Source organism: Paenibacillus sp. EZ-K15, assembly GCF_002573715.1.
In the GTDB taxonomy this organism is placed as follows: domain Bacteria; phylum Bacillota; class Bacilli; order Paenibacillales; family Paenibacillaceae; genus Paenibacillus_AQ.
In genome coordinates this window covers 50425-281110 of record NZ_PDHM01000022.1, presented here as the reverse complement: position 1 = coordinate 281110, position 230686 = coordinate 50425, and the positions used below count along the sequence as shown (strand labels likewise).

236 protein-coding genes, 2 tRNA genes, 3 pseudogenes, 3 riboswitches and 2 other annotated features are annotated in these 230686 nt (G+C 49.3%); of the genes and pseudogenes, 177 read left to right on the top strand and 64 right to left on the bottom strand.

All coding sequences use genetic code 11. The features are described 5' to 3' along the window. Window positions 1–15 precede the first annotated feature (15 nt). The 6 genes from CRG97_RS28090 to yunB all read left to right on the top strand — a co-directional run bounded on the left by CRG97_RS28090 (window position 16) and on the right by yunB (window position 4295). Window positions 16–678 (top strand): potassium channel family protein, encoded by a 663-nt coding sequence (locus CRG97_RS28090; RefSeq protein WP_076324879.1) that lies wholly within the window; start codon window positions 16–18, stop codon window positions 676–678. A 73-nt stretch (window positions 679–751) separates the two neighbouring features. Next, the gene (locus CRG97_RS28085; protein ID WP_098748896.1) at window positions 752–1549 is read left to right on the top strand and encodes a TrmH family RNA methyltransferase; all 798 of its coding nucleotides are present in this window, start codon (window positions 752–754) and stop codon (window positions 1547–1549) included. Window positions 1550–1784: 235 nt separating this feature from the next. Then, window positions 1785–2210 (top strand): DUF1801 domain-containing protein, encoded by a 426-nt coding sequence (locus tag CRG97_RS28080; RefSeq protein ID WP_098748895.1) that lies wholly within the window; start codon window positions 1785–1787, stop codon window positions 2208–2210. 189 nt (window positions 2211–2399) lie between these two features. Next, complete coding sequence (locus CRG97_RS28075) at window positions 2400–2825, top strand: SRPBCC family protein (protein WP_098748894.1); 426 nt, start codon at window positions 2400–2402, stop codon at window positions 2823–2825. A 3-nt stretch (window positions 2826–2828) separates the two neighbouring features. Continuing rightward, window positions 2829–3173 carry an ArsR/SmtB family transcription factor gene (locus tag CRG97_RS28070; protein WP_098748893.1) on the top strand — a complete coding sequence of 115 codons (345 nt, stop codon included), beginning with the start codon at window positions 2829–2831 and terminating at the stop codon, window positions 3171–3173. A 162-nt stretch (window positions 3174–3335) separates the two neighbouring features. Beyond that, on the top strand, window positions 3336–4295 hold the full coding sequence (yunB, locus tag CRG97_RS28065) for a sporulation protein YunB (RefSeq protein ID WP_098748892.1): 960 nt from the start codon (window positions 3336–3338) through the stop codon (window positions 4293–4295). 107 nt (window positions 4296–4402) lie between these two features. Here yunB and CRG97_RS28060 read toward each other — a convergent pair whose 3' ends face one another. Continuing rightward, window positions 4403–5449, bottom strand: a complete 1047-nt coding sequence (locus tag CRG97_RS28060) for a M23 family metallopeptidase (RefSeq protein ID WP_481856227.1) — start codon at window positions 5447–5449, stop codon at window positions 4403–4405. Window positions 5450–5706: 257 nt separating this feature from the next. On the opposite strand from CRG97_RS28060, the gene lipA reads away from it, so the two are divergent. Together lipA and CRG97_RS28050 are read left to right on the top strand one after the other, a co-directional pair. Next, window positions 5707–6600, top strand: a complete 894-nt coding sequence (gene lipA, locus CRG97_RS28055; protein WP_076324872.1) for a lipoyl synthase — start codon at window positions 5707–5709, stop codon at window positions 6598–6600. Window positions 6601–6627: 27 nt separating this feature from the next. Then, on the top strand, window positions 6628–7167 hold the full coding sequence (locus CRG97_RS28050) for a YutD family protein (RefSeq protein WP_098748890.1): 540 nt from the start codon (window positions 6628–6630) through the stop codon (window positions 7165–7167). A gap of 45 nt (window positions 7168–7212) precedes the next feature. Here CRG97_RS28050 and CRG97_RS28045 read toward each other — a convergent pair whose 3' ends face one another. Together CRG97_RS28045 and ylbJ are read right to left on the bottom strand one after the other, a co-directional pair. Then, window positions 7213–8016 carry an NAD kinase gene (locus CRG97_RS28045; protein WP_009591431.1) on the bottom strand — a complete coding sequence of 268 codons (804 nt, stop codon included), beginning with the start codon at window positions 8014–8016 and terminating at the stop codon, window positions 7213–7215. 64 nt (window positions 8017–8080) lie between these two features. Further along, window positions 8081–9310 carry a sporulation integral membrane protein YlbJ gene (gene ylbJ, locus CRG97_RS28040; protein WP_098748889.1) on the bottom strand — a complete coding sequence of 410 codons (1230 nt, stop codon included), beginning with the start codon at window positions 9308–9310 and terminating at the stop codon, window positions 8081–8083. 410 nt (window positions 9311–9720) lie between these two features. On the opposite strand from ylbJ, the gene CRG97_RS28035 reads away from it, so the two are divergent. Together CRG97_RS28035 and CRG97_RS28030 are read left to right on the top strand one after the other, a co-directional pair. After that, window positions 9721–10098: a globin domain-containing protein gene (locus CRG97_RS28035; RefSeq protein ID WP_076324869.1), complete on the top strand. Its 378-nt coding sequence runs from the start codon at window positions 9721–9723 to the stop codon at window positions 10096–10098. A 57-nt stretch (window positions 10099–10155) separates the two neighbouring features. Then, on the top strand, window positions 10156–10851 hold the full coding sequence (locus CRG97_RS28030; RefSeq protein WP_237566599.1) for a DUF2225 domain-containing protein: 696 nt from the start codon (window positions 10156–10158) through the stop codon (window positions 10849–10851). Between the two features lie 87 nt (window positions 10852–10938). On the opposite strand, the gene CRG97_RS28025 is transcribed toward CRG97_RS28030, so the two are convergent. Then, window positions 10939–11169: a hypothetical protein gene (locus tag CRG97_RS28025; RefSeq protein ID WP_071222370.1), complete on the bottom strand. Its 231-nt coding sequence runs from the start codon at window positions 11167–11169 to the stop codon at window positions 10939–10941. Continuing rightward, entirely contained in the window at window positions 11166–11351 is a 186-nt protein-coding gene (locus CRG97_RS28020) for a YycC family protein (protein WP_071222371.1), read from the bottom strand. The genes CRG97_RS28025 and CRG97_RS28020 overlap by 4 nt, the downstream gene beginning before the upstream one ends. A gap of 143 nt (window positions 11352–11494) precedes the next feature. Between CRG97_RS28020 and CRG97_RS28015 the strand changes: the two genes are divergently transcribed. Next, window positions 11495–13288, top strand: a complete 1794-nt coding sequence (locus CRG97_RS28015) for a M3 family oligoendopeptidase (protein WP_098748887.1) — start codon at window positions 11495–11497, stop codon at window positions 13286–13288. Between the two features lie 289 nt (window positions 13289–13577). Next, complete coding sequence (locus tag CRG97_RS28010) at window positions 13578–13982, top strand: O-methyltransferase (RefSeq protein ID WP_098748886.1); 405 nt, start codon at window positions 13578–13580, stop codon at window positions 13980–13982. A 93-nt stretch (window positions 13983–14075) separates the two neighbouring features. Here the strand turns inward: CRG97_RS28010 and CRG97_RS28005 are convergent, their stop codons facing one another. Together CRG97_RS28005 and CRG97_RS28000 are read right to left on the bottom strand one after the other, a co-directional pair. Then, entirely contained in the window at window positions 14076–14297 is a 222-nt protein-coding gene (locus tag CRG97_RS28005; protein WP_007131961.1) for an alpha/beta-type small acid-soluble spore protein, read from the bottom strand. Between the two features lie 216 nt (window positions 14298–14513). Continuing rightward, window positions 14514–15503, bottom strand: a complete 990-nt coding sequence (locus tag CRG97_RS28000; protein ID WP_098748885.1) for an aldose 1-epimerase — start codon at window positions 15501–15503, stop codon at window positions 14514–14516. Between the two features lie 176 nt (window positions 15504–15679). Further along, window positions 15680–15922: a binding site (T-box leader), on the top strand. Between the two features lie 89 nt (window positions 15923–16011). Here CRG97_RS28000 and trpS point away from each other — a divergent pair. Beyond that, window positions 16012–16998 (top strand): tryptophan--tRNA ligase, encoded by a 987-nt coding sequence (gene trpS / locus CRG97_RS27995; protein WP_071222375.1) that lies wholly within the window; start codon window positions 16012–16014, stop codon window positions 16996–16998. Between the two features lie 12 nt (window positions 16999–17010). Here trpS and CRG97_RS33405 read toward each other — a convergent pair whose 3' ends face one another. Next, window positions 17011–17178: a hypothetical protein gene (locus tag CRG97_RS33405; protein WP_009592873.1), complete on the bottom strand. Its 168-nt coding sequence runs from the start codon at window positions 17176–17178 to the stop codon at window positions 17011–17013. A gap of 121 nt (window positions 17179–17299) precedes the next feature. Here CRG97_RS33405 and CRG97_RS27990 point away from each other — a divergent pair, with 121 nt between their 5' ends. The 3 genes from CRG97_RS27990 to CRG97_RS27980 all read left to right on the top strand — a co-directional run bounded on the left by CRG97_RS27990 (window position 17300) and on the right by CRG97_RS27980 (window position 19439). Then, the gene (locus CRG97_RS27990; RefSeq protein WP_015737431.1) at window positions 17300–17518 is read left to right on the top strand and encodes an alpha/beta-type small acid-soluble spore protein; all 219 of its coding nucleotides are present in this window, start codon (window positions 17300–17302) and stop codon (window positions 17516–17518) included. Between the two features lie 285 nt (window positions 17519–17803). Beyond that, complete coding sequence (cyoE, locus tag CRG97_RS27985; RefSeq protein ID WP_076324861.1) at window positions 17804–18742, top strand: heme o synthase; 939 nt, start codon at window positions 17804–17806, stop codon at window positions 18740–18742. A 79-nt stretch (window positions 18743–18821) separates the two neighbouring features. After that, the gene (locus CRG97_RS27980; RefSeq protein WP_076324860.1) at window positions 18822–19439 is read left to right on the top strand and encodes an SCO family protein; all 618 of its coding nucleotides are present in this window, start codon (window positions 18822–18824) and stop codon (window positions 19437–19439) included. Between the two features lie 59 nt (window positions 19440–19498). On the opposite strand, the gene CRG97_RS27975 is transcribed toward CRG97_RS27980, so the two are convergent. Together CRG97_RS27975 and CRG97_RS27970 are read right to left on the bottom strand one after the other, a co-directional pair. Further along, window positions 19499–19870, bottom strand: a complete 372-nt coding sequence (locus tag CRG97_RS27975; protein WP_098748884.1) for a toprim domain-containing protein — start codon at window positions 19868–19870, stop codon at window positions 19499–19501. A gap of 427 nt (window positions 19871–20297) precedes the next feature. Continuing rightward, the gene (locus tag CRG97_RS27970; RefSeq protein ID WP_098748883.1) at window positions 20298–21467 is read right to left on the bottom strand and encodes an MFS transporter; all 1170 of its coding nucleotides are present in this window, start codon (window positions 21465–21467) and stop codon (window positions 20298–20300) included. A 181-nt stretch (window positions 21468–21648) separates the two neighbouring features. Here CRG97_RS27970 and CRG97_RS27965 point away from each other — a divergent pair, with 181 nt between their 5' ends. The 3 genes from CRG97_RS27965 (at window position 21649) to CRG97_RS27955 (ending at window position 25550) form a co-directional block, all read left to right on the top strand. Next, on the top strand, window positions 21649–22095 hold the full coding sequence (locus CRG97_RS27965) for a hypothetical protein (RefSeq protein WP_076324857.1): 447 nt from the start codon (window positions 21649–21651) through the stop codon (window positions 22093–22095). A gap of 109 nt (window positions 22096–22204) precedes the next feature. Next, complete coding sequence (locus tag CRG97_RS27960) at window positions 22205–23353, top strand: transglutaminase domain-containing protein (protein ID WP_098748882.1); 1149 nt, start codon at window positions 22205–22207, stop codon at window positions 23351–23353. Between the two features lie 142 nt (window positions 23354–23495). Next, a complete protein-coding gene (locus CRG97_RS27955; protein ID WP_098748881.1) occupies window positions 23496–25550 on the top strand; it encodes a peptidoglycan D,D-transpeptidase FtsI family protein in 2055 nt (684 codons plus the stop codon). A 61-nt stretch (window positions 25551–25611) separates the two neighbouring features. Here the strand turns inward: CRG97_RS27955 and CRG97_RS27950 are convergent, their stop codons facing one another. Continuing rightward, complete coding sequence (locus CRG97_RS27950) at window positions 25612–26073, bottom strand: SRPBCC family protein (RefSeq protein ID WP_098748880.1); 462 nt, start codon at window positions 26071–26073, stop codon at window positions 25612–25614. A 260-nt stretch (window positions 26074–26333) separates the two neighbouring features. On the opposite strand from CRG97_RS27950, the gene CRG97_RS27945 reads away from it, so the two are divergent. Genes CRG97_RS27945 through CRG97_RS27935 form a run of 3 tightly spaced genes read left to right on the top strand, consistent with a single transcriptional unit; the run spans window position 26334 to window position 29249 of the window. Then, a complete protein-coding gene (locus tag CRG97_RS27945) occupies window positions 26334–27080 on the top strand; it encodes a Cof-type HAD-IIB family hydrolase (protein ID WP_098748879.1) in 747 nt (248 codons plus the stop codon). A gap of 7 nt (window positions 27081–27087) precedes the next feature. Continuing rightward, window positions 27088–27567 carry a DUF456 domain-containing protein gene (locus CRG97_RS27940; protein WP_098748914.1) on the top strand — a complete coding sequence of 160 codons (480 nt, stop codon included), beginning with the start codon at window positions 27088–27090 and terminating at the stop codon, window positions 27565–27567. 56 nt (window positions 27568–27623) lie between these two features. Next, window positions 27624–29249, top strand: a complete 1626-nt coding sequence (locus tag CRG97_RS27935; RefSeq protein ID WP_098748878.1) for a putative polysaccharide biosynthesis protein — start codon at window positions 27624–27626, stop codon at window positions 29247–29249. An 83-nt stretch (window positions 29250–29332) separates the two neighbouring features. On the opposite strand, the gene CRG97_RS27930 is transcribed toward CRG97_RS27935, so the two are convergent. Next, the gene (locus CRG97_RS27930) at window positions 29333–30724 is read right to left on the bottom strand and encodes a DUF2515 family protein (protein WP_098748877.1); all 1392 of its coding nucleotides are present in this window, start codon (window positions 30722–30724) and stop codon (window positions 29333–29335) included. 138 nt (window positions 30725–30862) lie between these two features. Between CRG97_RS27930 and CRG97_RS27925 the strand changes: the two genes are divergently transcribed. The 7 genes from CRG97_RS27925 (at window position 30863) to CRG97_RS27890 (ending at window position 37648) form a co-directional block, all read left to right on the top strand. Beyond that, window positions 30863–31207, top strand: coding sequence for a thioredoxin family protein (locus CRG97_RS27925; protein ID WP_076324850.1), 345 nt, complete (start codon window positions 30863–30865; stop codon window positions 31205–31207). 244 nt (window positions 31208–31451) lie between these two features. Then, window positions 31452–32426 (top strand): COX15/CtaA family protein, encoded by a 975-nt coding sequence (locus CRG97_RS27920; RefSeq protein ID WP_098748876.1) that lies wholly within the window; start codon window positions 31452–31454, stop codon window positions 32424–32426. 557 nt (window positions 32427–32983) lie between these two features. Then, complete coding sequence (locus tag CRG97_RS27910; RefSeq protein ID WP_098748875.1) at window positions 32984–33703, top strand: Cthe_2314 family HEPN domain-containing protein; 720 nt, start codon at window positions 32984–32986, stop codon at window positions 33701–33703. Window positions 33704–33824: 121 nt separating this feature from the next. Further along, a riboswitch (SAM riboswitch) is annotated at window positions 33825–33971 on the top strand. A 107-nt stretch (window positions 33972–34078) separates the two neighbouring features. After that, entirely contained in the window at window positions 34079–35095 is a 1017-nt protein-coding gene (locus tag CRG97_RS27905) for a methionine ABC transporter ATP-binding protein (protein ID WP_098748874.1), read from the top strand. Beyond that, on the top strand, window positions 35095–35763 hold the full coding sequence (locus CRG97_RS27900; protein WP_098748873.1) for a methionine ABC transporter permease: 669 nt from the start codon (window positions 35095–35097) through the stop codon (window positions 35761–35763). The genes CRG97_RS27905 and CRG97_RS27900 overlap by 1 nt, the downstream gene beginning before the upstream one ends. A 68-nt stretch (window positions 35764–35831) precedes the next feature. Continuing rightward, window positions 35832–36674, top strand: a complete 843-nt coding sequence (locus CRG97_RS27895) for a MetQ/NlpA family ABC transporter substrate-binding protein (RefSeq protein WP_098748872.1) — start codon at window positions 35832–35834, stop codon at window positions 36672–36674. A gap of 200 nt (window positions 36675–36874) precedes the next feature. Continuing rightward, entirely contained in the window at window positions 36875–37648 is a 774-nt protein-coding gene (locus tag CRG97_RS27890; protein ID WP_076324844.1) for an SDR family oxidoreductase, read from the top strand. 190 nt (window positions 37649–37838) lie between these two features. On the opposite strand, the gene CRG97_RS27885 is transcribed toward CRG97_RS27890, so the two are convergent. After that, the gene (locus tag CRG97_RS27885) at window positions 37839–38084 is read right to left on the bottom strand and encodes a NifU family protein (RefSeq protein WP_006212609.1); all 246 of its coding nucleotides are present in this window, start codon (window positions 38082–38084) and stop codon (window positions 37839–37841) included. Window positions 38085–38166: 82 nt separating this feature from the next. Here CRG97_RS27885 and CRG97_RS27880 point away from each other — a divergent pair, with 82 nt between their 5' ends. Next, the gene (locus CRG97_RS27880) at window positions 38167–38415 is read left to right on the top strand and encodes a YuzB family protein (protein ID WP_098748871.1); all 249 of its coding nucleotides are present in this window, start codon (window positions 38167–38169) and stop codon (window positions 38413–38415) included. 58 nt (window positions 38416–38473) lie between these two features. Here CRG97_RS27880 and CRG97_RS27875 read toward each other — a convergent pair whose 3' ends face one another. Together CRG97_RS27875 and mqnE are read right to left on the bottom strand one after the other, a co-directional pair. Further along, window positions 38474–39532: an NAD(P)/FAD-dependent oxidoreductase gene (locus CRG97_RS27875; RefSeq protein WP_098748870.1), complete on the bottom strand. Its 1059-nt coding sequence runs from the start codon at window positions 39530–39532 to the stop codon at window positions 38474–38476. A gap of 157 nt (window positions 39533–39689) precedes the next feature. Continuing rightward, entirely contained in the window at window positions 39690–40796 is a 1107-nt protein-coding gene (gene mqnE / locus CRG97_RS27870; RefSeq protein ID WP_098748869.1) for an aminofutalosine synthase MqnE, read from the bottom strand. 391 nt (window positions 40797–41187) lie between these two features. Here mqnE and CRG97_RS27865 point away from each other — a divergent pair, with 391 nt between their 5' ends. Next, a complete protein-coding gene (locus tag CRG97_RS27865) occupies window positions 41188–41547 on the top strand; it encodes a HesB/IscA family protein (RefSeq protein WP_076324840.1) in 360 nt (119 codons plus the stop codon). 179 nt (window positions 41548–41726) lie between these two features. Here CRG97_RS27865 and CRG97_RS27860 read toward each other — a convergent pair whose 3' ends face one another. Then, window positions 41727–41936, bottom strand: a complete 210-nt coding sequence (locus CRG97_RS27860; RefSeq protein ID WP_098748868.1) for a hypothetical protein — start codon at window positions 41934–41936, stop codon at window positions 41727–41729. A gap of 220 nt (window positions 41937–42156) precedes the next feature. On the opposite strand from CRG97_RS27860, the gene CRG97_RS27855 reads away from it, so the two are divergent. Further along, entirely contained in the window at window positions 42157–42819 is a 663-nt protein-coding gene (locus CRG97_RS27855; protein WP_098748867.1) for a YheC/YheD family protein, read from the top strand. A 298-nt stretch (window positions 42820–43117) separates the two neighbouring features. Next, window positions 43118–43261, top strand: a complete 144-nt coding sequence (gene sda, locus CRG97_RS27850; RefSeq protein ID WP_098748866.1) for a sporulation histidine kinase inhibitor Sda — start codon at window positions 43118–43120, stop codon at window positions 43259–43261. 197 nt (window positions 43262–43458) lie between these two features. On the opposite strand, the gene CRG97_RS27845 is transcribed toward sda, so the two are convergent. Beyond that, complete coding sequence (locus tag CRG97_RS27845) at window positions 43459–44460, bottom strand: NAD(P)/FAD-dependent oxidoreductase (protein WP_076324837.1); 1002 nt, start codon at window positions 44458–44460, stop codon at window positions 43459–43461. A 478-nt stretch (window positions 44461–44938) separates the two neighbouring features. On the opposite strand from CRG97_RS27845, the gene CRG97_RS27840 reads away from it, so the two are divergent. Further along, a complete protein-coding gene (locus CRG97_RS27840; protein WP_098748865.1) occupies window positions 44939–46132 on the top strand; it encodes an NAD(P)/FAD-dependent oxidoreductase in 1194 nt (397 codons plus the stop codon). Then, window positions 46133–46393 carry a hypothetical protein gene (locus tag CRG97_RS27835; protein WP_098748864.1) on the top strand — a complete coding sequence of 87 codons (261 nt, stop codon included), beginning with the start codon at window positions 46133–46135 and terminating at the stop codon, window positions 46391–46393. It abuts the gene before it with no gap. Window positions 46394–46543: 150 nt separating this feature from the next. On the opposite strand, the gene hemQ is transcribed toward CRG97_RS27835, so the two are convergent. After that, window positions 46544–47293, bottom strand: coding sequence for a hydrogen peroxide-dependent heme synthase (gene hemQ, locus CRG97_RS27830; RefSeq protein WP_098748863.1), 750 nt, complete (start codon window positions 47291–47293; stop codon window positions 46544–46546). A 250-nt stretch (window positions 47294–47543) separates the two neighbouring features. On the opposite strand from hemQ, the gene CRG97_RS27825 reads away from it, so the two are divergent. From CRG97_RS27825 to dnaI, 3 genes are all read left to right on the top strand, one after another. Then, window positions 47544–47843, top strand: coding sequence for a YuiB family protein (locus CRG97_RS27825; protein ID WP_202619015.1), 300 nt, complete (start codon window positions 47544–47546; stop codon window positions 47841–47843). A gap of 198 nt (window positions 47844–48041) precedes the next feature. Next, on the top strand, window positions 48042–49547 hold the full coding sequence (locus CRG97_RS27820; RefSeq protein ID WP_076324833.1) for a replication initiation and membrane attachment family protein: 1506 nt from the start codon (window positions 48042–48044) through the stop codon (window positions 49545–49547). Window positions 49548–49580: 33 nt separating this feature from the next. Then, a complete protein-coding gene (dnaI, locus tag CRG97_RS27815) occupies window positions 49581–50534 on the top strand; it encodes a primosomal protein DnaI (protein WP_098748861.1) in 954 nt (317 codons plus the stop codon). 120 nt (window positions 50535–50654) lie between these two features. Here dnaI and CRG97_RS27810 read toward each other — a convergent pair whose 3' ends face one another. Then, window positions 50655–50810: a hypothetical protein gene (locus tag CRG97_RS27810; protein WP_006212594.1), complete on the bottom strand. Its 156-nt coding sequence runs from the start codon at window positions 50808–50810 to the stop codon at window positions 50655–50657. Window positions 50811–51061: 251 nt separating this feature from the next. Between CRG97_RS27810 and trxA the strand changes: the two genes are divergently transcribed. Next, complete coding sequence (gene trxA, locus CRG97_RS27805; RefSeq protein WP_076324831.1) at window positions 51062–51379, top strand: thioredoxin; 318 nt, start codon at window positions 51062–51064, stop codon at window positions 51377–51379. A 135-nt stretch (window positions 51380–51514) separates the two neighbouring features. Continuing rightward, complete coding sequence (gene uvrC, locus CRG97_RS27800) at window positions 51515–53518, top strand: excinuclease ABC subunit UvrC (protein WP_098748860.1); 2004 nt, start codon at window positions 51515–51517, stop codon at window positions 53516–53518. Here uvrC and CRG97_RS27795 read toward each other — a convergent pair. After that, window positions 53490–55178 carry a CPBP family intramembrane glutamic endopeptidase gene (locus CRG97_RS27795; RefSeq protein ID WP_098748859.1) on the bottom strand — a complete coding sequence of 563 codons (1689 nt, stop codon included), beginning with the start codon at window positions 55176–55178 and terminating at the stop codon, window positions 53490–53492. The two genes, uvrC and CRG97_RS27795, sit on opposite strands and share 29 nt — an antisense overlap. Before the next feature lie 291 nt (window positions 55179–55469). Beyond that, window positions 55470–55614: riboswitch (cyclic di-AMP (ydaO/yuaA leader) on the top strand. A 64-nt stretch (window positions 55615–55678) separates the two neighbouring features. Here CRG97_RS27795 and CRG97_RS27790 point away from each other — a divergent pair. Further along, on the top strand, window positions 55679–57019 hold the full coding sequence (locus tag CRG97_RS27790) for a TrkH family potassium uptake protein (RefSeq protein WP_098748858.1): 1341 nt from the start codon (window positions 55679–55681) through the stop codon (window positions 57017–57019). Between the two features lie 16 nt (window positions 57020–57035). Next, window positions 57036–57710, top strand: a complete 675-nt coding sequence (locus tag CRG97_RS27785; protein ID WP_098748857.1) for a potassium channel family protein — start codon at window positions 57036–57038, stop codon at window positions 57708–57710. A 54-nt stretch (window positions 57711–57764) separates the two neighbouring features. On the opposite strand, the gene CRG97_RS27780 is transcribed toward CRG97_RS27785, so the two are convergent. Further along, on the bottom strand, window positions 57765–58682 hold the full coding sequence (locus tag CRG97_RS27780) for a LysR family transcriptional regulator (protein ID WP_076324826.1): 918 nt from the start codon (window positions 58680–58682) through the stop codon (window positions 57765–57767). 350 nt (window positions 58683–59032) lie between these two features. Between CRG97_RS27780 and CRG97_RS27775 the strand changes: the two genes are divergently transcribed. The 5 genes from CRG97_RS27775 (at window position 59033) to CRG97_RS27755 (ending at window position 64054) form a co-directional block, all read left to right on the top strand. Then, window positions 59033–59701: a succinate dehydrogenase cytochrome b558 subunit gene (locus tag CRG97_RS27775; RefSeq protein ID WP_098748856.1), complete on the top strand. Its 669-nt coding sequence runs from the start codon at window positions 59033–59035 to the stop codon at window positions 59699–59701. 16 nt (window positions 59702–59717) lie between these two features. Beyond that, window positions 59718–61460, top strand: coding sequence for a succinate dehydrogenase flavoprotein subunit (gene sdhA, locus CRG97_RS27770; RefSeq protein ID WP_076324824.1), 1743 nt, complete (start codon window positions 59718–59720; stop codon window positions 61458–61460). Window positions 61461–61479: 19 nt separating this feature from the next. Continuing rightward, window positions 61480–62244, top strand: a complete 765-nt coding sequence (sdhB, locus tag CRG97_RS27765; protein WP_076324823.1) for a succinate dehydrogenase iron-sulfur subunit — start codon at window positions 61480–61482, stop codon at window positions 62242–62244. A gap of 104 nt (window positions 62245–62348) precedes the next feature. Then, window positions 62349–63149 (top strand): AAC(3) family N-acetyltransferase, encoded by an 801-nt coding sequence (locus CRG97_RS27760; RefSeq protein WP_098748855.1) that lies wholly within the window; start codon window positions 62349–62351, stop codon window positions 63147–63149. A 218-nt stretch (window positions 63150–63367) separates the two neighbouring features. Beyond that, window positions 63368–64054, top strand: coding sequence for a potassium channel family protein (locus CRG97_RS27755; protein WP_098748854.1), 687 nt, complete (start codon window positions 63368–63370; stop codon window positions 64052–64054). Window positions 64055–64188: 134 nt separating this feature from the next. Here CRG97_RS27755 and CRG97_RS27750 read toward each other — a convergent pair whose 3' ends face one another. Next, a complete protein-coding gene (locus CRG97_RS27750) occupies window positions 64189–65568 on the bottom strand; it encodes an aldehyde dehydrogenase (protein ID WP_098748853.1) in 1380 nt (459 codons plus the stop codon). A gap of 97 nt (window positions 65569–65665) precedes the next feature. Here CRG97_RS27750 and CRG97_RS27745 point away from each other — a divergent pair, with 97 nt between their 5' ends. Continuing rightward, the gene (locus CRG97_RS27745; RefSeq protein WP_098748852.1) at window positions 65666–66574 is read left to right on the top strand and encodes a metallophosphoesterase; all 909 of its coding nucleotides are present in this window, start codon (window positions 65666–65668) and stop codon (window positions 66572–66574) included. 234 nt (window positions 66575–66808) lie between these two features. On the opposite strand, the gene CRG97_RS27740 is transcribed toward CRG97_RS27745, so the two are convergent. Together CRG97_RS27740 and CRG97_RS27735 are read right to left on the bottom strand one after the other, a co-directional pair. Further along, window positions 66809–67618, bottom strand: coding sequence for a histidinol-phosphatase (locus tag CRG97_RS27740; protein WP_098748851.1), 810 nt, complete (start codon window positions 67616–67618; stop codon window positions 66809–66811). A gap of 53 nt (window positions 67619–67671) precedes the next feature. Then, on the bottom strand, window positions 67672–68574 hold the full coding sequence (locus CRG97_RS27735) for a LysR family transcriptional regulator (RefSeq protein ID WP_098748850.1): 903 nt from the start codon (window positions 68572–68574) through the stop codon (window positions 67672–67674). A gap of 418 nt (window positions 68575–68992) precedes the next feature. On the opposite strand from CRG97_RS27735, the gene CRG97_RS27730 reads away from it, so the two are divergent. Both CRG97_RS27730 and CRG97_RS27725 read left to right on the top strand, forming a co-directional pair. Then, a complete protein-coding gene (locus CRG97_RS27730) occupies window positions 68993–69451 on the top strand; it encodes a chemotaxis protein CheX (RefSeq protein WP_098748849.1) in 459 nt (152 codons plus the stop codon). 94 nt (window positions 69452–69545) lie between these two features. Further along, complete coding sequence (locus tag CRG97_RS27725; protein ID WP_202619010.1) at window positions 69546–70319, top strand: SDR family NAD(P)-dependent oxidoreductase; 774 nt, start codon at window positions 69546–69548, stop codon at window positions 70317–70319. A gap of 11 nt (window positions 70320–70330) precedes the next feature. Here the strand turns inward: CRG97_RS27725 and CRG97_RS27720 are convergent, their stop codons facing one another. After that, window positions 70331–71164, bottom strand: a complete 834-nt coding sequence (locus CRG97_RS27720) for a nucleotidyltransferase domain-containing protein (protein WP_098748847.1) — start codon at window positions 71162–71164, stop codon at window positions 70331–70333. A 44-nt stretch (window positions 71165–71208) separates the two neighbouring features. Then, the gene (locus CRG97_RS27715; protein ID WP_098748846.1) at window positions 71209–72150 is read right to left on the bottom strand and encodes a helix-turn-helix transcriptional regulator; all 942 of its coding nucleotides are present in this window, start codon (window positions 72148–72150) and stop codon (window positions 71209–71211) included. A gap of 147 nt (window positions 72151–72297) precedes the next feature. On the opposite strand from CRG97_RS27715, the gene CRG97_RS27710 reads away from it, so the two are divergent. Next, the gene (locus CRG97_RS27710) at window positions 72298–73053 is read left to right on the top strand and encodes an alpha/beta fold hydrolase (protein WP_098748845.1); all 756 of its coding nucleotides are present in this window, start codon (window positions 72298–72300) and stop codon (window positions 73051–73053) included. Here the strand turns inward: CRG97_RS27710 and CRG97_RS27705 are convergent. Beyond that, window positions 73040–74320 carry an adenylosuccinate synthase gene (locus CRG97_RS27705; protein ID WP_098748844.1) on the bottom strand — a complete coding sequence of 427 codons (1281 nt, stop codon included), beginning with the start codon at window positions 74318–74320 and terminating at the stop codon, window positions 73040–73042. The two genes, CRG97_RS27710 and CRG97_RS27705, sit on opposite strands and share 14 nt — an antisense overlap. Before the next feature lie 211 nt (window positions 74321–74531). Here CRG97_RS27705 and CRG97_RS27700 point away from each other — a divergent pair, with 211 nt between their 5' ends. From CRG97_RS27700 to CRG97_RS27685, 4 genes are all read left to right on the top strand, one after another. Then, window positions 74532–75416 carry a LysR family transcriptional regulator gene (locus CRG97_RS27700; RefSeq protein WP_098748843.1) on the top strand — a complete coding sequence of 295 codons (885 nt, stop codon included), beginning with the start codon at window positions 74532–74534 and terminating at the stop codon, window positions 75414–75416. 256 nt (window positions 75417–75672) lie between these two features. Continuing rightward, on the top strand, window positions 75673–77019 hold the full coding sequence (locus CRG97_RS27695) for a DEAD/DEAH box helicase (RefSeq protein ID WP_098748842.1): 1347 nt from the start codon (window positions 75673–75675) through the stop codon (window positions 77017–77019). Between the two features lie 118 nt (window positions 77020–77137). Next, a complete protein-coding gene (locus CRG97_RS27690) occupies window positions 77138–77890 on the top strand; it encodes an ABC transporter ATP-binding protein (RefSeq protein ID WP_098748841.1) in 753 nt (250 codons plus the stop codon). Next, complete coding sequence (locus tag CRG97_RS27685) at window positions 77887–79107, top strand: ABC transporter permease (protein ID WP_098748840.1); 1221 nt, start codon at window positions 77887–77889, stop codon at window positions 79105–79107. The genes CRG97_RS27690 and CRG97_RS27685 overlap by 4 nt, the downstream gene beginning before the upstream one ends. 132 nt (window positions 79108–79239) lie before the next feature. Here the strand turns inward: CRG97_RS27685 and CRG97_RS27680 are convergent, their stop codons facing one another. The 3 genes from CRG97_RS27680 to CRG97_RS27670 form a co-directional block, all read right to left on the bottom strand. Next, complete coding sequence (locus CRG97_RS27680; protein WP_009592125.1) at window positions 79240–79362, bottom strand: hypothetical protein; 123 nt, start codon at window positions 79360–79362, stop codon at window positions 79240–79242. Window positions 79363–79536: 174 nt separating this feature from the next. Then, entirely contained in the window at window positions 79537–80835 is a 1299-nt protein-coding gene (locus CRG97_RS27675; RefSeq protein ID WP_098748839.1) for an aminotransferase class I/II-fold pyridoxal phosphate-dependent enzyme, read from the bottom strand. A gap of 125 nt (window positions 80836–80960) precedes the next feature. Then, window positions 80961–81575: a pyridoxamine 5'-phosphate oxidase family protein gene (locus tag CRG97_RS27670; RefSeq protein WP_098748838.1), complete on the bottom strand. Its 615-nt coding sequence runs from the start codon at window positions 81573–81575 to the stop codon at window positions 80961–80963. A 123-nt stretch (window positions 81576–81698) separates the two neighbouring features. Here CRG97_RS27670 and pdxR point away from each other — a divergent pair, with 123 nt between their 5' ends. From pdxR to CRG97_RS27650, 3 genes are all read left to right on the top strand, one after another. Next, a complete protein-coding gene (gene pdxR, locus CRG97_RS27665; RefSeq protein WP_098748837.1) occupies window positions 81699–83162 on the top strand; it encodes a MocR-like pyridoxine biosynthesis transcription factor PdxR in 1464 nt (487 codons plus the stop codon). A 59-nt stretch (window positions 83163–83221) separates the two neighbouring features. Next, window positions 83222–84007: a helix-turn-helix domain-containing protein gene (locus tag CRG97_RS27660; protein WP_076324797.1), complete on the top strand. Its 786-nt coding sequence runs from the start codon at window positions 83222–83224 to the stop codon at window positions 84005–84007. A 459-nt stretch (window positions 84008–84466) separates the two neighbouring features. Beyond that, on the top strand, window positions 84467–85315 hold the full coding sequence (locus CRG97_RS27650; protein ID WP_098748835.1) for an SDR family oxidoreductase: 849 nt from the start codon (window positions 84467–84469) through the stop codon (window positions 85313–85315). Window positions 85316–85377: 62 nt separating this feature from the next. On the opposite strand, the gene asd is transcribed toward CRG97_RS27650, so the two are convergent. Next, window positions 85378–86181 (bottom strand): archaetidylserine decarboxylase, encoded by an 804-nt coding sequence (asd, locus tag CRG97_RS27645; protein WP_098748834.1) that lies wholly within the window; start codon window positions 86179–86181, stop codon window positions 85378–85380. 163 nt (window positions 86182–86344) lie between these two features. Beyond that, window positions 86345–86457: riboswitch (TPP riboswitch) on the top strand. Between the two features lie 91 nt (window positions 86458–86548). On the opposite strand from asd, the gene CRG97_RS27640 reads away from it, so the two are divergent. From CRG97_RS27640 to CRG97_RS27620, 5 genes are all read left to right on the top strand, one after another. Then, window positions 86549–87178 (top strand): ECF transporter S component, encoded by a 630-nt coding sequence (locus CRG97_RS27640; protein ID WP_098748833.1) that lies wholly within the window; start codon window positions 86549–86551, stop codon window positions 87176–87178. Next, a complete protein-coding gene (locus CRG97_RS27635; protein ID WP_098748913.1) occupies window positions 87171–88847 on the top strand; it encodes an ABC transporter ATP-binding protein in 1677 nt (558 codons plus the stop codon). The genes CRG97_RS27640 and CRG97_RS27635 overlap by 8 nt, the downstream gene beginning before the upstream one ends. Continuing rightward, window positions 88844–89650 (top strand): energy-coupling factor transporter transmembrane component T family protein, encoded by an 807-nt coding sequence (locus tag CRG97_RS27630; protein WP_098748832.1) that lies wholly within the window; start codon window positions 88844–88846, stop codon window positions 89648–89650. The genes CRG97_RS27635 and CRG97_RS27630 overlap by 4 nt, the downstream gene beginning before the upstream one ends. A 273-nt stretch (window positions 89651–89923) precedes the next feature. Beyond that, window positions 89924–90493, top strand: coding sequence for a TetR/AcrR family transcriptional regulator (locus tag CRG97_RS27625; protein WP_098748831.1), 570 nt, complete (start codon window positions 89924–89926; stop codon window positions 90491–90493). 4 nt (window positions 90494–90497) lie between these two features. Then, window positions 90498–90857 (top strand): DMT family transporter, encoded by a 360-nt coding sequence (locus CRG97_RS27620; protein WP_098748830.1) that lies wholly within the window; start codon window positions 90498–90500, stop codon window positions 90855–90857. 228 nt (window positions 90858–91085) lie between these two features. Here the strand turns inward: CRG97_RS27620 and CRG97_RS34315 are convergent, their stop codons facing one another. The 3 genes from CRG97_RS34315 to CRG97_RS27610 form a co-directional block, all read right to left on the bottom strand. Then, on the bottom strand, window positions 91086–91163 hold the full coding sequence (locus CRG97_RS34315; protein ID WP_430136528.1) for a putative holin-like toxin: 78 nt from the start codon (window positions 91161–91163) through the stop codon (window positions 91086–91088). A gap of 85 nt (window positions 91164–91248) precedes the next feature. Continuing rightward, on the bottom strand, window positions 91249–91479 hold the full coding sequence (locus CRG97_RS27615; RefSeq protein ID WP_237566602.1) for a transposase: 231 nt from the start codon (window positions 91477–91479) through the stop codon (window positions 91249–91251). A 69-nt stretch (window positions 91480–91548) separates the two neighbouring features. After that, window positions 91549–91794, bottom strand: coding sequence for a hypothetical protein (locus tag CRG97_RS27610; protein ID WP_237566601.1), 246 nt, complete (start codon window positions 91792–91794; stop codon window positions 91549–91551). Window positions 91795–92117: 323 nt separating this feature from the next. On the opposite strand from CRG97_RS27610, the gene CRG97_RS27605 reads away from it, so the two are divergent. The 10 genes and pseudogenes from CRG97_RS27605 (at window position 92118) to CRG97_RS27560 (ending at window position 100905) form a co-directional block, all read left to right on the top strand. After that, entirely contained in the window at window positions 92118–92816 is a 699-nt protein-coding gene (locus CRG97_RS27605) for a response regulator transcription factor (protein ID WP_098748827.1), read from the top strand. Continuing rightward, window positions 92816–93748, top strand: a complete 933-nt coding sequence (locus CRG97_RS27600) for a sensor histidine kinase (RefSeq protein WP_098748826.1) — start codon at window positions 92816–92818, stop codon at window positions 93746–93748. Before CRG97_RS27605 ends, CRG97_RS27600 begins: the two co-directional genes overlap by 1 nt. A 261-nt stretch (window positions 93749–94009) precedes the next feature. Beyond that, window positions 94010–94274: pseudogene (locus CRG97_RS33895) on the top strand (alpha/beta hydrolase family protein); the annotation flags it as partial. A 275-nt stretch (window positions 94275–94549) separates the two neighbouring features. Then, window positions 94550–95473, top strand: coding sequence for an ABC transporter ATP-binding protein (locus CRG97_RS27590; RefSeq protein ID WP_098748825.1), 924 nt, complete (start codon window positions 94550–94552; stop codon window positions 95471–95473). Continuing rightward, window positions 95466–96206 (top strand): ABC transporter permease, encoded by a 741-nt coding sequence (locus CRG97_RS27585; RefSeq protein WP_098748824.1) that lies wholly within the window; start codon window positions 95466–95468, stop codon window positions 96204–96206. Before CRG97_RS27590 ends, CRG97_RS27585 begins: the two co-directional genes overlap by 8 nt. Window positions 96207–96992: 786 nt before the next feature. Further along, the gene (locus tag CRG97_RS27580) at window positions 96993–97583 is read left to right on the top strand and encodes a YkoP family protein (RefSeq protein WP_098748912.1); all 591 of its coding nucleotides are present in this window, start codon (window positions 96993–96995) and stop codon (window positions 97581–97583) included. After that, window positions 97580–98329: a polysaccharide deacetylase family protein gene (locus CRG97_RS27575; protein ID WP_098748823.1), complete on the top strand. Its 750-nt coding sequence runs from the start codon at window positions 97580–97582 to the stop codon at window positions 98327–98329. The genes CRG97_RS27580 and CRG97_RS27575 overlap by 4 nt, the downstream gene beginning before the upstream one ends. 343 nt (window positions 98330–98672) lie before the next feature. Beyond that, the gene (locus CRG97_RS27570; RefSeq protein WP_098748822.1) at window positions 98673–99269 is read left to right on the top strand and encodes a LysE family translocator; all 597 of its coding nucleotides are present in this window, start codon (window positions 98673–98675) and stop codon (window positions 99267–99269) included. Window positions 99270–99275: 6 nt separating this feature from the next. Continuing rightward, window positions 99276–100055, top strand: coding sequence for an AraC family transcriptional regulator (locus CRG97_RS27565; RefSeq protein ID WP_098748821.1), 780 nt, complete (start codon window positions 99276–99278; stop codon window positions 100053–100055). 100 nt (window positions 100056–100155) lie between these two features. Continuing rightward, window positions 100156–100905 (top strand): hypothetical protein, encoded by a 750-nt coding sequence (locus CRG97_RS27560; RefSeq protein ID WP_237566598.1) that lies wholly within the window; start codon window positions 100156–100158, stop codon window positions 100903–100905. Window positions 100906–101099: 194 nt separating this feature from the next. Here CRG97_RS27560 and CRG97_RS27555 read toward each other — a convergent pair whose 3' ends face one another. Both CRG97_RS27555 and CRG97_RS27550 read right to left on the bottom strand, forming a co-directional pair. Further along, a complete protein-coding gene (locus CRG97_RS27555; RefSeq protein ID WP_098748820.1) occupies window positions 101100–101525 on the bottom strand; it encodes an ImmA/IrrE family metallo-endopeptidase in 426 nt (141 codons plus the stop codon). A 70-nt stretch (window positions 101526–101595) separates the two neighbouring features. After that, on the bottom strand, window positions 101596–102015 hold the full coding sequence (locus CRG97_RS27550) for a transcriptional regulator (RefSeq protein ID WP_098748819.1): 420 nt from the start codon (window positions 102013–102015) through the stop codon (window positions 101596–101598). Between the two features lie 299 nt (window positions 102016–102314). Between CRG97_RS27550 and CRG97_RS27545 the strand changes: the two genes are divergently transcribed. The 37 genes from CRG97_RS27545 (at window position 102315) to CRG97_RS27380 (ending at window position 131466) form a co-directional block, all read left to right on the top strand. After that, the gene (locus CRG97_RS27545) at window positions 102315–102791 is read left to right on the top strand and encodes an ArpU family phage packaging/lysis transcriptional regulator (protein ID WP_098748818.1); all 477 of its coding nucleotides are present in this window, start codon (window positions 102315–102317) and stop codon (window positions 102789–102791) included. Between the two features lie 469 nt (window positions 102792–103260). Beyond that, the gene (locus tag CRG97_RS27540) at window positions 103261–104100 is read left to right on the top strand and encodes a hypothetical protein (protein WP_098748817.1); all 840 of its coding nucleotides are present in this window, start codon (window positions 103261–103263) and stop codon (window positions 104098–104100) included. A gap of 10 nt (window positions 104101–104110) precedes the next feature. Then, window positions 104111–104320 (top strand): YqzN/YkzM domain-containing protein, encoded by a 210-nt coding sequence (locus tag CRG97_RS27535; protein WP_098748816.1) that lies wholly within the window; start codon window positions 104111–104113, stop codon window positions 104318–104320. 2 nt (window positions 104321–104322) lie between these two features. Continuing rightward, window positions 104323–105789 carry a phage tail sheath family protein gene (locus CRG97_RS27530; protein WP_098748815.1) on the top strand — a complete coding sequence of 489 codons (1467 nt, stop codon included), beginning with the start codon at window positions 104323–104325 and terminating at the stop codon, window positions 105787–105789. A 60-nt stretch (window positions 105790–105849) separates the two neighbouring features. Next, a complete protein-coding gene (locus CRG97_RS27525; RefSeq protein WP_098748814.1) occupies window positions 105850–106257 on the top strand; it encodes a phage tail tube protein in 408 nt (135 codons plus the stop codon). A 137-nt stretch (window positions 106258–106394) separates the two neighbouring features. After that, window positions 106395–106829, top strand: coding sequence for a phage tail assembly chaperone (locus CRG97_RS27520; protein ID WP_076324773.1), 435 nt, complete (start codon window positions 106395–106397; stop codon window positions 106827–106829). 23 nt (window positions 106830–106852) lie between these two features. Continuing rightward, window positions 106853–106987, top strand: a complete 135-nt coding sequence (locus tag CRG97_RS34060; RefSeq protein WP_272914381.1) for a hypothetical protein — start codon at window positions 106853–106855, stop codon at window positions 106985–106987. Between the two features lie 17 nt (window positions 106988–107004). Continuing rightward, on the top strand, window positions 107005–108759 hold the full coding sequence (locus tag CRG97_RS27515; protein WP_098748813.1) for a hypothetical protein: 1755 nt from the start codon (window positions 107005–107007) through the stop codon (window positions 108757–108759). Between the two features lie 66 nt (window positions 108760–108825). Beyond that, on the top strand, window positions 108826–109470 hold the full coding sequence (locus CRG97_RS27510) for a LysM peptidoglycan-binding domain-containing protein (protein WP_098748812.1): 645 nt from the start codon (window positions 108826–108828) through the stop codon (window positions 109468–109470). After that, window positions 109467–110444 carry an XkdQ/YqbQ family protein gene (locus CRG97_RS27505; RefSeq protein WP_098748811.1) on the top strand — a complete coding sequence of 326 codons (978 nt, stop codon included), beginning with the start codon at window positions 109467–109469 and terminating at the stop codon, window positions 110442–110444. The genes CRG97_RS27510 and CRG97_RS27505 overlap by 4 nt, the downstream gene beginning before the upstream one ends. Beyond that, window positions 110437–110826 carry a hypothetical protein gene (locus tag CRG97_RS27500; RefSeq protein ID WP_098748810.1) on the top strand — a complete coding sequence of 130 codons (390 nt, stop codon included), beginning with the start codon at window positions 110437–110439 and terminating at the stop codon, window positions 110824–110826. The genes CRG97_RS27505 and CRG97_RS27500 overlap by 8 nt, the downstream gene beginning before the upstream one ends. After that, window positions 110819–111277: a DUF2634 domain-containing protein gene (locus CRG97_RS27495; RefSeq protein WP_098748809.1), complete on the top strand. Its 459-nt coding sequence runs from the start codon at window positions 110819–110821 to the stop codon at window positions 111275–111277. The genes CRG97_RS27500 and CRG97_RS27495 overlap by 8 nt, the downstream gene beginning before the upstream one ends. Further along, on the top strand, window positions 111277–112431 hold the full coding sequence (locus tag CRG97_RS27490; protein WP_098748808.1) for a baseplate J/gp47 family protein: 1155 nt from the start codon (window positions 111277–111279) through the stop codon (window positions 112429–112431). Before CRG97_RS27495 ends, CRG97_RS27490 begins: the two co-directional genes overlap by 1 nt. A 7-nt stretch (window positions 112432–112438) precedes the next feature. After that, complete coding sequence (locus tag CRG97_RS27485; protein WP_098748910.1) at window positions 112439–113005, top strand: YmfQ family protein; 567 nt, start codon at window positions 112439–112441, stop codon at window positions 113003–113005. 3 nt (window positions 113006–113008) lie between these two features. Further along, the gene (locus CRG97_RS27480) at window positions 113009–114013 is read left to right on the top strand and encodes a hypothetical protein (protein ID WP_098748807.1); all 1005 of its coding nucleotides are present in this window, start codon (window positions 113009–113011) and stop codon (window positions 114011–114013) included. Window positions 114014–114031: 18 nt separating this feature from the next. After that, window positions 114032–115009 (top strand): Kelch repeat-containing protein, encoded by a 978-nt coding sequence (locus CRG97_RS27475; RefSeq protein WP_098748806.1) that lies wholly within the window; start codon window positions 114032–114034, stop codon window positions 115007–115009. Between the two features lie 11 nt (window positions 115010–115020). Then, window positions 115021–115470: a hypothetical protein gene (locus tag CRG97_RS27470; protein ID WP_098748805.1), complete on the top strand. Its 450-nt coding sequence runs from the start codon at window positions 115021–115023 to the stop codon at window positions 115468–115470. Between the two features lie 20 nt (window positions 115471–115490). Further along, window positions 115491–115733, top strand: coding sequence for a hypothetical protein (locus CRG97_RS27465; RefSeq protein ID WP_098748804.1), 243 nt, complete (start codon window positions 115491–115493; stop codon window positions 115731–115733). A 15-nt stretch (window positions 115734–115748) separates the two neighbouring features. Continuing rightward, the gene (locus CRG97_RS33135) at window positions 115749–115925 is read left to right on the top strand and encodes a hypothetical protein (protein WP_161952972.1); all 177 of its coding nucleotides are present in this window, start codon (window positions 115749–115751) and stop codon (window positions 115923–115925) included. Window positions 115926–116050: 125 nt separating this feature from the next. Further along, window positions 116051–116488, top strand: a complete 438-nt coding sequence (locus CRG97_RS27460; protein WP_098748803.1) for a phage tail terminator family protein — start codon at window positions 116051–116053, stop codon at window positions 116486–116488. Further along, window positions 116485–116658 (top strand): hypothetical protein, encoded by a 174-nt coding sequence (locus CRG97_RS33400; protein ID WP_202619009.1) that lies wholly within the window; start codon window positions 116485–116487, stop codon window positions 116656–116658. The genes CRG97_RS27460 and CRG97_RS33400 overlap by 4 nt, the downstream gene beginning before the upstream one ends. Next, entirely contained in the window at window positions 116659–117978 is a 1320-nt protein-coding gene (locus CRG97_RS27455; protein WP_098748802.1) for a phage tail sheath family protein, read from the top strand. A 1-nt stretch (window position 117979) separates the two neighbouring features. Beyond that, window positions 117980–118438: a phage tail tube protein gene (locus CRG97_RS27450; protein WP_098748801.1), complete on the top strand. Its 459-nt coding sequence runs from the start codon at window positions 117980–117982 to the stop codon at window positions 118436–118438. A gap of 29 nt (window positions 118439–118467) precedes the next feature. After that, window positions 118468–118890, top strand: a complete 423-nt coding sequence (locus CRG97_RS27445; protein ID WP_098748800.1) for a phage tail assembly chaperone — start codon at window positions 118468–118470, stop codon at window positions 118888–118890. Between the two features lie 193 nt (window positions 118891–119083). Further along, complete coding sequence (locus CRG97_RS27440) at window positions 119084–120961, top strand: phage tail family protein (RefSeq protein ID WP_098748799.1); 1878 nt, start codon at window positions 119084–119086, stop codon at window positions 120959–120961. 1 nt (window position 120962) lies between these two features. Next, complete coding sequence (locus CRG97_RS27435; RefSeq protein WP_098748798.1) at window positions 120963–121682, top strand: LysM peptidoglycan-binding domain-containing protein; 720 nt, start codon at window positions 120963–120965, stop codon at window positions 121680–121682. A gap of 12 nt (window positions 121683–121694) precedes the next feature. Then, a complete protein-coding gene (locus tag CRG97_RS27430; RefSeq protein ID WP_098748797.1) occupies window positions 121695–122660 on the top strand; it encodes an XkdQ/YqbQ family protein in 966 nt (321 codons plus the stop codon). Window positions 122661–122666: 6 nt separating this feature from the next. Then, entirely contained in the window at window positions 122667–122963 is a 297-nt protein-coding gene (locus CRG97_RS27425; RefSeq protein WP_098748796.1) for a DUF2577 domain-containing protein, read from the top strand. Continuing rightward, a complete protein-coding gene (locus CRG97_RS27420; RefSeq protein WP_098748795.1) occupies window positions 122960–123373 on the top strand; it encodes a DUF2634 domain-containing protein in 414 nt (137 codons plus the stop codon). The genes CRG97_RS27425 and CRG97_RS27420 overlap by 4 nt, the downstream gene beginning before the upstream one ends. Beyond that, window positions 123366–124424 carry a baseplate J/gp47 family protein gene (locus CRG97_RS27415; protein WP_098748794.1) on the top strand — a complete coding sequence of 353 codons (1059 nt, stop codon included), beginning with the start codon at window positions 123366–123368 and terminating at the stop codon, window positions 124422–124424. The genes CRG97_RS27420 and CRG97_RS27415 overlap by 8 nt, the downstream gene beginning before the upstream one ends. Then, on the top strand, window positions 124421–124966 hold the full coding sequence (locus tag CRG97_RS27410; protein ID WP_098748793.1) for a YmfQ family protein: 546 nt from the start codon (window positions 124421–124423) through the stop codon (window positions 124964–124966). Before CRG97_RS27415 ends, CRG97_RS27410 begins: the two co-directional genes overlap by 4 nt. Beyond that, window positions 124967–127606, top strand: coding sequence for a hypothetical protein (locus CRG97_RS27405; protein ID WP_098748792.1), 2640 nt, complete (start codon window positions 124967–124969; stop codon window positions 127604–127606). It abuts the gene before it with no gap. A 12-nt stretch (window positions 127607–127618) separates the two neighbouring features. Then, window positions 127619–128197 (top strand): hypothetical protein, encoded by a 579-nt coding sequence (locus CRG97_RS27400; protein ID WP_098748791.1) that lies wholly within the window; start codon window positions 127619–127621, stop codon window positions 128195–128197. 19 nt (window positions 128198–128216) lie between these two features. Continuing rightward, the gene (locus CRG97_RS27395) at window positions 128217–128354 is read left to right on the top strand and encodes an XkdX family protein (protein WP_098748790.1); all 138 of its coding nucleotides are present in this window, start codon (window positions 128217–128219) and stop codon (window positions 128352–128354) included. A gap of 255 nt (window positions 128355–128609) precedes the next feature. Further along, window positions 128610–129725 carry an IS110 family RNA-guided transposase gene (locus CRG97_RS27390; RefSeq protein ID WP_098748789.1) on the top strand — a complete coding sequence of 372 codons (1116 nt, stop codon included), beginning with the start codon at window positions 128610–128612 and terminating at the stop codon, window positions 129723–129725. Window positions 129726–130241: 516 nt separating this feature from the next. After that, entirely contained in the window at window positions 130242–130694 is a 453-nt protein-coding gene (locus CRG97_RS27385) for a phage holin family protein (protein WP_098748788.1), read from the top strand. After that, entirely contained in the window at window positions 130681–131466 is a 786-nt protein-coding gene (locus tag CRG97_RS27380; protein WP_098748787.1) for a glycoside hydrolase family 73 protein, read from the top strand. Before CRG97_RS27385 ends, CRG97_RS27380 begins: the two co-directional genes overlap by 14 nt. A gap of 292 nt (window positions 131467–131758) precedes the next feature. On the opposite strand, the gene CRG97_RS27375 is transcribed toward CRG97_RS27380, so the two are convergent. Further along, a complete protein-coding gene (locus tag CRG97_RS27375; RefSeq protein ID WP_098748786.1) occupies window positions 131759–136714 on the bottom strand; it encodes a CBM96 family carbohydrate-binding protein in 4956 nt (1651 codons plus the stop codon). A gap of 584 nt (window positions 136715–137298) precedes the next feature. Here CRG97_RS27375 and CRG97_RS27370 point away from each other — a divergent pair. Genes CRG97_RS27370 through CRG97_RS27360 form a run of 3 tightly spaced genes read left to right on the top strand, consistent with a single transcriptional unit; the run spans window position 137299 to window position 140701 of the window. After that, complete coding sequence (locus CRG97_RS27370) at window positions 137299–138714, top strand: deoxyguanosinetriphosphate triphosphohydrolase family protein (RefSeq protein ID WP_098748785.1); 1416 nt, start codon at window positions 137299–137301, stop codon at window positions 138712–138714. Window positions 138715–138738: 24 nt separating this feature from the next. Next, window positions 138739–139680, top strand: coding sequence for an LLM class flavin-dependent oxidoreductase (locus CRG97_RS27365; protein WP_098748784.1), 942 nt, complete (start codon window positions 138739–138741; stop codon window positions 139678–139680). Window positions 139681–139720: 40 nt separating this feature from the next. Further along, the gene (locus CRG97_RS27360) at window positions 139721–140701 is read left to right on the top strand and encodes a TRM11 family SAM-dependent methyltransferase (protein WP_098748783.1); all 981 of its coding nucleotides are present in this window, start codon (window positions 139721–139723) and stop codon (window positions 140699–140701) included. Between the two features lie 13 nt (window positions 140702–140714). Here CRG97_RS27360 and CRG97_RS27355 read toward each other — a convergent pair whose 3' ends face one another. After that, on the bottom strand, window positions 140715–141026 hold the full coding sequence (locus tag CRG97_RS27355) for an MGMT family protein (RefSeq protein WP_098748782.1): 312 nt from the start codon (window positions 141024–141026) through the stop codon (window positions 140715–140717). Between the two features lie 181 nt (window positions 141027–141207). Next, the gene (locus CRG97_RS27350) at window positions 141208–142161 is read right to left on the bottom strand and encodes a D-2-hydroxyacid dehydrogenase (RefSeq protein ID WP_098748781.1); all 954 of its coding nucleotides are present in this window, start codon (window positions 142159–142161) and stop codon (window positions 141208–141210) included. Between the two features lie 301 nt (window positions 142162–142462). Between CRG97_RS27350 and thpR the strand changes: the two genes are divergently transcribed. The 3 genes from thpR to CRG97_RS27335 all read left to right on the top strand — a co-directional run bounded on the left by thpR (window position 142463) and on the right by CRG97_RS27335 (window position 144767). Then, window positions 142463–143044, top strand: a complete 582-nt coding sequence (thpR, locus tag CRG97_RS27345; protein ID WP_202619008.1) for an RNA 2',3'-cyclic phosphodiesterase — start codon at window positions 142463–142465, stop codon at window positions 143042–143044. A gap of 97 nt (window positions 143045–143141) precedes the next feature. Beyond that, window positions 143142–144041, top strand: a complete 900-nt coding sequence (locus CRG97_RS27340) for a cell wall hydrolase (RefSeq protein WP_098748780.1) — start codon at window positions 143142–143144, stop codon at window positions 144039–144041. Window positions 144042–144083: 42 nt separating this feature from the next. Continuing rightward, on the top strand, window positions 144084–144767 hold the full coding sequence (locus CRG97_RS27335) for a metal-dependent hydrolase (RefSeq protein ID WP_098748779.1): 684 nt from the start codon (window positions 144084–144086) through the stop codon (window positions 144765–144767). Window positions 144768–144865: 98 nt separating this feature from the next. Here CRG97_RS27335 and CRG97_RS27330 read toward each other — a convergent pair whose 3' ends face one another. After that, complete coding sequence (locus CRG97_RS27330; protein WP_098748778.1) at window positions 144866–146041, bottom strand: MGDG synthase family glycosyltransferase; 1176 nt, start codon at window positions 146039–146041, stop codon at window positions 144866–144868. 331 nt (window positions 146042–146372) lie between these two features. On the opposite strand from CRG97_RS27330, the gene CRG97_RS27325 reads away from it, so the two are divergent. The 4 genes and pseudogenes from CRG97_RS27325 (at window position 146373) to CRG97_RS33395 (ending at window position 154991) form a co-directional block, all read left to right on the top strand. Next, entirely contained in the window at window positions 146373–146954 is a 582-nt protein-coding gene (locus CRG97_RS27325) for a TetR/AcrR family transcriptional regulator (protein WP_076324739.1), read from the top strand. 197 nt (window positions 146955–147151) lie between these two features. After that, window positions 147152–149419, top strand: coding sequence for a YhgE/Pip domain-containing protein (locus tag CRG97_RS27320; RefSeq protein ID WP_098748777.1), 2268 nt, complete (start codon window positions 147152–147154; stop codon window positions 149417–149419). Window positions 149420–149930: 511 nt separating this feature from the next. After that, window positions 149931–154525: pseudogene (gene gltB, locus CRG97_RS27315) on the top strand (glutamate synthase large subunit). A gap of 319 nt (window positions 154526–154844) precedes the next feature. Continuing rightward, the gene (locus tag CRG97_RS33395; protein WP_202619007.1) at window positions 154845–154991 is read left to right on the top strand and encodes a hypothetical protein; all 147 of its coding nucleotides are present in this window, start codon (window positions 154845–154847) and stop codon (window positions 154989–154991) included. Window positions 154992–155082: 91 nt separating this feature from the next. On the opposite strand, the gene CRG97_RS27310 is transcribed toward CRG97_RS33395, so the two are convergent. Then, entirely contained in the window at window positions 155083–155451 is a 369-nt protein-coding gene (locus CRG97_RS27310; RefSeq protein WP_076324736.1) for a helix-turn-helix domain-containing protein, read from the bottom strand. Between the two features lie 303 nt (window positions 155452–155754). Between CRG97_RS27310 and CRG97_RS27305 the strand changes: the two genes are divergently transcribed. Together CRG97_RS27305 and CRG97_RS27300 are read left to right on the top strand one after the other, a co-directional pair. Then, window positions 155755–156072, top strand: coding sequence for a hypothetical protein (locus CRG97_RS27305; RefSeq protein ID WP_215157799.1), 318 nt, complete (start codon window positions 155755–155757; stop codon window positions 156070–156072). A gap of 387 nt (window positions 156073–156459) precedes the next feature. Further along, window positions 156460–157386, top strand: a complete 927-nt coding sequence (locus CRG97_RS27300) for an LCP family glycopolymer transferase (protein ID WP_098748776.1) — start codon at window positions 156460–156462, stop codon at window positions 157384–157386. Between the two features lie 111 nt (window positions 157387–157497). Here the strand turns inward: CRG97_RS27300 and CRG97_RS27295 are convergent. Beyond that, window positions 157498–157689: pseudogene (locus tag CRG97_RS27295) on the bottom strand (helix-turn-helix domain-containing protein); the annotation flags it as partial. Between the two features lie 584 nt (window positions 157690–158273). Here CRG97_RS27295 and CRG97_RS27290 point away from each other — a divergent pair. Both CRG97_RS27290 and CRG97_RS27285 read left to right on the top strand, forming a co-directional pair. After that, a complete protein-coding gene (locus CRG97_RS27290; RefSeq protein WP_098748775.1) occupies window positions 158274–159191 on the top strand; it encodes an ABC transporter ATP-binding protein in 918 nt (305 codons plus the stop codon). Next, the gene (locus CRG97_RS27285) at window positions 159181–159957 is read left to right on the top strand and encodes an ABC transporter permease (protein ID WP_098748774.1); all 777 of its coding nucleotides are present in this window, start codon (window positions 159181–159183) and stop codon (window positions 159955–159957) included. Before CRG97_RS27290 ends, CRG97_RS27285 begins: the two co-directional genes overlap by 11 nt. 135 nt (window positions 159958–160092) lie before the next feature. Here CRG97_RS27285 and CRG97_RS27280 read toward each other — a convergent pair whose 3' ends face one another. Both CRG97_RS27280 and CRG97_RS27275 read right to left on the bottom strand, forming a co-directional pair. Continuing rightward, the gene (locus CRG97_RS27280; protein ID WP_098748773.1) at window positions 160093–160512 is read right to left on the bottom strand and encodes a bactofilin family protein; all 420 of its coding nucleotides are present in this window, start codon (window positions 160510–160512) and stop codon (window positions 160093–160095) included. Between the two features lie 33 nt (window positions 160513–160545). After that, entirely contained in the window at window positions 160546–161517 is a 972-nt protein-coding gene (locus tag CRG97_RS27275; protein WP_098748772.1) for a M23 family metallopeptidase, read from the bottom strand. 238 nt (window positions 161518–161755) lie between these two features. Between CRG97_RS27275 and cls the strand changes: the two genes are divergently transcribed. Next, window positions 161756–163186: a cardiolipin synthase gene (gene cls / locus CRG97_RS27270; RefSeq protein ID WP_098748771.1), complete on the top strand. Its 1431-nt coding sequence runs from the start codon at window positions 161756–161758 to the stop codon at window positions 163184–163186. A gap of 166 nt (window positions 163187–163352) precedes the next feature. Next, the gene (locus CRG97_RS27265) at window positions 163353–164270 is read left to right on the top strand and encodes a YitT family protein (RefSeq protein WP_076324728.1); all 918 of its coding nucleotides are present in this window, start codon (window positions 163353–163355) and stop codon (window positions 164268–164270) included. A gap of 63 nt (window positions 164271–164333) precedes the next feature. Here CRG97_RS27265 and CRG97_RS27260 read toward each other — a convergent pair whose 3' ends face one another. Beyond that, window positions 164334–165404, bottom strand: coding sequence for a serine hydrolase domain-containing protein (locus tag CRG97_RS27260; protein ID WP_098748770.1), 1071 nt, complete (start codon window positions 165402–165404; stop codon window positions 164334–164336). 49 nt (window positions 165405–165453) lie between these two features. Next, the gene (locus tag CRG97_RS27255) at window positions 165454–166029 is read right to left on the bottom strand and encodes a TetR/AcrR family transcriptional regulator (RefSeq protein WP_098748769.1); all 576 of its coding nucleotides are present in this window, start codon (window positions 166027–166029) and stop codon (window positions 165454–165456) included. 229 nt (window positions 166030–166258) lie between these two features. On the opposite strand from CRG97_RS27255, the gene CRG97_RS27250 reads away from it, so the two are divergent. Continuing rightward, window positions 166259–167350 carry an SPL family radical SAM protein gene (locus tag CRG97_RS27250; protein ID WP_098748768.1) on the top strand — a complete coding sequence of 364 codons (1092 nt, stop codon included), beginning with the start codon at window positions 166259–166261 and terminating at the stop codon, window positions 167348–167350. Here the strand turns inward: CRG97_RS27250 and ligD are convergent. From ligD to ku, 3 genes are read right to left on the bottom strand one after another with little or no spacing between them, the layout of a single operon-like run. Further along, window positions 167333–168250, bottom strand: a complete 918-nt coding sequence (gene ligD, locus CRG97_RS27245) for a non-homologous end-joining DNA ligase (protein ID WP_098748767.1) — start codon at window positions 168248–168250, stop codon at window positions 167333–167335. The genes CRG97_RS27250 and ligD overlap by 18 nt on opposite strands. Before the next feature lie 5 nt (window positions 168251–168255). After that, window positions 168256–169152 (bottom strand): ATP-dependent DNA ligase, encoded by an 897-nt coding sequence (locus CRG97_RS27240; RefSeq protein WP_237566597.1) that lies wholly within the window; start codon window positions 169150–169152, stop codon window positions 168256–168258. Window positions 169153–169166: 14 nt separating this feature from the next. After that, entirely contained in the window at window positions 169167–170096 is a 930-nt protein-coding gene (gene ku / locus CRG97_RS27235; protein WP_098748766.1) for a non-homologous end joining protein Ku, read from the bottom strand. A gap of 210 nt (window positions 170097–170306) precedes the next feature. Here ku and CRG97_RS27230 point away from each other — a divergent pair, with 210 nt between their 5' ends. Together CRG97_RS27230 and CRG97_RS27225 are read left to right on the top strand one after the other, a co-directional pair. Continuing rightward, window positions 170307–170594: a hypothetical protein gene (locus CRG97_RS27230; protein WP_098748765.1), complete on the top strand. Its 288-nt coding sequence runs from the start codon at window positions 170307–170309 to the stop codon at window positions 170592–170594. A gap of 4 nt (window positions 170595–170598) precedes the next feature. Next, the gene (locus CRG97_RS27225) at window positions 170599–170781 is read left to right on the top strand and encodes an H-type small acid-soluble spore protein (protein ID WP_076324721.1); all 183 of its coding nucleotides are present in this window, start codon (window positions 170599–170601) and stop codon (window positions 170779–170781) included. Between the two features lie 116 nt (window positions 170782–170897). On the opposite strand, the gene CRG97_RS27220 is transcribed toward CRG97_RS27225, so the two are convergent. Continuing rightward, window positions 170898–172079 (bottom strand): epoxide hydrolase family protein, encoded by a 1182-nt coding sequence (locus tag CRG97_RS27220; protein WP_098748764.1) that lies wholly within the window; start codon window positions 172077–172079, stop codon window positions 170898–170900. Between the two features lie 260 nt (window positions 172080–172339). Between CRG97_RS27220 and tsaE the strand changes: the two genes are divergently transcribed. From tsaE to CRG97_RS27195, 6 genes are all read left to right on the top strand, one after another. Continuing rightward, complete coding sequence (gene tsaE, locus CRG97_RS27215; protein WP_098748763.1) at window positions 172340–172810, top strand: tRNA (adenosine(37)-N6)-threonylcarbamoyltransferase complex ATPase subunit type 1 TsaE; 471 nt, start codon at window positions 172340–172342, stop codon at window positions 172808–172810. Further along, entirely contained in the window at window positions 172797–173588 is a 792-nt protein-coding gene (gene tsaB / locus CRG97_RS27210; RefSeq protein ID WP_098748762.1) for a tRNA (adenosine(37)-N6)-threonylcarbamoyltransferase complex dimerization subunit type 1 TsaB, read from the top strand. Before tsaE ends, tsaB begins: the two co-directional genes overlap by 14 nt. Before the next feature lie 19 nt (window positions 173589–173607). Continuing rightward, window positions 173608–174132, top strand: a complete 525-nt coding sequence (gene rimI, locus CRG97_RS27205) for a ribosomal protein S18-alanine N-acetyltransferase (RefSeq protein ID WP_098748761.1) — start codon at window positions 173608–173610, stop codon at window positions 174130–174132. Then, complete coding sequence (gene tsaD, locus CRG97_RS27200; protein WP_098748760.1) at window positions 174129–175178, top strand: tRNA (adenosine(37)-N6)-threonylcarbamoyltransferase complex transferase subunit TsaD; 1050 nt, start codon at window positions 174129–174131, stop codon at window positions 175176–175178. Before rimI ends, tsaD begins: the two co-directional genes overlap by 4 nt. 114 nt (window positions 175179–175292) lie before the next feature. Continuing rightward, complete coding sequence (locus tag CRG97_RS34055; protein ID WP_272914380.1) at window positions 175293–175418, top strand: hypothetical protein; 126 nt, start codon at window positions 175293–175295, stop codon at window positions 175416–175418. A gap of 281 nt (window positions 175419–175699) precedes the next feature. Beyond that, window positions 175700–176041, top strand: a binding site (T-box leader). Continuing rightward, window positions 176042–177325 carry a 2-isopropylmalate synthase gene (locus CRG97_RS27195; RefSeq protein ID WP_237566596.1) on the top strand — a complete coding sequence of 428 codons (1284 nt, stop codon included), beginning with the start codon at window positions 176042–176044 and terminating at the stop codon, window positions 177323–177325. Between the two features lie 478 nt (window positions 177326–177803). Here the strand turns inward: CRG97_RS27195 and CRG97_RS27190 are convergent, their stop codons facing one another. Further along, window positions 177804–179756: an ABC-F family ATP-binding cassette domain-containing protein gene (locus CRG97_RS27190; RefSeq protein WP_098748759.1), complete on the bottom strand. Its 1953-nt coding sequence runs from the start codon at window positions 179754–179756 to the stop codon at window positions 177804–177806. A gap of 768 nt (window positions 179757–180524) precedes the next feature. On the opposite strand from CRG97_RS27190, the gene CRG97_RS27180 reads away from it, so the two are divergent. The 15 genes from CRG97_RS27180 (at window position 180525) to CRG97_RS27100 (ending at window position 194536) form a co-directional block, all read left to right on the top strand. Next, a complete protein-coding gene (locus tag CRG97_RS27180) occupies window positions 180525–181175 on the top strand; it encodes a 5-formyltetrahydrofolate cyclo-ligase (RefSeq protein ID WP_237566595.1) in 651 nt (216 codons plus the stop codon). Between the two features lie 3 nt (window positions 181176–181178). Then, window positions 181179–181655 carry a cyclic pyranopterin monophosphate synthase MoaC gene (gene moaC / locus CRG97_RS27175; RefSeq protein WP_076324713.1) on the top strand — a complete coding sequence of 159 codons (477 nt, stop codon included), beginning with the start codon at window positions 181179–181181 and terminating at the stop codon, window positions 181653–181655. A 49-nt stretch (window positions 181656–181704) separates the two neighbouring features. Next, entirely contained in the window at window positions 181705–182196 is a 492-nt protein-coding gene (locus CRG97_RS27170) for a MogA/MoaB family molybdenum cofactor biosynthesis protein (protein ID WP_098748757.1), read from the top strand. A 216-nt stretch (window positions 182197–182412) separates the two neighbouring features. Continuing rightward, window positions 182413–182649, top strand: coding sequence for a twin-arginine translocase TatA/TatE family subunit (locus CRG97_RS27165; protein ID WP_076324711.1), 237 nt, complete (start codon window positions 182413–182415; stop codon window positions 182647–182649). Between the two features lie 72 nt (window positions 182650–182721). Next, entirely contained in the window at window positions 182722–183495 is a 774-nt protein-coding gene (tatC, locus tag CRG97_RS27160) for a twin-arginine translocase subunit TatC (RefSeq protein ID WP_098748756.1), read from the top strand. Window positions 183496–183795: 300 nt separating this feature from the next. After that, entirely contained in the window at window positions 183796–184614 is an 819-nt protein-coding gene (locus tag CRG97_RS27155) for a nucleotidyltransferase domain-containing protein (RefSeq protein WP_098748755.1), read from the top strand. A gap of 278 nt (window positions 184615–184892) precedes the next feature. Next, a complete protein-coding gene (gene groES, locus CRG97_RS27150) occupies window positions 184893–185174 on the top strand; it encodes a co-chaperone GroES (protein WP_006212454.1) in 282 nt (93 codons plus the stop codon). Between the two features lie 62 nt (window positions 185175–185236). After that, a complete protein-coding gene (gene groL, locus CRG97_RS27145; RefSeq protein ID WP_076324708.1) occupies window positions 185237–186865 on the top strand; it encodes a chaperonin GroEL in 1629 nt (542 codons plus the stop codon). A gap of 292 nt (window positions 186866–187157) precedes the next feature. Next, window positions 187158–187598, top strand: a complete 441-nt coding sequence (locus tag CRG97_RS27140; RefSeq protein WP_076324707.1) for a NucA/NucB deoxyribonuclease domain-containing protein — start codon at window positions 187158–187160, stop codon at window positions 187596–187598. A gap of 490 nt (window positions 187599–188088) precedes the next feature. Further along, on the top strand, window positions 188089–188199 hold the full coding sequence (gene yjcZ, locus CRG97_RS27130) for a sporulation protein YjcZ (protein WP_083659774.1): 111 nt from the start codon (window positions 188089–188091) through the stop codon (window positions 188197–188199). A 666-nt stretch (window positions 188200–188865) separates the two neighbouring features. After that, the gene (locus CRG97_RS27120; RefSeq protein WP_098748753.1) at window positions 188866–189828 is read left to right on the top strand and encodes an ABC transporter permease; all 963 of its coding nucleotides are present in this window, start codon (window positions 188866–188868) and stop codon (window positions 189826–189828) included. Window positions 189829–189842: 14 nt separating this feature from the next. Beyond that, window positions 189843–190730 carry a carbohydrate ABC transporter permease gene (locus CRG97_RS27115; RefSeq protein ID WP_098748752.1) on the top strand — a complete coding sequence of 296 codons (888 nt, stop codon included), beginning with the start codon at window positions 189843–189845 and terminating at the stop codon, window positions 190728–190730. A 56-nt stretch (window positions 190731–190786) separates the two neighbouring features. Beyond that, the gene (locus CRG97_RS27110; RefSeq protein ID WP_098748751.1) at window positions 190787–192370 is read left to right on the top strand and encodes a type 2 periplasmic-binding domain-containing protein; all 1584 of its coding nucleotides are present in this window, start codon (window positions 190787–190789) and stop codon (window positions 192368–192370) included. A 71-nt stretch (window positions 192371–192441) separates the two neighbouring features. Continuing rightward, window positions 192442–193584 (top strand): ROK family transcriptional regulator, encoded by a 1143-nt coding sequence (locus CRG97_RS27105; RefSeq protein ID WP_098748750.1) that lies wholly within the window; start codon window positions 192442–192444, stop codon window positions 193582–193584. Window positions 193585–193663: 79 nt separating this feature from the next. Further along, window positions 193664–194536 (top strand): sugar phosphate isomerase/epimerase family protein, encoded by an 873-nt coding sequence (locus CRG97_RS27100; RefSeq protein WP_098748749.1) that lies wholly within the window; start codon window positions 193664–193666, stop codon window positions 194534–194536. A 108-nt stretch (window positions 194537–194644) separates the two neighbouring features. On the opposite strand, the gene CRG97_RS27095 is transcribed toward CRG97_RS27100, so the two are convergent. After that, window positions 194645–195370 carry a stalk domain-containing protein gene (locus CRG97_RS27095; RefSeq protein ID WP_098748748.1) on the bottom strand — a complete coding sequence of 242 codons (726 nt, stop codon included), beginning with the start codon at window positions 195368–195370 and terminating at the stop codon, window positions 194645–194647. A 218-nt stretch (window positions 195371–195588) separates the two neighbouring features. Here CRG97_RS27095 and CRG97_RS27090 point away from each other — a divergent pair, with 218 nt between their 5' ends. Beyond that, the gene (locus tag CRG97_RS27090) at window positions 195589–196056 is read left to right on the top strand and encodes a YwqG family protein (RefSeq protein ID WP_237566594.1); all 468 of its coding nucleotides are present in this window, start codon (window positions 195589–195591) and stop codon (window positions 196054–196056) included. A 90-nt stretch (window positions 196057–196146) separates the two neighbouring features. On the opposite strand, the gene CRG97_RS27085 is transcribed toward CRG97_RS27090, so the two are convergent. Beyond that, the gene (locus CRG97_RS27085; protein ID WP_098748747.1) at window positions 196147–196371 is read right to left on the bottom strand and encodes a DUF6199 family natural product biosynthesis protein; all 225 of its coding nucleotides are present in this window, start codon (window positions 196369–196371) and stop codon (window positions 196147–196149) included. A 261-nt stretch (window positions 196372–196632) separates the two neighbouring features. After that, complete coding sequence (locus tag CRG97_RS27080; protein WP_098748746.1) at window positions 196633–196872, bottom strand: WGxxGxxG family protein; 240 nt, start codon at window positions 196870–196872, stop codon at window positions 196633–196635. Between the two features lie 377 nt (window positions 196873–197249). On the opposite strand from CRG97_RS27080, the gene CRG97_RS27075 reads away from it, so the two are divergent. From CRG97_RS27075 to CRG97_RS27065, 3 genes are all read left to right on the top strand, one after another. After that, window positions 197250–199052, top strand: coding sequence for an Ig-like domain-containing protein (locus tag CRG97_RS27075; protein ID WP_153047515.1), 1803 nt, complete (start codon window positions 197250–197252; stop codon window positions 199050–199052). 377 nt (window positions 199053–199429) lie between these two features. Continuing rightward, window positions 199430–200029: a zinc metalloprotease gene (locus CRG97_RS27070; RefSeq protein ID WP_098748744.1), complete on the top strand. Its 600-nt coding sequence runs from the start codon at window positions 199430–199432 to the stop codon at window positions 200027–200029. Between the two features lie 19 nt (window positions 200030–200048). Then, on the top strand, window positions 200049–200630 hold the full coding sequence (locus tag CRG97_RS27065) for a hypothetical protein (protein ID WP_098748743.1): 582 nt from the start codon (window positions 200049–200051) through the stop codon (window positions 200628–200630). Window positions 200631–200761: 131 nt separating this feature from the next. On the opposite strand, the gene CRG97_RS27060 is transcribed toward CRG97_RS27065, so the two are convergent. Beyond that, the gene (locus CRG97_RS27060; protein ID WP_098748742.1) at window positions 200762–201922 is read right to left on the bottom strand and encodes a PsbP-related protein; all 1161 of its coding nucleotides are present in this window, start codon (window positions 201920–201922) and stop codon (window positions 200762–200764) included. Between the two features lie 486 nt (window positions 201923–202408). On the opposite strand from CRG97_RS27060, the gene CRG97_RS27055 reads away from it, so the two are divergent. From CRG97_RS27055 to CRG97_RS27035, 5 genes are all read left to right on the top strand, one after another. Further along, window positions 202409–203221: an undecaprenyl-diphosphate phosphatase gene (locus CRG97_RS27055; RefSeq protein WP_098748741.1), complete on the top strand. Its 813-nt coding sequence runs from the start codon at window positions 202409–202411 to the stop codon at window positions 203219–203221. A gap of 74 nt (window positions 203222–203295) precedes the next feature. Then, window positions 203296–203931, top strand: a complete 636-nt coding sequence (locus CRG97_RS27050) for a pyridoxamine 5'-phosphate oxidase family protein (protein WP_098748906.1) — start codon at window positions 203296–203298, stop codon at window positions 203929–203931. Window positions 203932–204011: 80 nt separating this feature from the next. Continuing rightward, on the top strand, window positions 204012–205217 hold the full coding sequence (locus tag CRG97_RS27045) for a phosphoenolpyruvate hydrolase family protein (protein ID WP_237566593.1): 1206 nt from the start codon (window positions 204012–204014) through the stop codon (window positions 205215–205217). Between the two features lie 128 nt (window positions 205218–205345). After that, window positions 205346–206557, top strand: coding sequence for a Tm-1-like ATP-binding domain-containing protein (locus tag CRG97_RS27040; RefSeq protein ID WP_098748739.1), 1212 nt, complete (start codon window positions 205346–205348; stop codon window positions 206555–206557). Window positions 206558–206621: 64 nt separating this feature from the next. After that, entirely contained in the window at window positions 206622–207452 is an 831-nt protein-coding gene (locus CRG97_RS27035; protein ID WP_098748738.1) for a phosphoenolpyruvate hydrolase family protein, read from the top strand. Between the two features lie 180 nt (window positions 207453–207632). Here the strand turns inward: CRG97_RS27035 and CRG97_RS33390 are convergent, their stop codons facing one another. Both CRG97_RS33390 and CRG97_RS27030 read right to left on the bottom strand, forming a co-directional pair. Further along, window positions 207633–207809: a hypothetical protein gene (locus tag CRG97_RS33390; protein WP_179090683.1), complete on the bottom strand. Its 177-nt coding sequence runs from the start codon at window positions 207807–207809 to the stop codon at window positions 207633–207635. 180 nt (window positions 207810–207989) lie between these two features. Further along, the gene (locus CRG97_RS27030; RefSeq protein ID WP_098748737.1) at window positions 207990–208307 is read right to left on the bottom strand and encodes a hypothetical protein; all 318 of its coding nucleotides are present in this window, start codon (window positions 208305–208307) and stop codon (window positions 207990–207992) included. Window positions 208308–208479: 172 nt separating this feature from the next. Between CRG97_RS27030 and CRG97_RS27025 the strand changes: the two genes are divergently transcribed. The 3 genes from CRG97_RS27025 to CRG97_RS27015 all read left to right on the top strand — a co-directional run bounded on the left by CRG97_RS27025 (window position 208480) and on the right by CRG97_RS27015 (window position 211285). Next, entirely contained in the window at window positions 208480–209457 is a 978-nt protein-coding gene (locus CRG97_RS27025; protein WP_076324687.1) for a LacI family DNA-binding transcriptional regulator, read from the top strand. A 152-nt stretch (window positions 209458–209609) separates the two neighbouring features. Continuing rightward, complete coding sequence (locus CRG97_RS27020; protein ID WP_098748736.1) at window positions 209610–210536, top strand: prenyltransferase; 927 nt, start codon at window positions 209610–209612, stop codon at window positions 210534–210536. Between the two features lie 17 nt (window positions 210537–210553). Next, window positions 210554–211285, top strand: a complete 732-nt coding sequence (locus CRG97_RS27015; protein WP_098748735.1) for a DUF6081 family protein — start codon at window positions 210554–210556, stop codon at window positions 211283–211285. 674 nt (window positions 211286–211959) lie between these two features. Here CRG97_RS27015 and CRG97_RS27010 read toward each other — a convergent pair. From CRG97_RS27010 to CRG97_RS27000, 3 genes are read right to left on the bottom strand one after another with little or no spacing between them, the layout of a single operon-like run. Continuing rightward, a complete protein-coding gene (locus tag CRG97_RS27010) occupies window positions 211960–212880 on the bottom strand; it encodes a glycine betaine ABC transporter substrate-binding protein (RefSeq protein ID WP_098748734.1) in 921 nt (306 codons plus the stop codon). A 1-nt stretch (window position 212881) separates the two neighbouring features. Further along, the gene (locus CRG97_RS27005; RefSeq protein ID WP_098748733.1) at window positions 212882–213715 is read right to left on the bottom strand and encodes an ABC transporter permease; all 834 of its coding nucleotides are present in this window, start codon (window positions 213713–213715) and stop codon (window positions 212882–212884) included. Continuing rightward, entirely contained in the window at window positions 213708–214910 is a 1203-nt protein-coding gene (locus tag CRG97_RS27000; RefSeq protein WP_098748732.1) for a quaternary amine ABC transporter ATP-binding protein, read from the bottom strand. The genes CRG97_RS27005 and CRG97_RS27000 overlap by 8 nt, the downstream gene beginning before the upstream one ends. Window positions 214911–215283: 373 nt before the next feature. On the opposite strand from CRG97_RS27000, the gene CRG97_RS26995 reads away from it, so the two are divergent. From CRG97_RS26995 to CRG97_RS26950, 10 genes are all read left to right on the top strand, one after another. Continuing rightward, on the top strand, window positions 215284–215853 hold the full coding sequence (locus tag CRG97_RS26995) for a GbsR/MarR family transcriptional regulator (protein WP_098748731.1): 570 nt from the start codon (window positions 215284–215286) through the stop codon (window positions 215851–215853). 169 nt (window positions 215854–216022) lie between these two features. Further along, window positions 216023–217351, top strand: a complete 1329-nt coding sequence (locus CRG97_RS26990; RefSeq protein WP_098748730.1) for an alpha/beta hydrolase — start codon at window positions 216023–216025, stop codon at window positions 217349–217351. A 42-nt stretch (window positions 217352–217393) separates the two neighbouring features. Continuing rightward, window positions 217394–217954 (top strand): GNAT family N-acetyltransferase, encoded by a 561-nt coding sequence (locus tag CRG97_RS26985; protein WP_098748729.1) that lies wholly within the window; start codon window positions 217394–217396, stop codon window positions 217952–217954. Between the two features lie 174 nt (window positions 217955–218128). Further along, window positions 218129–218626: a winged helix-turn-helix domain-containing protein gene (locus tag CRG97_RS26980; protein ID WP_098748728.1), complete on the top strand. Its 498-nt coding sequence runs from the start codon at window positions 218129–218131 to the stop codon at window positions 218624–218626. A gap of 65 nt (window positions 218627–218691) precedes the next feature. Next, on the top strand, window positions 218692–220020 hold the full coding sequence (locus CRG97_RS26975; protein ID WP_098748727.1) for an MFS transporter: 1329 nt from the start codon (window positions 218692–218694) through the stop codon (window positions 220018–220020). Window positions 220021–220281: 261 nt separating this feature from the next. Beyond that, window positions 220282–221394, top strand: a complete 1113-nt coding sequence (locus CRG97_RS26970) for an outer membrane lipoprotein-sorting protein (RefSeq protein WP_098748726.1) — start codon at window positions 220282–220284, stop codon at window positions 221392–221394. 271 nt (window positions 221395–221665) lie between these two features. Next, entirely contained in the window at window positions 221666–222853 is a 1188-nt protein-coding gene (gene alr, locus CRG97_RS26965) for an alanine racemase (RefSeq protein ID WP_098748725.1), read from the top strand. A 225-nt stretch (window positions 222854–223078) separates the two neighbouring features. After that, on the top strand, window positions 223079–223360 hold the full coding sequence (locus CRG97_RS26960) for a CopG family ribbon-helix-helix protein (RefSeq protein ID WP_028406492.1): 282 nt from the start codon (window positions 223079–223081) through the stop codon (window positions 223358–223360). 3 nt (window positions 223361–223363) lie between these two features. After that, window positions 223364–223714, top strand: a complete 351-nt coding sequence (locus tag CRG97_RS26955) for a type II toxin-antitoxin system PemK/MazF family toxin (protein ID WP_006212388.1) — start codon at window positions 223364–223366, stop codon at window positions 223712–223714. 439 nt (window positions 223715–224153) lie between these two features. Then, on the top strand, window positions 224154–226367 hold the full coding sequence (locus CRG97_RS26950; protein WP_098748724.1) for a Tex family protein: 2214 nt from the start codon (window positions 224154–224156) through the stop codon (window positions 226365–226367). A gap of 110 nt (window positions 226368–226477) precedes the next feature. Here the strand turns inward: CRG97_RS26950 and CRG97_RS26945 are convergent, their stop codons facing one another. Together CRG97_RS26945 and CRG97_RS26940 are read right to left on the bottom strand one after the other, a co-directional pair. Next, a complete protein-coding gene (locus CRG97_RS26945; RefSeq protein WP_098748723.1) occupies window positions 226478–226918 on the bottom strand; it encodes a GNAT family N-acetyltransferase in 441 nt (146 codons plus the stop codon). Between the two features lie 66 nt (window positions 226919–226984). Continuing rightward, window positions 226985–227548: a CGNR zinc finger domain-containing protein gene (locus CRG97_RS26940; RefSeq protein WP_098748722.1), complete on the bottom strand. Its 564-nt coding sequence runs from the start codon at window positions 227546–227548 to the stop codon at window positions 226985–226987. Window positions 227549–227694: 146 nt separating this feature from the next. On the opposite strand from CRG97_RS26940, the gene CRG97_RS26935 reads away from it, so the two are divergent. Further along, the gene (locus CRG97_RS26935) at window positions 227695–228165 is read left to right on the top strand and encodes a DinB family protein (RefSeq protein ID WP_098748721.1); all 471 of its coding nucleotides are present in this window, start codon (window positions 227695–227697) and stop codon (window positions 228163–228165) included. A 98-nt stretch (window positions 228166–228263) separates the two neighbouring features. Here CRG97_RS26935 and cmpA read toward each other — a convergent pair whose 3' ends face one another. Then, on the bottom strand, window positions 228264–228395 hold the full coding sequence (cmpA, locus tag CRG97_RS26930; protein WP_098748720.1) for a cortex morphogenetic protein CmpA: 132 nt from the start codon (window positions 228393–228395) through the stop codon (window positions 228264–228266). Window positions 228396–228475: 80 nt separating this feature from the next. Continuing rightward, window positions 228476–228826, bottom strand: a complete 351-nt coding sequence (locus tag CRG97_RS26925; RefSeq protein WP_098748719.1) for a hydrolase/acyltransferase — start codon at window positions 228824–228826, stop codon at window positions 228476–228478. Window positions 228827–228923: 97 nt separating this feature from the next. On the opposite strand from CRG97_RS26925, the gene CRG97_RS26920 reads away from it, so the two are divergent. The 4 genes from CRG97_RS26920 (at window position 228924) to CRG97_RS26905 (ending at window position 230504) form a co-directional block, all read left to right on the top strand. After that, on the top strand, window positions 228924–229430 hold the full coding sequence (locus CRG97_RS26920; protein ID WP_237566592.1) for a SprT family protein: 507 nt from the start codon (window positions 228924–228926) through the stop codon (window positions 229428–229430). Between the two features lie 26 nt (window positions 229431–229456). Beyond that, a tRNA-Asn gene (locus CRG97_RS26915) sits at window positions 229457–229532 on the top strand. Window positions 229533–229535: 3 nt separating this feature from the next. After that, window positions 229536–229624 (top strand) — tRNA-Ser (locus CRG97_RS26910). Between the two features lie 184 nt (window positions 229625–229808). Further along, window positions 229809–230504, top strand: a complete 696-nt coding sequence (locus tag CRG97_RS26905; RefSeq protein ID WP_098748718.1) for a Type 1 glutamine amidotransferase-like domain-containing protein — start codon at window positions 229809–229811, stop codon at window positions 230502–230504. Window positions 230505–230686: the final 182 nt, after the last annotated feature.

Here is a 230686-nt window from a genome sequence, read left to right as displayed (position 1 = left end):
TGGGGGGATATATAAATGGCTAAGAAGCAGTACGCAGTAATCGGTATGGGGCGTTTTGGCACGAGTGTTGCCAAGGAATTGAGCAGCATGGGATTTGATGTATTAGCCGTTGACGCGAGCGAACAGCGCATTCAGGAAATCGCGAGTATGGTCACGCATGCCGTATCGGCGGACTCGACCGATGAAGAAGCGCTTCGGGCGCTGGGCATACGGAATTTTGATGTGGTTGTCGTGGCCATCGGGGAGGATATTCAATCCAGCATTTTGACTACGCTGATCTTGAAGGATCTTGGCGTTCCGGCCATTATCGTGAAAGCGAAGAATGAGCTGCACGGAAAAGTGCTGAACAAAATCGGTGCAGATAAGGTGATTTTCCCTGAGCGGGATATGGGGCTGCGGGTTGCCCATCATCTGGTGTCACCGAATATTTTGGATTACATCGATTTGTCGGACGACTACAGCATTATGGAGATGCTTGCTACAGGAGATCTGGTCGGTCACAATCTGATAGAGTTGGATATTCGGGCACGGTTCGGCTGCAATGTCATGGCGATTCGAAGTGATGCGGACATGAACATTTCGCCAAGTCCGGATGACCGGATTGAGGAAGGCGATATTCTCGTTATTGTGGGTCATAAGAATGACTTAACGAAGCTGGAGCTTGCTTATCCGAAGTAATACTATCCATTTGGGGTATGCTGGGTTGAGCTGGACTCGGTTTTGTATATAAGTAAAGAACGGATGGATTACCATGGAGATACTATCGCCGCAGAATGCCAGAGTGAAGGGCTGGGCACAGCTGCAGGAGAAAAAACATCGAGACAAGCAGAACAAGTATGTGGTGGAAGGCATTCATCTCGTACAGGAAGCACTGTCATCCGGAGCGGACATCGAGTGCGTCGCTTATGATGTGGAGAAGGGCATTCCCCAAGAACTTCGTCATATATCGGATACAGGACATGGCGCCGAATGGATTGGCGTATCCCATGCCGTCATCTCGAAGGTCAGTAATACGCCGTCACCGCAGCAGGTGTTTGCCGTGGTTCGCAAAGAAGCACGTCAATGGCAGGATCTGATCCTGCGCGAGAACGGTTTGGTTGTCGTTCTGGACGGTCTTCAGGACCCGGGGAATGTGGGAACCATCATACGAAGCGCAGATGCCGTAGGGGCTGCTGGCGTGGTTCTGGGACGCGGCTGCGCGGATTTGTATAACCCCAAGACGCTGCGCTCTACCATGGGATCCCTGTTTCATCTACCTGTGCTGGAGGGTGATCTGCTGAGCATTTTGCCGGAAGCCAGGGAACGGGGAGCTCGATTGGTCACAACCATGCTGGAAGGGAAACGCTCCTGCTTCGAGTATGATTTCCAAGGGACAAGCTGGATCGTGATCGGAAGCGAAGGGCGCGGTGTCTCACCTGAGGTTGCGGAACTTGTGGACGATGCGATCCGGATTCCCATGCCGGGGAAAGCCGAATCGTTGAATGCGGCTATGGCTGCTTCGGTATTGATGTATGAGGCTTTACGGCAAAGAGAGTACGCAGGTCAATAAAGACCGGAACGGCTCGACAAGGCTGGAAGTGATTAGAAAGCAATTGCTAATCATATCCGGCTTTTTTTATTTAAGAGATAAGAAAGCATAAACTTCAGAGGCTTACCCTTCTTATCTCGGAAGAAAAACTTCCGCTAAATGCGGTCTGTCTTCTATGCAAGTATGTCGATGACGTTTTTCTTATTTTTGATAAGGATGGTAATAATAACAGAGAATTCGAAAGGAGTAAAACCCAATGTACGAGCAAAAAACCAAAGAAACGGATCACAGCGTGGTGGAGTTTATAGAGCAAGTGGATTCGCCGAAAAAACGGGAGGATGCTTATCGTTTGCTGGAGATTTTTGAGGAGACGAGCGGTTTTCCGGCTAAGATGTGGGGACCCAGCATCATCGGCTTTGGCTCTTACCATTACCGCTACGCTACCGGGCACGAAGGAGATGCGCCGTTTGTAGGTTTCTCGCCGCGCAAAGCGAAGATCAGCCTGTATTTTGCGCCGGGTGATGAGAAGCGGGAGGAGCTGTTGACGAGTTTCGGTAAACATACGGCCGGGAAAGGCTGCGTGTATATTAATAAAGTGGCGGACATTGATATGGAGGTCCTAAAGCAGCTGATTCGGGAATCGATCGCCTTCTTGAATAAGACCTACCCGGCTCAGACCTAGCGAGTTCAAAGTCATGAGATGTTGGGAAGATGCTTGGTTTGCCTGGCTTTAAGGGGAGCTGGACCTAGGTGTGCTGAATGGATATAAGGTGAATATTGGTATTTGACGTAAAACCATTTGGTGTCCTATAATGCAATAAGGGAAACCAAATGGTTTCATAATTTTAAACATAAGCGAGGTTAATGTGATATGGACAACGCATCAAACGGCAAGCTGCCGGATATTCGTCATACGCTTGTGCTGAAAGCGCCCATCGAGAAGGTGTGGAAAGCCGTGGCAACGGCTGAAGGGATTTCGGCTTGGTTCATGCCCAACAATTTTGAACCGGTGGAAGGATTTGAGTTTCAATTGAATGCAGGCCCATGGGGAAATTCTCCTTGCAAGGTCACGCTTATTGACGAGCCTAACCGTTTGTCTTTTAACTGGGGCAAGGATTGGAGCGTTACGTTCGAACTGGTACAGCAGGGAGAACATACGGAATTCACGCTCATTCACGGCGGGTGGACAGCGGATCAAGTGACCGAGTTCGAGGAAGCTCACGATATCGTACGGGGTCGTATGGACAAAGGCTGGGCAGGCATTGTTCAGAAGCTTGCAGGATACGTCGAGGCCTAATCTATGTCGCAAGCTGCTCCGAAGCATGATGTTTATCAAGCGATCGCAGATCCGACACGCCGTAAGCTGCTTGGCTTGTTAAGTGATAAGGAAATGCCGGTTAAAGAAATTACAGGGCACTTCTCCATGACGCGGACCGCCGTCTCCAAGCATCTCCGAATTCTGGAGGAAGCGGGACTTGTGCATGACCGCAAGGTTGGACGCGAAACCCGCTATCGGCTGGATGTTGAACCGCTTCAGGAATTAAAGGATTGGCTGGCTTATTTCGACCGCTTCTGGGAGAATAAACTGTCGATGCTGAGATATTATGTGGAAGATAAAGAAGACCATCCAAAGAACGACCAGTAGATTCTTGATTCAGTCTTTCTTGAAAATGAGTATCTATAAGGAAGAAGAGTGAGGATAAGCCAACCTTGCTCTTCTTTTTTGCCGTTTGTCCGCATACCCTCTATACAGGATAGCTTGCCATGGTAAACATGCTCCTCTGGGAGTAAATAGGGGGGACCAAGCATGAGACGAAAGAGATGGGGAAGCAGACGTTTATCCTTTCCGTCCCTGTCATGGCCCAAACCAAGGAGGGCTTATAAACCACCGCGCAGAGGTTTCCGGCCCGTACCGCAGAGCCGAGCGCGTCCTCAGGTTGCCAAACGGCGCAGCGTGAAAAAATGGTGGCTCATCGGCGCTCTGCTCCTTGTGTTTGGGATCGTTGAGTTTTTTATGTATATTGAGCAGAATCTGCGGCCGCCGATCATGCATTTAGCCCAAATCAGGGTCAAACAGATTGCCACTGAAGCGATTAATAAAGCGATCACCTCTCAGGTGACGCAGGGCAAGGATTTTGATAATCTGGTCAATTGGAAAACGGATAGCTCCGGCAAAGTGACGGGATTCATGCTGAATTATGCCGAGCATTTAAAAATCACGTCCCATACAACGGATGTTGTTCAGAGCACATTGGACGATATCCATAAGCGCAAGGAGCATATTCCGCTTGGACAGGTGTTAAAAAGTCCGATCATCGCGTCATTCGGTCCGCAAATTCCATTAAAGATCGAGCCGCAGGGAGCGGTGAAGGTTCAACTGGACACGAGGCAGCAGGGTGCAGGCATCAACATGATTTTGGTGGAGGTATTCGTCCACATTGTAACGGAAGTAGCGGTTGTTGTTCCTTTTGACATGGAGCCGCAGATTGTGGAAACCGATATTCCCATCTCTTATCTGCTCGTGGTCGGCGATGTGCCGATGTATTATTATGACGGGCAAGGAAAAGCCGTCGGCGAGAACAAGGCAAGCGCGCCGAGCATAGCGATACCGCCGCCCGTTACCAATGAGAACAACCATAATACGGAGCAAGAAATCCCGCCTGCAACAACACCGGACCATCCTCCAGACGGAACAACGCCGCCTCTGGAAACTTCACCTGGCGCAGCGGACTTATCTGGGCAGGGGGGAAACAACACCGGAGGTTAAGAGCGCTGTTTAATTCCATTTTGGCGCTAGCGTATGGAGGCCTGCACCATGATTCAGTTAGCCAGTTACGTATGTCCGTACGGAGAAAACGCGCCCCTGGGTTGAACTCAGGAGCGCGTTTTTTTCGAGCGTTTTTCTTCCATTTCCCAGTGCTTTAGCAGCGGGTAAGGATCGAATGCCCATTCGGTCAATCCGGTATCCCGGTAGATGCCGTAATGGAGGTGTGGAGGGAATTTACCCTGGGTTCCCGGCTTGCCGTAGCCGGAGCTGCCAACCCAGCCAAGGGTTTGACCCGGCGTAACGACATCCCCGAGCGAGATCCCTTTGTCAAAGCCTTGCAGATGAGCGTAATAGTGATAATGATTGTTCAGATCACGGATGCCGATGCGCCACCCGCCATATTTATTCCAGCCTTTAATTTCGACGACGCCGTAACACGTACTCCGGACAGGGACTCCATAATTGGCAAACAAGTCCGTTCCTTCATGAACTCTTCTTCCTCCCCAGTTGCGTCCCATTCCAAATGTGCTTCGGTAGGAATAGTTGCTTTTGACCGGGAGAGGAAATGCATGGTCAAACAAGTCCAGCTTCCCAAAGGTCTCATACAATTTCGCGTATTGCATGACGCGCTGTACGGCCCGCGTGTTCTGGTAGTATGACCAGAGCCCGATGCTGAAATCATCAGGAGCATGTCCGTAGGGGGAGAGTCTTGCCGCAACGGTATATAGCAGGTCGATATCATTATTACGGTCTGCCTTGCCATCGCCATCCCCATCCAGCCCAATGCCGGAAAACACGCTGATCGACGTCGGATTTACATCTTCCTGATTGGGATTTAACGCCCCGGCCCATCTTGTGGAGGGGATGAAGATGCCGAGCGTCCGGTCCGGATGCTTGCGATCCTTGGGGTGGACTCTAGTTAGTGTCCGCTCATACTGGTCAATGGCAGCCAGGCGATACCAAGGAATTTGGGTAACGGTGGAAATCTCATCGTATAACGACTTCCGATCTGCGAAAATGGCGCTAGCATCCGTTATTTTTACCGTATCGTCAGCGGCGCTGACCGCAATAGAGGTGGATGCGGACACAGGCCCGCACATGCAGCAGCAGGCAGCTGTCAAGGCAGCCACAGCTGCAGCAGTGCAGCGAATCATGATGCCGCTTGCGCTCAATGGTTGAAAAATCCTCAATGTGTCCTTCTCCTCCTTTTGGATTGTCATAATTAAGGACGGACAGTCATGCCTATACTGTAGGGTGAATCGAAACAAGGATTTTTATCCATGCCGCAACTAGATCAATCTCATATCGATGCGAAACAAGTAATATGATGGTTTTCATGATATAATATGGGACAGCAAACGATGGGGTATGTCTTGAGTTACATCAATAAATTCGAAAGAAGGTTTTTTCTTTGTCTAAAACCAAACAGCCAAAACCTGACTGGATTCGAATCAAGCTGACTACTGGCGATAATTATAAAGAAATCAAAAGCATGATGCGATCCAAGACACTACACACGGTGTGTGAAGAGGCTCGCTGTCCGAATATTTATGAATGTTGGGCTAATCGTACGGCAACCTTTATGATTCTGGGTGATATTTGTACTCGCGCCTGTCGATTCTGCGCTGTCAATACGGGACTTCCAACGGAACTGGATCTTCAGGAGCCGGAGCGCGTAGCGGAAGCGGCGGAACAGATGAACCTGCGTCACTGCGTAGTAACAAGCGTGGCACGGGATGATTTGAAAGATGGCGGAGCCTACATATTCGCTGAAACGGTTAAAGCCATTCGCAGACGTCTGCCGCTATGCTCGGTGGAAGTGCTGATTCCGGATTTTATGGGAAGCGAAGAAGCACTTAAGATCGTCATGGATGTGAAACCGGACATCCTGAACCATAACATTGAGACGGTGGAGCGAATGTCGGATCGGGTTCGCGCCAAAGCCAAGTACACCCGTTCATTGCAATTGCTGCAGAATGCCAAGGCCATGCAGCCTGATATTCCAACCAAATCCAGCATTATGCTGGGTGTCGGCGAACAATGGCATGAAATTCTGGAAGCGATGGACGACCTGCGTTCGGTGGGTTGTGATATCATGACAATCGGCCAATATTTGCAGCCTTCGCCGAAGCATCTGAATGTGGAAAAATACTATACGCCGGAAGAGTTTGCGATCTTGAAAGAAGAGGGAATGAAGCGAGGATTCAGCCACGTGGAGTCCGGTCCTCTGGTGCGCAGCTCCTACCATGCACACGAGCAAGTGAAATCTGCGGAACGCAACAAGGAAGAGACCGTGCAGTCTTAACCTTTGGAAAGGCAGGGGAAGCTTTCAATGATCGTTATCGGAAACAAGAGTTATGAAGTGTTAAAGGACCATCGAAACGGCTGGAATCTGGAAGCTTTCCGGGAGCGGTACAGCGAGGTGCTGGACCGTTATGACTACATCGTGGGGGACTGGGGTTACAATCAGCTTCGGCTTAAAGGTTTCTATCGGGATAATCATCCTAAGGCTGCCAAGGATTCTACCTTCTCCAGCATGTCCGATTACATTAACGAATACTGCAATTTTGGTTGTGCTCACTTCGTGCTTCAGAAAACCAAGGAGCAGAAGGATGGCAAAGAGCAATCCAATTCCAAAGAGCCTGTGGAGATTCGTGAATTACCCCCCAAGGAAACCAAGGGTGAGGGGGAAGCGAAGGGAAGTAAGGAAACCCTGCAGGAGGGTCCTAAACCGGGCAAGGAGCACAAGGACCAACGCGAGCGGCGCGAAGCAAAGGAATCCAGACGCGAGCCACGTGATCCTAAGGAATCCAAAGAGAAGGAAGCAAAGCCTTCCAAGGAGCCTAATCTTCCGGCTGAACAGCCACAATAAAAAAGAACGGTCACCAGTAAACCAGGTGGCCGTTCTTCTTTTTTTTTAGCCAAGAAATGCATCACGGACACGATTCCAGAAGGGGAACGGCCGATAGCGTGCAAAACTGACCTGCTGTTCCGCCACTTGACAGCGTACGGATACGAGGTCGTCAATCGAGATATTCACATGATCGATAGTAAGCAGCAAACGCTGTTCTTTACGCGAGAATATATCACAATGATGATGCTTAGGCAGAAGCAGCGGTGAGCCCAGCGTACGGAAAATCCGATTGTTAATCGAGGCGATTTCCGCGATCTGCAGAGCATCGATGGAAGGATGAACCATCGCTCCGCCTACACTTTTGTTATAGGCCGTGCTTCCGGACGGCGTAGACACGCAGATCCCGTCTCCTCGGAACATTTCAAAGGTTACATCGTTGATGTCAATCTGCGCGACAACGGTACCGTCAACGCCTTTAAGCGTAAATTCGTTTAAGGCAATGTAAGAGGACGTTCCTGATTTCTTATGAATTTCCAGTTGAACCAGGGGGTACTTGACGAGGCGCGGCTTCACGTTGCCGTGTTCGCCTTCTCCGCTCATATGATCAATCAGCTCTGTCAGTTCATCGGCCTTCCAATCAGCATAGAATCCCAAGTGGCCCGTGTGGACACCGACAAAAGCGAGGTCAGGAATACGGTCAATAAAAGTATGGAAAGCATGCAGCATTGTACCATCTCCGCCGATTGAGACCACAATTTCCGGAGATTCTGCATCCAGCACAAACCCCCGCTGTTCCGCCAGCTTGTGAAATTGCTGGGTCAGCTCGACAGACAATGGGTCACCGCGGTCCAGAACATAATATCTCAAGTTGATAAGCTCCTTTGTAAGGTTATATAAAGATGATAATCAATCTTGGAGAAGAACACAATGTTCACCTTGGGAATTTGCGGATTTTCTGCTGCAGTCCTCGAATGATCCGAATAAACAACGCAACCGCAATCAGGAAACCGAGCAGGATGCAGAAAGCCGCCATAATATGGGTATACCCGTTTAGGGCGGAATCCGAAACAGCCGGCAGCGCCATGGTCGGTATCGAAGATCCCATGACACTTCTCCACAGCAGTAATACAGCGGTCGCGGCAATCACACCATGTATCAATCTGGCAATGACAAAAGGGAAGTATCTAAGGTTGGTAGAGTTCAGGATGCTGATGATCTGGGCATGAACGGACAAGCCGCCCCATGACAATATAAAGGCAGCCGCGGCCGCTTTGTATGGCAATGGAATTGCCGCCCCCGCTTCGCCGGCATATCGAGCACCGAGTGTGACCTCAAACAATCCTCCTACGATGGCAGTGGATAAGGATTCAGGCATCCCAACCAGAGATAACAGCAAACTGATGACTTCAGTTAGCGCTGGCATGGCGCCGGCCCGGGTCCAGAGCTCAAGAAATACGGAGAAGAAAACGACGAGCCCGCCGACAACGATAATGAGCTGAAGCGATGAATGTATCGCTTGTCTTAACAAGGTGCCGAGGTCTCGACCATCCTGCTCACGTGCCGCATGCATGGCATGCAGGGCGGACTTGAGTCTGCTTGTCTTAGCCTGGGACAGGTGGAGTGAATCGGTTGTTGTTTTGGATTCATGCCTGCCATGAAATCTCATAATCAAGCCCACGAGGAAACCTCCGCCATAATGGGACAAGGCAAGGATCAAACCAATCTTGGGGTCATGAAAGAATCCGATAGAGACCGCTCCAATTAGAAATATAGGGTCAGAAGAGGTAGTGAAAGCAACAAGCCGCTCACCTTCCTCCCGGTTTACCATTTTTTGTTCCCATAGCTTGGCGGTTAATTTGGCACCGACCGGGTATCCTGAAACATATCCCATCGCTGCCACGAATCCTCCTGCGCCCGGAATACGAAACAACGGCCTCATCATAGGGTCCAGGAGCGTGCCTATCAGGTGGACTACGCCAAACCCCAGCAGCACCTCTGAAATAACAAAGAACGGGAATAGGGAAGGGAATAGCACGTCCCACCATATCGACAGGCCACGGAGTGCGGATTGAAGCGCCGCTTCGGGAAATAAAGCCATTAGGACAATTACGCTGAGCAGTGCCGTCACAAGCAAGAGCCAGCCCATTTTTTTCATGGTCATAATAAGGAATACGCCCCCTGGCATCGATGTGAATGATAGAAATATAGGTCCGTTGTTAAAAAGCTATGCAGGATATAGGACAAACAGTATAAAAAAACATGAGAAAGCGGTTACATTTATGCTTTATTTTCGGGGATATTGTGCTATAATAAAAAACATCAAAGCACATCTTTCGTATTATGTTTGGATGGAGTGATGATCATGAGCATAGTCGCAGGTATCCTAGTATGCGCCTTCGTTTATGTTATACGTGCTTCTCTCGTCCAGAGTGAAGAGGACTGGCGCAGTTATTAATAAGTTCTAAAAGGTGCTAACCATTGCTTAGCGCCTTTTTTTGTTGTTTTTTGGTATAATGGATAGGTACATCCAATCGAAAGCGAATCATATAACAGATGGGAGAATTAGCGGGTATGGATCCGAACTTAAGCATCTATGATAACCTCGGGGGTGCCGAGGGTGTACGTTCGCTCGTCGAAGCTTTTTATCCGAGAGTGCAGCAAAATGAGCTGCTTTCGCCATTGTTTCCGGAAGACATTATGCCGGTGATGGAGAAACAATATATGTTCTTGAGCCAGTTTTTTGGAGGGCCAGCCTTGTTCTCGGAAGCATTCGGACATCCGATGATGCGGGCCAGGCACATGAAATTCCCGATTACGGATCGCCATGCCGAAGAATGGCTTGGCTGCATGGCAGGAGCCCTAATCGAAATTGGCGTGGAGGATGAATTACGTGATTTTGTGCTGCAGCGTCTGTCCGGCCCCGCCCACCATTTCGTGAATACTCCTTAGTGCCATATACCTACATCTAAACAGGAATTAGACACGAATGAAGGGATGGCGAATGGCGTGAAATTGGAACCCTTGTATTCCATCAAGGTGATTTGTGCGCACTGTGAACATGAATATGTAACGTCCAGGGTGAGACCCAGCTTTAAGAAGGCATACCGTACAGATACGGATTTTTGCGCTTACTATAAATCGGAGAATCCCGATTTTTACGTGGTGCGGATCTGTCCTGAATGCGGTTTTGCCTCCACGGAAAACTCGACCCTGAAATTGAACGAACGGCAGAAGGCGCTCTTTTATGAGCAAGTCGGATGCCGCTGGGAGAAGAGGGATATGAGCGGCTCGCGCAATCTGGAGGATGCTCTGGAGTCGTACAAGCTGGCTCTCCTCTGTGCGCAAGTGATCGGGGAGCGGGATCGCATTGTGGCCAGCCTGCTGCATCATATCGCTTGGCTGTACCGGTATCAGGGCAACGAGGATCAAGAGAAGCGGTTCTTGAGTTATAGCCTGGAATCCTATGTCCGAGTGTATGAGCTGGAAGGGGTAGGGGCGAATGATGCTAGGTTGCTGTATCTGATCGGGGAGATCCACAGAAGGCTGGGACAGTTTCAGGAGGCGGTTCAATGGTTCTCCAGAGTGGTCCAGGATGACAAGATTATGGATGCCGCGATGATACGCGCATCCAGAGAGCAATGGAAGCTGATATCCGAGCAGATCCGGGAGCAGAAGAACACGGCACTCAAGGCAGAGTCCTAATGTCCTAATGCAAATAGCCCGCTGAAGGGTGGGTCAGCAGGCTGTTGGATATGCACGAATAGGCTGAACTCATGCTCTACGGTGAAGTCAGCGTAATCGCTGATCCGTGAGCAAGTAGTCGATGTCGCTGTCCAGCACGGTTACTTTGTTGTGGCAGCAGGGGAAGATCAGCAGCTTCTTTTTCCCTTCCCTTACGCTTATCAGTTCTTTGGGTTTCATCGGCAGCAATACATTGTCGGTTCCGCAGAATGGGCAACTGTGTACATACACGTCGTTTCCAACGACATCATAAGGCCAAGTATTGGAAAAAGGAATCATGAGTTCTCCGATGATGGGGACTCATCATCTTTTTTCGTTGCTTTCGCTTCCTCATTCTTGGCAAGCTCGGCAATTTTTTGCATTAGTATATGCTGAGGCATGTGCATCAGCTGTTCCAGCGGAACGCCCAGCTGCTTGGACAATGTAACCGCCGTCTCCGGTGATATTTGCAAAGGTCTCATGGCTTCTAGCTCCTCCAGCAGTAAATTGGTTGTGCAGTAATAACATAAATTGAGTTATATATAGTTATACACTTTTCCCTAAGTCCACACAAATGGAATTCCGCTTGAATTCATATTTTATTTTGAAAGGTGATGAATGATCGATGGCACTTCAACAAACTTGGGATTTGGAATCGATATTTCCCGGAGGCTCTTCCTCACCGCAGCTCGTGAGCTTTCTTGAGGCTCTTGAGCAGGATGTACATAATCTGCAGCAAGCCGTTAAAGCATTGACCGTTCCGGAAACCATGGAGAACACATCCAGCCTTGAACACTTCCTTGAGCAATTCCAAAGTGCCTATGCCCGTATCCGTGAAGTCTCTGCATTCGTGAGTTGCCTGACCGCGCAGAATGTAAATGACAAGAAGGCGGTTCAATTATCCGGCCGGGTAACTTCGTTGTCCGCGACCCTGCAATCGGTTAAGAACCAATTCGATAACGTTCTTCGCGGTATGACTGACGAACTCTGGACCGCTTGGACCGGTACGGATAAGGTGTCCGCGCTTGATTTCGTATTGAACGAAAGCCGTAATCTCGCGAAAGATAAGATGAGTCCTGAGTTAGAGAGCCTGGCTCTGTCGCTTGGCGTAGACGGTTATCATGGATGGGGAGAGTTCTACGATACCATCGTTAAGAAAATCCAAATTCCATATGAGGAAGACGGTAAGACGGTCATGATGTCGGCAGGACAGGCGTTCAATAAAATGCATGATCCTCGCCGGGAAGTACGTCAATCCATGTTTGAAAAGTGGGAGCAGGCATGGGGAGATTCCGCTGATTACTGCGCGGATACCCTTAACCATTTATCCGGCTACCGCCTGAAGCTGTATGAGAACCGCGGCTGGGATGATATCTTGAAGGAGCCGCTAGCGATTGGCCGTATGAGCCGTGAGACGCTTGATACCATGTGGGCTGTAATCCAGGACACCAAGTCGGTGCTTGTGGAGTACCTAAACCGTAAAGCGAAGTTGCTTGGTCTGGAAGGCTTGTCTTGGACTGATGTAGATGCCCCGCTGCGTACTTCCGCAACCAAAATCTCATATGACGATGCCGCTGTTAACATTGTGGAGCAGTTCCGTAAGTTTAGCCCGAGATTGGCGGATTTCTCGCAAATGGCGTTTGATAAGAGCTGGATTGAGGTCGAGGATCGTGCCGGTAAGCGACCTGGTGGATTCTGTACTTCCTTCCCGGCTAGCGGCCAGACTCGGATCTTCATGACGTTTGGCGGAACAGCCTCGAACGTTTCGACCCTGGCGCATGAACTGGGCCATGCCTACCATCAGCATTTGATGGGCGGAATACCAGTGCTTAACCAAAAGTATGCGATGAATGTTGCCGAGACGGCATCTACTTTTGCTGAAATGATTGTTTTTGATGCCATGGTAAAGGGTGCCGGCAGCGAAGAAGAAAAGCTGGCTCTGCTGGAAGAGAAAATTCAGAACAGCGTAGCTTTTTTTATGAATATTCATGCACGTTTCTTGTTCGAAACCCGCTTCTATGACAAACGGAAGAGCGGTCTGCTCAGCAGCGAGGAAATTTCGGAATTGATGGTGGAGGCGCAGAAGGAAGCCTACTGTGATGCTCTGACATCATACCATCCGCATTTCTGGGCATCCAAGCTTCATTTCTATATCACAGGCACGCCGTTCTATAATTTCCCATACACCTTCGGTTATATGTTCAGTACCGGCCTCTATGTTCGGGCATTGGAAGAAGGTCCGACCTTTGCAGACAAATATGATGCCCTACTTCGGGATACCGGCGTGATGTCCGTGGAGAATCTGGCAAAGAAACATCTGAATGTGGATCTGACCCAGCGCGAATTCTGGCAAAGTGCAGCTGACTCTTGCGTATCCGATATTAGACAATTCTTGCAAATGACGGAACATATGGCGTGATTTGTTGATTTTCATCGGAAAAACAGATAAAAGAATTTGCTAGAGGGCTTTTGCCTCCCAAGTACATGCAAATTCCAACCTATGAAGAAGCCCGGCTTGGGCTTCTTTTTTTGTCGTAAAAGAATGAAAGTTGACGCAAAAAAGGAGCCGAAAACTAAATTATTTGTGCAATTTTAGTAATAAATACCCAAATGTGTTGAATATTGTTGATACATTGATTCCTTTACCCTATAATGAGTCATAAGCCCTAGTAATAGGGAGAATTTACTAATAAAGGAGGGGAGAAGAGATGGTAAAACTAGATCAATTATCACTGGCTAGACAATTGGACATCGTTTTTAAAGAGCTGGAAGAAGAGTTGGGAGGTCTAAGTTCAGGGACAGTATTTGTACAAATACGAAACAATGTAATTGGTAAATTTGGCATACGGCATAATCCATTGGCTGGGCGTAACGGGGTCATAGCTCCACTTGAGGAGGGGCTAAGTGAAGCTCAACAATTCTCTTTTCGTACGATGGCGCTTGAAAGTCTGAAACATAAACGACACTGGACACACGGCGAAATCAGTTATGAATTTATGGTACGACAAGGAATTGTCGTTGTAGATGCTATACTTGAATCCAACTATAACATGGCCAACTTGATGATTCGGTACCCTCGTAATACATATGCCGAAGCTGCTTCGGAATCCTGAAATCATTTATCATATAGAATATATAACGAAAGAGGCGATCTTTGGGGAGAAGATCGCCTCTTTCTAATTACGGCTGGAGGGAAGAGATGCGAATTACAGGTTCGAACGACCCGATAATTGCTGCTCAGCCAATTGTACCAGACGTTTGGTGATGTAACCTCCCAATGAACCTGTTTCACGGGAAGTATAGTTACCCATGTAACCGTCTTGAGGAAGCGTTACACCCAGTTCTTGAGCTGCTTCTACTTTCAATTGTTGAAGAGCTGCAGTTGCTTGAGGTACGACAAGATTGTTAGAAGAACGACCTTGAGCCATGTCATGTCACCTCCTTTGATGTTGTATATGGATATTATGACTGAATCCTAGGAATCTCATTCGTGCTTGAGGCAGATCATTTGGTGGTAAAATTATCCGAATCGCTGGAATGGTCGTTATCTTAGACAAACAAGAGCAGTCCTTTGATTTCAAAGGACTGCTCTTGTTGAAACATTAAGTATATAAAGATCTTATGGCTCACATGAAATGGCTTAACTACCCTTGCTCTGCCTCCGGTGACGTTTTTTGGATGCTGATTTGGGTATTCAGGTTCACGGTCTGTCCCGGTTCCAGATGAATCAGGCCGGTTTCTTCGCTTGGCAGATTCAAATTGGGCGCGTTCGGAAGCCAGGTATATGGCTCGATGCAGAGGAATTCCTCTGCGACGCCTTTCGTATAGAGCACCCAGTGCTTGAAAAAGGCGCGGTCTGCCGAATAATGAATTTGATAACCATCATCCCGTTGAAGCATGGCTTCGGCTGGTTTGCCCTCCGGGATTTTCAATATCGTGTCAAGGTCGGCTTCCTTCAGGTTGAGTCCGGAATTCAATTGTTCCAGATGGCCAAGCGGTGAAAGATCTCCGGTTGGAATCAGTTCATTATTCAAGGTATAGATGCCCTCTACAGGCAGATCCAGCGTCCAGCGATGCGGCTCACCATCAAGCAGGAACCACGTATGGTAACCCATGCCGAACGGGACAGGGCTGGAACCCAGATTCGTTGCACGAAGACTCTGCGATAAGCGGGTACCCTGAAGACGGAAGGTCATTTCCAGCTTCAGCGGTACTGGGAACTGGGCAATCCATTTCGGATCATCCGATGATATGAACTCTGTCGAAACGGCGCACCCATCATCCTCTTCCTCTATGTCGCTGACACACCAAGCCTGTGATCGGTGGAGACCGTGGATATGATTGTCGTTCGCTGTATTTTGATCAAATTGATACGATGTTCCGCCATACTCAAACTGGCCTTTGGAAATCCGGCCTGGCGGAATGAGCATCGGGATGCCGAAGTGGTAGGGCTTCTGAAGATAGAATGCAAGCTCACTTTCATCTGGTTTTCGAAGGATTTCGCGTGAGTTTTCAAGGTCTTTGATTCCAATGACATTGTTACCTAGACGAGGAAGGAGAGTCACTTCAAGACGGCCGCTGTTTAAAATATAGGTGTCGTAACCATTCCACTGGCCTTTGGTCACTTGATTCATATCGATGCTCCTTTACTAACAGAAATCATGGTCTTGACGATTACCCACATCATAACAGATTTTTGCGGAAAGGGTAAAAGAAATGCTTCAAAACATCGGACGACTTGATTCCAAAATGGAATTGACAAGGCAGAGCAAGAGTTTTATCATTGCATGTAATAGTGATCCAAAATGATTGAAACACGATGACAAGGACAAGTAAGCAGGTGCGGCCCATCCTTCAGAAAGCCGGTGGTTGATGTGAACCGGTGGATCCGCTTTGCTGAATGGACCTTTGAGTGCTAGGCTGAACAGGGATTATACTGTTATTCCTTAATATGCCGGCCGGGTATTCTCCGTTACAAGAATAGAAGGCTGCAGCTTAAGTATTAGAGTTACTGCAGCGAATAAGGGTGGCACCACGGTCTCACGTCCCTTGCGGATGTGAGGCCTTTTTGCGTTCATATATGTTCCCTTGAGCGGGGCAGACTTTGGATTAAAGAATGTTTAAATAAATGGAGGGCTAGTCATGAAAACAGTATTATCGGGAATTCAACCGAGCGGCAATTTGACACTGGGCAACTACATTGGAGCCATTAAAAATTTTGTTAAGCTTCAAGACGAGCATGATTGTTACTTTATGGTCGTCGATCTGCACGCCATTACGGTACCGCAGGAGCCAAGCTCCCTCCGAGATCGCTCCGAATCGGTTGCGGCACTGTACGTTGCAGCCGGAATCGACCCGAATCGTGCTAATATTTTTCTGCAATCCCATGTTCCTCAGCATGCCGAGCTGGGATGGATCATGACAACGATGGTGAATATGGGCGAATTGGAACGGATGACACAATTTAAGGACAAGTCGGAAGGTAAAGATTCCGTAGGAGCCGGTTTGTTTGTCTATCCAGCGCTTATGGCTGCAGATATATTGCTGTATAATGCCAATCTGGTACCGGTCGGAGATGACCAAAAGCAGCATTTGGAAATCACGCGCGATTTAGCTGCACGGTTCAATCATCGGTTCGGTTCCTATTTCAATATGCCGGAACCGTTCATTCCGGAAGTGGGCGCACGAATTATGTCGCTGGATGATGCTTCTAAAAAGATGAGCAAAAGTAATCCGGTTGAGGGCAGTTATATTGCGATGCTGGATACGCCGGACCAAATCCGCAAGAAAATCAGTAGAGCTACAACTGATTCCGGGGCCGAAGTGGTCTATGACCCGTCTGCTAAACCAGAGGTTAGCAATCTGATGAGTATCTATTCGGAGTGTGCTGGGGTGTCCTTGCAGGAAGTACAGGCGCGTTTTGAAGGGAAGATGTACGGGGCATTCAAGAAGGAGCTTGGCGAAGTTGTAGTAGCCGCTCTGGAACCACTCCAAAACAGATACTACGAAATTCGCCAAACCGGTGAGATTCATGACATTCTGGCCAAGGGAGCAGAGCAGGCACAGAAGACTGCAGCTCAAATACTGGATGGCGTCAAGGACAAGATGGGCTTTCTGGCTCGTAAATAAGCAGGGTTCTTCCTAAGAAGGCTTGCGTTTGGATTTGATAATGAATCCCCAGCCTATGTTGAGAATGGAGAGCAGGGCCAGACCGACGGCCAGAAATCCGTTGTAGCTGATGGATATGGCCGAGGCGGTCAGCAGGACGATCGAAGAGACCGCAAACCATAGTGATAAGCCTTTACTCATATGAAAAAAACCTCCAAAGATAAAAATTGAAAAAATACGTATAACGTTGCAAGAAGGAGCCATAATAAGTTTGCAAGCTTGCACTGGAATAACAGACATTCAGTGAAGGGAGATATTTAATATGGCACGCCGCAGCAACAATTTGGTTGTACCTCAAGCAACTGCAGCATTACAACGTTTGAAACTCGAGGCTGCTCAAGAACTAGGCGTAACGATTCCTCAGGACGGTTACTATGGTAACTATACTTCCCGTGAAACAGGATCCCTGGGTGGATACATTACAAAACGTTTGGTACAGCAAGCAGAACAGGCTCTTTCGGGGTCTGGCCGCACGCTGTAATCTCTTTCTCATAACGTGAGTATGGAAGCCCGGAGCGCTATCATTGCGCTCCGGGCTTTGTATTCATATTAAGGGATCGACACCCATCTTTGCTACATAGACAAATTGTGCCTTAAACAACGGCATAACGTCAAGAATATATCGCTTCCAAATGTCACTGAATTGTCATATAGATGGAACGAATTCCGAAGGATTGCTAAACACTTTTTACTAATGATATGATAAACTTTATAGCGGAGGCAGTACTTCCTCCATAACGACAGATACAAGGAGGAACGTTTACACGTGGATAATCACTTGAGATACCAAGCTCCTTCAGAATCCGCAGCACTTGCCTCGGCAGCGCCTGCACCTCCCGATAAGGCGGGGACTTGGAAAGATTTTATCACGGTAACGAAGCCCGGAATCATCCGGTCAAATTTGATAGCGGCTTTTGCCGGATTTTGGCTAGCATCGCGTTGGGATATCCAATTTGGATTGATGATTATGACACTTCTCGGAACCGTGCTTGTTATGGCTTCGTCCTGTGTTTTCAATAACTATTTCGACAGAGAGCTTGACATGAAGATGGAGCGTACACGGAATCGCTCACTTCCAACCGGACGGCTGACACCAAAGGTTGTTCTTTGGTATGCCATCATTCTTGGGGTCGTTGGACTAGCCATGTTGTTCCTGTTCTCAGGAGTATTGGCAGGGATATTCGGAGCGATCGGAATGTTCGTATACGTTGTGGTATACACATTATGGTTAAAGCGGTCATCAACATGGAGCACGTCGGTAGGCGCTATTTCCGGAGCGATGCCGCCGGTGATCGGCTATGTGGCCGTGACAGGAACCGTAGATATGGCTGCGGTTTTGCTGTTCGCTCTTCTGTTTCTCTGGCAGCCGCCGCATTTCTGGGCACTGGGCATTCGCCGGGTTGAAGAATATCGTGCAGCGGGCTTTCCGTTATTGCCGGTAGTTAAAGGAATTAAACGCACGAAGTATCAGATGATCCCTTACCTGGTACTGCTTATACCGATCCCCATCCTGATGTACACTTATGGATACGCCGGTATATTCTTTCTGGTTATCGGACTCCTTCTGGCTATTTGGTGGCTCTACGCCGCGCTCCAAGGTTTCCGTGCTAAGGACGATGAAGCTTGGTCCAAAAAAGTATTTATTATCTCCATTAACTACTTGACCTTGAGCCTGATCGTTCTCATACTCAATACCACTTTTTAATAGGTGGAAGGGCTTTAACGCTGCACTAAACCTGACAAGAACAGGGATTGCCTGAGACGAAGGGAGAACGGGGAAGGTCATGAATGCATTCAAACGTTACAAATGGACTTGGGTACTACTCGCTGTCTGCGTAATAGCAGCTATTTACCTGGTATACAACTCGTTAGGTTTCGGAAAAGAAAAGTTTCCAATCGTTCGTGAGGTAGCCGCATACTCCATGGAAAATGTGGATGGAAAGACGATCACATCGGACGATACCAAGGGCAAGGTGAAGCTCATGTACTTCTATTTCACCAGCTGCCCGGATGTATGCCCGATTACAACACTGGTTCTTTCGCAAATACAGGAAGACTTGAAGAAAGAGGGCATCTTCGGTAAAGAAGTTAACTTCGTGTCCATCTCCTTTGACCCGGAAACCGATACAAAAGAGAAGATTAAGGAGTTCGGGGACCGTTTCTATGCGGATTATAACGGCTGGTACTTCCTTCGTGGAGATCAGGAGGAAACACGGAAGCTGATGCAGGACTCTTTCAAAATCCCGCTGCTCGGCAATAACTCGACGAATTTCACGCATGGCAATTCCATTGCATTGGTTGACCGGAATAACAATATTCGGAAGACCTATAATGCAGCGGATCCGGCCCAAGTGAAGACCGAGGATATTGTGAAGGACATTAAGACCTTAATTAAGGAATAACCTATAGGTAAAACCAAAAGGCGCGCTCTATCGTTAAAGATGGAGGACGCCTTTTTTATTTAAAATAGCGATTTCTGATCTGCGATGTTAATAGCAGGAGGCGGGTAAATGATGAACTCTTCCAGCCCGGCCTTCTCTAACTGGGCAATCAGGTATTCGTCAGGCGTTCCTTCTACGCCGGCGTATCCCCGGCGCGTATAGATCTGTTCGGCATCAGGGAAGATGTCGCGCAGGGCACCGCGAATTTTCTTGCCGGAGCTGTCGTTATCCATAAAAAGATACACCTCTTGATCCTTCACCTGTATATGAAGGCTTTCCAGCTTGGCGGTGTTTAGCGTTCCAAATGTGCACAGGATGGTTATATCCGATGTCAGCAATCGGCGTAGTCGGCTCCGGTCGTTCTTGCCCTCTACAATGAGGAATATCGGCATCTTTTTTCACCTCTGTCATGATACGGAGATCCTTGGCAGCATTCCCCGGGAAATGATGATCCGCCGTCGAATGATGGTTGTGTCGAATGGTGTATGTATAGTTTAACTTGTTTTTTATCGATCATGCAAAGCGGGCAAAATAAACGGCCATCCGCTGGATGGCCGTAACAAGGTTAATCCATGTATTCTACTAGAAACAGCTCAAGATGATGACGAGCAGAATGTACAATACAAGAACCATTCCTACTGAATTTCCATAGCCCCCATGGCACTGTTTATGATGAACATGACTCATGATTACTTCACCCCTTGGTTAGATGTACGTGGTCATTTGCCACACTGTATCTTATGTGGTTTTACCCATATGGATTGTGTATTGGCCCATCCTTATCTTTTTGGGCGCTGGCTCAAGCCTGGTACAGCTTCCTTAGACGGTTGAGATTGGAGGTTCTGGTGAGACAGCTGTTAAAGGTGCTTCACGATTGCGTTTGGGCAGCAGCAGCAGCACGGTCATCAGCATCAGAAACGCGATAAAATAAGGAGACACCACCGTTCGGAGCTGTCCTGCCGCAATAGGACCTACAAAGGAACCCAGCGACATGGCGATGGATTGCAATGAGAAGACTTTCCCGAGTCTGCCTCCGCCGCTTAGCTCTATGAACAGTGAGGATAATGCCGGAAACAGCAATCCTTTAGCAAGTCCGAGCGCAAACAGGATGACCGTAATCGGTACATGGTCTGCTGCAGCCAGGGCGTAGAAGCAAATAGCGAGCCCCAATACGCCGATGGTCACCCTGATATAGGGCGCATAACGATTCAGAAACAGCATGCTTAATGTGACCAAAGCTCCAAGGCTAATGACGGAGAATAGAAGTCCGGTGGACATAATGCTTGCCAGCCCGCTTTCCCGCAGCGGTATTTCAAAGAACAGGATTCCTTGAGAGCATGCGATAGCAAATGGAATCAGATATAAGCGCAAGCTAAAAGGAAGCCGCGCCGGTGTCCCGCTGTTGATCGGAACAGCCTGCCCTTTATCTTTAGCAGTGGCTGACAGAGGCTTCGGGAGACTGAGAAACGCCATCAAGCCGGTGAAAATCAAAAGCCAGCCCAGACTCTGGAATGTACCGGAAAATCCTGCTTTGGCTACAATGAAAGCGCCGGCGGCCGGTGACAAGACAGAGGCAAGGGTGTGGATCACGCCATGACCGGACATATATTTGCCTTGCGTAACAGGATCCCGGGAGAGAGACGCAAGCAGCGCCAAACAGGCCGGTGACAAAAAGGCCAAGACGAAGCCGCTGATCGAGCGGAGCACGAGCAGCTGCCAGGGCAGTTGGACATGAGCCTGGAGCAGCAGGATAACACCAGCGGCAGTTAAGCTGAAAATAATGTAGCGTCTGCTACCGTGCCGATCGATCAGATTGCCTGCAAGCAGATTGCCAGGCAGATGAGTTAAAGCATAAATGCCCATCATCCAGCCGATAAACGTAGGGGCTGCGCCAAGGGAGATGGCAAAGGGCGTCAGTACTGGATACTGAGCATGCAAATCAAAAAACGCCAGAAACAAAAACATATAGAGCCATAATGCGGTTTTCAATATGGCACCCTCCTATCCGGCAAAAGTTGATATGGTATTACTACTTGTACGTTCGAGAGGGCAAGCTTATACCTTTTTGTGAAAAGACCCGGTTGGCTGACAGCTTTGCGGGGTATCATGTATAATTAATAAGACGGCCATGAACCGCCGCTTTTGAAACGATGAACGGGAGTGAATTGAATTGGATACTCAGGTCTGGATTGAATTTCTTAAACAAAACTGGCTGGTCATTGCCATCGCCTTAATTATCTTGTTTATTGTGCTGAATGTGGTGAGAACCGTCATTAAGTGGGCGCTAGCCGTACTCATCATCGTGGGATTGTTGGTGTATAGCGGAATTTCATTGGATAAAATCGGCGAGGTTGTAACCACGGTGAAGGAAGAAACGGTGGACACGATAAAAAAAGAAGCGCTGAACATGATGATGAAAGAAGCGAAGGAAGCAAAATATACATCGAATGGGGACGGTACCTACTCCATTAAAGCTCCTAATCTGGAGCTGAAAGGAAGTGACGGCTCCGAAGAAGTTGAAGTCACTTTCCGCGGTGTTTCGGTAGGGAAGTGGGATATCAACGATACGATTCAGAGCTTTATCGATGATGCCAAGAGCAATACGGCCTCTAAATAAAAAAAGATGAAACGCAATCGGAAGCGAATGTACGAGGGCGGCAGCGTTTTAGTGCTGCAGCTCGCTTACATCGGTTGACAAGACATCATGGGGAGAGGAGGGGATACCGTTGATGTCGGCATGGAAGGATAGTGTGCTGGGTGGGAACGGAATCACCATCTTGCTGCTGCTGATTGTGGCTTTTTCACTATTGCAGGGATGGAGTCGCGGAGCCTCCCGGTCAGCCGGGAAGCTTGTTTTTTTTCTGGGGGATGCGGTGCTGCGTCTGGTCGGGCTTGCGATCTCCGTTCCTTTTACATTATGGTTATCACCCAAGGCAGGCGATTGGCTGGGGACAGCCTCCAGTTTACCGAATCGAGAACTGCGCTTCTGGGAACAGATTTATTATACAGCCGTAAAATCGCTGGCGGATTTCCCGCTGCTCCGGTTTGCGGTGCTGTTTATGTTAAGTTACGCCCTTATCGTATTTATGCTGCGTCTGCTCGTTTCCCTGATCATGGGAGGCAGGCTGGGACTCTTCGGAACGAGAAAAGATACGTCGGCATCGCTGCTGAGCCGGCTAACAGGCGCGGGAATTGGCGTCATCATGGGTGCTGCCCGGAGCATTATCGTTATTGCGATCTTATTCATCTACGTTAGTCTGAATCCCGACCACGGCTTCAGCCGGTACGTTGAGGCTTCGCCGGTTTATCAGCAGGGAGCGAGGGCTGTAATAGAGCCTTTGTCGGGTTCTCTCGTCCGCGAGAAGCTGCCGGTCTTTACCCAATCGGTTCAAGAAGAATTGAATGGGATCATTCAGCGGAAGTATGAGGTCATCGACCACAAGATTCCCGAGGGGATCGAACAGACGGCAAGCCATGTCGTGAAGGGGGCAGCATCCGATGAAGAGAAAGCGCGAAAGCTCTATGATTGGGTTGGCAGCCGGATTACGTATGATCACGACAAAGTGACCTTGTATGAAGAGCAGCGGATATGGAAAGAGCAGACACCACAGGATACGTACGATACAAGGTTAGGTGTGTGCATTGATTATGCCCGGCTGTATGCCATGATGGCCCGGTCTCAGGATCTGAAAGTTCGGGTCGTAACTGGCAGGGGATATAATGGACAAGGCGGTTATGGTCCCCATGCCTGGAATGAGGTCTACTTGAGTGAAGAGAAGCGATGGATACCGCTGGACCCGACCTGGGCACAGAGCGGCAACTGGTTTAACCCGCCGCGCTTCAATGAGACGCATATTAAAGAGCAGGTGTTTTGATAAGTGTGTTGATATGGAGAAGGGCGGACTTTGAAGCAAGGGAAGTCCGCCCTTTCCCGTCAGGGGGCCCTTCCAGATGAAGTGGGGGGGCGTTTATGTTAATATGAGTTTATGTGATTGTGGATAAAGGGGAGAAGCATACGTGAAAGGGTTTAGGCCGGATAAGCGCAAACAAGAAGAACGAGATGCCGGCAGTCAGTTTAACTTGCGGGTTAATCTATTTTTTTTCAGCACTTTTATCATATTCTGTGTCGTTATTATACGTCTTGCTATACTGCAGTTCGTTGAAGGGCCTGAGCTAAAAGAGCTCGAAACCGGTGGGCAGGTTAAAAATTTCCCGCTTCAGCCGATCCGGGGCAGCATCGTTGATGCTTCCGGAACGCCGCTTGCATACTCGACACCCTCCCAAGCACTGTATTTAACGCTGTTAAAGGATTACAGTTCATCCGAACGAGGGAAGAAGAACCGTCCGGAGATCGAAAAGCTGGCCGAAGAAATGGTCAAGGTCTTCGAGCAGTATGGTGATCCAACAGCAGAAAAGTTGACTGTGGATGATGTGATCAAAGCGATGGACCTGGAATTCAACAAGCAGCCGGGTTATGAGCCGAGACGCATTAAGGCAGATCTCTCGACTAAAGAAGTGGCTTACTTTATGGAGCATAAGAATGAATATCCTGGAGTCGAGGTTGTCGAAGAGAGTCAGCGTCAATACAACCCGGAAAAAATCGCCGTTCAAACGATTGGTTATTTGAAAGAGTTCCGCGGAATTAAGACACTGGAAAAATATAAGGAGATTGATGAGCAGAACAAGAAACAAAAAGATCCGGGACTCATCTACACGGAGCAGGAGAAGGTCGGTGTAGACGGACTCGAAATGATGTTCCAGGATGAGCTGCGCGGCAAGAACGGATATATCGGGATTCCGATTAATCCGCAGAACATGGCGGACGGGGTGCCGACCATGATCGCCCCGGAGAAGGGCTACAATATTCATACGACGATTCATAAGGATATTCAGAAGGTTACGCAGCAGGCGATCATGGATCAGCTGAAATGGCTTCACGCTAATACAGTTTCCGGTAAAACGCATCCGAATGCGCAAACGGGTTATGCCGTAGCGATGGAAGTGGACACCGGGAACATTGTTGCCATGGCCAGCATGCCGGATTATGACCCGAATGTGTGGGAGAATGGGACCGATGATTGGGAATCCGTCATGAAGTACTACGGCAACGGAACGATCTCTCCATACAGTTCCGGTCGATCCGGCAACAATCTGGAATCGGTCGTGCTGCTCGGTTCCACCATGAAGCCTTTGACGGTATTAATTGGACTTAATGAAAAATTGTTCGGGCCGAACGATTATTATTATGATGGCGGTGCAGCATTCTTCGGTAAGGATAATACGAGAGTCCGGAACTCGGGCGGTAGAGCCTACGGATCTCTGAATGCGAGACAAGCGATTGAGCACTCCTCCAATGCCTTTATGGTTGACTGGATCGGGGAACGACTGTATAACAAATACGGCTCCAAATCCGTTGAAAAATGGGATGAATACATGAAGGAATTCGGGCTCGGGGTATCTACCGAATCCGGTCTGCCGAAGGAGCATAAAGGAATCATCGAGTATACCAATATCGAGCAGGCGGGAAGTTATCTAGCTGCCATGGCATACGCTTCATTCGGACAGTCCGGTAAATATACGACGCTCCAATTGGCACAGTATGCCAGCACGCTTGCCAATCGTGGAGAACGCATTCGGCCACAGCTTGCGAGCAAGATTGTAGATCAGGACGGCAATGTGATCAAGGAATTCAAGCGCGAAGTATTAAATAAAGCGGAATTCCCACAGCAGTACTGGAACGAAGTCATTGCAGGGATGAATACGCAGGGACTTCGAGCTTTTGAAGATTTTAAATATGATTTTGCACGGAAAACAGGAACATCCGAGCAGGATATTTATAAAAACGGTTCTCGGATCAGGGTGGAAAACGGGGTTTTCATCGCTTTTGCACCACGGCAAAATCCGAAGCTGGCCGTCGCCGTAGTCATACCGGAAGCAGGCTTTGGTTCCCAGAGTGCCGCGCCGGTTGCCCGCAAAATTTTCGATGCTTATGACGAAATTTACGGACTCGACGGTACGCCTCACCCTAAACAAACCGAGGGTGAGAATGAGGAAGGCAATCCGAACCAATAATAGGAAGCAGCATAACGGCAGCCAAGAGCCCTCAATGGGTTGGCTGCCGTTTCTTTATCCGTTATACATGGGCGTCCGGGGCCTTGTCTGCCACCAGATTCAGTTCGACGTTAAACTCCAGCAGCGCTTTGAGGCCGCAGAGCACCATGGTGTATCCTCCCATGGAATCAATAGCTCCCTGCACCATTTCATCCGCACTGCCTGTAAATCCGGAATGGGTAATGGCAACGAAGGTCTCATGATCGCCGCGTGGCGTGAATGTCCATTCGGTTTGGGTCCGGTCCGAAGACTCGATCGTGATGCGGCGGTTCACTTCAATATGTTGAACGTACACGTCATCATGTACCCCATACATCTCCCAATCCCAGCGGATATAACGGCCTTCCTCAAGCTTGCCGCTGCTTTTGGTAAACCAGAACTTGGTTGTAATCTCAGGGTCGATGAAAGCCTCGAATACTTGGGCTACCGGTCTTCGAATGAGCATCTCTGCCGTCACGACGGGGTTCTCATTGAGTTTGGTCATATGATTTTATGACTCCTTTCAGGGTTGTCTTCAGTAAATATCGTAGCACGAAGGAAGTCCTATTCTTTCTTTTACATTGCTTATTTATTTCAAGGGTCGTGTGATTTGTTCGAGCGCGTGGGGAAATCCTACTTGTGGCTAGGCTTTACCTCAGTTTTGGCCTGTTAAGTGGCTGCTATTCATGGGGTATGTTTTGACACCCTGCCTTTTGTGGTAAAATGTCGTTATGTTTGCTGATGATTCGTAAGGGGGTTAGTACCATGAAATATAAATATCGGTTGTTGGCACTGGATATGGACGGTACGCTGCTGCGGGACGATCATGAGGTGTCGGAGGAAACGGTGAAGTGGATCAAGGAAGCGGTACGGCACGGCATTCACGTCTGCCTCTCGACAGGTCGTCCGTTTCAGGATGCCTGTCCGTATGCCAAGCAGCTTGAACTGACGACACCGATGGTAACGGTGAACGGCGGCGAGGTATGGCGTGCGCCATATGAATTGCACCGCCGGGCGCTGCTCGACAGCAAGCTTGTGGAGGAAATGCACGCACTCGCCATTGAAACCGGATCATGGTTCTGGGCGTATTCTGTAGAAAGATTGTATACCTCTGAGAACTGGATCGGCGATGTCGCGAATCAGGAGTGGCTGAAGTTTGGTTACACCACGAATGATCATGAGGTACGCCACAACATTCTGATGCGCCTGCAGGATATGGGCGGATTGGAGATCACGAACTCCTCGCCGGATAACCTGGAAATCAATCCGCAGGGCGTTAACAAAGCGACCGGAATCGGACAGGTGTGCGAGCTGCTCGGAATTAGCATGTCCGAAGTCGTAGCCGTAGGTGACAGCCTGAACGACCTGGCTGTGATTCAGCAAGCCGGCCTCGGCGTGGCTATGGGCAATGCGCAGCAGACGGTAAAGGATGAAGCGGACCTTGTGGTTTCCAGCAACAATGAGGACGGCATCGTTGAGGTCATCAGGGATCATATTTTGATCGAAGGGTGAGATGTTGATGGACATATTGGGCTGGATTATTGTCATCGCTCTGTTTATCATTGGGATGGCCGGGGCGATTTATCCTATTCTGCCAGGGGTTATCGCCATTTACCTGGCGCTGTTTGTTTACGGCTGGTTCTTTACATTTGAGCATTACAATGCATGGTTCTGGATTATTCAGACGATCATTCTGGTGGTGCTCTTCATTGCCGATTATGCGGTTAACGCCTGGGGAGTTAAGAAACTCGGTGGTTCCAAAGCCTCGATATGGGGCAGCACCATCGGACTGATTATCGGACCGTTCGTTATTCCCGCTTTTGGATTGATAATTGGACCATTCCTCGGGGCATTTCTGGGTGAAATGCTGGCAGGCTCGGGACCGAGCAAATCCATGAAGGTTGGTTTCGGATCGGTCATTGGCTTGTTCAGCAGCATTGTGGTGAAGATTATTTTACAGCTCGCGATGATTATTATTTTCTTCATTTGGATTTTCTAATAGACGCTTAGGAATCGCTGTAAGAGGCGCTTTGGAGGAGAAAGAAGGGTACGGTTTTGTCAAAGAAAGAGTCATTTATTAAAGGCACGATCATCTTGGCCGCTGCTGCTCTGGTAGCCCGCGTGCTGGGTCTTGTCCAGCGGGTGCCGCTGGAGCATATGCTGAACGATATAGGGGATGCCTCATTTACGATCGCCAATAACGTATATTTAATGCTGTTAACGGTAGCAACGGCAGGCATTCCCAGCACACTCAGCAAAATGGTATCAGAACGTCATGCATTAAATAAGCCTGCGGAGGCTCGGCGTGTTTATCACGCTGCACTTATTTTTGCTGGGGTAGCGGGAGTTGTCATGACGCTGCTGCTTTATTTTGGAGCTCCTTATTATGCTACCCATATCTCTAAGCAGCCGGAGGCAGCCGCTGCCATTCAGGCACTCGCCCCAGCGCTGCTGCTGTTTCCGGCCATCGCGATGATGCGAGGATACTTCCAGGGACGTAATAACATGACAGCTGGCGGCATATCGCAGATCATCGAGCAGATTGCACGGGTTCTGACAGCCATCGGCTTGGCCTATGTGCTGCTGCGGATGGGGTACGACGATACCTGGATTGCGGCCGGAGCTTCCTTCGGTGGCGTACTCGGCAGTATCGGCGCATTTGCAGTCATGCTGTACTTTACGGTAAAACTTCGCCGAAGTGATCGTGAGCTCAAAATGCCGGCAGCAGACCGTACTATTCCGCTTGGTGGGATATACCGGGATATATTCACGCTGTCTATACCGATTGTGCTGTCTTCCCTGGCGGTTCCGGCTGTTAACTTCATTGACAGCTCCATAGTGAAGCCGCTGTTGATCGGGCAGATTGGTCTGGATCAGGCGACCGCAGCCCTCGCGGTGCTGGGAAACCGGGCTCAAAGCGTGGCGGGGATTCCGCCGATTCTAGCCATTGCTCTCAGCACCTCGCTCATTCCGATCATCTCTGCGGCATTTGCGAAGAAGGATCAGGAGCATTTGGAACAGCAAGTATCGCTGGCTATGCGTATAGCCATATTGACGGGCATGCCGATGGTGATTGCGCTATGCGTGGCATCCTATTCCATTAATGGTTTGCTGTTTAGTTCCTTGGGCGGCAGCGGGATTATTGGATTTCTGACGTTCGGTACGATTTTCCAGATCACGATGATGACTACAAATTCCATTCTTCTTGGAATCGGCAAGGCCAAACTCTCGATGATTCACGTGATGATCGGGGTTGCGATCAAGCTAGCAGCCAGCTTCCTGCTTGCTCCGTTCTTTGGTATCTACGGGATCATAGGGAGCACGGCGCTCTGTTTCCTTGTTATTACGATACTGAATATAAGATCGATTAAAGCGATTGTATCCTTCTCCATCCTGGGCAAACGCTGGACGGGCTTCTTGTTGACGGTGATTGCCGCCGGAGGAATTGGATATGGCCTGAATCTGGCCGGTATTCAAATGGTCGATATCATGCCGGCACGGTTGGCCTTCCTGCTGACTTGCCTGGTTGTAGGCGTGGCCGTGGTCATTATATATCTTGTCCTGCTGGTGGTGTTTGGCGTATTGCGGCAATCGGAGCTGAGCAGTTACCCGCGCCTTTTGCAGAAAGTGTTCCGTCCGCTTATGAGACTGCAGCCTGCACGAATGAGGAAGCGGGGATAAAAACATATACTTAGTTTCACTTATCGTGTGAATAGAACCGAACAGAGACCATCCTTGTAGTATCGGGACGGTCTCTTTCCATTTTAATGCCGATGGAACTGATCAGACACATCATGCACGATGGAGGTTTTCTCCAGAGCGGCCCGATGGGCATGGGTGATATCCGGCAGCAGCGGCCGTAACGGTTTACGGATATGCCTAAACATCGCGCGGCCCTGATACCAGTCGTACCGGGGAATCGGCTCGGGGGTCTCATCCTCCCAGATCTCCTCAAGATAAGGGCTGTACAAACGACGGCCATCGGGCAGCCATTCTGATGTGATGAGGTCAGATCCCGCGTGGCCATGATTCATGGCTTGCTTAAGCGTCGGCGTAAATAAGGCCGGCCAATATTCGGCGCGCGATCCCTGATGCTTGGTGGATCGTGCGAATGCCAGCACGGCGTGGTATATCTCCTCATATCCAAACAATAAAGCATACAGCGAACGGCCTGCCTTGATCCGAATGGAGAGGTTGTCAAACTTGGGTATGGTAAGTCCGGCCAGCGGCCTGGCTGGGGATAGGGGCTTCTGGGCAGGGCTTGCGCCCGACTCTGTTCTATGGACTTGACCCAGCGGAAACACGATTTGATTCAACCGGGTCAGCTCATGCATCCGAAAGAAGGGATCCTGTAGAATATGCTGTTGGTAAAAAGGTTGTCTCGCCACGCGCCCCTCAATATAGTTCTGCTCATTAATGATGAGGGCCACCGTAAGCAGCGAACTGCTCTGATCCTGCCAGAACTGCTCCCAGAACGGTGTCATGAACGATGAAACATGAAAGTGGGGGAGCAAATGAAATAGGGACTTACCTTTTTTTCGACTGTGTATATAGAGCAGAAGCTGGGGGTAGGCGTCCTGGAAGATCAGTGCATTGCAGCGCTCCAGGAAGCGATACAGGTTGTTCTTAAATGTCGGATCCATAAGATCCGACATCAATCCACCCTTCAGATCACTCATATTCCACCCGGCATTACGCGATACCATGTGGGCCAGAAAGGCCCAATGCAGCTCAGGATGTGATACATAGCAGTCCCAATAGGCTTGCGTACGGGTCACGTTACTCCGGTTGGCTGCAGCTGTGGCCTCTTGAATATGATGAATCAACTCCTGCTCTTCTGGAAATAGCTGAACATCTGCACCGGGCTCATGAATCCGAATATCGCTATACCCTTGCATGGAAGGGAGCGGAAACGAGGAGACGCTCTGCTGCAGATAGGGATGGGAGGAGAGGATGTCCTTGAGCTGCCTGCGAATTGTTCTAACGGCTGTGTAGTCCCAACGCAATTCGTGTCTGCTTGTCCGGAGCTTTAAGGAGAATCGCCATGATGCGATCATCCCCGACCAGGATTCGGTCAGGGCTTGCGGAATAGCTGCCGTCCATGACCATACATCCTTGCCCCGGTTTTTATTATCATTGACTCCATTCGAGTGCATTCGGGGGTCACCTGCACTTTCTGATGGTTAATCCCAGCCTGTGAGCATCATAATGTCAGTATGCTCTAAAATTTGACTTCCACTCAACATTTTGATTCACTAAGGGTGAAGGAACTCGACGTAAAGGGGAGATAATCAATGGAAAAAATCACTTCAGAAGCAGAATTTCAGGTTGCAATCCAGTCTCCGCGACTGACTGTTGCCGTATTTAAAGCAGACTGGTGCGGCGATTGCAAGTTTATCGATCCATTCATGCCGGAGGTTGAGACAAAGTTCTCAAACCAATTGACTCTGGTAGAGGTTGACGTCGATGCTGTCGGTGACGTGAGTCAGCAGCAAAATATTATGGGTATCCCTAGCTTTGTTGCATATTCCGATGGACGCGAGCTGGTTCGCTACGTTAACAAACTCCGCAAATCGCGCCAGGAGATTGAAGATTTCCTGCAGCGTGCCGTGGACGTATACAGTACGATTCATAAGTAAGAGTGACTATAGCACCGCCGCCTTGATCTATAACTGGCGGCGGTGTTGTTTTACATATCAGTTAGAGGTAGGGTGAAGAAGTCAAGTACCTGTATCATGAAGGTTCTTCTCATTTTTGAACATTTTGTCACAATCGCTCAAGTGACCGTAGCGGTAGAATCAGGTATAATGAAATGTGGGCTGTGTACGATGCGATCCTGTAAAGGTTTAAATAGTGAATGATTATGAGCAGCAGGTGAGATAAGTGAATGATAAACAATTAAAATGGCTGAGTTACATAACATGCTTAATTATGTTCTGCGCGACGTTCGGGGGCATGGTTGTGACAAAGACGGATTCGGGCCTCGGTTGCGGCCAGGAATGGCCGCTGTGTAACGGTAAATTTGTTCCCGCTTACACGGTATCCTCCATGATTGAGTATTCCCACCGGGCTGTCAGCGGAATGGCGGGGTTGGCCGCGCTGGCTTCGCTGATTGCGTTCTGGAAGTACAAGCGGGATCGCCGGGATTTGATGGCTTATGTTATCGGGACCTCGGTATTCGTTGTAGTGCAAGCGATCATGGGTGCGCTTGCGGTGGTTAAGCCTCAATCGGCTGCGATTATGGCGCTGCATTTTGGCTTCTCGCTGATTGCTTTTGCTAGCTCCGTCATGCTGGCTCTGGGTATGCGGCGGGTAGAACAGGCGAAGGGGCCCGCAGACTTGGAACGTCTGCCTCGGGTAAGCAAGGGTTTCCGCAATTTAGTCTGGGGTACAACCCTGTATAGCTACATCGTCGTTTATATTGGTGCATTCGTCAGCCACACCGATTCTAGAGAAGGTTGCTCGGGCTGGCCGCTGTGTAACGGGGAAGTGATCCCGGAACTGGGCGGTGGGGTCGGCATCGCCTTTATGCACCGGGTGGCAGCGCTTCTGCTGCTGATCGTGGTTGCGGTGATGGGGCATTTTGCATATTGGCGTAACCGCGACAACCGGGAGATACAAATGCTGGGCATCTCGGCAACCGTGCTCTGCTTGCTGCAAGTGTTTAGCGGTGCCCTCATTATGGCAACGATGCATAACGAGGAGGTTTACGTATTCTCCGCACTGGGACATACACTGCTGATCTCGGCCTTATTCGGCGTACTCTGTTATTTAAGTGTCAGGGTATGGCAGCTCAGCAAGCCGGTTAGAGCTGAAATGCGACCGGATCATAGCATGTCTCGTGAAAAGATTGTATAAAAAAGAAGCGAAAATGATTAAACAAAAAGATCGAATTTAAGGCAACATCGTTTATGCAAAGTCCCCGAACCAGCGTTCGAGGGCTTTGTTGTATAGTGAGGAGGGGAGTCGATGATAATCAAACCATCCGCTCGACCTGTCCGATATCACCTAGACGCTGGACGCAGTATTGAAAAGGTTTGATCCGGCAACGGATTAGGTTATATTTATTGAGACATCACATGGACTATACAGGTGGCGAACTTAATCATCGCAGTAAGGTGGTGCTTACGGGAATGGGCCATTCGATTCGCAAGCTGTCGCCACTGTTATGACGAAGGCGATATCCCGGGGATATCTCAAGTCGCTCCATTCTGTGGGGGTTGTCTGGTCGTTTCGGGGGCATCCTATAAGAACAATCCTCTGGTCATTGATGCACGAATGAAACCGGGATACCCGGGATGAGCTATTCCCGCGTGAGGATATCGTGAAGACGGTTGAAACGCGGTGGAATCACGATTTTGGCAAATAGCGATCCAAGAACCAAGGTTAATCTGATGACGCGAGGGGGTACCGCCATGCTTCGTATGTTACTTGGGGAACAGCCCCGGCAAAATAACGGCCTGCTTGAGGAAGCCATCGAGTCGATGGTCCAAACAACCCGGCTGCTGCAGAAGGAAATGGAGAAAAATCAGGATCCGACGCATGACTTTCGCAAGCTTGAGATTTGGACCCGGGGGTTGATTGTTTCCCTGGATGAGCTGGAACAGAGCTGGAATGCGGCCAGACATTTCAGTCAATCGATCCAATCGGGTTACATCGATGACATGTCGATTCAGGAGCAAGGGGAATATCAACGGTATGTGTATTTTTACAAAAACGGCTTCATACGCGTATTCTCGATCCTTGACAAGCTGGGGACGGTGCTGAACGATTTGTACGATCTTCATACCTCTAAGGTGAAGGCGCATTTCTCATATTTTACGGTCCTGCGGCAGTTTAAATTCCTGAAGGCCCACGGAGAGCTGGCCAAAGAGCTGGAAGCGATCAAGGATCGTTACAAGACGCCGCTGAACTCGCTTCGGAAACGGCGCAACGCCGAAATCCATTACATGAATTCCGAGATGCAGGATGATTTATGGCAGCGTCATCAAGGGCTGTCGGACAAGATCGAGCTGGAGGATATCGATCAGCACCTGGACGATCTCAAACAGGGCGTTGATATGGTATGCCGGAGTCTGGTGGCTTCGTATAAATATACTAACGAGCTTTGGGCGAAAAATGGAGTCAGGGCATAGGCACAAAATCGCCATGAAATTCCTTTTGACAAAAACCTGAAAAGAATCTATACTAACTATTGCATTCATTAAATGTTATTAAATCAGATCAAATTAATCGGAAAAATTTCATATCGATGTTTTCTTATCGAGAGAGGCGGAGGGACAGGCCCGATGAAGCCCGGCAACCGACTCCAGCGTGTAATTGCTTAACGCAATGACGCATGGAGTGACATGGTGCTAATTCCTTCAAAGCTACAGGATATCCTTTGGCTTTGACAGATGAGAAAAGGCGTTGACTTTTACGTAAAGAGGGCCCTTTTTGATTCTACAAAAAGAGGCTCTTTTCTTTTGGGTAAATAGATATGAAGCTACGGAAAAAGGAGGATTATCGGATTGATTGAGCTCAAGCAATTGACGAAGCAGTACGGAAAAGCCCGAACCTTAACAACTGCGTTGTCCGAATTGGATTTGTCGATTGAAAAAGGAGAAATTTTCGGAGTGATCGGACACTCCGGTGCAGGTAAAAGTACATTGATCCGTTGTATCAATTTGTTGGAGCGACCCACCTCGGGCGAGGTGTGGGTGAACGGTAAGAACTTAACGTTGCTTGGCAAGAAGCAGCTTCAGGCGGAACGCCGCAAAATCGGCATGATTTTTCAGCACTTTAACCTGCTGTCTTCCGCTAGCGTGTACGATAACATTGCGTTTCCGCTCCGTCTGGCCAAGACGCCGAAGGCGGAAATGGAACGCAAAGTATCCGAACTGCTGGCTTTGGTCGGCTTGGAGGCGCATCGGGATAAATACCCGTCTCAGCTATCAGGCGGTCAGAAGCAGCGGGTCGGTATAGCCAGAGCGCTCGCAAGCGATCCGGAAGTACTGCTGTGCGACGAAGCGACTTCGGCGCTTGATCCGCAGACCACGGATTCGATCCTGCGCTTGCTGCTGGACATTAACAAAAAGTTTCATCTAACGATCGTGCTGATTACCCATGAGATGCATGTGATTCAGAGCATATGCGACAAGGTCGCCGTCATTCATCAGGGCGGCATTGTGGAGCAAGGGCCGGTAACGGAAGTGTTCCTGAAGCCGAAACATGAAGTGACCCAGGAATTTATCCGTCAGGAGATGGACAGCGGCGAAGCTTTCCGTCTGGCCATTCAGGGCCAGACGAACGGACCTTCAAGGGCGGTGCAGATTACGTTCCTTGGATCGAAAACGTACGAATCGATTCTGTCCCATACCGTCCATGAGACGGGCGTGAATTTTGCGATTCTACAGGGCACGATTTCCACAATCAAAGAAACGCCGTACGGCCAGCTCATTGTCCGTTTCGAAGGGGAAGAGGGCGCCATTGAAGATACGATCCGGAAGCTGCTTGAACAAGGATTAGACGTGGAGGTGATTCATTAATGTTCGAACTCGATTTTACCCAGATCGACTGGAAAGAAATATGGACGGCAACCTTGGATAGCCTTCGGATGCTGGGGGCATCGGCATTGTTCAGCTTCATTATCGGTCTGCCGATTGGCGTGCTGCTCTACATGGCCGCTAGATCCACATCTGGCCTCGTACGCTTCGGTTACTCGATCCTGTCGTTCATTGTGAACATCCTGCGTTCGATTCCGTTCATTATCCTGATCGTTGCGATGATCCCGATTACGAAATCGCTTGTGGGTGTTTCGTATGGCGTGCTGGGAACCATTCCACCGCTCGTGATAGGCGCGGCGCCATTCTTCGCCAGACTCGTGGAAACCGCCTTGAATGAGGTGGACAAAGGGGTCATTGAAGCGGCTCATGCCATGGGCTCCTCGACAGGCCAGATCATATGGAGGGTTCTCCTCCCGGAGGCTCGTCCGGGCTTGCTGGCTGGGATGACCATCACGATTGTAACCCTGGTATCGTATACCGCGATGTCCGGTCAAGTCGGCGGCGGCGGTTTAGGAGATTTGGCCATCAAGTATGGGTATTACCGTTATGAGACCGAGATCATGATTCTGGCCGTCGTATTAATGATTGTGCTGGTACAGCTGCTGCAAATGGCAGGAGATCGTCTGGTCCGACATTTTACAAGAAAATAACGGGATGGATGAGGCATCAAGGAAGACAATATAAAAAATAATAAATTTTCGGAGGGAGAGTTTTTAGAATGAAGAAATGGACATTGGCATTGATCAGCTTGACATTGGTTACGGTGCTGGCTGCGTGCGGCAGCAAGCCTGCGGATAAAGCAGCTGAGCCAGGGGGAACAACAGGAGGCGGCGCTCAAGAAACCGTAACCTTGAAAGTAGGCGCTTCGCCTTCACCGCACGCCAAAATTTTGGAGCATGTTAAACCAGCGCTTGAAAAAGAGGGCGTTAACCTGGAAATCGTGGAATTCACGGATTATGTTCTGCCAAATACGCAAGTGGACTCCAAAGAAATCGACGCGAATTTCTTCCAGCACAAGCCTTACCTGGATAACGAAATCAAAGAGCGTAAATTAAATCTTGAATCCGTGATCGCGGTGCATGTGGAGCCGCTGGGTGCTTACTCCAAAACGATTAAATCTGCGGATGAGCTGAAGGATGGAGCAGTTGTAGCAATCCCGAATGATCCTTCGAATGCAGGCCGTGCGTTGACTCTGCTGTCCAAGAATGGCGTAATTAAGCTGCAAGATGAAACCAAGCTTGAAGCTACCGCTAAGGATATCGTGGAAAATCCGAAGAACCTGGAGTTCAAGGAAGTTGAAGCCGCCATGCTGCCGCGTATGTTGGATGAGCTGGATCTAGCTGTCATCAACACGAACTACGCGCTTGAAGCGGGACTGGACCCAACAAAGGATGCGCTCTTTATCGAAGACAAAGAGAACCCTTATGCCAACCTGCTGGTAGCTCGTCCGGATAACAAGGATTCCGACGCCATTCAAAAATTGGCGAAGGCACTGACTTCCGAGGACGTGAAGACCTTTATCGAAGAAGAGTACAAAGGTGCTGTAATTCCGGCATTCTAATTCGAGCACCAAGGCTCGATGATGCTGTAGATTAGTTCATCGTATCCGTGAAGAGAGGGCGTTATCCAAAAGACCGTGGGTCTTTATGGATAAGCCCTTTCTTTTTTTGTGTGGCGACCATCTATGCCGGGTTGCAAGTTGTTAGGCCTTATCAAATCTTTTATACTGAAGGAAGGATATCCATCTGAGGAGGGAAAGCCTTGAAGGGAAAAGTGGCGCTGATTACAGGCAGTGCGACAGGTTTGGGGAAAATGACGGCGCTGTCGTTAGCTCGGCAGGGATGTCATTTGGCTATAAATTATGTAAACAGCAAGGATGAAGCGGAGGCGCTCTCCCGTGAAATCGAGGGGTTTGGCGTGAAGTCTATTGCGATTAAAGCCGATATCGCCAGCGAGCGTGAGCTGTATTCATTGGTGGATCAGACGGAGGAGCAGTTGGGAAGCGTCGATATCCTGGTGAACAACGCAGGCCCGTTCATTCGGGAGCGTCGTCTGTTCTCAGAGTACAGCCGCGACGAAATCGTTCATATGGTGAATGGCAATTTAACCGGCGTCATGCTGCTGGACCACCGCGTTCTGCCTGCGATGCGGGAGAAAAAGTGGGGACGCATCATCCACTTTGGATTCGGACATGCGGGAGAAGCCCGCGCGTGGCCTCAGCGTTCAGCCTATGCGGCTGCTAAAGTGGGCCTGGTCTCCTTTACGAAGACGCTTGCGGTGGAAGAAGCGCCGTATGGAATCACCGTGAATATGATCTGTCCGGGGGACATCCGCGGAGCCAATAAAGAGAAGACCATCGATGAAGTATCCGGCATTCAAGATGGGCTGACCCCGCGCGGACGATCGGGAAGCGGGGAGGACATCGCCAGGGTGATCGAATATTTATGCCTGGATAATTCGGATTTCATTACCGGCAATATCATGGATATATCCGGTGGGCTGGACCCGATCCGCCCGTTGATTAAGCCGGAATAACATACAATAACCCCACAAAGTGGAGTCTATGCTTCGATGCTTATTCCAAATACTTTGCGGGGACCCCAAAACATATAAATGCGATTAAAGAATGGCTTACGCTTCGCTGAAAACTTATTCATTCTTTTATCTCAAAAAAAGAGTCTTGGTTCCACGAGGGAAACCAAGACTCTTTATAGTTAAAGAAGATTTAGAATACTTGAACTACTTCTTGAATGCCTTCTACTTCTTCAACCAGGGCGCGTTCAATCCCTGCCTTCAGAGTAATGGTGGAGCTAGGGCAGCTACCGCATGCACCCATCAATTTCAGCTTAACGATGCCGTCTTCAACGTCAACCAGTTCCACGTCACCGCCGTCGCGCTGCAGGAACGGACGAAGTTTATCAAGCACTTCAGCCACTTCATCATATACAGTGGTTTGCGTGTTTTCACTCATCTTGTTCAACTCCTTTCCTCCCTATATTATAGTACATAAACCGGCAAAATAAAATGCCAATCTTAAGGCAGGTCTAATCACAATGTCCATAATCATTGAGTTTTGCACAAGCAATTCCTATTTCGGCACGGATAAAGTTCTACAGACGCTTGAAGCCAAGTACGATTGTCAAGTCATCGAATATGGCTGCCTGACCAGCTGCGGCCAGTGCTACCTGATGCCCTTCGCTTATGTGGATGGCGAATGGGTCGAGGCCCCCACGGCTGAAGAGCTGCTTGACGTTGTCAAAGCCAAACTGGAAAGCTTTCAGGACTGCGAAGAGGAAAGCTGACGCCCGATCCCTGGCATATTCCGTAAGGCTCTAAAAAGCGACTGCAGCCTGCTCAGTGCTAGTAGTGACGCTTGGATTTCCAGAGAACGCCGCTCTTCAATATCCTTGGTACCCGGCCCAGCACCGAAGTGCTGCCCATGAGTCCAAAGCCTGCATGTTTGCCAAGGGAGCCGAGGGTTCCCTTGAGCTTCAGCGGAGATACCTTTGGCGTATCATCCCGCCATAATGCCTTCATGACATGTCCCACTTGCTCGGCTTGAGCCCCAGCCGCTTGGGCGCTTGGGACAAACGGGAGGCTGGCGCAGTCGCCGATCACGTACACTTCCGGATGGGACGGAACCTGATACCACTCGTTCAGCAGAATGCGTCCGCTGCGGTCTTTTGGCAGATCCAGATCCTGTACGACCTTTACGGGCTGAATACCCGCCGTCCATACAGCTAGGTCGGTTGCGATAGGCACATCCAGATTGTACACGGCGTCCTTCTCAACTCGGGATACGGAAACGCCGCTGTGGATATCCACATGGTGTTCCTCAAACCAGCGGTGAATATAAGCAGACAAACGGTTAGGAAAAGAAGAAAGTACCCGTTGTCCTCGGTCCAAGATGGCGATATTAAGGTCAGGCCGGCTTTCACGAAGATCGGCAGCGAGCTCGATGCCGCTTAAGCCTCCGCCAATGATATGAACATGACCATAAGGTCTGAGGTTGTTCAGGTGCAAATAGGTTTCCCGGGATGCAGAGAAAGATTGCAGGCTGAACGTGAATTCTTCAGCGCCCGGTACTCCATGATAACGGTCCGTACATCCCAGAGCAATGGCGAGTTGATCGTATTCCACGGGATCGTTGTTCGTCAGGTTAACAAGCCTCTTCTCTAGATCAATGGATGTGACTTCACCATATACAATTTGGAGGCGGTCATACACCGGGAATTTAACACGAACGGCGGTATCGGCCACGGTGCCTGCTGCCAGCGCGTAATATTCGGTTTTGAGTCCTTGGTATGGCATGCGGTCGATGAGCACGACCTCCACGTCCGGAGGAAGATAGCCGCTGAATAATTCTTGAATTAGGGCAAGACCACCATAGCCTCCGCCGAGAATGACGAGCTTTTTCATAAATTTCTTCCTTTCTCAAGAGATAAGAAGGTGAGCGCCGATTCGCAAGAAAAACGCCGCTAGAAGCGGCTTAGGTTACCCACGCTATATTATCTCTTTAACCTGTTTTCCGTTTTTTGGAACGTCTCTCGTTTGCTTAAATCCATGCTGGTAAGATTTATTCGTAAACCTTGATCTCGTTGTAGAAGGTATCGCGTTCAACCGGAATCCGGCCTGCGCCTTGGATGAGCCAGACGAGCTCCTTGCGTGTCAGTCCTTCCGGTGTTAGGGCTCCTGCAGCATGGCTGATACGTTCCTTGAGGATCGTACCATGGACGTCGGAAGCGCCGAAGCTGAGAGCAACTTGAGTTAATTGCGCCCCGATATTAATGAAGTACGCTTTGATGTGATCGATATTATCGAGCATCAAACGGCTGATGGCAATGGTTTTCAAATCTTCGTAGGCCGAATTGCGGCGCATGATGCCTGCATTCTTATTCTTCGGCTGCATGGATAGGGGAATGAATACCATGAATCCGTTCGTTTCATCTTGAAGATCCCGAATTTGCAGCATATGGCGGATCCGGTCCTCGTGGCTCTCGATCGATCCGTACAGCATGGTGGTGTGTGTCTTCATGCCAAGCTTATGCGCGGTACGGTGAACGTCGAGGTATTGATCCACGTTCGCTTTGTCCACTTTCATCTTTTGACGATATTGGTCAGACAGAATCTCGGCGCCGCCGCCTGTTAAGGATTGAAGACCTGCTTTCTGCAGTTCCTGGAGCACTTCCTTTGTGCTAAGTCCGCTAATGCGCGTGAAGAATTCAATCTCTGCTGCCGTATAGGCTTTTAGCGTTACTTCCGGGAAACGCTCGTTCAATGCCTTCAGGGAATCTACATAGTACTGGAACGGCACATGGTTATTATGTCCGCCAACGATGTGAAATTCACGAATGCCGGGATGAATATGCTGCTCGACATACTCAATCATCTCAGCGCCGGAAAGGGTATAGGAGCCTTCCTCGCCTTGATCTTTCCGGAAATTGCAAAAAGCGCAGTAGGATTCGCATACATTCGTGAAATAGAGACTCATGTTCTCAATGAAGTAAACTTTTTTCCCGTTCTTGCGCAAATTTGCTTCATTAGCCAGCTGCCCGAGGGTCAGCAGGTCATCGGTTTGGTACAAATACACACCGTCTTCAAGATTCAGGCGTTCGCCGCTTTGGACTTTCGCAACGATCTCGGCCATTCTCTGATCGGTAAATGGTGTCACAATTGTGGACATGTTCAATCCTCCTGTTCACACTTGATCTGCTTAGAAGATTCTGCAGAAAAGCGATCATAAAGTGAATCACTCCCCTAAGGGAACGGTCCGTTCATAGTGGTATAACAACAAACATCAATAATGGGCTGAATAATTAAATAAGTTTGTGAAAAAATATACAACTGTGGACCAGCCATAACCTTTGCCGCTTTTTAGCTGAGGGATGTGACAATTATCCAACAGTTGCCGCCCATGTTCCTTCCCTATTATAAACCTGACCCCGCGGGGTAGCAATACAAATAGAGGAATTGAAAATAGGTTATTCATTACATATCAAAAGCCATCATAACAACCTTGAGCGAATTCGCGAAGAGGAGTATACTTAAGGAGTGAACGAAAAGGAGGGTGACCTATGATTACAATCAGCGACTCAGCTGCAGAACGTTTGAAAGAAATGCTTGCTGAACAGGAAACGCCCAATATGTTCCTTCGACTGGGTGTCACTGCCGGCGGTTGCAGTGGTTTTTCATATGCAATGGGCTTTGACGATAATGAAACGGAAGCTGACGTATATATGGATCTGCAGGATATGAAGGTCGTTGTTGAGAAGGACGATCTGAAATACCTGAACGGTCTTGAAATCGACTTCGAGGAATCCGGCATGACTGGCGGCTTCACCATCCACAATCCGAACGCCACCGTAACGTGCGGCTGTGGTTCGTCATTCCGTACAGCAACGGATGCGGGCAAACCGAACGAGGAGCCTTGCTAATAAGGTAATAAGGACTCTCTCGAGGGTTAAAGCCTGTGTCCAACAGTTAAAGACCTCTCCCGACAATCTTGTCGCAGAGGTCTTTTTTGCGTTATCGGGAACATCCGCATAGCCAAATGAACCCAAAAAAGCAGCCAACTCCGCGAAAAGGGAGGGCTGCTTTTTTGGGTTCTTCCTATTCAGACCGGGAAGAAGAAGGTATCGTTCAGCATCAGCACGATCATGCCGGCGGCCACAAGCGAAAATACGATGCAGCCCGCTCCGAGTCCTCGGCGCTTGTCTTTGATGAACTTGAAGCCCATGGCAAAGATAAGAACGGTTACGGCTGCAAGGGCAATCGACATGCCGACAATGGCGATCCAGTATAAAACTTCAAACAATGCTGCCAAGGTGAAAAAGCCTCCTTTATCGTTCTCCAAGGTGATGGATTTATTACGGACAAAGCTCTGTTCTTACTATACGATAGATCACACCATTTGCAAAGGGAGGCTGCCTTGAGGCGCAAGAACCCCAATTATTAGGCATACCATCACGGACAATCATCCAAGACAAAGTGCGGATAGGGGAATAGGATAACGTATGTCATGAATAAAAGGAGGCGAAAGCAGCATGGCGGGAAGACAACTGGCCAGCAAGTGGCTGAAAACGGAAGCGCTGCTGACCGATCCGCAGGTTGCTCCCTACATTCCGGCTACTCAGTCGTATGGAGGGGATACCCTGGTCTCAATGCTGGCCGAACACGAAATGGTCGTGATCAAGCCGATTGTAGGAACCGGTGGTAACGGAGTCATCCGAATACAGAAAGACGGAACGGGATACTTGGTAACCCATAAGAGGCGTACTGTTCATGTAGATACATTGAATTCCCTGTTATATGTACTGAGCAGAATGAGACTGAGACGGCGTTACTTGATACAGCAGGGTATTCATTTGGCTAAAATACAGGGACGTCCGCTGGATTACCGGGTAAAGGTAGTCAAGGATCGAGGGAGATGGGAATTCCGGGCCATGCTTGGGCGGCTCGCGAGCCCAGGGCTTTTTGTGACGAATATTTGTAAAGGGGGAACGCTACTTCGTTGTGGTCACGCACTCCGGCTGTCACTGCCCCATATTAATGCGAGGGAAAAGCGCAATGAAATGCGCCAAGTAACCAGACAGTGCATAGGAATACTGGAATCCCGTTTTCCAGGGATCGGCGAACTGGGATTTGATTATGGATTAGACAACGAGGGCAAGATTTGGATTTTGGAGGTTAATACAAGACCAAGCTGAATTTTTGATTAATATTCTCAAATATAGCCGTTTATATGATTTTTTAATAGGGTAATAAAAAAATAACCATAATCTACCGATATTATAATTGATCAATTTTTTTTATAGTAGATTTTCCCCATATCCTGTGTATAACATTTATCCCCATAATCCACTTTGATATGACCCTGTTTTTTACACTTACCAACAAATTATACACAGGATTTCCACAAGAGGTTGTGGATAAGCGAACAGTTGTTCCGTTTTGGCATGTCTGATATGATAGATTCAGGAAATTTGAGGAAGGGGTGTGAGAGGGGTGGCTATGTTGACGGATGAGATGCTTCTCGATTCCTATCATATGGCTATTGAGTTGAAGTTGGAGCGAGAGTTCATCACTCTACTGCTAGCCGAAATTCATAAACGGAACTTGGACACCGATTCCGGCAGCATCCTGCATTAATCAGATTTTTCGTATATAGAATAGATAACTTACGACATGATACGTATATAATGTGGGAGCTTTCAACCAAGTTCTACATATGGTTTGAAGAATAGAAAAGGTATCTTCGATTCCGGGGCGGTGCATACCCCCTCGGAATGAAGATACCTTTTTTTCTATGGATATAGATGTATATGAAGTTAAAATCCGAACAGCCCTTACAATTTCATATTACTGCTGTGGCCCGGAGCCAATCTGGCCTCAGGATCGAAGTAAACCTTGGCATTGTTTACAGCGGTAGGTGCTTCGCCAAATCCAACAGCGATCAGTTTGACCTTGCCCGGATAGGTGGTGATGTCGCCGGCTGCAAAAATACCCGGGATACTTGTTTCCATACGGGAATCCACCACAATGGAGTTGCTTTCGATGGCGATGCCCCATTCGGAGATCGGACCGAGGGAGGACACAAACCCGAAATTGACAATGACATCGTCCACTTCAATCTCTTGCGTCTCTTTGGTCTTAATATGCGAAAGCGTAACCTTCGTAATGGTATCTTCACCATGCAATTCGGTGATCTCGGTTGGCGTAATGATGTTCACCTTCGATGCCATCAGTTGTTCAACACTATGCTCATGGGCACGGAATTTGTCACGGCGATGAACCAGTGTAACCTGCTCGGCGATCGGCTCGATCATGAGCGCCCAGTCTACCGCAGAGTCGCCGCCGCCGCTGATGAGAACCTTCTTACCTTTAAAGCGGCTAAGATCGTTGACGAAATAATGAAGGTTGGACTTTTCGTATGCTTCTGCCCCTTCAATCTCCAGTCGACGGGGTTGGAACGCTCCAACACCGGCTGTAATGATGACAGCTTTGGCGTGGTGTTCACCCAGATTCGTTTTTACGACAAAATGACGTTCTTCGAGTTTTTCCACAGCCTGTACTTTCTCTTCAAGACGAATGTCCGTTTTAAAGAGCTCCATTTGGGCAGACAGATTGTTCACAAGCTCTTGAGCGGTTACTTTCGGAAAGCCTGCTACGTCATAAATATATTTCTCAGGATACAGCGCAGCCAATTGGCCTCCAAGCTGAGGCATGCTCTCGATAAGTTTTACCGAAGCTTGGCGCATTCCGCCGTAAAAAGCAGCAAACATACCTGCAGGTCCGCCACCGATAATCAAAAGATCCGTCATATTGCTGTCTTGTGGCATCGTTGTCATGCGGTAAGCACCTCCATAAAATGAGTTTATATTCGAATCAGACAGACGTTCTTGTCCGGATAAAGCTGATTCATGAATTCCTTACCTATTATAATCGTCCCGAACCGGCATGAAAAGACGAGAATTGAGTTAAAATACCTAACATTGGAATGGATGCGCTTACTTAGTAAGTAAGGGGGTAAATGGCGGAATTATTTGCACATTATATGGCAAAAAATTTCTTGATATTTGCATGGTTTATGCATATGATTAACGTGATAACTTGCGTTCATTACAGGGTAGTCCCATATATTATCAACTGCAGCAGCAGTAAGGAAACTTAGTGTTTCAGCTGTTTTTGAACCTTAATGAACCTTCAGGTCAAATGATGAAACGGGCTCTGATAAGGGCTCTTCTCTTTTTTTGGATGCATTTTCACAGAATGTTAACATGTGTACCATACTGTATATATAAAGAGTAAGCTGGAAGGAGCAATAGAATGAGCAGCATACCGAAGATCGTAATCCTTGGCGCGGGTTACGGGGGCATATTGACAGCGCAGCGGCTGCAAAAAGAGCTGAATTATAATGAGGCCGATGTTACATTGGTGAATCGCCATGATTATCATTATATTACAACGCATTTGCATATGCCGGCAGCAGGAACAGACAGCATTGAGAACACCCGGGTATCCATTTCCAAGTTGATAGACGAATTCAAAATCGACCTGGTCAAATCCTCGGTTCAGGAAATCCGCCTTCACGATAAGAAGGTTATTCTTGAAGATGGAACGTTATCCTATGACTATCTTGTCATTGGACTCGGCGGAGAGCCGGAAACCTTTGGCATTCCAGGACTCGCAGAGCATGCGATGACGATCCGAAGCATCAACTCGGTACGATTGATTCGTGAGCATATTGAGTATCAATTTGCTTTATATAAAAATGAGCGCAGACCGCAAGAGCGCATTAACTTTGTGGTTGGCGGGGCCGGATTCAGCGGCATCGAGTTTGTAGCCGAGCTGGCGGACCGCATTCCGAGACTGTGCAAGGAATATGATGTGGATCCGACGCTGGTGAATATCTATAATGTTGAAGCCGCGCCTGCCGCGTTACCTGGGTTTGCACCGGAGCTGGTGGAGTACGCCATGAACGTTCTTGAGAAGAAAGGCGTTACCTTCAAGATGGGCATTGCGATCAAGGAATGCCTCCCAGGCGGAGTCGTTCTGAACAATGGTGAAGAGATCCGGGCGGCAACGGTGGTATGGACCGGCGGCATCCGTGGGAACCGTCTGGTGGAAGCAGCCGGTTTCGAAACGATGAGAGGCCGCGTCAAGGTGGATGAATATTTGCGCGCTCCCGGATATGAGAACATTTATATTATCGGCGATAACTCCCTGATTTTTAATGAGGAAGGCAGACCTTATCCGCCGACCGCTCAAATGGCGATGCAGCAGGGCGTGTGTTGTGCCCAAAATATCGTTGCCGCGATTCGGGACAAGTCCATGCGCAAATTCGAGTTCCACAATAAAGGCACGGTTGCTTCCCTCGGCCGGGGCGAAGGCATTGCGGTTGTCGGCGATAAGAAATATCAGGGATGGAGAGCGGCTCAGCTGAAAAAATTGGTTGATCTGCGCTACCTCTTCATTATTGGAGGGATTCCGCTCGTCCTGAAAAAAGGTAGGTTTCTATAAATGAGACACTGCAGCGTTCAAGTACGGGGGCTGCTCACAAGAGATGAGCTGGATCGTTATAACGCGCTGATGGAGGTCGGTTCCTATTTGGAGTCGCAAGAGCGGTACGATCTGGCTTACACCATTCAGCAGGAGGTCGACATTCTCATACTTCCTGCAATTGAGCGGCTCAAGGATAAGGGACGTGCCCGGGACCGGGCGACGGCTGAATATCTTGAAACCTTGCGCAAGCAAGAGCAAGATATGGACGACAGTGAGTAATAGAAGAAGGGATGCTCTCATGGAAGAGAGCATCCCTTTTTTGACATTATAAGTTTTTTGGGGTCCCCGCAAAGTATTTGGAATAAACATCGTAGCATAGGCTCCACTTTGTGGGGATATTTTGTACATCCTTTTTATGTGCAGAAGGAATTATACCTTCATTAAATCTGTAAACGAAGCCTGATCGAGCAGGTTGCCGACATAGAACGGACCAAACTCGCCGAAACGCGCACTTACCTCGTCAAATCTCATTTCGTACACGAGCTTCTTGAACTGAAGCGCGTCGTCACTGAACAGGGTTACGCCCCATTCCCAATCGTCGAATCCAACGGAACCGGTGATGATCTGTTTGACCTTGCCGGCATATCCACGGCCAATCATCCCATGGCTCTTCATCATGGATTTGCGTTCATCCATGCTCAGCATGTACCAGTTGTCTGACAAATCCCGCTTTTTGTTCATCGGATAGAAGCAAATATGCTTCGATTTTGGCAGAGCCGGCTTCAGACGGGCAATGACATGCGGATTCTGCATCGGATCCTCGTCGGAGGAGCCAGCCAGGTAGTTGCTCAGCTCGACAATGCTTACATACGAATAAGCCTTGGTGGTGAACTGGGCGAACGTTGTTTTGTTAAAGGCGTTCTCAATCGCGTTCAGCTCTTCCAGCGTCTCGCGCAAAAGCATGAATACGAAATCGGCTTTCTGACCGACGATGGTATATACAGCGGTACTGCCTTTCTGGGCAGCTTCGACGGCATCCCATTCCTCGAGGAACGCATTCAGCTCGTCCAGCGCAAAAGCACGTACTTCTTCATCTGCAGCTTTCCAGGCCGGCCAATTGATGGTGCGGAAATCATGCAGCGCATACCAGCCCTCAAGCGTCATTGCAGCTTCGTTCATGTGATCACTCCTAAACGTTATGTTCGTTATTATAGAAGCGGATGGCCGCTTGCATTAACTTCCTATATTGTACTGTAAGCGCAGTCGGAAGGGCAAACGCCGACACAATGATTTCACGATTGTTCGTTGATCTGTGACATTATTTTTAGTAAACTAGCTATTAGCTAAAGCTTGGTGTGCTGTTTCTTGCTGCAATAAAGTAGAATAGCTGCTACGCGTAGGTGATAAAGAAGAGGTGAAAACAGCGATCATGCTTCAATTTATTCCTGTGCTCGTGCTGATGATTTTGTTTTTTGTCATGATGTTCGGTATCGGTTTTATCCTAAATATGTTGATGAAGACGACCTGGTTTCCTTGCTATCTGTTTGTGATTGTCATTTTGCCGGTCGTTGTATACAGCTTGTGGGATCGGGGCCAAATGTCGTTTTGGACTCACGTCGGATCATTCCAATTGGTGGATTACTTAACGGGAGTTGCAGGTCTGATTGGTGCCTACATGAGCGGATGGACCATTAAGACATTGCGTATTAAAGGCTTTAGAATGTTTTAACGCGCGTGGCGCAAATTGAATGTAGTGTTGATGGCGGCTCTGCAATACCTGGGGGCCGTCATTTATTATTTGTGGAAGCATGGAAATGGCGGGCGCACGAATTCCAGAATTTTTGATGCGAAAGAACCGACTTCGAAACGACGGATTTATGATAGAATAGAGGAAGTCTATTTTTGGGCGACAGGGGGAGCATAAACGATGCGCATGACTAATTTTTTACATTTTACCGAGAACCACCGTTACTGCGTATACCGTGACTTCTGCTTAAGCGGCCTGGATGACAAAATGCTTGGTTCGATATATCAACCGATGGTTGGTGCGTTTGCGATCAGTCTGTACCGTCTTCTTGTATCGCATGTGCCGGTGGAGAAGGTGGGTTACTCGGCTATTGAACAGCAGCGAAGATTATTTTTGACATTAGGGCTTGAGCCTAGTGAAAAAGGACGCCGCTTTCTCATCGAGCAAACCTCCAAGCTGGAAGCGGTAGGTTTACTGCAGACAAGCCGGATGTTTGTCCCGGAAACGGACGACCATATCTATGAATATGAGCTGCAAGCACCGCTCAGTCCAGCGGAGTTCTTCAACACCCAGCATCTGACGCTGCTGCTTCGCGACAAGGTGGGGAAATTCGCTGTTTTGTCGCTAAGAGAAGAGCTCTGGAGCAAGGAACCCCTTGAATGGTCCGGTATTTCCTTCAACAAGGAGAACATTTCGGTTCCCTTTTATGATATTTTTGAGCTGAACACGCATGTCATTGATTATGAACTGGAGCAAGCGCTGGAAGAGGTCGCGGTGTCACGGAAGTCAGTGGTGCCGCCAAATCCGCAAGGAGAGGGTCTGAACTATGCGGACATTATTCTCCGTTTCCCGCGTGAATCCCGCAATCGGGTCTTTGTGGAGCGTCTTCGCTACGACCATGAACAGATGGGCATTGTGAATTACGTGGTGCGCAAATACGATCTCAGCACGCAGGATTTGTGCCGCCTGCTGGACGAGGACGGCATATTTACCGAGCATGGCGAGGTCGTGCTGGATGATCTGCAGCACAAGGCCAGTCTTCACTTTAGGCAGGGAATGAAGATGCAGGAGAAGCGGCAGATTACCGCGGGCAAGGTCGTTGCCTTGCATCAGGAGATGACGGCCGATCCGGAAGAGCCTGCACAGGAGCATGCGGTAGAGATGGAATACTATGTAGAAGTTCCTGCCCAGTTCCAATCGAAATGCGATATTCACCAATATAATATGATGCTCCGCAACGAGCCTTATACCCGGCTGCTGCAGACCTTCTTTCCGGGCTCGGTCCCAGCGCAGTTCCTGGACATCTTCGAAAAGATCGACCTGAGCTATAAGCTGCCGGGTGAAGTCATCAACGTGCTCATTCATTATTTAATGTCACTCATGGCCGCAGGCGGCGAGCAGCGCATCAACCGTAATTTCGTGGAGGCCATTGCTTCCAATATGCTGCTGAAGCAGATTAACAGCTATGAGAAAGCTGTTCAGTATATACGTGATCAAGCCAAGATGAAAGGCAAGCAGAAGGCAACCACCCAACGTACGCGTACATACGCTAAAGGCGGAAAGGTGAAGCCGGAAATTCCAGTGGCTCTGGAGTCCGATCAGGCGGAGGCCGTATCGGATGAGGAATTCGAAGAAATGATGCGATTTGCGGCAGAAATGCAGGCTGGCAACAAGAAGGGCGGATAAAGAAATCCTGCTGAAGAGAGGAGGGAACAAGAGATGGAGTCCCTTGGTGAACTGCTGGAAAGCATGAAAAGTCCTGCGCTCCGGCGCAGAACGGAGCAGATTACGGAGGATTTGCTTAGGAATCCTCTGATTCAAGCATTGCGGAGCGAATACCCGGAGATCGATGATCGGGTCATACGATTGAATTTAAGCAAACTGTATCAATATGCGGGAGATCAGGCCCACTGCAAGGAGTGTCCCGGTCTGGACCGGTGTCCGAATGATTTCCAGGGACATTTCAGCAAGCTGGATATCCAGCGGATGAACGGAACCGTGGAGATCTATGAGCGGAAGGCGCCGTGTTCCCTGCAGATTGCGAAAACTAATGAGGATCAGATCAAAAAACGGATTCGCAGCTTTTATGTCGATGAGCATGCCTTGAACGAAGGTTATGACAACATGGAGATTATGGCGAAGGACCGCTTGCGGGCACCGGCGGTGCACCAGGTCTTTAAATACATCCGGGATACGAAGGAGAATGGCTTGTCCCCGCGCGGCCTGTATCTCACCGGTTCGTTTGGTACGGGTAAGACCTACCTGATGGGCTACCTGATGCATGAGCTCGCGAAAGCGGGCCATTCGGGCGTTATCGTGTATATGCCTGATTTTGTGGAAGATCTGAAGACCATGATGCAGGACGGACAGAAGCTGAAGGACATGGTGGAGACGATGAAGCATTGCGATCTGCTGATCTTTGACGATATCGGAGCGGAGAATTTGAATCCGTGGGTTCGGGATCATGTCCTCGGTTCCATTCTGAATTTCCGGATGAACCGGCTGCCGACCTTCTATACGTCGAACTACCCGCTCGACGGGCTTGAACAGCATCTGAGCTTCACGAGCAAGGATGGGGAGGAGGCACACAAAGGACAGCGGTTGATGAACCGAATTGCGCCTTTTGTCGATGTCGTTCATTTATTCGGTGAGAATCAGAGAGGGAAATTCTAGTATTGCAAGCAAACTTCCTATGGACAAGCTTTTCCCTGAATTGTAAAAAGTCTGATCCCGTTAGCGTATGGAACGCGGCAGGATCAGACTTTTTATTTGTGCACAAGGAGTCATCAATAATTAGCCAACCAAGAACTTGATAATGACGAATCCGAAAAAGATGATGGTCATGAAACCAAACATCCCCACGAAGCCCATCATCAAATCGCCAAAGTCATTGCGTGGTTCTTCATTGATGTGCTCCCGTGGATCGTTAACGCGTACGTTTACATCCATGGTGCTTGCCTCCTCAAAAGGTGAACATGCCGTGCCAACACGAAAAACTTGACAGTCACCCGACTTGTTACTAGTAGTATACCCAATGCGCAAATCATTTGTAAAGATTGCATAAAAAACCCGTAAAATCCTCTTTCTTTAGGTGAGTATATTTCACTTTTTCCGACCGGTTGTGGTATACTAAGTTCGTCGACCCATTCGACAATTATGTTCGTACTATATGTAAAATTATCCGTGAGGAGGAGAATATAATGGCTATCGTAAACGTTACCGATCAATCCTTCGTAAGTGAAGTGGAAGGTCAAGGTACGGTTGTAGTTGATTTCTGGGCGCCATGGTGCGGTCCTTGTAAAATGCTTGCCCCGATTTTGGAAGAGCTGTCCACAGATCTTGGTGATGCTGTAAAAATTGCTAAGGTGAACGTGGATGAGAATCCGGAATCCGCAGCACGTTTCGGCGTGATGAGCATTCCGACTATGATTTTCTTCAAAGACGGCCAGCCTGTCGATAAAGTGGTAGGTCTGAACTCCAAAGAAGCCTTGAAGGGCATCATTGCAAAACATCAATAAGCAGGATTGGTCATAGACTTCAATCCGCTTTCATACAGCGCCTTCGGTGAAACCCGGAGGCGCTTTGTGTGGTTATTCATAATGTTTTATATTTAAGGTTAATACTATATAATCTCCTTGGAGAGGAGGGATAGCATGGACGATTTTGCCAAACAGCTTAAGGAGCAAGAGAGGGCGCTGGAGAATATCCGCCACAAGCTGGCATTGCTGCCGGACCAGCCCGGTTGTTACCTGATGAAGAATCATGAAGGCACGATAATTTATGTGGGCAAGGCGAAAGTGCTGAAGAACCGGGTACGCTCTTATTTTACCGGAAGCCATAACGGGAAGACCCAGATGCTTGTTTCGGAAATCCGCGATTTCGAATATATTGTGACCGGCAGCAACATGGAAGCCTTGATTCTGGAGTGTAACCTGATCAAAACCCATCAGCCGAGATTCAACGTGCTGCTGAAGGATGATAAAACCTATCCATATCTTAAAATAACGAATGAAGAGCATCCCCGTCTGGAAGTGACCAGAAGGGTGCTTAAAGATAAAGCCAAATACTTTGGCCCCTACCCGAATGCTTATGCGGCACAGCAGACCAAAAAGCTGCTGGACCGGATGTATCCTTTGCGCAAATGCGGCGTCATGCCGAAAGAAGTGTGCTTGTATTATCATATGGGACAATGCTTGGCTCCATGTGTAAAGGAAATTCCAAATTCTGCATATGAACAGATCATCGGGGAGATTACGTCATTCCTGAGCGGTGGGCATGAAGAGATCAAGAAGGAACTGCAGCGCAAGATGCAGGAGGCTGCGGAGGATTTGTATTTCGAGCGTGCCAAAGAACTGCGGGATCAGATCATCCATATCGATACGCTAATGGAGAAGCAGAAGATTACGACGACGGATACGCGGGACCGCGATGTATTCGGTTATGCTGTGGATAAAGGCTGGATGTGCGTACAGATTCTGTACATGCGCCAAGGAAAAATGGTACAGCGCAACAAGTCCGTTTTTCCGTTCTACGGCGATGCGCACAGTGACTTTATGTCTTTTATTGCTCAGTATTATAGTGATAATCCTGCATTGCCGCAGGAAATTCTGCTGCCTGAGCCTCTGTTGATAGGCGAGGCTGCTCCAGAGTCGGTTGCTGGAACGGCTGCGGGTGAAGGTGTGCTAGGCGCAGAGGAAGCCGTGGATTCGGCGAATACGCTTTCCGCAGGAACATCTGATGAGCAGCAGGCAGCCCTTGCCCAGGCACAGGAGAAGCAGGCCGAAGCTGCTGGCATCGTGGATGCAGCCGGAGGGGCTGCCGCCCTGCAGGAATGGCTCGGCGTGAAGGTACATGTGCCGCAGCGTGGTTTGAAGAAACAGATGGTGGGCATGGCGTCGGATAATGCAAAGGTGTCCTTAGACGAGAAATTCCGCTTGATTGAGCGCGATGAAGAACGCACCTCGGTCGCAGCAGCGAATCTGGGCGAAGTGATCGGCCTCCAGTCGCTGAACCGAATCGAGGCATTTGATAACTCGAACATCCAGGGGACCAACCCGGTATCGGCCATGGTTGTATTCACCAATGGGAAACCGGACAAGAAGGAATACCGGAAGTACAAGATCCGTACCGTGCTGGGACCGGACGATTATGATACGATGCGTGAAGTGATCCGGCGGCGGTACGAGCGCGTCTTGAAGGAGAATTTGCCACTTCCTGATCTGATTGTGGTCGATGGAGGGAAGGGACAGATTTCCGCCGCCAGCGATGTGTTGGAGAATGAGTTGGGGTTGTTTATCCCGGTTTGTGGGCTTGTGAAGGATGCCAAGCATAAAACAGCGCAGCTCATGGTCGGAGACCCGCCGGAGCCGGTTACGCTGCCCCGGGACAGCCAGGAGTTCTATTTGCTGCAGCGTATTCAAGATGAGGTTCACCGGTTTGCGATTTCCTTCCACCGCGAACAGCGCGGCAAATCGATGGTATCCTCCAAGCTGGATTCCATCCCGGGCATTGGAGAGAAGCGCCGCAAGCTGCTGTTGAAGCATTTTGGCTCGGTCAAAAAAATAAAAGAGGCTTCAGTCGAAGACTTCAAGCCCCTTTCAATCGGTGAGAAATTAGCAACGGAAATTCTTAAGGCACTTCGTGAGGAGGAGTCGTGACATACGGCTTCTCTTTTTTTGTTGGATTGAAACGGTAAATCGCATACGCAACAAGCGCAGGAAGCACCATGTAGAAAGCACCGATTAGCAAGTTGGTGGTGTCCTTAAGCAGGATCAGGCTAATGCCCATCAAGATGCTATTAAAGATGACATGGGAGAACATGGCCGCCAAATACCCGTATTTCAAAAAGATGTAACTGAACAGCAAGCCGATGATAACTAGTTCAATGGGCCGGGAAATTACAGGGTATATCGGATAAAGCGTATGCCCGAGCGCCCAGATGAGCGAGGTAATCAAACTGGCCACAAAAGTATTGCGGACGATCTTTTTCACCATTTTGATACCGAACAGTCGATAGACGGCCTCTTCGGATATGCCGGCCAGCCAGGCCATCAGCGGAAACAGCCAAGGATAGAGCATGTTGTAAGGCGACTGTGTGGCATCCGTGGTGGACCATGTATTTAAGGTTAGGCCCAGAACGATAAAGATAATGGATTGGACCCCAAGCAGGATGAAAGCCCACATATATCCCAGCTTCATGCTGTCCAGTACATAATGACCGTATCCGGGTTCTTTGGCGCGCGGCCATGGATTGAGCCCGTCTTCTTTTTGCCATAGCCCGTTGCCCCCGACAAGGGAGAAATAGAGCAGGGCGGAGAAGATGAGCGAATAGACCGCATAGAAAATCATCATCCCGAATATACCGGTTTGCGACATCCCCTCGGATTTGAAAACGGGAATCAGATTATACGTATTTAGCATCTGAATGATAAACAGCAGCACCGATAGGAACAGGCCGCGCTTAAACGACGTATAGGCTCTGGTCTTCACGCTGTACACAATCGCAAGAATGCCAAGGATGAGGGTGAACAGGCCATACCCTGCGAGTGTCAGCAGCGTTGCATCCTGAGTCTGCTTGTTGACATAGGCAGAATGGGCGGACGGGACTGAGAAGGATGGCTCATAGGAGCGTAATTTCCCATGTTCGAAGGTGAAACGGTGCTCCAATCGGGAATCGCCAATCTTGGATTCCGGGTCCACATATCGGAGCCGGGGTTCCCCTTCCCGCGTAACCAGCTCAAGGCGCGACAGGTCATATCCCGCTCGCTGGAGCCAAGGCTCCGCGAGCGCTTGCTTCTCGGCTAATGACATGCCGTCCTCGACGACAAGCAGCATCTGCCTTTGTACATCGCCCTTGTTCAGCTCAATCCGGTCATAGCTGGAGCGGGCGTAATCGTACGAGAAGCCGACGATGCCTGAATTTTGCATGTGCACGTCCACATTGAGGGCATCGCCTCCCGGCTCGCTGAAGCGAACGCGGTATACGTCATAGGGATATTTGGCTTCATAGGTTTTGTTGTATTCCGAAAGTTTCTTTTCCTTCGCCAGATATCCGTAAAGTTCCGATTTGGATTGATATGTAACCAATGTGTCATCCGTTTCCGCAGTCGTAAACTGCAAATGCTCCTGAGCAAAGCTTGAAGCCACTTGCCGAGCCTGCTCCTTGGATATGATATTCGGAGATGCCATCTCGGTAGAATCCGGATTCGTCGACGGAAACACCTGAAATAATAGGAACAGAATCAGGCCGACTGCGGCAGGCGCGATGAGCTGTTTCAGATTGGGCTTCAGCTTCAAGGGCTCTCTTGCACGATTCATGAAATTCCTCCTCTAGGAAAGTTGATACTCCCACTGGTATTCGATATGCCTGATTAAGTACGCATAGAGTCAATATAACATAGTTATGAAAGTCATAAGCAGCTTATCCCAATATCCGGAATAATGAAACAAATCGATGAAAATGAATGAAAGGTTTCGAAAACGTTAGAGAACCCTATGCTTGTATTCTTGAATATGCCCAATTCGCGCTCTTTTAAAGATTTTTTGGGTGAAAAACGGCATTGGGTTACGTACCAGATTGCGTTATAATCACATCATGCTTCAAGGAACCGAATATTCCAGCCGAATTTCGTACTGAAAATGGGGGAACCATGTAATTGGGGTGAATTTCATTATTCCTAGAATAATGAATAGGGCGACCTGTGGAAATGCCCGAATCCGTCAGCTAACCTCGTAGGCTGCAGCACAGGAACCAGACCGTAAAGGGCACTGCGTTTTCCAGTGTCTTTTTTCTTGATTTTTTTTAAGAAGGTGACCGATTGAACTCTAAATTTAACTGGCTCAGGTTGTCTCCGCCGCAGATTCTCGTGCTTGGTTTTGCGGCTATTATCTTCATCGGGACGGCGCTGTTAATGCTGCCGATTTCCACGAGTACAGGTGAACCGCTTGAATTTATCGATGCCTTGTTCACTTCGACATCGGCAACATGTGTAACGGGTCTGGTTGTGGTGGATACAGGAACGACATTCAGTTCCTTCGGAGAAGTCGTGATCATGCTGCTGATTCAGATCGGCGGGCTCGGATTCATGACGATGGCTACTTTATTTGCCTTGGCTCTGAAAAGGCGCATATCGCTCAAGGATCGTCTCATTCTGCAGGAAGCGATGAATCAGTCCTCGATGGAAGGAATCGTAAGGCTGATCCGCAGAGTGTTGTTGTACTCCCTCATCATCGAGGCCTGCGGTGCCATCATTCTATCGATCCGCTGGGCGTTTGATATGCCGATCGGCCAGGCAGTTTATTATGGCGTTTTTCATGCAGTCACGATGTTTAACAATGCCGGTTTCGATTTGTTTGGTGATTTTCGGAGTTTGACCGGGTATGTCTACGATCCTGTAGTCAACATAGTCGTGATGTTTTTGATTGTCTCAGGCGGCATTGGTTTTATCGTATTATCCGATCTGATTGATTTCCGAAAACAACGGAGACTTTCCTTGCACTCCAAAGTGGTGCTCACCATGACGGCTACCTTGCTGCTGGTTGGATTTATCGTCATTCTTATATTTGAATTCACCAATCCGAGGACACTCGGCTCTCTGAATTGGGGCGGGAAATTCTTCGGCGCGTTATTCCAGTCCGTAACGCCGCGTACAGCTGGCGCGAATACTATAGATATTACGGGACTTCGACAGGCCACGCAATTTTTTATCGTGATTCTGATGTTTATCGGAGCATCCCCAGGGTCAACCGGTGGCGGTATCAAAACAACAACCTTCACCATTATGGTGGGGGCGGTCATCGCCATGATGCGCGGGCGTGAAGACATCGTCATGTTCCGTTATCGCCTGGCACAGGAGCGGGTGCTGAAGGCACTGACCATTGCATTACTGGCACTGCTGCTCGTTCTAACCGTATCGATGATTCTGTCAACGACAGAGGAAGGGAGCTTCCTGGAAATCCTATTCGAAACGACATCCGCCTTCGGTACGGTGGGTCTCTCCATGGGCTTAACGCCCGAACTGACGGGGTTTGGGAAGATTTTGATCAGCATTACGATGTTTGCAGGGCGATTGGGGCCCTTGACGCTTGCTTATGCACTGGGGCCAAAAAAGGGTAAAGAATTATATCGTCATCCGGAAGGCAAAATGATTATTGGATAAGGAGTACGGGAGAGACATGAAACCAAAGCAATTTGCAATCATCGGTTTGGGACGATTTGGCGCCAGCCTGGCGCTTGAACTGATGGAACAGGGATATGAGGTGCTCGGCATCGACCGCAGTGAAGAGGTTGTCGAGGATATGAGTGAGCTGCTGACGCACACGGTGGTGGCGGATGCTACGGATGAAGAGGTGCTTAAATCGCTCGGTATCCGTAACTTCGACTGCGGGATTGTGGCGATCGGGAACGATATTCAGATGAGCATCTTATCCGCCATCTTGTTGAAAGAGCTTGGTGTCACCATGGTCGTTGCCAAGGCGATTTCGGTGCTGCACGGCCGGGCGCTGGAGAAGCTGGGCGTGGACCGGGTGATCTTTCCGGAACGGGATATGGGGATCCGGGTAGCTCACCAACTTGTCACGCCCAACTTGCTCGACTATATCGAATTATCCAAGGACTATCTGATTGTGGAGATGACGGTCACGGACTGCATGGACGGAAAAACGCTTAGCGAGCTCAATACGAGGGTTCGCTACGGTGTTAGCGTGGTGGCCCTGAATAAACAATCCGGCATCATCGTAGCGCCGACAGCCATGGATGTGGTGAACTCCGGCGACATTATGGTTGTTATCGGCTCCAATGATAATGTGGATCGCTTTGAGTCTGAGGTCGTGAATATGCTCGAAAACTAATAAATATAGAAGAAAAAAACCTGACGGTCATGGGGTCAGTCCCCATGTTTATCGTCAGGTTTTTTTCGTTTTATCCTCCTCCAGCTTACGGAACAGGATTTCCGTTTCGTCAATCCAGCGGCTGGCTGCCTTGCTCAGCTCCGAGGCTTGGCCGTAGATTAGCGAAGTTGTTCGCCGGGTTTCAATGAGTGCCGGAATATGAATGTCGACAAGCCCGTTATCGGACAACAGCTGCGGCCTGAGATAGGATTTGGGCAGAAGCGCGGCTGCCTTGCAGGTCGGGATGAGCCTGACGATCGCTTCGAAGGAATCGATCTCCATCCGGATATCCGGCATAATGCCCCAGCGGTGGAATAGGTCATCCGTCAACTTGCGGTACCAGGTTCCGGTCGAAAAAATGATCATCGGCAAGCCTTGAAGCTGCTCGATGCCGACATCCTCGATCTCCGCCAGCGGGTGTGAAGACGGGATAACAAGCTCCAGATGGTCATCAAACAGCGGAATGCAGTTTAAGCCAGGCTGGTTGATGGAGGAAGCGACAATGCCAACATCGACCCGTTTATCTCTTACATAAGAAACGATCTCATGGGTCTTGCCGGTGATCAGCTTGATTTCGGCCGCGGGATGACGCTCCATGAATGCGTTAACGAGCGGGGGCAAGGTGGTCTGCAGTGTGGTTAGACTGGCCCCCAGGTTGATCGAGATCTGATCCCCCTCCCGGTAATGGGCCAAAGTCTGCATGAACTTGATCTGCTGCTGGCGCTGCTCCAGGGCAAAGGTGTACACAATCTGTCCGATGGAGGTAAGCTCCAGCCGTTTGCCGCGGCGATTGAACAGCTGCAGTCCGAGCTGGTCCTCCAGCTTGGCTATTTTCCTGGACAGGGCTGGCTGTGACAAGTTAAGCAGCTTGGAGGCTTGGTTTATGCTGGATTGCTCTACAACGACGGCGAACATGTCCAGTTCTTCAAACATGGAATTCCTCCTATATAAAATAGACATGCGTACAAATAATTGCTTATGCGTATAGATTATAACGATTAATAATTATATTGCAATTCCATTATAAGAAAAAAAGGAGTAACATGAAACATGACACAAGTTGTTCACACGATTGCCGAAATAGGCAGCTTTTTGTCGTTGCAAGGGTTTTAGTGCGTGTTCAAAAAGGTCGGTTTTGATGCCGAGTGGCTTCCTGATTCACTTTGTGATCAAAGGCGGGCTTTATGAACAACCTCTTTTAGGACAGGGCAAGTGTAATTGTTCTGAAAATAGGAAAGATTGAAAATGAAAACGCTGCACATTGGAAAGGGGAACGTCAACTGATGAAAGGGTATTATTCCAGAAAGCTGCATTCTTTGCTCGGTGTCATACCGCTTGGAGCATTTTTGCTCAGCCATATGATTTCCAACTTTAAGGCTTTCGAGGGTGGAAAGGAAGGCTTTGCAAGCGCGGTCCATTTTTTGAACAGCATGCCGCTGATATTTTTCCTCGAGCTGTTCCTGATCTGGCTGCCACTGCTATATCACGGTGTCTACGGGTTATACATTGCTTACCAGGCAAATAACAACGTGGGCAATTACAACTATGAACGGAACATCCGCTTTACCGTCCAACGGATCACCGGCGTCATTACGTTCGTTTTTGTTATCTGGCATATGTACGATACGCGTTTCCAAATCATGATCGGCAAAATCACGCATGACGATTTGGGCGCGACCATGCACGGCATCATGAACAATCCGATTCTGTTTACTCTGTACGTCATCGGGGTTGTGTCGGCAGCCTTCCACTTCACAAACGGCCTGTGGGCGTTCCTCGTTAGCTGGGGCATCACCGTCGGTCCGCGCGCGCAGAAGGTATCCACTTACATCTGCATGGGCTTGTTCGTATTGATGAGCGTGCTGTTCGTTCTGGCTATGACAGCATTCCGCAGTTCCGAATTCGAGGCAGCGACAGCAGCGATCGATGTAGTTAAGACAGTCTTAAGTTAAGGGGAGTGAACGAAAAATGGCATCTAATATTATTGTAGTGGGTGGCGGCCTCGCCGGGCTGATGGCAACCATCAAAGCGGCAGAAGCAGGAGCTCACGTTCATCTATTCTCACTTGTACCTGTTAAACGCTCTCACTCCGTGTGCGCGCAAGGCGGCATCAATGGAGCCGTGAATACGAAAGGTGAGGGTGACTCTCCTTGGGAGCACTTTGACGATACGGTATACGGCGGCGACTTCCTTGCGAATCAGCCTCCGGTCAAAGCGATGTGTGAAGCAGCTCCGGGCATTATCCACTTGATGGACCGCATGGGCGTTATGTTTAACCGTACGCCCGAAGGTCTGCTCGATTTCCGTCGTTTCGGCGGAACGAAGCGTCACCGGACGGCATTCGCCGGCGCAACGACCGGACAGCAGCTGCTCTACGCGCTTGACGAGCAGGTTCGCCGCTGGGAAACTGCGGGTCTTGTGACGAAGTACGAGAACTGGGAGTTCCTGAATGCGATCATCGACGACGAAGGCGTATGCCGCGGTATCGCTGCTCAGGATCTCCGCTCGATGGAGATCAAGGCGTTCAAAGCTGAAGCCGTCATTCTCGCAAGCGGTGGTCCTGGTATTATTTTCGGAAAAACGACCAACTCGGTAATCAACACGGGAACAGCGGCCAGTGCCGTTTATCAGCAAGGCGTTCATTATGCCAACGGTGAGTTCATCCAGATTCACCCGACAGCCATTCCAGGCGATGACAAGCTCCGCTTGATGTCGGAATCGGCACGTGGTGAAGGCGGACGGATCTGGACCTATAAAGACGGCAAGCCGTGGTATTTCCTCGAAGAGAAATACCCTGCTTACGGAAACCTGGTGCCGCGTGACATCGCTACACGTGAAATCTTCTCCGTCTGCGTCGATATGGGACTTGGGATCAATGGCGAGAACATGGTCTACCTGGACCTCTCCCATAAAGATCCGAAAGAGCTGGACGTAAAGCTTGGCGGTATCATCGAGATCTATGAGAAATTCATGGGCGACGATCCGCGTAAAATCCCGATGAAGATCTTCCCGGCAGTCCATTATTCCATGGGCGGCATGTGGGTCGATTACAACCAAATGACGAACATTCCCGGGCTGTTTGCAGCCGGAGAATGCGAGTATCAATATCACGGTGCGAACCGTCTGGGAGCGAACTCCCTGGTCTCCGCCATTTACGGCGGTATGGTGGCCGGACCGAAGGCGATTGAATATGTCAAAGGCTTGAAGAAGTCCGCTGAGGACGTTTCCTCCACCGTATTTGACCGCGTAGCGAAAGAGCAAACGACCAAGTACGAAGGCCTGCTCAAGATGGAAGGAACCGAGAATGCTTATGTGATCCATAAAGAACTCGGCGAATGGATGACCAACAACATGACGGTGGTTCGCTACAACGACAAGCTTGAAGCTACCATCGGCAAAATCAAGGAATTGAAGCAGCGTTACCGCAATATCAATATGACGGATACCTCCCGCTGGAACAACCAGGGCGTGGCGTTCACACGCCAGCTGTGGAACATGCTGGAGCTGTCCGAGGCCATGACGCTGGGTGCGCTTCTCCGGAACGAAAGCCGGGGCGCTCACTACAAGCCGGATTTCCCTGATCGTAACGATGAAGAGTTCCTCAAGACAACCAAAGCAACCTGGACGCCTGATGGACCGCAGATTTCATACGAAGAAGTGGATGTTTCCTTAATCCCGCCGCGTATTCGCGACTATTCGAAAGACAAGTAAGAAGGAAGGGGGATTTACGATGTCTCAAACGGCAGCCGCCTCAAAGAGCGTTAAGTTTATCATTACACGTCAGGACAATCCGGAGACGAAATCCTATACTGAGGAATTCGAAATTCCGTACCGTCCCGGCATGAACGTCATTAGTGCGCTGATGGAAATTCAGCGCAATCCCAAAAATGCACAGGGCCAAACCACCGCACCTGTATGCTGGGACTCCAACTGCCTTGAAGAAGTGTGCGGAGCTTGCTCCATGGTTATTAACGGCAAGCCGCGCCAAGCGTGTGCGGCACTGATCGATAAGCTGGAACAGCCGATCCGGATTCAGCCGATGAAGACGTTCCCGGTTGTAAGAGACTTGGTTATCGACCGCAGTCGTATGTTCACGGCCCTCAAGCGCGTGAAGGCGTGGATTCCGATCGATGGCACCTACGACCTTGGCCCCGGACCTAAAATGGCGGAGAAGAAGCGCCAGTGGGCTTACGAGCTGTCCAAATGTATGACATGCGGCGTATGTCTTGAGGCTTGCCCGAATGTCAACGAAAAAACGGACTTTATCGGACCGGCCGCCATTTCCCAAGTTCGCTTGTTCAATGCTCACCCGACAGGTGAGATGAACAAGGAAGAGCGTCTGGAAGCGCTGATGCAGGACGGAGGCATCGAGGGCTGCGGCAACTCGCAGAACTGCGTACGTTCTTGTCCGAAGGGCATTCCGCTGACTACGTCGATTGCGGAAATGAACAAGGATACAACCAAACATCTGTTTAAGCGCTGGCTTGGCGTTTAATCGGTTTAGCTTCAACACCAAGGCGTCTGACCGGGGCATGGCTTCGGACAGGCGCTTTTTTTGTTATATGTGTTTATTAGGATATTGAAATGGAGATGAGTCACTTGATCATCGAAAGACCAATTACGATAAAGGATATAAGCGATGACCTGCTCGCTCTTGGCGTACGGAAGGGAATGACCCTGCTCGTCCATTCCTCGCTCAAGAGCGTGGGCGGATGGATTGTTGGTGGTCCAGAGGCTGTTATACTGGCCCTGGAGGACGTACTGGGCGATGAAGGGACACTGGTGATGCCAACGCAGTCTGCGAACTTAACCGATCCGAAGACATGGGGAAATCCTCCGGCCGACCCCAAATGGTGGGATTTGATCCGTGAGAGTATGCCTCCCTATGACCCGGACCTGACCGTCACATCAGGGATGGGGATCATTCCGGAAGTGTTCCGTAAACAAGAAGGGGTCATCCGAAGCCGTCATCCGCATGTTTCGTTTGCAGCACGCGGCAGGGATGCAAAGGCACTTATGCAATCCCATCCGCTCGATCATAGCCTGGGCGAAGCGTCGCCGCTGGCACGATTATATGAAGCGGGTGCTTACGTGCTTATGCTGGGTAGTGGCTATGGCAATAATACTTCCTTCCACCTTAGCGAATACCGCGCGGATTGGGCAGGCAAGAAGGTGGTAACCGCCCACGCGCCAGTACGCAGGGTGCAGGGAACAACAGAGTGGGAGGCATTCCAGGATATCAACTATCATTCCGACGATTTTGAAGCGATTGGAGCCTCGTTTGAAGCGCAATGCCCCGATGCATATAAGCATGGCCGTGTTGGAAAGGCAGACTGCGTATTGGCAGACCAGCGGGCCATGGTGGACCATGCCGCGGAGTGGTTGGAGAAGAACCGTTAGTTGCTAAAAGCATGCGGGACGGCTTTCGTTCGACCCGCTGTACGTGTTTTGGCGCTATTTTTAACACGTGATCAGCTGGACATGAACGTTGTCTAAAGTGAGCAAGGGCCGATTACCAGCGACCTCCAGGTGCATAAATACCGTTACAAGGGTAATAAAGATGTAATGGTGCGACCTGCAGGTTCAGGCTTCAAGCCAGCCAAAGGAGGGACTTGAAGATGTCATGGTGGATGTGGCTGCTCAATTTGACGGGTTTCCTGCTGTTGATTTATTTGTTCTACAGTATGGACAAGAAGTGGTCCAGCAGGCCTTTGCTGCTTGCTCCACTGCTCATTTATGTCCTGGTCTCGGTTGAAGATTTGCTAGGGTGGATCGATCTGATGAACGTGGTCCCCGGAGAAGGCGGCATGCGCGCTCTGATCCTGCTGTTTGCATTATGCTCGGTTATTTTTTATGTGCTGTATATATTCGATAGAATTGCAGACTCTGTCCATCAGCATGTTGATATGAAAACAACCCTGGTTCGGATCAGCATGGCGGCGGGGATGTGCATTTTGTTTTTCACGATGGTGTATATGTCGATCTATAAGCTGTTCGGAGGCATTTCCTTCGAAGGCAAGAATATCGGCCAGGATTTGCTAAGCCAGTTCATTAGCTTCCTGTATTTCAGTATGGCGACGTTTGTCACGGTCGGGTATGGCGATATAGCCCCAGTCGATAATACGTCCCGGCTTGTCGTGGTGATGGAGATTGCCTTCAGTTTCATTACCGTTGCGTATGCGCTGTCCATGCTGGGGACGCTGCGCCGGATCTTTAAGCCCGGCGATGACGGCTTGGAGATGGATGACAGTGAAGAGAAGGCGAAGGCCAATAAACCGCATCGGAGAAAGCATTCATCCATGTAAAAAAGGCGCACCATTGAAAAATGTACCCCGTAGGTTGACCCTTTTTTAGGTGTCTACTCTGTGGGGTGCATTTTATCGTCGGTGTGCCTTTATTATTTGTGCTATTGGGCAAGTAGTCAAAGTCTTAGTTCAAGCTACGGTTTCATCAGCTTTTTCAGAATGCCGAGCCCGTTCTTGGAAGGGTAACGGAATTTAAAATCGAACCGGTTGGTTTGCTTTAGCACGCTCTTCTTATGGGAGAAGGTCTGGAAGCTGTATTCCCCGTGGTAAGCGCCCATTCCGCTCTCACCGACACCCCCGAATGGAAGGAAGGGAGTGGCCAGATGCATCAGCGTATCGTTAACACATCCCCCGCCAAAAGAAACCGAGGAGAGTACGTAATCCTGAACGTCTTCATTCTCCGTGAACAAGTAAAGGGCGAGCGGCTTGGGACGGTGATTAATCGCCTGGATAGCTTCGTGTACATTCTCGTAAGTCAGGATCGGACACAGGGGGCCGAAAATCTCTTCTTCCATGACCGGCATATCCCAAGTGATATCGTCCAGCACGGTGGGCTCGATGAGCAATTTTTCCTTAGAACTGCTCCCGCCATGGCGCAGGGTTCCGTTGTTCAGAAAGCCGGACAGCCGGTCAAAATGCTTCTCCGAAACAATGCGCCCATAGTCGGGATTGGTTAGCGGGTTCTCGCCGTAGAACGAAGTGATGGCTTCCTTCAGGTGCGCGATGAACTTCTCCTTGACCTTGCTGTGTACGAGAACATAATCCGGCGCGACGCAGGTTTGGCCGGCATTTGTATACTTGCCGAATGCGATACGTGAAGCCGCCAGGGCCAGGGGGGCATCCTCGTGGACGATACAGGGGCTTTTGCCTCCTAGCTCTAGCGTCACCGGGATCAACTGCTTGGCGGCGGCTTCCATGACAATTTTGCCGACATGGGTACTGCCGGTAAAGAAGATATAATCCATCGGCTGCTCCAGCAGGATCGTGCTTACCTCGGGTCCTCCCTCCACCGAAGCCACATATTGCGGCTCAAACGTCTCCGTGATGATGGACGTAATGAGTCCGGATACGTTAGGTGTCAGCTCGGAGGGCTTCACAATCGCGGTGTTCCCGGCGGCTAAAGCTCCGATCAGCGGAGAGATGGCCAATTGCCAAGGATAATTCCAGGGAGCAATAATCAGTACCGTCCCGTAGGGCTCAGCGTAGACCATTCCCTTGCTGCCTACATGCGTCAGTGCGGTTTTGACACGCTGTGGCTTGGCCCAGCGCTTCAGATTCTTTATGATAAAGGAAAGCTCCTTATAGACAATCCCGATCTCAGTCGTGAAGGCCTCCTGCTCGCTTTTGTTCAAGTCTTTGCGAAGGGCCTCCATGATATTGTTTTCCCTGGCAATCAGTACTTGGCGGAGCTTGGTCAGCTGCTGTAGTCGGAAATCCACTTCCTTGGTGATGTCTTTATGAAAAAAACGCCGCTGAGCTGAAACTAATGCTGTGATTGAATCGTTATCAGTCATACGTAAACCCCTTTCTCTTGCTATTCCATATATATGAATAACCGTAAGGCCGTTAAAACTTGTATTCTTTTATTATTATATAGGAGGAAGTCCACCTATGAGAAATCCATCCTCGTCTACTCCCCATGGCACAGCTCATGACGGGGCAAAGCGAGACGTCATGCAGACGAAGATGTCGCGCCGCCAATTTCTGAAGATCGGTGTTTCCGCCGTGGTCGGCGTTGGCGCTGCAGGCGGGGCTTACGCGTCTTTATGGGAGCCTCATCAATTGGACATTACGAGACGGACATTGGCGCTTCCTTCACTGCCTAAGGCTTTTGACGGGATGAAGGTCGTTCAGTTTAGCGATTTGCATCTGGGCTTTCACACCGGGGCAAAAGACGTGGCCCGTGTGGTGCAAGCGATTCAACATGAGAAACCGGACATGATCTGTTTCACAGGGGATATGGTGGACGGAAACACAGAGGATATGAGGGCCGCCATTCAACCGTTCACCGAGCTGAAGGCCCCTCTCGGCTTATTTTCTATATTGGGTAACCATGATTACAAAGATGTGGAGACACTGATTTCTATGGAGGAAGAGGCCGGATTTCAGGTGCTGCGGAACACCGCCGTGAAGCTAAGGCGGGATGGTGCTGTCATCGCAGTGGCAGGTTTGGACGATGCATTCTGGGGCCAGCCGGATCCGGCAGCGGCCATTCAAGATTTACCCGACGGGATGTTCAAGCTGCTGCTGATGCACGAGCCGGATTATGCTGACACAACTGCAGCCCATTCATTCCATCTCCAGCTGTCGGGACACAGCCATGGGGGCCAGATCCGTTTGCCCTGGATGGGCGAGGTGATCACGCCGCCCGGGGCAAAGCGTTATGTGCAAGGTCTATATACCATCGGTTCGCAAGGAATGCTGCTCTATGTAAATAGGGGAATCGGCACGACGCAGCTGCCTTTTCGTTTCTTATGCAAACCGGAGCTTACCGTGCTCACCTTGCGCTCAATGGGATGAAGGGAATGAAATCTGTGATCTGAACATGTCAAGATGAAAGGCTCACTTGGAATTTGTTACACAAATGAAATATACCTGTTATCAAACTCTAACAGCCGCGGGTTAAACTTATCACATGACCCCCTTTTGAGAATATATATTATGTTTTGGACCCGGTAACGGGTCCACTTTTTTTGCCTATTTTGCTGTGCTTCCTATGTAAATGCAAAAAAAACAGAAGGAGGGTGTACCCCCTTAAAGAGGTACGGTCACCTTCTGTTTTTGTTCGAAATATACCCATTCCGTGTATCCGATTTCTTTAAGCACTTTGGCCACTTCGTCAAATTCATCTCCGACCCGTGACGGTTTGTGGGCGTCGGAGCCGAAGGTGACGTCAACACCGTGATGGTGCGCGACCTCCAAGATGGCGCCCGATGGATACCAGCCGCCGCACAGCTTGGTTTTGCCGGAAGTGTTGATCTCGATCGCCAGGCCCGATTCCGCGATGACTTTCAACGTTTCCTCGATCGCTTCGTCGGCCTTGATTTCGGAGAACAGCGGATAATTGCCCTTCATGGCATCCATATGGGCGATGATCTGGAACATGTCGCTTCGTGCGGATTGGCGGATTAGATTGAAGTATTCCTCTTTATCGGCAACCTGCTGCTGCGGGGTCAGTTTCTTCCAGCGGTTTTTATTGAAGATGCTGACATCCCTGACGTGATGGATGGAGCCGATGATGTAGTCAAAAGGGTAGGCATTTAATGCCTGCTGATAAACCTGGGCATGATTCGGAAAATAATCGGATTCAATGCCCAGCAGGACTTTGATTTTACCTTCATATTCCCGCTTTAAGTCCAGAACTTCTTGTACGTACTCCGCAAAGTCCCTTTTTGCCATGGAGATGGCTGGAAAGGGCTGCTCTTCCGGGCTCCCGAAGTATGGAGTGTGGTCTGAGATTCCAATCACCTGTAAATCTGCCGCAATCGCAGCCTCGATATAATCTCGAATGTTGCCGTCTGCGTGGCCGCAGCGGAAATGATGGGTGTGCAGATCAAATTTCATGTTGACCTCCTTCATATCGCTTGATTGGTTATTATTCTAGGTTTGATGTGGCGTTATTCGCTGCTGATGAACTGTGTCTCGGGCATGCCCTTCAGATCACTGAGGAATTGGCGCATAGCGGAGCTGACGTATCGTCCGCTCTTATAGATTACGCCGACAGGGTGGCTAACTTCAAGCTCGCTCAAGGGAACAATCTGCAGGGTGCCGTTGCGCAGTTCCGTCGCGACAGACTGCTTCGATATAATGGCTGCGCCCAAATTGATCTCGACCATCCGTTTAATTTCTTCACTGCTTGACAGTTCCATGACAACCTGCGGCTCAATGCCGTGCTTCTTCATTACGTCATCTGCGAAGCGGCGGCCGACGGTGTCACGTGTTAGCAGAATAAGGGGGGTTCCGCCTAGCACATCCATGTTTGCCGTAGAGAGTTTGGCTAGCGGGTGCTGAGGGGATACGACAAGCTCAAAGGTATCGTAGTACAGAATGGATGTGCTCAAGTTGGGATTGCGCTCGATCAGATAGCCGATCCCGATGTCGATGAGCCCGTTCTCTACGCTGTGATAGATTTGTGATGAGGCCATGGATTGAATGGTTGTTTTAATATGAGGGAATTGATCCTGGAAGTAGGAAAGAACCCGTGGCAGGATCTGAATCGCTATGGAAGTGGTTGTACCCAGCTGAATGTGACCCTGGGGAGTTTGATCAAGGTCGGATAGCCGCTGCTTCAGCTCATCCACGATCCCGAGGATTTGTTCGGCATGGTCCACGAAGACCTGCCCCCGGTCGGTTAACGTCACGGGCTGACTCCGGTCCACCAGCACCGTTTTAAATTCCTCTTCTAGGCTCTTGATCTGGGCGGATACCGCCGGTTGTGTCAGATTAAGAAGCTCTCCCGCTTTGCGAAAGCTCATCGTTTTGGAGATGGTAATAAGTGTTTCCAATTGGCTGATGTTCATAGCCTTCCTCCTTACTTGATATATTCTTCCGCTCATCTATCGCGTGCAAACTGTATTATTTAAATTATAGGTTATTCTTCCCGGTGGAGCAACGAAGGGAGCAAACCTGGTAATTATCGGCCGAAAAAATGAAAAACATTTTAATTTCCATTTAATTATTATTAAAAGATGGGGAAACCTTCCGATAATAGTAAAGTAGACATAGAACAAAGGTGAGACCAAAGGCCCGTTTAAGCGAAAGGAATATCTTCGTACTAGAGCGTTTCAAGCGATAGCTGACATGGCAAGACAGTTGTTGGAATGAGGGCTGTCGCTATTTTGTGATGATTTATTACAAGGTATCCATTATAATGTTTAAATATATAGGTGGGACTTTGGGACCCTGACCAACAACCCAGTGAAAGGGGCGTAATGAGGAATGAAAGCGGAAGTCATCAATCCTTTTTTAGAGTCCGCACGACACGTGATCGAACAAGTCATACAGGTTTCACCTTCCACGGGGAATCTTGGGGTCAAAGAGATCGGATATTTGGAGAATCATATCTGGATCCAAATCGGCATGACAGGCCAAATGAACGGTGACATTGTATTTGGAATTCAGGAGCAGGTAGCCTTGCAGATGGTATCAGTGATGATGGGCGGCTATGTCATTACCGAGATGGATGAGATGGGACAAAGCGCGATTTCAGAGCTCGGCAACATGATCAGCGGCAATGCCAGCACAATTTTATCGAACCAGGGAGTCAGCGTGGATATTACACCTCCCAAAGTAATGAAGTCGGATAGCACATCCACTCTTATTCGGAAGAAGGCACTTTGTATTCCGCTGAGAATGGAAGGAATCGGAGAGCTGGATATTCAAGTCATGATTTCATAAAATAGGAGTAATGAACCCAAAGGCCGTGTATATAAGGCTCTGTAATTGATGAGGAATCAAGAGCTGTGCCGGCGAAGAAAGGGATAATGAAATCATGCTGAAAAATAAAGTTGTCGTCGTAACGGGAGCCTCCAGCGGAATTGGCGCTTTGATCGCGGAGAAGCTTTCTGCGGAAGGAGTATACGTGGTGCTGTGCGCCCGTTCGGTAGAACGTCTGCAGGCGGTGGGTGCGCGAATGCCGGGCCCCCATGAGCTTGCAACCATGGATGTTCAGAGCCCTGAGCAGGTGCAGTCTGTCATGGAGGACCTTCTAAGTCGCCATGGCAGAATCGATGTGCTGATTAACAATGCCGGATACGGCAAGTTCGAAGCTGTTATGGACATGCGCCAAGAAGAGTTTCAAGACATGATGGACGTTAATTATATGGGCATCGTGCGCTGTACGCAAGCCGTGCTGCCAGGGATGCTGAAGCGGGCTGACGGCCACATCGTGAACATTGCATCCATGGCTGGAAAAATCGGAACGGCCAAATCCACCGCCTATTCGGCCACCAAGCATGCCGTGCTTGGGTTTAGCAATTCGCTCCGGCAGGAGCTGCGGAACACGGGCATAACCGTGTCTACGGTAAACCCGGGCCCCATCGATACCCCGTTCTTTTCCTTGGCAGATCCGACAGGCGGTTATGTCCAAAATGTGAGCTGGTTCATGATGAAGGCCGAATATGTTGCAGATCAGGTTGTGAAGCTGGTGAAAAAGCGCAAGGAAGAACTCAATCTTCCGAGGCTGGCCTCATTTGGCATCAGGATGTATCAGCTGTTTCCGAGGTTTGCAGACCGCGTGTCTTATAAATGGATGAATAAGAAATAACGGCTGCGGCGTTATAACGCTTCCGTTTCGGCAACAAGCTCCTGAAGCAGCGCAGTGGCTTGTTTTGTTTTTTCTGCATCTGATGAGAGCAGTGTGATTACTTGGTCCAAGCGCTGCTTGTAATTAGCCGGCTTGATGGGAAAGGTTTCGATCATGGCCACCGCACGCTTCTCATTGATGCAGTACAACTCATTTTTGGCAAACAGCACTTGATTCAAGCACGAAATGCAGCGGAAGCAGTGACCGGTTACATAGGTGATATCATCGCTGGCAGCTGTTTTATCCGCAAACATTAAGGAGAAGGATGCCTCGAAGGTAAAGAAGCCGACCATTGCATCCTTTAATGCTTTTGGATAAGGAGCTGTTCTGGCTTTCAGAGTCTGTATTCGGTTATCCGAATCCCACAGTATGCGGCAAATCGCGATTTCCCCCATATACATCACATTCAGATAAGCATGCGGATGTCCGGTTTGGTAATGAGCGGATACTAAGCCTGCGGAACAGTCGTCGATGATGCTGGACACGCGGTGTACATCACGGAATAAGAAATCCACATGATACCCCTCGATCACTAACCACCCGCCCCCGTTAACCCAGGCACCCCATTCACCTAATGAAGTGATAATCCCATCCCGATGCTCGTCATCTAATTTCTGCGCCACCCTAGCGATGTTCTCCACCTTGAATCCTGATGATTCATCGTAATAAATGCCGATATCGATATCGGAATCCGGTTTGGCGGTTCCTTTGGCTCTGGATCCTCCGAGTACGACCCCTATAACGCCGGGCACCTCCCGAAGTTCCTCTGCTATCCGCTGGATTAAAGAATCAACTTGTGAAGTCATGCATCTTCTCCTCCTTATATGTATCATACGGAATCGATCTACCCTTATGTATATCTTAGCTTCATGGATTCAATTTTCTCCCGAGTCCATTGAACCGCTTCAGCTGGCGAGATGATGGTTGCTTCCTCTCCGAGACGCCACACATAGTCCGAATAGAAGATGACGTCGGTTGCTGGTATTTCAAGCTGAACGACTCCGCTGCCATCCTTGTTCTTATGGATGTGGGGACCGAGGCGAGTATCTGTTTCAAGCAGCCAAACCCCTTTAGAAGTTAATTGTACCTCAAACGGCTTCATTTCCCCATTCCCGGTTTCCGGTATGTCACGCAGCGATTGTTTGGCGATATCTTCACGGATCGCGATGGACGCATTGGGACTGGCAGCAATGATCCGGTCAACTCTGAACTGTCTGATATCCTCTTGAGTGAAACAGTAGGCCGGACAATACCAGTAGCCTGAGCTTGCATACAAACCGATAGGCTGAATATGCCGCTGGCTGCTTCCGGCGGATGCACGATAGGAGATGGTGACCGCTTGCCGAACCATGACGGCTTCCATTAGCGTTTGTAAAATCTCGGTCGACATCGCACGGAATGGACTGTGAATCATAACGCGATCCTTAAGACGGTCGATCTGCTCCTTCGTATCTGCCGGCAAATAATGATAGAACTTGTGGAGTGCCGTGGCGGCCCCGTCACCGAACGGCAGCGTGCTGAAATAGCTTAAGGATTGGCAGGCAAAAAAGATGGCGATTGCTTCGCTTTCCGTGAAACTGATCGGAGGCAGCATCCGCTCCTGCAGCAATCTGTAGCCGCCGCCTCGACCTTGCACAGAGTAGATGGGAACGCCGAGCCCGCTCAGCTCATCCAAATCCCTTGAAAGGGTCCTGACGGAGAGACCGAATTCATCGGCCAGCTCTTTTACGGTAAACGATTTTTTTGCATTGATCATCATCATTAATTGAATCAGGCGCTGGGATTTCTGCATAGAACTACCTCCATCTCGTATCATTTATTTTATCTTATTCTCTAAATAAGACAATATTTGTCTTGTTTAAAGGATAAGATGTTCTCAAGAAGCAAGGGTTCACGATGAATCCTTGGAACAGGGTCCATCAAGGGAGGAGAATATAGGATGAAACAAGATAGGTTTAAAGAAGAGCTGGGATTTGTTTTTATTCATGGAGCAGGATTGAACGGAGGAGTATGGGATTTCGTTGTGAAAGGGCTGGGTCATCCGTGTTTGAAAGTGGATTACCCATTGCGGGATGGGGCTGAGATATCCGGACATCATTTGGCGCTGGAGGATTACGTAAACTATATGGCGGAGCAGGTGAGAACGTGGGGGACGAACAAGTTTGTCATTGTTGCGCATTCCCTGGGCGGGGTTTTGGCTATCGAACTGGCATCCCGGTTCACAGGCCGTGTTGCCGGGTTTATTGCCATCGGTGCGGCCATTCCTAAGCGCGGCGGTTCGTTTGTTTCGGCGCTTCCGTTTCCCCAGAGGATCATCATGCCGATCATTTTAAAAACGGCTGGCACGAAGCCGCCCGAATCCGCAATCCGTACTGGGCTGTGCAGTGATCTGCCGGAGGATCAGGCCTCCCGAATCGTAGCGGAGTTTGTTCCGGAAGCTCGCAGAGTCTATACGGATCGCGTTCAAGCGTCTATTCCCGATGTGCCAAAGCTTTACGTGAAGCTCATCCAAGACAAAGAGTTCGGATTATCCATGCAGGAAAGCATGATAGCCAATTTGTCTGCGGATGGGGTGGAAAGCCTCAGCACTGGCCATTTGCCAATGCTGAGTGATCCCCATGGTGTCCGGCGGATTCTGGAAAGCTTCGTAAATCAAGTGAAAGCAAGCCGTCGTCACCCGGTTATCTCATCATAATCTGATCCCGTCTCGGGCCGACGGAGATCGTCTTGATGGGAACGCCAATGGATGATTCAATGAACTGCACATATTGCTGCGCGGCTTCCGGGAGCTCTTCATAGGATCGGATATGCGACAGGTCACATTTCCAGCCCTTCAGCGTTCTCAGAACAGGCTTCGCAGACTGCAGATCGGCCGTTACCGGAAAATGGTCAATGATGCTTCCATCCTCTAATTCGTAACCAACGCATACGGGGATGTCATCCAGATACCCCAGGACATCAAGGTTGGTGAGAACGGCTTCGGTAGCTCCCTGCACCATACAGCCGTAACGGGTAGCTACCGTATCGAACCATCCCATTCGTCTTGGCCGGCCGGTTGTTGCCCCGTATTCGCCTGCATCGCCGCCGCGGCGGCGGAGTTCATCCGCTTCATCCCCATGCAGTTCGGTCACGAAGGGGCCAGCGCCGACACAGCTTGAATAAGCCTTAACAACGGCAATGACTTGGCTGATGGCGTACGGCGGCAGTCCTGCTCCGACCGGTGCATAGCCTGCCAGCGTGGAGGAGGAGGTCGAGAACGGGTAGATCCCGTGATCCGGGTCGCGCAGTGCTCCTAATTGGCCCTCCACGAGGATGGGGTCGCCTTTTATATACGCTTGCTGCAGCAGCGTGGTCGTATCCTCGATATACGAAGACAGGAACTGAAAGGACTCCAGCAGTTGCGTGACCATCTCATCAACGCTTAGTGGATCTCTCCCGTACAGATGCTGCAACTGCACGTTCTTGATGGCGAGCATCTGCTCGAGCCGTTCACGAAGTCGCTCAGGGTGGAACAGATCAGCGACCTGGATGCCCAGCTTGGCATATTTATCCGCATAGAATGGCGCGATCCCACGTTTCGTAGAACCGAATCCCCGGGCACCTAGCCGTTCTTCTTCCAGTTCATCCAGCAGCCGATGAATAGGAAGCACGACTTGGGCGCGCTCCGATATAAACAGCTTGGGGGCAGGAACGTTCCTTGCTTCCAGCTCCTGCAGCTCTTTGATCAATACCTCCATATCCAAAGCCGTTCCCGGACCAATGATATTCGTTACGTTGGGATAGAATACACCCGATGGCAGCATATGCAGCGAAAACTTCCCATAATCGTTAATAATGGTGTGCCCTGCATTGCTCCCTCCCTGAAATCGAACGACATACGACGATTGCGCCGCAAGAACATCCGTCATTTTTCCTTTGCCTTCATCTCCCCAATTGGCTCCTACAATGGCTGTGACTGTCAAAACGTGTTCGCCTCCTACGGTCTTTTTCTTTTACAGGGCTCATTATATGAGTTACAACATTATAAATAAAATTGATATTAGTAATAGTAGACATTAGATTAATTTATGTTATACGATTCTGTAGAGAAGAATACGGGTAACGGATGAATTTTTTAGCTATATCTTTCAATACAGGTTCCCGTTATCATTTGATAAAATCGAGGTAATCATGATGGAAATCAATATGGAGTGGTATCGTGTCTTTTATTGGACTGCCCGGCTCGGCAGTTTATCGAAGGCAGCGGAGCATCTGCATATCACCCAGCCGGCCGTCAGCCATACCATTAAGCATTTGGAGGGAACGATCGGAGGGCCGCTGTTCTTCCGGACAACCAGGGGGGTTAAACTCACGTCGGAGGGTGATGTGCTGTTTCGCTATATTGAGCAGGCCTTCAGTTTTATCGAGATCGGCGAGAAGGCGATTGCGGACATGCATAATTTGCATAGCGGCGAAATCAATATCGGAGCAAGCGATACGCTGTGCAAGTATTACCTGCTGCCGCATTTGGAGTATTTCCACGCCGCCTATCCGGATATTCGCATCCGCATTACTAACCGCACAACTCCGGAAACGTTGTCCCTACTCAAGGATGGGAAGATTGATTTTGGCATCGTTCATTTACCGGCCTCCGATAAACAAATCGATTTTCGCGCGAGTTCCCCGATCCATGATTGTTTAGTTGCCGGTAAATCATTTACGGAGCGGGCCAAGTTACAACACCCATTGTCCCTTCGCGATCTCGGGAACTACCCGCTGCTTATGCTGGAGAGGGGCGGGAGCACAAGAAACTATGTCGATCAATATGCCGAGCTGCAGGGAGTAACGCTAAAACCCGAGTTCGAGCTTGGCAGCATTGAGCTGCTGGTACAGTTTGCCCGGAGCGGCTTTGGCTTGGCTTTTGTCATTCGCGACTATGCTAACGAGGAATTGCAAGCAGGTCAGCTGATCGAGGTGCCGCTCCATCCGCCAATTCCCGAGCGCAGCATAGGAATTGCAACGCTTCGAGGTATTCCGCTATCTGCTGCCGCCAAGTCGTTTCTTTCTCTTTTGCCTTAACAGATGGGTGATCAAGCCTATTCGTATGACCATGTATGATGTGCTGTTCACTGCCGTTTAGGATGTTGATTTGGTGAGGACTCCTGTTTTGGCATATAATGAAAAAGAGCGAATAACACTTATTAGGAAACACGCCTGCTACCACCACTATTAAAGTAAACAAACCACATGTATCGGAAGGTTTTTCTAGCGATATCAGGCAGACGCGCTTTGGAATGATAGACTTCTGATATCTAAAAAAAGGATGGACTAACATATGACTGCAACTACATTTCATACATTAGGAATAGCCGAGGATTTGTCCTCCAGATTAACGGAGTTTGGCATTGTCACGCCTTCTCCCGTTCAGGCTGAGGCTATACCGCGCATACTCGAAGGCAAGGACGTGCTCGCGACTTCACAGACAGGCACAGGAAAGACGCTTGCTTATTTGTTGCCTGTGCTTCAGGGGATCGATCCTGAGATCAAGGGAGCCCAGAAATTGATTCTTGCTCCGACCCAAGAGCTTGCTGTTCAGATTGTGAGAGAGAGCGAGCGTTACGGGGAAGCCCGCGGAATCGGTGTGCTTGGTCTTATCGGCGGTGCCGCAGCCAAGCGTCAGATTGAGAAGCTTAAGCTGCATCCGCAGCTAATTGTAGGGACACCGGGACGTGTGCGGGAACTAATCGAAATCCGGAAACTGAAAATGCACCAAGTGACTACGATCGTAGTGGACGAGGTGGATCAAGTGTTTAATCTGGGCGGCGCCGGCGATGTGGATCGCATTCTGCGCAGTGCATTACGTGACCGTCAATTGGTGTTCTTATCTGCCACGGTAAGTCCGGAAACGGCAGAGCTCGTTAAGAAGGAGATGGATCAGCCGGTGGAAATCGGGATTGATCCGGAGCAGCGGACGCCGTCCGCGCTGGAGCATTATTATTTTGTGACGGAAGAGCGTGACAAGTTGGACATGCTGCGCCGCGTGGTCCGGCATTACAATCCAGACCGTGCGATTGTCTTCGTCAATGTCACCGAGAATTTGGCAGAGGTTGAAGCGAAGTTGAACTACCTCGGCTTAAATGCGGCTGCCATCTATGGTGATGCCGACAAGATGACTAGAAGCCGGGTTCTGAATGCGTTTAGAGAAGGGCGTACCAAGCTCTTGGTCGCTAGCGATGTCGCTGCCCGCGGACTTGATATCGAAGGACTCGGCATGGTGATCAATTACGATCCTCCTATTGATGCCGAGCATTATACACACCGCGCAGGACGTACTGGACGCATGGGGCGGAGCGGCATGGCGATAACGCTCGTAACGGACCGTCAGACGTTCATCATGCGCAAGTTCAATCGCGAGCTGGGCATATCGATCGAAGAACGCGCCCTTTATGGCGGCAAGGTAAGAGCCCCGCGTTCAACACCAACCGATCGAGGGCATGGTCCACGTGGGTCAGCCGGAGATACTGCCCGTAAAGAGAAACCAGCCCGAAAGCCTGCTTCCACCAGCGCCAATGGAAAGGCGGGAAGCGGAAAGGCATCGGGTCAGCGTCAGAGTGAAAGGGAGCGGGACCGCAAGAACAAGGGCGCTCCGAAATGGTTGAAGAACAAGCCTCCACGGAGCTAATGACTGTAAGCTCCATCAACGCGGAGCTTGCAACCGGAATGTTGTTTTCGGGTCCGATTCAACGGATGTGGTCGACATCCATAGGGACCGGACTTTTCAGAATAAGAGGTGATCGATAATGAGTGAACAGCCAGTATTGTCTGTTCAAGGATTAAGCGGCGGGTATAGCATGAACCGACCGGTTCTGCACGACGTAACCTTTCAGGTTGAACCGGGTGAGATGGTAGGTTTGATCGGCCTGAACGGCGCGGGCAAGAGTACCACGATGAAGCATATTCTCGGGCTGATGAATCCGCAAAAAGGGAGTATTCAGGTTCAAGGGAAGAGCCGCACAGAGCATTCGGAAGCTTATCACGGCGCCTTGGCGTTTGTTCCTGAATCTCCGCTGCTGTATGAGGAGATGACGGTACGCGAGCATCTGGAATTTACGGCACGTTCCTATGGCGTATCCCATGAAGATTATGAGGAGCGTTCGGAGCAGCTGGCGAAGATGTTCCGTATGGAAGAGAAGATGGACAGCCTGTCCACGCATTTATCCAAGGGTATGCGCCAAAAAGTGATGATCATGTGCGCGTTCGTAGCCAGACCGTCGCTGTACATTATTGACGAGCCCTTTCTTGGGCTTGATCCGCTCGGGATACGTTCGCTGCTTGACTTCATGCTGGAGCTGAAGGCGTCCGGCGCTTCGGTCTTGCTGAGCTCCCATATTCTCTCCACGATTGAGAATTATTGCGACCGGTTCATTGTGCTGCACCGCGGCAGCATCATTGCTCAGGGGACGCTGAAGGAAATTCAGGATCAAGCCGGAAGACCCGGCATGTCGCTGGAGGAGCTGTTTAATGTGCTGATTCAGGACGGTAACGGCGAATGAATCTGCGTGAGCTGTATGTCAAACGACGCGGGCAGTTCTGGGGTGAAATTTTCCCCTATCTGGGTTATGTCATACAGAGCGGAGTAGCCGTCGTATTTCTGTTCGTGCTGATTGCATTCGCTGCCTGGTACACCGCACTACTGCAGCAAGTTCCGCCAGATCTGCCGATTCGCTGGATCGTGATGATTATCCTTGTGCCCCTCATGATCAACAGCAGTATTCGCACGTATCTGCGTTCGGCGGATACGGTGTTCCTCATTCCGCAGGAATCCCGGATGAAGGAATACTTCAGTAAAGCGTGGTTCAGCGGCGTCATTTATAAAATCATCGGTTTAGGACTGGTGATGTTAATTCTATGGCCACTATACATACGCAGCGATGTTTCGCCAAAACCGCTGCTCGCTACGTTTGTTGTTCTGACGCTGTTTAAACTGCTGTCCAGCTATGGGAGCTGGAAGGAGCAGCTTATGGTGTCAAGGAACGCGGCAGCAGCCTACCGGGCACTCCGCTGGATCGTTCCGGCGCTGAGCTTAGCCGCCTGGTTATGGCATCCACCGGGCCGTGCCCTCCTATTTATGGCTCTGCTCGGCCTTACGTATGTTGCCGCCTTGTCAGTCCCCGTCAAGCATTTGGTCGCTTGGGAGCGATTAATCGCCGTCGATGAGAGACAGGCGAGCCGGGTGATGATGGTGCTGAGCTGGTTCGTGAATGTGCCTCAGCGCGGGCAGCGTGTCCATGCGCGGAAATGGCTGTCAGGATGGGGCAAGGGATTGGCGTGGAAGAAGGAAAGCGCCTATCGATTTCTTCTCATTAAGAGCCTGACACGCAGTGATATTCTGGGTATACTGATTCGGGTCGGACTGCTGGGTGCCTTTCTTGTGTGGGCAACCCGGGAGAGTCTGGTATCGGCGATTGTCTATTTGATCAGCCTGATGATCATCGGACTTCAACTGTCTGCACTGCGAAAGCTTCATCCGGAATCGTTCTGGCTGCATGTCTACCCGCTTCCGGAAGGAACGCGCCGCGACAATGAAGGGAAGCTCATCTTCCAGGTGCAGCTGTTCTGGGCTGTCCTGCTGTGGCTCCCGCTCATTCCGGGCATCCTTAGTGCCCCCGGGCGTATATTGGGTACGCTGGCTGCAGGTATCGTGCTTGTATTTCTGTTCCGAAGCGCTTCTGCTCGGAAGAGCCGGCGTGAAGACGATGACGACGAATAAATGGGAAGAGGCCGGGACGTTAGCGTCCCGGCCTTCTATTGTCATTATAGTATGGGATACTCCGTTTGCAGAAATCGCAGTGCGTGGTGTGTGGCTACCTGCGATTTCTGTTCGGCTGTTATCTAGTTGTCATTACACCCAGAAAGAACGAGTGATGATAACGAGCAGGATAAAGAGAACCAGGATTGCTCCAACTCCGTATCCACCGCCGTATCCGCCGTATCCGCCGTGTCTTACTTCTTCAACTGCACCCATGTTTATTCCCCTTTCAGTTCGTTGATTTGTAGTACACGGTATTGTATGTAGCTAATCGTCTATGTGTATGGGCGAGCGTTTATTTGTGACAGAAGAAAAAAATAAAGACCAGGGATGATTCTCCCCGGTCTTTATTATGCTTGGAACGGTTATATCTTCAGATACAGTGGCTCATCAAGCCTTCTGCAGGTCTTGAATTCCTTTATAGACCAGATCGAACAGATCCTCCAAATACTCCTCATCAATACAAGAGAAGGCAATCCGGAGATCATGCTCGCCTAAGGCGATGGTTCCTACGCCATACTCATGGATGAGATGGGAACGGAGCTCTTCGGCGTTTACCGTGTTCAGCTTTAGGCACATGAAGTAGCCGGAGTTGAACGGATAGTATTCCCATGCATCACCGTATTTGCCGCTGTCGAGAATGGATTTCACTTTGTTCGCGCGACCTTTCATGATGACGAATTTCTCTTCCTTCTGTTCGTGGAATTCCGGCGCCTTCAGCGCCTCCAGAACAAAGGTTTGCGAAGGGTGGGAGGCGCTGGATATCGTTGCCCGGATAATGCCGAGCGTCTTCTGCTCCAGTGCTTCCAGCACGTCTTTATCTTCTGCCGCATACGTGATAAAGCCGACACGGAATCCCCATACGAATTCTTCCTTGGTCGCACCGTCGACCTTCACAGGAAGCACGCGAGGGTGAAGGCCTGCCAGACGTCCGAAGAGCGATTCCTTCAGCGAATCTTCAAAGAACAATCCAAAATACGCATCATCCGTAACGACGACAATATTCATGCCGGCTTCGGCGGCTTCCTGGATCGCGGACACGATGGCGGCCCCTTCCTGAGCACCAGGCGTATAACCCGTCGGGTTGTTCGGGAAGTTCAGCAGAACGACCGCTTTGCCTTTATCCTTCTGGCTGAGCAGAGCCTGACGAAGTCCTTCGGCGTTAAATTTCATATCGTCCGTAAAGAGAGGATAGGTTACATGAATGCCATGGCGGCGAATGCCGAATGTCAGCTCGTAATTCTCCCAGTTCTTATCGGGATAAATGACGGCGTCCCCTTCATCCACGAACAAGTCGGCTACGATGCTAAGACCATGCGTCAGCGCATTCGTGACAATGGGATTGCTGAAGCTCTTGCCTTCGAGCGAAGGGTTCTCCTGAAGCATCTTGTTTCGCCATACGGAGCGCAGCTCCGGCTTGCCTGCTGGAGGGGCATACGGGTATAGATCCTTCGGCTGGTAAGCCGAAAGTTTGTCCTGGATGACGCCCAGATGCATCGGGATTCCGCCTTCGGTTGCAATACCGATCGTAGCGTTATATTTTTTCGCATGGCTCGTCGCTTCCGCAGATTGGCTCAGAATGCCTTCTTTCGGGAAGTAGATTTCTTTGCCGAGTGTGGAGAGCATGTCGTACACATGCGGGTTGCCGGCTTGCATTTTTCCATTCAATTGACCAACCAATGGGTTCATGAACTGATTCCTTCCTTCCGAATACTTTTGGTTAAGGTAAGTGTAGGTGACAAGTTGCCTTTACGTTTTCATTGCCTAACATTATACCACTTAGCCCAGTAACCGTCACGGATAATTGTAATGCTTTAACGCGGTCCAGGGTGATACTTGCATATCAGTCCGGCGGTTTCTTCATCCCGCTCTTTGCCGCGGCACTCAAGCCCTTCGACTACGGCCTGAAGCGAATCCTGCTTCAGGTTCTGGCCGAATTTGAACTTGGCGCTCATTCGCTGCGGAGCGAGTTTGATGACCGCTACCCCTTTCAGTCTGGGGATATAAGCCCGGTCATTCGCGTCAATGGCGCGGTATCCGCCTTCAGGCTGCAGTTTTGTCATCAGTGCCTCCATCGCAAGAGCCTTTTCCTCCAGATCATCCACGATCACCACCTCACCGATCGCTGTTACGCTTTTGAAGTAGGCCGTAGCCGGGCAGGCCATCTCCGGATCAGAGAAATAGGAAGGGATCAGTGCATACTCATCAGCTATGGTAAAGCACACGGCGGGCGTCCGGCGTAGATGATCCATTTTTTCACCCATCCGGCTGCCGTGAAAATAGAACGCTCCGTTAACATAGGCAAAGTTCAAGGGCGTTACACGCGGGATACCGTCTTCATCGGCTGTTCCAAGGAAACCAAAGCTCATGCCGCTGAGGAAATCCTCGATCTCTTGTTGATCCTCCATCGCAAATTCGTCTCTTCTCATGGTTAAACGCTCCCCCTATCATTTTGAATAACAGTTTACGATGAATATTGACAAGGAAAAAGCACCAATTTAGAGTAATTTATATAGTCCAATTTTATATCAAGAATGATAGGAGTCGTCATGATGGAGCTGGGATTGCCGTTCGAGACGTATGTGGAACAATATCGATATAAATATTTGGCTCTATACCACGCGATTCGTGCTGCCATTCATAGCGGCAAGCTGCCGGAAGGAACCCGCCTTCCCGCCACACGCGAGCTGGCAAAGCTGTATGGGGTGTCCAGAGGGTCGGCCGCGCAGAGCTATGACATGCTGATGGCCGAAGGTTATGTTGTGTCCAGGCAGGGTAGCGGAACTTACGTGGCAGAGGGGATTGCCATGGTAGACCAGCCGCCGCTGGCCGAGGGAGCGCCGGTACTCTCCGCATGGGGGCAACGACTGGTGAGCCAAAGCGGGGATTATACCTCGGCACAGATGCTGCTGAGAGAATCTCCCCCAGGTACAATTTCATTCGCGAATGCACGGATGCCCATGGAGGATTTTCCGTATTCGGAGTGGCGGAGCGCGTTATCCTATGCAGGTGGTAGCGGGGGAGTCGAGCTGCAGAACGGAGCGCCGCCGGAGGGAGATCTCGAACTGCGCCAGGCGATAGCCGGACACCTGCGTTTTACGCGGGGAATCCAGGCCGACCCCGAGCATATCGTGATCTTCAGCGGATCCATGCAGGGGTTAGTCCTCATGTTTCAGCTGCTGGTTGATCCTGGCGATCAGGTGGTCATGGAGGATCCGGGCTATCAAGGAATCTATCGGGGCATCAGCCTGAGTGGTGGGATTCCGCTGCCATCCCCGGTAGACGATGCCGGATTGATACCGCGTGACTGGGACGCCGGCCTCCTTGTCGTAAGCCCCAGCCGTCAATACCCGACGGGAGCGGTGCTGCCGCTGGAGCGAAGACGGGCGCTGCTGAATTGGGCGCGAAGCCGTCAGGCCTTTATTATCGAGGATGATTACGACAGCGAGTTCCGCTGGGGCGGCAAGCCCATTGAGCCCTTGCGGATGCTGGATAACGAGGGACGTGTCATCTTCGTCGGTTCGTTCTCCAAAACGATGTTCACCGGGCTCCGCATTGGGTATGCCGTGCTGCCCCCAAGCCTGGTTGAGGCGGTCGTGCAGGCTAAGGCTCTGTACGAGCCGATCTCACCAGCCGTATTGGAGCAGCGCGCGCTGGCGCGCTTTATTGTGCGAGGGGGTTACGGTCGGCATCTTAGAAGAATGACTCGGCTGTATGGTGCACGATATGAGGCGCTTCGTCAGGCGATGGATACGCATGCCTCCGAACTGTTTCGTCTTCATCCCGGCGATGCCGGCCTGCACGTTTATGCGAACTGGCTGCGCTCCGAGGAAGAGTATGTCCTGTTCCAAGAAGCTGCCCGCAAACGCGGTGTCATGTTTCGGGATGCATCGGTATATCATCGTATACCCGGATTGCCTGCCGCATGCTTTGGCTTCTCGCATCTGGACATAGCCAGCATCGAAGAAGGGGTTACCCGGATTGCGCAGGCATGGCTGGACATGCAAAAAACATAAAAAACGGGTATGATGGAAAAGAGGTCAATTTTTGAATGAGATGAGGGGGTTATGACGTGATGCTAAATGCATCGCCGTCTTCTTTTATAATCATGTCTGCGCTTGCCAAAATCGTATGTGAGCCAGGCTGGAAATGGCAAAAACGCGAAAGACCCATGCAGAATTATGATTTGTTCTATGTATGGAGCGGTGAAGGCACGGTCGAGCTCAATGACGAGCCCTTTGCTGTGGGAAAAGGAAGCTGCTTCCTGTTCCGACCAGGAGATCATACGAGTGCGACGCACAATCCGCAGAAACCGCTCGTATTGACATATATCCATTTTGATGTAGCCGACCCGGTGCAACATATTCCTGCATCCTATCGCAAGCTGACGGAAACGATGGATTTCGAATATTTGCTCGCGCGCTACGTGCGTTTGTATCTGGACAAGCCCTATGGATCATTGGAGGAGGGGCAGCTTATTCTGAAACAGCTGATGATTCATCTACTGCGTTCGGATCTCGCTGAGCCGGTGGTCAAAAAAGCAAGCAATCAGCTGTCAGAGGCTATCCATGAAATCGCGAATTATGTCCGCCAGCACCCGGGGGTTCCCCATCGGGTAGAGGATTTGGCGGCCAGGGCGGGGTTATCCCCTCGTTACTTCTCAATTAAGTTCAAGGAGCTGATCGGCACGCCGGTGCAATCCTACATCATTCAGATGCGGATCGAGCGAGCGCAGCATCTGCTGCTGCACCAGGGCATGAACGTAACGGAGGTAGCCGACGCGCTGGGTTACCGGGATATTTTCTTTTTTAGCCGGCAATTTAAGCAGTATACGGGCAAGAGCCCATCCGAGATTCGGTGATTCCCCGCCCTTCCATAACTTACCTGATTGGTGGGAGGGGTTAATGGTTTCATAGCAAGCGATTTAGGGTAAAAAAACGAGATACAGTATTATTTTATGAAGGGGGGAGAGAGGAATGAGCCCAAGAAGACGGGTGCGTGGACGTTTCTTCAGTCGTGGTGGCGGCGCTATTTTCAGAAATCGCTTGAACCGCATGAAGACAACGACTCAGGATCATCAGGATGTGTGGTTTTAAATGAGACCTGGCCTACATACGGGGGACGTTGAATCCCGTTATCATATACGCTTTTCTCTGGATGAACGCAAAAGGGAGCTAAATGGCTCTCTTTTTTTCGATATGTTTTGGGGTCCCCGCCAAGTATTTGGAATAAGCATCGAAGCACAGGCTTCGAATAACGGAAGGGTGATGGGAGTGAAGGAGAGAGTGGCATTGGCCGAGCAAGCGGTGATCCGGTGGTAATGGCAGGAGCAGGAAAGGTTGCGCTGATCACGGGCGCGTCGAGCGGATTCGGACTGCTCATCAGTCTGGAACTGGCAAAGGCAGGTTATGACGTGGTAGCGGGTCTGCGCAGGCCTGAGGCGGCAGCAGAACTGTTGGCCCGAACCGAACAAGTTGATGTTGTCGAGCGTATTCACGTATTTCAGCTGGATATCTGCATGGAGGAACAAGTCAAGGCCGCTGCCTTGGAGTTAGAGCAGAGGTATGGCCGCTTGGACGTGCTGGTGAACAATGCCGGGGAGGCGGTGGGCGGTATGGTGGAGGAAGTGCCGCTCAGCGGCTGGCGAAAGCAGATGGAGACGAATTTTTTCGGGACCGTATCGGTGACACAGCATATGCTGCCGCTGCTCCGCCGAACTGGAAAATCCAAAATCATTCTCATGAGCAGCATTAGCGGCGTGGTCGGCTTTCCGGGTTATGGACCCTATGCGTCCTCCAAATTTGCGCTGGAAGGGTTTGGCGAAAGCCTGTCCATGGAAGTGATGCCGTTTGGCATTGATGTCGTGCTGATCCAGCCTGGTGCCTATGGTACGCCGATCTGGAACAAAAGCTTTGGGGAGCTTACAGTGAAGGAAGGATCACCCTACAGCGGTCTGCTGAAGGGCGTGCTGGACTATTCCGAGCGGACAGCCAGAGGAAGCGGGGATCCGCAGGAGGTAGCCAGACTTGTGGCAAAAATTGCGTCCATGGCTAAGCCCAGGTTCCGCTATATGCTGCCCCGAGGCACGCGGCTGACCGCATGGATCAAGGGCGTACTGCCGGACAGGCTGTTTCAGCGGATCATATATCGGATGCTGGGCCGGCGTTAATCATTTCATGCAGTGAATGATGTATAGCGTTAACTTGTCATGTGATGTTTGGTTAAATGGAATCACCCTTTTCTGGCTGGGGACGGGTGAAGCAAACCGAGCAGTTCTCCCATCTTCACCTTGGAGCCGGGTTCCAGGTCACCGCGAGGGGTAAACGTGCCGTTCTCCGTTAAAAGTACAACTGTAGAGCCGAATTCAAAGTACGCGAGTTCATCGCCGATTTCGTATTTCTTCACGTTCTCGTCAGCATAACGGATGCTGCTTACGTTCATGGCTCCGACCTTCACGACGGCAACTTCCCCGAACTCATGCGCAATATAGGTAATGAGGCGCTCATTGCGGCTGAGCACATTCCGGATATGGGTCATCGCAAAATCGTTCACGGGGTAAACCCGTCCCTTCAGATGCTCGCTTTCCGCCTGAACACCGGTTACCGGGGAATGAATGCGATGATAGTCGGTCGGGCTTAAATACAATACAAATGCATAACCGTGGATGTAGTTTTCCATTCTCGGTGATTTGGCGAGCAGCTCGCTCAAGGTATAATCTTGTCCTTTAACGCTCAGAATGGTGCCGGCGTTAACGACGCCCATTGCCGAAATTGTGGCATCGACTGGGCTTACCATGGCGTCGGCGGTTTCATCTATGGCGCGGAGGCCTATTTTTAACCGGCGGGAAAAGAACTCGTTCAGTGAGCGGTATTCGTGGATCTCTTTCTCCGCTTCATGCGCCGGAATTTGATAAATTCGTATAAATGCAGGTATTAGATGACGGCTCAGCCGGCTGTGGGAACAATGCCCCATGATTCGGGACAGCCACTTGCGGGAAGACAGCTCAGTCATCAGACGCAGCAATTGTTTAGCCATGTCATTCTCCTTTGTGCATAGGTGTCAGCAATAAACGTTGGTGGAAAAGCCAATCACTCTGATATTGACATAGAATGAGATGGAAATCAATAAATAGCCATTTTTGAAAAAAGGTTCTTGCTTATTCCGGAGTGAATGTGTATTTTAAAGTTAACATGAAACCGAATAGGAATACGGGGGCTTGAGTGAATCAGGCTGAGATTGCAGCTGCTATCCGCTGTTGACCGTTAATCTGAACTGGGTAATGCCAGCGTAGAGAATATCCGACCCTGCCTACATAGGGCCTATTTTTCCGTCTGCGCGTTTTTCCAGACGGTTTTTTGTTGTGTTTACACAAAAATAGAGGTGGAGAGGGGAATGTGTTGTTATGGGAACGTCTGCGCAAGAGAAGTTGGGGGTTCAGCCCCGAAAAGGGCTTCGGTTAAGCGATATTTTGGTGACGGTACTGGTATCGCTGGTGCTTGGCGTCATTTATCACTTCTGGGGCTCGGTCTATAATCTGTTAAAACCGCTGTTCTTTGAAGCGGATGAGTTGTTATACGGCATGTGGTTCGCTGCAGCCACGCTTGCTTACTTGCTGATCCGAAAGCCGGGAGTGGCCATTATCGCGGAAGTGGCGGCGGCCCACGTAGAAGTGCTGTTTGGCAGCGGCTGGGGATTGACCCTACTGCTGTATGGCCTCATTCAAGGACTGGGGGCTGAATTGGTATTCGCGGCGTTCCGTTATCGGAGCACCTCGGCGTGGACGCTAGCGATTGCCGGTGCCGGCGCGGCCATCGGCTCGATGATCATGGACTTCTATTACAGCTATACCGATGACCTGCAGACATGGATGTTCCTGGCCAAATACGGTATGCGGGTACTTAGCGGCGCCGTCATTGCAGGCCTCCTTATGCTCCTGCTGGCCAAAGCGCTCGACCGTACGGGCGTGACATCCCTGCTCCGTCCTGCGTCGAAGAAGGATTACGAAGCACTGGATGATCCGCGCCATGTCTAATGCCACGGTTAGCCCGGTTCCGGCTCAGTCTGCTGAGATGCTTCCGGAACCGGCCGTGTATGTGGAGGGGTTGCGTCTGAAGTATCCGGGCGAGGAGCGATTGATGTTTAAAGACCTCTCCTTCTCGGCTGTCCGCGGGGAGAAGGTGCTGCTGCTCGGTCCGAGCGGCTGTGGCAAGTCCACGCTGCTGCAGGTGCTTAGCGGGATGATTCCCCGCGCAACGGAGGTGCCGATGAAATGCGAGGAGCAGCTAATTCCGCGCTCTTGGGGTTATGTATTTCAAGATCCGGATACCCAGTTCTGTATGCCGTACGTGGATGAAGAGCTCGCTTTCGTACTGGAAAATCTAAGTGTCCCCCGCGACGAGATGAAGGAGCGGATGCAGGCGGCCCTGATCGAGGTGGGGCTTGATCTTGAGGAGCTTCATATGCCGATCGGACATCTGTCCCAAGGCATGAAGCAACGACTGGCGCTGGCATCGGCTCTGATGCTAGAGCCGGAGGTGCTGTTCCTTGACGAGCCGTCTGCGCTGCTCGACCCGGAAGGCAGGGAGCAAATCTGGTCCGCGGTGAAGGCCGTATCCGAAGGGCGTACGCTGATCATCGTGGAGCACCGGATTGAAGAAATGGCCAAATACGTGGATCGCGTGGTGCTGTTCAGCCCGGATGGCGTGATTCTTGGCGAAGGTCCCCCAGCAGTGATATTCACTGAATACAAGAAGGAACTCCAAACCTATGGAATCTGGTATCCTGGCGTATGGGAAGATTACGAGCAGACCCGGGCGGGCAGAGAGTTGTTTGCTCCGGTCGATGCGCTTGGTGATGAGCCGGGTAATCTTCTGCATGAGGCTGCTCCACCGTACGCTCAGCGTGGGGAGCCTGTTATTCAATTGGCGGATTTCAGGGGACTCCGATGGGATAAACCCGTTATCGCTCTCCCTTCGACAGAGGTGTATCCGGGACAATTCATTGCAGTGGTGGGGCCGAACGGAGCAGGCAAAAGCTCGCTGCTGCTCAGTTTGATGGGGCTGCTGCGCTCCGAAGGGACCTATGTACTCTGCGGGGAAGAGGTCATTCAGGGCAAGCGCAGGAAGGTGCGAAAGAAGAGAGAGCAGCAGCTGCGTCATATCGGATTCGTGTTTCAGAATCCGGAGCTTCAATTCCTGACGGAGCGCATCGACGATGAGGTGGTTTACTCGCTGCTGGTGGATCATGTGCCGCCCGTGGAAGCGAAGAAGCAGGCCGACCGCTGTCTGGAACGCTTTGGACTGAAGGGTATGGAGGCCAGGCATCCGTACCAGCTGTCGACAGGTCAAAAACGCCGCCTGAGCGTGGCTACGGCCATGGCTAGACAGCCGTCCATCCTGCTCCTGGATGAGCCGACCTTCGGACAGGATGCGCGGAATACCTTCGCGATTCTGGCCATGTGCGAGCAACTGCGCCGCGCGGGAACCGCCATTCTCATGGTGACGCATGAAATGGAGATCGCGCAGCGGGTTGCCACGCATATATGGGAAATCCGGGAGGGACAGCTGACCTCGAGCATGCCTTCCCCGCGCTGGTCTGGCGGGATTGCATCCGAGCAGGCGGCTAAGGGAGTGAACGGCGCTGTCGACCCTCATGGTAACTTTGCCGGGGCCGATCATCGCCTTTCGGGGGTGAACGCATGAATATATGGAATCCCGTGCGGACTACTTGGCTGCACCGGGCGAATCCGGTGGTGAAGCTGGGTCTGATCTGTGCGCTATTTTTCATGACGGTGTTAACCCATGATCTTGATTTTGTTTTGTATCAAGCGTTGATCTTTATGGTCTGTCTCGTGGTGCTGAGCGGGGTGAAGCCGTGGAAAATGCTGTTGTTCTTCATTCCATTTCTGCTTGCTTTCATATCGTCCGCCTCTTCTATGATGCTGTTCGGTAAGGGGGAGACGATCTGGTGGGAGTGGGGGTTATTCCGGGTATCGGAAGAAAGCTTTTACCGGGGGCTGCATCTGGGCTTTAAGGGAATTGCCTTTGCCTCGGAGGGGCTGCTGCTCGTTACGACAACGTCCTCGGTGGATTTATTCTACAGCCTGATGCAGAAGCTGAGGCTGGCGCCCAAATATGCGTACAGTTTCATGGCTTCGATCCGGCTGCTGCCCATGGTGTGGGAGGAATATGTAATCCGCCGCCAAGCCTTGAAAGTGCGAGGAGTTCGCCCGATTCGCGGGATTCGCGGCATGGTGAATCGCGCAGGACTGTATGTGGTCCCGCTGCTGGCGCAGAGCATCCGCCGGGCCCATCGGGTAGCCGCTGCGATGGAGGCCAAGCAATTTGACGGGGATCAGGCGATGTCCAGGACGTATTATTATCCGTCGCATTACTCGCGCTATGACCTTCTTGTCATCGGATTACTCGCAGCTGCCGCCGCTTTCGCTTATGTGGCAGGCGGATATTTTCCTTGGTTCGGCATTGGCGACGTGCGGTTTGATTAAAGGGTGTTTCATCTATGAGAGCCTGCTTAAGGTATATAAGCGGGTTCTTTTTTTATGAGATCAGATTAACTTCAGAGGGTCTAGCCTGTTTATCTCGCAAGAAAAACTTTCTATTATAAGCGGCGGTCTGGCTACTGATAAAATGCACGAATCGCGTTTTTCTTCACATGTCTATTTTATAGAAATCATGTCTGGATTTCATGCGGATCGAGGTGTTATAATACTAATGGTACCGGAATCGTATTTACAGTACCAGAAGGGGAGTTTGTTCACTTGCGCGAGCGAATATTGAATGAAACGATCCGCTTAATTCAGCGGCAGGGGTTTACTTTTACGGTTAGTGATCTGGCCCGCGGACTTGCGATTAGTAAACGGACGATCTATGAGCACTTTTCATCCAAAGAAGAGATTGTCGAACATATCATCGACGGAATGATCCGGCACATCCAGCAGCGCGAACGTGAAATTGCGGGGGATGAGGAGCTTACCGTTCTGGAGAAGATTCACCAGATTCTAATCTGTCTGCCCCAGGAGATGGAGAAGATGGATTTGGGAATGCTGCCGGATCTGAAGCGCTCGCATTATGCGCAATGGGAGAAGCTGGACACCTTTTTCAGAGAGGAATGGGGCATTGTTACTGAGCTGATGGAGCAGGGGATGGCCGAGGGAAGTATCAAACGAATTCATATGCCGCTGTTCATCGATCTGTATCTCGGCTCGCTCCATCAGATTTATGATTCGAGGGCGACGGTGAAGCATCAATTGCCGCTAGGGGAGCTGCTGCAGTCCGTCATGGACATCTTATTGTTCGGCATTGCCGCAGGGAAACGGGAGGAGTCTTGAGATTATGCATTGGTTATATTTAAGTTTGGCTATTCTGTTTGAAGTGGCGGGGACGCTGAACATGAAGCTGTCGGAGGGGTTCAGCAAACCGCTGCCCAGCGTGCTGCTGGTGGTGTTCTATATTTGCAGCTTGAGCTTCCTGACGCTGAGCTTGAAGCAGATTGAAATATCCATAGCTTATGCGATCTGGTCGGGACTTGGCATCATGATCATTACCGTTATCGGTTATATGTTCTTTGCGGAGCAGATTAATGGTCTGAAAATATTCTCGATCCTGCTGATCATCGCGGGGGTCGTTCTACTGAATCTATCCGGCAGCGCACATGCGCAGGAACAACCAAAGACGCACCAGTCTGGTCACTAAGGGCGATAGAAAGGATCGAATCTGCGGAAGAGCCGTACTCGTGCGGCTCTTTTTCTACTGCAATAATGTACTATGTCCCGCTTCGCTTCCGACTCTATAATGGAAATTTGTGTATAGAATGGAAGAGGGACCGTGCGCGAACACGATCCCCGAGTACAACGTACCGCCATAAGAGCGGCCTTACTATAATTCGATCAGAAATAGACCGTGATCCTGACCAAGGGCGGTCTATTTCTTTTTATGGAACGAAAGTATTAACACAACCAGCGTCGCGAATGAAATCATTAGTGTCAATGTTTGGTACATTTTCGGTACTCGCCGTATTCAGCATGCGGTTTTTGATACAAGGCACGGGGATGTTAATCTGTATTTGGAGTCAGGCCATTTTGTTTTAGGTGTCGCACTTCATATTACAATCCGTCTTCCCTTGTCGTTTGACGATCCGGTCAAAAAATGCCCGCATTCTAGAGCTTTTGGTCATGGAGGCCGACCATGCGCATTGGCATAAAACCGCTTTGAGCATGCGTTTGCCCTTAGGAATGCGAGAGCTTTTCTTTTTGCCAGCACTCTCATGGTTGCCTGGACATCCCCCCGCCCGCCATACCCGAAGTCCCAAAGACATCGGAGATAAAAGCAGCGAATTTGATGTTGCCAATTTCGAGTATTTTTTGAATCCGACTCATCTCCGCGGTCACTTGAACGACTTAACTTGCGACGGTATCTGGTGAGATTGCGAAGTTGCGTAAAAGGTTTCATTCGGAACGAAGCTTCCCGCAATAAGCCCGCAGTGCAACAGTTGGGCTATCCACACGGCGTCTTTCACATCCGTTTTGCGCCCGGGTACATTTCTGATAAGACGAGCGTTACCCAAAACAAGCTGGAAACTCCCCTCCAGAATGTTCCACACGGGAACCCAAAGTACCCCGGTGCTTTCCATGGCAACATGGGAAACCTGGTGAGACTGAAGCCAATCCCGCAGCGGACACAGTTCGTTTGATGAACGTCCAGACCGCAACAACGTTCTAAAATAGCGTCCTTTGTGCATCCCTCACATTTAAAAGATGCGGGTCATGCATCCTTCGATTTGTATTTTTGTACACGTGCTTCATGCGACACTCGGCGGTACGCAAGGCTGCAACAGATCAGTTTGTGGGGTTATTTTAGTTTGATCGGTTATTTGAAGATGAATCTGAATATACCTCGGGGCCGTTGTTTCCAGTATATTAGAGTTATGGACGTAAAAAGAAAGGCGTGAATGACGTGGCTTCGAACATACTTCTTGTAGAGGATGACAGCTCGATTGGCGAAATGGTAGAGAGCTATTTGACGATGGAAGGTTTTCAGGTGGTGCTTGCCAAAGACGGAGAGGAGGCGCTCGAGCGGTTTGCCGAACGAGATTATGACCTCGTACTGCTGGATATGATGCTGCCCAAGATCAGCGGTATGGATTTTCTTAAAAAAATCAGGGAGAAAAGCCATGTGCCGGTACTGATCGTATCCGCAAAGGATGGGGAAGTGGACAAGGCGCTCGGCCTTGGTTTTGGCGCGGATGACTATATTACGAAACCTTTTTCGATGATTGAGCTGACGGCGAGAGTGAAGGCCGCTATCCGCCGCGTGACGGCTTATGCAATAGCACCCCCAACTGAGCAAAATAAAATCATCCGGGTCCATGAATTAGAGATGGATCTGGATCATTTGACCGTGACCAAAAACGGCCAGGAGATCAAGCTGACGGCCAAAGAACTGCAAATCTTAAAGCTGTTTATGACGAATCCGAAAAAGGTATTCACCAAGCAGCACATTTTCACATCCGTCTGGAATGACGACTATTTCGGTGATGAAAATGTCATTAATGTGCATATGAGCCGTTTGCGCGACAAAATTGAAGATCAGCCCTCCGATCCGCAGTACATCAAAACGCTGTGGGGCATCGGCTACCGCTTGGGGGAATTTTAGTGGTTGCCGTTCTGCTGATTGTTGTGATCATGTTGGCGTTGCTAAATGTGATGCAGTGGATGGGTCGGAAAAAAAGAGCTAAGCAGCTCGGCTACATCATCGATAAACTGAGTACGATTGAGGCTTCGTCCTCGCAGGAGCAACTGCTGCTTTTTACGGAGGATCCAGGATATCGTAGACTGTTGATTGCCATCAATCACTTGCTTTTGCAAACCAGGCAGTCCGAGACAGGATTTATGCGTACAGAAATCGCGATGCGCCGGATGTTGGCAAACATATCGCATGATTTGAAGACGCCGCTTACCGTGGTGCTCGGTTATATCGAAACGTTGAACCAGAAGGCCGACTTGCCAATGGAGGAAAGGGAGCGGCTACTGGATAAGGTGCATACGAAGACTGTAGAGATCGTAGAGTTGATCAACCGTTTTTTTGACCTGGCCAAGCTGGAATCGGGGGATAAGGAGATGCCCCTGACCCGCATACATATCAATGAAATTTCCAGAAACAGCATGCTGATGTTTTATGATCTGATCGAATCCGAAGGGTTGCAGGCTGACATCGATATTCCGGAAACGCCGCTTTATGCATGGGGCAATGAAGAAGGACTAAACCGCGCATTAAACAATGTGCTGAGCAATGCGATCCGTTATGGTTCACAGGGCAAGGTGATCGGCATGAAGCTGCGGGATGAGCAGGGCCGGGTGCTTATCGACATTTGGGATAAAGGCAAAGGTATTCATGAACGGGATCAGGAGCTTATTTTCGAGCGGATGTATACGCTGGAGGATTCAAGGAATAAAAGATTCCAGGGCAGCGGTTTGGGTCTGACGATTACGAAAAGACTGATCGAGCTGATGGGCGGGGAAATTCGCGTCGCAAGCAAGCCGTATGAACGGACCGTTTTCACGATCTCGTTAAAGAAGCTATCGTAGCGCGGCTTCTTAACATCATATTAGTGCTAGACAAAAAGCGAAAGTAGCGGAGGAGACGGAATCGATTCTTACGAAGCTGAAAGATTTTTGGGAAAAAAGCTACTTTGGAGCCATTTGCTGCATTCGCCTAAAAGCTTTCCGAAGGAAAGCTAGCATCGGCTAACGCTGCGAACCAAACGTAAATCGTAGCTGTAAATAAATAGTGAAATAACCCTCTGATGTCACGCTACAATGGCTGGCGTCAGAGGGTTTTTTGTTTGATTCTCGTTCTTGGGAACGATCCCACCGTATTGGGAGACCATGAGAAATCTCTTAAACGAACGTGTCGGTGATGCCGAAAAGGACAAAGAAATGCTGAAGCAAATTTCGCCAGTGTTCACGTCGATAAGATCGTAACGCCATGATTCGTGGCTCAAGGGGCGAATGATCCGCGGGTGATGAAGGACACGGCTTTACCAACGAAGAGAACTTGTTCGATTTCTTCAATACAATGATCAAGTTTTTGGATAAAAATCTGAAGCCGTAGAGCAAATAAGGTAAGAGTTGCTAGGGAATAGGTAACACATCTAATACAGAAGAAAGGAAGACTAAAGTGGAGTTTATTTTCAATAGCAGCACCAATTTGGATCATATTAATCTGACTGGTTGTGAGTGAACCGGTCTTTGTTTATTCCATGTGATATGATTGTTTATTATCGAGTCGCTTTCTACACTTAAGAGATTCGTAAGAATTGCGCAACAAATATGAAAATGTTGGCGGTTATACTATGATCAAGAGATAAGTGAGAGGGGTAAATATAAATGAGTTATGTCATCAGTACCCGCCATGTCAGCAAAACCTATAAAGGCAAAGATGTTGTCTCTGACGTCAGTATGAATATCAAGCAGGGGCAGATTTACGGACTGCTCGGTCCAAACGGAGCCGGTAAAACAACGCTAATGAAAATGATGCTGAATCTGGTCAAACCAACCAGCGGTGAGATTGAAATATTCGGAGAGAAGCTTACGCCTTCATCGGTTGAAATGTTTAAACGCATTGGCAGCATCATCGAGTATCCGATTTTTTACGATAAAATGACGGCGATTGAAAATCTGGAGATGCATGCGGAATATATGGGTTATTATAACAAACATGCAATTAACGAAGCGCTTGAGATGGTTAATCTAACTTCCATCCAAGGCAAATCGGTATCCGAATTTTCGCTTGGCATGAAGCAGCGCCTGGGCATGGCCCGCGCCATTATAACCAAACCCGAGCTGCTCATTCTGGATGAACCAATCAATGGACTTGATCCGGTCGGGATTAAGGATTTTAGAAGTTTGCTGAGCATGTTGAGCAAGGAGTACCGGATGACGCTGCTGGTATCCAGCCATTTGCTGGGTGAGATCGAACAAGTTGCAGATACGATCGGCATTCTTCAGGGCGGCAAATTTATCCGCGAAGTGTCTATGGATGAGATGCGCTGCGAAAACACAGATTATATCGAAATTGTGACCCCACAATGCAAACAAGCTGTATTTGTACTGGAAAATCAGCTGAAAGTCAGCAATTTCAAAATCGTCGGTGATTCAGCCATACGCATTTACGAGTCCAAATTTACGCAGCAGGAATTGACCAAGGCGCTGGTACTGAATGATGTGGCGATTGAATCGATAAACCATAAGCATACTTCGCTCGAGGAGTATTTTATGCATCAGATTAGCGGAGGTGAGCAGTATGCTTAAGCTGATCCGTATGGAGATGAAAAAGCAGAAGTTAGCCTGGTTTTATAGAGGGGCGGTTATTGCAACGATCCTATGCGCCGGTTTCATGTTTCTTATAGCCTACACGGAGGGGGGCGGAGATCCTGCATTCGGGAGTTTCGCCGATATAGCCTACACGGAGAGGGGCGGAGGTCCTGCATTCACGAGTTTCGCCGATGCGTTATCGATAGCGGGGCTACTTTGCCGTGCGGTATTTATCGTGTTTGCTTCAGTCTTGCTAAGCAGATTTATTATTGAGGAATACAAAAATAAAACGATCAGCTTATTGTTTACGTACCCGATCGAGCGTAAAAAACTGATCATGGCGAAAATGCTGCTGGCTCTGGCTCTTACGTTTGGAGCGATGCTCATCTCGACTTTTATTACCTGTATATCCATTCTGGCTCTGAACAGCCATTTTCAGTTTATTCCGGGAAAATTAGAGGCCGGCGTACTACTGCATACGGGGATCCAATTGTTGATCCAAACACTGTCAGCAGCGTGTCTCGGCCTCATTCCTTTATTCTTCGGGATGCGAAAAAAATCCGTACCGACAACGATCGTGTCCTCGATCATTATCGTGGTCTTAGTCAGCAACAACAGCCAGGGCCTTTCGCTTAGCAGAAATATAACGATACCGTTGATCTTGGGAGTTATCGGTCTTCTGATTGCTTATCTCTCGTTCCGCAACGTAGATAAGGTGGACGTAGCTTAACTAAAAAAGCACTCTTCTTAACGGCAGCTTCGCCTGAAAGAAGGGTGCTTTTTTACGGAGATACCTACATGAATTTGGTGTTCATCTCCGGGGAATTCGGCCCGGCTTAGCTCCGGCATTTTGCAAACGGTACATGCGGTCATGAGTGAATGAAATACCGGCTTCATAGAGGGCGATTTTGGTTTTGGCTTTTTTATTGCAATTGTGCATCCTTTCCTCGTTTATTTGTTGTTTGGAGCTCATAGGGTCGAAAAAGCTTGCACTTTCGCAGGTTTTTCCTAAAAGAGCGCGATTTAGGCCGGGGAAAAGTGCACTTTTGCATCAATATTCCAATAACCTCTTTTTTTGTAGAGAGGTAGGAGGGGCAATCACTAAATCGGAGCACTGGTAATGCCACCACGGCAAAAGCGCCACCACGCAAAGCCCGCTGGTACTGCCACCGCGTAAAACGGACCGCTGGACTATCATTAGGTAAAGGTCAAACACGCGCTGATAGGCATAACATTACTCTTTTCGATCACTCGATGTCTCTTGTTTTTGCTAATCCCAGCCCGGTTATCGGTACCATCTATTCCGCCGTACAAAGTGTGCATATCCCCCAGTATTAAGACTTAAGAAAACATTAAGAAACAAGAAAGGGAAAAGATAGAATCATTTTTTAAAATAATGGCATGGGTTTTTGGTTTTCCGCCATCTAACTAAACAAATGCCTTTCCTGCAGGGAATAAAGGCGAGGTATAACTGCAGAAGACCGATTCAAAAATGGAAAGGAAAGATGTGACCATAATGAACATGTTAGCTACCATTACGAAGGCAAGCGCTCAGTCGGTATGGATGGCTTGGGAAGCGGTTTTTGATCAAATCACGAAACTGCGCAGCGCCGGAATAAAAAGATACGGGATTTGCAAGCTGGTCATCCGCCGGCATCATGGAAAAAACCTGAAGTGCCAGGACGGAGAGTGGATTTATTCGGGGGATTGGGTCGGTGAACTCCATTTGGACAACCGGCAGGTATTGGAGCTTTCCAGAGAGCTGGGGGCTGACCGGGCCGCGCTTTTGACCGCAAGAATGCTGCGGAGATCGATTAAGCAAATTAGCGAGGCGATGGAGACGGAACCGGAGCTTGCGCAGGTCAAAGCTTTGACTGGAATAACGCTGCTGCACCGCGGTATTATTCACGGGCTCGGTTTTGAGCTGCATCCGCTGGAATCCAAGGGGTTTCGCGTGTTCTCTACTTATTATTTGCGGCTTTTACTCAGGGTGCTGCATCCGGTGGGTCGGGAACGCACGAAGAAAAATGCTCCCAAGCTTGTGCCCAAAATGCTGATGCTGACCAGAAAATCATTGCTTTTGCGTTATTCTAAGGAAACGGCATGAGTATGGTGATGCTGAATCTGCTGCTGATGTTTGTCTTTATCTATATGATCATTCCATATGTTATCACACGGATCTGGGGATTTGGGGTAACCCTGCGCGGCCGGCGTGGCCGGCAGATCGCTTTTACCTTTGATGATGGCCCAGACCCGCTGCATACTCCTAAACTGCTGGATCTTCTCAAGAAAAAAAGGATCAAGGCGACCTTTTTTGTACTGGGCAGCAAAGCGGAGCGATACCCGGAGCTTATGAAACGCATCCACATGGAAGGGCATCAAATCGGGATTCACAACTATTCCCATCTTCCCAATTGGCTAATGAGTCCGCGCCATATCCGGGACAAGCATGTGCACCGGTCTGCCGATATCATCGAACGAATCACGGGCGAGCGCCCGGCATTTTACCGTCCTCCGTGGGGGATTTTGAATTTAGGCGATTTATTTGCTTTGCGAAAATACCGGATCGTGCTGTGGTCGATCATGGGGTGGGATTGGGGCAAGGGGAGTAAGAACAAACCGCTCAAAGGACGGATCTTGGATCAGCTTGAGCCTGGCTCGATTATTTTGCTGCATGACAGCGGAGATACTTGGGGGGCGGAGCCTGATGCCCCAAGCAGAATGATCGCAAGCCTTGAGGAAGTGATTGACACGGTCCATATCCAAGGGTATGAATGCGTCCGCGCCGACGAACTGCTGCATAAGCCGCATGATTCGCGCAGCGACCTTTCAAAAGGCTTCCGGGTTGGCTGATGCGTGTAATATTAACAAAGAATGATCATGGCCCCAGATACTTTTAATAAAGCCGTGTTCGAACATAAAGGTACAGCCTTATGGATTTTGAGGTTGTGCTTTTTTATTTTGCATGGTTACAAATGGAAAAGTGTGGATTATTATGGTTTAAATCGATCTATAAAATTAGAACAAATAAATTATATAGAATGAACTATAAATTAGATCAGGGAGATATATGAATGAAAAACGAACAATCACAATCCGTCGAGCGGCTCTTGTTCCGCTGCAATAATGTACTATGCCCCGCTTTGCTTCCGACTCTATAATGACAAAGGAAATTCCTTTGTTAGGAGCTATCATCATGAACCTATCTTCGTTTTTTATTTACTGTTTTATCGTGGCTTTCTCGCCGGGGCCATCCAATATCGTCATTTTGTCTTCGGTTCAAAACTCCGGCATGAAGAAGACCCTGCGCTACATTGCCGGAGCCTCCATCGCTTTTTTCTTATTAATCGCCGCTTCGGTCGTATTAGGCCAGCTGCTGTCTACCGGCATGCCGATCATACTGCCAATCTTGCGGATCGTAGGTTGTCTGTTCATGCTGTATCTCACGTATCAGGTATATACCATGGACGTATCCCGGTCAGGCACTAATCAAACGGCGTCCTTCACGTCCGGCTTTCTGATGCAGTTTCTCAATCCGAAGGTGGTATTGTTCACGCTGACAGTCATTCCCAGCTACGTCATGCCGTATTATACGGCAGGCCCTGTTATCTCGGCGTTTGTTGTCGCGGTATCGTTAATCGGGCTGTCTGCGTATATGACCTGGGCCGTGTGCGGTAGCCTTTTTCAAGGAATTATGCAAAAATATCGGAGAACGACCAACACGATCCTGGCTTTGTTTCTGCTGTACTCGGCAATTGTCGTATCCGGCATACCGGAGCTCATAAAGGGGTGATGGAAGATGGAGCAGTTTATTTATAAAAAAGCGGTGGGCATCACGGCACTGTCCGCGAGCCTGACGGATTTCAAATATAAAAAACATTATCACGAGGAGTATGCCCTCGGCGTCACGCTGCGCGGCATTCAGAAGTACTCGCTGGACGGAAGTCAGCAGGCTTCTTACCAAAGCGGGGTTATGCTGTTCCATCCGGAGCAGAAACATGATGGCTGGTCCCAGGAACGAACGGGCATCGATTATGTGATGATTTACATTCATCCAGAGCTATTTCTGGAATTGATTCAGAAAAAGGATATCGTCCGGTTCCAATCCCCGATTGTCTATCACGCCGGGCTGCGGAAGAGCATCCTGGATGTGACGAGGTCGATCTTCACCGGTGAGCCGGAGGCTAGAAGCAGCGAGCTGCTTCTGGGTTTGGCGGGGCATTTTAATGAGGATATCCTGAATCCTGATAGCCGGAAGGACAGTATGTTTACGCGGAAGGCGAAAGATATGATGCAGGATCATCTGGAGCATGTTCTCCGTTTGGACGAATTAAGCGGGGAGTTCGGGATGTCGAAATATCAGTTCATCCGTACCTTTAAAGCGAATACGGGTCTGTCTCCGTATCAGTATTATCTGAATTGCAAAGTGGAGCACGCCAAGCAGCTGATCGAGGACAGCCGGGATGTATATCAGGCCGTTACCCAGTGCGGCTTCACGGATCTTGCCCATTTGAATCGACATTTCAAGAATGTGTACGGCACGACGGCATTTGATTACATGTCGCATCTGGATAAATAAAAGCGGGGTGCAGGATAGATATACCATGCGGATTTTGATATCTGGCCTAGGGATGTTAATCTGTATTTGGATTATTTGATATTACTCAGGCGTTAGCCGGATGGAAGGAATCATTCGAATGGAATATATCTATGAATCAGCCCAGCGCAGCTACGAGGATTTCGCCAGCGGCCGGGTTCTGTATAATGCGCAGGGAACGACTTCGTTTCCTGTCAGACTAGCCAGCGAGATTGCTCAGAGGTGCTTTCATCTATTGGAGAAAAAAGGGGTACGGGGGCCGTATACCTTGTTCGATCCCTGCTGCGGCGGGGCGTATCTGTTAACGGCGGTTGGCCTGCTGCACGGGCAGCGCATTCATCGCGTGGTCGGCTCTGATATTAACGCAGAGGTGCTCGGAATAGCCGAGAAGAACCTGTCGCTGCTCCGTGAAGAGGGGCTGGAACAACGCACCGAACAGCTGAAAGAACTGTTGGCGTTGTATCATAAGCCGTCCCACCAGGATGCGCTGCAAAGTGCTAGCCGATTGAGGGAGCTGCTAAGGTCGTCGTGCTTGGAAGAGACGGTTTGTTTTCAAGCCGACATAACTCAACCGAAGGAGAACCTGGCATCCTGCAAGGGAATCCATATCGTCATGACCGATCTCCCTTATGGTGACCTGGTTAGCTGGGGCGGTGGAAGCGAGGAGCCGGTGGAGGATTTCTTTAACGGCATTCATTCCATCTTGGACCCTGCCCGTTCCGTGGTTGCCGTCATATCCGATAAAGGGCAAAAATTAAAGCATGACCGGTTTCAAAGGATTCAGCATGTGAAGGTGGGCAAACGACAGGTAGCCATCTTTGAACCGCTTTGAACGGAGGGAAGGGGGACCTAACAATAGAACATCCGTCTGTCCCTGCTGCTAACCTCTTGTATGAACTCTTCTCTAAAAGGGGCTGGCATAGAAACCCGCTTTTGACGTCATGTCAAGAGCGGGTTGTTTTTTTGCTCGCAGGAAGGGGCTAGCTATATGGAATCCCTCACTATAATTCAGGAACATATGTTCGTTTAAAGTCTAAAAAAATATAGCATTTCTTGTGGAATGCCAGCTCGTAGATAGAACTCGTGCAAGGACTCACCCGGTCCGGGAGCCAGACCCGCCGTCAGTAGGGCAATGGCAAAGCGGTTCGCTTGCCGCTCCAGTTTGCCCGGACTGAAATAGGAATGCTCCTCCAGAAAAAAGCGGCTGATTCCCTTATGGAGACGGTCATGCCCGAGTTCATGCGCGCATACGAAACGCTGCCATGGCGGCGGCAGCTGATTGTGGATGACGATGAATCTCCGCCTTAGCTTACGGAAATACAGCCCTTTGGTCGTTTGGCCTAAATCTGCAAATCGAATATGTATGCCCAAGGAAGCCGCGATTTCAAAAGGGCAGTTGGTATGATGTTTTTTGATCAGCTGACGGATTAAGGGTTGTAAATGATCATCCATGCCGGTTCACCTGCAATATTGGTTTTGGTTGAATCGTTGTAATCGGTGTGTATCTCCTTATTATGTAGATTTATTTCTTGCGCTTGTTCATCTGCTTGGCTTCCCAGAACAGTCCGGTCAGGACGTCCTTGATGCGCTGCTTGTCCTCCTCGTTCAGAGGGACGCCGTCAAACATGAGCTCACCGTCATCCTCAAGCATTTTCTTGAAATCCCTTTTATCCCTGGAGGTTGCCCAAGCGGGAGCCGAGATGTCTTCGTGCTTGGCAGCATCCTGCTGCAAATAACCTGCTTTATTCATCAGCTCTTCATAGGGAACTTCAAGTGCCTCTGCCATTTTGCGAAGCGTTTGCGGCTTGGGGATGCCCCGCAGCCCATTCTCGATCCGGGAGATTTGTGATCCGCTGATATCGGCGGCTTGGGCCAGCTGATTGATGCTCCAGCCTTTGTTCTCCCGCATCTCTTTCAAGTATGATCCAAATATGCGTTCCACGTTCCGGCCACTCCTCACCATAGTCCATCTGAAACATCTACTTATAGTATAAACACATGACTCTCCTTTGCCAACAGGTAAAACAAAAGAGAGAATTATTGCCAAAAGGCAAGGATATGAAAGGTATGATCCATATTCTCCTGAATAGTTCGCCCATTTGAAGGTTTACGCCGGTCTCCAAATAGTGGTATATTAATGAAAAAATACGAACAACATACGAACACTTGAGATGAGACAAACTTCTGCCAAATGGCAAAGCAAACCTCGACAACGACAATCAAAAGGGGAGTGTTTTTCGAATGAACCCATTTTTACCGGAATTGGATCGCAGAAAGACCCAAAATGCTGTTGAAGCGATATTCGAGAAATATCGTATCTATAAAACCATTACATTTGAAGTCAGGGAGACGAGCGTCACTGCATCCTACACGGAACGATTTCACGGACCGACCAACGTCACCACGGACCAAACGGCCTCGGTTGCCATATATAATGTAGATATGCCTGCGGCCAGGAAGCAGTATTGCGAGACGATCGAGTCGATCGTGGAGCGGCTTGGCGACCGGGAACAAACCCTCATTCGGGAACGGTATATGAAACAGGACGACGTATTTGATTACAAGGTGTACAACCATATCCTTGAACCGCCTGTCAGCAAGGATACGTATACCAAGATCCGCACCCGGGCCTTCTATAAACTGGCACTGGCTTTAGCAGACAGGGGGCTGCTGAAGCTGCAGGAATTGGAGAAAGTCGCAAAGAGCAAAATGAGCTGAATAAGTGCCGAGCGAGCGTGGATCATCAAATCGAGCCAAAACCGGAGGACCTCAGAATGGAGGCCCTCCGGTTTTTTTGTTTCAAGTTGAGGCAGCGTTGTTGAGGAAGAGACCTAAGAGAACTGGTATGTAATCAAAAAATGCGAACATAGGTTCGTACTATTTTCCGCCGACATTCCACTTAAAGTTCCGCATTATCCGTCCTATAAGACGTCAGCGCATCCGATTTAGGGGTGTAAGATTGTATTATCGGAAATGAAGTTAAACAGAGCATACCGAACACACACAGTGTAGATGTGAGCCGGCCTTGAGAAGGACCGGTTTTTTTGCTGCGGCTTTAGGCTTCGATTGCTTCATTTTCGATGCTCTATATGAATAGAAAGGAGGGGGCCGTATTGCGCAAGCATGTGATCGTCGCAAGAAGCTGGCTATCCCATAACCGACCGGAAGCCACCCGGCTATCTGCGGAATGAGAGGGGCGGTCAAGCAGGCCGTTCTAGATATCGTTCCGGAGCTTGAAGGCCAAATATATGACGTACATCCGCCGGATGGGGTGAGCGAGCCTTTTTATGGCGTCATTACGCTGGGAGAGGACGTTTGGAAATCCTCATGGGCAGGGTACCGGCAGGTGGTTCGATTGAAGCTGTATGCGGATCGTTCCGAATTGCTTCAGTTGGATCGCTGGGTGGAACTTCTAATCCCGGGACTTCATCGCAAGCAGGTTATCGGAGCCGATGGGAAAGCATTCAAGCTGCATTATTTGGGTGTGCCGGAAGCCGACAAGTTCGATTCTGTTTCAGGCAAAATGATCCGGATCATGCGATTCGGCGTCTATATGCCGCAGGCATCCGGGGCCGGTTCCACCGGACAACCCGACGAGTGGCTGCATACGCTGACAGCCTGGACAGGAGATGTGCTGGGCGTTCCTTGGCGCATCTATCATACGGCATGGCCCGCGGGACGGGAAGATCACGCCGTACTATGGCGGATGACGGGCTGCGAGACCAAGATGGCGGGCGCTTCGATGTTCGAGGTTCGTAAAACCTTTACCGGACATATTGCCGCTCTTGATTCCGCGGACGAGCAGCTGACAGCTGCAAGGCTGGTGGAGGAGCTTGGTACCCAGATCCAGCTGAAGTTGGATTCGCAGGATCGCCGCTATTTATCCGTTGCGGAGATTACCTCCGATATGCAGGCTGATCCCATTCTGGACGGGCAGCTGAAGCTGACCCTGGCGCAGCGGAAGATGCGTTCACCGGAGGAAGCCGCCTTGATCAGGCGCATTAACGTTCATCCAATTTTAAAGTGAGGTGGTCACAATGGCTGTGAAAAAAACACTCAAGGCAGAATCTCGAAGTATCAGCGCTCCGCGATATGCGCTAGATGAACTCGAAACACACGCCAAGGAACTGTTCCAGGTTCGGGCGGAAGTGCTGGCAGGTGCCATGTATGGAGCAGACGGAGAGCTGTTCACGGTAACCGAAGTCAAGGAAAGAATCCAACAATTTATGAAAGCGAAGGTGGTCTAATCATGGCAGGTGGAACATGGGAAAGCACAAATAAACCGGTACTTCCGGGTTTGTATATGAATTTCAAGGCGGCAGCCGCGTCGGCTATTCAGGGTGGATCCCGGGGGACGGTCGTCGTGCCCGTTAAAGCCAATTGGGGACCCGTGCGCGAGTTCGTGGAGATCGGCAGCGAGTTCGCGATTTCCGAGCTGTATTCCGCGGATAGCCAGGATGGGGCTACGGCTTACGAAACGCTCTATCTGGCTTTGCTTGGCGGGCCGAAGAAGCTGCTGGCCTATCGCCTGGCAGATAACACGGCGGCAGCGGCTAGCGTAACGCTGCAAAATGCGGAAGCCACGCCTTCCGACGTGTTGAAGCTGCAGGCGAAATATCCCGGCAGTCGTGGCAACGGCTTCTCCGTAACCGTGCAGCCGTCGCTGATCGACCCGGCAGCACGCGAGCTTCGCCTCTATGAAGGTGCCAAGCTGCTTGGCACTTATACAAGCCTGGACGGGACAGCAGCGTCGATTGCGGCACAGATCAATGAAGACGATGAGAACCTCTGGGTAACGGCTACCGCACTGGAGGCGGCCGGCGTTCCTGCTGATGTGAACGGAGCTGTGCTGTCCGGAGGCAAAAGCGGCAACGGCGGCCTGACGAATGCAGATTATATCGAGATGCAGGATGCGGTCGAAGGCCAGGAATTCAACGTACTTGCCCTGGATTATGCTGCAGATATGGCTCTGCTGCAGAGCTTTGCGGCCTGGGTGAAGCGTCTTCGTCAAGAAGGACGCGGCGTGATGGCCGTATTCGGCGGCAGCGCTGCGGACGATACCTCCAAGGATGCAGCGAAACTGGCTGCGGCCCGTTCGCTTGCGTTGAACCATGAAGGGATTATTAATGTGGGGACGGGCGTGCGTCTGTCCGGCGTGAACTACAGTTCTGCCCAGACGGCTGCTTATGTGACCGGGCTTATTGCGGGTCAACGCTTGAACCAATCCGCTACATATGCGGTAACGCCATTCGAAGATGTGACCCGTCGCTGGACCCGATCCGAGCAGGAGCAGGCCGTACGAAATGGCGTGTTCGTACTCTTCTATGACGGACGTCAGGTGAAGGCGCTGCGCGGCATCAACACGTTGGTGAATCCGGCTGAAGGCCAAAACAATGCCTGGAAAAAAATCCGTTCCATCCGCGTGATGGATGCGATCCATGGGGACTTGCAGTTGGCCGCGGAACAGACCTACATCGGCAAGGTGAACAACACGGAGGAAGGTCGATTAGCGTTAATCGGCGCCGTGAAGGAATACCTCGCTTCGTTGTCACTGAGCAATGTCATCGAGCCGGACGGCTACGACGTCATTCTCGATCCGGCATACTATGGCGATTCCGCCGTGAACACGCCGGAGCCGGATCAGGTCTTCTTGCAGTGGAATGTGAAGTTAACCGATGTGATGGAGCAGCTGTTCGGTACATTTTACGTGCAATAATTAGAACGCCGATCAACATTTTTCTTATAAAAACTTAAAGAAATCGAGGAGGAACTAAATATGTTGGATGCTTCAAGAGTCATTATGGGGACATACGGCCAGGCGTATATTGACGGGGTTTGGCAGACGCACATCAACAAGCTGGAAGCCAGCGTGGAATTGGAGAAGCGCGAGCTGAAGCTGGTCGGCAACGACTGGACGGTGCACAAAAACGGCAGCAAAAAAGGAACCGGTACGATGAGCGGTTACAAGGTCACTTCCGATATGATCGCCCGCGGCTTCACTAAATTCGATATCATCTCCAAGCTGGATGATCCCGAATCCTACGGCCATGAGCGCGTTCGTCTGATCCGCTGCATGCCGGACAAAATCCAGCTAGCTAACTGGACAGCGGGTGAAGAAGTACAGGAGGAAACTTCATTTACCTTTGAGGGGTACGAGCTATTGGATCCGATTCAGGGGGATTAAGAGGTTTCTGCTTAAGCGCTGCTTGAGTACGTCAAATAGCGGGGGTTCGCCCGGGATGGTGTACCTCATACGGGCGAGCATCGCCCGCTGCAATAGGAAATGGAATCTATTATTTAATGAGCAAAGGAGATATACGCATGAGCTTGCACGAGAACATGAGCGAAGAGCAAATTTTGGACAGTCTGTTTGAGGCAGCCGAGAAGCTGCCGGAAGAAACGGTTCGCATTAAGCGCTTAGATATGAAAATGGTGCTCCAGGGTTTGACTTCGAGCAAGGTGGACAGCATCCGCGAGCGCTGTACCGTTCGCCGTACGGTAAAGGGTGCAGTGGATGAGAAGGTGGATACGGAAACGTTTAATGCATTGCTGATTTCCGAGGCCACGAGCAGTCTGTCGGTGAAGGGTTTGACGCTTAGCGGCTGGGGCGATCCGCGGATTACAAGCCGCTTGAAGCTGTCGGGCGGAGAGCAGGCGGTTCGCCGCATGCTGCTGGCCGGAGAGCTGGATGCCGTAGGCGATAAAGTGCTGGAGCTGTCCGGCTTTGGGGTCGAGATTGCTGACCTAAAAAACTGATTGGCTCCGGGGGAATGACGACGATGCTGTATCATCTGTGGGTCCGGCATCACCTTCGTCCCGGAGATTTTTGGCGGCTCCCGCGAGGCGAGCGCCTGCTGCTGCTCGCTTTCTCCCAGTCGGAGATCGAGGGCATGGCCGGTCAGAGTTTGAAGTGAATAGGGGGTGAAACGAAATGGCTGAAGCCATGAACTACCGCATGAATCTGGTCATTGATCCGAAAAACGTGATCAAGGCCAACCGCGAGCTGCGGGCGATGGAGCGTTATTTTGAGCGGATTCAGGGACGCGTCATGCGAATCGGGCGTACCCGCATGGCGCCTGAAATCGTGCTGAAGGACAGCGCCTCGAAGGGGCTGGACAGCCTGCTGGCCAAAATGCAGCGGGTGAAGTCACAAGTCATCCAAGCCTCGGCAAATGTAAAGCTGAACGTGCAGAAGCAGGTTGATACGAGTGTTCTAGTGGATTTGAAGGCATCAGGGTTTGATTTTTCTCCGTTGATTGATGCGCTGAGCGCGAATACGATTGCGGTGGATAATCTTACGGCGGAGCTTGGATCGCTTCAGCTTGGAGGCGGGGGTAGCGGTAAAAAGTCTGGATGGGATACGGCTCTAGGCATTTTAGGCGGTGTTATCACCGTGGGTTCCACTATGAAAAATGGTGGCCAACTATATGGTAAAGGAAAAAAGATGCGCGAAGCATGGAGTAAAGATACACCAGCTCCTACACCAGCCCCTAGGACGGCACCTAGGCCCAATGGGGTTAGAAGGGGGGGCGGCCGTGGATCCAATTCCAATCAAAGCCAGGCTGCCCCGACCCCGAATAGCCAAGGGGATAAGCCACTAACCAAATGGGGTAAGCGTTTTAACAAAGCTGAAACACTGGGAGATTTCATAGAAACTGCAGGCAACACAGGAAAGGGAGCTGTGACATTACTCAAGGATGCCGTGGGTATGACGAAAGGAATGTTTGGAGGCGGCGGAGGCAGCGGCATCGTTTCCGGAGGTGCGGCAAGCGCTGCCAAGACCGCTGCAGGGTCAGATTCAATAAAACAGGCAGCTGACGGCAGCCCTGGAGCAAGTGCAATAAAAAATGCAGGCAAAAAGGGTCTAGGCTCCGGCTTGATGAAGGGTCTTGGTAAACGTGCACTCGGCCCATTGGGATATATAGCCGATGCGACCGCAATCGCCTCTGCCGAATCCGGAAAAGAACGTAATCAGGCCATAGGCTCTGCCGTTGGTGGAGGTATAGGAAGCACGATCGGAGGGATCATCGGATCCGTTATCCCGGTTGCAGGTACGATGATCGGCTCAACGCTCGGCGGCACCGTAGGAAGCTATATTGGTGAGAAAGTGGGCGGCGCCTTTACCGGTATTGGTGAGAAGTTCAAAGAAGGTAAGGAGCAGGTATCCAAGTGGTTTTCCAACGCGTTTTCCTTCGGGAAAAAAGACAAGGAAGCTGCTCAACCGAAGGAAACGCCGAAGGCACCACCTTCTAATTCAACGGCAGTCGCTGTTCAAGGACCGATAATTCCAAATGCTGCGCCCACTAATGTCAGTACACCGCTGTTACCTGATCGATCATCGATTTCGACATACGGCTCATACGTGCCGCTTAGTCACTCTTCAAGTAGTGGATCTTTTGGTCCACCTGCGAGTGCAGCTCAAAATCAAGCGGTTTCCGGGAAAATGATGTCGCCTCAGCTCGTTCAGATCAGTCCGGAGCAGATGAGCACGATATCCGGCTTGCTGACGGACTTCAAAGCGGAGACGAGTGTGAATTACAATCTACCTCCAGGCGCGGTGCAGGTTACGGTGCATGAGGAACACCCGATCGATGTGGAAGGATTGATCCTTCAGATCGGACAACGGCTGAGAGCCGAATTCAGTAAAGCGGCGCAGAACCGGAAGCCGACTCCAATGGCCTATTGAAGATGATGGTTAACAGCAGACATGGAGTCGGTCCGAAGGCATCCATACAGAAAGGAGGGGGCCAAGGTGGAGTTTATGTTGAAGAATGGAAAAGGCATGACGTTCCTATTCCCGGTTAATCCCGAAGAGGTGAGCATTTCACGCCAAAAAGGCCTGGAAACGGCTACGATTCTCAACTACGGGGAGTTTGATTTTCCTCAAGGCAATCGGATTAAAGAGATATCGTTCTCTTCATTTTTCCCACAAGAGTATGATGCAGCTTTTTGCAAAGGTGAAGAGGAAGATCATATTAAACCGCAAACCGCGATGAATAAACTTAACGAGTTTTTGATGTATAAAACACCGTTGCAATTCGTCATTACCAAGACGGCGGTGAATGTGCCGGTGTATGTCGCTTCCCATCAGTCCACGTTCCGTGGCGGGGAGGTCGGGGATGTGTATTTTGACATTACGCTCCGGACATGGAGTGAAATGAAGGTGGCCAAAACGGCAGGCAGTAGCGGGGCTGCCGGTACGAATAAAAAGCCCCGGGCCGACATGAAGGAAAAGAACAAAACCTACATTATGAAGCCGGGGGACTCACTTTCCAAAATCGCCAAGCTGGAGCTCGGGGACAGCTCGAAATGGAACCAGATCTACAAGCTGAATCAGAAGATGATCGGTAAAGATCCGAATGCCATCAAGCCTGGGCAGAAGCTGGTGCTGTCATGAGTTATAAGGTGATTTTGCAAGATCAATATGATGTATCATCCTTGGTGGAAGCGATCAATCTACGGGACTCACTCGAACAAGTTGCTTATCAGGGAACTGTCAATTTGGTCGTAACGCCGGATATGCCGCCGATCTCGCCGGGAATGGCGATCCGAATCAGCGGAATTCCTTACGGTAAGAAGGATTATGTCCCCCTGCTGCACCCGGCTGTCGTGTGGGAAGTAGAAACCTCGAATAATGGGGTGAAGCGGATGACCCTCACGCTGTACGATCGGACGGTATATTTGGACAAATCGGAGGATGAATATCTGTTTCCGGCGAAGCAGACCGCTACCCAGCGATTCAAAAAGTACGCGGCGGACTGGAACCTGAAAATTGCGGTACTGCCGGATACCGAGAAGCAGTTGGGGCGTTCCGTTTACCGGACACAATCGATCTATGCGAGCATGTTCGCTGATCTGCGGGAGACGGCCAAAGCCGGCGGCAAGCTGTATCATCCGCGGATGATCTCTTCAGGGCTTGAGCTGTACGAGTTAGGAACGAACAAAGAGGTCTACATCCTGGAGGCCATCACGGATACTACGCAATCGCGGACGTTGGAGGGCGCGGCGACCAAGGTCAAAGTGCTGGCGACAGCCGCAAGCGAGACCGGAAAAGAGGTTCCTTCCAAGGTGATGGCCATCGAGGAGAAGGATATCGCAAAATACGGCCAACTCCAGGCTATTATTCAGGACGATGAAGTGAAGTCGCCTGCGGCTGCCCGCCAGCTGGCCCGGAGCAAACTGAGGGGGATTCGGGAGACCATCTCCCTGAATGCACCTGATGTCAATACGATCCGCGCCGGAGATGCGGTCATGCTGGGCTCGATGAAACTGCTCGTAATTTCCGTCAGCCGGGAGCTGGGCAGTCCCGGAAGCATGATGCTGGAGCTGGGGAGTTATGACGATGTAAAAAGGAGGTTTTACCTTGAATAAAGACCCCTATGGACAATTGGCGTCCTCCTTATATGCCTCAATGAATAAGCAAACCCGTCAAGCCATGGGCGGCGTAGGGGCCGTGCTCGGCACGATAACTTCTACGGGACTCAAGCTGGATGATTTCAAGCATGAGCTGCAGGACTATATGGTAGCGGAGCTGCCGGGAATGCTGTCCTTTCCCCGTTATACGGCAAAGGGCACCGTGACTTGGGGGGGCCAGCAGCAAGATATGACGTTTGATGCCGAAGAGAACGAAGTTGAAGATACCCTTTTTGTATTGGGAAAAGGCCTGAAACCGGGAGACCGCGTGCTCGCCGTTCGGGTCAACAGCGGTAACGACGTGGTGGTCCTATGCAAGGTGGTGAGCAGTGGTGGCTAATTTATTCCCTGAAGGCGATGATATGATCTGGACGGATGCGACCGATCCAGAGGTGCTGGAAGGAGACGGGGCTGTTTTTGGACGGAGCTGGAGGTATGATTTTGAAGCCGGCGAGTTTGTAATGTCCCCGACCCGGAAGATTCCGGTAGCGGACGAGAAGGAAGCCTGGGTCATTTGGTGTGAAAAAGCGATTCGTACGCCGCGTTACCGTCATTTGATCTATACGCGCGATTACGGAAGCGAGCTGGAGGAGCTGGTCGGCAAAGGATATGACCGATCTCTGCAAGAAAGCGAGATTCAGCGCATGGTGACCGAGACGCTGCTGGCGGATGCGCGGACGGAGAGCGTGGATCAGTTCCTTTTTGCCTGGGAAGGAGAAGCTTGCCGTTTCAGCTGCCGAATCACGAGTGTTCGGGATGAGACGGAAATTATAGAAAGCGTGGTGATCTGATGGCAGATTTGCCGTTGTATTTGTTGGATCAGACGGAAGAGAACATTATGAACCGCATGCTGAACAAAGTGCCTTCGGACATCGACAAGTCGGAGGGCTCTTTTATTTGGGATGCGCAGGCGCCGGTCGCGTTTATGCTGTCTGAGGCAGCTTTGTGGGCTCAGGAGCTGCTGCGTCGAGGCTTTGCGAGTACCGTGGCAAGCGATCATCCGGATATCCGTTCTGCCGAACTCGATCTGAGGACGGCAGAGCATGGGATTACTAGGCGGGAAGCGGTCGCTTCGTCCGGCAGCGTTCTGTTTACGGGGAAGCCAGGGACGACCGTGCCTGCCGGAACCTATGTCGCTACACCAGCCGATGAGGGCTCCGGGGAATCCTCCGTGGAGTATGTGACCACATCAGGCGTGACGCTGAGTGACTTGGGTACCGGCACGGCGCCGATCCGAGCCGTCACGCCGGGCAGTAATGGCAATGTTCCCGCAGGTGTCATTCAGCTCATGATGACGTCAGTCAGCGGCGTAACATCGGTTACGAACCCGGAGCCCACGCGGAGCGGGACGGATACCGAAAGCGACCAGTCGCTCCTGGAGCGTTTTTACGCCAAAGTCCGGAGTCAGGGAACGAGCGGCAACAAAGCGCAGTACATGCAGTGGGCCAATGAGATCGCGGGTGTTGGCGGCGTCGAAGTAGCGCCATTGTGGAAAGGACCCGGTACCGTCGGGCTGTATCTCATAGATACGGACAAGCGTGCGGCAAGCCAGGATATCGTGGATGCCGTTCAGCAGTACATTGACCCGTCCCGGGATGGACAAGGCGAAGGCGTTGCCCCGGCCGGTCCGGTGATCACGGTGATGCCTGCGGCGGAAGTGGCGATTGATATCTCCGTCAAAGTGCAGCGCACGCAGGAGCAGCCTTCGACAATGGAAGAAATCCGGAAGCTGATCGAAGACGGCGTTCGCACGTATTTACAGCAGATCGCTTTTAACCGGAAGGATCCTTTGGTAAGGTATACGCGAATTGCCGCCGTATTGCTGGATATTCCAATTATCGTCGACTACTCGGATTTGACGATTAACGGCCACACCGAGCAGCAAAATATCGAAATTGGCTCCGGTCAGGTAGCGGTGCTGGGGACGGTGAGCGTAAGTGAATAATATCCGAATGAACAGCTTGCGAGGTCGCGAGCTGTTTTCTTATCTTCCGGCCTATTACGAGACCTCCCGTGTCATGCAATCCGATATGGATGCCAAGGGTAGCGAACTGGACGCGCTTTATCAGGCGCTGAACTCAGCTGCAGACCAGTTCTTTGTCCGCACAGCGACTTGGGGTTTGGAACGCTGGGAGATGGAGCTCGGCATTTCGACAGATCGGAATAAACCGATCGAGCAGCGACGGGCGGTGCTGGAGTCCAAGCTGCGCGGAGCGGGAACCTTCTCGGGAGCGCTCGTAAAGAATGTGGCGGAAGCTTACGATGGCGGCACGGTTGAGGTATCTTTTCAGCCCGAGGAATGGGGCTTCACGGTTAAATTCGTGGATACGCTCGGCATCCCGCCGAATCTGGAGGATTTGAAAGCCGCGATCGAGGAGATCAAGCCGGCGCATCTGGCGGTGGCGTATGCGTTCCGGTTTTATACTTATGTTGAGCTTGTGGAGAGTGGCCTGACATATGGGGATGTGGCGGCAACGGGAAAAACATATGGCGCAATTTATAATAGGGGGTTGACGTAACATATGGCACTAACAGCAGCTTTAGGACTACCGCTCATTGATGACACAATGACGGCGAACGTTGTCAGAGATCTGAACGCTCTAGCGGAAGATATCGATAGCAAAGTAATGCCTAGGAAGGGGGGGGTACTAGATGCGGGAATGATAGATGTAACCGACGGAACACGTATTCTTCGAATCGGTTCCGATGCAAATGATCCATGGATCGGTACGCCAACGAATCATGATTTTCGATTCATCACGAATAATCAAGTGCGCGGTCGAGTTACAGCGTCCGGTTCTTTTGTATGGCTGGATCGTATTTTGACCAGCCGTGCCGGGATGCAGATCGGACAGGATTCAATGGCAGCGAAAAACTTCCACCTTGTTTCAGATGATGTGTCCACAAAGCCTGCCTTACGAGTCTATAACGGCAATTACGGTACCGGTACACGAATGTTTGGAATCGATACATCTGGACACATCATGATAGGGAGCCAAACAGAGGCATGGAATACCGAAGGATGGTCCAAGGTAGTTGACATTTATCGAACCGGTAACCTAAATCTCACGCTTCGGACGGATCAATCGCAGGGGGTTCTTGCCGTTCATGATTCAGGATTCTACGGATGTAATCCGGGTCTTATTATCGGGACTGCAACGGCTCAGGAACTTTCTTTTGTTGTTGGTAAAACACGGCGCGCAGCTTTCGGTACAGACGGATCCTTTACAGTAACTACCGGAGCCATGGGCGTCTCGACGTCCCAAGATGCTTATGTTTTCTTAAATGCTGGAAATATACCGTTAAATGGATGGCGTAATAAAGCGATTATTAATAGTGTTAATGACGCTTATGGGGGGGCAGGTCTTATTTTTCGAGCTACTCGACCAAGTGATAACGCCTTAATTGATATAAAGCTAAATTGGAATAAAGGCGGAGGCGATATTATGACCGAGTCGCATATTGTCAAATCAACAGCAGCGCCGTCTGGTGGGTTCGATGGTCAAATATGGATTCAATATTCATAAGGAAAGGGGGACCCTTTTATGGCGCTAAGTGTTCGTGCCGGAGGCACGTTTCGAAACGTCTCTAGCGTTCATACTCGAGTAGGCGGAACATGGCGGAAAGCAACTCAGGTTTGGGTAAGGATCGGTGGAGTTTGGAAGCAGGTTTGGACAGGTCAAGGATTTAAAGTAGTGGCTAATATGAATACAACTCATGTCTGGGGCTACGTAAATTCCGTAGGAAACTATGTGTATACAATTGGTGGATTTGCTGGAGCTATTGCAGATGGCTATGAGTCAAAACGTAATGAGCGATACGATCCAATAACGAATACATGGTCGTTTATGGCAGATATGTTTTATAGAAAGGTAAATGGCGCGTCTTTCGTTATTAACAATGAGATTTATATGCAGGGTGGTAACGCAGACTACCATATAGGAGTTATTTATAGTCCAACAACGAATACGTACCGAAGTTATCAAGCAACGGCATCTGGAGAATCACAATTTTCTGGCACTATCGGTTCATTTGGATATACAGCAGGTGGTTTTGACCGTTACTTATACATGAACACATACCAGTACAATCCAGCAACTAATAGCTCTACGATAATGGCAAGCATGCCTAATCCTATTGCATATGGAGCCTCAGCGGTAGTCAGCAATAGTCTTTATACTATCGGTGGTATGACGACTGAGAATCGTTGGACGAACTACGTTTATCAGTTTACACCTAGCACAAATACTTGGACGCAAAAGGCGAACGCGTTGTTCGCTAATGAGCGGCCTTGCGCATGGTCATATAACAATAAAGTTTATGTATATCGATTATGGAATCAACTTGATGTCTATGATCCAGTAACAAATACATGGGTGACTTCGCCCGATGTATCACCAAGTGGACAGTCGATCTATGGAACAAAAGGAGCAGTTGTCGGGAATAAGGCTTACATTCCAGGAGGTGTGAACGCCAATAATGGTTCGTTCTCATATCAAACCTTGGAATACACAATGGGGTAGGGAGGTACCAAATGGAATACAAAGGTAGAGAATTAATTTGTACAGAAGAGGAGTTACAACAGTTTATCGGTGGGTTAACCGTTATGCATCAAGTGTATAAGTTCACTGACAAGTTCAATGGACAGTTTATCCATAACCCGACTGGAAATGATAACGCACGTTATTACGTATTACAGGTCGGAGACAGGACGTTTCTTCAACCTCATGCGCCATTTGAAATGGGTATTGTTCCTATTACGGAGGAGAATGCGCTTGAATACATTGAGCGTCACGCGGATGAGTTAACCGATATGGTTATATTTGAAAAATTCGCTGTTCAACCAGAAGATTCCCTAGAAGTTCTGAAAAAGAAAAACTCTGAATTGCAAATTATAGCCGACGAGTTGAAGCTTCGCAATGCAGCAATGCAAGACGACCAGCTTTTTATTCTCGAAGCTCTTGCGACCGAAGGCATTATTTAAATATCTGGGAGGTGATTTTTTTGCTGACAGCAAGACAACGCATGGTACGAGGGTATGGATTCGCAATATTTGAGGATGGTACTCGAAAATTTAATTCCATAGGACACAGCTTTCACTTGGACATAAAGTCGTATGCAGCAGCCAATTTTGGAAAGGACAAGATCGACTTTGCGCTTTCAACTGAAAGAATTACTGAAGATGAATATCAGGAAACGTTAGCGCTGGTTGGAACTGACCAGGCAAATGAATGGTTCAATATTTAGGGAGGAAAAGATACGATGGAAAATACGCAAGATATCCGACAACTTGCAAAGCTGCGTTTGCAGGAGATTCACGCGCAAATGTACGTACTGAGCGAAGAAGCCAGAATTATTAATGGTTTTCTTACTCTGAGAGATCAAGAGGAAGCAAATACTAATTCGACTGATATCCAGATGGAACATTTTGAAGAGTAACTGTTGGAGCTCGTTGAATTTGCCTTAGCACAGTTCATAGGTCCTTACTCTTGGGATAATGAATTTATAAAAATTTATGATTATTACACCTACAGCCTTCAAGCCGGAAGAGGAGGTGATCTAGTATGATTGTTCAGCAAATGCAAACTTCTCTGAAAAGCGCCTTGCAAACGAAATTTAAAGACATCTCCCTCATTTTCAAAGAGGATGCCACACCACTACCACCAGCCCCATACTTCAAAACTGAGCTAACCCTAGCCGAGTTCGAGCCGATATCGACAAGTCGATATGCGGCTCGTTTTCGTTTCCACATCTCTTACGTGCCAACGGAAGGGAAGTCAGTGGCAACGATCATGGACGATATGCTTGAAACGTTGACTTCACTAGATATTGGCGGTCGACCATGCCGCGCCTCATCAGTGGCGTGGGAGCGCCCAACGGGGAATGATGGGGCAATGGGAGAAGGATATTTTCGCGCAGAGTATGTCATTCAGATGACAACGGATCAGGAAGAGAACGACATGAAGATGCAAACATTGAAACAGGGAGGCGGATTGAAATGAGTAAAAAAGAAACAGCACCAGCGTTCAACAAACACCAGTTGGCACAATCCAATCAATTCAGTAATCGCGAGAAGGATGTGCTGAGCGCCATTCTCGAAGAGGGCAAGACGTACACCATTCAGCAAGCGAAAGACCAATTAACCACATTTTTGAAAAAGGAGGTCATCTAAATGGCCGGAGGAACATGGACAACACCAAACAAAGTAAGACCAGGCGTATACACCCAAATCTCATCGCAGGAGCAGCCGATCGGGCGCGTAGGTGAAAGGGGGATTGCGGCGTTGGGCTTGTCCCTTCCATGGGGAGAGCCACATAAAATCCTGACGATCAAACCAGGCACCAACCTGGTAGAGGTGCTGGGATATGATATCACATCACTACAGTTGCTCTCGGTAAAAGAAGTACTTAAGCGTGCTGGCACGCTTCTGTTGTACCGCTTAAATAGCGGCGCCCAGGCTGCAGCTTCTGTTGCTGGTCTCAAAGTAACCGCACTTTATGGCGGCGAACGCGGAAATGACATCCAGATCGTCATTGAGAACGCCGTCGATGATCCCGGCAAGTTCGTGGTCAGCACCTTGCTGAGCGGCAAAGTCGTAGAAAAACAGCTTGTAGCCAGTGCGGCCGAACTGAAACCGAACTTGTACGTAGCCTTCGCACCGGATACCGGCGATTTGGCGGCTACGGCTGGCTTTGCTCTCACAGGCGGCGCGAACGGCACCGTAACCAACCAAGAGCATGTGGATTTTCTTGCCGCGCTTGAGGTTCAAGAATTCCAGACTGTAGGTCTGTTGTCGGGTGACCCAACGCTTAAGTCCCTGTATACCGCATTCGTCAAGCGTCTTCGTGAGCAGGAAGGCAAGAAAGTTCAAGCTGTGCTGTCTGATTATTCGGCTGCGGATTATGAAGGAGTCATCAGCGTAAAAAATGGCGTTGTTCTCACCGACAGCACCGTCGTGGATAAGGTGAAGGCAGTTGCCTGGGTCACTGGTGCTACGGCTGCAGCAGCCGTTAACGAATCCCTTACGTATGCGGCTTACGATGAAGCGGTGGATACCGATGTTCGCTTGAGCCATACGGAGATTGAAGCGGCGCTCACGAAGGGCGAGTTTCTGTTCAGCTACAGCGGCGGGAAAGCCGTGGTCGAGCAGGATATTAACAGCTTTACCTCGATTGAGCCAGCGAAAGCGCGACACTTTTCCAAAAACCGGGTGGTTCGCGTGCTGGATGGAATTGCAAACGATCTAAAGCTGATTTTTGAGAAGTCCTATATCGGTAAGGTAGATAACAATGTGGATGGCCGGACGCTGTTCTGGGCGGAATGTGCGGCGTATTTTGCATCTCTGCAGAATATTGGAGCTATTCAGAATTTTGATGCGAACGAGGATATTGTGGTGACACCTGGTACAGAAGGCGATGTGCTGTTTGTGGATATTAAGGTACAGCCAGTGGATGCAATTGAAAAAGTATACATGAAAGTGAAGGTGGTCTAAGATGGCATTTTTACGGGCAAACGACACGATTTCCGGGCAAGAGGGCAAGGCATTCGTCAAGATTGGCGAGCGTATGGAGGAAATGTTCTACATTAAAACACTGGAAGCTACGGTGGAGAAGGAAAAAGCCGAGCTGAAAACGATGGGCCAACGCGCCGTACAGCACAAAGCCATTGGCTGGAAGGGCAGCGGCACGATGACCATTTATTATGTGACCTCACTGTTCCGCGAGCTGATGATGGAATACATCCAGACCGGCAAAGATTCTTACTTCATGATCGAAGTGCGCAATGAGGATCCGGGTTCGTCAACGGGACGTCAGACGGTGATTTTGGAAGGGGTCAACCTCGACAGCGTGATTATGGCATCTCTCGACACCGAAGCGGAGGCGCTGGAGGAAGAAGTGGCCTTCACGTTTGAGAATGTGCGAATTGAGACGCCGTTTAACCCATTGGCCTAATACTTAACATTGAATGAGGAGGAAGGAATATGAGCGATTTTAGTATGTTTTTTGCTGGACAGTCGTCTGCGGAGATCACGGAGGAATTCGTGGTCTCTGTTCGTTTTAAGGATGCTGAAGGAGGTCCTGTGCCCTGGAAGCTGCGCAGCATTACGGAGGAAGAGAACCAGGAATGCCGCAAAGCGGCTACCCGTAAGGTCAAAGGCAAGAACGGTGTATTCACGCCGGAAATCGACCCGAATGACTATATGACGAAATTGATGGTATCCAGCGTTATTTACCCGGATTTGAAAAACAGCGAGCTGCAAAAATCCTACGGCGTGCTCGGTGCTGAATCCCTGCTCCGCAAAATGCTGCTACCGGGCGAGTTCGCCGCGCTTGGCGAGCGGGTGCAAGCCCTGAATGGTTTTGACCGGGATATGAACGAACTGGTGGATGACGTAAAAAACTAATCAAAGAGGGCGACGGTGATGCGAACTATGCGTACTACGCCCTCCATGAACTGCACATCCTTCCTCACCAGCTCATGGCGATGACGGTCCGGGAACGGGCCGCCATCTATGCCATGATCTCGATGCGGGTGGAGAAGGAGAAGCGTGAGCGAGTCCGGAAGCGGAGATAGGTTGTAGAAAAGGGGGTGAAGGAATGGCGAGCGTAAAGGATGCACTCCTGCGCTTAAATAATCTGGCTAATGAAATGATCGTGAATCAGCTGTTACAGCTTGAAAACAGCTTTCAACAAACTGTTGATCAAATTGCTGAGGCAGCAGCAGAACAAGAGCAGCTTAATGAACGGATTGAGCAAGGGGAAAAGAAAGCCAGTAAACTTGGGAATGCTTTTAAATTGTTAAAATCCGCATATAAAGCGGCCGATTTTGTTGCGAAAATGACGATTATTCCAGCAGCAAAAGAACAAGTAACGGAAGACTTCTTTAAAGTTAAGACTGGTGATGCCGAGGTAGGTTCAGCTATATTCGAGAACGTCAAACAGAATGCATTGAAAACCGGGTTAGATGTTAATGATTCGCTAAATAATGCTTTAACGTTTATGTCAATGACTAAAAACTCAGATCAAATTGCGCAATTAAATGGCTTCGCTGATCGAATGAGCACACTATCAACAGACGGCAAGAGTTCAAAAGATGCAACAGGGGCGATTATGAGTGCGATGCGTGGCGATACCAGCTCTCTAGCTAAAGATTTTAATATTCCTGATTCCCAGATTAAAAGCTTTAATGCAGAAATCATATCATCTAAAGGGAATTTTACTGCATTTCTTTCATCCATGGACAAACTGCTGCAAAAATCAGGCATGACACAGGAAGCTATGGATGCCATGCTGGATTCGCCTGTTAATAAGTGGCAGCAACTAATGGGATCCGTCAACAATTCTTTTGTTCAGATGGGGGGTGGCGCATTAGCTGCAATCATGCCAATTCTGGATATGTTGAATGCAGCTTTTGAAAACGGGACTTTCCAGCCTTTTATTGATGCTATATCCATAGGATTAACCGTAATTGCTGAGGGGTTTTTGTGGGTAGCGCAAATGATTCCTCCAGCCTGGGAATTCATTAAAGCTACGATTGCTGGTGTCGGTAACACGATATGGAATCTGGTCACTATATTTATGGGGTTGCTTCCTGTTATCGCTTTAGTGGGTGTTTTTTTTGCAATGTTAAATGCAGGGATGATCATGGGAAGAATATCGGCTTACGCATTTACTGCGGCACAAACTGTGATGGCTACGGTTACGAATATAGCGGCAGGTGCAATGAGATTATTTAATATGGTGGTTAAGGCTAATCCTCTTATGCTGTTCATTTCTTTAGTTATCGCTGCGATGGCCGCATTCGGGGCTTGGCAAGTGGTGACTATGGGCCTTAAGCAGATATTTAGCAATGTATTTGGTTTCATTGTCGATCTGGCGCAAAACACGGTTAACACGGTCATTTCAGTTATTAACGGGATCATTAAAGGTGTTAACGCGGTAGCGGGCTTTTTTGGCAAGGTTCTTGGCGTTGATACCAAGCAAATTGCGGAGATTGAATATAAGGCGGATTTTACGAATTTCAAGGATAAAGGGCAAGACTATATTGAAGATTTCTCTATAGATAAGTTCAAAAATCAATTCATGCCGGCTAAGAACACGGGCAAGAACAACGAGGAGTTATTGGAACAGTACAATATGGGAAAAACCGGATACGATGTTCCCGTTCCAAAAACAGCCCCAACTCCGTCCATGCCTGCCATGCCAACAGCCCCAATCCCGGTAGCCCCTGCGGGCGGCAGTATCGATTCCATTGGTAAAGTGGATAACTCGGTGGACGTGGCGAGCGAGGATCTGAAAATTATGCGCGACTTAGCAGAAGTGAATGCGATCAGCAATATGATTACTCTGACGCCTACCGTGCAGATGACAACAGGAGATATTAACTCCGGGGCCGATCTGGATACGATCATGTCGAGAATTAACCGAACGCTGGAGGAGCAGTTTGTGTCCAGTGCCGAGGGGGTGTATCTGTAGCATGAGCGATTATGGATTTTTTCTGAGCTTCAATAACCAGGAGGAGGTTTTTCGATTTCCGGTGAACCCCGAGCGGATTGACGTGAAGGATAGCGGCGAAGGCAAATCCTATACGGTAGCGGGGCTTGGTGAAGTGAATGCAATTCTGCATCCGAAGCTGACGGAGATCTCGTTTGAAAGCTTTTTTCCGGGTAGGATGTACCCCTTTGTCCATCTAGGATCTGACCAGGAGCTGAAGCTACCGATTGATTACGTAAATACCATTAAGGGCTGGATGGAGACCCGCCGACCTGTGCGCTTTGTCATGACGGGCCTCGTTCCCGATCCGCTAAGCGGTACGGACGGCAAGAATGTGGCTCGGGCAATGAAGTCTTTTGGCATCAACATGGCGGCATCTATCGAAAGCTTTAACTGGAATACGATGGCCGGATCGCCGGAAGATATCGAGTTCTCGATTACGCTCAAACGCTATGTGTTTTATGGGGCTCGGAAGGTAGTACCGGTAAAAGACAAAAAGGCGGCAGCCGTGAAGAAGAAAGACCGGCCGGATGACCGCGAAAAACCAACCTCCTATACGGTTGCCAAAGGCGACACCCTGTGGAGCATTGCCCAAAAGCTGCTCGGCAGCGGTTCCCGTCATGCGGACATCCAAAAACTGAACGGAATTAAGGACCATGAGGTTCGGAAGCTGGCTATCGGCCGGGTTCTTAAGATTCCCTAAAGAGGTGGCGCCATGATTGAACTGATGATTGACCGTAAGAACGGAAGCGTGTGGGATCTGGGGCAGATCGTAACCGACATCACGTGGAAAACAAGCCGTCAGGCGAAGCCGGCGAGTCTGGATATCAACTATGTGAACGATGGTCTTGCGCAGAGCAAGGAATTCGAAGTGGAAAACGGCGACATTGTGCGCTTTCGGAAGGATAATAAGGATCTGTTTTATGGTTATGTTTTTTCCAAGGAGTGGGGTATGGACGCCCAGGTCAAGGTTATGGCTTATGACCAGCTGCGTTACCTGTCCAGCAACGACACCTACCGGTTCACGAATGCCAAGGTGGAGGATATCATCCGGAAGATTGCCAAGGATTTCAATCTGAAGACAGGAACGCTTGCCGATACCGGCCATACGATCCCTGCGATGCTGGAAGCGGACAAAAAACTGATCGATATTATCTGCAAGGCCCTGGAGTCCACGTTGATCGCGACCAAGCAGTACTATATGTTTTACGACCAGTACGGTGAACTGACGCTGACCAATATCAACGACATGCTGCTTAAACTCGCGGTGGGAGAAGACAGCCTCATGACGGATTTTTCATATAAAAAAAGCATCGACAACGAGACGTATAACCGCATCAAAGTCGTGCGGGACAACAAGGAAATCGGGAAGAGGGACGTGTATGTTTACCAGCATGGGCAGAACATCGCCCAGTGGGGGCTGCTCCAGTTGTATGAGGTTGCTGACGAGAACATGAACCCCGCTCAATTGAAGCAGTTAGCGCAAAATTTGCTGGAGCTGAAGAACAGGGAGCAGCAGACGTTGTCGATCGAGGCTATTGGAGATTTGCGGGTACGTGCAGGAAACACGATCTATGTGAATCTTCCAGAAGAAGGCTTGAAGCCGTATCTCATTGATGAGTGTACGCATAAATTCTCGGATGGTAAGCACACGATGTCGCTGAATATGAAGGTGGTGTAAGCAGTGATGCTGGATATTATCAAAAAAGCCAGTCTCAGCGCCGTGGGAAGCACAAACCCGATGGCGGTGCTGTATGGCACAGTCACATCAACACATCCTCTCGAGGTGAACGTGGATCAGCGTTTCAGCCTGACGGAGGATTTTTTAGTTATCGGAGAATCAATGACCGAGTACAAGTTGAATATTAGCGGCGCCGAGTATGTAATTCGAAAAGGGCTGGAGATTGGTGATACGGTGCTGCTCATTCGTTACCAGGGCGGGCAAACGTATCTCGTGCTGGATCGGTTGGTGAAGCCATCATGATTCCGCAGGGAGGAACGCTGCAACCGGGTAGCGAGATCGTGGAAACACTGGAGCAGCCCAGCCTGACGTATAACTTGAACCTGGAGGAAGGTACGATATCCGGTCACATTGACGGTCTTGAGGCCGTTAAACAGGCTGTCGTAAAAATTCTTCAGACGCGCCGTTTTGAACATCTGATCTACAGCAGTAACTATGGGCAGGAGCTGGACTCCGTCATTGGCCGTGACCCGCTGTGGGCCTATGCTGAAATCGAACGGCACATCAAGGAAGCGCTGCTGCAGGATGACCGCATTTTGTCGGTAGATGATATGAATATTACCTTTGTGGGCGATCAGGCCGTGGCAGAATTTACGGTCCGAAGCGTGTATGGGGCTTTCAATATGACCAAGGAGGTGAGAGAGGATGGTTGAGGAACAGACGTACGAAGCAATTCTGGAGCGGATGATGGATCGAATTCCGGATGGTATGGATAAAAGGGAAGGCAGCATCATCTACGATGCGTTGGCACCTTCTGCTGCTGAGCTTGCGCAGATGTACGTAGAATTGGGGTACTCCATGAACCTGAAATTTGCCGCTACGGCCTCGGGCGAATTTTTGGATCGGAGCATTGCCTGGTCGGGTCTGACCCGGAAGCAGGCTACAAAAGCACAGCTTCTGGGACACTTTTCAGGTAATAACGGTGCCGCGGTGGATGTGCCTCTAGGGAGTCGTTTTTCATTGGATCCGCTGAATTACAAAGTCATCACCCGTCTGGATGCAGGGCAATATGTGCTAGAATGCGAGACAAGCGGGAAGGAAGGCAACCGCCGATTCGGCTCGCTGCTTCCGCTGGAATACGTCGAAGGCTTGGTGAAGGCGGAGCTGATGGAGCTCTGGGTACCTGGCGAAGATACCGAGTCGGATGAAGCGTTGTATGACCGATACCGCGAAAAAATCTCCCGTCCCGTGACTAGTGCAAACCGGAATCAGTATGAACTGTGGGCGAGGGAGAAAGCCGGGGTTGGCAAGGCCAAGGCTTTTCCGTTATGGAATGGTCCGGGCACCGTTAAGGTGGTGCTGCTGGATAATGAGATGCGATCGCCAACGCCTTCCGTTGTGGAATCGGTGCAGCTGTATATCGATCCGACCATGGATGGCATGGGGGAAGGCGCAGCTCCCGTCGGTTCGGTTGTCACCGTTGTTGGGGCGGTTGAAGTGCCTGTCAATATTGATGTACAGGTTACGTTGCTCGATGGAGCCGGCATGGATGGCGTGCAGGAAGCCATTGAGCGGGGCGTTCGCCAGTATCTGAAAGACCTGGCTATGTCCGACCCGTTGGTCCGGTATAACCGGATCGCCAATGTGATCTTGGATATTCCGGCAGTCATCGACTACGAGGTATTGACCGTGAACGGAGGTACGGACAGCCTTCCGATCGAACCGGAAGCGGTAGCTGTCCTGGGGATGGTGACAGTCCGATGAGTAAAGCCGAAGCCTGGCTGGGTTATCTGCCGTCCTTTTATCACGATGTTCGAGAAATGAAAGCCATTGCCGGAGCCGAAGGGGCTGAGTTGGACAAGCTGGCGCAGGAACTGGAGGATCAGTTGGACCAGTATTATCCCGAAACCGCTACTTGGGCGCTGTCCCGGTTCGAGCAGGACTTGAACATTTCGGTGAACCTCGCCAAGCCGATCGAGCAACGTCGTTCGGTCATCATTTCGAAAATGCGGGGGAGCGGCAAGGTGTCTGCCAGCATGCTCAAAAATGTGGCGCAAGCCTATGAGCGGGGCAGCATCGAGGTCTCCGTCCAGCCAGCGGAGTATAAAGTGACGATTCATTTTAGAGATACGCTGGGCATCCCGCCGAATTTAAGTGATTTGAAATCAGCCATTGAGGAGATCAAACCAGCGCATATTTCGGTCGAGTACGCACTGCGTTATCTCACCATAGCTGAAGTGGAGGGCATGACCTTTGAGGAAATATCAGCAACGACACAAGACAGATTGTTGGGAGGAGGAGCCTAAATGACGAATCCGGTTACGCCGAATATCGGGTTGAACAAAATTGATCGAACCTCACCGTCCACGACGTATTTCGATCTGGAGAAATATATCGACCAAAACGCAGATGCTGTAGATCGGTTCGCAGGTGAAACCAGCGAGGCCATCGGCGCATTGGAAAAGCGTCTGGACACGGAGGAGCGCAGGGAAGTCGTGCTGCAGCCGGGGCTTCAGATTGTGAACGCAGAGCGGAGCGCGCCTTTTAAGTTGAGTGGGATTAAAGGGCGGACGTTGGTGAATTTGGCTGGACGATGGACTAATCGAAGCCCATCAAACCCTGCGACAACTACCTTAAGTGTTGGGTCGGACACCACCGGTAATAATACTGAGATTATAAATGTAGCTGTTACAAATACAGACGAGGGGTACATCATATATAGACAAGTAGGGGGCTCAGCTTTTCTTGCTCTTGCTGGGAAATATTACGTAATATCGGCAGAAGTGAAAATAAACAGCATTTCTGATAGCGGGTTAGTTAAATTAGGCGCAAATGTTGGAATTGGGGCAGATGCTGTTGATAAGACTAAACTGGGGATTTGGCAAAGAATTTATTATGGGTTTACAAAATCGGCTGACACCGCTTTTGATATTATAGTTGGAGTTTGTTACGCGGGTGGGGTATATGCTGCCGTCAACTTTGATGTTAAAAACGTAAGTTTATATGAAATTTCACAATCAGAGTATAACAATATTACATCGTATTCCGCAGAACAAATGGATATTAAATATCCATACGTCGATAGTATTCAACCTGTACGAAATCCGTATGTGATCCGGTACGGAGAGAATCTGGCTCCTACACTATTTGAAGGCACGGTTGAAAGTTCAACGAAAGTGCTATCTGAATATTCGGCTATAGTAAAAGCGACAGGTTCAACGGTTGTGGAATACCGGTCTAAACTTATACCTGCTATACCTAATACTAACTATGCACTCCGTGCGAAAATCACTCTAAATGGCCTAGAAAAATACGATGGAGTGTACGTTGATGTACTGGGTTACGATGAAGCTGGGTTGTATGTATTAGACACACCTGGAACCTCCGTCAATGGAACAGGCACTGGAACAGATATATTTGCTACTCCGGCAAACATCAAAACTATGGAGGTTCGTATTGTAGCACCTCAAGATGCAGCTGTTGGTGACTATGTTATTGAAGATATTACGCTTAATCTCGGAGCTACGGTCAAAACACATAAACCACGTGAAGACTGTATACTTGCGCTGCAAACGGACTTATACTCCGATCCGGTGACAGGTGCGAATGCTGACGAGGTGTTCGAAAAAGACGGACAGTATTTCAGGTTCGCGAAGTGGGGGAAAGCTACACTAACCGACAAATTTAACTATGTTGGTATTGGTGGGAAGGGAACCGGATGGAAACAGACTTTCTTTGATTTACTTAGTAACACATCTGGACCGTATTCTGAAACAGTCGTAAAATATGACGGCAAAAAACTCCAATCGGATCAGATTACCAATAACCCCGATATTAGTGCAATTGATTCAGGAAACGCAAAGCGTTGTTATATTTCAATAGCCAATACAGACAGCGGCTGGGGCGACAACTATTCGCCGACAGCCGACGAGATTAAGGCGTATTTTATGGGTTGGACGATGTACGACGGATCAGGGAGTAACGCAACGCCTGATAATCCGGTTAATAACTTTTACAACGGAACAGGGGTAAAAGCGTGGGCTTATCGGGCGGACGGTGTGACTAGATCGTGGTTAGGCTGGACAGATAAACTTCCAACAACTCAAGCTCCTAATTGGACGCCTTACCAACTCTTGTACCGTCTAGCTAAAGAAACTATCGAGCCTATCGTTTCTGAAGGTACGTTGACGTTTAACGAGGTAGATAATCAGATCGAGGTTGGAACAGGGATTGTGCTGCGTGAACGGGCGAATTCGGTTACCGGAGCGACCGTGACTCAGTTTAACAGGACTGATTCGATATTCTCTGGCACCGCCCTAAGAAATAAAGTCGGACAGTTTTTGACTGTTTATAAAAACGGCCTAAAAGACAGCGTATGGAGGTTTGAGTTCACTCTAAGTGCCTCAAACGGCAACTATCACGCTTACACAGCCAATGCAGATTACGATCCATCCGCAGCCTATTCCGTAACATACCTGATGCTGGATAAGACGCCTAACGTTCCGTTCACCGGCTCGTACGCAGCTAACGAAAAGGCGATGCTCCAAGAGTTGACCGACGCCGTACAGCAGAATGCGACCGCTGTATCGGTGCTGATGAATAAGAAGGCAGATAAGGATAACTCTGTTGTATGGGTTGAACCTACTCTGATTAATGGTGCTACTGAATATACCGAAACAAATTTCCGTAAGCCAAGTTATACTAAAATTGGAAATTGGGTTAAATTAAGTGGACTAATTAAAGTTACAGTTTCTGGTACAATGTTTTACCTTCCCCCAGGATATCGCCCAAACAAAGTCCTTATATTTGCGGGTTTGTCCGGAGGTATTGCTTCTTATACTATGATGGACCTCCGAGTTACTCCAACGGGTAATGTGACCGTTAATACAACAAGTCCATTAGACTGGCTTAGTTTAGACCATATTATATTCCAAGCAGAACAATAAAGGAGGTATCACATGAAAGCTGTACCTAAAGTAAATATAGACGGCCTCTATTTAGAGGATATGCTCATGGACGATGCCATTTCCGGTGTCGTCCCTTTTTATGAGGAGATCGAGCCGCAGCCGCCCGCCGATCTGGATGAAGAAGGGGACGCCGAGGGACAAACGGAGGAGGAAGCGGAACCGGAACCGGAAATCACCGGATATATCGTCGGCGTGCCAGTTATGCCTGGACTGTTCATGCCGCGCTTCGACATCCCGGCTTGGGAGGCCTACCAGGACGATCTGCAGGCAGCAGAATCAGATTATCGCCAAGCGTATGACGAATGGCAGGTACAGCCTGAGGACGAGCGGGGGGAGCCGCCGACGTACGTCACTCCCGAGATGCCGACACTTTGGATCGAAGGTTTAACCCAGGAAGAAATCGAGGAGCTAACTAGACCTCAACCACAGGAACCTAATGAAGTGGATCGCTTAGGTTCTGAGATGGTTGCACGGGAGCTCGAGGCCATGGAGTTGCGCCAGCAAAATGAGGCGCAAGGCGCTCAAATTGTAGGGCTTGAATTACGGTTGTTATCACTTGAAAATAGCTGATCGAAAGGAGCGGAAGACGATGTTCGAGAACGATTTTGAACGCTTGAAGTACTACTATGAAAAGAAGTGGGCGCAGAAGCCTCAATTGAGACAATATGTTGCGTTTGGCGTGATCACTCCCGAAGAATATGAAGTCATCACTGGCGAGGCTTACTAAACGCTGCTTTGAATTACTCTACAGAAGACTTCAACGAAGAAGGCGGAATCATGCTGTAGAAGCGGAGCGGTCGCCTTTGTCCCCGGATTTTAACCTTATCCATAAGTGTTCAGGAAAATCCGGGGGCAACAGTTATCATGAACGAGACAGACTCCCCGTAATTGCAACATCTTAGGTTAATTTTGGGAATAATGGTGTAGTAGAAGCTAAACCAAAACCAAAATCAGAGCTAAATTGCAAAGGAGAGTCTGTACTATGAAGGATACCATAAAATACGTAGGCTTAGACGTGTCGAAGGAAAATATTGCTGTATCTGTAGCTGATCCAGGAAGAGAAGGCGCTCGGTATTTGGGCACGATTCCTCATACCGAGTATCACATCTTGAAAGTATTGAGGAAGTTAGGCCAACCCAATGAATTAAGCGTTTGTTACGAGGCAGGTCCAACAGGATATCCTTTAGTTCGTTTGCTAACTGCACATGGATATGACTGCATTGTTATCGCCCCATCACTTATGCCTAGTCGTCCAGGAGAACGGGTAAAAACGGATCGTAGGGATTCGATGCGTCTGGCACAATTACTTCGAGCAGGTGAATTAACACGTGTGCATGTACCTACTCCAGAGGAAGAAGCACTTCGTGATTTGGTACGAATGCGTGAAGATGTTAAGGAAGACCGAACTCGAATCCGGCAGCGGATCGGGAAGTTTCTCCTTCGTCATCAGATTGCACCTAAAGAGCCACTTCGCCGCTGGACGGCTAAGTACCGGTTATGGTTAGGACGTATTCCATTCGAGTCCGCTTCTCAACGCTTGGTTCTGCAGGAAATGCTGCATCAGATGGATGAAAATGAAGAACGTCTGAAGCGTATGGAAGCAGCCATTCACGAAGAAGCCACGGAAGGGCACCACGCCCCCTTAATACAAGCCCTTCAAACCTTACGTGGAGTAGCTGAAACGACAGCAACAGGAATCGTAGCGGAAGTGTGTTCATTTACCCGGTTTGGTAATGCGAAGGCTTTCATGGGGTACACAGGTTTGGTGCCGAGGGAATACTCAAGTGGCCAAAGCCGATGGCAGGGAAACATTACGAAATCGGGGAATACCCACCTTCGTCGTTTATTGGTCGAATCCGCTTGGAGTTACCGCTATAAACCTGCGCTACAAGGAGAGTTAAAGAAACGTCAACAAGGAAAATCTCCTGAAATTCAGGCCATATCCTGGAAGGCACAGCATCGACTACATCGAAAATACACGAAAATGCTGTCAAAGGGTAAGCCTAGTGGCAAAGCAGTTGTGGCCGTGGCGCGTGAACTAAGTGGATTTATTTGGTCGATTGCCCGAGAACTTGAAGAGAAAAGGATAAATAGGTGATCACCATTCCTATTGGAATCTAGTCGTATTGTGAGAATTGTTGATTCAAGGTGATCCCGTTCCCCCAAAAAACAGGTGGAAGATGAAAAACTGAGTTAGAAGGCAAAGGGAAAAGCCGTAAGAGAGAATCCACGTCCATCGCTATGTGCCATCCCTCCAAAGGAAACGACGCACGACAACAGTTCGTGGTGCACTCTCTGCAGACGGAGAGAAAACATGCGGTATACAAAACCCGCGGATATCAGACTGCTCACCGTTGATAGCTTTTGCCTTCTAGTTCAGTTTTTACACCCTCTCTTGTATAAAGGGGGATTGGGAAAAACAAGGGAGTTACAAACTGCTATTTGACAGGTCTCGTTCATATCAGCGATCGGAAGCATGATCCACAGGCGAAGTGACGTGCATGCTAACAATGGATTCTCTCTCTTAGAGCAACTATGAATAGCAGTAACGCAAGCCCTCGGCTCCACCGAGGGCTTTTTCACAACTTCAAAACCATATAAAGGAGGAACAATTATGTATGAGCACATCGGTCAGCTGTTTAAGATGCTGGTGGCGGGGACGGGGGCCGTGACAGGTTACGTCTGGGGCGGATGGTCGCTGCCGCTGCATCTGTTGTTGTGGTTCGTGGTGATCGATTGGTTGACCGGATGGGGCGCGGCCTGGATGAACGGCGAGCTGCGCAGCCGCATTGGTTATACTGGGATTGCACGCAAAATGACCATTTTTCTCATCATCGCCCTGATGCATCTGGTGGACCGGGTGCTGGGGGAGATGAATTATTTTCAGAATACCGTGATCTTCTTCTATCTCGCAAATGAGCTGCTGTCTATTATTGAGAACGTTGGGAGAATGGGGGTACCGATCCCCCAGTCCCTGCGTAATGTGGTACAGGTATTCCAGATCAAATCCGAAGAAGGAGATAAGCCAACCGCACGAAAGGAGGAGAAAAAGGATGAAACCCTCTGAATTTATAGCCAAGCTCGCACCTATAGCCAATCAGGACATGCGTCAGTACGGGGTGCCTGCTTCGCTTACGCTCGCTCAGGCAATCCTGGAATCCAATTGGGGAATGAGCGGTCTAACGCAAAAAGCGAACAATCTGTTTGGCATCAAAGGAACCGGTCCGGCGGGAAGCGTCACCATGCAGACAACCGAATACCGGGGGCAGACGCCCTACACGACCCAAGCTCAGTTTCGTAAGTATAACAGCTGGAGTGAATCGGTTGCCGATCATACCCGGCTGATCCTGAATGGCACACGTGACAAGCCACAGCGTTACCATGGCGTATTGTGGGCGGATTATAAAACGGCTGCGACCGAGATTTGGAGAGGGGGCTATGCCACAGACCCCAATTATCCGAAAAAGCTAATTTCTATTATGGAGCAGAACTCGCTCTATCAATATGATGTGCCTAGTCCAGAGGAGGAGGAAGGTATGAAAATCGAACAATTAACGGCCGAGCTGCAAAAAACACAAGAGCAGATTCAGCAGCTTAGCAAGCAATATGCTTCTGCGATGAAACTGCTAACGGAGCAAAGCAATACCACTCAGCAGATGAACGTAAGGCTCAAGGCAGTTGAGACGGAGAAACCAGCGAAAGTTCCATCTTGGGCAGAACCGGCAGTACAAGCTGCACAGCAAGCAGAAGTATTGCATGATCCTAAGGGTAGCTACGATTTTTACCGAATCATGACCGTGCTGCATCGTTTGGGGATTTTCGATAGTCCGAGCAAGTGATACAAAAATTAACATGGCAGCTGCTCTCGCAAGTTCCATCTATATAATGAAGCGTTTTTTGAGCTGTGTTGAACAATAAAGCTGCCCAACCGTTTAGGACGGTATGGGCAGCTTTTGTTGTTTATATCAGTTGGTGTTTTACTAGCATCTTCATTCTCGATTATTCATTTTCGGAATGTGCTTTTATAGTGTGTTCGAGCCGTCTTTTCCGTCTCGGCGCATTTAGCCGGTGGAATTGCTCAGCGAACCCTATCCGTGCATTCAGAAATAATAATTCACTACGTAGATTATCTTACTTCACCCTCACCGTCCCCACCGCCTGCGCTTGATTCCCCGCATGGTCCGTAACGGTATAAGTCACCGTGTAGATTCGGCTTTGACCGCGTACCGATTTCTCCGCTCGCAGCTGGAAATGAGTGTCATGGGTTCCGAATTCGGCATTCTGAATATCCGGTCCCCGATCGCCTCGATTGTCTTTGCTTTCACTGTTACCCGTGTCCTTATCTTTCCCGTTCAAGTTCTCTTGAATATCTCCGCTATTTCCCTTGCCGTCCGCACTTTCCACGGTAATGGAGGTTAGAGTGATTGACACGACGCCAGAGCCTTCATCGCTAGATTCGAGGTCAGCATGAATATCGACCATTTTGTGGTTCGGAGCCTTTAATACGGAAGGTGAGAGTGTAACCTTCAGCACCGGAGCGATTTTATCGATGTTCGATACGGTAGCCGTCATTGTCCCCTTGTTGCCGTCCTCATCCGCATATTCGAAGGTAAATGAACCGTTCTCCGTAAAATTGTAAGTAGGAGAGCCGCCGTTATTGGTAACGATAATTGGACGCTTCGACACCAAGGCTGCAACAACGTCTCCATTCGTCGGGGCCGTCGTGCTGTACTCCAGGCCCACGGTGAGATCGGTATACGTGACGCCAGGTGCCGCCGTGAAGTTCTCGCCGATATTGTCCAGCGTATTGCCGCGTAGCTTGATATTCTTGCCTGTCTGGAGCTGAATTCCGTTGCTGTTGCCGGTGAAGATATTGTCCAGAATCTGCACGTTCTCCGGGTCTCCAGCTCCGATGCCGCCCGCGTTGGTGTCCCCGTTGTCGTGCTCGAGCAGGATACCCCAATAATGCTCGGCGGTGTTCTGGCGGATCGTGTTGCCTTTGATGATCGTGCCCGGACCGTTCAAAATGTTGATGCCGGCGGCATCCGGAATGTCGACGGTATTTTCGATTCGGTTGTTCTCAATGATGGTATCCGGCGAGCCCATCGATACGACGATGCCTTCCCGCGTATTGCGGATCGTGTTGTCGTGGATATAGTTTTGCGGGCCGGATTTGCTGTGATTGGTCGGGGCGGTCCCCCCGGTATTCCCGATGCCGATGCCGCCGCCATACGGCATGTCGGTGATCAGGTTATCGTGGATCTCGTTAAAATACTCCAGCTCCCCATGCAGATCAATCGCATCCAGCCGGACCTGGTGGAATTCATTGTGCCGAACCACATTGTTATGGGCCACATATTGAATGAGTGCCCCGTGACGAAGATAAGGCCCCTCGAAGGAAGAGTCCTCGACCAGATTCCACCGGGTATCATTGGCAAAACCGTTGCGGTCGACCTTCGGTACGCCCTGAATGGATACGCCGTATCCGGCACCACCAGGTCCAAGATCCGTGGCATTTCGGAACGTGGTGTTGCGGACGACGATATCATGGCTGTTCTCAATGCGGACCCCCATGCGGCTGAATTTTTCGATCGTCACGCTGTCGATCGTGATGTTGTACGAAGGCGCCTCGCCATAATTGGCGGCAATGATCATCATGTCGGGGCCGCCGGCATCCGGATTGTTAATTCTATGATCCGTCGTATATTGACCCTCCCAAGCAGATGTCAGCGTCAGGTTGGAGATGGTTAGATCATGCTGCTTGGCGGATCTAAGCATCGTACTGTTCCGAACCTTGTTCAGCGAAGTCTTGAGGATCGCGCCGTTCTGGCTCTCCCCCCGTAAATTGACCTTCGATTTCAGTATCAGATTGGTCAGGCCATCCGGCGTACTGTTTAAGTTGTATACGCCATTAGGGAAGAACACCTCGTCTCCAGGGAGCGCCTCATCAATTGCACGCTGAATCGCCGGTCGATCGTCCGAATCATTGTCCGCAGGATTGGCTCCGTAATCGACTACGTTCAGTGTCCTTCCGGTTGCAGCAAAGGCCTGATGCACCGGATGGTCGCTCCCGTCCGCATTTTTCATGCCGGGAGCGGTAAAAGGAACTGTCCCCTCCGGCGGCTGCGGTACAAAATCCGGTATTATCGCCACAGGCGTATCCCCGTTAGCAAAAGGCGGATAGATATGGACTTCCGTCAGACTCGTGTAGGCACTGCCGTCCGAATTTCCGCGCCCGATCAGCTTGACGTACCGGGCGTTTGTGTCCGGGACGTTAAATGGCTGCATCGCGGTGGTGGTTCCGCTGCTCGAATCGTTGAAGAGGGGAGACCAGGTTACTCCGTCATCGGAGGTTTCGATATCGATCTGCGTCGCGCGAACATCCCCTTTGTAGAAGGCGATGCCAAGATAGCCGATGTCCCGGGTCTCGCCCAGATCGTACATGATCCACGGACCGTCACCGGCCGCTGACCAGCGGGTGTACAGATTCTGGTCCAGGGTATTATCCTCGATGTTGCCGTCGCTGCCGCTTGCCGTGACTGAGACCACAGGCCAAGGTGCTAAGGGTGCGCCAAGCGTCGTAATCGACAACGTCAGCGGAACCGGACTGACATTTCCGGCGGCATCCACGGCCTCGACCTTATAGCTGTACTCCGTGTGCGGAGACAGTCCTTCCGTTTCATAGCGGGTGATGTCGGAGCGTAGCTCCGTTACTTTGACATCGTTTTGATAAACGTTATACTTCGCAACCAACTTGTTGTCTTCCGCCGTCGGCCATGCCAAGTGCACATAATCTTCGCCAATGCTGGCGATGGACAGACGGCTTCCGTCCGGCCAGGACGGTGGCGTATTATCCTGACTGGAATCCACCAACTCGCTTACGACCAGCGCAGGTCTTGGATTGCTGGAGCCGTTGGCTTCTTTGCTATAGATATTGACGCTGACACCGGTATGGCTCGCATCTGCAAGGAGAAACGATACGCTGCCTTCTGCTAGATGACTGCGGACATAGTCCGTCACATCGACGCTGTACACCTCCGGGCGCCCGCTATTCTCGGCCTTTACCGTAAACGACCCCACATAAGTGGCCGGATCGAGGCTATTCGTGGGCGCATTGTTCCAGGTCAGCTCGCTTTCGTTCCAGGCTGTATTCTCGATCCCGTAGAGGGAGAGCTCCAGGTCCGTGTTGCTGGTGCCTTTTTTCGCGGCGACCTGGAATTCGTAGCGGTAGTCCGGATCGCTCAGGGTGGAAGCATCGAATTTGAAATAGACAACCTTTTTGTTGGTTGTACCGGACGATACGCTAAAAAGGCCGATGCTTGTGCCTGTAGCGGAATCGATATTGGTGTCCGGTTTAGAACTGTCGATCAAGGCATCGTCCGAGGGCTCCAAACGCCCAACCTCAACGGGAATGCCCGGTGAAGGATCTGTGGGATCTGTCGGGTCTGTCGGATCAGGAGGCGTATAACCTTCTTTGTAGAGGATCGGCGTCGTTACCTCAAGATTTTTTACATGCTGCGCCATGAAGGCCCAAGCTTCCGCTTCTGCGGTTGACTTGGCTTCTCCGGTAAAACCATGACCCTGGCCGGGCACGATCTCAAAATCCACGACCGGAACACCGGCGCTTGTCAATTGATCCGCGAATGTCACGCTGTCGGTGTAAGGGATGGTGGCGTCCGCGTCACCGTGCCGGATCCAGAACGGCGGATCATCGGGAGTGGCATACGTCCCCGGCATGGCAAGCCGAGCCTCAATCGGGACGGACAGGGCGTTATGCCCACCGAGCAGCTTTGTGACCGAGCTGTAACGGTCGGCAAAATCGGTCGTGAAGTCTGCCGGTCCGTACCAGTCCACCACCGCTTGCACCTTGGTGGAGTATTCCGGCCAGCCTCCTGCGCCTTCGATATCAGGAAGATGCACCGTATCTCCAGTATCCAGCGTGACCGTATCCTCCATGGTCAGGTCTCCGGTCGTTCCAAGCAGGGAAGCGAGATGCCCTCCCGCCGAAGTGCCCCAAACGCCGATCCGGCTCGGATCGATGTGATATTGCTCGGCATGGGCACGAAGATACCGAATGGCCAGCTTCACGTCTTGAATCTGGGCCGGGTAAGGCGCTTCGGGGGTTAGCCGGTAGCTTAAGGAAACGCCGATGTACCCGCGTTTAAGGACATAGTTGCAGATGCTGCCGAGAGCGTTTTTGCGGTCGCCTTTATTCCAGCCTCCGCCGTGAATGTAGATCATGACCGGCATAGGCTCGGCTGGCGGGGTGCTCGGAACGGCAATGGACGTGAAGAGATCCCGATCGCCGGCTTTGCCGATCAAAACGTCCTCATAGAGGGTTACGCCTTCCGGCGCAGGGTACGGGCCCGTTTCGGTCGGCGGGGGTTCAGGCACAGGATCGACCGCAGGCGGTATGCCCGGTATGGCCTGACCGGACAGCGAGATGCTGTCGATGTACATGTTGGCGTTCATCGGATCACCTACCCGAAACTGGATTTGTACGTTTGGGTTACTGTTAGCCTCAGGGGGCAGCGTCCAGGTTTTCAACGTGTTGGATTCGCTGCGCGGCGCTTCGGGCGTTCCGGGGGCAAGCTTGAAATCCTCCAGCGTGCTCCAGGTTACGCCGCCGTCGCCTGACCATTCGGCCACAATGCTTCCGCTGACATAGGATGAAGCTCTTGTATAATAGCTCAGCTTGATATTGCCATAACCCGTCGTATTGACGGGCAGATAGACCGAGTCGGTCACATCGATCTTCATAAGGTTCGGCGTGGACGGAGCGCTGCTGGATACGGAGGTTTTGGCTTTACTCCCGCCATCCCCGGTCTGAACCCATGGCAGCGGAATCACGACGCCGCCCGTGGTTCCGTAGCGGTCCGAATCAAAGTTATCGGAGAAGAAGAGAATATCTGGCCCTTCTGGTTCCGGTAGGGGATCGGAATTCGGTGCAAAAGATTCATCCGCAAGATCGAATTCTGAAACCGATTGTGCAGATACGGCACGAAGCTGCCCTGGGGATGCCATGATGCTTATGGTGATCAGCAGGCAGAGGATTAGGCATGAGATTCGGTTAAGTGTCTTCTTCAACGTTCCATCCCTCGCTTTTCAATTTGTGATTGAAGCGTGTTTAAGAAAACCCGAGAGCAGGCGCTTGACTGCCCCAGGCATAAGAAGGCCAATGAATGTTTGGGGTGCATGTGGGTATAGGAGAAGAAGGTGGCTTTAACATGGTCGGACTGATCCGGGGTGGTATCGGATTTGCTTTATGACTCTTATGAAATATCATTTCCCTCCTTTCCGTGGCGCGCTTCAAAAAGGAAAATGACAGCGCTTACCTAACAACGTAGCAAGAATGTGCGCACAGGTCTTGTGTTAATCCTATAAGCGCTTGGTGTTTTTACATAATGGTGGGTTCCTTGATGCTTATACCCTCTCGAGGGTGTGAAAATAGCGCAGTGGAGATTGCAATTATCTTTTAAATGTTTTGCTCCATCCATCACCCTGACGGGAATATCGTGCTTAACGGATAACCGATGTGACAATTCGGGTATACAGAGAGGGGACGGCTTAACTTGGGAATAACATTTTTCTTTCAGCTGCCGTATGGCATATAATCATAAGAACGAACGATTCCGAATCGACCCTATACAGATAAAACAGGAGTGGGATAAATGACACTGAAGGAGCTTAGAGAGCATCGCCAATATCCGGAGCAAACGAAGTCGGATGCTTCACGCGCGGTATACGAGCGGGATTATTCGCGCCTGATCCATTCGCCGACGTTCCGCCGGCTGCAAGGAAAATCACAGGTATTCGGTGCCGGCACCGGCGATTACTACCGGACGCGCTTAACGCATTCGCTTGAGGTGGCGCAGATTGCGCGCGAAGCGGCACGGAGTTTGAGCCGCAATTATCCCGAAGTGATGCCGGACCAGGCGGAAAACGCCGGACTGATGATTGACCCCGAGGTGGTAGAATGCGCGGCGATCGCCCATGATTTCGGGCATCCTCCATTCGGCCATAAGGGCGAAGAGGTGCTGCAGGGTATTCTGGAGAAGCTCATTGACCGCAGGACTGAGAAGGAACTGACGCGTCAGCCAGGTACGCCGACACCGGAGCGGGCAGCAGAGGTACAGCAGGTGATGCGGCGTAAATATGAGCATTTCGAAGGGAATGCGCACAATTTTCGGCTGATCATGTTTTTGGAGAAAAGAGAGAATGTCAACGGACTCAATCTGTCCGATGCGGTGCTGCTTGGCATCAATAAATATCCGTTCTCCGGGTTGGATAATCACAAGGGGATGTACCGGCATGAATGGGAATACATCTCCCAGATTCGGAAGGAGTGGCAAATTCCCGGCACGCATCGAACGCTCGAAGCGCAGCTGATGGATCTTTGTGATGACATCGCCTATTCCGCGCATGATCTGGAGGATGGCATCAAAGCTGGGAAGATCGAGGTGCATGAACACTTTTTGCGGGATAGTCATCTGAACAAACTGATCGTGCAGAAGATCATGACGCTGGAAGACGAGGTATGGAAGGGATGGACCAAAGAGCAGATTCATCCGAAGGTGGATACGGTGCTGGATGAGTTTCTGAAAATCTGGAATGAGAAGATGCCGACCTGCGAGAATGACTATTCCCGTACCCGGCGGGAGGTTAAGGCCTACTGGGTCAGCCTGTTTGTAGGCAGCTTGGGCGTGATTACGAACGGGGATTGGAAAAAGGTGACGTTTGTCAAAGACGGCGTGGAAGACGAGGATATGCTGCGTACGGTCAGCGTCCTGAAGAGTTTTGCCTGGGTGACCATGATTCGCGACCTGCGGGTGCAGCGCCTGCAAAAACGCAGCGAATGGATCATCAAGCGCTTGTGGGATGCTTTTCTGGATCCTGTAGCCTCAACGGCGATCATTCCGTCCGACTGGCTTCAGCGCTATGAAGCGGATCAGAAGCGGGCCCAGCCGATCTGGACGTGGGAGCATATGGTGATTGATTATATCGCAGGGATGACGGACGCTTTTGCCGAGAAAATCTATAACGAGTTATATGGACTCAAGGTAGGTTCGATCTATGATTTGGATTAGGATCGGCGGAACAAGGGGGATTGCATGAATAGCCAATTGAAATTGAGCGTGCTTGATCTGGTCCCGCGTTTGGGAGAGAGCTCGTTCGAAGAGGCCTTGCAGCAGGCAGTGACACTGGCCCAAAAAGTGGAAGCATGGGGCTACGGGCGTTACTGGGCGGCGGAGCATCATGATCTGGTGCATCTGTCCTGTGCGTCGCCCGAGATTTTGCTATCTCATATCGGCGCCAGGACAACGCGCATCCGGCTCGGCTCCGGGGCCGTGCTGCTACCCCACTACAGCCCGCTGAAGGTGGCGGAGAATTTCCGCATGCTGGCAGCGCTGTATCCCGGACGCATCGATCTCGGGATCGGGCGGGCGCCGGGTGGTTCGGCGCATACGAGCATGGCGCTTAGCGGGAATTTCCTGGGTCATGTGGCGGATTTGCCGCAGCGGATTCGGGCTTTGACCGAACTGCTAGAGGATCGGTACCGCTATGAAGACGTGCCGGTAGCAGCGAAACCGGTGCCTGTAACTCCGCCCGTGATGTGGATGCTCGGTACGAATAAGAAGAGCGCGGGTTATGCGGCCGAATTCGGGACGGGCTACGTGTTCGGACAGTTTATGAGCGATACGGACGGGGCGGAGGTTCTCGAATCTTATAGGGTAGCTTTTCAGCCAAGCGCTCACTTACAAGAACCACAAACGATGGTGGCGGTAAACGTGGTATGCGCGGAGACGGAGGAACAGGCAAAGAAGCTTGCAACGCAAATTCCCCGACCAGGGCAGCGCACCGTGCCCGCAGACCCGTCTGGTTCCGATTCGTCAGGCCCATCCCAGCGGCTTATCATCGGTACGCCTGCAAGTGTGCGAAACAGACTGCAGCATATGGCAGAGCAGTACGGATGTGACGAATTCCTGATCGTCACGCCGGTAAGTGATTACAATGCACGGCTGGAATCCTATCGGCTGTTAATGGAGCAGTAGTCAACTGCTGCACATATATAATAGAAGAGAGACGAAATCAATGATGAATTTAAACGACTATGATATGACCTTTGGTCCGCTCTACATAAGCGATAAATCCTCTTATCTGTATACTTATGCCTGTCATGAAACGGAGCGAGAGCTGTGCTTGATGGAGCTGACGGAGCTGTTCGGTCATGAGCCTGACGGTGAGGATTGGCTGGAAAGCGAGTTATGGGTTGATCCGGATCGGAGCCCGTTCTTATCGGCCTGCATCGATGTCAGGATAACTGGAGAATCCATCGAACGAATCGCCGAGCAAGCAGGCCGCATTCACCTTAATAATGCGACCTTCAAAGTCGTCTGTCTCAAGGCGGGGGATCGATTCAGTTATGAACAATCACGCGGGTATGAACGGATGGTCGGCCGCCAAATAACAGGAACCGCACATATGAAAGCTCCGGATGTCACGTTCGGTATGGTGTCCACAGGCGACATCTGGAGATTGGGAATTCTTCATGAACCTGAACGTGCATGGCTGAATCATAAACAGAAGCCGCAAAATTACTCCACAGGCCTCAGCTCGCGGATCGCGAGGGCATTGGTCAACCTGGCAGTTCCTCGGTTAGGCGGAGTCACGCTCCTGGACCCCTGCTGCGGCATGGGAAATGTATTGATCGAGTCGTTGTCGATGGGAATCGCGGCCGAGGGTCATGACATCAATCCGCTTGCCATTCGGGGAGCGAGGGTGAATCTGAGGCACTACGGTTACGATGATAACAAAGTTGCCATTCAGGATATGAATACATTGCAAGGTCATTATGATGCCGCGATCCTGGACCTGCCGTATAATCTGTGTTCCGTTTTCCCGGAGGAAGAGAAGTTGCAGATGCTGCATAGCTTACGTCGGTTGTCAGATCGAGCTGTCATCGTCAGCACAGAGCCATTACGCGAGCAGCTGATGAATACGGGCTGGAAGGTCCTGCGTCATTGCACGACCCGCAAGGGGAGTTTTGTAAGGGATATTTGGTTGTGCGAATAATAGGGCATATTATCTATTCCGCAGGATCATAACGATATTTCTCTAAATCAATGATACCTTTGGGATTGACGACAACGCCTTCGTCCTGGAGATACAGCTCCTGCATGAGCCTGGATTCATCGTCCTTGATGGCGATCTCTCCTTTTGCGTTGACGACGCGGTGCCAAGGCAGCTTGTGAATGTGACTGAGGGTGTGAAGTATTCTGACGACTTGACGGGCGCCCCTTGGGCTACCAGCCAGTCTGGCCACTTGTCCATACGTCATGACATATCCTTCCGGAATGCTCCGGATCACTTCAATTACACGTTCCGTATACGGTTGCATCGATTCTCTCTCCCATTGCGTATAAAAGTAGTAAAAAATAAAAAGGGGCGTCCCGGAAGGTGTGAAAATGAAAACCTCGGGACGTTCCTTTTGTAGTATAGATCTTGTGGTCTTTGTTGCAAGATCTTAGCTCCTTTTGAGAGCAGGATTAAAGCTGTATTTAAGAACTTGTTACCTGGTCTTAGTACGACTTGCTATAGTCGATTACATTTCGGGACAGCGGCTTACCGCTTACATAGCTCTGTAAATTTTCCAGGAAAATATCCACGGCACGCTCGCCGTAGCGATCCGTATCGCCCGCCATATGAGGGGTCATGATGACGTTCTCCATGGTCCACAGCGGATGGTCTGACGGAAGCGGTTCTTCCTCGAACACATCCAGTCCCGCACCCGCCAATGACCCGGATTGAAGTGCCTGAATCATGTCTTCGGTTACTACGGTTTGACCCCGGCCTACGTTAACGAAAAAGGCGGAGTCCTTCATCGCCGAGAATCTTGCTTTATTGAACAGTCCACGGGTATCATCGGTGAGGGGAAGGATGTTCACGATATAATCGCCTTCCGCCAGCGCTTCATCAAGCTGATCGACCTTATACATCGCTTCCACATAAGGATCGGACTTGCCGGAATGACGGACCCCGACGGTCCGCATACCGAACGCTTGGGCCACGCGCGCCGTATGACTGCCGATCTGGCCGACGCCGACGATGACGATGGTTTTGCCTGCCAATTCCGTGAACGTGCCGGACGTATCCCATTTGTTGTTCGATTGCTGTCGAATGGCGAGATGAAGGTTGCGCGTGAAGGCCAGAATCATCGCAAAAACATGCTCCGTGATTGGAACGCTATGTACGCCGCTGGCATTGGTAAGCTGAATGCCCTTTTCTTCGAGCTCTTTGAGCGGCATTTTATCCACACCGGCTGACCATGCTTGAATCCATTTCAGTTTGCTGTCGGCAGACAATATATCCTCCTGTATGGAGCGTGACCAGCCGATCATGATTTCGGCATCCTGAACGATACTTGGCGTAAGCTCTTTCGCTTTTGTGACCAGCAGCTCGTAGTCAGGGGCGATATCCTTGATTTTTTGCTGTTGTTCGGTGGTTAAGTCGTGTATGGCAACGATTTTCGGCATGGTGCTACCTCCTAAGGAATGTGATATAAACCAGAATAAAAGCGTAACGCTCTTTGGGAACATATTATCAGAAATCATAACTTTGCGCATGGACGAACTATCGAGATTGGTAAATTTGTACATGAATTATTGTTCGTTTTATGGTAAATTGAAGCTTCATCATATTTTTAGGCGAATTTGATGTACCCTCATACTATTTTCAGGTAACATTGCTCAAACTATAAACGAACCGTGAAAACATGGTGCTTATAGCAGCCGGTGGCTGCTTAGGATAAAAGAGGATTGGAAGGAAGTGTCTTAGTTGAGCCATTCGGCTGAGGGAGCTATGGATCGTTTATTTGTTGCCGTACATCTGCCTTCCGAGGTGTCTTCCCGGATTCAGGATTGGACGGAAACATTGAGGGAGCAAGTGAATTTCAAAAAATGGGTTCATCCGCAGGATTACCACATTACCTTACAGTTTCTAGGCGATACGCCGTCAAATCGCATAGCGGAGCTTACAGCGGCGCTGCAGGAAGTCGCCAAGGAGCATAAGCCCTTCAGGCTTGGCCTTTATGATGCCGGCGTGTTCGGGGCAAGCGCCTCGCCAAGAATTTTATGGGCGGGAGTCGGCGGGGATTTGAATGCTCTGTCTCAGCTTCAGCAATCGGTGGTATCGAGGATGGAGGCTTTCGGATTTGTACCGGAGGAGAGACCCTTTCGTCCGCATATTACGATTGGCCGGAAATTTCAAGGAAATCAAAAATTTTCATTGGATGTTATCGGAACAGGACCCAAACCCATCCAGTGGGAAGTGCAGCAACTCGTTCTTTTTCGAACAAATTTGCATGCAAGTCCGATGTACGAAACAGTAGGTGTGGCGCGGCTTTCGACATTTTTCTGAAATTGAAAATAGAATGTTCATAAAATTACCATGTTTTCAACGCCTAAAAATGTGGTTACATAGTGTAGGAATGTGCCGACATCATAGGAGGAAAAATATGGTTATGAAAGTGCTACGGCAAAATCGCTGGGTTGCGCTGCTCATCGGAGCGCTCTTTGTGAGTTTGTCTCTTATAAGTTTACTTGGAATGCAGACAAAGACAACGAAAGGGGAAGAACAGCAGCAGGATATGCCGAAGTTTGTGACGGCTGCACCGGCTTCTGTAAATGACCCTGATCTCTTCGTAAAAGAGGCGAGTACCAAGCAGGATAGGGAACCTGTCAATATTTTGTCTTCAATTGTTTTCCAAGAGTGGAATAAGCCGGGGAGCAAGAGTCATGCTTTTTCAAGCGCAAAAGGCATAGGTTTGGCTGAAAACGGATATTGGAACTCGCAACAAGCATTGAAGACTGCAGATGAGAAAAAGAAACCATCGAAATCTCAGACTGCGGACGGGAAACCGGCAAAACAAAAGGGGACGCATGTCGTCAAATCTCAGACTGAAAGCTTATCACCCCCCACAACTTTATTCTTCACAAGAACAAATACGTTAACCCAGGATCAGAAAGCCAAAGCGACCTGGACCTATGATTTGTCAGCTGAAGAACTGCTTCTGCTCCAGAAGATTGTCATGGCAGAGGCGGAAGGCGAACCGTACGAAGGCAAAGTAGCAGTTGCTAACGTTGTCTTAAACCGGCTGCGGTCAGCTAATTTTCCCGATACGATTACCGATGTCATCTATCAAAAACACCAATTTAGTCCTGTAGCGAACGGGCGTCTTAAACGTGTCAATCCGAACAAAGAGACGATTAAATCCGTGAATGCGGCACTTCATGGTCAAAAAGAGGTAAAGGACGATACGTACTTCTTCCTGTCTTTGAAGCTGGCTCAGGACCTGACGGTACATCATTCAAGAACGTTCGTTAAAAAAATAGGAAATCACTCTTTTTACAAGTAGTGCCTGTATGGGTAAACTATGATGTAGGAGGTGTGTTTAAGCATGAATATTACGTATTACGGCCATTCTAGCATTTTGGTGGAAGAAGGCGGAGTTCGTGTGATCATCGACCCGCTGCTATCAGGGAATCCAGGCTCAGGCATCGAGCCCAAAGACGTAAAGGTGGATGCGGTTGTGCTGACGCATGGGCACTCCGATCATTTTGGCGATTGTATCGAGATTGCGAAACAGAATGATTGCCCGATTATCGCGGTCTATGAACTCGCCGTGTATTGCGGCAGCCTGGGTGCCAAATCCCATGGGATGAACATCGGCGGAAGCGCGCAATTCGATGGCTTTAAGGTGAAGTTTACCCCAGCCTTTCATTCTTCATCCATTTCGGTAGGGGACACCTGGATCTATGCAGGGCAGCCTGGTGGCGTCATTCTGACGATGGGCAGCAAAACGTTCTATCATGCAGGCGATACGAGTTTGTTTGGCGATATGCGCTTAATCGGAGAGATGAACCAAATTGATGCAGCTGCGCTGCCAATTGGAGATTTATTGACGATGGGACCACAGGACGCCCTGCTGGCCGCACAGTGGATTCGTGCGAAGCATGTCATCCCAGTCCATTATGACACGTTCCCGGGCATTAAACAGGACGCTGGGGCCTTTTGCGGCGAACTAGCCAAAACAGGCATTCAGGGTCATCCATTAAAGGCTGGAGAAACGCTGGAAATATAGATGGATTGTTCATGGAAAAAGCTTCCTTGTCACGAAGACAGGGAAGCTTTTTTGGGGTGAAAGTTCAAAAGCGGGAATTATAGAACATGCTATAGATATTAGGGCTGGTCCGCCAACAGTTTGACGGGATCTTCACGATTACCGGGCATGTGTCCTTCGGTCAGCAATCCCATCACCTGGCTGGCACAGTGGTCGGGCTCCAGATGCGGTATGCGACGCCGGCCTGCTCCGTTACGTTTCTTACTTACCTGATCATAATGATCGGACAGCAGGTTCAGCCATTTGTCGATCACGGCAGGAGAGTCCAAAATTTCCGCATAGCCTTCGCTGACAAAGAAATGGGAATTCACTTCTTCCTGTCCCGGAATAGGCTCATAGAACAGCATAGGAATTCCCTTGGCAGCTCCCTCTGTACACGTCATCCCGCCTGGCTTCGTAATGAGCAAATCGGACACTTCCATAAGTTTATGTATATCGTCACGATAACCGAGAACATGAATGTTGGGATGCTGAAAGATCGGGTCTTCGCGCATGCTGGCAACCAACTTCTCGTTCTGTCCCATACAGAAGACCAGCTGGATATCATCGGCCCTGCTGGCCAGCTTGCTGAGCAGCTCCTTGTTGAATACGAGACCCCAACCGCCTCCCATAATCAGCACGGTTGGCATGTTCTTTAGTTGAAGCTCGGCTTGAAGCGCTTCTCGATTACCCCTTTCCCAGAACTTGGGATGCACCGGAATACCGGTCACATGGATGTATTCGGGCTGAATGTCCCGCAGCAGCAGCAGCTGTTTCACATGAGGTGTTGATACGAGATATTCATCCACTTCCGGATTGACCCAGGTGCCATGGGCATCATAGTCGGTAATCAGCGTATAGAGCGGAACCTCAAGCCCCTGACGCTTCAGGCGGGAGACCACAGCGTTAGGAAAGGGGTGGGTACATATGATGAGATCCGGTTTCAGCTGCTCGATGACCTGCTGGGCCTGCGCATAGAATATCCGGTGCAGCGCGAGCCGCGTCAGACGGTTTAACGATTTCTTATATTGCGAACGGTACAGCATGCCGACAAGGCGCGGGCGGGTGCTGACGGTTTTTCGATAAGCGGATAAAATTAACGGCCCCACGGTTGGATTTAAAAAATTACCGAGCTCAATGACACGGCTGTGGATGCCGGGATTCATCCGTTGTATACCTTCAGCCAGCGCATACGCTGCTTGCGTATGTCCTGTGCCGAAACCCTCGGAAAAGAGGAGCACTCTTGTATATCGCATGGTTTCACCTACTTCTTTCTCCCTCTATCTTACAAAACAGGAATCATTTTTTGAAGAGCGGCGCGAAAAAAAAGAGTATGCATCATAAGTATACGCGCCAAAGGGAAAAGCATTTCAATTATTTTACGGCCGGGAGTCAGAGTGTACCCTTACCTTAGACGTCATGATCAGATTTGAACCCTGCATATAAAATATTAAAAAATTTAACGAAAAGATATTGCAATGAATCCGATTATCTGGTAAAGTGATTTTTGACCGAATGACCGAAAAAGTATTTTGGTCAGTTTTGAAATGAAGGCCAATTTTAAAAGATCAAGAAGGAGGGGTAAGCATGTCAGCTGTGGACCGTCGGAAGCAGGTGCTAGATGCTGCCTCCAAGTCGTTTGCTTTGTTCGGATATAAAGCGACGACGATGGAACAGGTGGCGAAGATTGCGAATGTAGGGAAAGGTACGATTTACACGTTTTTCACGAATAAGGACGAACTGTTTGACGAGATTTTGCTGTCGGCCATTATGGAGATGAAACGTATTGCCGAGCGCGAGATCCAGAAGGACAGAGATTTCTTCGACAATCTGTATCGGGTGCTGGATGCGCTGCTTGAATTCCGAAGCGAGCATGAGCTGTTCATTAAGCTATCGCAAGAAGTGCGGGATATCGGCACGCCGAAGGCACATGAAGGGTTGACGAAGGTGGAGAACGGAATCGTCGGGTATCTCGAGGGGATTGTGGAGCAGGCCATCTCGATCGGTGAGCTCAAGCCCCTGGATGCTCAAGTGGTATCCTTCGTGATGCTGAAGCTGTATGTTGCGCTCACGACGGACTTTAATCAGCTTCACAAGCCGCTGAGCAAGGAACAGATCAAGGAATATATGATGGTGTTCTTGGCTAACGGGTTGAAGGCCACTTCATAAGAAGGATGCAAGAACCTCCTTCGTGATGAGGAAGGCGGACTCTCTAGGCTTGAGGGATCGTCTTCCTTGCCAGGGATCGTTTTTTTTGGCCTGAATTGACTAGATGAGGATATTGGTCATTCTGTACTGGAATGTGATCTGCGAGAATGCAGATTCATGTCGGCTGGTTATCTAGAGAAAAAAAGGAGAGAGACTGGATGAAGTCATTATCTGTATTTGGAAAAGATCTTGGCGCTGCCGTTCGGAATAAAAAAATACTGATTCCGATCATCGCGGTGCTGTTCATACCGGTCATGTATAGCGGTATGTTTCTCGGGGCCTTTTGGGACCCGTACGGAAAGATGGAGGATTTGCCCGTTGCGGTCGTCAATAATGACCAGGGTGCTGTTTTTGAAGAAAAGACGCTTCACGCTGGCGAGGATTTGGTTGCCGAGCTGAAGAAGGGAAAAGATTTTAATTGGCAATTCGTTGATCGGCAAGAAGCTGAGCAGGGCATGAAGGATAACAAATACTACATGACCATCAGCATTCCCGAGAATTTCTCACAGCAGGCGACAACTTTAATGGATGAACATCCGCAGCCTGCGCAAATTGTGTTTGAGCCGAATGAAGGCTATAACTTCCTAGCAGCTCAAATCGGTGGATCAGCGGTGAAGCAGATTCAGGCCAAGGTGTCCGCGAAAGTGACGGAAGCCTATACGGAAACCCTGTTCGATCAAGTAGCCAAAGTTTCCGATGGCTTGAGCGAAGCGGGAGACGGCGCGACCAAGATATCGGAAGGTGCCGTGAAACTGGATGATGGCGCAGTGAAGCTGAAGGAAAACCTGGCTAAACTTGTCAGTGGCACACAGGAGCTTCAGGATGGAATCGCACCTTTGACCAAAGGCGTGCAGGAACTGAATAACGGTGCAGGCAAGTTGAACACAGGAGCGGGCACCCTCGCTTCCGGCTTGGATCAGCTTAAAGCGGGTCACAGCAAGCTGCAAGCGGGAGCTGAGGAAGCGAGCAAGGGTGGTGCGAAGCTGCAAGCGGGGATTGAATCTGCCGCAGCCGGCAGTACCACTCTGAATAACGGCTTGCAAGCCAACCAGGCAGGGGCTTCCCAGCTTGCGGCAGGCGCGAAAAGCGCTCATGATGGCAGCAGCAGTCTGAAAGCCGGACTGAATCAATCGCTGGAGGCTACGGCTTCCTTGGAGCAAGGCGCCAAGGCTGTTGCAGACGGATTGAAGAAGCTGGCTGAAAGCAATCCGGAGCTGGCGCAAAGTCCGGAGGTTCAGCAGCTGCTGGCCGTGAGCCAATCCGTTGCCACTGGCACAAGCGGGCTGAATGCCGGCCAGAAACAGCTGGCACAAGGCGCAGCCGATCTGAATCAAGGCACGCTGCAGCTGCAGGAAGGCGCTGGCAAGCTGAGCGCAGGAGCGAACCAGCTGGCTGAAGGCGGCAAACAGCTCGCAGCTGGCGGTCAAGAGCTGCTGGCTGGTGCGAAACAGCTGAGCGCTGGCCAAAAGCAATTGGCTGATGGCATGAAGCTGTTCGGCACGAAGCTGAGCGAAGCGGCAGCTGGCGGTAAACAGCTCGCAAGCGGCGCAGCGACCCTTTCGCAAGGGACGCAGCAGCTAGCAGGAGGAGCAGGTAAGCTCGGAAGTGGTGTTACAACGCTTGCCGACGGCTCTAAAAAGCTGGATTCCGGAGCTGGTGAGCTGGTAAACGGAATGAATGAATTGAAGGAAGGCAGCGGAGAGCTTGCAGGCAAGCTGAACGAGGCTGCCGACAAGACAGGCGATATCAAAACAACCGATGAAACGGTCACCATGTTTGCCGGTCCGGTACAGGTTGAAGAGCACAAAGTGAACGAAGTGCCGAACTACGGTACAGGATTCGCACCATACTTCCTGTCGCTCGGTTTGTTTGTCGGAGCCCTGCTCTGTACAATTATTATGCCAATCCGCAGTGCATCGGTACCGAATGCATCGGGCTGGAACCGGTTTGTCAGCCGTACGCTCTCCTTTGCCGGCATGGGATTGATTCAAGCGCTGCTGGCAGCGGTCGTCATGCTGTACGGATTGAAGCTTGAGGTACAGAGCGTTCCGCTCTTCTATCTCTTCTCCATCATTACAAGCTTGTCGTTCATGTTCCTGGTGCAAATGTTCGTAACATGGCTGGATCAGCCTGGACGCTTCGTCGTCATCGTTATCCTGATCCTCCAATTGACAACAAGCGCAGGCACGTTCCCGGTAGAGCTGATTCCGAACTGGATGAAAGCATTGAATCCGCTTCTGCCGATGACTTACAGCGTAAAAGGATACAAGGACGTCATTTCCACAGGAAGCTTCGACGGCATGTGGGCCAATGTTGGTGTACTGGCCGGATTCGGTCTCGTATTCCTGGCACTGACCGCCGTGTACTTCCTGGCTACTCGAAACAGCAAGAAAGCAGCAGACACCGATACAGCGTTGACTGCATAAGTAAGATAGCTATTATATGAAGGAAGAGGACTTCCCTGAAGATCGATCAGATCTCGGGGAAGTCTTTTTTTTGAAGAGATGTTGGGAGCGGGAGGGTGTTTTAAAAGAAGAAAAGGCCCCTTTCGAATATGAAGGTGTAGTGTAAATCTGAGCGGATGGTTGTGTGGAAATGAGAGAAGGTGAACAAAACCGCCTGTTCGGAATGTTTTATTTGCATGTTTTTTTGCACTATTCTACATAAGTTTTAACAGTGTATTGTGATAACTCTCATAAAAACAATTCTTATCAAATTCATAAAAACTTTGAATTGCCTGCACTGTATGACGGTGCTAAAATATATAGAACTAATAAATCTTACGTGTTAGGTAAATGTTACCCCTTGCCGCTTTTGCACAATACTGCATCGCCTCATGACAGTGTGTTCACTGCAGGAGAGGATTGATGTCCAACCTTTATGTTTTCTGTTATTGATCAGCAGCATTTTATTCTATACAAAGAAAGGTTGCATCTTATGAAACATACTGATTTTCCCCAGAAACAGGGCCTCTATGATCCGCAGTTTGAAAAAGATGCTTGCGGTATGGGTTTTGTTGCCCATATCAAGGGTAAGCCATCCCATGAAATCGTTAGCAGCGCGCTGACCATGCTTGCTAATATGGAGCATCGCGGCGGTCAGGGCAGCGAGCCGAACTCCGGTGACGGTGCTGGGATTATGTTGCAAATTCCTCACTCTTTCTTCTCCTCCGAAGCAGCGAAACTGGGCTTTGAGCTTCCGGAAGCCGGGCATTATGGTGCCGGCATGCTGTTCCTATCCCATGATCCTGCTGTCCGTTTGGCCCATGAAGACCAGTTGGCTTCGATTATTGCTGAAGAAGGTCAGACCCTGCTTGGATTCCGTGATGTCCCAACCCATGATGAAATGCTGGGTAAATCAGCAAAAGCGGCAAAGCCGTATGTTCGCCAAGTGTTCATTGGACGAAGCGCCGACATTCAGGATGATCTCTCGTTCGAGCGCAAGCTGTATGTTATCCGCCGTCGGGCCGAGCTGGCTATCCGTTACAGCGGCAAGCCCGAAGGCGATAGCTTCTATGTGTCCAGCCTTTCCTGTCGGAAAATCGTATACAAAGGCATGTTAACGACGGAGCAGGTGGGGGAATTTTACTTGGACCTGCAGGAAGAAGGATTGGAATCCGCTATCGCGCTGATTCACTCCCGTTTCAGTACGAACACTTTCCCAAGCTGGGAACGTGCGCATCCGTACCGCTTCATGATTCACAACGGCGAGATCAACACGCTGCGCGGGAATGTCAACTGGATGCACGCCCGTCAATCACTGTTTGAGCATGAACTGTTCGGAAGCGATCTGGAGAAGGTTAAACCTGTCATCAATCCGGACGGATCCGATACCGGTATGTTCGATAATACATTTGAATTCCTGTATCTCAGCGGTCGTTCCCTGCCGCATGTGGCCATGATGATGGTCCCTGAGCCGTGGAGCAACCATGAGAGTATGGATAAGACCAAAAAAGCATTCTACGAATACCACAGCACCCTGATGGAGCCATGGGACGGCCCGGCCGCAATGGCGTTCACGGACGGTGTTCAGATCGGGGCTACCCTGGACCGGAACGGACTGCGTCCATCCCGTTATTATGTAACGAAGGATGATCTGATCATTCTGTCCTCCGAAGCGGGCGTACTGGATATTCCGCCGGAAAATGTGCTGTATAAGGACCGCTTGCGTCCTGGCCGGATGCTGCTCGTTGACACGCAGGAAGGCCGGATCATCTCCGATGAAGAAGTTAAAGCAAGCATCGCCGCGGAACTTCCATACTCTGAATGGCTCGAAGAGCATCTGGTAGAGCTTCATGATCTTCCTGAACCACCGGAACTGCCGGATCCAAAGCATGAAAATGTACGTCAACTGCAGCAAGCCTTCGGTTATACGTATGAGGAGCTGCGCAAAGTAATCGAGCCGATGGCGATCACGGGTGCGGAAGCTGTTGCATCCATGGGATATGATGCACCGCTCGCGGTGTTGTCCGATCGTCCGCAGCGGCTGTTCAACTACTTCAAGCAGATGTTCGCCCAGGTGACGAATCCGCCGATTGATGCGATTCGTGAAGAACTGGTCACTTCAACGGCAACAACAATCGGTCCGGAGCGTAATCTGCTGAAGCCGGAGCCCGAAAGCTGCCGTCACATCCGTCTGGATTCGCCGGTGCTCTCGAATGAAGATTTTGCGAAGCTGCGCCACGTTCGTCGTCCCGGCTTCAAATCCATGACCATTCCGATTTTCTTCCCGGCAGCGGAAGGTGCAGAAGGGCTTCGCCAAGCAATCGAAACCCTTTGCGAGGCAGCGGACCGGGTCATTGCCAAGGGCCATAACATCTTGATCTTGTCGGACCGCGGCGTGGATAAAGACAATGCTGCGATTCCATCGCTGCTTGCCGTATCATCACTCCATCATCACCTGATCCGTCAGGGAACCCGAACCAAGGTGGCGATCCTGCTTGAATCCGGTGAGCCTCGCGAAGTGCATCATTATGCCCTGCTGCTGGGTTACGGCGTGAGCGCGGTCAATCCGTATCTGGCGTTCGAAACACTGGATGACATGATTGCGGAAGGCATGCTTCGCGGGATCTCGCATGAGAAAGCGGTGAAGAATTACATTAAAGCGGCAAACAAGAGCGTTGTCAAAGTGTTGTCGAAAATGGGGATCTCCACGATTCAATCTTATCGCGGGGCCCAGATCTTTGAGGCCGTCGGCCTCAAAGAAGATTTCGTAGAAAGCTATTTCACACGGACGCCATCCCGTATCGGGGGTATCGGTCTGGAAGAAGTGGCCAAGGAAACTCTGGCCCATCACGAGCGTGCCTTTACCGATAAGGATGGGAACGATAAAGCGCTGGATTCAGCCGGCGAATATCAATGGAGAGCTGACGGGGAAGAGCATTTGTTCAACCCGAGAACCATCCATTTGCTGCAGCAGGCTGTCCGAACCAATGACTATGCAACTTATAAAAAATATGCAGAGCTTGTGAAAGGGGAGAATGAGCAGCATCTTACGCTGCGCTCACTGCTCGAAATCAAGCCGATCGGCGAACCGGTACCACTGGATGAGGTTGAATCCGTAGAATCCATTATGCGCCGATTCAAAACGGGCGCGATGTCATTCGGCTCGATCAGCAAGGAAGCGCATGAGAGCCTTGCGATCGGGATGAACCGCATCGGAGGCAAGAGCAATACGGGTGAAGGCGGAGAGGATCCGGCACGTTTCATCCCGGACGCTAACGGCGATTCCCGCCGCAGCGCTATCAAGCAGGTGGCTTCCGGACGTTTCGGCGTAACCTCCAACTACCTGGTGAACGCGGACGAGATCCAGATTAAGATGGCGCAGGGGGCGAAGCCGGGTGAAGGTGGACAGCTGCCGGGCCGTAAAGTATATCCTTGGGTAGCCGAGGTTCGTGGTTCGACCCAGGTGTTGGCCTGATTTCGCCGCCGCCGCATCATGATATCTACTCCATTGAGGATTTGGCGGAGCTTATTTACGACCTGAAGAATTCCAACCCGCGTGCGGATATTAACGTGAAGCTCGTATCCGAGGTAGGTGTGGGTACGATCGCCGCTGGCGTTGCGAAGGGCCGCGCCGATATCATTCTGGTCAGTGGTTACGATGGTGGAACGGGGGCTTCGCCGCAAGGCTCGATCCGTCATGCGGGTATGCCTTGGGAGCTTGGCCTTGCCGAGACCCATCAGACACTCATCATGAACAATCTGCGTGACCGCGTTGTGCTCGAGACGGATGGCAAAATGCTGAACGGACGCGACTTGGTGGTAGCGGCTCTGCTTGGGGCCGAAGAGTATGGCTTCTCTACGGCACCATTGGTTGCCGTCGGATGTATCATGATGCGTGTCTGCCAAATGGATACCTGTCCGGTTGGCGTAGCCACGCAGAATCCGGAGCTGCGTAAGAACTTTACAGGAGATCCGGAGCATGTTGCCAACTTCATGCGTTTTGTCGCTCAAGACATGCGCGAGCTGATGGCAGAGCTTGGTTTCCGAACCATTAATGAGATGATTGGACGTACCGATTGCCTGGATGCCGTTAAAGCGGATCATCACTGGAAGAAGAAAGGCGTGGATATCTCCGCATTGCTGTATACGCCGGAGCTTCCGGAAGGCACCACTCGCTATCGTACGCAAAGACAGAATCATGGCCTGGAAGAAACGCTGGATATGCGTTCACTGCTCAGCAGCGCTGCGCCTGCATTGGAATCGGGAGCAGCGGTGGAAGGCACCTTCCCAATCACAAACGTGGATCGTGCAGTAGGTACCATTCTGGGCAGTGAAGTCACACGCAAATACGGTGCTGCTGGACTACCTGAAGACACGATTCAATTTAACTTCGTGGGTTCCGCAGGCCAGAGCTTTGGTGCCTTTGTGCCGAAAGGGATGACGCTGACGGTGGAAGGGGATGCGAATGACTATATCGGTAAAGGCCTTTCCGGCGGCAAGCTGATCGTGAAGCCTTCGCCGAAAGCAACCTTCAAAGCCGAGGAGAACATTATTGCCGGTAATACCGCGTTCTATGGTGCTACAGGCGGTGAAGCCTACGTAAGAGGCATTGCCGGTGAGCGCTTTGCCGTTCGTAACTCGGGTGCGAACATTGTGGTTGAAGGAGTTGGTGATCATGGCTGCGAATACATGACCGGCGGCCGGGTAGTCGTGCTCGGCGAAACCGGACGCAACTTCGCGGCCGGGATGTCTGGCGGTGTAGCCTACGTCTATGATCCTGAAGGAACTTTTGTGGATCGCTGCAATCTGGAGATGGTGCTCCTTGAGCGCGTGGAGGAAACAGCAGAAGCGGAAGCACTCCATCATCTTGTCCAGCAGCATGAGCAGTACACCGGCAGTGTGCCGGCACAGCAAATTCTAGGAGATTGGGATCAGGCGCTCAGCCGCTTTGTCCGTATTATTCCGAAGGATTACAAGCGCATGCTGCTGCATATCGAAAAGGCGCAAGATCAAGGCCTGGCGGGTGAAGCTGCACTCCTCGCCGCTTTTGAGGCGAATATGAAAGAATTGGCTCGTACAGGGAACTAACATCTGATGTTATGCTATCAGTAACCACATTGTGTTCTTTAATGAATGCAATGTGGTTTTTTTTCATATATAAATAAGTTACGATAGTCTTATTAAGAAATTTGTATTTTCAACAAAATATTCCAAAAGAAAATTCGACAAAATTAGAACCCGAAGCATAGGACAAAGGCTCCACAAGACGACAGCATCATGTGGATTCGTTAGTTATAATATTGGTAAGTAAGTTGTTTAATAGGTTGTTGCTGTATACATGTAATTTCAACAAGTATGAGCAGCTGGGATGGAGAGGAAATTATAGATAAGCGAGGTAGTTGTGGAAATGAGTGTGGACAAGGAGAGAGGCTCCGGAAGCACCGAGCAGCGGCTTGACCAACAGAAAATGAACATCGACATCAATAAGCTCATGACTCAATTGGGAATCCATCCTGATAAATGGCTGCAAATGGAGGAATTACGAAAAGATTAGATAGGGTCTTATGGTGACAAGAAAATCCCCGACATGTTGTGATAGTAGTATCCTACACGTCGGGGATTTGTAGTTCTTGGGCGTAAAGCCGTTATTTCATAGCCCGTTCCATGCGAACAAATGCAATAAATCGCTTGGCTTCGTCTTCAGTGAGCTTGCGGCCGTCCACTGTAAGGTTAAAGCGTTCCAATAAATCCTCGTCGGATAGTTCAAGTCCGTCCACAAACGATCGAACCTCCGCATCAAGCACCGTTTTTTCCTGTGTCGTTCTCCCGATCAGATAATCTATGGATACGTCAAACAGATCTGCCAGGCGGGTCAATGTTTCGAAATCGGGCTTGCGCCGATTTTTTTCATAATGGGATAGTGCAGCACGTGTAATACCGACAGAGGTAGCGAGCTCTTCCTGAGTCCATCCATGCTGTTCACGTAATTCTGATATTCGTTCTCCGTAGTTCACGCATTGATCCCCCTTTCGAATGGCTTGTATCTATAGAAGTTAATTGAATAGATCTATAAGTTGAAATTGCCGGTTTATTCTATACATAAAAAGGCTACTTTTTATTGACTAGATACAATATGTATCGTATTATAAACATTAATAAGATACATATTGTATCTACAATGTAAAGGTTTGGGTACAGTTAGTATCATTTTATCCAGTGCAGAAATGTCCCATACCAAAAAATTATAATAAGGAGCGGATGAGTTACCTCCAATGTTACGAGAACGGCAACACCAAATTACAGTAAGGATTAGAGTCATGCAGATCGGGGAATTAACCATTCATGGGAAAAGTCATTCCGTTACACCGCTAGAGTTGCTGCCAAGTGGTCTTGTATTCCTATGTCCTTGGGAAATACCGATTCATTCTAATGTTATATTGGGTTACGAAATTGATGATAATGTGGATCATATTCTGCTTTCAGGCCACATTGAATCAAGGGGACTCTTTTATGGACGCCAATTGTATCATACGGAATTCTATACAGATGGCGATAAAAAGACCCGTATCGTGGGTATGTTGAACCGAATGATGTTCGGTCACAGCGAGTCGAATAAAATGAGTCTCTATAACTGAAACGTAATTCATGGATAGCCTGCAGCGAACAGGTATTCACGATGAATCATTATCATGGTTTATTGATATTCTACTATATTTATGTTGCTTGGTCATTAGTTCTTTTACCTTAAATCCTTGTGCATGATGTGGGATGGGTTTAGAATATCGTTGTTTTTCTCCTACTATAAATGAACTTGTTTATATGATTTCATATGTAGATTTATATTCAATCTTGAATTGGAGTTGTATATTTAGTTCATTGTAATCATGAAACCTCCTCGATACATATTTCTGCGAGTTCTTTTTCCCCTGACCCTTGTTCACTATGAATTCAATGTGTTTAATGATTCAACATCGACCTTTAACGGAACAGGATAAGGTCAATGCAATGGAGGGCATCACTGGATGAAAATGAGAAGGAAATGGGTCCTGTGGCTTCTAGCTATTCTTATACTGCTGCCTTCTGCGTATCTTCTGTATACGTATCAATCCATTAAATCGACAGCTAATCGGATTTACGAAGAAAGGGAGCCTTCACCTGTAGTCCCAACCTTCGTACAGGATCGGACGACAATTCAGGTCGGCGATAAAAATATGAGGGACGCTGATCCATTTACTGTCCTAGTTTTGGGCGTAGACCAAAGGCCCTATGATCGTGGGCGATCCGATGTCATGATATTAATGGCAGTAAACCCTGCAAAGGGGTCAGTACTGATTTTTAATATCCCGCGTGATACGAGGACTGATATTGTAGGACATGGAACGGTGGATAAAATCAATCATGCCTATGCCTTTGGAGGCGTTGAGATGTCGGTCAGCAGCGTCGAGAATTTTTTGCAATTCCCTATCGATTACTACATTAAAGTGGACATGGAGGGCTTCTCCAGCATTGTAGATTCATTGGGTGGAGTCACCGTAAATAACAATATGGGGTTCGCATATGCTGGCTATGACTTTGATCAGGGGAAGTTGAACTTAAACGGTGATGAAGCACTGGCATTCTCGCGTATGCGCTTTGAAGATCCTAAGGGAGACTTAGGTAGAAATACAAGGCAACGGGAAGTTCTGAAAGGGATCTTAAACAAGTTAATAAGGGTTTCGACTGTCTTTAAACTGGAATCACTTCTGGATAACATTGGGAGCAGTGTCAAAACGGATATTTCGTTTGAAGAGATGAAGATGTTTGTAACAGAGTACCGTCAAAAACTGAAAAAGGTTGAGCAGGTTGAAATTGCAGGCCATGGTCAAAAAATGAATGGAATTTGGTATTATATCGTCGGTGATCAAGAAAGAGAAAAGATAACGTCTACTTTAAGAGCGTATATGGAATGACTCGTAACACAAAACCCCCTTTTTGAGTAGAGGGGGTTTTGTGTGTGAAGGAGAATAACGAAGTTTTAGGTTATTTTGATTATTTTTTGAGTGGGGGGATTGAACAGACTATCTTCCAATGATTTGATCAATCGTGGTTTGAAATACGTCCGCTAATCTTGTTAGCGTTTCCAGGTTTGGTTCTCGGCGATCCTTTTCATAATGTGATAAAGAAGCCCGACTGATTCCAATACGTTCGGATAGCTCTTCTTGGGTCCAACCTTTTTGCTCCCGCAATTTTGCAATGCGAGATCCATATGACATTCATACTCACCTCTCTACAAGTTCCATTAATTTAGAGCAAACATACATCATATAAAAACATCTAATATGATACAAAATGTATCTTAATTTCCGTCTATCGTCAATACATATTGTAGCAATTATTTAAAATTTAGAAAAAAATGTATCTTTAACCTTCTAATATAATGGACATTTCAGGTCCTGTAGTCTTAACATGAATTGATTTATTTACGTTTGACAAAGAGTAACAATTTATATAGAATTTTTATTGTGGATACATTATGTATCATTCCGTGCATAAAATAGATGCACCAATCCCGGAGAGGAGATGACGGGATGAAAGAAGTGATGATGTATTGCGTCAGTTGCTGTCGGATGCTTCCCATCACCCAAAGCCACAACTTGTATAAAACCGGCTTCTATAAGCATAATGTTCCGGCGGGAGTCTGCAAGGAGTGTCAATCGGATTTGTTGGTGCATCGCAAGTAGACGGCTCCATTCCTATGCAGTGTCGGGGTCATGCATTTCAACAATTTTGTCCTTTGCTCTAGTATTGTATAATTGTGGAGATTGACATGATACAAGGGCAAAGGAGAATAGATTACATGAAGCAGGAACCGCTGGTAAGACTGCTCGGGGTTACGAAGAAAATCTCGTCCAAGGTTTTGGTAGATCATGTGACTTTAGATATCCCACCTGGGCAAATCTTCGGATTTCTTGGGCCGAACGGAGCAGGCAAGACAACGACCATTCGCATGATGGTCGGGCTGATGTCCATTACCCAAGGGGATATTACCATCGGGGGTTACAGCATACGGAAGAATTATGAACAGGCAGCCGCTCAGATCGGGGCGATCGTCGAGAACCCTGAGATGTATAAATTTTTGTCTGGTTATAACAATCTGAAGCATTTTGCGCGCATGATGCAGGGCATTACCAAAGAACGTATCGATGAGGTCGTGGAACTTGTCGGGCTCGGGAATCGGATTCATGAGAAAGTGCAGACCTATTCGCTGGGGATGCGCCAACGGCTTGGCGTGGCACAGGCACTGCTGCACCGGCCGAAGCTTCTGATCCTGGACGAGCCTACGAATGGCTTGGACCCGCAGGGCATTCGGGAGCTGCGTGATTATTTGCGCAGATTGACGCAGGAGGAAGGGACGACCGTATTCGTCTCCAGTCATTTGCTGTCTGAAATGGAGCTGATGTGTGATACCGTTGGCATTATACGTCACGGCAAGCTGATTGATATCCGTCAGCTGCGGACGGCCGAGGGAGAGCGGGTGTTTGAAGAGACCGCATTTACCGTCAATGATGCGGATGCAGCGGCAGCGCTGCTCCAGGAATATCAAGCGTCAGCCCGCGATCACCGAATCATTGTTAGCGGCGACGAGAATATGATTGCAGATATCAACGCGGCATTGGTTGGGGCAGGCATACGCGTATATGCCATACAGCCGGTGACCCGTTCGCTAGAGGATCAATTTTTGGAAATGACGGGAGGGGGATCCGTTGTTGAATAACTTTACCCGTCTTGTTGCCAATGAGAATATGAAAATCTACTATCGCGTACGGACATGGGTCATGCTGGCGATTCTCCTCTTGTTTAATGCGGCCATGCCTATCATGCTGTACTATACGAATGCGCCGATGGATGTCTGGACCGTATTTACATGGACGGAAAGTTTCACCATCTACCTAAGTACGATATTTACGGTAATTATCGCTGCGGATATCGTGGCCGGGGAGTTTGCCGGAGGCACCATCAAATTGCTGCTGATCCGGCCGTGGAGCCGAGGGAAGATTCTGTTGTCCAAATTCACCTCCCTAATTCTATTCGGTCTGCTCTGTGCGGGAATTACGGCCGTGGTAGGGATCGCTATTTCGCTGCTGTTGTTTTCCGGCAACACCGGATTATCAGACGGATTCGCGGGATCATCGATGAACAACTCGCTGCTTCTCCTGCTGACCGATACGATCCAGGCGCTGGTCATCTCGCTAATTGCGTTTATGCTCTCTACGGTGTTTCGTTCTGGCGGTCTGGCGATTGGATTATCGCTGATGCTCCTGTTCACCAAAGATATTTTCGGTTTTATCTTTAATCCGGAGCGGTTTGAATGGGCGAAGTATTTACTCTTTCTCCACATCGACCTAAGCGGCTATATCCAGTCGCCTGTCGGACCGGGCGGAGTGGGGCTGGGTTTCTCCATCACGATTCTGGTTGTTTATTGCTTGTTGTTCATGCTTATCTCTTGGTTAGCCTTTACGAAGAGAGACGTTGCAGCTTAATTTATGGATAAGAAAAGAGCTCCTTCTACCCGTGTGAATCACATGGATGGGAAGGGGCTCTTTGATTATGTCGGCTGAAAGAACGGGCCGAACGATATAATACTGCCGGGTTCGGGTGGTCGTCCATATGCCAGGTTAACCTGCTTCCGATCGCTGAAGCGGTAGTGTGGTGTCCGTTGACTCCGCAGCTTCTTGAGTCGTGGTTTGATGCTCCATTCGGCTTGCTCCATTTAGGAGTCCGCCTTCCATAACGATCAGGGAAGCGGCGTAAACATCCCCGTACATCTGTCCCGTAGGCGTGATGGTCAGTTTGTTTTCCGCCGTCACATCGCCATACACCTTGCCGGCCACGATAACTTCCCGAGCGGAGATATTGGAGCGGGCAATCGCTTCTTCGCCGATGGTCACACAGCCTTGGCTTTCGATGGAGCCGTTAAAGCGCCCGTCAATCCGCAGATTATCCTCGCATTGCAGCACGCCCTCAACTTCACTTCCTGGTCCAATCAGCGTATCTGTTCGCTGGGAAGCCCGCTTGTTCTTGTTTTTCTTTTTCATATTACATTCCTCCTCATCATGAATGGATGGTGCTTACTGCAGATAAGGCAATGGGTCAATCGTCTGGTTGTTTTTGACGACCTGGAAATGAAGATGAGGGCCTGTGCTTCGCCCGGAGGATCCCAGCTTGCCAATGGATTCACCTTGCTCGACATGATCGCCTACCGACACGGCCAGACTGTCCAGATGCATGTACCAGGTCTCCAGACCATTCGGATGTTTGACTACGATATAAAGCCCCCGGGCTCCGCTGCGTTCCGCTGCCGTCACCTCACCAGCGCCTGCGGCATAGATCGGATCGCCGGTTTTACCGGCAATATCGATGCCGGCATGATAGGCCGAACGCCCGCTAAAAGGATCGCTCCGATAACCAAAATTCGATGTCAGTCGTTTAGAAGTGGTTGGCCACAGTGAGGGTGTGCCTTCACGTTTCTCTTGGGTCTCCTGGGCTTGATCCAGCGTACGCGGAATATGACGCTCCATACGTGAAATCAACTGCTGAATCTCCTCAAAATCATCATGGGTCTCCCTTGCGAGACTTAACATTTCATTCTCATGAACGGCAATGAATTCCCCTCCGACATGCTGCTTATCCTCAGCTGTGATGGAGGAGGTCTGTCCTGATAAGCTGCCGTGCTTCTGAATAAACTGTTGAAGCTCCTGCTCCAACTGCTGAACGCGCTCCATCTGGACCTTCGTTTGCTCTGCTTCACCCGACAGCTGAATGATAGCTTTGTTTAGTCGTTCTATGGCTTCCTCCTTGTCGGTGACCGTCACTTCCATCTTTAAGGCTTCCAGGCTTCTGAGCATCAGCTGCTGTTCCAGCCCCGAGATCGTTTGGGCCGACTGGATCTGCAGGGAAACGATCAGTCCGGCGATGGACAAAATAGCGGCCGCGGGCACCGCTATCATTAGAGGTTTGGACAGATGGATCTGTTTGACTGAATGCTGGGCATCCCGAAGCACCAGCAGGGTTAAGCGTTGTTTACGGTGTGTGGTTTTCATGGCATCTCCCTTCCATACATCATTTATGAATCATGGTACCCGCTAGACTTGGCCAGCTCCTTATCTAGTATGTATTCTATTCTTTCGAAGAACATGTCAAAAATTATTAGATAAGAGAACTTATTCAGTATGGTGCGTCATTGGGTAATTGAATAAATACATATGGAATTGGTCAATGATGTAGTGTAGTTATTCGGTTCAAAATACGACTATTATTCATGCTGAGGAGGCTGTCGATATGGTATGGCTTCTGGTTGCACTTATTACTTTTATTTTGCAGATGGTTGCAGTGCTGTTGCTGGAGTTTCGGAATCCGTCCAAGGCCGTGGCCTGGCTGTTTATTTTATTTTGCCTCCCATTGATCGGGTTTGTACTCTATTTCTTTGTGGCGAGGGACTATCAGAAGCGGCTGAAGATTCGCAAGCGGGGCTCCAGACTGTTTCAGGAACTCAGGGGGCACCTGTGGGATCGGGCCGCCGTTGTTCGGCACAAGGAAGATATGAACAATGCCGGATTTCATCACAATGATCGTTTGTTCAATCTGCTTAATCACTTGTCGGAGAGTCCGATTACAGGGTGTAATCAGAGCCGAGTGTTGACGGATGGGAAAGAGACTTACGCTGCCATGCTGAGCGCGATGGAGCAAGCCAAAGATCATATTCATGTGGAGTTTTATATCTTTCGTCATGACCGGATCGGCACGAAGTTTCAGGAGGTCATGATTCGAAAGGCGAAGGAAGGCGTAAAGGTACGTCTGGTTTGTGATGGGCTGGGCAGTTATAAACTCAAGAAAACGTTCATTGAGCGGTTTAAGGAATCGGGAGTGGAGTTCTATTTCTTCCTGCCCGCCATGGTTTCGATGTTCAGCCGCAGAATCAATTACCGGAATCACCGTAAAATCGTTGTGGTGGATGGCACGATCGGTTTTCTTGGCGGGATTAACGTCGGGGACGACTATCTGGGCGAATATCCGAAAATGGGCTACTGGCGCGATACGCATCTGGAAGTTAAGGGAGATGCAGTCTATTTCCTGCAAAATGTGTTTCTGCATGACTGGAAGCTTGCTTCCGGGGAGCGTATTGCGGATTTCGGGCTGTTCCCGGAGCATCAATGCACCGGGGATGAGCAAGTGCAAATTTTGAGCAGCGGACCGGATCTGAGCTGGAATGCCATTCAGGAGATGTGCTTCGGGGCGATTTCCGTAGCCAAAGAACGGATATGGATCACAACGCCGTATTTCATTCCCGATGAAGGGATATATGAGGCGCTGAAGACGGCAGCGGTGAGCGGTGTGGATGTACGGATCATTATTCCGGATCGTGCCGATTCCCGTTTTGTGAAGATGGCAAGCTTGTCCTACGTGGAAGAGCTGCTGGCAGCTGGAGTTACCTTCTACGAGTATGAAAAAGGATTCATCCATGCCAAGGTGCTCATCGTGGACGAACTTCTCGGTTCGGTCGGTACGGCGAATATGGATATGCGGAGTTTCTTCTGTAATTTTGAGCTGACAGCCGTACTGTTTGATCAACTGCCGATAGAGCAGTTGGTTGCGGATTTTAAGGAGGATCTCAAACAGAGCAGGCAGATTGATGCGGAGAGGTTTCGTCAGCGCGGAAGATGGCAGAAAGCAGCCGAAATTTTATGCAGGATGCTGTCACCCTTACTATAAGTGTAACATCTCACATCAGATGTGAGAGTGTTGAAAAGGCAAGTGAAATTCAGGAAGAGACCTGAAAGTTCTATGTCCAGCATTTATTCTATGATAGAATATTTATAAGGGTTTCACTTATAAATATAAATTAGCTTATTTTTCATAAGTTGAACGGGGGAGATTTATGTCAAGTGATGTGAAGATTCTTGCGCAAGTGAAAGCGGAGCAGCAGAAGCCGGAGAATCCCAAGGCAGGCTCAACCACCTTGAAGCTTCTCCGTCGTCTGGTGTTCTTAACTTTCGGTGCGGTATTGATGGCAGTAGGGCTGGAGATCTTTCTGGTACCCAACAGAATTATTGACGGGGGCATTACCGGTGTATCCATTATGGTTTCCCATATCACCAATGTTCCGTTAGGTGTATTCCTGACCTTGTTCAACCTTCCATTTTTATTTATGGGATATAAACAAATCGGGAAAACCTTTGCATTATCCACGCTGTTCGCCGTCGTGATCATGTCCATTGGAACTTATTTTCTACATCCCGTTGATCCGATCACCATTGATCCGCTGCTTGCGGCCGTGTTCGGCGGCGTTCTGCTCGGAATCGGGGTAGGTCTTGTTATCCGGTCTGGCGGCTCCCTGGATGGAACGGAAATCGTGGCTATTCTGATCAACAAAAAGACGCCGTTCTCTGTCGGTGAAATCGTGATGTTCATTAACGTATTTATTCTTGGCAGCGCAGGATTTATTTTCGGTTGGGATCATGCCATGTACTCGCTGATTGCTTATTACCTGGCGTTTAAACTGATTGACATTACAATTGAAGGCATTGATCAATCCAAATCGGTTTGGATTATCAGTGATAAGCATAAGGAGATCGGTGATGCGCTGACCCAACGTCTTGGGCGCGGTGTAACCTATCTGGAGGGAGAGGGCGCTTATTCCGGCGACAGCAAGAAAGTTATCTTTGTTGTCATTACCCGCCTGGAAGAAGCGAAGCTCAAATCCATCGTAGAAGATTGGGATTCCCAGGCTTTTGTTGCCATCGGGAATATCCATGATGTGAAGGGCGGCCGCTTTAAGAAGAAGGCCATTCATTAATGCACCAATATTCCGATGTTCCACCCATGTTGAGAGTTAACACGGGTGGAACATTTTTTTTGTTTAAGGGACATCTGCGTGCAAGCGAAGTGCCTTCTTCTCCCGTCCATATTGACGAATGATTCTTGTCATCGCCTGCACAGCCGCGGATTGACCGACAGCCTGGTTAACGGTTCCGGTGAAATAAAGTCCTGATTCAGGGTGATGGAAGGCAAATGCGCCGGATTGACCCCAGTGACCGATGAGTCCTCGTCTCAAGCCAAATGGAGAAAGCGGCTGTCTTGAAATGCCGGTGCCATAGAAAAAGGGGCCAGGTGCCCAGAGAAAATTCCATTCCCTTTGGAGTTCATCCAAATCACCTATCGGAAACAATTCCCCATTAAAAAAGGCCCGCAGGAAAATCATCGTTTCCCTTGCCGTTGAGACGATGCCGCCTTCCGCTCCGATTGACGCCATATACTGAGGAAGGTCCAAACGTTTCTTCTTATAATAGAATGGAACAGGAGTCGTATCCTCCGGGTTATGATAGAAATACGTCTGTGTCAGATTCAGCTTGTCGAAGATGTATTCCTTGAATACGCTCTGAATGGAGTCACCCTTGATATTCTCGATGATCTGCCCAAGCAGCCGATAGTTGGTGTCGGAATATTGGGCTTTTTTCTCCTGTCCCGGTATGAATTTAGGCTTTCGCCGTCTCGCTGCATTCAATGTTTTGTCCAGACTCCAAGCCTGATCATGCCCGGCGATGAGTTCCGAGAAGACGTCTCCGGAAAAATAGTCCGGGATGCCTGACGTATTGGACATTAACTGTTTGACGGTAATTTCTTCGGTGTAATCCCTGTTCTCCATCATATGGAGTCCCGCGATGATCTCTTTTGAAAGGTACTCGCTGATGGGATCATCGAGCCCAAGCCGCTGCTCCGCTCGTAACTTCAAGATTACGGCTGTCACATACAATTTAGTCACGCTGGCAATGAAATAGCGGTCCCCAGTCTGCATCTCCCCGCCGCTGCTGACAAGGGAGAGTGATTGCTTCTGGTCCTCGACGCACAAAACCGTGCTAAACACATTTCTTTTATTAGCGATCTGAGCCAACCATTTATCCAGAAGCGACTGCTCCAAGGCTCTTCCCATTCTCCATATACCTCCCATGGATCCTAATTAATCGATACCTTATGCAGATTCATGTCTCTTGCTGTTTCCGCAAACGAGCGGCACGAATGAAATCCTCAGCGGCTTCGTCCATCATATGGATCATCCTGTCGTCATCCACGCTCTCCGTAAACAAATCATTGGCTAGCATGACACAGAGACCTGTCTGAAAGGTTTGCATCTTCAAAAAAATCGATTGCAGCTCCTGATCAGAAAATCCCGCAAGCTCCGGATCCAACTTCATTAACCCGATAACCTCACGGATTTGTTCCGGGGTATTCTTCAAATGGGGATTGTTCTTCATGGTCAAATCCCGGTAGAGCACAGGGTATTCCTTCGCGAATCGCAGACTTGCCATGCCGATATCCCGGAACGGCTGACCGGATTGCTGCTCTGCAATCAATCCTCTGGCTAGCTGAAAGGCCTTTTCGACGACCTGTTGAACCAATTCTTCAGCATCGTTGAAATTGACATAGATTGGCGCGATGGAGCTGCCCAGACGTTCGGCTACTTTTCGTATCGTGATGGACTCGATTCCATCCGTCTGAGCAATGTCAAATGCGGCTAGCACGATATCTTGTTTGGTGAACTTCGTTTTTGGTGCCATTGCTGTTTGCAACTCCTTAGATTATTTATATGCAAAACAGGTGATACATATCACATGATATATATGGATTATAAATAGTAATTAGACCGAGTTCAACCTTTTCGTATAAGGGGTTGCTGGAGGTTTATTTGTAAATCCAGTAAAATCCACCTATAATAAGAACGTATGTTTGTTAAAATATGAAATAGTTCAACATACAGCAGTAAGGGATTAGAGGGGAGGAAGAGAAGTGGCTCATACGCAATATGAACGGATAACGACCAAACAGACTTTAAACAGAGTGAAGGAAGAGAGGATGCCCTTCGATTGGTCCATCAATCCGTACCGCGGATGCGGGCATGGCTGCAGTTTTTGTTATGCCCGCGCGTTCCAATCCTTTATCGGCATGGGGGCGGAGGATGAGTTTCAGCATCATATCTTTATGAAGTCGAATGCAGCCGAAGCGCTGGAGAAGCAGTTATCGAGTGCAGCGAGGAAGTTTGACCATGATATTGAAGCGATGCGCAGATTTATTGGACAGGTTACGATCGGTACGGCAACCGATCCGTACCAGCCGATCGAGAGCAAGGAGGGCATTACGCGGGAGTGTTTGAAGTTGCTTGCTAAGTACCGCATCTCCACAAGCATTACAACGCGCTCTCCGCTCGTGCTCAGAGATATGGACATATTGACCCGAATGGAGAATGTGTCCGTCAACATAAGTCTCAACACGCTGAATGGGGACATCATCCGGAAGCTGGAGCCGGCATCGCCTCATCCGGAGGGCAGGCTCGATACGATCCACCGATTATCGGCTGCAGGCATAAGAACGGGCTTGTTTGTGGCGCCTGTGCTGCCCTTTTTGACGGATAAGGAGTCGGAACTGAAGGATCTTCTGTCGCAGGCGAAGGTAAGGGGCGTTTCCTTTGCCATGATCTCGTTACTGAGACTCTCGCGCGACGTGAAGAAATGGTACATCGAAACACTTAAACACCAGTTTCCCGAAGTGGTTCAGCCTTACCGCGAGTTATATGGACAGGGCGCATATGCCGAAGAACATTACGTACGTTCCTTCAAATCGATGGCAGCCAGGCTGCTGAATGAATATGAGCTGAATGGACTGACCTCGGAGGCATCGGCTGCTGCCGTGAGCAAGGCTGGGGCGATCGAAAGCGTGACTTCTCAACAGAACGGGACGCAGGTGGAAGGCGCTCGCGATCACCTTCTTTCAGTGGGGGACTTGCTTGCTCCTGCACAGCCAAGGAAGCTGCCACAACCGGCAGCGCCGGTCTCCGGGGAGGAGCTAATGCCGGATATTGAACAGCTATCCTTTCCTTTTTGAGGTTCCCTTTCCTTGGGGCTTCAGATGTCGGATGACGTTCTCGATCGGTTGCGGAGGCAAGGTCTGAAGCAGGTCGCCCTTCTCTCTTAGCCGTTCTTCAATGTTCAGCAGATTAAAATCCGTGGGAGAAACATCCTGACGGACCTCATCCCAAGTGAGCGGCGTGGAGACGGTCCCCAGCCGTCGGGCCCGTGGGGTATACGGAGCGGCGAGCGTCCTTCCGCTGTAGTGTTGAAGATAATCGAAATAGATTTTATCGCCGCGATTCTTCTTAAGTCGTTCGATGGTGAACAGCTTAGGGAACTTCTCGGTTACATACTGCCCCACGAATTGGCCGACCGTGCGAAGTTCATCGAACGTAATGCCTTCCGGAATCGGCACGATGATCTGCACCCCGGTTGCTCCTGAGGTTTTCGGGACGGAGGACAGGCCCAAGGAGCTCAGGACGTCCCCTACAATCGCAGTTGCCTCCATGATCCGTGGCTCCTCCGGCAGGGTTGGATCCAGATCAATCATCCATTCGCAGGGTAGATTGCTGCCTGCGAGGTGTAGTGAAGGGTGAAACTCAAGCGCAGCCAGGTTCCCCAGCCAGAGCAGCTCCGGCAGTCCGTTGAGCAGCACGTAGTTAATATTTTCATGCACATAGGTCTGCACAAAAGGCGGCAGCGGCTCCGGCGCATTTTTCTGATAGAAGGATTCGCCCTCGGCCCCGTGCGGATACCGGATGGTCGTGAGCAGTCTGCCCCGGCAGTACCGGAGCAGGAACGGGGAGATGGCCGCAAGCTTTTGCAGATACATCGCTTTGGTAATGCCGACTTCTGGCCATAGCGGTTTGTCGGGATTCGTAATTTGAATCTCCTGTCCCTCGATCATTAGGGTCCCTTTGACGGTACGAGCCATATGGTTTACACCCCCTCAATCGATACGAGTTTGGGATGGCGCATCATGCCATCCTGACTCCATTCAAGAAATGTGACCTGAACGGAAAGTGGCTGGCTAAGCCAGGCCAGCTGTTCTTTCTTCAGGTCGGTATGGAGCGTACTCCATATCGCATCAGCACGATGGCTTTCGGCATATTGCAGCAGCCTTTTCTTTGTCTGCTCATTAAGCCCCAGGGAAGCCCGACCAATGTAGTTACCGTCGTCATCGGCAATGACGAGGCTGGCGACACGGCCTTCCCTGATAATCATGGCGACGGCGGAGGCTGTCATGTTGACAGCGATCTTTTTCTTATACCAATCCCGATGTTTCTTGCCTTCACGATAAGGAGAGGAGAGGCGCTTCATCACAATGCCCTCCCATCCCCGTTCTTCGGCCCAACTCCATAAATGCTCGCCTTCAAGAAACAGATCCGCGGTCAGCAGGCCCGGTGTGTCGGAAACGATCTCCTTCAGGCGGTGGTGACGCTCAAGATAAGGCAGCTTACGCAAGTCTTGGTCGCCGTCCACCAGAATGTCGAAGAGAACATAAGTAAACAGAGGAGCGTTCGTGCTGATCGCACGCGAACGCTCCCGCTGAAGAACCTTCTGAAACACGGGACGACCCAGCTCCGGATGAAAATAGACAACCTCGCCATCTAAAAGAAGACGCCGATCCTGCAAACCGGATAATGCCTGAACGACTTCGGGATACAGAGACGTTTTATCGAGCAGCTTGCGGGAATATAACGATACGCGGTTCTGGTCAAGTCCGGCCAGTATGCGGACGCCGTCCCATTTCAGCTGATAACCCCAATCCTCGCCTGTCGTGATTTGATCCGTCGAGATCGGTGCCATCGGCTCTTTGGGCAGCAGATTCTGCATTTGTCCCATACGGATCAGGATGTGGAGTCGGATTTCTTGGATTTGGTTGTTCGGCGCTTCGGCTTCGGTGCGTCAAGCTCGCCTTCCCCGCCGCTGACCTTGGCAGCCGGTTCTTTGGCAGCTGTCTTCCGGGTTGGTTTACGCGGCTTCGGTTTGGTGCCTGGATCCGTTCCGATTGGCTTTACGGCTTCGATGCTTGCCTGGAGGGCAGCCATCAGATCGACAACGTTGGTCTCCTGACGAGCAGGGGCAATCTTGATCTCTTCACCGGACACTTTGCTGTTGATCAGATCCAGCAGACGTTCGCGATAATCATCCGTATATTTCTCAGGGTCAAAGGGAGTCGACAGCTGGTCAATCAGCAGTTTGGCCATATCGAGTTCCTTGGAGTTGACCTCGGTTCTTTCAGGCAAATTCGGGACCTGGGAGATCGGCCGGATCTCATCCGGGTAGAAAATCGTCTCGATCGACAAGCATTCATCGAGCACTCGGATCGCGGCCAGACTGCTCTTCGAGCGAATAGCGATTTTGGCGATGCCGATTTTGCCTGATTGCTTCATCGCTTCCAGCAGGAGCCGGTATGCGTTTGCACCTGCTTGATCCGGCGAGAGATAGTATGTCTTTTGAAAATAAATCGGGTCAATTTCGGTCAGATCCACAAAGTCCAGAATGGTAATGTTTTTGCTGTTCTGTTCGGCGAGCTGCTCCAGCTCTTCTTTCTCGAACAGTACAAATTTCCCCTTCTCATATTCGTACCCCTTCGTAATTTCCTCCCAGGCCACTTCCTCTTCACATACCGGACATTTGCGGATGTAAGAGAGCGGGCTGCCGCACTCCTTGTGAATGTAGCGCATCGAAATATCCTTATCTTCCGTAGCCGAGAACATCTTGACGGGCACGTGCACCAGACCAAAGCTGATCGCGCCCTTCCATACCGTATGCATTCTATGAAACCTCCTATCAAATTCTAATATGTTTGGGTATGACCGTGTAGTAAACGTAATAAACGACTGCTATAAATTTTTTGTACTACCTCTATTAGTGTGCCCAAAAAAAGACTCTAGTATGAGTTATAGCTCAGGATTGCATAATTAGAACCCGTTTGTGGCATATTGACGATGAACTCTGCCTGTATAAGGAGGTAATTTTGAGTCATGATGGAGTCTAGAGAAACCGAAGCGTCGGAAGAGATACAGAAGGACAGAGCCTCGGATCATTCCGCTGCAGAATCGGTGAACGGTGAAACGGTGGATTGGAACAGCCTGACGTCGGAGGAGAGTGAGATTTCTCGGGAATCTACAATGTTCGATATTGACCGGATGATTAACGAAGGGCTTGGCGGAGGCAATGTCACCCTGGATAACGGGCTGATCGGCCCTTCTACAACCGATACGATGGACGTCGTGGACGAATCGCCAAGAAATATGGAGAAGGAGGACTAAACGTATGGAGATACAGAGAGCCGTGGAGATTTTCAACTCCAAGGATACTTACAAGGTCAACCTGGGAGGAGAGTCCGTGTGGATCGAGCATGTGGATCAGCAGAACGGGATGGCCACCGTTCAGGTTGGTTCCCGTCCGACCAATACACTGACTGTGAACGTAGACCGGCTGAAAGAAGGCGAATAGCTTATTGCAGGGGCTCTTTAGCTCCGTCTAATCGGTTAATAAACACGAGAAACACACCTTGTACGGGTCCCATATTGTTGGAAACCGGATAAGGTGTGTTTGTGTTGACTACGTCGTTAACGAATCCCTCTGAAAAATAATCGGATATCATCAGCCAGCAATTCAGGAGCTTCCAATGCGGCGAAATGGCCGCCTCGGTCGAATTCTGACCAATGCAGTATGTTGTACTGGCGCTGAGCCATGCTCCGAATGGAAAGGTCCTTAGGGAAGACCGCCACGCCCGTGGGCACCGAGCAATATGGTGCTGGCGCTCCCCAATTACTGGAACTTTCTTTATAGATTCTTGCAGAGGAGCCTGCTGTAGCCGTGAGCCAATAGATCGAGACATTTGTAAGAAGGAGATCGAGATCAACCGCATCCTCAGGGAGATCTGCCGTTGGATCTGTCCATGCCTTAAACTTCTCCACAATCCATGCAAGCTGACCAACCGGGGAATCTGTTAAGCCGTAGGATAGTGTCTGCGGTCTGGTTGCTTGAAGGACGGCATATCCGGACCCGTCAAATCCGCCACCGGCTAATTCACCATAGCGCAGCTGCTCTGCAGCCGTAAGGTTCTTGGTTTCAGCAGGATCTCCGGTTGGGAACACCGACAAACCATTACAGTGAACGCCAATGATACGTTCTGCAGCGATCCGGCCAAGTTCAGCCGAAACCAAACACCCGGTATCTCCACCTTGAGCTCCATAGCGTTCATAGCCCAAGCGACGCATTAATTCATCCCACGCTCTAGCTACACGCTCAATGTTCCATCCCCGTTCCGTTGTATGCCCGGAGAAGCCGAAACCTGGAAGGGAAGGGATCACGAGATGAAATGCATCGGACGGATTTCCACCGTACTTGCCTGGGTTGGTGAGCGGTTCAATCATATGTATAAACTCCACAATCGATCCTGGCCAGCCATGGGTAACGATTAGAGGCAGTGCATCAGGCTCAGGGGAGCGAACATGCAGGAAGTGGATATTTTGTCCATCGATGGTGGTCGTGAATTGAGGAAATTCATTCAGCATGGCTTCATATTTACGCCAGTCATATGAATTCTTCCAATAAGTTGATAGCTTCTTTAGGTAAGACATCGGCGTGCCATAATCCCAGTGGTTATCCTCCAGGTCATCAGGCCAGCGAGTACGGGCCAAACGTTCCTTAAGATCAATCAGGTCCAATTCCGGAATTTGAATGTGAAAGGGAGTTATAGTTGTTTCAGAAAAAGGGGCTGTGTTCGGTTTGTTCGTTACGTTCATTGTCATCCTCCTCAAGGTTTTTATCTTTGTTTATCTCTGTTCTGGTTTAACTATAAGGCTTGATCTTTGACTACATCGTGTCAGTGTTTGAAACCTGGGTTGACGTTTCTTTTCCCATCCCAATCTTAAAAGCGAAACTCATGTTCTTGCAGCGGCTTGGGAGGACCGATATAATGAAGATCAAGTATTTTAAGATGTGGGCAAACTAAGTAAAGGGTGGGTTATCAGTGAACAATGGCCGTACGGAGGGCCGGTTTCGAATGAGTTCAAGCAGTCTGGAAGAGACGGAGCAGCTTGCTGCTTGGCTGGCCGCTAGGGCGGAGCCAGGGACTGTCATCGGCCTGGACGGAGATCTTGGAGCAGGGAAAACGGCATTTTCCCAACATTTTGCACGGCACCTTGGTGTGAACGGGGTTGTGAATAGCCCGACATTTACGATTATTAAAGAATATGAGGGGCGTCTGCCGCTCTACCATATGGATGTGTACCGTTTGTCGATCGATGAAGCGGATGAGCTCGGGCTGGATGAGTATTTTTTTGGCGAAGGGGTTTGTCTCGTGGAGTGGAGCAGCCTGATCACCGAGCTTTTGCCGGAGCGTTATCTGCATATCCAGCTTGAAACGACAGGCGAAACTCACCGGATCATCACACTTTCAAGCCAGGGCGAGCCCTATGGCGAGTGGTGCCGGGATTTGAATGAAAAATGGGGTAGCTGGAATGAACAACAATGACACGAAGCCGCAGCAGCGGTTTTTGGCGCTGGATACGTCTACGGCATCGCTGACGGTATCCGTGATGGAGCAGGACAAGCTGCTGTCGGAAGTGAACACGAATGCGGACCGCAACCACTCGGTGCATCTGCACCCGGTGATGGCACAGGCGCTTGCGGAAGCAGGCCTCGGCATGGAACAGATGGACGGCATTGCCGTAGGAGTAGGTCCGGGTTCTTATACAGGGATCCGGATTGCGGTAACGGCTGCCAAAACATTGGCATGGGCTAATCACATCCCGATTGTCGGGGTATCCAGCCTGCATGCCTTGGCATGGGGGGGCTTGAAGTCCGGATGGCATCAAGCCGAGCCGAAGAAGGGAGTCCACTGGGTCATTCCGCTGCTGGATGCAAGACGGGGACAAGTGTACACGGCATTATTCGCTGTCGATTCAGAGAGCCAAGAGGATGCGCCGATACGTATGGAAGAAGACGGTATTCGCCTGATGCAATCCTGGGTGGAGGCCATACAGGAACGGATCAGCAAGCTGCCCGAAGAGGAGCGCCCGGTTTGCCTTTGGTTTACTGGGGAAGTGGAGCTTCATGCCGAAACCGCCCGCGGGCTTGAGCCTGGGTTTGGAGACGGGCTGCATATTCATCCGTATTCGCTTGAAGGCCGCTGGATGGGGTACTTGGGAGCAGCCAGGTTGCTCGCCGGGGAAGCGGATGATGTGCATACACTGGTGCCCAATTATACACAGCTTTCCGAAGCGGAAGCGAACCTGCTGCGTAAGCGGTGAAGGGAGCGTAGGATTCGTCATGGATCAGCAGAAGAAGCCGGTAGATGGTGAAGACGGTTTGTCCTTTCGGTTGATGACCTTGGAGGATATTCCGGAGGTCCTCGTGGTGGAGCGTGAAGCGTTCACCGTGCCTTGGACCGAAGAAGCTTTTCACAATGAGCTGAAACTGAATCATTTTGCACGTTATATGATTATGGAGTACGAAGACAAGACGGTTGGATATGCAGGCATGTGGACGATCGTTGACGAAGCACACGTTACGAATATTGCGCTGCTGGAGCAGTACCGCGGACGCAAGTGGGGCGATCGACTGCTTACGGAACTGATGAAGACCGCTGCCTATATGGGAATGGAGAAAATGACGCTGGAAGTTCGTGTATCCAATCACGTTGCCCAGCACTTATATACCAAAAAAGGGTTTAAGCCAGCTGGTGTCCGGAAGGGGTATTATTCCGATAACCAGGAAGACGCACTCATCATGTGGGCAGATCTGCCCCCTTATCGGGAGGACGATGGCGAGGAAGGAAGTCAAAGGCTATCATGAATGAAGAAAGAGTGGACCGGCAGCACAGCTGCATATTGGCGATAGAAACGAGCTGCGATGAAACCTCGGTTGCCGTTGTAAAGGATGGCTATGAGGTTTTGTCCAGCGTCATTGCCAGCCAGATTGAAACACATAAAGCTTTTGGCGGGGTGGTCCCCGAGGTGGCTTCCCGCAAGCATGTGGAGAGCATTACGCTAATTATTGAACAAGCCGTAGCTGAGGCCGGCATTGAAATGAAGGATTTGTCGGCGATCGCCGTAACGCAGGGACCCGGTTTGGTCGGAGCGCTTCTCGTTGGCGTTATGGCTGCTAAAAGCCTGGCGTTTGCGCTTGGCAAGCCGCTGATCGGCACGCATCATATTGCGGGTCATATTTATGCCAACCGCTTTGTGGGCGATATCGCTTACCCTTGTATGGCGCTGGTTGTTTCCGGCGGTCACACCGAGCTGGTCTACATGAAAGACGAAGGCAGCTTTGAGTTGATCGGCAGGACGCGGGATGATGCGGTTGGCGAAGCGTACGACAAAGTGGCCAGAGCGCTTGGCTTCCCGTATCCCGGGGGTCCGCATGTTGACCGTATGGCATTGGAGGCCGAAGATGTTGTGGAGCTTCCCCGTGTATGGCTGGAGCCGGATTCCTACGACTTTAGCTTCAGCGGTCTGAAATCGGCTGTATTAAATGTCGTCAATCAGAGCAAAATGCGTGGAGAGGAAGTCCGGACGGAAGCGATAGCCCGGGGGTTCCAGGAATCGGTGGTCGAAGTGCTCGTGGAAAAGGCGGTTCGCGCGGTCAGAGCATATGATGCCAAGCAGCTGCTGCTGTGTGGTGGCGTTGCCGCTAATCGCGGGCTCCGTAGAACATTGGCTGAACGTTGCAAGCAGGAAGGGATTATGCTGACGATCCCGCCATTTCAGTATTGTACCGATAACGGAGCGATGATTGCTGCCGCGGCACATTTGAAATGGAAGCAGGGGAGCTTTACGTCGCTCGATATGAAGGCCGACCCGCAAATGTCGCTGGAACTTTGGGCGGAGCCATTAAGCTAAAGCGTCTTGACACGTCTTTGTATAGGACGTATAATCTTGATCAAATTCCAGAATGTTGAAACGCGAAGAACAGAACCAGTAAGGTGAACCTTGGATAAAGAGAGCTGCGGGACGGTGCAACGCAGACGAGAGGGACCTGAACTCACCTGGGAGCGGAGCAAGGGAACCTTGCGCAATGAAATGCCGATCAGGCATGGATTGATTGCGGAGTTTGACCTTGTTACGGGATGGCCTCCGTGAGAACGGCTGCGCACAAATCATTTGTGATTTGGCTATGGAGGGGGCTTTAAGGTCCGGGAACAGCATGAACCCGGGAGCTTAGAGTCAACAAGAGTGGTACCGCGATAGGATAGCCTGTCGTCTCTTGAATAAGAGATGGCAGGCTTTTTTGCATTCTTATTAGGCAGCTAATGCTTTGATCAAGCAGCAGTGTGGGCATATGAAAAACGAAACAGTGAAAAAGAGGCAGGATACCCGGTGAAGTGCCGGATATCATGAGATTCTGCATAACAGCATATCGTATAAACGCGATGAACGGGAGCAGTAAAAGAGAGCTGTCTACAGAGAGCTGCGGGTTTGGTGTAACGTGCAGCGGCAGCAAACTTTGAATCTCGCCCGGGAGTGGAAGAGGGGAACAGCAGCACGCATTGGTTGATGGAGCAAAACAGCCCAACGACCATGAATGCAGCTATACTCTCTTACGGAGTTTCCTCCGTCATCAGGATGTCCATTCTCTTCATGTCGGGCCGGTATGAGGAGATTATGGACGTGAGTGGACGTGTATATGTCGCGGCGGAACAGCTGCGAACGAGGCGCGTCAATTAGAGTGGTACCACGGAGGGTGTTAGCCCGTCGTCTCTTATATGAAGAGATGGCGGGCTTTTTTCAAGGCCACCCAAGACGCGGCCAGAAGGCGAATTCATCTGTTTATTTCGTCTTCCGACATCCATCTTCGCTACCAGCTGCGCATGAGCCGTCCGGATGTAGTGGCAAGGGCACGTGAGATGACAGCTTATGCGAAGCAGTTCAGCGACGTGGTGGAATTTACGGCGATGGATGCCTCGCGCACCAGCATTGACGACCTGATTGAGATGGTGGAGGCCGTCATTGAAGAGGGCGCAACGATTATCAATCTGCCCGATACGGTTGGATATGCGCTTCCGAATGAATATGGTCAGATGTTCCGACGCGTGCGGGAAGGCGCCCGTGGCGGAAAGACGGTCGCCTACAGCGCCCATTGCCACAATGATCTCGGTCTGGCTGTAGCCAACAGCCTGGCCGCGATCGAGAACGGTGCCAGCCAAATCGAGGTTACCGTGAATGGGGTGGGCGAACGTACAGGCAACTGCGCACTGGAGGAGCTGGTCATGGCTCTATCTACCCGGGGTGACTTGCTGCGGGCGGAGACGGGTATTACGGCCGAGAAGCTGTATGAAGTATCCCGTCTCGTTAGCGGTGCGATGCATTTTCCAATTGCCTTTAATAAGCCTGTGGTCGGTCGGAACGCCTTCCAGCATGAATCCGGCATCCACCAGGACGGTCTGCTGAAGGATCGAAGCACCTACGAGATTATGGACCCGGAAAAGCTGGGGATTCCGCGGAGCATGATCGTGCTGGGCAAGCATTCCGGTCGTCATGCGCTGAAGGATCGTCTTGCCAGGTACGGTGTCCAGCTCGATGGAGCCGAGATGGAGTCCTTGTACGATACCTTCAAGGAGACGGCTGACCGCCAGAAGGTGGTCAGCGATGATCAGCTGCTGCAGATGGTGAGCAGCACACTAGGCAAACCGGCCCAAGTATATGAGCTGACCGAGGCGCAGGTCATTTCGGGAACGGGCAGCAGCCGGGTTGCGGCCGTCACGCTGCGTCATCTGAGCGAGCAAACGGAAGCCACCTACTCGAGCGTGGCGGACGGTCCGGTGCAAGCCGTTATTTCGGCGATCAGCCAAGGAATTAGCAGCGCCATCCGCTTTGGCGATCTGGAACTTCATTCCTTAAGCAGCGGCGAAGATGCGCATGCTGAAGCGGCGGTCACGGTTGAGAAGGCCGGCAAGATCTTCCGCGGCACGGCCGTGCACCAGGATATCGTTATGGCCGCAGGCCTGGCATACGTTGCTGCATGCAACTCGGCGTTGATGTCGGTCTAGGCGAGGAAGCTGAACAAGGAACCTTAACGTCTCCACTTCGATAATTGTCGGCACAAGCGACCTTCCGAACTGCACTGAGGAAGGTCGCTTTTTTCAAAATCTAGCTCAATATAACTGGCTAATAACAAGTGGTAAGTCTATATAGAAGGCTATTATATAAGACATGTAATTCTGTCAAGTTGTGAACAACGTTATCCACATATTCGCCGAAAAATGTGCATAAGCGAGAAAAATGTCGATAAATCGGTCTTTTGCAATACGCTGAAAAGAGGGGACAGGATTTTCAATTTCTTCGGTGGAAACTGTGGATAATGTGAATAACTTAGTGGATAAAGTTGGATATAGGACCGAAGATGCGCGAATAACAACAAAAAAATGGCCATTTCGGCCATTTCCATGGTAAACTTATGCACCATTATTGGGGATAAGTTTGTGTATAAATGCAAAACTCCATTTGAAACACTTTTGTGAATTTTTTTTAAGTTTCCAGCAATGACTCCCATTCGGCAAAAATTTGCTCAAGCTGACTCTTTTTCTCCTCTAACGACTGCTGACGTTCTTGGAGTGCCATATAATCCTGATAGATCTCCGGCAGCGTCATCTCGGTCTCTAGCTCGGAGATGTCCGATTCCAAAGCATGAATTTGCTCTTCCAGACTTGTGAGCTTGCGCTGACGATTTCGTTCCTCCCGCTTTGCTTGCTTTTCGGCTTCAAAAGAAACGGCCCCCTGTTTCTCGACGGTAGCTTCGGCTTTCCCTTCCACCTTCAGCGTGTGACGAGCAAACGGCTCGGAAGGTTCGTCATTCATATCGAGAATTTCCTGCTTTTTCTCCGTATAGTCGTCATAATTACCCAGGAAATGTTGAATGCCGTCCGGATGAAGCTCGATGATGCGTTCGGCCATTTTGTTGAGGAAGTAACGGTCATGGGATATGAACAATAAAGTGCCTTCGTAATCCATTAGTGCCGATTCCAGAACTTCTTTTGCAAATAAGTCGAGATGGTTCGTCGGCTCGTCCAAGATGAGCATGTTGGCTTCCAGGAGCATCAGCTTGGCAAGCGAGACGCGAGCTTTTTCCCCACCGCTTAAGGAACTGATCTTCTTGAGCACATCTTCGCCGCTGAAGAGGAAGTTGCCCAGAACGGTGCGGATGCGGGCTTCCTCCATATGCGGATAGGTACCCCATAGTTCTTCCAGAACGGTATTGCTTGGATTCAGCTCGGATTGCTCTTGATCGTAGTAGCCGATCTTCACTTTTGTCCCCCATTGAAGCGATCCGGCCGTTGGCTTCAATGTACCGATCAGGCATTTAAGGAGCGTCGATTTGCCAACTCCGTTGGGACCGATCAAAGCTACGGTTTCCGCGCGGCTGAGATCAAAGGAAACCTGCCTAAACAATGGCTTGTCCTGCCCGAACGCAAGCGCCAGATCCCGCACATGAAGCACATCCTTGCCTGACATATACTCGGCTTCAAAAGAAAAGTGTGCTTTCTTCAGATCCCCCAGCGGTTTGTCCATCCGTTCCATTTTATCCAGCGCTTTGCGACGGCTCTGCGCCCGCTTAGTTGTAGAGGCCCGGACCAGATTTCGCTGAATGAAGGTCTCCATGCGGGAGATCTCATCCTGCTGCTTCTCGTATTGCTTCAGTTGGGATTCGTATTCCGCTGCCTTCAGCTCAATATACCGGCTGTAGTTCCCCGTATATTTTTTGGAGTGACGGCGTTCGATTTCAACGATGGTCGTCACGAGACGATCCAGGAAATAGCGGTCGTGGGAAACGACAAGCAATGAACCGGAATAGCCTCGTAGATAATCCTCCAGCCAGGTGAGGGTTGCGATATCCAGATGGTTCGTCGGTTCATCCAGCATGAGCAGGTCGGGTGCCTGCAGCAATATTTTTGCAAGAGCCAGCCTTGTCTTCTGCCCGCCGCTTAATGTGGCAATGGAGGTATCCGGCGAAAAGCTGCCAAATCCCATGCCGTGGAGGACGCTGCGGATACGTGTTTCGATCTCATAACCGCCCTGATCCTTGAACCAGTCCGAACGGATCGCATAACGATCCAGAAGCTCCTGGTATTTCTTCGGATCGTCGCTCGACCTCGGGTCGGCAATTTGTTCCTCCATCTGACGCAGCTCGCGCTCCATCTCCAGAAGGGGAGTGAAGACATCCAGCATCTCGTTCCATATCGACGAATCGGACTGAAGCCCGCTGTTCTGGGCAAGATAACCGACGGTGGTTTCCTTAGCCTTGAAGATTTGTCCGCCATCATAAGACATCTCGCCTGCCAAAATTTTGAGCAGGGTCGATTTCCCGGCTCCATTGACTCCGACAAGGCCGATTCTTTCGCGTTCAAGCACCTGTAGACTGATCCCGTCCAGCACGGGCGTAACTCCGTATAATTTCGTAATGCCATTGGCTTGCAGCAGCATGTTATGTGAAACCTCCATCATTCTATATGTTTGTTCGATTAATTCTTCACTATAAGAAAAACCTCTACCGACGTACACTCTCAGAAGACAGACCGCATATAGCGGAAGTTTTTCTTGCGAGATAAGGAGGGTATGCCTTTGATGTATATACATTCATATCTCTTAAGAAAAACCTCTACCGACGTACACTCTCAGAAGACATCTCGTTTAGAAGTTGTTTTTCTTCCGATATCAGGATGTTCATGCATTGAAGTTTATACGTTCTGATATCTTAAAGTGCGTGTTCAAAAAGGTCGATTTTCAGCACCGAAGCTTATGCTTCCGATGTGCGTTTTTTCAAAACGCTTCAGTTGGATGAAGCTAGGGACGTCAGGAGCGGAGCGTATTTTTTGGGTACGTGAGCACCTGAAATGTTTCCGCAGGAAACATACTTCGGAAGCTTCTACTTAGGCCCGGCTGAATTCAAGATTCGATGCCGAATATGCTTTCAGTGTTACTTCGTGTTAGATATAGGATTTATAAGTTATCAACGGAGTTGATGAAATTCTATATCGCAAGAAAACCTACTTCTGAATCGCGGTCGCTCAGCCTTGAATTTGCCTCGATTGGTTTTCTTATCAAAAGCGGACTTTTTGAACAACCTCTTAAAGTAAGTGTACATGAAAATGACCGAACAATCGACCATGATTGGCGACTTGCTGCATTCTTGGCTAAAGGAAGGAACAGTGGTAAACTAAACATAATTATAAGCGTGAGAGGAAAGATCACGTGTTGAACCCTGAGGAAGAATTGAAGCGGGTATCCGCAAAAGATGCCCTGCGCAAAATGATGCTATCACGCAGGGATGAATTATCCGAGGAAGAGCGGGCGAAGCGATCGCAGCAAGCCTGCGAGTTTGCTTCGGAGGTCATGAATCGGCTTCAACTTCAGAGCATGATGATTTATGTCCCCTTTCGCTCCGAGCTGGATTCCCGGCCGCTTGTTGAATGGGCATGGAAGCAGGGGATTCAGGTTATCGTTCCCCGGAGTTTGCCCCAAGACCGTTCGCTGGAATTGTATAAACTTCACGCATGGAATGAGCTGATTCCCGGAGCTTACGGTATTCTGGAGCCTGATCCGCATAGATCACAGAAATGGATGAACCATAGGCCTGATATCATCTGGGTGCCAGGGCTTGCGTTTGACAGGAAGGGCGGAAGACTTGGATACGGAGGCGGTTATTATGACCGGCTGTCGGACAGGCTTAATCAGGGAGCACAAGATAACTCTCGTCAGATCGGTGAGCCTTTGTGGGTGGGAATCGGTTACGAGGTTCAGGTCTTGGAGCATGTTCCCATGGAAGAGCATGATAGGGTATTGGACAGTTTGGTTACGGAACGGGGACATACTGTGAAGGCCAGACCTGCAGCGGAGGGATAAGAGATGGAATTGAGTCATTTTAATGGCCAAGGCAGAGCACGCATGGTGGATGTCAGTGATAAGGATGTAACGGCCCGGACAGCGGTAGCAAAGACTACGGTTCGTATGCACCCGGATACGCTGATTCGCATCCATGAGGGGAAGATCGGCAAGGGAGATGTGCTTGCCGTAGCACAGGTTGCGGCTATCATGGCGGCGAAGAACACGTCAAACTGGATTCCGATGTGTCATCCGCTGCCGTTGACCGGCGTGAATGTGGAGTTCAGCGATAATGCTAGAGATGAGTTATATATAGAAACGACGGTGAAGACCACAGGCAAAACCGGCGTTGAAATGGAAGCTTTGACAGCAGCTTCAGCGGCTGCGCTGACGGTCTATGACATGTGCAAAGCCTTGCAAAAAGACATGGTCATCGGCCCGACCTATCTGGTAAGCAAAACCGGTGGGAAGAGCGGGGATTACATACAAGAAACAACATAGCATTGCATAGAGACAGGAGATTCGAACGAGTGGGAAGGAGAGAGGGCAGATGGTGTGGAAAACGGCGATCCTAACGGCGAGCGATAAAGGTTCGCGGGGGGAACGCGAGGATACGAGCGCTCAAGTGATCCGGGAATTGGTGGAGGAAGAGTTGAGCGGAGAAATTATTGAATACCGGATCGTACCGGACGAGCCGGATGAAATTATCGCGGCATTGATCGAACTGACGGATTATTATCAAGTGGATCTCGTACTCACGACAGGCGGAACGGAGCTGGCGGTCCGGGATGTTACCCCGGAGGCAACCAAGCGGGTCATCGAACGGGAAGTGCCCGGCATCGTAGAAGCGATGCGTGCTGCCGTCATGCAGAAGAATCGGAGCGCGATGCTGTTTCGGGGCGTATGCGGCGTCCGCGGCCGTACCTTGATTGTCAATCTGCCGGGCTCGCCTAAAGGCGTACACGAGAATCTGGCGGCGGTTATGGATCAGCTTCCGGAGGCACTGCTGATGGTAACGGGGCAGTATCGCGAGCAGCTCTAGGGATATCTTATTAGATAATTATGTAAATAATCTGTCACGATTCTAGACTGTATATGTGATTTACATTATGGTATGATGGCGGTATATGAGCTTGTTTCAACTGCTGTAGTCGGATTATGGTCTTAAGTTAACACCTGTTGTAGTGCAAGGCGTGACGGATTTAGATCATCCTGAGGTCCTTTAAAGGCATTAAGCAGGACAAGGAGGAGAATAGATATGAGTACAATTGGAGTGCCGGGTATTATTTTGCTCGTCATTTTGGCGCTACTCTTGTTCGGACCGAACAAGCTTCCTGAACTGGGACGTGCGGTCGGAAGAACATTCCGTGAGTTTAAGGATGGTGCGCGCGAGATTATTGCTGACGATGCACCGGCGAAGAAGAAAGAAGAGGCTCCCCAGCAAGCCGTTGCCGCTGAGCCAACCAAGGTTGAGGATAAGCGTCTTCCGGAATAATGCAAGGTTTGAAGTCCCTTCCTTCGGGAGGGATTTTGTTTTGTCAGGGTCACATATAGGGTGGTGGTTAACATGTCGGAGCAAGTGAAAGATATGGCGCTTGTAGAGCATTTGGGCGAGCTTCGCAAACGAATTATAGTCGTGCTCGTGGTATTCGTAGCGGGGCTGATCGGGGGGCTTTTTGTTGCGGAGCCGATCTATCATTATTTGACAGCAGCGGAAGAAGCCAAGAACTTTGAACTGCATGCGTTCTCCTTCTGGGATGGTATCGGGATTTACATGAAAATCGCTGCCATTTTCTCGCTTGTCATTTCCGTTCCGCTGATCTTCTATCAGCTGTGGGCGTTCGTCAAGCCGGGACTCCGCAAAGAAGAGCAGAAAGCGGCCATTCGTTACGTACCGTATGCGTTTCTTCTGTTCATCGTGGGGATAACGTTCGGATATTACATCGTGTTTCCGATGACTCTGTCGTTCACGACAACGATTACACAGAGCATGGGGCTCCAGGAAACCTACGGAATTACCAATTACTTGAATTTCATGTTTAATCTCGTATTGCCACTGGCCTTGCTGTTTGAGCTGCCGCTTGTGGTGATGTTCTTAACGAAAATCCGCATTCTGAATCCGCTTCGGCTCAGAAAAATGCGCAAAGTAGCTTATTTCGTGCTTGCATTCATTGCGGCTGTCATTACGCCGCCGGACTTCATATCGGATATCCTGGTTACGATTCCACTTCTGCTTCTGTACGAATTCAGCATGTTTCTGTCTTCCGTGATCTATCGCAAGCAATTAGAGGCAGACATGGAATGGGACAGCCGGTATGGACGGGTAGACGAAGAGGAATGACAGTGATTATAATATGTTTTGCAAAATAGGATCGCATGAGAATAAGAACAACCCGCCTAACTTCACTCCACGGGAGTATGGTTTGCGGGTTGTTTTTTTGTTCAAGAATCGAATGGTTAGGAATCAATTTCATAAGTGCATTAGCTCCCGGTCTCATGGGAATCATTTCATAACATCCTAACTTTCATCTTGAGCATATCTCCCCAGCGCCAGACTTTCGCCCTGTTGAAATAGGAACGCTTGGAAGACAATAAGGATATCGGACATCACACGGTCAATACAGAAGGAGAGTTTCCGGATATGAATATAACGGAAGAAATGAAATTGACGATACAGCAAGAACTTGAGCGGATAGAGCGGGAGGAAGGGGTTCTTATCCTGTATGCATGCGAATCAGGCAGCAGGGCCTGGGGCTTCCCGTCGACAGACAGCGATTATGACGTAAGGTTTATCTATATCAGACCCGTGGAGTGGTATTTATCCATATTCGACAAGCGAGATGTGATTGAGCGACCGATCAGCGACAGGCTGGATATGAGCGGTTGGGATTTGAAAAAAGCGCTGGGGCTTTTTCGCAAGTCGAATCCGCCCCTGCTTGAGTGGTTGGAGTCCCCCATCAAGTATAAGGAAACGCTTGGCATCGCCCAGCAAATCCGCAGCATATCTCCGCTTGCGTTCTCGCCTAAATCTTGCATGCACCACTACCTGAACATGGCCAAAGGAAATTACCGGATGTATCTGCAAGGGGGGGACGTTAAGATCAAAAAGTATTTTTATGTACTGCGTCCGATCCTGGCATGCGACTGGATTCAATCCTACAACGAGATGCCTCCTATGCAATTCGAGCTGCTTACGGATCGCCTATTAGATCAGGGGAGTGCACTGAAACAGGAGATCGATCAATTGCTTCTTCGTAAACGTTCGGGTGAAGAAATGGATTATGAACCGAAGCTTCCCGTCATCAATGCATTTATAGAAGAGAAATTAAACGAATATGAACAGCTAGCCAAGGATAAGAAGCACCAAGATACGGATCTGGATCAAAGGCTGGATGCTTTGTTTCGGAACGCGCTGGTTGAAGCATGGGGAACCGGCGGACCGCAGTCATTCACGGTTTGACGAAAGGGGAGAGACCTTTTGGCATTCAGCCGTACAGTGTTCCTTAAGACTCAGGCATATTTTGGCTGGTCATGGATACAATGGAGGAGGGGGTTTAGAGACAACCCCAATCAGAGTCCGAATTGCAAAAAAATGATCAAAAAATCATGCAAAGGACTTGAAATTTTAAGACAACTTGAGTATCATAAAATTGGTTGTTAGCACTGAGGGTTGTCGAGTGCTAATACATAAAGCTTTGAAAAAAGCATCACAACATATTTAAAGGAGGCTATTTTTTCATGATCAGACCTTTAGGTGAACGCGTATTGGTAGAACCGATCGAACAAGAAGAAACTACGGCATTCGGGATTGTACTTCCTGACTCTGCTAAAGAAAAGCCGCAAGAAGGTAAAGTTATTGCTGTAGGCAGTGGCTCCCTGAAAGACGGCGCACGTGTACCTTTGGAAGTTAAAGAAGGCGACCGCGTCATTTTCTCCAAATACGCTGGAACAGAAATCAAATACGAAGGTAAAGAATATTTGATTATGAAAGAAAGCGACATCCACGCGATCTTAGGCTAATGAACGCCTGAATATATCTTTGTTTCACTATTTCATAATCCACTAGGGAGGTATGTAATACCATGGCAAAAGACATTAAGTTCAGTGAAGACGCCCGTCGCGCAATGCTTCGCGGTGTAGACGCTTTGGCAAATGCAGTTAAAGTAACACTCGGACCGAAAGGCCGCAACGTGGTTCTTGAGAAGAAATTCGGAAGCCCGCTCATCACGAATGACGGTGTAACCATCGCTAAAGAAATCGAGCTGGAAGATGCATTCGAGAACATGGGTGCTCAGCTTGTTAAAGAAGTAGCTACCAAAACCAACGATGTTGCCGGTGACGGTACAACAACGGCAACGGTTCTGGCTCAAGCTATGATCCGTGAAGGTCTGAAGAACGTAACAGCTGGCGCAAACCCAATGATCATCCGTAAGGGTATCGACAAAGCGGTTAGAGCAGCTGTGGCTGAACTTCAAAACATCGCGAAAGAAGTTAAAAACCACCAGGAAATCGCTCAAGTCGCTTCCGTATCTGCAGCTGACGAAGAAGTAGGTCAACTGATTGCAGAAGCTATGGATAAAGTGGGCAAAGACGGCGTCATCACCGTTGAAGAATCCCGCGGCTTCTTGACGGAGCTGGAAGTTGTAGAAGGTATGCAATTCGACCGCGGCTACATCTCTCCATACATGATTACTGATACGGATAAAATGGAAGCTGTTCTTGAGAATCCATACATCCTGATCACCGATAAAAAAGTAACCAATACGCAAGAGATCCTGCCGATCCTTGAAAAAATCGTACAGCAGGGCAAACCGCTCGTTCTGATCGCGGAAGACATCGAAGGCGAAGCGCAAGCGATGCTGATCGTGAACAAACTGCGCGGTACGTTTAACGCTGTTGCTGTTAAAGCTCCTGGCTTCGGTGACCGTCGTAAAGCCATGCTGCAAGATATCGCTGCATTGACTGGCGGCCAAGTGATTACGGAAGAGCTCGGTCTTGACCTGAAAACAGCTTCCATCGATCAATTGGGTACCGCTCGTCAAGTGCGCGTAACCAAAGAGAACACCATTATCGTTGATGGCGCTGGCAACAAAGAAGACATCGATGCTCGCGTGAAGCAAATCCGCAACCAATTGGAAGAAACCACTTCCGATTTCGACAAAGAAAAATTGCAAGAGCGTCTGGCTAAATTGGCTGGTGGCGTAGCTGTGGTCAAAGTCGGTGCGGCTACTGAAACAGAACTGAAAGAACGCAAACTGCGCATCGAAGATGCCCTCAACGCAACCCGCGCTGCGGTTGAAGAAGGTATGGTATCCGGTGGTGGTACAGCGCTCGTTAACGTATACAACGCTGTTGCTGCTGTTCAAGTAGAAGGCGACGAGAAAACAGGCGTGAACATCGTTCTGCGCGCTCTGGAAGAGCCAATCCGCACGATTGCAGCAAACGCTGGTAAAGAAGGTTCTGTTATCGTTGAGCGTCTGAAAAAAGAAGAGATCGGTATCGGCTACAACGCTGCTACAGACACTTGGGTGAACATGTTCGAAGCAGGTATCGTTGACCCTGCAAAAGTAACGCGTTCCGCTCTTCAAAACGCAGCTTCCGTTGCGGCTATGTTCCTGACAACCGAAGCGGTTATCGCTGACAAGCCAGAACCAGAAAAACCAGCTATGCCTGATATGGGCGGCATGGGTGGAATGGGCGGCATGATGTAAGTAAGGCCCCAAAAGCCTGTCATATCAATGAAAAAGAGACCTCTCGGGGTCTCTTTTCTTGTATAAGCTTCACAAATGTATAGATGTCTTTAAGAGTAGTAGCGGAAGCTAGAGGGGAATTAAGTATTTTGGGATAATAGAATCAAGACAGCGACAATTACAGAGAAGTGATTTACAAATATATGCCAACTTGATTATACTTAAAAAAGTAAACTGAAGGCATCGGTAAAAAAATCCCTGCTGGCCTATGCTGGCAGGGATTTTTTTGTTTGAAAGGGGGGGAGCAATTGGTATGAAAAAGTTATTCTTGAAATTTGGAACAGCGGTCTTATCCTTGTTATTGGTTTGGTTGGTCCTTAATTATTTTCCGGAGTTAGATGACATTGATGTAAACCAACCAATACCGGGTACCGTTGTCGAATTGGAGTTTCCAGCGGATAGATATCCTGAGACAGCGGATCACATACAAAAGGCCATTGAATCCGGCCATTCCGAAGTTTGTACCATTGATCGAACTGGTGCAGATGATAACAGGAGTTCTTCGCTAAAAGGAATCCCTACAAAAAAAGGATATGATCGGGATGAGTGGCCGATGGCCATGTGTGCCGAAGGCGGGGACGGTGCAAGTGTCGAATACATAGATCCATCTGACAATCGAGGAGCGGGAAGCTGGGTAGGTAACTATTTGGAGGGATACCCGGACGGTACCCAAGTACATTTCATTTTTAGATAGCAAAAAGAACCTACTAGCTATATGCCAGTAGGTTCTTTTTTGCGTCTAGTCGTATCAATCGACTCACATGCTTTATTTCCTCTAATGGTACCCAGACTGGCCCATAAACACTCCGCATCTCTAAGCGATCTGTACAAGCATCAGGTATACCTTGTAATACTGCGCCATCAATAAGGTATATCGTTACGTTTTGCTTCTTCTGTATGGCTATTTTCAGTTCTTTATCCCACATTTGATTGATCACGCACCCATGACTAAAGTAATAATGTCAGTATATCAAAGGTGGGTAAAATTTACTACAATTCATTTGAACACAAGTAGAGGTTAACTGTAAAAATACTTCGCATTATAGGTAATGCTCCGATAGCATCGGTAAGAGACCTCACTGGCTTAGGCTGGTGAGGTTCTTTTTTGTTAAAGCATATTGGCCCTGGCATTGTATGAGATTTTGAATACTTTGTATTGAGATCGTAGAAAAGGAGGAGACCTCATGGGCGAAGTTGGTTACGAAAGTGTTGGAGGATACGGCGGTAAAAACTCAGTCGCGGCGATTCTTGTTCTCTTTATTTTGTTGGTAATCATTACTAGTGCCTTTGTATAATATTCCCTGCATGACAAAGACCCTACTGGCTAATGCTGGCAGGGTCTATTTCTTACTAATTTTAGAATACATAATGTTAAGGATTTGATGTAGCTATAGTCTGTTAAATTTCAGTTGCGATCGGGAACCATCCTGGAGTATGGATGATTTTCAGCCATAACGAATCAGCAATCCCCAACTTTTCTTGATCATTTAAAGTTAACTCTGTACGAATTTCGTTTTCCTTACCCAAAGTTATGAAAATTAGCATGTCATTGCGAGTATGAAAAGGCTCCCGAGAGGGAGCATTTTTTATATAACATTCACACTCTTGCAAAGGACATTGCATCCTCTTCATTGATAAAATGAACATCTCCAAGCTATTAAAGGAGTAGGTTTTGCACGGATTAATTTTCGTAAATAATTAATAAAGACACTGTACAAATTAATTGAATCAGTTATAATGTGATAAAAAGCTTGCTAAAAACGGCTGGAAAATGGAGTTGAAATATCATTTAAACGATGAAATTGAAAGCGCTTAATGGATACGGTTTCAAATCGGGAAGTGATATAAAACTCGTGGAAGGGGTTGTTTAATAGGCGATTCATGGACTTTGGAGTACATGGATGGATCCAACAAAGGGGCGTTTGGCAGCAAAGAATGAGTGCGTTGAAAGGAGTTTAAACATGGCTGGTTTAGAACCGATAATTCAGATCGATATGAAAAAGAAGAAGGGCTCCAAACTTCAGTTAATGGCTAAGGAGCTTGTATACAACAAATGGCTTTACATTATGTTTCTACCTGTTTTTATATGGTATTTCATATTTGCCTATTGGCCGATGCATGGCTTGTTAATGGCATTTCAGAAGTACAACGTGGTCAAAGGGATATCCGGAAGTAGCTGGGTCGGGTTCAAATATTTCCAACAATTTTTGGATGACCCCCATTTTTTTAGACTGATCAAAAACACGCTGCTCCTTAATATTTACAGCTTGATTTTCGGATTCCCTGTGCCGATTATTTTAGCTCTTTGCTTCAATGAAATACGGAATCTCCTGTTCAAAAAAATTGCACAGACGATTAGCTATTTACCGTATTTTATTTCTACGGTTGTTGTATGCGGGATGGCTCTTACCTTCCTTTCGCCGAGTACGGGGATCGTCAATATCCTTTTAAATAAATTTGGAATTGAGAGTATTTTCTTCTTTCAAGATCCGGATTACTTCAGAACGATTTATGTGCTGCTGGGAATTTGGCAGGGAGCTGGATTTTCCGCCATTATTTATATCGCCGCTCTTTCGGGCATTAGTCCCGATCTCTATGAAGCAGCCAAGATCGATGGGGCGGGCCGGTGGAGCCAGCTCCGTTACATTACATTCCCAAGTCTGGTCCCGACCATTATTATTATGCTGCTGTTAAACCTGGGCACGATTTTAACGGCCGATTTCGGCAAAATCCTGCTGTTGTACAATCCAACGATTTATGACACCGCGGATGTCCTGAATACTTACGTGTACAGAAAAGGACTCATCGACAATAACTACAGCTATGCCACAGCGGTTGGCCTATTCCAGGCTGTGATTGGTTTCATTCTGGTATACGGAGCTAATTACTTGAGCAAGAAGGCAAACCAGACTTCGCTTTGGTAAAAGGGGGAGAGAACATGTTTAAGACCAAAAAAAGAGTGGACGCCAGTGACGCCATTTATTTTGTATTCATCTATCTTTTTATTATCGTCACTTGTATCGTGATGCTCTACCCATTCATTTATATTCTATCCGTTTCTATCAGCGATACGGACAGTGTGATGCGAAATGAAGTGCTTCTCTGGCCAAAAGGAATCAATTTGTCGGCTTATGAGACAGTTTTGAATTACAAGGGAATGATCGTCGCCTATGGAAATACGATTTACTACACGGTGGTAGGAACATTTCTTAGCTTACTGCTGACGACGCTGGCGGCCTATCCACTCTCACGGAAAAATTGGAAGCTGCGCAATTTTGCCGCCATCTTTTTGGCGATTCCATTATGGTTCGGTGGCGGAATGATTCCATTTTATATGGTCATGAGAGATCTTCATTTGCTTAATTCCCGAATGGGTATCTTGCTTTACGCAGCTATTTCTACGTTCTATATCATCATTGTACGGACCTATTTTGAGAGTCTTCCCAAAGAGATCGAGGAATCGGCCAAAATCGACGGGGCCAGCGATATCAGAATATTCCTACAAATGGCGCTACCTCTGTCCAAACCGGTTCTTGCAGCCATCGGCTTGTATTATGCGGTCGGCAAATGGAACTCCTTTTTCTGGGAATTGATATTACTCAGCAAGGAGCAATTTATGCCGGTTCAGGTGTTATTGGTCCGAATTATCCGTGACAGCTCATTCGATAAGGAAATGGAGAAAGCGCTGGTCCAAAGTTCCGGAGTTCTGCCGATCACCATTCAATATGCGGCTATCGTGATTACGGCTCTGCCAATTATTATGGCCTATCCGTTTCTGCAAAAGTATTTTGTGAAAGGGGTGATGATCGGCGCCGTTAAGAGTTAGTAGATTTGAAATAGAGATGTGGTTAAAATCAATAATCCAAAGTGGAGGTCGTAAGAATGAACAGACAATGGAGAAAGAATGGGATATCCTTATTGATCATTGTAATCATTATGGCTCTTCTGACATCGGCATGCGGAGGCGGAGCGTCAAAGGGAGAATCGTCGCCGTCAGATAATACGAGCGGTGATGAACCGGTGAAATTATCGATCTTTATTGCGAGCCGGGCAACGGACGAAATGTACACCAACGAAACACTGGTATGGAAGGAAATCGGGAAAAAATTTAACGTGGAATTTGACTTTATTACAGGTGATGCCAAAACGATGCGTGACAAATTTCCGCTTATGATTTCTTCCAATGAGTATCCGGATATCGTCGCGGATGCACCTAGCAACTTTAATAAGTACGGTCCGCAGGGCGTGTTCATCCCGCTGAACGATCTGATTAAAGATAAGCCGAATCTGCAAAAATATTTAGTAGACGACAAAATTGCCAAATCCCAGATTGTTAATGCAGATGGCAATATTTACGGAGTTCCGATGTTGTCTGCGGTTCGTACATCCGAAGGCCCCTTGATTCGTCAAGACTGGTTGGATCGCTTGAACCTGCCAGTACCGGAAACGATGGATGATTGGTATAATACTTTGAAAGCGTTCAAAGAGAAGGATGCCAACGGAAACGGTGATTCGAAGGATGAAGTACCGTTTTCTACTGCTGGCACTTTTTATTTGAACTTTGCGGATGCTTGGGGCATTGACTTGAACGAGGATGGCCGTTGGATGGAGGAGAATGGCAAGATGATCTACACGCCAATCGATCCACGCGCCAAGGAATTCCTAACTACGATGAACAAATGGTACAGTGAAGGATTGTTTGATCAAGAGATCCTGTCCAGACAAGATAAAGACTATACTTCGATGGTTTTCAATGATAAAGTCGGTGCAACCAATCATTGGGTTGGATATGTGGCAAGCTTCAATGCAAGACCTGAGGTTGAGAATATTAAAGGATTTAATTTTCAGGTTACGCCACCTCCAGTCATGAACAAAGGCGACAAACCGCTTACGAGCAGGCAGCAGCAAATCGTGGTGCCTGTTGCTTGGGCCATCAGCGGCCAGAACGAGCACGTCGACAAAACGATGGAAATTTTCGAGTATGCTTACAGTGACGAAGGTCAGCTGCTATTTAACTTCGGGGTTGAGGGCGATACATATACGAAGGAAGCCGATGGAACGCTCAAATATACCGACAAGATTATGAAAAATCCGGACGGGGCTGCAAAGGCATTAAGTAGAATCGGAGCGCAGCCATGGATCGGTTTCCGTCAAGATGCCCGTTATGAGAAAGCGGCTGCTGTGAGCGAGGATGCTGCCAAGCAACTGTTCTATTACGTCGAACAAAACTATTTCCGGGATCCGGTACCTGCCTTGAAGTACACCGAAGATGATTTTGAGACGAGCACGGAGATCAAAACGCAGATCGATACCTATGTGAATGAGATGATCAGCAAGTTTATTATCGGGCAGGAGCCGTTATCCCAATTTGAGGCATTCGCTGAGAAAGTGAGATCCATGCGTTTTGATGAACTGGAAGCTATCCAGAACAAAGCGTATGAGGCGAATAAAGAATTAATGAAGTAATGGATAAGAACAATGGAAACTAGGGGGTTTCTTTTTCTAGAGAACACATTACCCTGGAGAAAGGTACATGAATGAAACATATTAGAGGTAACGTATATCTAATGAAAGAAATCAACCGAGCGACCATCTTAAGCTTACTTCATAGGGAAAAAGCGATGTCGCGTGCGGATATGGCAAAGGTTACGCAGCTGAGCGCTACGACCGTGTCCTCTCTGGTGGATGAGCTGATTGCCGAAGGATACATTGTTGAATCGGGCGAAAAGTCATCGGTTGGTGCGGGGCGCAAGGCCATATCGCTGGAGATCAGCAAAGATAAAGGGTTTGTCATTTCGGTCGGTTTGGGAAACAACACATTTTACTGCACGCTGTCCAATTTCCACAGTGAAATCGTCGCTGAGCTTACAGTTCCGGCCGTAAAAGGAAATGACCAGGTTCTGCAGGCGATATTTGACTGTATAAATGAGATTGTCCGAATTGCGGGAATCAGTGACTTCTCCCAAATCAAAGGAATTGGCATTGCTTCTCCGGGTATTGTTGATGAGGGCAGCGGGACAATATCGTACGCACGTTATCTGAATTTGAAGGATTTTGAGATCATCAGGCTGCTTCAGTCCCGTTATTATAATCTGCCTATTTACGTCATGAACGACACCAATGCCGCTGCATTTGCGGAATATTATCTGGAGACGAGTCCTAGCGTTAAGAACGTGTTATATGTATGGATATATGAAGGTGTCGGAGCCCGGTTTATCGTGAATGGCCAGGTCTATTCGGGGTACAAAGGACGAGCAGGCGAGGTCGCCCTGCTGCATGATAATTGGTTTAACAGTACCTATGTGCTGGAGCAGGCGCGGAAAAGGGCAGCCAAGCATGGCTGCCCTGAACCCCAAACCATAGAAGAAGTTGTACAAGCGTATGAACGCGGGGAAGTTTGGATCGAGACGATGATGAATCGAAGCCTGCTGTTTTTGAGCAGGGCGGTTGCGGTCATGATGAATCTGTTTGGCCCGCAAAAGACCATTTTGGACGGATGGTTCATGACATCACCGAAATGCATTCAGAAGATTCACGATCATCTAGCCAAATTTGCGGTGGATGGTTTATATGACTCGAACTGGGTTACCCCAGCGAGCTTAGGTAAAAGAAATTATGTGATCGGCGTAACCACGATGGTTTTGCATCAGCTGTTCAAAGGTAAGATTTCGTTAACGTGATCATTGGCTTTACAAGTAAACTGTCCTAAAAGTACCGGTTATCAAATTTTAGGGAACATCATGGGGGAGAAGTAAAACTGTGAAACTGACGAATAAGATAGGCGTGATTGTTGATGGCTTTCGATTGCCCGTGCGGGAAGGTCTTCAAAAGGCCAAATCTGTAGGTGCGGACGGTGTGCAGATATTCGCGGTGCATGGAGAGATGGATCCGGATCATTTATCCCATTCTTCCCGTCAAGAACTAAAAAAGTACATTGATTCTCTCGGATTGGAAGTTACGGCTTTATGCGGCGATATTGGCCATGGCTTTCAGGATCGTTCAATAAACGGCCAGAAGATCGAGAAGTCCAAACGAATTCTGGATCTTGCGGTGGAGCTTGGCACGAACATTGTCACCACGCATATCGGTATTATTCCGGAGGATGAGCATGATCCTATTTATGAAGCGATGCAAGCAGCTTGTGCCGAGCTGTCGGCGTACGCCAGCAGTTTGGGGGCCCATTTCGCGGTGGAGACGGGACCGGAGACAACGGCAACGCTGAAACGATTTCTCGATTCGTTAGGTACCAAAGGGGTAGCCGTTAATTTTGATCCGGCGAATTTGGTCATGGTTACCGGTGACGATCCTGTAGAGGGAGTCAAGTTGCTGCGGGACTATATCGTGCATACCCATGTTAAAGACGGGATTCGCTATAAGCCTATTGATCCAAGGGAAGTGTATGGCTCGCTCGGTTTTGAGAGCAAGGATCAGAGTTTGGCAAAGAGGATTGAAGATGGGGAATTTTTCCGGGAAGTGCCGCTAGGTGAAGGTACAATGGATTTTGAGGCTTATTTTACAGCACTGCAGGAAATGGGTTATACGGGATATTTAACGATTGAACGTGAAGTGGGTCAAAATCCGGAACATGATATTTCCAAGGCGGTTCAGTTTATTCGCAAGTTTAAAGAATGAAAAAGAGACCCTGAGGGGTCTCTTTTCTATATATAGAATCACAAAAGGTCGCGTTTCTGGCGTGGGCGGCCCGAATATTGGTATCCGGGGAGCCGCCGTTGGCATCGTTTATTTAAGATTGATCGTTCCGAAAATCGAATTTTTACTTGGATCTCTAAAGGTGATAGAACTGATATCCATATTTTCTGGAAGGTTGAGCGTAACTTGAATAGTTTTCGTCTCACCTTTTAGTAGATTGGTATGGTCATATGAAGTAGCTGAACTGATCTTCTTGCCACCAATAGTAGCGCTATCAAAAAAATCTAATGCACTCCATGCAAATTGGTTTGTCGGCTCTTCGTTTAGCGTTGCTTCAAATTCAATAACAGCGAACTTGTTTCCTGTATCAGCAATCATACCAGATGTTGATCCAGGTCCAGATGGGATGAAGTTTGTATAGCTTACACTGTTAACTTTTAGGGTCATATCACCTCGAGTAGCGGTTTCATTAAGTTTGAGTGTTAGTGGTGTCTGTGGTGCATTGGTTTGATTGGAATTTACTTGGGGATTTGTTGGTGTTTGTGATCCAGTCTTCAATTCTATTCTCTTAGCCTTGTTATCGAAAGAAGATAACTCAGCGTTTAGCATTTCGGCAACCTCACGAACCGGAAGGTAGGTTGTACCTTTGTATACAATCGGATCTGATTTGAGATTTTGTTTTTGTCCATCTACGATAATCGTGAATTTTGATAAAACAGCTTGAATTGTACCTGGTGCTGCAGCTGCAATTGTTGCAGATCCAATCATCATGCCAAGTGCTAGAGTGGTAATGGTTTTAACAAACGATTTCTTCAAGTGATACAACTCCTTTTTTTGTCAAGTATAATACTTATTACGGAGAAATCTGGATAAAATTTTATAGCGGTTACACTAACAATTTGCCCATTCTATTCCGTATCCCTTCTTTTGATCTATTGATTATTCCGATATAATGTCTGGATACACTGGGGATTTTAAAGAAATATCAAACGTTAGTTCTAGACATCTGCACGATCGAAAAGGACGCAACGATTGTGATCAAGAATAAAGATACAAAAGAAGAATTAAAGTCCTTGTTTGTCTCTCAAGACATCACTGAACAAATTGAAATAAACATAACAGGAATGAAACAAGTTGAAGTTGAAGTAAAAGGAAATGTAGTTGTTTATCCAACTTCGCATTATAAGTACTATGATCGCATCGGTAAAGAACCCTGTTGGCTTTGGTTAATGGGGCATCCGGATCAAATCCAAGGTGGTATGCAAGTCGGTTGCGAGATAGCTTATGGACTTCATAGCCGGTACGACATGAATAATTTAGAGGTGCGTAAGCAGATTGTGAACTCGGCATTGAAGTGGCGCTTGCTTTTACAGATCGATTCCAAAGAAGACAAAACCGGCATGATGTGGGGAGACGTAGGTCGTATTTATTATTGGATCCATAAAGATGATCTTGCGAAGCTGTGTTTTGACAGGATAATTTGCGAGATGCAATGTAGTTAAAAATGCTCCCGAAAGGGTGCCTTTTTATTAAGTGACCATAAAAAGATCACAATGTCAGCGATATGATTATCTTCTCGTCAGTATTAAATGTCAAAGCAATAAAGTCATCATTCCAAGCACAAAAAATATCGATCCAAGGCAAATGGAAATTAATCCACCGAATTTCACTAAATCAATGTAAGTATCGCTTGGTTCAGAATCTCCTTTGACTTTCCATCCCTCATTCATTCTCCATCCGAATGTCGGATACTTTCTGGCAAGAATGCCAATTCCTATGAAGATAATAGCAAAAAGAAAAAGTGTGCCCCATGACATAGCGTTACCTCCTTGTTGCACCAGAGTCGATAGCCCCATTAAGATCAATACACCACCCCAAAATCCACCTATTGCTGCACCAACCTGGGTTTTTAATAAATCATGATCGTCCTGTCAAGTCCCTTGATGATACATACGCAGTAACAAAATGGAGGTTTCAGTAAAGAGTAAATGCCATAAGATAAAGGTAACTACAGAAGAAAAAAGTCCTGCTCTAATTGAGCAGGACTTTACCTACGTTTCCTCGGTTTTTCGCTTTATTTAATGACGCTCCGGGTTACGGCGTCTTAAACCAGCAAGACCAGCAAGACCGATTAATCCAAGCCACCCCCAGTCTGTGTCATTATCATTGTTTGCTGCGTTGGTGTTATAACTTCTTGCGTTCACGTTGTTTGTGTTCATGTCGTTTGAATTCATGTTATTGTTATCGGCGGAAACAGGGACAACCAGCATTAAAGCAATGTTTAACGTAGCAAGAAAAGACATACAGATTTTCTTCAAGTTGTTGACCTCCTTTCAGTATTAATTTGGAATGTATGGGCAGGTACCGACATTATGGTGCCCATAACAAAGTTTAATAATCCTTTTTTAGGACTAAGAATCGTGAATATGATAGGGAAGGGTTACAGTAAGTGAAAACGAAAGAAGACCTCCTAATCCTTGTCGGGGGCCGGGAGCATCGGTAAACCAAAAAGAATTAATTCTGCCTTCCTAGTGTCCTGATTTTTTTATGCTGATCCATAATTGGAAACCAGTTCCATTGCATCAGAAAATTATGAGATTTGTTGGATACCAATTCCAGGGAATCCAATGAATAATGAAAGGAATAGAAGAAATTGACAATCTCACAAATATCATTTGCTAATGGGGGTAGGATTGTGTCTAGAAAATATTCACGATTATTGATGGCGTGTTTTGCCGGATTGCTGCTGATGTTCGGATTAATGCCCGGATTAAGCTACGCGGCTACCGATTCGGCGCAGTCAACTGTCGAATGGTCCAGGGATTACGGGAGTAACTCCGCAGGGAATGAAGTGATCCCGACTTCTGATGGCGGCTATATAGCCGTTGGAGGTATCTTCGAGGCTGGAAAGTATCAAAAGGCTTACATTTTAAAGCTTGATGCAGAGGGCCAGGTTGAATGGGAACAGAAGCCTATGTATCCTACTACGAATAGTATGGCATACCGGGTCATTGAGACGAAGGACGGCGGATATCTCGTAGCCGGTAACACGAATTCAGAAGACGTACCGATTGTTGGTCAGCTGTATATAATCAGACTGGATTCATCGGGCAATGTATTATGGGAGAAGGTACAGGATGATACAATTGATAGTACCCCGACTGCAATTGTCGAAACGGAGGACGGCGATTTTTTTATAGCCGGGAGTGGGTCCGTAGGCTGGGTTGCCTATGAAAAAGCCTATATTTTAAAGATCGATATAAACGGTGAGACGTTGTGGTATAACAAATACAATTATACAGACAGCGTAGAGTTTAACGACCTTATTCCGGCAAATGATGGAGGGTACATTGCCGTTGGCGGCGTAGGCCGGGCGGAATATGAAACGGGAGACCTGGATGCGATGCTGATGGTCAAAATTGATGATCAAGGCAAAGAAGTCTGGTCGAAACAATTCAAGGACCCGGATAGCCGCTGGACTGCATTTTCCATCACTGCTTCGGAAGATGGGGGTTATGTCATTGGCAGTGAAAAACGTATCGTCCGCAATCGTGTGAATGCACTTACCAAGTTGGACCTGAACGGACAGGAACAATGGGAAAAAACATATCGCGACGGGATGAATTCCGAATTTTTTAAACGTCTTGTCCACACAAAAGACGGCTACGCCATGCTGGGAGAACATATTTCTCACAACAGTCTGGATTACAAAAGGCAATACGATGTGCTGAGCGTCGATGGGAACGGCCAGTTTATCAGCAGGGAATTGTTTAAGGGCCCTCCCATCTACCTCGGTGGAAGTGCAGCGGTAACACCTGACGGCGGATTTATTTTTCCGGGAACCGTTGTACGGGGGGACGTGAAGAAGTTCCAGCTTATGAAGCTGTCGCCTTCAGCGGACAGGCCAGTCGAACGTACGCTGACGGGCATCTCGTTTACGGAAAAGGATAAGAAATTGAAAGCAGGTACAAACGTCTCCACCGTACTTCAAGCGGTTTATTCCGACGGCACAAAGAGCGATTTGTCCAGCACCGCGAATTATGTCTCGGCGGACAGTGCCATCGTGGAAATCGACGCATTGGGCCGGATTACGGGGAACGAGCCGGGGAACACTTATGTCGAAGCAACATACGAAGGTTTCACGACCAGATTGAGCATTACCGTGTTTCCGGAAGACTCGGACGAATTCGAACCCGTCTCTGGCTATATCAAGCTGGATTCTGACGAGTATTCGCTTGCGGAAGGCACGATGCTCGACTTGAAGGTCATATTGCGTAACTATATTAACCAAAACGAAATCGACATCACAAGGCAAACAACATTCATCAGTGATCATCCGGATATAGCCGAGGTAGATAAGGAAGGAAACCTGATCGGACATAAGCCGGGAATAACCCAGATCTATGCCCAATATAAGGGAAGCATCACTTCGGCCAACGTGCTGGTGGTTCGTTCATCCGTTCCGAATGAGAGTGTGCAGTCAGACACCTTAAAGTGAATTCCGCTTGACGATTTTGCAGTGTTATTGTAATGTATCTCACTGATTCAATACTTCTTTCAATACCGGTAGGAATAATCATCTTAGGACCTGTTTGCTAAGATACTTCTTACCCTCGGTTTCATACGAAGCATTTGGATACATTTGTGTAATGTATGCTGTCAGTTTGACTGGTTCTTTTATAGGTTATGTAACAAGCAAAAAAACAGTAAAAAAGTTACATACATTACCGTAAGAATTTGCTTACGAGAGAGCGTGTGCCGATACTCAATCGGCGCACTTTTTTACATTTTGAATCAAAATAATAAAACAGTTACCTTATTAGGGAGTATATGGTAATATATTTATGTAATTATATTAAAGGAGGTAAATGGAAATTGAAGAAAAGAAGCAAGTTAATTATTTCAACTCTCATCGCATTGTCAACTATCATTGCAGCTATTCCTAATGCTAATGCAACCGTGTTTAGTTACAAGAGAACAACTGGTATTTTTAATGCCTATTATGACTATTCTGTTGCTCAATATGGTTATACTTCGCAGTTCGATTGGGCACGCTCACAATGGTCTGGAATCTCTTCAAAAGTATCGATTGGAAAGTCCAGTAAACAAGATAAAACCACAGATATGTATTTTGTTGATAACATTGCAACAAGTGGAGTATATGGTCAAGTAATTAACTATAAGAACGGCGGCTCCAATACTGTTGACCCCAATGTAGGTAATTGGGATTATTCTGTTGTCATATTATACGACAATAATCTGGCTTCAGATGGCTTGAAAAATGACACCAATATAAAGAATAGTGCCTTACACGAAGTAGGGCATTCACTTGCTTTGGCTCATACCAATATCTCTAACTCAACTGAAAGAGCTTCCTCAGTCATGACTGCGGGAACCGACACATTTAAAAATCGTAATATTACTTCTCCTTCAACCTATGATAAAGGTGAATTAAAGTACAAATGGGGAAATTAAAAAATAGGAGGATTATGAAATGAAGATGTTGCTAAAAAAGAAAAGCATAATTCTTTCACTGGCTTTGGTTATTATCCTTGCAGCAGCTTGTTATTATTATTTTGCCATTTATAATTCTGTTCGCGATGTAAGAACTCACCCAGATTATAAGGGGTACTCAACGGGAGAAGCACTATTTTCTGATGCCCAGTTGATTGTTATCGGAAGGCCCATTAAGGACTTTGAAGATCGTGAAATGACGATTAGAACACTTGAGAATGATATACCTGTGGATTTTTATACGTTAACCGAGATCGAGGTTGAAAAGGTTTTGAAAGGCTCTGAGGAAGACGCGAGTAACCTGAAAGTAATAGAACCCATTGCTCTGAAGCAAACGCTATCAGGTAAAGAAAAATTAGCAATTGGGGATTATACTGAAATGAAGAGCGGCAGCAGTTATATAATATTTATGAAAAAAAATACTTATGGACAATATAGCGTAATTAATTTGCAAGCTGGTAAATTCAATTTGGATGGGACTGATCCAGATGATGTGTATGATGAAAGCGAAAACAAACAAAATATTTTTTCGGAATTGAAAACATCTCAATATTTGCAGTAGAGAGCTTTATGCAACTCGTTCAAATAGGTTAGAAAAAAGTAACCAACCCGAATGCTAGGTATTGAGTAGATTTGCAAAAAGAAAAGCCCAAAAATGGGCTTAGGATAATAGAGCATCTATTAGAAACAAAACTATTCCGACTTCTCAAGCGTGGACACACCGATAAGAACAGAATTCGTGGTTCCGCCACTTACATTCTCAAATGAATAAAATGTTGCCGGCACTCCTCGCATCGTGACATAATCGTCTTGCAGAATATCACCGGTAGAGTGGGCATAAAAACCGATAATGGAGTTATCGTTATCATCTATGATGTGTATTTCAGCAAGGGTAATACCCTCTTCGACTTCATCTTCAATGATATCAACAACGTATCCACTTACCTCGATCATCTGATCCAAATAGGGACTCAGATTTTTGTTGAGGTGGCGGGACGTAATATTTGGATCGACTTCTGCCTTCGCTTTCTTTTGAGCTTTAGGTGTAAGCGCTGGAAACAACTCATAATGCTGAACAAAATAGTTATAGGTGACCTCGTCTAGAGCTCCGTCTTCAATTTCAATTGGGATAACATAAGCCATGATTTCAGCGAAAAGGTTTTCTTCCGTTAATCCTTCGACATTACTGCCAGCGTTAGCATTCGCATCTTCCACCTGATTACTAACTTTAACGATTTCGAACGAGTCCATTATGTTTTGGACACTCACTTTTCCTCCATTATCGTAGGCTGTCTTGGAATAGGAAATGGAGAGCGTGTAAAGCTCATTGCCGTTTGAGGCAAAATATTGAGTCAAAATGACCTGGGCGTTGGACTCTCCATGAGTGTATTCAGATTCCAGAATCCCCGCTGCCTTCTTGGGAACGTCGATGTAGTTCAGTTTTTTGAAATCTTGTATTAATGGTCCCCCATCTCCATTGGTTAAACCTTGAACGGCAGCGTTAGCTGCTTCCTCTGGAGTAGCTGACGATTCCTCGATAACGACATTTAAATTATCAACAAAAGCTCCTTGGGGGTTAGGATTTACGAATGCCGCAATGACTTGAGGGATGTTAAGTTCTGCATCCTTCCAAGTCGAAGGGTAGGAAAAGGAAAAATTCTCCCCTTTAAATGATTGAGTCTTGTTAGGTTCTTCATTCTTTTCCTTATTGTCAGAGGCGGTGTTTTTTGCCGCTTCATTTTCCGGGGTTGAAGGGGGGGACGAAGTTTCGGCTGCGTCTTTCCCTGAACTGCATGCAGTCAACATGACCAATAACAACAGGATGAACAGAGCTGATTTTGCCAAGCGTTTCATTTCTTCTTCTCATTTCTTGAGTCCCTATCGGCTAGGGGATTTGCTTGCACGGAAATTTTCCGTCGCTTGTTGTTAACCCGTTAAAACAGGAATATTATAGAATAGTCTATCAGAACTAGGTATATATTTCTATGTTTAAGGCGAAAGAGTAAGGATATTGTAGAATTATAGAAGTTAATGGGAAAATCGAACTATTCCTTGTGAATATTAGCCTTTCCCATGTCTCACCATAGTGATCAAAGGAGTACTCACATCTTTTTATGTTCCCCTAATGAAGCTTTAAGGTTTCATTAAGCTACATATCTTAAGATGGAATCACCTCTTAACAATAGATTAGGAGCCCCTCTAATTCCGTGGTTAGAGGGGCTTCTCTTGTTTACATATCTTTTTTGTCCATTCGTGGTTTGATTATTGCAATTTTTTTGGGCTATGATAGACTAGTATTTTTTATAGCAATACAAATGTTGTAAAGAGAGTAGGAGAGTTATGGAAGATTTCATCTTGTGGTTGAAGTACTTGCTGCTGGGTATTGTGCAGGGGGTTACGGAGCCGATTCCGGTATCCTCCAGCGGTCATCTGATTGTCGCACAGAGACTCATGGGCATGGAGCAGAATGGGCTGTCGTTTGAAATTCTGACCAATACGGCATCGTTGATTGCGATTGTATTTATCTTTCGCAAGGATTTGCAGAGACTGATCGTGAACGGCCTAAGTTATTTGCGCACACGAAAACCGGAGTATAAATCGGATTTCATGTTCATTCTGTATATTATTGTAGGGACAATTCCGGCCGTCATTATCGGCCTGTTGTTCAAAGACCAGATTGAAGAAATATTTGCTTCGGTACGTACGGTTGGTATTGCGCTGCTGTTCACGGGGGTCGCCCTTTGGCTGATTCGGAATCTTCGCGGCCGCAAGCTGGACAATGACCTGTCATTCAAGGACGCGCTTATCGTAGGTTTGGCCCAGGCCGTTGCGCTGATCCCGGGTATTAGCCGATCCGGTTCGACCGTCATTACGTCGATCGCTGTGGGGATGAAGCAGGAGACAGCGCTGCGGTTTTCATTTATGCTGTATATTCCTATAAGTCTCGGCGGCATGGTGCTGGGCGTTTCGGATATCACATCGGATCCCAACTTTTCTTCGTTGCTAACCCCTTATCTGATTGCGTTTATCGCTACACTGATCTGTACCTATTTCGCAATGAAATGGTTCATGAATATCATGGCCCGGGGTAATCTGAAATATTTCGCTTATTATTGCTTTGTCGTCGGTATTTTGCTGCTGGTCTTCTTATAAGAATGGAGTAGGGCTTCCCATAGGTTCTTTGAACTTGTGGGAGGCTTCTTTACATACGTAGGGGAGTGATTATGATGACAAAAGATCCTTTTCAGTCCATCATTACATCGGAGGAGGAGCTTCGCGAACTGTTCGGTGAGTCCAGTCACGTCGTCAAACATAAAACGATTGATCGATTGGATCATCACTGCAAAAACTTTATAGCCAAGAGTCCGTTGCTATTTATGGCTACTTCGGACGCATCCGGTTACTGCGATGTTTCGCCCAGGGGAGATGCACCAGGGTTTGTGCATGTAATGGATGAATCCTGGTTGGTTATTCCGGAACGTCCGGGCAATCGCCGTTTTGATTCGTTGCGCAATATCCTGTCCAACCCGAGGGTCGGCATCGTGTTTGTCATACCGGGATTGAAGGAGACCCTGCGAGTCAACGGTAGTGCCGTTCTGGTAAGGGACGAAAGCATTTTGGAGCAGCTCAGCGTACAGGGCAAACGGCCATGGCTTGGCATCGGAGTACGGGTTGAGGAATGTTATATGCACTGCGCAAAAGCCTTTATACGGTCCCAAGCATGGAATCCCGATTCTTGGATACCAGGCGAGCAGCTGCCGAATCCGTCCCGGATCATTGCGGATCATGTGAATCAAGATAGCGTGACGGAGGAGTCGGTTACTCGGGGATTACAGGACAGTTACAATAAGCGTCTCTATTGATATTCATTTATAATAGGATTAGCGATATAAGGAAACGATGATATATGACGGTCAGATTGAAGATAAGGGGACCAATAGCTTTGATAACGACCAGAGAACAAATTGTAGACCGATTACATAAAGGAATACAGACGCAGGAGCGACTGATTGGCGTTGCGGCAGGGGCAGGGATCTCGGCAAAATATGCGGTTAAGGGCGGGGCTGATTTGATACTGGCCCTGAATTCGGGTCGTTTTCGGCAAATGGGGCTTGGCTCCCTGGCGGGTTTCATGCCCTATGCGAACGGCAATGAAATGGTGATGGAATTCGGCTCGCGGGAGATTCTTTCGGTGGTCGGTGACGTACCGGTGATCTTCGGCCTCTGCGGGACAGATCCAACCATTCAGCTTCCCGATTACTTGGCATTCATCCGCGGCAGCGGTTTTGCCGGCATTATTAACTATCCGACCGTAGGACTGATAGATGGACAGTTTCGTGAAGCCTTGGAGGAAGAAGGCATCACCTATCTGCAAGAGGTGGAGACTATCCGGGCTGCCCATGCGCAAGATATGCTTACGATGGCCTTTGTTTTTACTCCAGAGCAGACGATGTGGATGCTGGATGCGGGAGCCGATATCATCTGCGCCCATTTGGGCGTCACGGCAGGCGGGTTGATGGGCACCACGAAAGCATGGTCGCTGGAGAAGGGGGCGGAAATCGCCAGAGACATATTTGAAGTATGTGACGCTTCGGACAGGCGGCCGATCAAGCTGGTATATGGCGGTCCGGTCCATACGCCGATCGATGTTCAGTATATGTATGACAACACGTCAGCCATGGGTTACGTGGGCGGTTCGAGCTTTGAACGAACACCGACGGAAGAAGCCATTGTGGATGCAACACATCGTTTTAAGGCAACAGGGCATTTGGAGCAGGATCGGCAGCTGATGGAGAAGCTGACGCGGCTCGAAGAGCCGATGGATTATGTTGCTTTTGTAAAAGAGTATGTTGCCGAGAATTACGCCGGCTCGATTTCAATGACCGAGCTGGCAGAGCGCATTCATGTTTCACGAACGCATCTGAGCGCCCTGTTTAACAGAGAAGTGGGATGCAGCTTTCCGGAATATATAGCCAAATACAGGATTCACAAAGCACAGGAAATCATGAAGCACAGCAAGCTGTCCCTAGGCAGAATAGCCGAGCTGGTAGGCTACCCGGACTATGTACATTTCAGCAAAACCTTCAAAAAATACGCGGGAACTTCTCCCCAATCCTATCGTCAGCATATGAAAGACAAATATACATAAAGATCGTACATCGATACGATCCTTTTTATTTGAAAGCGCTGTATTATGGTCTTGTAGGGATCCTATGCCGGACCTGTCAGGACGGGTGCAAGCGATCCTAAAGATGAGATATGGAGGAGGTCTGCACGGTGAAGACGGTAGCTATTGCGGGGACATTTGATTCGAAGGGTGCCGAGTTTTCATACGTTAAATCCGTTATCGAGAGCTTGGGGTTAAAGACGTTTACGATCCATAGCGGTGTGTTCGAGCCGATGTTCACGCCGGATGTATCCAACATCGAAGTTGCAGCGGCAGCTGGTGTGGATATACGTGAGATCGCGGCTCGAAAGGACCGTTCCGCAGGGACTGAGGCATTGGCTCAAGGAATGGAAAAAATCGTACCGAAGCTGTATGCAGAGGGCAAATTTGACGCCATGCTGTCATTTGGCGGTACTGGAGGTACTTCGATCGTCACGGCGGGCATGAGGGCATTGCCGATCGGCGTTCCGAAACTGATGGTGTCCACGGTCGCATCCGGCAATACGGCACCTTATGTGGGGACAAGTGACATTATTATGTTCCCGTCCATCGTGGATGTATCCGGACTGAATTCGTTTTCCACCAAAATATTCACGAACGCGGCTCATGCGATTGCCGGTATGGTTCAATTCGAATCGGCGCCCCCGATGGATAAAAAGCCGCTGATTGCAGCGACGATGTTTGGGGTTACGACCCCGTGCATCGATTATGCCAGGGCTCATCTGGAGTTGCATGGTTACGAAGTGCTTGTATTTCACGCAACAGGTACGGGCGGACAAACAATGGAAAGCCTCATTGAGGCCGGATATATAGACGGTGTGCTGGATTTGACGACAACGGAATGGTGCGATGAGCTGGTGGGCGGCGTTTTGGCGGCTGGTCCGCATCGCCTGGAAGCAGCCGGACGCTGCAAGGTACCGCAGGTCGTATCAACCGGAGCGCTGGATATGGTCAACTTCGGTCCTTATGATACCGTGCCGGAGGCATACCGGGAACGGAATCTGTACAAGCATAACCCCTCGGTTACGCTGATGCGGACCACGGTTGAAGAGAACCGGCAGCTTGGGGAGTTGATTGCAGACAAATTGAATATGTCGCAAGGATCTACCGTGCTGATGCTTCCTTTGCAGGGCGTATCGATGCTCGATGTGGAAGGTGAATCATTCCATGGACCGGAAGAGGATAAGATGCTGTTTGACACATTAAGACAACGCATAGACCGTAAAACCGTTGAATTGATCGAGATGAATACCGACATCAATGATCAAGCTTTTGCCGTGGCTGCGGCCGATAAGCTGATGGAATTGATGAAACGGCAATAAATCTGGCGCAGGTTACAGGTTACACACTCATACAGAATTATTTATACTGAAGGAGGACATGATCATGGCAATGACAACAAGAGCAGAAGTGTTAGCAAAATTAAAATCGGAAGTAGCAGCGGGTAAAGTATTATTGGGAGCGGGAGCAGGGACAGGTATCTCGGCCAAGAGCGCCGAAGCCGGTGGTGTGGACCTGATTATTATATACAATTCGGGGCGTTACCGGATGGCTGGACGCGGCTCGCTCGCCGGACTGATGGCTTACGGAGATGCGAACCAGATTGTGGTGGACATGGGAAACGAGGTGCTGCCGGTCGTGAAGCATACGCCAGTATTGGCGGGTGTTTGTGGCACGGATCCGTTCCGGATCATGGATATTTTTCTTAAGCAGCTTAAAGAGCAAGGCTTTGCCGGTGTGCAGAACTTTCCCACGGTTGGCTTGATTGACGGCGTATTCCGGGCGAATCTGGAAGAGACGGGCATGGGCTATGATCTGGAGGTTGAGATGATCAGGAAGGCGCATGAGCTGGATATGCTGACTACTCCGTATGTGTTTGATGTCGATCAAGCGAAGAAGATGGCTGAAGCCGGAGCCGATGTTCTGGTTGCCCATATGGGCCTTACCACGAAAGGAACCATAGGTGCGAAAACAGCATTGACACTCGACGATTGCGTTGAAAAGATTCAAGCGATCTGTGATGCCGGTAAAGCCATTAACCCGGACATTATGATTCTGTGCCATGGTGGCCCGATTGCAGAACCTGAGGATGCGGCGTATGTATTGTCCAGAACCAAGGGGGTCGAGGGATTCTTCGGAGCTTCCAGCATCGAGCGTTTTGCCACCGAGGTCGGAATTAAGCAGCAGACAGAGGCATTCAAGAATATCTCGAAATAAATAGGTACCCTGATACAGAACGATCGGAATCATATGGAATGAAAAGGACTCCCGGGAAGGGAGTCTTTTTTGGTGTACGGTGGCAAGGTAATCGACTGATAGGGCTAAACTCGCATGTGGTTCCGAAAACGAGGCGTAAACAACCCATTTAGCATCCGGCGACGTGACCTGCGGTTTCGCTTAATCATCATCCTTGTGCTTGCTTTTGGATGCAGCTATAGCAAAGGCAATAATAATTATTGGAATGAAGATAAACCAAGGGATCGTAATTGTTGTCCCCAATAACAGGGCAAGCAGCAGCAATACCACCATGCCAATGATCAAGTACAGGCAGCCTCTGCCGAACGTCTCCATCATCCATCAGCTCCTTTTGACAAGGATAACGTTATGGACAAGGTCTAAGTTTCACGAATCATGATAAAAAGGCAGAAGCCTTGCCCTTGCCATCACGCCCTTGCGGTCACGCTGACAATGAATGAAGGTTTCCACCCAACCTCAGTGTAAAGTATGAAAAGCATACCAGATCAAGTCTTCTTTTTATCGTTGTTCATCTTTTGCATTCATCTTGTAATCCTTCAGTGCGCTGAGATTAGCTCTGGAATTTCCAAGGGACGGTTTCTGATCGCCAGGCTGCTCCGGAAGACGGTGCAGCACTTCTCGGAGTAGGGTATTATTTTCCAACACGATTTCATGGATTTCACCGACCGTATAGAACAGCGCACCCGAGATAGCGCCGCTAATCAGCCAAATGATACCGGTTAACCAATTGCCTTCCATGATGATATAAACGACGACGCCTCCGATAAAACCGCCGATGAGCCATATAGCGCCCAGTGTCTTGAACAGTTTAGACATGCCAATACCTCCATAGGGATGATGCATGTAATCATACCAAAAAAATCAATAAATGGGTATTGTGTACACACTTACGCATCAGCCTTTTGCTACCGGGTTGCCTCCCTTTGAATAGGGAAAGCAATCATGATAGTATCAGGAAGGAACCAGTGGATGAAAGGGGCTTGAAGGAGTGGCTAATATTAAAGAGATTGCCAAGCTGGCAGGCGTTTCGGTGTCAACGGTATCCCGGGTGCTGAACAATCATCCCTATGTCAGAGAAGATAAGCGGACACGTGTGTTGGAGACCATGAAACAGCTGAAATACGCCCGGAATATGAATGCGGTCCATCTGATTACAGGGAAAACGATGAATATTGCCATCATGCTGCCGTTTATTAATCATGCCTACTTCTCCTTGCTGATGGAGGGAGCTGGACAAGAAGCGCTTGCCGCTAGCTATCGCCTGATCCTGTGCCAAACCGGGTATGCGCCGGATAAGGAAGTGGAAGTGCTGGAGATGCTGCGTAACCGCGAGATTGACGGCATCATTATTTTATCATCGGCCGTGACTCCGAAACAGATCGAAGCCTACTGCGCTTATGGACCGATCGTATGCTGTCAGGATGCGGGCGAACGATTATTTTCTTCTATATATATAAACCATGCAGAGGCATTTCGCAGTGCCATGCAATATTTGATAAAGCGGGGACATCGACGCATCGGCTTCACGGTGGGAAGACTGGACAGTCCGAGCACGAGAGCACGCCAAGTGGCGTATGAAGAAGTGCTTAAGGAGATCGGGGAGCCTTACCGCCAGGAATGGATATTGGATGGCTGTATCGATCTGGAAGACGGTGCGGCGATTATGGATCGGCTGTCCGCTATGGAGGAACGTCCAAGTAGCTTGCTGGTAACGGGTGACCATGTGGCCGCCGGTTTGATCTATGAAGCCGAGAAGAGAGGACTGTCCATTCCGCAAGAACTCGCTGTCATCGGATTCGACAACCAGCCGATCGGCAAAATGCTGGGTCTCACTACGATTGATAACCGACTGTTTGATATGGGCTCCGAGGCCTTCAAGATGCTGTATGCGCATATTCAAGGGGAGCAGGAAGAGCCGATTCGCAAGGAGCTTGCCTTCGAGCTGATCGAACGTTCATCGGTATAATGGCTGCATAGCCAAGTTCTAACAAACGGATTACAAAGTTCGACAATTATGATATTCTTATTTATGCAAGTTCCATGTTTCACAACGTTAACGTCTGCAGCTGTCTGCAGGCGTTCTATGCTGTATTTATAGAAGGAAAGGAGCATAACCAAGTGGATGCCCTTGAACAGTTTAAAAAAGCTTCCCGAATCAAAGTAATTCCTGTTATGCTGATTCCGGTTGCTTTGGGAGCACTCGGGGCTTATGTATGGACAGGTGAAGTTCATTTAGGCCTCTTTTTATTGACCTTGATCGGGAGCGGCGCTGCCCATCTGTTCTCCAATATGGTGAACGATTTGTGGGACTATAAGAACGGAACGGATACGGAAGCGCAGGAGCATGTGGATGCGATCTCCACGAACTCCGGATTTCTTACGAAGGGCGTCTGGTCGCTCCGTAAATTCGAAATCGTTACCTGGACGCTATTCGGGATTGCGGCGCTGAGCGGCATTATCCTCAGTTTGATCAGCGGCTGGTGGGCCTTCATCTTCGGCGGACTTGGCGGGCTGATCGCTTATTTCTATGTCGCACCGCCAATTCAATTCGGATATCGCGGCAAGGGTTTCAGCGAGATTGCGATTCTGCTATCCTTTGGTATTTTGCCGGTGATGGGCGCATACTACGTTCAAACCTCACATATGGATGTCCGGGCGCTGCTGCTGTCACTGCCCATCGGGCTGCTGACAACGTTGATTTTGTTCAATCATCACTTTTTGCATTGGCAGGCGGACCGTCAGGCCGGAAAGAAGACCCTGGTTGTGGTATGGGGTGAAAAAAGAGCGCTGAGCTTCTCGCGGGTCCTGCTGCTGCTGGCCTGCTTGTCTTTGATAGCCTGCGTGTTGGCCGGGGCGCTCCCGCCATACGCATTGATTGCACTGCTTACGATTATACCGTTGTATCTTGTCTATGGAAGACTGAAGGACAGCAACCGTTCCGAAGCCTATTTACCGCTGATGGGTGTGTCAACGATGACGACTATGCGCTGCGGCGGCGTGCTGATCCTGTCATTGCTCATCCAGGGAATCATTCAGACTTTGTAAGGAAGAAGGGGAATTAGATGGAACAACAACGCGTTTTTGGTGATTTTCACTCTATCCTGTCCGAGAGCGGGACTTGGAAGATCGGCGGTTTCCCACTGCCGGACGGTTCATTCTGGGAATATCGCGAGCCGAATGCGGTCGTCATCGTCCGCAACGGCATCCTGTACGTGCGGGCGCCGCTGAGCCGCCAGAATGATCAGATCCAAATTCTCGATAATGCCAAGCATATGTATTATTCCAATGAAGAGGTGGAAGTGCCGGAATCCGGCGAGGTCACGTTCGAGCTGCAAATTCGGGCACGCACCCAAGGCACGGTTCCCGGCGACTTGTATGACGGCTACGTATCTTTGAACCTGCTTGATTTCAGTACCGGCGCGGCTCTGGACTTTTTTGCTTCGAACGACAAGTACGCCAGCGTGTATGCCGTCCTGCCGTTCCCGGGCGTGCAGGTGCCTGAATCGGACAAGACCCGTTACTTCTGTATTTTCAAAGAGGAGGATACACACTTCACGCCGCGGGAATTCAACACATACAAAATCACGTATAACCGTGCCGAGGACGAAGCAATCTTCTACGTGAACGGCGAAGAGATCCGCCGGGAGAAGAACATCCCGATCAAGTTCAACAAATTCACCATCGCGCTTGGCATCATGACCGAAAAAGACCTTACGCCGCAGGGCAGCGTATCCGTGCATGGACAAACCGTTATTGCCGAGTACTCTCCCGTGACGGTTACGATAAAAGAGTAGTGCTTATATAGTAGAAAAAAGATTATGCTCATTTTTGTGGGCATGATCTTTTTTTGTGAGAGAAGGACGAGCTGCAACATTGCTCGTATAATGTTACGAGGCCGTATCGGGGAAGGCTGCAAGCCCCCGAAAGGCCAAGGAAGCTAGGCCGACAAGCCTGTGAGTCCAGAGGAGTCACAGCATGTCCGGCAATCCGGGTGTGGAAAAATCGGAGCCAGCCAAGAGTAGAGGATGTATCAATGGAGGAAAGCAAGCCGACAGGCTTGCTTGTTTAAGAGGGACTGCGCCAAGCACCAGCAACCCCTATAAGCTGCGCTGGCAAGCCTGTGAGTCCAGGGGATTCACAGCATGTTCAGCCATAAATCAGGCTAGCTGACCGTGTTGAACGGGTCAGCTTAGCCCCTCCCCCGCTCAGCCCCCAAAAGGCCATCCCTGATGAAAGGGATGGCTATCTTTTGGTGGGTGGAAAGATTGGAGGCCAGCCGAGAAAAGAGGATGTATCCGTGGAGGAGACCTGGCGTTCGCCTTTGAAACCGGGAAAATACCGAAAGAATATCATCCCGTTTTCCTGGTTTCAACAGCGACCGGAACGGATACATCCTCCTCAGAACAGGCCGACAATCTTGATTCACCAAAAGAAAAAACCATCCCATATGCCATGGGATGGTCTTATATTACTTCAGATCTTCAATCGAATTTGCCTCCACGTAAGACGGAACCACCAGGCCGGTTTTTACGCCTTCCATGTTAGCGCCAAGGTCTTCGACTTTGTCCTTGAACTTATCCCAGTAGTCGGCATGCGTCAATGGAAGCCATGCCGCTACGGTTGCATCCACGTCGCCGTTGGCAACGCCGGTCCACATTGGGCCTGCTTCTACTTGAAGCGCGTCAACTTTGTATCCGAGCTTCTCTTCCATGATCACTTTCAGCAGGTTGGTGCTGGCAATCTCGGAATCCCAAGCGACATAACTGAATTTGAAGCTTTTGCCGTCAACCGGCTGAACGCCTTCAAGCCAGGCATCCACTTTCTCTGCGTTGCTGTCTGCCCATTCTTTAGCGGCAGCCTCAGGGTCTTGGCCTTCTTGGATTGCTGTCATAATCTGACCCATATCGTCGGATGTCCATTTGAAATTGCTCAGGAACTTGTAAGCTTCCGGATGATCTTCTTTCAGTCCAAGACGGACAACGGTGTGGATCTCTTCCGCTTCACCGAATACTTTCTTCGGATCTTCCAGATACTTCAGGTCATACTTGGCAAACATCCAGTGCGGAGTCCAGCCGGTAATAATGATCGGATCCTCGTTCTTGATGGCTTTGTTGAGGGTTGCCGTCATGGCAGCACCGGAGCCTTCGATCAGTTTCCAGTCGGTCAATCCATATTCATCAATCGCTGCCGCCGCAGCTTTCATAATACCTGCACCTGGATCAATACCGATGATTTCATGTTTCACTTGTTCGCCGAGGGAAGCGGTAGCACCGCCGTCAGTCCCCTTGTCCGTCGTACCATCCGTGCCGCCTTTTCCGCCCTGTCCGCAAGCAGACAGAACCAGAATAGCAGCCAAGCTGAGCAGCAACCAAAACTTTTGTTTCTTCAAATTAAGCACCCCTTTTTTTCGTTTTAAATATATTTTGTGTAAAGCGGTCGAGGACAATCGCCAAAATGACGACAGCCAAGCCAGCTTCAAACCCTTTACCAATTTGCAGCTGGGTTACGGCCCGGTAGACCTCGGCACCGATACCTTGGGCACCGATCATCGAAGCGATGACGACCATTGACAAGGACAGCATGATGGTCTGGTTAATGCCGGCCATCAAGGTTGGCATCGCCAGCGGAAGCTGAACCTTGAACAATTTCTGTCCGGAAGTCGAGCCGAATGCATCCGCAGCTTCCGTCAGTTCACTTGATACTTGCATAATGCCAAGACGGGTCAAGCGAATCGTTGGCGGAATGGCGAAGATAACCGAAGCGATAACCCCTGGAACTACGCCCAAGCTGAAGAATGTGACGGCAGGGAGCAAGTACACAAACGCCGGCATGGTCTGCATAAAGTCCAGAACCGGTATGATCACGCGGGATGCCGACTTGCTGTAGGCCGCCCATATCCCTAGCGGAACACCCAGTATAACGGAGATCAAGGCTGCCGTGATAACCAGACTGAGCGTGCTCATGGTCTGTGACCAATAGCCCAAGTTATCGATGAGCAGAAAACCGATGGCTGTAAACAAAGTCAACGGCAGACGGCCTAATAGGTAGGCAATGACAGCCAGGATGACAATGAACAGATACGGATGAGGAAGCAAGAACAAATCCGTAAACAGCTGCACGACGTTTTCGATGATGAAGGAGATGGCGTCAAAGAAACCGGAGAAGACGTCTCCCATCCATTCGACCAATGAATCAACCCAGCTAGCGAGAGGAATCTTAGGCATCTTGCGTCACCTCCTCGCTCTTGCTTTCTCCGGCCAGGGCACCAAGAACAGCACCGCGGACGATAACGCCCATCAACCTGCCGGTCTCATCCACAACGGCCAATGGCACTTTAGCCATACTCGTAATTTCAAACAATTCATTCAGCAATGTATCAGGTCCAACACTCGGACCGTCTGTGATGAGAATATCCGCAAGCTTGCGGTTATTCTTCATGGCATCGGATGCATCTTCGGCCGTAATGACGCCAAGCAGCTTCTTGGAACGATCGATGACGAACAGGTTCGAGATCCCCCGTTCACGCATAAGCTCAAGCGCAACGCGAGGTCCACGATCCATCGTAATAGTCTCCGGACGGCGCATAACCCGTGAAGCGGTAAGTACTTTGGACAGATCCACATCTTCCACGAACCGTTCAACATAATCGTTGGCAGGTTGGGTCAAAATTTCTTCCGGCGTACCGATCTGTACAATCGAACCGTCCTTCATCAAGGCAATGCGGTCACCGATCCGAAGAGCTTCGTCCAGATCATGGGTGATGAACACGATCGTTTTTTTCATTTTGTCCTGGAGCTCGATCAATTCGTCCTGCATGTCTCGGCGAATGAGTGGATCCAGTGCGCTGAAAGCCTCATCCATCAACAGAATCTCCGGATCATTGGCGAGTGCACGGGCAAGCCCGACACGCTGCTGCATGCCGCCGCTAAGCTGATCGGGCATTTTTTCCTCCCAGCCTTTCAAGCCTACAAGCTCAAGCGACTTCATGGCCGCTTCGTGCCGCTTGCTTTTGTCTATCTTTTGAATTTCCAATCCGTATTCCACATTCTCTACAACCGAACGATGAGGGAACAAGGCGAATTTCTGGAACACCATGCTGATTTTTTTGCGTCGTACTTCCCGCAGCTGTTCCTTGTTCATTTTTCGGAGATCCTTGCCGTGAATCAATATTTCGCCCGATGTTGGTTCAATCAACCGATTTAGCAAACGGACCAATGTAGATTTACCGCTGCCTGACAACCCCATGATGACAAAAATCTCGCCTTCATGAATATCGAAGCTGACACGGTTAACGCCAACCGTTATATTTTTTTCTTTCGCAATTCGCGCTTTACTCCAGCCTTGCTCCAGCAATTGAATCCCTTGTTCCGGATTCGCGCCGAACAATTTGCTGACTTTGTTAACTTGCAGAATAGCCAAAAGTACTCCTCCTTTTTATTGTATAGAGACGCGTCCACTTGACCGAGTCTTCTTATTCCTGTCGTCTCGTAAACCCATGTCACCCATTGTAACAACCGATACGTAAAGTATCAAACGTTATATCCGTACGTAAAGTACGTACAGTAAAAACTGTACAAAGTTATCCTTTGAAATGCTCCCATATGCTCCGATATCCTCTAGAGCGATCTTCTTTACTTTTAAAATAGCTTTCCCTACAATAGATCAGAGAATGTGTGTGGATCGGGGCTTGTTTAAATTTCATGGAGATCGTTCACACTACACTTCGAGTCCACCTAGTTTTGTTATATTGACATGACTTCTTGGATGGTTACAGATAGAGGAGGCTGCAAGCATGGGCTTGTACCATTTAGATGATGAACGGCAGGCAGCCGTGCATAAGATTCGTAAGCGTGTCATTGAAAATATTGGACGGAATATGGATTTGTACGGCATTCCACTCTCAACGGGACATTTATACGGATTGCTTTATTTTGCGGATAAACCGATGAACCTCGATGAAATGGGACAGGAAATGAAGATGAGCAAGACCAGCATGAGTACAGGCGTGCGGACGTTGCTCGATTATAAAATGGTAAACAAGGTGTGGGAGAAGGGTTCCCGCAAGGATTTGTATGAAGTGGAGTATGACTGGTACCAGAGCTTCGTGGATTTCTTTGATATTAAATGGAGAAAATCGGTGGAGAGCAACATTCTGGTCCTGCGCAAAGCGCTGGACGAAACGGAGAAGCTCCGTAAAGCACATGAAGATGACGAAGAACTGACAGCGGTGCTGCAAGAGGATCAGGCAAAGATGCGTGAGGCCGTTGCTTATTATAAATGGCTGGAACGCTTGATTGATACTTTTGTGGATGGCGAGATCTTTAATTATGTGCCTAAAGAGCCGCCACAGGACAAATCCTGATATTGAAAATGGGGAATTTCCCCAGTATAATGTTGAGTAAGGCAATGCTTACCTAAGAGGTACAACCTGATTTTATCGGGTTGTGCCTTTTTTTGTTATCTGGCATCGCCTAAGAGTGAATATCCGAATGCAAGTGCATAGGGTGCAAAAATAGTCAGGAGGGGTTAAAATGGTCAGTATGTCCTCAAGAATGGTAGAAATTGCAGATTTTCCATCGGTTAACTTAAGCAATACCCGAAGTTTGTATGTATACCTTCCACCCAGTTATCATGAGAATACGGAGAAGCATTATGCCGTACTCTATATGCATGACGGGCAGCATGTATTTTCAGCGGATGAGCGAGGCGGCTCGTGGGATATGCATGTCACCGCAGATCGGCTGGTGTCCGAAGGACGGATGCAGGAGATTATCATCGTTGGCATCGCAACGGTTCCTCATCAAAGACTGAATGAATATTTCCATGACAATCCAAGGATGCATCAGGTGTTCGATCCCCCGTTTGCCGGCGAACGGTATGAGTTATTTATTATTGAAGAAGTTTTACCATATATCAATCAGAACTTTCGCACGTTGAAGGGTCCGGAGCACACGGCCATGATGGGTTCGTCTGCGGGCGGGATCGTCACCTACAATATCGGCTTTAGAAGGCCGGATGTGTTCGGAAGTTTAGCGGTCATGTCGCCTTATTTCGTCAAAGCCTATTTTGATGCTCAAGGAGAGCTTAAGGAATATCCTTTTTATGAAAGATACGGTACGCATCCGAATCTTAAGGTATGGCTTGATATGGGCGGCGCGGAAGGGGTCTTCATGGAAAAATACGCACGGGAGGAAGCAGCACGCTTGATCCAAGACGGCTTTGTGCCGGGAGAAGATCTCATGCTGTTCCTTGATCCGGGAGCGGCTCACAGTCAAAGCGACTGGGCAGGCAGAGCGCAAGCGCCGCTGCTGTATTTTTTCGGCGACATTGGAGAACCAACCTCGATTAAGCTGCATGGTGATGGCATCGTAGGGGTAAACGGCCCCGTCAAACAACTGAATCCGGTCATTACATACGACAGCGGATTTGTCCAAACGTTGATGAACGGAACCTATCATGTTGAGGAGCCGGAATGGCTCAGAATGCTGCCGGACGGAACGATGAAACCTAAAATTCCTGGCAGCACCCGGGTTACGCTGCAAATGGGAGGCTTGAGCGCAGATAAAGAGATTACGATCGTGGAAGAGCTGCCTGAGCTTGTGAAAATCGCGATTCAGGTGAAGGTACCGCCTTCCACACCGGTTTCCCCCACAATCTATGCCGGATTTGAGATTCCATACTGCGGAGATGGCCTATATAGGGGAAGTGCGATGGTACCTCATGGTTTGTCTTTTACGTTCAAGGTATCAAGAGGGTTTGGACTGCACGAAAAGATCGGGGATCCTGAAGTTAAACGGCGTTCCTTTACAGCATCGTCCGAGATGGAGCTGTTGTATGAGGTTGAGGACTGGGATACTTGAATTACTAAATTGCATTGAATTGTAATTGGAGGATGAATAGGCATGACCATCAGATCAGCAAAACCACAAGATGCAGCTGCAGCGATAAGACTGTTGTACGATGCACTGCACGACGTAGCACATCAATTAACAGGGGAAGACAGCGAAGAGAAAGTGCTTGAAGTGCTGGAGCAATATTTCCGGGCGGACGAGGGCAGGCTCAGTTACCGACAGGCTGCCGTGAAAGAGATCGACGGCGAGGTGGCTGGCATTATCGTTGCTTACGGCGGTGATCAAGCGGCCGAATTGGATCGTCCGATTCTGGATCGTTTGCGGAAGCTCAAGAATGACCCTTCCCTAGCGCTGGATAAAGAAGCGGACGAGGATGAGTACTATATCGATACGTTATCGGTTTCTCCGCAGTTTGGAGGTAAGGGGATTGGTTCGGTCCTTATACATCACGCGGAGAATCGGGCAAAGGAGCTGATGTATCGTAAAATTGCTCTTGCCGTGGTGACGGACAATCATCGCGCTCATTCTTTGTACGACAGAAGAGGTTATCAAACAGATAAGGACATCATGATTAACGGGCATGTTTATTATCATATGGTCAAACCCGTTTAGAAAAAAATAAATCATTTATAAACCGCCTATTTACAAATGGTAATAGGTGGTTTATTATTGTGTCATACCGATCTAAAAAATTAGAATGATAAATTAAATTGGAATGAACAAAAATAACCGTATGAATTACATAATTAGAATGACTATTTTAATTTAGAATGGAGTGTTTGCGTCATGGATCAAGATCATAATCGGAGTATCGAAATATCGGTGGAACAAGCGAAGCTGCTCGGCAGCGCTCAGCGGGTGAAGATTCTCGGAACCATGCTGGATACGGCCAAAACTGCCAAACAAGTAGCAGATGAATTGGGAGATTCGCCGGGAAGCATTCACTATCATATTCAGAAGTTATATGATGGCGGATTAATAGATTTGGTGGAGACCCGGACCGTCGGCGGCATCGTAGAGAAATATTATAAATCTAAAGCGAAGTGGTTTAATACCAAGGGAACCCAGATGGTAGACCCGGTTCTTGCCGAAGATTATGCAGCGGCCAGCCGCACAAGAATAAGCCTGAGAATGCAGCTGAATGCCGAGCAATACCAACAAATGACGCAGGAATTCAGAGAACTGCTCGAAAAATGGGTGACCAAGACCCTCGCGACAAAAGGGGACGACAGCAAGGAATATGCGGTAGGGATCAACGTGGTTTCGACGGAAACGTCCGAATAGGAAGGGGCTTCTTCAGCCTCTTCTCTCCAAAACTACTAAACTTTAAATCAAGGAGTGTTTCTTTCGTGGAAATATTAAAGAATCGCAATTTCCTGCTGTTGTTCGTTGGCCGAATCCTTACGAATATCGGCGACAGTCTGTACGCGGTAGCGGCCATGTGGCTGGTGTATGATCTGGGGGGCTCGACGCTGTATACGGGACTTGCCGGATTCCTCTCGATTCTCCCCCGAATCATTCAACTGTTATCCGGTCCGATGATTGACCGCGTTCCTTTACGGGGGCTTCTGGTATACACCCAGTTATTTCAGGCGGTTCTACTGTTGATCGTTCCGCTTGCATTTTATTTCGACTTTCTGACAGTAGGCGTTGTGCTGGCGATTACACCGGTTCTATCTACGCTGAATATGTGGGTATATCCTGCCCAAATGTCGGCCCTTCCTAAAATTCTCGATAAGAAGCAGCTGACGCAAGGCAACTCGCTGTTCTCCTTAGCCTATCAAGGCATCGATGTCGCTTGCAACGCAATATCCGGCGTATTGATTATTGTGCTGGGCGCAGTATCCCTTTACTTATGGAATTCGATCGGATTTTTCATCGGAGCCCTGTTATTCTCGCAACTCAAAATCAAAAAGTCTATCAACACTTCTGATAACAACGTAAATAAAACACCGGCGAAAAACACCGTAACTTCAAAATCTATGCAAAATGCCCTTAAAAATTATTGGGCGGACATGAAAGAGGGGCTTCGCTACATCCTGGCAACCCCGCTCGCACGGGTACAGATGGGGATTATCATCATTAATGCCGCAGGCGGCGCTACCTTTACGGTTATGCCTGCCTTTGCGGACAGCCTCGGCGGAGCGGGTGTATACGGAGTTCTGCTCATGGCCCAGGCTTGCGGAAGTTTGTTGGGCGCGATTCTGGCTCCGTATTTGAAGCTGGAGCGCCTACCCCTTGGATATCTTTTTGCCGGAGCGTTTTGTTTATCGGGCGCTGCCTGGTGTCTCAGCGTATTCACCCCATGGACATGGCTTGTCGTTCTGGTGTACGGTTTGGCATGGTTTCCCGGAGGCATTACGAACGTTATCATCAATTCGGTCATTCAGAAGGCGATACCCGAGAAAAGATTGGGCACGGTGTTTGCGGCAGCTAGCGGACTCAGCGGAATTGCCATGCCGCTTGGCAGCCTAATTGGAGGTGCTCTTGGCGTTGTTGCAGCAAGCTCATCCGTTATCGCAGGATGCGGAATCGCCGTATTCTGCGTAGGGATCTTCTGGATTTTTGACTCGACCACCCGCAGTCTTCCATCACCTGACCATGTGGATGAGGAATGGTTTGCGCCTTATACGAATGCAACTCCTGAGAAGTCCATTTCTATTCATACAGCCCCTTAGAGGTGGCTAACGTCGATTAGCTTCCATGCTTATACAGAGGGCTGAAGAAGATCGCCCGTACTGGAAATTTCTCAAATATAGAGCCGAGGATGAATCAGCGATCGACGGATTCATCACGGCTCTTTTTCCACTTAATCGAAGTGTAAACGCCTGCCGCATCCCACCGCAGCGGTGCTTGTCAGGCTAGTCTGCATAATGTGACCAAGTCCCTCATAGACATGTATCAATCAAGTCAAAACAAGTGTTGAAGGGGATGATGACATGCGCCGGATTTCATGGGTGCTGCTCGCGGTAGTATTATGCTTAACAACAATACTGGCGGGATGCGGGAAGAAAAATGCAGACAGCGTTGTGAAGGATCTGGGCAAGGTGGCTGATAAGCTGGAAAGTGCCAAGGGCGCTTACCAGGGAGCGGGCGTTATGACCATACATACCGGTTCGGCGCCGCAGGAGTATCAGGTTGAGGTATGGTACCAGTCTCCATCTTACTACCGGATCAGCTTAACCAATGGGCAAAAGGATATTACGCAAATCGTGCTTCGCAACGATGACGGCGTGTTCGTTCTGACGCCTAGCTTGAACAAGAGCTTCCGCTTCAAGAGCGACTGGCCGGATAATCAGGGACAGGTATACCTGTACCAAACGCTGCTTAGCAGCATTTTGAGCGACAATACCCGTCAGTTTGCTGAGGATAAGGATAGTTACGTGTTTGATGTGGCTGCCAATTACCACAGCCATTCGTTGATTCGTCAGAAGATTTGGCTCGCTAAGGACAACTACACGCCGAAACAGGTACAAGTGTCGGATTCCGAAGCGAATGTGGTTGTTGAGGTGAAATTCAACACCTTTACCTTCGATACGAACCTGACAAAGGATTCGTTTGATACCAACAAGAACCTAAGTGCGATGAACGATGCGAAGGGGACCATGGCCGAAGTGGACGAGAACGGGGTACCGGTGGCTTCCGGTACGGAAGGTAACGGCACTCAGGGAACCGAAGGCTTGACGGAAGCGGCTGCCGGTCGCGATATGGGATCTTTCGGCATCATCTATCCGGAATATGTGCCGGCAGGGGTCACGAACAAAGACACGATGGAAGTTCCGGAGAACAAGGATCATGCGGTTATTCTGAAGTATGACGGTGTGTACCAATATACGATTATGGAATCCAGACCGGTGGATCGTGCGGTCTCCCTCGTACCGGGCGAGGCGGTGTATATCGATTTCACAACGGTAGGCCTGCTCACTGGCGATCAGCAACGAACGCTGACCTGGAATTCGGAAGGCGTGGAATACCGAATTACGAGCGCCAATCTGCCTGTCGAAGAAATGAAGAAAGTCGCTGCTTCCATGCAGGGAGAATCGGGTAAATAATACGAAGTAGGCGGATACCGAGCATTGAAGGAGGGCAAAATTCCGACAATGAGGCCATTCGCCTCTTTTCCAAATAAAGGCACTCCATCCGTGGGCTGATCGCTATTTCTTGCAGATATTCCGATGTTTCACCAAGTTTCGCCACCCGGGGGGAACCACGAGCCTCATAAATAAGCAATTTGCCTCAATTGACAGTTGCCCCCCGGAACATTACCATTAATCTATTGCAAAGCATAATGCTTTTTTCAAAATGGTAAGAAGGTGACTGGAATTGCAAGCGATATATCGACCTACCCTGGCGGAGATCAACCTGGACCATCTGCGCGCCAACTATAACGCTTTTCGTGAGGCGCTGCCAAGCCACATGAAATTGCTTGCTTGTGTGAAGGCTAACGCCTATGGTCACGGAGCTGTAGAAGTGGCACGCGAACTTCAGCAATTGGGGGCGGCTTACTTAAGTGTAGCTTTCCTGGATGAAGCGCTCGAGCTTCGGCAAGGAGGCATCTCTAGCCCAATCCTGGTGCTCGGTTATACACCACCGGAGGCTGTAGAGATCGCTTATGAGCATGATGTAACCATAACCCTGTTCAGTTCGGAAGTGCTCCAAGCGATAAAGGCACTGCCGGTCCAGCCGGAGAAGCCACTCAAGGTACACATCAAGATTGACAGCGGAATGGGTCGTTTGGGCCTGCTTCCAGGCGAAGATGCAATTTCTTTTATAGAAGAAGTATTTTCGCTGCCGCAGGTTGTTGTCGAAGGAATGTTTACCCATTTTGCAAGAGCGGATGAAGAGAACAAAGACTATACGTTGGGACAGTACCGCCGTTTTCAGGGCGTAGCGGACGCTCTTCGGGATAAGGACTACCATATCCCCATCATACATACGGGTAACAGTGCTGCTGCGATTGATACACCCGAATTATCCTATAATATGGTTCGTGTCGGCATCGGCTTGTACGGACTGTATCCTTCGGATGAGGTGAATCGAAAGACAGTGAGCCTCCGCCCTGTCATGACGTTAAAGACAAAGCTTGTCTACGTCAAAAATGTACCTCCGCATTCCGGCATCAGCTACGGGACGAAGTATGTAACGGAGGAGGAAGAACAAATTGGAACCCTTCCCATCGGTTACGCCGATGGCTTCTCTCGTATGCTGAGCGGTAAAGTGGAAGTACTGATACGCGGCCGCCGCGTCCCTGTAGTCGGAACTATCTGTATGGACCAATGTATGGTATCGCTCAAACCTTTCGCCGATGAGGCGGAACAAATTAAAGCTGGTGAAGAGGTTGTACTCATCGGTCAGCAGTCTGGCGAATGCATTACGGCAGATGAACTGGCGTCCAAGCTGGGGACGATCCACTACGAGGTCGTCTGCATGATTGCCCACCGGGTACCACGTCAGTATATACGTGATGATATACCCGTGAAGACCGTAAACGCACTCTGGAGCAACCTTTAACAAGTCATGTCACCCTAAGTAATTTATTCAGGAAAGAAGGAATAAGTACAGACCTTCCCGAATTAGGAATATGTCGTTTAAGTCTGTACGAAAGTGTCGATTGTAGTTTATAATGATATGCAGCATACTTGATATACCTTCGGCATATATATTCTTTTGTATAATTTTCCTTGAATAATGTAATACTGGTGCACAGGCGAGAAGGTTGTGGGGGTGTAATAGAGGGTGGCCAATATGCAGAACACCAAACGAATCATGATCAGTTTACCGGATCATCTTTTGCAGGAAGTGGACGGGATCGCTCAGCTGGAAAATTCCAACCGCAGTGAGCTTATTAGGCAAGCCATGAAGTTGTACCTGAATGAACGGAAGAAACGTTACATTCGTGAATCCATGCAGCGGGGTTATATGGAAATGGCCAAAATTAACCTGACCATGGCTTCTGAGGCGTTTCACGCGGAGGAAGATGCAGACAACACTCTAGACCGCTTAGTAAGCGGGGTGTAGACAGTGATCGTTAAACGGGGCGACGTATTTTTTGCGGATTTATCACCTGTTGTCGGTTCTGAGCAGGGCGGCGTAAGGCCGGTCCTTGTCATTCAGAACGATATCGGCAACCGGTTTAGTCCGACTGTGATTGTTGCAGCCATTACGGCACAGATTCAAAAAGCCAAGCTGCCGACTCACGTCGAAATCGACGCGGCGTCGCATGGATTTGACCGGGATTCCGTCATTTTGCTAGAGCAGATCCGGACGATTGATAAGCAGCGGCTAACTGACAAAATCACCCATCTTGATGATGAAATGATGAGTAAGGTGGATGATTCCCTGCAAATAAGTCTGGGCTTGATTGATTTTTGATTCCATTCAAGCATTGCGTTTTCCACATAGAATGTTATGACTAAAAACCCTCAAGGAGTAACTCCTTGAGGGTTTTTATATGGATGGTATGTTTGAAGGCTCGGCAATTGCTGCATGGGACTGGAGATTGGTGGATTACATGTTTGTAGGTATGAGGATGTAGGCCGTAGTGACCGCCGCTGCGATAAACAAAAGGCAGACAACGGACCAGGCAATCGCATGTTTGTCATTCATTTAAGGTGACCCCCTGATTGTAATGAGGTGTGGATATCCGGCAGCAGCATGTTCGTACAATAAGAATATAAATTAAATCTTAAAATTAGATGAAATTGACATTAAAAGTAGCTTAAAGCCTTATGAAGTGAGCGATGTAGTGGAAATGAGCGCTTAAGTTTGGGATAATAGCAAATATAGTTTCATTGAAGAAAGAGGGATATCATTGTCTGAATTAGAAGCTGTTGTGGAAGTAAATGAGGAACAGATTCGCAAGGAAGAATCGAAACGGATCGTGAAGCAGATCGCGAAGGAGCTTCAATTGTCCGAAAAACAGGTGCGCACGACCGTTGAACTTCTGGATGAGGGCAATACCATACCGTTTATTGCGCGTTACCGTAAGGAAATGACAGGCGAACTGGATGAGAACCAATTACGTGATATTGAAGAGCGGACAGGTTATTTGCGCAATTTGGAGGTCCGTAAGCGGGAAGTCATTCGCATCATAGAGGAGCAAGGCAAGCTAACGGAAGATCTGAAGGCGTCGATTACGGCAGCCGTTAAGCTGCAGGAGGTAGAAGATCTCTACCGTCCGTATAAGCAGAAACGTAAAACCCGGGCCAGCGTCGCCAAGGAAAAAGGACTTGAGCCGCTGTCGGAATGGATATGGTCGCAGCCGAAGCAGGCTGATGTGATGGTTGAGGCAGCCAAGTATGTTGATGAGGAGAAGGGTGTGGCTTCGGCAGAAGAGGCTGTGCAAGGCGCGATGGATATATTGGCCGAAAACATTGCCGATGACGCAACCGTTCGTTCCTGGGTACGCAGATACAGCCTGGACCACGGCTTATTGACCTCAGAGGCGAAGGATACCGAAGTGGAATCCGTATACGAGAACTATTACAATTATCGGGAATTGGCGAAGAAAATGCCGCCGCACCGGATTTTGGCCATTAACCGGGGAGAGCGCGAGAATATTCTGAAGGTGGGGCTTGATGTTCCTTCCGATTCCATTCACGCGTATATCGGCAAGCAGGTGCTTAAAGGTCCATCTGCCGTCTCGGATATTCTTACGGCGGTGATCGAGGATTCATACAAGCGTCTTATTGCCCCATCGATTGAACGGGAAGTGCGGGGTGAACTGACGGAAAAAGGGGAGAACCAGGCAATCTCCATCTTTGCGGGGAACCTGCGCAGCCTGCTGCTGCAGCCGCCGGTGAAAGGTCGCTGTGTGCTGGGCGTTGACCCGGCTTACCGTACCGGTTGTAAGCTTGCGGTGGTCGATGATACAGGCAAGCTGCTTGAGGTAGCTGTAACCTATCCGACGCCGCCGGCCAACAAGAAGCAGGAGGCGGCCGCGAAGATTAAAGAGCTGATTGCAAAATACGGCATCAAGCTTATTGTCATTGGAAACGGTACGGCATCCCGTGAAACGGAGCAATTCGTAGCCGAAGAAGTCATTGCGGAACTTGCTGACCCTGAGCTGGCTTACCTCATCGTTAATGAAGCGGGAGCAAGCGTGTACTCGGCCTCGAAGCTGGCTCAGGAAGAGTTCCCTGATCTGGATGTTGCCGAGCGCAGCGCGGCCTCGATCGCACGCCGTGTGCAGGATCCGCTGGCCGAGCTGGTGAAGATCGATCCGAAATCGATCGGTGTAGGCCAATATCAGCATGACGTCACCCAGAAGCATCTGGAGGAGAGCCTGAAAGCCGTCGTAGAGTCTGCGGTTAACCATGTCGGGGTGGATGTGAATACGGCATCGCCGTCACTACTCTCCTATGTGGCTGGCATCAATGCCACCATTGCCAAAAATATCGTGAAATATCGGGAAGAGAACGGGAAGTTTGTCAGCCGGAAGCAGCTGCAGAAGGTTCCGCGTCTCGGTGCCAAGACCTATGAACAGTGCGTGGGCTTTATGCGGATATCGGAAGGCGAGAACATACTGGATCGCACCCCGATTCACCCGGAATCCTATGCGGTGGTTGACCGTTTGTTCCAGGAGCTTCAGGTAAGTCTGGACAAGCTCGGCAGCAAGGAGCTCGCTGAACTGCTGGATGCCCAGCAGCCGGAGAACCTTGCCGTGAAGCTGGAGGTTGGTGTACCGACCCTGCGCGATATTCTGGACAGCTTGCAGCGTCCGGGACGCGATCCGCGGGAGGAGCTGCCGCTGCCGATTTTCCGCCAGGACGTGCTGAAGATCGAGGATCTTATGCCGGGAATGGAGCTGCAGGGAACGGTACGCAATGTCATCGATTTTGGCGCCTTTGTGGATATCGGCATCAAGAGCGACGGCCTGGTGCATATTTCCCAGCTGAGCGATGGATTTGTCAAACACCCGATGGATGTTGTCTCTGTGGGGGATAACGTTACCGTGTGGGTGCTGAATGTAGATTTGAAAAAAGGCCGCGTCGGATTGACGATGCGCAAGCCGAAAGATCAGTGATAGGTACTGCAGCGTAATAGAAGAGCCGTATCTCCTTTGGGGAGAAACGGCTCTTTTTTGCATAACTGCCCTGTACTAATAGCTAATGGGGATATGTCCTGGCGATGGGTTTAGCGATGGTTCAGCTTTAGCAGCAGGACGTTTTTATCGTAACTTTCCAGACACCAGTGATATTTTGTTAGAATTTTGGGTTCGACTGTGGGAGCAGATACATCGAATTCATGAAAACCAAACTTCTTATAGAAATGCTGCAGCTCTTCAAACGGAATGCAGTATACCGTATCTAGGCCCAATCTTTTTGATTCCTCTACAAGAAACGTGACGATTTCGTGTGCCAGGGACTGTCCTCTAAACTTGTCCAGAATATAAACACCGCCGAGCTCCGCCTCGTGGTCATTAAGTTTAACCAATCGGCCGATCCCTGCGTAGTCGTCTTGCGACATTACGATGGCAATAATTTCATTGTCCAGTGAACTTGGCTGAAAGCCGATGTGTTCGTATTGTTGATTGACCCAAGGCAATTCTGCTTGAGTTACCCTTTTGATGCTCATGACTACTCACCTCAGTTAGTTCGAAATGTATATTGTGTTAGACAGCGCCCAGCATAAACACCCGGCTTAACTCTCGCTGCCCGAAGATTGCTGCTTTTTCTTCGCCCGAAACCGTCTGACCTTCATCAGATTGCCGCACATTTTATCATCGCAATATCGTTTGGAACGGTTTCGCGTGTCGTCGTAATATACCCAGAGGCAATCGGGATTCGTGCAGATGCGAAACCGGGATAACTCGCCTTGCTCGATGGTTTGCGCCAAGGATCCGGCAATCTCGGCAGCCACTGCTTGCAAGCCAGGATTTTGCAGGGTATAAGCCAGTACAAATTTTTGATCCTCATCTATCTTGAGCTGGCGAATAACGGGTCCGGCAGCCATCCAGCGGTTTAATTCCTCTATCTCCATGGGGGAAGGCGACTCTCCCTCGACGATGTGTTGAACACACGTTAACAGGAAGGAACGAAGCTGCCGGAGAAGTCCCAGTTCATCCGAAGTCAGCGGAACGGAGATTGGGAGATTGTACTCGTTTATAAAATCGGTGAGCCAATCCTCACGGGCAAGCCGATCCTCAGATCGGCCGCTGCCTCTCCAGTCATGCCATTCGCTATTTATAAAATCATCCCATAACATGAAACTCATCCTTTCTCATCTCATTATTGTAACAAGTAAATCTTAATGTTGCTAGTTACTTGTAATGGGGTCTGAAGTGTGTTAATTTTTATGTAACGTTCTATTTTATTTATGATGGTTACAATTATGAAGCGGAGGCGATGGTTATGAACATGAAGGAAGTGCTGCTCCAAAACTGGGATTATGCGATGGGGCAAGAGGATTGGTATCCGCCGATTCTTCCTGCCCTGAAGGAAGTTACGGTCGAGCAGGCATTGTGGAAACCGGAAGGGCAGGCGGCGAATTCTATTTGGGAGAACGTGCAGCATTTGCTGTATTACAAACAGCGTTTGCTCGGAAGATTGGAAGGGACACCGCTCCATAATGAAGGGATTGGTAACGACGAGACGTTTCTCATTCACGAAACAAGTGAGGACGCATGGAATACGGCTCGGGAGCAGCTTCAGGAAGTTCATGCAGCGTTAAGACAGAAGATTGAGGAGATGTCGGAGGCGGAGATCATCGAATCACCGCAGCGAATACTTAGCTTAATCATGCATGATGCGTATCATACGGGACAAATTGTTTTTCTCCGGAAGCTTCAGGGCTCCTGGCCAGCTAAACGCAGCGAATTATAAGTGCAAGATTCGACCATTCAGCCATCATAATAAAATGCAAAAATAAGCCGGACAGAGTGTCCGGCTTATTGTCATACATATGGATCGGTTGCAGTGCCCTAACGTGCATTCGAGTTTTCTTCGCCCGGGGCATTCCGGTAAAAGTACCAGCATTCGTTCAGCAGCTTGATCTGACGTCTGTCCTTTTTGCGAAAGGCGCGTGTCAATTGATTGCAGAGCCATTGCGGCAAGGGTATCTCCTCCTCTTGCTAATTCCATCTGTATGGATAGCATATGGGGAAAAAGCCCAAAGCGTGCAGGTCTACCTCGATTATTGCGCTTCTTCCTCGTACCATTGCTCAAGCTGCGCTTGGAGAGCCCGAATTTCGGTAAGCAGCGAGATGAGCGGATATTCCGTTTCCTTAAGGGAAGCAAAGGCCAACTCAAGCTCATTTATGTATTCCAGACCACCTTGAATGCTCAGCGATTCCTGCAGCAGATCCAGATTGTCGCATTCGGCTACAGCAAGAGGCAGCTGAGGTTTGCCTGCGGCGGTGAGTTTATCGATTTCCTTATTGAGGCGTAAATTTAAAGCACTGAGCTGGTAAGCATAGTCACTGGGCATTTCGACAAATAACAGCTCGTCCTGTCCTTTTAAAATAACGTAGCGCATGTTTGGCATGATTGCAGGTTCTCCCTCCATACTTTCTACTTGACAGTGTAGCCCAGAGAGAAGTTAAAATTCAAGTAGCATTTATAAGCCAAAAGGAAGGATAGACATGGTGACGATGAACGAGATGAGCAATGAAGAACTGCAGGCATGGGTTGAGAAAATCTCGCTGGAGAGCTTCCGGGTTCCGTTCAGGCACAAGGCGACGTTTAACCGGCGATTGTCCTCAACAGGCGGCCGCTATTTCATGAAAAGCCATCATATCGAGATCAATCCGCATCAGCTGGCTACGCACGGCAGGGAAGAGGTGGAGAAAATCATTAAGCATGAGCTGTGCCATTATCATCTGCATATTGCGGGCCGGGGATATCGGCATCGGGACGCTGATTTCAAAAGCCTGCTGCAAGCCGTTGGAGGAAGCCGTTTCTGCAAATCCCTGCCGAAGGGCAAGGCTGCGGGCCGTCGTCAACCGGAACCTTATCGATATAAACTTCGCTGCAGTGCCTGCGGGACTGAATACCTCCGTAAACGGAAGATGAATCCGGCTCGTTATCGGTGCGGAAAGTGCGCCGGACGCCTTACGCTTCTGAAGCTTGACTCCCCTATGAAGTCATGATAAATTATTAATATCCAACTTAATGTTCCCTGATAGCTCAGTTGGTAGAGCACTCGACTGTTAATCGAGTTGTCACAGGTTCGAGTCCTGTTCGGGGAGCCATATGGAGAGATACCCAAGTGGCTATAAGGGGACCCTCTGCTAAGGGGTTAGACTGCGTAAGCGGTGCGAGGGTTCGAATCCCTCTCTCTCCGTTGAGCGTTACATCGAAGAAAGCTCCCATCACCAAGTGATCGGGGGCTTTTTTTTGCATAGGGAAGAGAACCCTAGATAGGGTTCGTCGGAGCATAAGCGGCGTTAGGCATACATCGCAGTCTCGACCGAAGGGAGAGTATCCTTCTCTCTTTCGTTGAGCGTGAACGGGGGGAATAGAGCTCAATGAAACAGATTATTGCAATGGGTGGCGGCGGTTTTTCGATGGAACCGGATAATTTGCTGCTTGATCGCTATGTTTTGGCACAAGTATCGAAAGAATTGCCTGAAGTGTGTTTTGTTCCGACGGCAAGCGGGGATGCGGATGGTTATGTTGAACGTTTCTATCATGCTTTCCGGACACTGCCGTGTACTCCCAGTCATCTGTCGCTGTTCCAGCCGAACTTTGCCGATCTTCGGTCTTTTGTACTCGAGAAGGATATCATTTATGTTGGCGGGGGCAATACCCGGAATATGCTGGTCTTGTGGAAGGAATGGGGCCTGGATCAGATACTCAAAGAGGCGTATGAACAGGGCGTCATCTTAACCGGGTTAAGCGCTGGTTCCATTTGCTGGTTTGAGCAAGGGGTGACGGACCCGTTGAACGCGCCTTTGTACAAGCTTGAGGGCTTGGGTATATTACAAGGCAGTCATTGCCCGCATTATGATGGAGAGAGCAACAGAAGACCTGCCTATCATAAACTTGTGCTTCAAGGTGAAGCACAAGCGGGATATGCTGCTGATGATGGGGCCGCATTACATTTTAAAAATGGGCAGTTACATAGGATCGTAAGCTCAAGGAAAAATGCACATGCATACCATGTGGAACTCGAAGGAAATCGCGTTCAAGAAGAGAAGTTAACGCCGGATTTTTTAGGCTGATTTATAAGCCGAAAAAGCTCCGAAAATAAATATTAAAATTCACGAAAAAAAAGCTTGCCAGCATTTTCGAAATTATGCTATACTCAATCTTGTCGTCACGGCGACGTGGTTAAAGTGGCCCGTTGGTCAAGGGGTTAAGACACCTCCCTTTCACGGAGGTAACAGGGGTTCGAATCCCCTAC

Coding starts and splice junctions, on each gene's coding strand:
- CRG97_RS28090 (WP_076324879.1), top strand. CDS start 16: ATGGCTAAGAAGCAGTACGCAGTAATCGGTATGGGGCGTTTTGGCACG.
- CRG97_RS28085 (WP_098748896.1), top strand. CDS start 752: ATGGAGATACTATCGCCGCAGAATGCCAGAGTGAAGGGCTGGGCACAG.
- CRG97_RS28080 (WP_098748895.1), top strand. CDS start 1,785: ATGTACGAGCAAAAAACCAAAGAAACGGATCACAGCGTGGTGGAGTTT.
- CRG97_RS28075 (WP_098748894.1), top strand. CDS start 2,400: ATGGACAACGCATCAAACGGCAAGCTGCCGGATATTCGTCATACGCTT.
- CRG97_RS28070 (WP_098748893.1), top strand. CDS start 2,829: ATGTCGCAAGCTGCTCCGAAGCATGATGTTTATCAAGCGATCGCAGAT.
- yunB (WP_098748892.1), top strand. CDS start 3,336: ATGAGACGAAAGAGATGGGGAAGCAGACGTTTATCCTTTCCGTCCCTG.
- CRG97_RS28060 (WP_481856227.1), bottom strand. CDS start 5,449: ATGATTCGCTGCACTGCTGCAGCTGTGGCTGCCTTGACAGCTGCCTGC.
- CRG97_RS28050 (WP_098748890.1), top strand. CDS start 6,628: ATGATCGTTATCGGAAACAAGAGTTATGAAGTGTTAAAGGACCATCGA.
- ylbJ (WP_098748889.1), bottom strand. CDS start 9,310: ATGACCATGAAAAAAATGGGCTGGCTCTTGCTTGTGACGGCACTGCTC.
- CRG97_RS28035 (WP_076324869.1), top strand. CDS start 9,721: ATGGATCCGAACTTAAGCATCTATGATAACCTCGGGGGTGCCGAGGGT.
- CRG97_RS28025 (WP_071222370.1), bottom strand. CDS start 11,169: ATGATTCCTTTTTCCAATACTTGGCCTTATGATGTCGTTGGAAACGAC.
- CRG97_RS28020 (WP_071222371.1), bottom strand. CDS start 11,351: ATGAGACCTTTGCAAATATCACCGGAGACGGCGGTTACATTGTCCAAG.
- CRG97_RS28015 (WP_098748887.1), top strand. CDS start 11,495: ATGGCACTTCAACAAACTTGGGATTTGGAATCGATATTTCCCGGAGGC.
- CRG97_RS28010 (WP_098748886.1), top strand. CDS start 13,578: ATGGTAAAACTAGATCAATTATCACTGGCTAGACAATTGGACATCGTT.
- CRG97_RS28005 (WP_007131961.1), bottom strand. CDS start 14,297: ATGGCTCAAGGTCGTTCTTCTAACAATCTTGTCGTACCTCAAGCAACT.
- CRG97_RS28000 (WP_098748885.1), bottom strand. CDS start 15,503: ATGAATCAAGTGACCAAAGGCCAGTGGAATGGTTACGACACCTATATT.
- trpS (WP_071222375.1), top strand. CDS start 16,012: ATGAAAACAGTATTATCGGGAATTCAACCGAGCGGCAATTTGACACTG.
- CRG97_RS33405 (WP_009592873.1), bottom strand. CDS start 17,178: ATGAGTAAAGGCTTATCACTATGGTTTGCGGTCTCTTCGATCGTCCTG.
- CRG97_RS27990 (WP_015737431.1), top strand. CDS start 17,300: ATGGCACGCCGCAGCAACAATTTGGTTGTACCTCAAGCAACTGCAGCA.
- CRG97_RS27980 (WP_076324860.1), top strand. CDS start 18,822: ATGAATGCATTCAAACGTTACAAATGGACTTGGGTACTACTCGCTGTC.
- CRG97_RS27975 (WP_098748884.1), bottom strand. CDS start 19,870: ATGCCGATATTCCTCATTGTAGAGGGCAAGAACGACCGGAGCCGACTA.
- CRG97_RS27950 (WP_098748880.1), bottom strand. CDS start 26,073: ATGACCAAACTCAATGAGAACCCCGTCGTGACGGCAGAGATGCTCATT.
- CRG97_RS27945 (WP_098748879.1), top strand. CDS start 26,334: ATGAAATATAAATATCGGTTGTTGGCACTGGATATGGACGGTACGCTG.
- CRG97_RS27940 (WP_098748914.1), top strand. CDS start 27,088: ATGGACATATTGGGCTGGATTATTGTCATCGCTCTGTTTATCATTGGG.
- CRG97_RS27930 (WP_098748877.1), bottom strand. CDS start 30,724: ATGCACTCGAATGGAGTCAATGATAATAAAAACCGGGGCAAGGATGTA.
- CRG97_RS27925 (WP_076324850.1), top strand. CDS start 30,863: ATGGAAAAAATCACTTCAGAAGCAGAATTTCAGGTTGCAATCCAGTCT.
- CRG97_RS27910 (WP_098748875.1), top strand. CDS start 32,984: ATGCTTCGTATGTTACTTGGGGAACAGCCCCGGCAAAATAACGGCCTG.
- CRG97_RS27900 (WP_098748873.1), top strand. CDS start 35,095: ATGTTCGAACTCGATTTTACCCAGATCGACTGGAAAGAAATATGGACG.
- CRG97_RS27895 (WP_098748872.1), top strand. CDS start 35,832: ATGAAGAAATGGACATTGGCATTGATCAGCTTGACATTGGTTACGGTG.
- CRG97_RS27885 (WP_006212609.1), bottom strand. CDS start 38,084: ATGAGTGAAAACACGCAAACCACTGTATATGATGAAGTGGCTGAAGTG.
- CRG97_RS27880 (WP_098748871.1), top strand. CDS start 38,167: ATGTCCATAATCATTGAGTTTTGCACAAGCAATTCCTATTTCGGCACG.
- CRG97_RS27875 (WP_098748870.1), bottom strand. CDS start 39,532: ATGAAAAAGCTCGTCATTCTCGGCGGAGGCTATGGTGGTCTTGCCCTA.
- mqnE (WP_098748869.1), bottom strand. CDS start 40,796: ATGTCCACAATTGTGACACCATTTACCGATCAGAGAATGGCCGAGATC.
- CRG97_RS27865 (WP_076324840.1), top strand. CDS start 41,188: ATGATTACAATCAGCGACTCAGCTGCAGAACGTTTGAAAGAAATGCTT.
- CRG97_RS27855 (WP_098748867.1), top strand. CDS start 42,157: ATGGCGGGAAGACAACTGGCCAGCAAGTGGCTGAAAACGGAAGCGCTG.
- CRG97_RS27845 (WP_076324837.1), bottom strand. CDS start 44,460: ATGACAACGATGCCACAAGACAGCAATATGACGGATCTTTTGATTATC.
- CRG97_RS27840 (WP_098748865.1), top strand. CDS start 44,939: ATGAGCAGCATACCGAAGATCGTAATCCTTGGCGCGGGTTACGGGGGC.
- CRG97_RS27835 (WP_098748864.1), top strand. CDS start 46,133: ATGAGACACTGCAGCGTTCAAGTACGGGGGCTGCTCACAAGAGATGAG.
- hemQ (WP_098748863.1), bottom strand. CDS start 47,293: ATGAACGAAGCTGCAATGACGCTTGAGGGCTGGTATGCGCTGCATGAT.
- CRG97_RS27825 (WP_202619015.1), top strand. CDS start 47,544: ATGCTTCAATTTATTCCTGTGCTCGTGCTGATGATTTTGTTTTTTGTC.
- CRG97_RS27820 (WP_076324833.1), top strand. CDS start 48,042: ATGCGCATGACTAATTTTTTACATTTTACCGAGAACCACCGTTACTGC.
- dnaI (WP_098748861.1), top strand. CDS start 49,581: ATGGAGTCCCTTGGTGAACTGCTGGAAAGCATGAAAAGTCCTGCGCTC.
- CRG97_RS27810 (WP_006212594.1), bottom strand. CDS start 50,810: ATGGATGTAAACGTACGCGTTAACGATCCACGGGAGCACATCAATGAA.
- trxA (WP_076324831.1), top strand. CDS start 51,062: ATGGCTATCGTAAACGTTACCGATCAATCCTTCGTAAGTGAAGTGGAA.
- uvrC (WP_098748860.1), top strand. CDS start 51,515: ATGGACGATTTTGCCAAACAGCTTAAGGAGCAAGAGAGGGCGCTGGAG.
- CRG97_RS27795 (WP_098748859.1), bottom strand. CDS start 55,178: ATGAATCGTGCAAGAGAGCCCTTGAAGCTGAAGCCCAATCTGAAACAG.
- CRG97_RS27785 (WP_098748857.1), top strand. CDS start 57,036: ATGAAACCAAAGCAATTTGCAATCATCGGTTTGGGACGATTTGGCGCC.
- CRG97_RS27780 (WP_076324826.1), bottom strand. CDS start 58,682: ATGTTTGAAGAACTGGACATGTTCGCCGTCGTTGTAGAGCAATCCAGC.
- CRG97_RS27775 (WP_098748856.1), top strand. CDS start 59,033: ATGAAAGGGTATTATTCCAGAAAGCTGCATTCTTTGCTCGGTGTCATA.
- sdhA (WP_076324824.1), top strand. CDS start 59,718: ATGGCATCTAATATTATTGTAGTGGGTGGCGGCCTCGCCGGGCTGATG.
- sdhB (WP_076324823.1), top strand. CDS start 61,480: ATGTCTCAAACGGCAGCCGCCTCAAAGAGCGTTAAGTTTATCATTACA.
- CRG97_RS27755 (WP_098748854.1), top strand. CDS start 63,368: ATGTCATGGTGGATGTGGCTGCTCAATTTGACGGGTTTCCTGCTGTTG.
- CRG97_RS27750 (WP_098748853.1), bottom strand. CDS start 65,568: ATGACTGATAACGATTCAATCACAGCATTAGTTTCAGCTCAGCGGCGT.
- CRG97_RS27745 (WP_098748852.1), top strand. CDS start 65,666: ATGAGAAATCCATCCTCGTCTACTCCCCATGGCACAGCTCATGACGGG.
- CRG97_RS27740 (WP_098748851.1), bottom strand. CDS start 67,618: ATGAAATTTGATCTGCACACCCATCATTTCCGCTGCGGCCACGCAGAC.
- CRG97_RS27735 (WP_098748850.1), bottom strand. CDS start 68,574: ATGAACATCAGCCAATTGGAAACACTTATTACCATCTCCAAAACGATG.
- CRG97_RS27730 (WP_098748849.1), top strand. CDS start 68,993: ATGAAAGCGGAAGTCATCAATCCTTTTTTAGAGTCCGCACGACACGTG.
- CRG97_RS27725 (WP_202619010.1), top strand. CDS start 69,546: ATGCTGAAAAATAAAGTTGTCGTCGTAACGGGAGCCTCCAGCGGAATT.
- CRG97_RS27720 (WP_098748847.1), bottom strand. CDS start 71,164: ATGACTTCACAAGTTGATTCTTTAATCCAGCGGATAGCAGAGGAACTT.
- CRG97_RS27715 (WP_098748846.1), bottom strand. CDS start 72,150: ATGCAGAAATCCCAGCGCCTGATTCAATTAATGATGATGATCAATGCA.
- CRG97_RS27710 (WP_098748845.1), top strand. CDS start 72,298: ATGAAACAAGATAGGTTTAAAGAAGAGCTGGGATTTGTTTTTATTCAT.
- CRG97_RS27700 (WP_098748843.1), top strand. CDS start 74,532: ATGGAAATCAATATGGAGTGGTATCGTGTCTTTTATTGGACTGCCCGG.
- CRG97_RS27695 (WP_098748842.1), top strand. CDS start 75,673: ATGACTGCAACTACATTTCATACATTAGGAATAGCCGAGGATTTGTCC.
- CRG97_RS27690 (WP_098748841.1), top strand. CDS start 77,138: ATGAGTGAACAGCCAGTATTGTCTGTTCAAGGATTAAGCGGCGGGTAT.
- CRG97_RS27685 (WP_098748840.1), top strand. CDS start 77,887: ATGAATCTGCGTGAGCTGTATGTCAAACGACGCGGGCAGTTCTGGGGT.
- CRG97_RS27680 (WP_009592125.1), bottom strand. CDS start 79,362: ATGGGTGCAGTTGAAGAAGTAAGACACGGCGGATACGGCGGATACGGC.
- CRG97_RS27675 (WP_098748839.1), bottom strand. CDS start 80,835: ATGAACCCATTGGTTGGTCAATTGAATGGAAAAATGCAAGCCGGCAAC.
- CRG97_RS27670 (WP_098748838.1), bottom strand. CDS start 81,575: ATGAGAAGAGACGAATTTGCGATGGAGGATCAACAAGAGATCGAGGAT.
- pdxR (WP_098748837.1), top strand. CDS start 81,699: ATGGAGCTGGGATTGCCGTTCGAGACGTATGTGGAACAATATCGATAT.
- CRG97_RS27660 (WP_076324797.1), top strand. CDS start 83,222: ATGCTAAATGCATCGCCGTCTTCTTTTATAATCATGTCTGCGCTTGCC.
- CRG97_RS27650 (WP_098748835.1), top strand. CDS start 84,467: ATGGCAGGAGCAGGAAAGGTTGCGCTGATCACGGGCGCGTCGAGCGGA.
- asd (WP_098748834.1), bottom strand. CDS start 86,181: ATGGCTAAACAATTGCTGCGTCTGATGACTGAGCTGTCTTCCCGCAAG.
- CRG97_RS27640 (WP_098748833.1), top strand. CDS start 86,549: ATGGGAACGTCTGCGCAAGAGAAGTTGGGGGTTCAGCCCCGAAAAGGG.
- CRG97_RS27635 (WP_098748913.1), top strand. CDS start 87,171: ATGTCTAATGCCACGGTTAGCCCGGTTCCGGCTCAGTCTGCTGAGATG.
- CRG97_RS27630 (WP_098748832.1), top strand. CDS start 88,844: ATGAATATATGGAATCCCGTGCGGACTACTTGGCTGCACCGGGCGAAT.
- CRG97_RS27620 (WP_098748830.1), top strand. CDS start 90,498: ATGCATTGGTTATATTTAAGTTTGGCTATTCTGTTTGAAGTGGCGGGG.
- CRG97_RS34315 (WP_430136528.1), bottom strand. CDS start 91,163: ATGTACCAAACATTGACACTAATGATTTCATTCGCGACGCTGGTTGTG.
- CRG97_RS27615 (WP_237566602.1), bottom strand. CDS start 91,479: ATGTCTTTGGGACTTCGGGTATGGCGGGCGGGGGGATGTCCAGGCAAC.
- CRG97_RS27610 (WP_237566601.1), bottom strand. CDS start 91,794: ATGGAAAGCACCGGGGTACTTTGGGTTCCCGTGTGGAACATTCTGGAG.
- CRG97_RS27590 (WP_098748825.1), top strand. CDS start 94,550: ATGAGTTATGTCATCAGTACCCGCCATGTCAGCAAAACCTATAAAGGC.
- CRG97_RS27585 (WP_098748824.1), top strand. CDS start 95,466: ATGCTTAAGCTGATCCGTATGGAGATGAAAAAGCAGAAGTTAGCCTGG.
- CRG97_RS27580 (WP_098748912.1), top strand. CDS start 96,993: ATGAACATGTTAGCTACCATTACGAAGGCAAGCGCTCAGTCGGTATGG.
- CRG97_RS27575 (WP_098748823.1), top strand. CDS start 97,580: ATGAGTATGGTGATGCTGAATCTGCTGCTGATGTTTGTCTTTATCTAT.
- CRG97_RS27570 (WP_098748822.1), top strand. CDS start 98,673: ATGAACCTATCTTCGTTTTTTATTTACTGTTTTATCGTGGCTTTCTCG.
- CRG97_RS27565 (WP_098748821.1), top strand. CDS start 99,276: ATGGAGCAGTTTATTTATAAAAAAGCGGTGGGCATCACGGCACTGTCC.
- CRG97_RS27560 (WP_237566598.1), top strand. CDS start 100,156: ATGGAAGGAATCATTCGAATGGAATATATCTATGAATCAGCCCAGCGC.
- CRG97_RS27555 (WP_098748820.1), bottom strand. CDS start 101,525: ATGGATGATCATTTACAACCCTTAATCCGTCAGCTGATCAAAAAACAT.
- CRG97_RS27545 (WP_098748818.1), top strand. CDS start 102,315: ATGAACCCATTTTTACCGGAATTGGATCGCAGAAAGACCCAAAATGCT.
- CRG97_RS27540 (WP_098748817.1), top strand. CDS start 103,261: ATGAGAGGGGCGGTCAAGCAGGCCGTTCTAGATATCGTTCCGGAGCTT.
- CRG97_RS27535 (WP_098748816.1), top strand. CDS start 104,111: ATGGCTGTGAAAAAAACACTCAAGGCAGAATCTCGAAGTATCAGCGCT.
- CRG97_RS27530 (WP_098748815.1), top strand. CDS start 104,323: ATGGCAGGTGGAACATGGGAAAGCACAAATAAACCGGTACTTCCGGGT.
- CRG97_RS27525 (WP_098748814.1), top strand. CDS start 105,850: ATGTTGGATGCTTCAAGAGTCATTATGGGGACATACGGCCAGGCGTAT.
- CRG97_RS27520 (WP_076324773.1), top strand. CDS start 106,395: ATGAGCTTGCACGAGAACATGAGCGAAGAGCAAATTTTGGACAGTCTG.
- CRG97_RS34060 (WP_272914381.1), top strand. CDS start 106,853: ATGCTGTATCATCTGTGGGTCCGGCATCACCTTCGTCCCGGAGATTTT.
- CRG97_RS27515 (WP_098748813.1), top strand. CDS start 107,005: ATGGCTGAAGCCATGAACTACCGCATGAATCTGGTCATTGATCCGAAA.
- CRG97_RS27505 (WP_098748811.1), top strand. CDS start 109,467: ATGAGTTATAAGGTGATTTTGCAAGATCAATATGATGTATCATCCTTG.
- CRG97_RS27490 (WP_098748808.1), top strand. CDS start 111,277: ATGGCAGATTTGCCGTTGTATTTGTTGGATCAGACGGAAGAGAACATT.
- CRG97_RS27485 (WP_098748910.1), top strand. CDS start 112,439: ATGAACAGCTTGCGAGGTCGCGAGCTGTTTTCTTATCTTCCGGCCTAT.
- CRG97_RS27480 (WP_098748807.1), top strand. CDS start 113,009: ATGGCACTAACAGCAGCTTTAGGACTACCGCTCATTGATGACACAATG.
- CRG97_RS27475 (WP_098748806.1), top strand. CDS start 114,032: ATGGCGCTAAGTGTTCGTGCCGGAGGCACGTTTCGAAACGTCTCTAGC.
- CRG97_RS27470 (WP_098748805.1), top strand. CDS start 115,021: ATGGAATACAAAGGTAGAGAATTAATTTGTACAGAAGAGGAGTTACAA.
- CRG97_RS33135 (WP_161952972.1), top strand. CDS start 115,749: ATGGAAAATACGCAAGATATCCGACAACTTGCAAAGCTGCGTTTGCAG.
- CRG97_RS27460 (WP_098748803.1), top strand. CDS start 116,051: ATGATTGTTCAGCAAATGCAAACTTCTCTGAAAAGCGCCTTGCAAACG.
- CRG97_RS33400 (WP_202619009.1), top strand. CDS start 116,485: ATGAGTAAAAAAGAAACAGCACCAGCGTTCAACAAACACCAGTTGGCA.
- CRG97_RS27455 (WP_098748802.1), top strand. CDS start 116,659: ATGGCCGGAGGAACATGGACAACACCAAACAAAGTAAGACCAGGCGTA.
- CRG97_RS27450 (WP_098748801.1), top strand. CDS start 117,980: ATGGCATTTTTACGGGCAAACGACACGATTTCCGGGCAAGAGGGCAAG.
- CRG97_RS27445 (WP_098748800.1), top strand. CDS start 118,468: ATGAGCGATTTTAGTATGTTTTTTGCTGGACAGTCGTCTGCGGAGATC.
- CRG97_RS27440 (WP_098748799.1), top strand. CDS start 119,084: ATGGCGAGCGTAAAGGATGCACTCCTGCGCTTAAATAATCTGGCTAAT.
- CRG97_RS27435 (WP_098748798.1), top strand. CDS start 120,963: ATGAGCGATTATGGATTTTTTCTGAGCTTCAATAACCAGGAGGAGGTT.
- CRG97_RS27430 (WP_098748797.1), top strand. CDS start 121,695: ATGATTGAACTGATGATTGACCGTAAGAACGGAAGCGTGTGGGATCTG.
- CRG97_RS27425 (WP_098748796.1), top strand. CDS start 122,667: ATGCTGGATATTATCAAAAAAGCCAGTCTCAGCGCCGTGGGAAGCACA.
- CRG97_RS27420 (WP_098748795.1), top strand. CDS start 122,960: ATGATTCCGCAGGGAGGAACGCTGCAACCGGGTAGCGAGATCGTGGAA.
- CRG97_RS27415 (WP_098748794.1), top strand. CDS start 123,366: ATGGTTGAGGAACAGACGTACGAAGCAATTCTGGAGCGGATGATGGAT.
- CRG97_RS27410 (WP_098748793.1), top strand. CDS start 124,421: ATGAGTAAAGCCGAAGCCTGGCTGGGTTATCTGCCGTCCTTTTATCAC.
- CRG97_RS27405 (WP_098748792.1), top strand. CDS start 124,967: ATGACGAATCCGGTTACGCCGAATATCGGGTTGAACAAAATTGATCGA.
- CRG97_RS27400 (WP_098748791.1), top strand. CDS start 127,619: ATGAAAGCTGTACCTAAAGTAAATATAGACGGCCTCTATTTAGAGGAT.
- CRG97_RS27395 (WP_098748790.1), top strand. CDS start 128,217: ATGTTCGAGAACGATTTTGAACGCTTGAAGTACTACTATGAAAAGAAG.
- CRG97_RS27390 (WP_098748789.1), top strand. CDS start 128,610: ATGAAGGATACCATAAAATACGTAGGCTTAGACGTGTCGAAGGAAAAT.
- CRG97_RS27385 (WP_098748788.1), top strand. CDS start 130,242: ATGTATGAGCACATCGGTCAGCTGTTTAAGATGCTGGTGGCGGGGACG.
- CRG97_RS27380 (WP_098748787.1), top strand. CDS start 130,681: ATGAAACCCTCTGAATTTATAGCCAAGCTCGCACCTATAGCCAATCAG.
- CRG97_RS27370 (WP_098748785.1), top strand. CDS start 137,299: ATGACACTGAAGGAGCTTAGAGAGCATCGCCAATATCCGGAGCAAACG.
- CRG97_RS27365 (WP_098748784.1), top strand. CDS start 138,739: ATGAATAGCCAATTGAAATTGAGCGTGCTTGATCTGGTCCCGCGTTTG.
- CRG97_RS27360 (WP_098748783.1), top strand. CDS start 139,721: ATGATGAATTTAAACGACTATGATATGACCTTTGGTCCGCTCTACATA.
- CRG97_RS27355 (WP_098748782.1), bottom strand. CDS start 141,026: ATGCAACCGTATACGGAACGTGTAATTGAAGTGATCCGGAGCATTCCG.
- CRG97_RS27350 (WP_098748781.1), bottom strand. CDS start 142,161: ATGCCGAAAATCGTTGCCATACACGACTTAACCACCGAACAACAGCAA.
- CRG97_RS27340 (WP_098748780.1), top strand. CDS start 143,142: ATGGTTATGAAAGTGCTACGGCAAAATCGCTGGGTTGCGCTGCTCATC.
- CRG97_RS27335 (WP_098748779.1), top strand. CDS start 144,084: ATGAATATTACGTATTACGGCCATTCTAGCATTTTGGTGGAAGAAGGC.
- CRG97_RS27330 (WP_098748778.1), bottom strand. CDS start 146,041: ATGCGATATACAAGAGTGCTCCTCTTTTCCGAGGGTTTCGGCACAGGA.
- CRG97_RS27325 (WP_076324739.1), top strand. CDS start 146,373: ATGTCAGCTGTGGACCGTCGGAAGCAGGTGCTAGATGCTGCCTCCAAG.
- CRG97_RS27320 (WP_098748777.1), top strand. CDS start 147,152: ATGAAGTCATTATCTGTATTTGGAAAAGATCTTGGCGCTGCCGTTCGG.
- CRG97_RS33395 (WP_202619007.1), top strand. CDS start 154,845: ATGAGTGTGGACAAGGAGAGAGGCTCCGGAAGCACCGAGCAGCGGCTT.
- CRG97_RS27305 (WP_215157799.1), top strand. CDS start 155,755: ATGCAGATCGGGGAATTAACCATTCATGGGAAAAGTCATTCCGTTACA.
- CRG97_RS27300 (WP_098748776.1), top strand. CDS start 156,460: ATGAAAATGAGAAGGAAATGGGTCCTGTGGCTTCTAGCTATTCTTATA.
- CRG97_RS27290 (WP_098748775.1), top strand. CDS start 158,274: ATGAAGCAGGAACCGCTGGTAAGACTGCTCGGGGTTACGAAGAAAATC.
- CRG97_RS27280 (WP_098748773.1), bottom strand. CDS start 160,512: ATGAAAAAGAAAAACAAGAACAAGCGGGCTTCCCAGCGAACAGATACG.
- CRG97_RS27275 (WP_098748772.1), bottom strand. CDS start 161,517: ATGAAAACCACACACCGTAAACAACGCTTAACCCTGCTGGTGCTTCGG.
- cls (WP_098748771.1), top strand. CDS start 161,756: ATGGTATGGCTTCTGGTTGCACTTATTACTTTTATTTTGCAGATGGTT.
- CRG97_RS27265 (WP_076324728.1), top strand. CDS start 163,353: ATGTCAAGTGATGTGAAGATTCTTGCGCAAGTGAAAGCGGAGCAGCAG.
- CRG97_RS27260 (WP_098748770.1), bottom strand. CDS start 165,404: ATGGGAAGAGCCTTGGAGCAGTCGCTTCTGGATAAATGGTTGGCTCAG.
- CRG97_RS27255 (WP_098748769.1), bottom strand. CDS start 166,029: ATGGCACCAAAAACGAAGTTCACCAAACAAGATATCGTGCTAGCCGCA.
- ligD (WP_098748767.1), bottom strand. CDS start 168,250: ATGGCTCGTACCGTCAAAGGGACCCTAATGATCGAGGGACAGGAGATT.
- CRG97_RS27240 (WP_237566597.1), bottom strand. CDS start 169,152: ATGCAGAATCTGCTGCCCAAAGAGCCGATGGCACCGATCTCGACGGAT.
- ku (WP_098748766.1), bottom strand. CDS start 170,096: ATGCATACGGTATGGAAGGGCGCGATCAGCTTTGGTCTGGTGCACGTG.
- CRG97_RS27230 (WP_098748765.1), top strand. CDS start 170,307: ATGATGGAGTCTAGAGAAACCGAAGCGTCGGAAGAGATACAGAAGGAC.
- CRG97_RS27225 (WP_076324721.1), top strand. CDS start 170,599: ATGGAGATACAGAGAGCCGTGGAGATTTTCAACTCCAAGGATACTTAC.
- CRG97_RS27220 (WP_098748764.1), bottom strand. CDS start 172,079: ATGAACGTAACGAACAAACCGAACACAGCCCCTTTTTCTGAAACAACT.
- tsaE (WP_098748763.1), top strand. CDS start 172,340: ATGAGTTCAAGCAGTCTGGAAGAGACGGAGCAGCTTGCTGCTTGGCTG.
- tsaB (WP_098748762.1), top strand. CDS start 172,797: ATGAACAACAATGACACGAAGCCGCAGCAGCGGTTTTTGGCGCTGGAT.
- rimI (WP_098748761.1), top strand. CDS start 173,608: ATGGATCAGCAGAAGAAGCCGGTAGATGGTGAAGACGGTTTGTCCTTT.
- tsaD (WP_098748760.1), top strand. CDS start 174,129: ATGAATGAAGAAAGAGTGGACCGGCAGCACAGCTGCATATTGGCGATA.
- CRG97_RS27195 (WP_237566596.1), top strand. CDS start 176,042: ATGAAGAGATGGCGGGCTTTTTTCAAGGCCACCCAAGACGCGGCCAGA.
- CRG97_RS27190 (WP_098748759.1), bottom strand. CDS start 179,756: ATGCTGCTGCAAGCCAATGGCATTACGAAATTATACGGAGTTACGCCC.
- moaC (WP_076324713.1), top strand. CDS start 181,179: ATGGAATTGAGTCATTTTAATGGCCAAGGCAGAGCACGCATGGTGGAT.
- CRG97_RS27170 (WP_098748757.1), top strand. CDS start 181,705: ATGGTGTGGAAAACGGCGATCCTAACGGCGAGCGATAAAGGTTCGCGG.
- CRG97_RS27165 (WP_076324711.1), top strand. CDS start 182,413: ATGAGTACAATTGGAGTGCCGGGTATTATTTTGCTCGTCATTTTGGCG.
- tatC (WP_098748756.1), top strand. CDS start 182,722: ATGTCGGAGCAAGTGAAAGATATGGCGCTTGTAGAGCATTTGGGCGAG.
- CRG97_RS27155 (WP_098748755.1), top strand. CDS start 183,796: ATGAATATAACGGAAGAAATGAAATTGACGATACAGCAAGAACTTGAG.
- groES (WP_006212454.1), top strand. CDS start 184,893: ATGATCAGACCTTTAGGTGAACGCGTATTGGTAGAACCGATCGAACAA.
- groL (WP_076324708.1), top strand. CDS start 185,237: ATGGCAAAAGACATTAAGTTCAGTGAAGACGCCCGTCGCGCAATGCTT.
- CRG97_RS27140 (WP_076324707.1), top strand. CDS start 187,158: ATGAAAAAGTTATTCTTGAAATTTGGAACAGCGGTCTTATCCTTGTTA.
- yjcZ (WP_083659774.1), top strand. CDS start 188,089: ATGGGCGAAGTTGGTTACGAAAGTGTTGGAGGATACGGCGGTAAAAAC.
- CRG97_RS27120 (WP_098748753.1), top strand. CDS start 188,866: ATGGCTGGTTTAGAACCGATAATTCAGATCGATATGAAAAAGAAGAAG.
- CRG97_RS27115 (WP_098748752.1), top strand. CDS start 189,843: ATGTTTAAGACCAAAAAAAGAGTGGACGCCAGTGACGCCATTTATTTT.
- CRG97_RS27110 (WP_098748751.1), top strand. CDS start 190,787: ATGAACAGACAATGGAGAAAGAATGGGATATCCTTATTGATCATTGTA.
- CRG97_RS27105 (WP_098748750.1), top strand. CDS start 192,442: ATGAAACATATTAGAGGTAACGTATATCTAATGAAAGAAATCAACCGA.
- CRG97_RS27085 (WP_098748747.1), bottom strand. CDS start 196,371: ATGTCATGGGGCACACTTTTTCTTTTTGCTATTATCTTCATAGGAATT.
- CRG97_RS27065 (WP_098748743.1), top strand. CDS start 200,049: ATGAAGATGTTGCTAAAAAAGAAAAGCATAATTCTTTCACTGGCTTTG.
- CRG97_RS27060 (WP_098748742.1), bottom strand. CDS start 201,922: ATGAAACGCTTGGCAAAATCAGCTCTGTTCATCCTGTTGTTATTGGTC.
- CRG97_RS27055 (WP_098748741.1), top strand. CDS start 202,409: ATGGAAGATTTCATCTTGTGGTTGAAGTACTTGCTGCTGGGTATTGTG.
- CRG97_RS27050 (WP_098748906.1), top strand. CDS start 203,296: ATGACAAAAGATCCTTTTCAGTCCATCATTACATCGGAGGAGGAGCTT.
- CRG97_RS27035 (WP_098748738.1), top strand. CDS start 206,622: ATGGCAATGACAACAAGAGCAGAAGTGTTAGCAAAATTAAAATCGGAA.
- CRG97_RS33390 (WP_179090683.1), bottom strand. CDS start 207,809: ATGATGGAGACGTTCGGCAGAGGCTGCCTGTACTTGATCATTGGCATG.
- CRG97_RS27030 (WP_098748737.1), bottom strand. CDS start 208,307: ATGTCTAAACTGTTCAAGACACTGGGCGCTATATGGCTCATCGGCGGT.
- CRG97_RS27015 (WP_098748735.1), top strand. CDS start 210,554: ATGGAACAACAACGCGTTTTTGGTGATTTTCACTCTATCCTGTCCGAG.
- CRG97_RS27005 (WP_098748733.1), bottom strand. CDS start 213,715: ATGCCTAAGATTCCTCTCGCTAGCTGGGTTGATTCATTGGTCGAATGG.
- CRG97_RS26995 (WP_098748731.1), top strand. CDS start 215,284: ATGGGCTTGTACCATTTAGATGATGAACGGCAGGCAGCCGTGCATAAG.
- CRG97_RS26990 (WP_098748730.1), top strand. CDS start 216,023: ATGGTCAGTATGTCCTCAAGAATGGTAGAAATTGCAGATTTTCCATCG.
- CRG97_RS26985 (WP_098748729.1), top strand. CDS start 217,394: ATGACCATCAGATCAGCAAAACCACAAGATGCAGCTGCAGCGATAAGA.
- CRG97_RS26980 (WP_098748728.1), top strand. CDS start 218,129: ATGGATCAAGATCATAATCGGAGTATCGAAATATCGGTGGAACAAGCG.
- CRG97_RS26970 (WP_098748726.1), top strand. CDS start 220,282: ATGCGCCGGATTTCATGGGTGCTGCTCGCGGTAGTATTATGCTTAACA.
- CRG97_RS26945 (WP_098748723.1), bottom strand. CDS start 226,918: ATGAGCATCAAAAGGGTAACTCAAGCAGAATTGCCTTGGGTCAATCAA.
- CRG97_RS26940 (WP_098748722.1), bottom strand. CDS start 227,548: ATGTTATGGGATGATTTTATAAATAGCGAATGGCATGACTGGAGAGGC.
- CRG97_RS26935 (WP_098748721.1), top strand. CDS start 227,695: ATGAACATGAAGGAAGTGCTGCTCCAAAACTGGGATTATGCGATGGGG.
- CRG97_RS26925 (WP_098748719.1), bottom strand. CDS start 228,826: ATGCCAAACATGCGCTACGTTATTTTAAAAGGACAGGACGAGCTGTTA.
- CRG97_RS26920 (WP_237566592.1), top strand. CDS start 228,924: ATGGTGACGATGAACGAGATGAGCAATGAAGAACTGCAGGCATGGGTT.
- CRG97_RS26905 (WP_098748718.1), top strand. CDS start 229,809: ATGAAACAGATTATTGCAATGGGTGGCGGCGGTTTTTCGATGGAACCG.